At 47.9% G+C, this 230,686-nt stretch carries 166 protein-coding genes and 1 riboswitch (1 of these 167 cut by a window edge); of the genes, 67 read left to right on the forward strand and 99 right to left on the reverse strand.

Going from position 1 to position 230,686, the window contains the following annotated elements:
* From DXN05_RS00005 to uvrA, 6 genes are all read right to left on the reverse strand, one after another.
* A partial coding sequence (locus tag DXN05_RS00005) for an IS1182 family transposase (RefSeq protein WP_158559081.1) occupies nucleotides 1-1,071 on the reverse strand: 1,071 nt, incomplete at its 3' end.
* 264 nt (nucleotides 1,072-1,335) lie between these two features.
* Complete coding sequence (locus DXN05_RS00010) at nucleotides 1,336-2,391, reverse strand: efflux RND transporter periplasmic adaptor subunit (protein WP_158559082.1); 1,056 nt, start codon at nucleotides 2,389-2,391, stop codon at nucleotides 1,336-1,338.
* Nucleotides 2,392-2,410: 19 nt separating this feature from the next.
* Nucleotides 2,411-5,617: an efflux RND transporter permease subunit gene (locus tag DXN05_RS00015; protein ID WP_116845169.1), complete on the reverse strand. Its 3,207-nt coding sequence runs from the start codon at nucleotides 5,615-5,617 to the stop codon at nucleotides 2,411-2,413.
* A 3-nt stretch (nucleotides 5,618-5,620) separates the two neighbouring features.
* Nucleotides 5,621-7,009 carry a TolC family protein gene (locus DXN05_RS00020; protein WP_158559083.1) on the reverse strand — a complete coding sequence of 463 codons (1,389 nt, stop codon included), beginning with the start codon at nucleotides 7,007-7,009 and terminating at the stop codon, nucleotides 5,621-5,623.
* A gap of 199 nt (nucleotides 7,010-7,208) precedes the next feature.
* On the reverse strand, nucleotides 7,209-7,613 hold the full coding sequence (locus tag DXN05_RS00025) for a hypothetical protein (protein WP_116845171.1): 405 nt from the start codon (nucleotides 7,611-7,613) through the stop codon (nucleotides 7,209-7,211).
* Between the two features lie 154 nt (nucleotides 7,614-7,767).
* On the reverse strand, nucleotides 7,768-10,671 hold the full coding sequence (gene uvrA / locus DXN05_RS00030; protein WP_116845172.1) for an excinuclease ABC subunit UvrA: 2,904 nt from the start codon (nucleotides 10,669-10,671) through the stop codon (nucleotides 7,768-7,770).
* Nucleotides 10,672-10,896: 225 nt separating this feature from the next.
* Here uvrA and DXN05_RS00035 point away from each other — a divergent pair, with 225 nt between their 5' ends.
* The 3 genes from DXN05_RS00035 (at nucleotide 10,897) to DXN05_RS00045 (ending at nucleotide 12,308) form a co-directional block, all read left to right on the forward strand.
* Nucleotides 10,897-11,565: an OmpA family protein gene (locus DXN05_RS00035; protein WP_116846330.1), complete on the forward strand. Its 669-nt coding sequence runs from the start codon at nucleotides 10,897-10,899 to the stop codon at nucleotides 11,563-11,565.
* A gap of 111 nt (nucleotides 11,566-11,676) precedes the next feature.
* On the forward strand, nucleotides 11,677-11,949 hold the full coding sequence (locus DXN05_RS00040) for a hypothetical protein (RefSeq protein WP_147313797.1): 273 nt from the start codon (nucleotides 11,677-11,679) through the stop codon (nucleotides 11,947-11,949).
* Between the two features lie 38 nt (nucleotides 11,950-11,987).
* Nucleotides 11,988-12,308, forward strand: a complete 321-nt coding sequence (locus tag DXN05_RS00045) for a hypothetical protein (protein ID WP_116845174.1) — start codon at nucleotides 11,988-11,990, stop codon at nucleotides 12,306-12,308.
* 111 nt (nucleotides 12,309-12,419) lie between these two features.
* Here DXN05_RS00045 and DXN05_RS00050 read toward each other — a convergent pair whose 3' ends face one another.
* The 12 genes from DXN05_RS00050 to DXN05_RS00105 form a co-directional block, all read right to left on the reverse strand.
* On the reverse strand, nucleotides 12,420-13,589 hold the full coding sequence (locus tag DXN05_RS00050) for a trans-sulfuration enzyme family protein (RefSeq protein ID WP_116845175.1): 1,170 nt from the start codon (nucleotides 13,587-13,589) through the stop codon (nucleotides 12,420-12,422).
* Between the two features lie 50 nt (nucleotides 13,590-13,639).
* Nucleotides 13,640-14,077, reverse strand: coding sequence for an OsmC family protein (locus tag DXN05_RS00055; protein ID WP_116845176.1), 438 nt, complete (start codon nucleotides 14,075-14,077; stop codon nucleotides 13,640-13,642).
* Between the two features lie 204 nt (nucleotides 14,078-14,281).
* Nucleotides 14,282-17,149 carry a TonB-dependent receptor gene (locus DXN05_RS00060; protein WP_116845177.1) on the reverse strand — a complete coding sequence of 956 codons (2,868 nt, stop codon included), beginning with the start codon at nucleotides 17,147-17,149 and terminating at the stop codon, nucleotides 14,282-14,284.
* 124 nt (nucleotides 17,150-17,273) lie between these two features.
* Nucleotides 17,274-18,830: a TSUP family transporter gene (locus DXN05_RS00065; RefSeq protein WP_116845178.1), complete on the reverse strand. Its 1,557-nt coding sequence runs from the start codon at nucleotides 18,828-18,830 to the stop codon at nucleotides 17,274-17,276.
* A 14-nt stretch (nucleotides 18,831-18,844) separates the two neighbouring features.
* Complete coding sequence (locus DXN05_RS00070) at nucleotides 18,845-20,527, reverse strand: NADPH-dependent assimilatory sulfite reductase hemoprotein subunit (protein WP_116845179.1); 1,683 nt, start codon at nucleotides 20,525-20,527, stop codon at nucleotides 18,845-18,847.
* A 30-nt stretch (nucleotides 20,528-20,557) separates the two neighbouring features.
* A complete protein-coding gene (locus DXN05_RS00075) occupies nucleotides 20,558-22,255 on the reverse strand; it encodes a diflavin oxidoreductase (protein ID WP_116845180.1) in 1,698 nt (565 codons plus the stop codon).
* Complete coding sequence (gene cobA, locus DXN05_RS00080) at nucleotides 22,239-23,093, reverse strand: uroporphyrinogen-III C-methyltransferase (RefSeq protein ID WP_116845181.1); 855 nt, start codon at nucleotides 23,091-23,093, stop codon at nucleotides 22,239-22,241. Before cobA ends, DXN05_RS00075 begins: the two co-directional genes overlap by 17 nt.
* An 80-nt stretch (nucleotides 23,094-23,173) precedes the next feature.
* On the reverse strand, nucleotides 23,174-24,088 hold the full coding sequence (gene cysK / locus DXN05_RS00085) for a cysteine synthase A (RefSeq protein ID WP_116845182.1): 915 nt from the start codon (nucleotides 24,086-24,088) through the stop codon (nucleotides 23,174-23,176).
* Between the two features lie 124 nt (nucleotides 24,089-24,212).
* Nucleotides 24,213-25,049, reverse strand: a complete 837-nt coding sequence (gene epsC / locus DXN05_RS00090; RefSeq protein ID WP_116845183.1) for a serine O-acetyltransferase EpsC — start codon at nucleotides 25,047-25,049, stop codon at nucleotides 24,213-24,215.
* A gap of 45 nt (nucleotides 25,050-25,094) precedes the next feature.
* Nucleotides 25,095-26,336, reverse strand: coding sequence for a sulfate adenylyltransferase subunit 1 (locus DXN05_RS00095; protein ID WP_116846331.1), 1,242 nt, complete (start codon nucleotides 26,334-26,336; stop codon nucleotides 25,095-25,097).
* A gap of 69 nt (nucleotides 26,337-26,405) precedes the next feature.
* On the reverse strand, nucleotides 26,406-27,314 hold the full coding sequence (gene cysD / locus DXN05_RS00100; RefSeq protein WP_116845184.1) for a sulfate adenylyltransferase subunit CysD: 909 nt from the start codon (nucleotides 27,312-27,314) through the stop codon (nucleotides 26,406-26,408).
* Nucleotides 27,315-27,359: 45 nt separating this feature from the next.
* Nucleotides 27,360-28,088, reverse strand: coding sequence for a phosphoadenylyl-sulfate reductase (locus DXN05_RS00105; protein WP_116845185.1), 729 nt, complete (start codon nucleotides 28,086-28,088; stop codon nucleotides 27,360-27,362).
* Nucleotides 28,089-28,536: 448 nt separating this feature from the next.
* Nucleotides 28,537-28,664, forward strand: a riboswitch (SAM riboswitch).
* 196 nt (nucleotides 28,665-28,860) lie between these two features.
* Between DXN05_RS00105 and DXN05_RS00115 the strand changes: the two genes are divergently transcribed.
* The 6 genes from DXN05_RS00115 (at nucleotide 28,861) to DXN05_RS00140 (ending at nucleotide 35,982) form a co-directional block, all read left to right on the forward strand.
* On the forward strand, nucleotides 28,861-30,042 hold the full coding sequence (locus DXN05_RS00115; protein ID WP_116845187.1) for a trans-sulfuration enzyme family protein: 1,182 nt from the start codon (nucleotides 28,861-28,863) through the stop codon (nucleotides 30,040-30,042).
* A 232-nt stretch (nucleotides 30,043-30,274) separates the two neighbouring features.
* Complete coding sequence (locus DXN05_RS00120) at nucleotides 30,275-31,597, forward strand: O-acetylhomoserine aminocarboxypropyltransferase/cysteine synthase family protein (RefSeq protein WP_116845188.1); 1,323 nt, start codon at nucleotides 30,275-30,277, stop codon at nucleotides 31,595-31,597.
* 78 nt (nucleotides 31,598-31,675) lie between these two features.
* The gene (locus DXN05_RS00125; protein WP_116845189.1) at nucleotides 31,676-32,755 is read left to right on the forward strand and encodes a homoserine O-acetyltransferase family protein; all 1,080 of its coding nucleotides are present in this window, start codon (nucleotides 31,676-31,678) and stop codon (nucleotides 32,753-32,755) included.
* Nucleotides 32,756-32,766: 11 nt separating this feature from the next.
* Complete coding sequence (locus tag DXN05_RS00130; RefSeq protein ID WP_116845190.1) at nucleotides 32,767-34,026, forward strand: homoserine dehydrogenase; 1,260 nt, start codon at nucleotides 32,767-32,769, stop codon at nucleotides 34,024-34,026.
* Nucleotides 34,027-34,187: 161 nt separating this feature from the next.
* Nucleotides 34,188-35,129, forward strand: coding sequence for a glycosyltransferase family 2 protein (locus DXN05_RS00135; RefSeq protein ID WP_116845191.1), 942 nt, complete (start codon nucleotides 34,188-34,190; stop codon nucleotides 35,127-35,129).
* A complete protein-coding gene (locus DXN05_RS00140; RefSeq protein WP_116845192.1) occupies nucleotides 35,110-35,982 on the forward strand; it encodes a lysylphosphatidylglycerol synthase transmembrane domain-containing protein in 873 nt (290 codons plus the stop codon). Before DXN05_RS00135 ends, DXN05_RS00140 begins: the two co-directional genes overlap by 20 nt.
* A gap of 52 nt (nucleotides 35,983-36,034) precedes the next feature.
* On the opposite strand, the gene DXN05_RS00145 is transcribed toward DXN05_RS00140, so the two are convergent.
* The gene (locus DXN05_RS00145) at nucleotides 36,035-36,256 is read right to left on the reverse strand and encodes a DUF2795 domain-containing protein (protein ID WP_090660403.1); all 222 of its coding nucleotides are present in this window, start codon (nucleotides 36,254-36,256) and stop codon (nucleotides 36,035-36,037) included.
* A gap of 333 nt (nucleotides 36,257-36,589) precedes the next feature.
* Between DXN05_RS00145 and DXN05_RS00150 the strand changes: the two genes are divergently transcribed.
* Nucleotides 36,590-37,243, forward strand: a complete 654-nt coding sequence (locus DXN05_RS00150; protein WP_116845193.1) for an ABC transporter ATP-binding protein — start codon at nucleotides 36,590-36,592, stop codon at nucleotides 37,241-37,243.
* A 503-nt stretch (nucleotides 37,244-37,746) separates the two neighbouring features.
* On the opposite strand, the gene DXN05_RS00155 is transcribed toward DXN05_RS00150, so the two are convergent.
* Genes DXN05_RS00155 through gatC form a run of 3 tightly spaced genes read right to left on the reverse strand, consistent with a single transcriptional unit; the run spans nucleotide 37,747 to nucleotide 39,349 of the window.
* Nucleotides 37,747-38,307, reverse strand: a complete 561-nt coding sequence (locus DXN05_RS00155; RefSeq protein WP_116845194.1) for a cob(I)yrinic acid a,c-diamide adenosyltransferase — start codon at nucleotides 38,305-38,307, stop codon at nucleotides 37,747-37,749.
* A gap of 45 nt (nucleotides 38,308-38,352) precedes the next feature.
* Nucleotides 38,353-39,057, reverse strand: a complete 705-nt coding sequence (locus DXN05_RS00160) for an ABC transporter ATP-binding protein (RefSeq protein WP_116845195.1) — start codon at nucleotides 39,055-39,057, stop codon at nucleotides 38,353-38,355.
* A 1-nt stretch (nucleotide 39,058) separates the two neighbouring features.
* Nucleotides 39,059-39,349: an Asp-tRNA(Asn)/Glu-tRNA(Gln) amidotransferase subunit GatC gene (gene gatC / locus DXN05_RS00165; RefSeq protein ID WP_116846332.1), complete on the reverse strand. Its 291-nt coding sequence runs from the start codon at nucleotides 39,347-39,349 to the stop codon at nucleotides 39,059-39,061.
* Between the two features lie 248 nt (nucleotides 39,350-39,597).
* Here gatC and DXN05_RS00170 point away from each other — a divergent pair, with 248 nt between their 5' ends.
* The 3 genes from DXN05_RS00170 to DXN05_RS00180 are packed head-to-tail and all read left to right on the forward strand — an operon-like array spanning nucleotide 39,598 to nucleotide 43,732.
* Complete coding sequence (locus DXN05_RS00170; RefSeq protein ID WP_116845196.1) at nucleotides 39,598-40,983, forward strand: sigma-54-dependent transcriptional regulator; 1,386 nt, start codon at nucleotides 39,598-39,600, stop codon at nucleotides 40,981-40,983.
* Nucleotides 40,984-41,003: 20 nt separating this feature from the next.
* On the forward strand, nucleotides 41,004-43,352 hold the full coding sequence (locus DXN05_RS00175) for a PAS domain S-box protein (RefSeq protein WP_116845197.1): 2,349 nt from the start codon (nucleotides 41,004-41,006) through the stop codon (nucleotides 43,350-43,352).
* Nucleotides 43,352-43,732, forward strand: a complete 381-nt coding sequence (locus DXN05_RS00180; protein WP_116845198.1) for an Hpt domain-containing protein — start codon at nucleotides 43,352-43,354, stop codon at nucleotides 43,730-43,732. The genes DXN05_RS00175 and DXN05_RS00180 overlap by 1 nt, the downstream gene beginning before the upstream one ends.
* A 476-nt stretch (nucleotides 43,733-44,208) precedes the next feature.
* On the opposite strand, the gene DXN05_RS00185 is transcribed toward DXN05_RS00180, so the two are convergent.
* The 4 genes from DXN05_RS00185 to DXN05_RS00205 all read right to left on the reverse strand — a co-directional run bounded on the left by DXN05_RS00185 (nucleotide 44,209) and on the right by DXN05_RS00205 (nucleotide 49,464).
* Nucleotides 44,209-46,203 (reverse strand): protein-disulfide reductase DsbD family protein, encoded by a 1,995-nt coding sequence (locus DXN05_RS00185; RefSeq protein WP_116845199.1) that lies wholly within the window; start codon nucleotides 46,201-46,203, stop codon nucleotides 44,209-44,211.
* 21 nt (nucleotides 46,204-46,224) lie between these two features.
* Nucleotides 46,225-46,677 carry a protein-disulfide reductase DsbD domain-containing protein gene (locus tag DXN05_RS00190; protein WP_116845200.1) on the reverse strand — a complete coding sequence of 151 codons (453 nt, stop codon included), beginning with the start codon at nucleotides 46,675-46,677 and terminating at the stop codon, nucleotides 46,225-46,227.
* A gap of 241 nt (nucleotides 46,678-46,918) precedes the next feature.
* Complete coding sequence (locus tag DXN05_RS00200; protein ID WP_116845202.1) at nucleotides 46,919-47,899, reverse strand: hypothetical protein; 981 nt, start codon at nucleotides 47,897-47,899, stop codon at nucleotides 46,919-46,921.
* 41 nt (nucleotides 47,900-47,940) lie between these two features.
* Nucleotides 47,941-49,464, reverse strand: a complete 1,524-nt coding sequence (locus DXN05_RS00205) for a hypothetical protein (protein WP_116845203.1) — start codon at nucleotides 49,462-49,464, stop codon at nucleotides 47,941-47,943.
* 193 nt (nucleotides 49,465-49,657) lie between these two features.
* On the opposite strand from DXN05_RS00205, the gene DXN05_RS00210 reads away from it, so the two are divergent.
* Together DXN05_RS00210 and DXN05_RS00215 are read left to right on the forward strand one after the other, a co-directional pair.
* Nucleotides 49,658-51,685, forward strand: a complete 2,028-nt coding sequence (locus tag DXN05_RS00210; protein WP_116845204.1) for a KUP/HAK/KT family potassium transporter — start codon at nucleotides 49,658-49,660, stop codon at nucleotides 51,683-51,685.
* A 60-nt stretch (nucleotides 51,686-51,745) separates the two neighbouring features.
* A complete protein-coding gene (locus DXN05_RS00215) occupies nucleotides 51,746-52,030 on the forward strand; it encodes a rhodanese-like domain-containing protein (RefSeq protein ID WP_116845205.1) in 285 nt (94 codons plus the stop codon).
* A gap of 15 nt (nucleotides 52,031-52,045) precedes the next feature.
* On the opposite strand, the gene DXN05_RS00220 is transcribed toward DXN05_RS00215, so the two are convergent.
* Nucleotides 52,046-52,987, reverse strand: a complete 942-nt coding sequence (locus tag DXN05_RS00220) for a hydrogen peroxide-inducible genes activator (protein ID WP_116845206.1) — start codon at nucleotides 52,985-52,987, stop codon at nucleotides 52,046-52,048.
* Between the two features lie 121 nt (nucleotides 52,988-53,108).
* On the opposite strand from DXN05_RS00220, the gene DXN05_RS00225 reads away from it, so the two are divergent.
* The 5 genes from DXN05_RS00225 (at nucleotide 53,109) to DXN05_RS00245 (ending at nucleotide 58,880) form a co-directional block, all read left to right on the forward strand.
* Nucleotides 53,109-54,620 (forward strand): catalase, encoded by a 1,512-nt coding sequence (locus tag DXN05_RS00225; protein ID WP_116845207.1) that lies wholly within the window; start codon nucleotides 53,109-53,111, stop codon nucleotides 54,618-54,620.
* 144 nt (nucleotides 54,621-54,764) lie between these two features.
* A complete protein-coding gene (locus tag DXN05_RS00230) occupies nucleotides 54,765-56,087 on the forward strand; it encodes a gluconate:H+ symporter (protein ID WP_116845208.1) in 1,323 nt (440 codons plus the stop codon).
* A gap of 111 nt (nucleotides 56,088-56,198) precedes the next feature.
* On the forward strand, nucleotides 56,199-56,663 hold the full coding sequence (locus tag DXN05_RS00235) for a RidA family protein (protein WP_170148858.1): 465 nt from the start codon (nucleotides 56,199-56,201) through the stop codon (nucleotides 56,661-56,663).
* 3 nt (nucleotides 56,664-56,666) lie between these two features.
* Nucleotides 56,667-57,764 carry a D-TA family PLP-dependent enzyme gene (locus DXN05_RS00240; RefSeq protein ID WP_116845210.1) on the forward strand — a complete coding sequence of 366 codons (1,098 nt, stop codon included), beginning with the start codon at nucleotides 56,667-56,669 and terminating at the stop codon, nucleotides 57,762-57,764.
* A 45-nt stretch (nucleotides 57,765-57,809) separates the two neighbouring features.
* Nucleotides 57,810-58,880, forward strand: coding sequence for a dipeptidase (locus DXN05_RS00245; RefSeq protein ID WP_116845211.1), 1,071 nt, complete (start codon nucleotides 57,810-57,812; stop codon nucleotides 58,878-58,880).
* Nucleotides 58,881-59,261: 381 nt separating this feature from the next.
* On the opposite strand, the gene DXN05_RS00250 is transcribed toward DXN05_RS00245, so the two are convergent.
* The 3 genes from DXN05_RS00250 to DXN05_RS00260 all read right to left on the reverse strand — a co-directional run bounded on the left by DXN05_RS00250 (nucleotide 59,262) and on the right by DXN05_RS00260 (nucleotide 62,034).
* Entirely contained in the window at nucleotides 59,262-59,762 is a 501-nt protein-coding gene (locus DXN05_RS00250; RefSeq protein WP_211329947.1) for a transposase, read from the reverse strand.
* Nucleotides 59,763-60,082: 320 nt separating this feature from the next.
* Complete coding sequence (locus tag DXN05_RS00255) at nucleotides 60,083-60,991, reverse strand: S66 peptidase family protein (RefSeq protein WP_116845213.1); 909 nt, start codon at nucleotides 60,989-60,991, stop codon at nucleotides 60,083-60,085.
* Nucleotides 60,988-62,034: a S66 peptidase family protein gene (locus DXN05_RS00260; protein ID WP_245975081.1), complete on the reverse strand. Its 1,047-nt coding sequence runs from the start codon at nucleotides 62,032-62,034 to the stop codon at nucleotides 60,988-60,990. Before DXN05_RS00260 ends, DXN05_RS00255 begins: the two co-directional genes overlap by 4 nt.
* A gap of 140 nt (nucleotides 62,035-62,174) precedes the next feature.
* On the opposite strand from DXN05_RS00260, the gene metG reads away from it, so the two are divergent.
* From metG to DXN05_RS00280, 4 genes are all read left to right on the forward strand, one after another.
* Complete coding sequence (gene metG / locus DXN05_RS00265) at nucleotides 62,175-64,331, forward strand: methionine--tRNA ligase (RefSeq protein WP_116845214.1); 2,157 nt, start codon at nucleotides 62,175-62,177, stop codon at nucleotides 64,329-64,331.
* Between the two features lie 200 nt (nucleotides 64,332-64,531).
* Entirely contained in the window at nucleotides 64,532-66,028 is a 1,497-nt protein-coding gene (locus DXN05_RS00270) for a gluconokinase (RefSeq protein ID WP_158559084.1), read from the forward strand.
* A 159-nt stretch (nucleotides 66,029-66,187) separates the two neighbouring features.
* The gene (locus tag DXN05_RS00275) at nucleotides 66,188-66,541 is read left to right on the forward strand and encodes a four helix bundle protein (protein ID WP_116845216.1); all 354 of its coding nucleotides are present in this window, start codon (nucleotides 66,188-66,190) and stop codon (nucleotides 66,539-66,541) included.
* Between the two features lie 102 nt (nucleotides 66,542-66,643).
* Complete coding sequence (locus tag DXN05_RS00280) at nucleotides 66,644-69,022, forward strand: 3-hydroxyacyl-CoA dehydrogenase/enoyl-CoA hydratase family protein (protein WP_116845217.1); 2,379 nt, start codon at nucleotides 66,644-66,646, stop codon at nucleotides 69,020-69,022.
* Between the two features lie 75 nt (nucleotides 69,023-69,097).
* Here the strand turns inward: DXN05_RS00280 and DXN05_RS00285 are convergent, their stop codons facing one another.
* Entirely contained in the window at nucleotides 69,098-69,313 is a 216-nt protein-coding gene (locus DXN05_RS00285) for a KTSC domain-containing protein (protein ID WP_116845218.1), read from the reverse strand.
* A 176-nt stretch (nucleotides 69,314-69,489) separates the two neighbouring features.
* Here DXN05_RS00285 and DXN05_RS00290 point away from each other — a divergent pair, with 176 nt between their 5' ends.
* A complete protein-coding gene (locus DXN05_RS00290; protein ID WP_116845219.1) occupies nucleotides 69,490-71,787 on the forward strand; it encodes a GH92 family glycosyl hydrolase in 2,298 nt (765 codons plus the stop codon).
* 156 nt (nucleotides 71,788-71,943) lie between these two features.
* Here the strand turns inward: DXN05_RS00290 and DXN05_RS00295 are convergent, their stop codons facing one another.
* The 7 genes from DXN05_RS00295 to pdxR form a co-directional block, all read right to left on the reverse strand.
* On the reverse strand, nucleotides 71,944-72,654 hold the full coding sequence (locus tag DXN05_RS00295; RefSeq protein WP_116846334.1) for a basic secretory protein-like protein: 711 nt from the start codon (nucleotides 72,652-72,654) through the stop codon (nucleotides 71,944-71,946).
* A 61-nt stretch (nucleotides 72,655-72,715) separates the two neighbouring features.
* A complete protein-coding gene (locus DXN05_RS00300) occupies nucleotides 72,716-75,004 on the reverse strand; it encodes a GH92 family glycosyl hydrolase (RefSeq protein ID WP_116845220.1) in 2,289 nt (762 codons plus the stop codon).
* Between the two features lie 64 nt (nucleotides 75,005-75,068).
* Entirely contained in the window at nucleotides 75,069-76,085 is a 1,017-nt protein-coding gene (locus DXN05_RS00305) for a LacI family DNA-binding transcriptional regulator (RefSeq protein WP_116845221.1), read from the reverse strand.
* Nucleotides 76,086-76,376: 291 nt separating this feature from the next.
* The gene (locus DXN05_RS00310) at nucleotides 76,377-77,897 is read right to left on the reverse strand and encodes a RagB/SusD family nutrient uptake outer membrane protein (RefSeq protein WP_116845222.1); all 1,521 of its coding nucleotides are present in this window, start codon (nucleotides 77,895-77,897) and stop codon (nucleotides 76,377-76,379) included.
* A 59-nt stretch (nucleotides 77,898-77,956) separates the two neighbouring features.
* Nucleotides 77,957-81,064 (reverse strand): SusC/RagA family TonB-linked outer membrane protein, encoded by a 3,108-nt coding sequence (locus tag DXN05_RS00315; protein ID WP_170148859.1) that lies wholly within the window; start codon nucleotides 81,062-81,064, stop codon nucleotides 77,957-77,959.
* A gap of 579 nt (nucleotides 81,065-81,643) precedes the next feature.
* The gene (locus DXN05_RS00320) at nucleotides 81,644-82,678 is read right to left on the reverse strand and encodes a LacI family DNA-binding transcriptional regulator (RefSeq protein WP_116845223.1); all 1,035 of its coding nucleotides are present in this window, start codon (nucleotides 82,676-82,678) and stop codon (nucleotides 81,644-81,646) included.
* A gap of 63 nt (nucleotides 82,679-82,741) precedes the next feature.
* Nucleotides 82,742-84,208: a MocR-like pyridoxine biosynthesis transcription factor PdxR gene (gene pdxR / locus DXN05_RS00325; RefSeq protein ID WP_116845224.1), complete on the reverse strand. Its 1,467-nt coding sequence runs from the start codon at nucleotides 84,206-84,208 to the stop codon at nucleotides 82,742-82,744.
* Between the two features lie 110 nt (nucleotides 84,209-84,318).
* Here pdxR and DXN05_RS00330 point away from each other — a divergent pair, with 110 nt between their 5' ends.
* Nucleotides 84,319-84,762 (forward strand): carboxymuconolactone decarboxylase family protein, encoded by a 444-nt coding sequence (locus DXN05_RS00330; RefSeq protein ID WP_116845225.1) that lies wholly within the window; start codon nucleotides 84,319-84,321, stop codon nucleotides 84,760-84,762.
* A gap of 63 nt (nucleotides 84,763-84,825) precedes the next feature.
* On the opposite strand, the gene DXN05_RS00335 is transcribed toward DXN05_RS00330, so the two are convergent.
* Nucleotides 84,826-85,230: a winged helix-turn-helix transcriptional regulator gene (locus tag DXN05_RS00335; protein WP_116845226.1), complete on the reverse strand. Its 405-nt coding sequence runs from the start codon at nucleotides 85,228-85,230 to the stop codon at nucleotides 84,826-84,828.
* 121 nt (nucleotides 85,231-85,351) lie between these two features.
* On the opposite strand from DXN05_RS00335, the gene DXN05_RS00340 reads away from it, so the two are divergent.
* Entirely contained in the window at nucleotides 85,352-86,353 is a 1,002-nt protein-coding gene (locus tag DXN05_RS00340; RefSeq protein ID WP_116845227.1) for a zinc-dependent alcohol dehydrogenase family protein, read from the forward strand.
* A gap of 83 nt (nucleotides 86,354-86,436) precedes the next feature.
* A complete protein-coding gene (locus DXN05_RS00345) occupies nucleotides 86,437-86,727 on the forward strand; it encodes a YciI family protein (protein ID WP_158559085.1) in 291 nt (96 codons plus the stop codon).
* Here DXN05_RS00345 and DXN05_RS00350 read toward each other — a convergent pair.
* The 10 genes from DXN05_RS00350 to rhaT all read right to left on the reverse strand — a co-directional run bounded on the left by DXN05_RS00350 (nucleotide 86,724) and on the right by rhaT (nucleotide 98,970).
* Nucleotides 86,724-88,886 carry a hypothetical protein gene (locus DXN05_RS00350; RefSeq protein ID WP_116845229.1) on the reverse strand — a complete coding sequence of 721 codons (2,163 nt, stop codon included), beginning with the start codon at nucleotides 88,884-88,886 and terminating at the stop codon, nucleotides 86,724-86,726. The genes DXN05_RS00345 and DXN05_RS00350 overlap by 4 nt on opposite strands.
* 151 nt (nucleotides 88,887-89,037) lie before the next feature.
* Nucleotides 89,038-89,730 (reverse strand): hypothetical protein, encoded by a 693-nt coding sequence (locus DXN05_RS00355; RefSeq protein ID WP_116845230.1) that lies wholly within the window; start codon nucleotides 89,728-89,730, stop codon nucleotides 89,038-89,040.
* Nucleotides 89,731-89,923: 193 nt separating this feature from the next.
* Nucleotides 89,924-90,502, reverse strand: a complete 579-nt coding sequence (locus DXN05_RS00360; protein WP_116846336.1) for a LutC/YkgG family protein — start codon at nucleotides 90,500-90,502, stop codon at nucleotides 89,924-89,926.
* A gap of 8 nt (nucleotides 90,503-90,510) precedes the next feature.
* Nucleotides 90,511-91,890 (reverse strand): lactate utilization protein B, encoded by a 1,380-nt coding sequence (locus DXN05_RS00365; protein WP_116845231.1) that lies wholly within the window; start codon nucleotides 91,888-91,890, stop codon nucleotides 90,511-90,513.
* 104 nt (nucleotides 91,891-91,994) lie between these two features.
* Complete coding sequence (locus DXN05_RS00370) at nucleotides 91,995-92,747, reverse strand: (Fe-S)-binding protein (RefSeq protein ID WP_116845232.1); 753 nt, start codon at nucleotides 92,745-92,747, stop codon at nucleotides 91,995-91,997.
* On the reverse strand, nucleotides 92,744-94,132 hold the full coding sequence (locus DXN05_RS00375) for an FGGY-family carbohydrate kinase (protein WP_116845233.1): 1,389 nt from the start codon (nucleotides 94,130-94,132) through the stop codon (nucleotides 92,744-92,746). The genes DXN05_RS00370 and DXN05_RS00375 overlap by 4 nt, the downstream gene beginning before the upstream one ends.
* 11 nt (nucleotides 94,133-94,143) lie before the next feature.
* Nucleotides 94,144-95,418, reverse strand: a complete 1,275-nt coding sequence (locus DXN05_RS00380) for a TIM barrel protein (protein ID WP_116845234.1) — start codon at nucleotides 95,416-95,418, stop codon at nucleotides 94,144-94,146.
* 16 nt (nucleotides 95,419-95,434) lie between these two features.
* On the reverse strand, nucleotides 95,435-95,746 hold the full coding sequence (gene rhaM / locus DXN05_RS00385) for an L-rhamnose mutarotase (protein WP_116845235.1): 312 nt from the start codon (nucleotides 95,744-95,746) through the stop codon (nucleotides 95,435-95,437).
* An 11-nt stretch (nucleotides 95,747-95,757) separates the two neighbouring features.
* Nucleotides 95,758-97,881, reverse strand: a complete 2,124-nt coding sequence (locus DXN05_RS00390) for a bifunctional aldolase/short-chain dehydrogenase (protein WP_116845236.1) — start codon at nucleotides 97,879-97,881, stop codon at nucleotides 95,758-95,760.
* A gap of 33 nt (nucleotides 97,882-97,914) precedes the next feature.
* Nucleotides 97,915-98,970 (reverse strand): L-rhamnose/proton symporter RhaT, encoded by a 1,056-nt coding sequence (rhaT, locus tag DXN05_RS00395; protein ID WP_116845237.1) that lies wholly within the window; start codon nucleotides 98,968-98,970, stop codon nucleotides 97,915-97,917.
* A gap of 241 nt (nucleotides 98,971-99,211) precedes the next feature.
* On the opposite strand from rhaT, the gene DXN05_RS00400 reads away from it, so the two are divergent.
* A complete protein-coding gene (locus DXN05_RS00400) occupies nucleotides 99,212-100,243 on the forward strand; it encodes a GntR family transcriptional regulator (RefSeq protein ID WP_116845238.1) in 1,032 nt (343 codons plus the stop codon).
* A gap of 52 nt (nucleotides 100,244-100,295) precedes the next feature.
* Here DXN05_RS00400 and DXN05_RS00405 read toward each other — a convergent pair whose 3' ends face one another.
* A complete protein-coding gene (locus DXN05_RS00405; RefSeq protein WP_147313798.1) occupies nucleotides 100,296-102,692 on the reverse strand; it encodes a mechanosensitive ion channel family protein in 2,397 nt (798 codons plus the stop codon).
* Between the two features lie 180 nt (nucleotides 102,693-102,872).
* Between DXN05_RS00405 and DXN05_RS00410 the strand changes: the two genes are divergently transcribed.
* Nucleotides 102,873-103,640 carry a tyrosine-protein phosphatase gene (locus DXN05_RS00410; RefSeq protein WP_116845240.1) on the forward strand — a complete coding sequence of 256 codons (768 nt, stop codon included), beginning with the start codon at nucleotides 102,873-102,875 and terminating at the stop codon, nucleotides 103,638-103,640.
* Between the two features lie 133 nt (nucleotides 103,641-103,773).
* Here the strand turns inward: DXN05_RS00410 and DXN05_RS00415 are convergent, their stop codons facing one another.
* From DXN05_RS00415 to DXN05_RS00450, 8 genes are all read right to left on the reverse strand, one after another.
* Entirely contained in the window at nucleotides 103,774-104,505 is a 732-nt protein-coding gene (locus DXN05_RS00415) for a sugar transferase (RefSeq protein ID WP_116845241.1), read from the reverse strand.
* Nucleotides 104,506-104,763: 258 nt separating this feature from the next.
* Nucleotides 104,764-105,972, reverse strand: a complete 1,209-nt coding sequence (locus tag DXN05_RS00420; protein WP_116845242.1) for a glycosyltransferase — start codon at nucleotides 105,970-105,972, stop codon at nucleotides 104,764-104,766.
* Between the two features lie 463 nt (nucleotides 105,973-106,435).
* A complete protein-coding gene (locus tag DXN05_RS00425; protein ID WP_116845243.1) occupies nucleotides 106,436-107,713 on the reverse strand; it encodes an O-antigen ligase family protein in 1,278 nt (425 codons plus the stop codon).
* 18 nt (nucleotides 107,714-107,731) lie between these two features.
* On the reverse strand, nucleotides 107,732-108,949 hold the full coding sequence (locus DXN05_RS00430) for a right-handed parallel beta-helix repeat-containing protein (RefSeq protein WP_116845244.1): 1,218 nt from the start codon (nucleotides 108,947-108,949) through the stop codon (nucleotides 107,732-107,734).
* Between the two features lie 62 nt (nucleotides 108,950-109,011).
* Nucleotides 109,012-111,390: a GumC family protein gene (locus DXN05_RS00435; protein WP_116845245.1), complete on the reverse strand. Its 2,379-nt coding sequence runs from the start codon at nucleotides 111,388-111,390 to the stop codon at nucleotides 109,012-109,014.
* Nucleotides 111,391-111,406: 16 nt separating this feature from the next.
* Nucleotides 111,407-112,210, reverse strand: coding sequence for a polysaccharide biosynthesis/export family protein (locus DXN05_RS00440; protein ID WP_116845246.1), 804 nt, complete (start codon nucleotides 112,208-112,210; stop codon nucleotides 111,407-111,409).
* Nucleotides 112,211-112,691: 481 nt separating this feature from the next.
* Nucleotides 112,692-115,418, reverse strand: coding sequence for a TonB-dependent receptor (locus DXN05_RS00445; protein WP_158559086.1), 2,727 nt, complete (start codon nucleotides 115,416-115,418; stop codon nucleotides 112,692-112,694).
* A 372-nt stretch (nucleotides 115,419-115,790) separates the two neighbouring features.
* Nucleotides 115,791-117,773, reverse strand: coding sequence for a KUP/HAK/KT family potassium transporter (locus DXN05_RS00450; RefSeq protein WP_116845248.1), 1,983 nt, complete (start codon nucleotides 117,771-117,773; stop codon nucleotides 115,791-115,793).
* A gap of 403 nt (nucleotides 117,774-118,176) precedes the next feature.
* Between DXN05_RS00450 and DXN05_RS00455 the strand changes: the two genes are divergently transcribed.
* On the forward strand, nucleotides 118,177-120,459 hold the full coding sequence (locus DXN05_RS00455; protein WP_116845249.1) for a hypothetical protein: 2,283 nt from the start codon (nucleotides 118,177-118,179) through the stop codon (nucleotides 120,457-120,459).
* A 175-nt stretch (nucleotides 120,460-120,634) separates the two neighbouring features.
* On the opposite strand, the gene DXN05_RS00460 is transcribed toward DXN05_RS00455, so the two are convergent.
* Nucleotides 120,635-125,374 carry a DUF3320 domain-containing protein gene (locus DXN05_RS00460; protein ID WP_116845250.1) on the reverse strand — a complete coding sequence of 1,580 codons (4,740 nt, stop codon included), beginning with the start codon at nucleotides 125,372-125,374 and terminating at the stop codon, nucleotides 120,635-120,637.
* Between the two features lie 667 nt (nucleotides 125,375-126,041).
* Here DXN05_RS00460 and DXN05_RS00465 point away from each other — a divergent pair.
* The 3 genes from DXN05_RS00465 (at nucleotide 126,042) to DXN05_RS00475 (ending at nucleotide 129,404) form a co-directional block, all read left to right on the forward strand.
* The gene (locus DXN05_RS00465) at nucleotides 126,042-127,595 is read left to right on the forward strand and encodes a hypothetical protein (RefSeq protein WP_116845251.1); all 1,554 of its coding nucleotides are present in this window, start codon (nucleotides 126,042-126,044) and stop codon (nucleotides 127,593-127,595) included.
* Nucleotides 127,596-127,953: 358 nt separating this feature from the next.
* Entirely contained in the window at nucleotides 127,954-128,388 is a 435-nt protein-coding gene (locus DXN05_RS00470; protein ID WP_116845252.1) for a hypothetical protein, read from the forward strand.
* A 251-nt stretch (nucleotides 128,389-128,639) separates the two neighbouring features.
* Nucleotides 128,640-129,404 carry an ROK family protein gene (locus DXN05_RS00475; protein ID WP_116845253.1) on the forward strand — a complete coding sequence of 255 codons (765 nt, stop codon included), beginning with the start codon at nucleotides 128,640-128,642 and terminating at the stop codon, nucleotides 129,402-129,404.
* Nucleotides 129,405-129,602: 198 nt separating this feature from the next.
* On the opposite strand, the gene DXN05_RS00480 is transcribed toward DXN05_RS00475, so the two are convergent.
* Nucleotides 129,603-131,009 carry an MBL fold metallo-hydrolase RNA specificity domain-containing protein gene (locus DXN05_RS00480; RefSeq protein ID WP_116845254.1) on the reverse strand — a complete coding sequence of 469 codons (1,407 nt, stop codon included), beginning with the start codon at nucleotides 131,007-131,009 and terminating at the stop codon, nucleotides 129,603-129,605.
* Nucleotides 131,010-131,065: 56 nt separating this feature from the next.
* Here DXN05_RS00480 and pbpC point away from each other — a divergent pair, with 56 nt between their 5' ends.
* Nucleotides 131,066-133,489 carry a penicillin-binding protein 1C gene (pbpC, locus tag DXN05_RS00485; protein WP_116845255.1) on the forward strand — a complete coding sequence of 808 codons (2,424 nt, stop codon included), beginning with the start codon at nucleotides 131,066-131,068 and terminating at the stop codon, nucleotides 133,487-133,489.
* An 80-nt stretch (nucleotides 133,490-133,569) separates the two neighbouring features.
* On the opposite strand, the gene DXN05_RS00490 is transcribed toward pbpC, so the two are convergent.
* Together DXN05_RS00490 and DXN05_RS00495 are read right to left on the reverse strand one after the other, a co-directional pair.
* Entirely contained in the window at nucleotides 133,570-134,310 is a 741-nt protein-coding gene (locus DXN05_RS00490) for an MlaE family ABC transporter permease (RefSeq protein WP_211329948.1), read from the reverse strand.
* A gap of 12 nt (nucleotides 134,311-134,322) precedes the next feature.
* Nucleotides 134,323-136,671: an NADP-dependent malic enzyme gene (locus tag DXN05_RS00495; RefSeq protein ID WP_116845256.1), complete on the reverse strand. Its 2,349-nt coding sequence runs from the start codon at nucleotides 136,669-136,671 to the stop codon at nucleotides 134,323-134,325.
* 249 nt (nucleotides 136,672-136,920) lie between these two features.
* Between DXN05_RS00495 and DXN05_RS00500 the strand changes: the two genes are divergently transcribed.
* From DXN05_RS00500 to DXN05_RS00515, 4 genes are read left to right on the forward strand one after another with little or no spacing between them, the layout of a single operon-like run.
* The gene (locus tag DXN05_RS00500; RefSeq protein ID WP_116845257.1) at nucleotides 136,921-137,772 is read left to right on the forward strand and encodes an ABC transporter ATP-binding protein; all 852 of its coding nucleotides are present in this window, start codon (nucleotides 136,921-136,923) and stop codon (nucleotides 137,770-137,772) included.
* A gap of 42 nt (nucleotides 137,773-137,814) precedes the next feature.
* On the forward strand, nucleotides 137,815-138,624 hold the full coding sequence (locus DXN05_RS00505; RefSeq protein ID WP_116845258.1) for a hypothetical protein: 810 nt from the start codon (nucleotides 137,815-137,817) through the stop codon (nucleotides 138,622-138,624).
* A 26-nt stretch (nucleotides 138,625-138,650) separates the two neighbouring features.
* Nucleotides 138,651-139,031, forward strand: a complete 381-nt coding sequence (locus tag DXN05_RS00510) for a GntR family transcriptional regulator (protein WP_116845259.1) — start codon at nucleotides 138,651-138,653, stop codon at nucleotides 139,029-139,031.
* 5 nt (nucleotides 139,032-139,036) lie between these two features.
* Nucleotides 139,037-139,738 (forward strand): hypothetical protein, encoded by a 702-nt coding sequence (locus DXN05_RS00515; protein WP_116845260.1) that lies wholly within the window; start codon nucleotides 139,037-139,039, stop codon nucleotides 139,736-139,738.
* Between the two features lie 81 nt (nucleotides 139,739-139,819).
* Here DXN05_RS00515 and DXN05_RS00520 read toward each other — a convergent pair whose 3' ends face one another.
* Genes DXN05_RS00520 through deoC form a run of 3 tightly spaced genes read right to left on the reverse strand, consistent with a single transcriptional unit; the run spans nucleotide 139,820 to nucleotide 142,150 of the window.
* A complete protein-coding gene (locus DXN05_RS00520) occupies nucleotides 139,820-141,001 on the reverse strand; it encodes a M20 metallopeptidase family protein (RefSeq protein ID WP_116845261.1) in 1,182 nt (393 codons plus the stop codon).
* A gap of 19 nt (nucleotides 141,002-141,020) precedes the next feature.
* Entirely contained in the window at nucleotides 141,021-141,449 is a 429-nt protein-coding gene (locus DXN05_RS00525; protein WP_158559087.1) for an SPOR domain-containing protein, read from the reverse strand.
* 29 nt (nucleotides 141,450-141,478) lie between these two features.
* Complete coding sequence (gene deoC, locus DXN05_RS00530; RefSeq protein ID WP_116845263.1) at nucleotides 141,479-142,150, reverse strand: deoxyribose-phosphate aldolase; 672 nt, start codon at nucleotides 142,148-142,150, stop codon at nucleotides 141,479-141,481.
* Nucleotides 142,151-142,258: 108 nt separating this feature from the next.
* On the opposite strand from deoC, the gene DXN05_RS00535 reads away from it, so the two are divergent.
* Complete coding sequence (locus tag DXN05_RS00535) at nucleotides 142,259-143,668, forward strand: S41 family peptidase (protein WP_116845264.1); 1,410 nt, start codon at nucleotides 142,259-142,261, stop codon at nucleotides 143,666-143,668.
* A 111-nt stretch (nucleotides 143,669-143,779) separates the two neighbouring features.
* Here the strand turns inward: DXN05_RS00535 and secA are convergent, their stop codons facing one another.
* On the reverse strand, nucleotides 143,780-147,154 hold the full coding sequence (gene secA, locus DXN05_RS00540) for a preprotein translocase subunit SecA (protein WP_116845265.1): 3,375 nt from the start codon (nucleotides 147,152-147,154) through the stop codon (nucleotides 143,780-143,782).
* A gap of 429 nt (nucleotides 147,155-147,583) precedes the next feature.
* Here secA and atpG point away from each other — a divergent pair, with 429 nt between their 5' ends.
* The 7 genes from atpG (at nucleotide 147,584) to DXN05_RS00575 (ending at nucleotide 156,498) form a co-directional block, all read left to right on the forward strand.
* Nucleotides 147,584-148,465: an ATP synthase F1 subunit gamma gene (gene atpG, locus DXN05_RS00545; RefSeq protein ID WP_116845266.1), complete on the forward strand. Its 882-nt coding sequence runs from the start codon at nucleotides 147,584-147,586 to the stop codon at nucleotides 148,463-148,465.
* 194 nt (nucleotides 148,466-148,659) lie between these two features.
* Nucleotides 148,660-149,658, forward strand: coding sequence for an SMC-Scp complex subunit ScpB (gene scpB, locus DXN05_RS00550; protein ID WP_116845267.1), 999 nt, complete (start codon nucleotides 148,660-148,662; stop codon nucleotides 149,656-149,658).
* Nucleotides 149,659-149,692: 34 nt separating this feature from the next.
* Nucleotides 149,693-150,907, forward strand: a complete 1,215-nt coding sequence (gene lysA / locus DXN05_RS00555) for a diaminopimelate decarboxylase (RefSeq protein WP_116845268.1) — start codon at nucleotides 149,693-149,695, stop codon at nucleotides 150,905-150,907.
* A 137-nt stretch (nucleotides 150,908-151,044) separates the two neighbouring features.
* The gene (locus tag DXN05_RS00560) at nucleotides 151,045-152,205 is read left to right on the forward strand and encodes an Lnb N-terminal periplasmic domain-containing protein (RefSeq protein WP_116845269.1); all 1,161 of its coding nucleotides are present in this window, start codon (nucleotides 151,045-151,047) and stop codon (nucleotides 152,203-152,205) included.
* 2 nt (nucleotides 152,206-152,207) lie between these two features.
* A complete protein-coding gene (locus DXN05_RS00565; RefSeq protein ID WP_158559088.1) occupies nucleotides 152,208-153,014 on the forward strand; it encodes an alpha/beta fold hydrolase in 807 nt (268 codons plus the stop codon).
* Entirely contained in the window at nucleotides 153,011-155,656 is a 2,646-nt protein-coding gene (locus DXN05_RS00570; protein ID WP_147313799.1) for a PKD domain-containing protein, read from the forward strand. The genes DXN05_RS00565 and DXN05_RS00570 overlap by 4 nt, the downstream gene beginning before the upstream one ends.
* A 77-nt stretch (nucleotides 155,657-155,733) precedes the next feature.
* Entirely contained in the window at nucleotides 155,734-156,498 is a 765-nt protein-coding gene (locus tag DXN05_RS00575; RefSeq protein WP_116845271.1) for an SDR family NAD(P)-dependent oxidoreductase, read from the forward strand.
* Nucleotides 156,499-156,553: 55 nt separating this feature from the next.
* Here DXN05_RS00575 and DXN05_RS00580 read toward each other — a convergent pair whose 3' ends face one another.
* From DXN05_RS00580 to DXN05_RS00600, 5 genes are all read right to left on the reverse strand, one after another.
* Entirely contained in the window at nucleotides 156,554-158,521 is a 1,968-nt protein-coding gene (locus DXN05_RS00580) for a M1 family metallopeptidase (protein ID WP_116845272.1), read from the reverse strand.
* A 210-nt stretch (nucleotides 158,522-158,731) separates the two neighbouring features.
* The gene (locus DXN05_RS00585; protein ID WP_116845273.1) at nucleotides 158,732-160,036 is read right to left on the reverse strand and encodes a right-handed parallel beta-helix repeat-containing protein; all 1,305 of its coding nucleotides are present in this window, start codon (nucleotides 160,034-160,036) and stop codon (nucleotides 158,732-158,734) included.
* 114 nt (nucleotides 160,037-160,150) lie between these two features.
* Complete coding sequence (locus DXN05_RS00590) at nucleotides 160,151-160,600, reverse strand: PepSY-like domain-containing protein (protein WP_158559089.1); 450 nt, start codon at nucleotides 160,598-160,600, stop codon at nucleotides 160,151-160,153.
* Between the two features lie 41 nt (nucleotides 160,601-160,641).
* Nucleotides 160,642-163,584, reverse strand: coding sequence for a beta-galactosidase (locus DXN05_RS00595; RefSeq protein ID WP_116845275.1), 2,943 nt, complete (start codon nucleotides 163,582-163,584; stop codon nucleotides 160,642-160,644).
* Nucleotides 163,577-164,950 carry an APC family permease gene (locus tag DXN05_RS00600; RefSeq protein WP_116845276.1) on the reverse strand — a complete coding sequence of 458 codons (1,374 nt, stop codon included), beginning with the start codon at nucleotides 164,948-164,950 and terminating at the stop codon, nucleotides 163,577-163,579. The genes DXN05_RS00595 and DXN05_RS00600 overlap by 8 nt, the downstream gene beginning before the upstream one ends.
* A 123-nt stretch (nucleotides 164,951-165,073) precedes the next feature.
* Here DXN05_RS00600 and DXN05_RS00605 point away from each other — a divergent pair, with 123 nt between their 5' ends.
* Nucleotides 165,074-165,454 carry a DUF3574 domain-containing protein gene (locus DXN05_RS00605; protein WP_116845277.1) on the forward strand — a complete coding sequence of 127 codons (381 nt, stop codon included), beginning with the start codon at nucleotides 165,074-165,076 and terminating at the stop codon, nucleotides 165,452-165,454.
* Between the two features lie 3 nt (nucleotides 165,455-165,457).
* Here DXN05_RS00605 and DXN05_RS00610 read toward each other — a convergent pair whose 3' ends face one another.
* On the reverse strand, nucleotides 165,458-167,878 hold the full coding sequence (locus tag DXN05_RS00610) for an outer membrane beta-barrel family protein (RefSeq protein WP_158559090.1): 2,421 nt from the start codon (nucleotides 167,876-167,878) through the stop codon (nucleotides 165,458-165,460).
* 216 nt (nucleotides 167,879-168,094) lie between these two features.
* Here DXN05_RS00610 and DXN05_RS00615 point away from each other — a divergent pair, with 216 nt between their 5' ends.
* Together DXN05_RS00615 and DXN05_RS00620 are read left to right on the forward strand one after the other, a co-directional pair.
* Complete coding sequence (locus tag DXN05_RS00615) at nucleotides 168,095-169,297, forward strand: MFS transporter (protein WP_116845279.1); 1,203 nt, start codon at nucleotides 168,095-168,097, stop codon at nucleotides 169,295-169,297.
* A 51-nt stretch (nucleotides 169,298-169,348) separates the two neighbouring features.
* Nucleotides 169,349-170,125 (forward strand): dienelactone hydrolase family protein, encoded by a 777-nt coding sequence (locus tag DXN05_RS00620; RefSeq protein ID WP_211329949.1) that lies wholly within the window; start codon nucleotides 169,349-169,351, stop codon nucleotides 170,123-170,125.
* A 231-nt stretch (nucleotides 170,126-170,356) separates the two neighbouring features.
* On the opposite strand, the gene DXN05_RS00625 is transcribed toward DXN05_RS00620, so the two are convergent.
* The 4 genes from DXN05_RS00625 to DXN05_RS00640 all read right to left on the reverse strand — a co-directional run bounded on the left by DXN05_RS00625 (nucleotide 170,357) and on the right by DXN05_RS00640 (nucleotide 180,269).
* On the reverse strand, nucleotides 170,357-173,653 hold the full coding sequence (locus tag DXN05_RS00625) for a S41 family peptidase (RefSeq protein WP_116845281.1): 3,297 nt from the start codon (nucleotides 173,651-173,653) through the stop codon (nucleotides 170,357-170,359).
* Nucleotides 173,654-173,777: 124 nt separating this feature from the next.
* Nucleotides 173,778-174,536, reverse strand: coding sequence for a class I SAM-dependent methyltransferase (locus DXN05_RS00630; protein WP_116845282.1), 759 nt, complete (start codon nucleotides 174,534-174,536; stop codon nucleotides 173,778-173,780).
* A 102-nt stretch (nucleotides 174,537-174,638) separates the two neighbouring features.
* On the reverse strand, nucleotides 174,639-175,505 hold the full coding sequence (locus DXN05_RS00635; protein ID WP_158559091.1) for a PorP/SprF family type IX secretion system membrane protein: 867 nt from the start codon (nucleotides 175,503-175,505) through the stop codon (nucleotides 174,639-174,641).
* A 21-nt stretch (nucleotides 175,506-175,526) separates the two neighbouring features.
* A complete protein-coding gene (locus tag DXN05_RS00640) occupies nucleotides 175,527-180,269 on the reverse strand; it encodes a gliding motility-associated C-terminal domain-containing protein (protein ID WP_116845284.1) in 4,743 nt (1,580 codons plus the stop codon).
* 180 nt (nucleotides 180,270-180,449) lie between these two features.
* Here DXN05_RS00640 and DXN05_RS00645 point away from each other — a divergent pair, with 180 nt between their 5' ends.
* Genes DXN05_RS00645 through DXN05_RS00655 form a run of 3 tightly spaced genes read left to right on the forward strand, consistent with a single transcriptional unit; the run spans nucleotide 180,450 to nucleotide 183,020 of the window.
* Entirely contained in the window at nucleotides 180,450-181,250 is an 801-nt protein-coding gene (locus DXN05_RS00645; RefSeq protein WP_116845285.1) for an MlaE family ABC transporter permease, read from the forward strand.
* Complete coding sequence (locus DXN05_RS00650; protein ID WP_116845286.1) at nucleotides 181,250-182,044, forward strand: ABC transporter ATP-binding protein; 795 nt, start codon at nucleotides 181,250-181,252, stop codon at nucleotides 182,042-182,044. Before DXN05_RS00645 ends, DXN05_RS00650 begins: the two co-directional genes overlap by 1 nt.
* Nucleotides 182,025-183,020, forward strand: coding sequence for an MlaD family protein (locus DXN05_RS00655; protein ID WP_116845287.1), 996 nt, complete (start codon nucleotides 182,025-182,027; stop codon nucleotides 183,018-183,020). Before DXN05_RS00650 ends, DXN05_RS00655 begins: the two co-directional genes overlap by 20 nt.
* A gap of 33 nt (nucleotides 183,021-183,053) precedes the next feature.
* On the opposite strand, the gene DXN05_RS00660 is transcribed toward DXN05_RS00655, so the two are convergent.
* Together DXN05_RS00660 and DXN05_RS00665 are read right to left on the reverse strand one after the other, a co-directional pair.
* Complete coding sequence (locus DXN05_RS00660) at nucleotides 183,054-183,680, reverse strand: HAD family hydrolase (protein WP_116845288.1); 627 nt, start codon at nucleotides 183,678-183,680, stop codon at nucleotides 183,054-183,056.
* A gap of 44 nt (nucleotides 183,681-183,724) precedes the next feature.
* Nucleotides 183,725-184,633 (reverse strand): BPSS1187 family protein, encoded by a 909-nt coding sequence (locus DXN05_RS00665; RefSeq protein ID WP_116845289.1) that lies wholly within the window; start codon nucleotides 184,631-184,633, stop codon nucleotides 183,725-183,727.
* A gap of 84 nt (nucleotides 184,634-184,717) precedes the next feature.
* Between DXN05_RS00665 and DXN05_RS00670 the strand changes: the two genes are divergently transcribed.
* On the forward strand, nucleotides 184,718-185,626 hold the full coding sequence (locus DXN05_RS00670) for a YihY/virulence factor BrkB family protein (RefSeq protein WP_116845290.1): 909 nt from the start codon (nucleotides 184,718-184,720) through the stop codon (nucleotides 185,624-185,626).
* 166 nt (nucleotides 185,627-185,792) lie between these two features.
* Nucleotides 185,793-186,104: a YbaB/EbfC family nucleoid-associated protein gene (locus DXN05_RS00675; RefSeq protein ID WP_116845291.1), complete on the forward strand. Its 312-nt coding sequence runs from the start codon at nucleotides 185,793-185,795 to the stop codon at nucleotides 186,102-186,104.
* Nucleotides 186,105-186,174: 70 nt separating this feature from the next.
* Here the strand turns inward: DXN05_RS00675 and DXN05_RS00680 are convergent, their stop codons facing one another.
* Nucleotides 186,175-186,945: an ABC transporter permease gene (locus DXN05_RS00680; RefSeq protein WP_116845292.1), complete on the reverse strand. Its 771-nt coding sequence runs from the start codon at nucleotides 186,943-186,945 to the stop codon at nucleotides 186,175-186,177.
* A 12-nt stretch (nucleotides 186,946-186,957) separates the two neighbouring features.
* Nucleotides 186,958-187,737 carry an ABC transporter ATP-binding protein gene (locus DXN05_RS00685; RefSeq protein WP_116845293.1) on the reverse strand — a complete coding sequence of 260 codons (780 nt, stop codon included), beginning with the start codon at nucleotides 187,735-187,737 and terminating at the stop codon, nucleotides 186,958-186,960.
* Nucleotides 187,738-187,922: 185 nt separating this feature from the next.
* Here DXN05_RS00685 and DXN05_RS00690 point away from each other — a divergent pair, with 185 nt between their 5' ends.
* Nucleotides 187,923-189,359 carry a CehA/McbA family metallohydrolase gene (locus DXN05_RS00690; protein WP_116845294.1) on the forward strand — a complete coding sequence of 479 codons (1,437 nt, stop codon included), beginning with the start codon at nucleotides 187,923-187,925 and terminating at the stop codon, nucleotides 189,357-189,359.
* A 127-nt stretch (nucleotides 189,360-189,486) separates the two neighbouring features.
* Here DXN05_RS00690 and DXN05_RS00695 read toward each other — a convergent pair whose 3' ends face one another.
* The 3 genes from DXN05_RS00695 to DXN05_RS00705 form a co-directional block, all read right to left on the reverse strand.
* On the reverse strand, nucleotides 189,487-190,035 hold the full coding sequence (locus DXN05_RS00695) for a lysozyme inhibitor LprI family protein (protein ID WP_158559092.1): 549 nt from the start codon (nucleotides 190,033-190,035) through the stop codon (nucleotides 189,487-189,489).
* Nucleotides 190,036-190,236: 201 nt separating this feature from the next.
* On the reverse strand, nucleotides 190,237-191,826 hold the full coding sequence (locus DXN05_RS00700) for a sensor histidine kinase (protein ID WP_116845296.1): 1,590 nt from the start codon (nucleotides 191,824-191,826) through the stop codon (nucleotides 190,237-190,239).
* Between the two features lie 195 nt (nucleotides 191,827-192,021).
* Nucleotides 192,022-192,666, reverse strand: a complete 645-nt coding sequence (locus DXN05_RS00705) for a 3-keto-disaccharide hydrolase (RefSeq protein ID WP_116845297.1) — start codon at nucleotides 192,664-192,666, stop codon at nucleotides 192,022-192,024.
* Nucleotides 192,667-193,034: 368 nt separating this feature from the next.
* Here DXN05_RS00705 and acnA point away from each other — a divergent pair, with 368 nt between their 5' ends.
* Nucleotides 193,035-195,761 (forward strand): aconitate hydratase AcnA, encoded by a 2,727-nt coding sequence (acnA, locus tag DXN05_RS00710; RefSeq protein WP_116845298.1) that lies wholly within the window; start codon nucleotides 193,035-193,037, stop codon nucleotides 195,759-195,761.
* A 224-nt stretch (nucleotides 195,762-195,985) separates the two neighbouring features.
* On the opposite strand, the gene DXN05_RS00715 is transcribed toward acnA, so the two are convergent.
* The gene (locus DXN05_RS00715) at nucleotides 195,986-196,879 is read right to left on the reverse strand and encodes a LysR family transcriptional regulator (protein ID WP_116845299.1); all 894 of its coding nucleotides are present in this window, start codon (nucleotides 196,877-196,879) and stop codon (nucleotides 195,986-195,988) included.
* Nucleotides 196,880-197,193: 314 nt separating this feature from the next.
* On the opposite strand from DXN05_RS00715, the gene DXN05_RS00720 reads away from it, so the two are divergent.
* The 3 genes from DXN05_RS00720 (at nucleotide 197,194) to DXN05_RS00730 (ending at nucleotide 201,737) form a co-directional block, all read left to right on the forward strand.
* Nucleotides 197,194-198,357 (forward strand): glycoside hydrolase family 172 protein, encoded by a 1,164-nt coding sequence (locus tag DXN05_RS00720; RefSeq protein ID WP_116845300.1) that lies wholly within the window; start codon nucleotides 197,194-197,196, stop codon nucleotides 198,355-198,357.
* Between the two features lie 327 nt (nucleotides 198,358-198,684).
* Nucleotides 198,685-200,139, forward strand: a complete 1,455-nt coding sequence (locus DXN05_RS00725) for a M48 family metalloprotease (RefSeq protein ID WP_116845301.1) — start codon at nucleotides 198,685-198,687, stop codon at nucleotides 200,137-200,139.
* Between the two features lie 26 nt (nucleotides 200,140-200,165).
* The gene (locus DXN05_RS00730) at nucleotides 200,166-201,737 is read left to right on the forward strand and encodes a DUF6770 family protein (RefSeq protein ID WP_116845302.1); all 1,572 of its coding nucleotides are present in this window, start codon (nucleotides 200,166-200,168) and stop codon (nucleotides 201,735-201,737) included.
* Nucleotides 201,738-201,813: 76 nt separating this feature from the next.
* On the opposite strand, the gene DXN05_RS00735 is transcribed toward DXN05_RS00730, so the two are convergent.
* From DXN05_RS00735 to DXN05_RS00745, 3 genes are read right to left on the reverse strand one after another with little or no spacing between them, the layout of a single operon-like run.
* Complete coding sequence (locus DXN05_RS00735) at nucleotides 201,814-202,923, reverse strand: glycoside hydrolase family 76 protein (protein ID WP_116845303.1); 1,110 nt, start codon at nucleotides 202,921-202,923, stop codon at nucleotides 201,814-201,816.
* A gap of 14 nt (nucleotides 202,924-202,937) precedes the next feature.
* Nucleotides 202,938-204,056: a Gfo/Idh/MocA family protein gene (locus tag DXN05_RS00740; RefSeq protein WP_116845304.1), complete on the reverse strand. Its 1,119-nt coding sequence runs from the start codon at nucleotides 204,054-204,056 to the stop codon at nucleotides 202,938-202,940.
* Nucleotides 204,057-204,114: 58 nt separating this feature from the next.
* Nucleotides 204,115-204,729 carry a 3-keto-disaccharide hydrolase gene (locus DXN05_RS00745; protein WP_116845305.1) on the reverse strand — a complete coding sequence of 205 codons (615 nt, stop codon included), beginning with the start codon at nucleotides 204,727-204,729 and terminating at the stop codon, nucleotides 204,115-204,117.
* A gap of 200 nt (nucleotides 204,730-204,929) precedes the next feature.
* Between DXN05_RS00745 and DXN05_RS00750 the strand changes: the two genes are divergently transcribed.
* The gene (locus DXN05_RS00750; RefSeq protein ID WP_116845306.1) at nucleotides 204,930-205,232 is read left to right on the forward strand and encodes a hypothetical protein; all 303 of its coding nucleotides are present in this window, start codon (nucleotides 204,930-204,932) and stop codon (nucleotides 205,230-205,232) included.
* Between the two features lie 183 nt (nucleotides 205,233-205,415).
* Here DXN05_RS00750 and porV read toward each other — a convergent pair whose 3' ends face one another.
* The 7 genes from porV to DXN05_RS00785 all read right to left on the reverse strand — a co-directional run bounded on the left by porV (nucleotide 205,416) and on the right by DXN05_RS00785 (nucleotide 219,272).
* The gene (gene porV, locus DXN05_RS00755) at nucleotides 205,416-206,522 is read right to left on the reverse strand and encodes a type IX secretion system outer membrane channel protein PorV (RefSeq protein WP_116845307.1); all 1,107 of its coding nucleotides are present in this window, start codon (nucleotides 206,520-206,522) and stop codon (nucleotides 205,416-205,418) included.
* A gap of 63 nt (nucleotides 206,523-206,585) precedes the next feature.
* Nucleotides 206,586-211,055 (reverse strand): MBG domain-containing protein, encoded by a 4,470-nt coding sequence (locus DXN05_RS00760; RefSeq protein WP_147313801.1) that lies wholly within the window; start codon nucleotides 211,053-211,055, stop codon nucleotides 206,586-206,588.
* Nucleotides 211,056-211,084: 29 nt separating this feature from the next.
* Nucleotides 211,085-211,783 carry a hypothetical protein gene (locus DXN05_RS00765; RefSeq protein WP_116845309.1) on the reverse strand — a complete coding sequence of 233 codons (699 nt, stop codon included), beginning with the start codon at nucleotides 211,781-211,783 and terminating at the stop codon, nucleotides 211,085-211,087.
* 399 nt (nucleotides 211,784-212,182) lie between these two features.
* Nucleotides 212,183-213,481: a hypothetical protein gene (locus tag DXN05_RS00770; protein ID WP_116845310.1), complete on the reverse strand. Its 1,299-nt coding sequence runs from the start codon at nucleotides 213,479-213,481 to the stop codon at nucleotides 212,183-212,185.
* Between the two features lie 56 nt (nucleotides 213,482-213,537).
* Nucleotides 213,538-216,633 carry a TonB-dependent receptor gene (locus DXN05_RS00775; protein ID WP_158559093.1) on the reverse strand — a complete coding sequence of 1,032 codons (3,096 nt, stop codon included), beginning with the start codon at nucleotides 216,631-216,633 and terminating at the stop codon, nucleotides 213,538-213,540.
* A 136-nt stretch (nucleotides 216,634-216,769) separates the two neighbouring features.
* Complete coding sequence (locus DXN05_RS00780) at nucleotides 216,770-217,813, reverse strand: FecR family protein (RefSeq protein ID WP_116845312.1); 1,044 nt, start codon at nucleotides 217,811-217,813, stop codon at nucleotides 216,770-216,772.
* An 82-nt stretch (nucleotides 217,814-217,895) separates the two neighbouring features.
* Nucleotides 217,896-219,272 (reverse strand): S41 family peptidase, encoded by a 1,377-nt coding sequence (locus tag DXN05_RS00785; protein WP_158559094.1) that lies wholly within the window; start codon nucleotides 219,270-219,272, stop codon nucleotides 217,896-217,898.
* Nucleotides 219,273-219,428: 156 nt separating this feature from the next.
* On the opposite strand from DXN05_RS00785, the gene DXN05_RS00790 reads away from it, so the two are divergent.
* The gene (locus DXN05_RS00790) at nucleotides 219,429-219,983 is read left to right on the forward strand and encodes an RNA polymerase sigma factor (RefSeq protein WP_116845314.1); all 555 of its coding nucleotides are present in this window, start codon (nucleotides 219,429-219,431) and stop codon (nucleotides 219,981-219,983) included.
* 282 nt (nucleotides 219,984-220,265) lie between these two features.
* Here DXN05_RS00790 and DXN05_RS00795 read toward each other — a convergent pair whose 3' ends face one another.
* Complete coding sequence (locus DXN05_RS00795; protein WP_116845315.1) at nucleotides 220,266-221,192, reverse strand: AraC family transcriptional regulator; 927 nt, start codon at nucleotides 221,190-221,192, stop codon at nucleotides 220,266-220,268.
* 158 nt (nucleotides 221,193-221,350) lie between these two features.
* Here DXN05_RS00795 and DXN05_RS00800 point away from each other — a divergent pair, with 158 nt between their 5' ends.
* Both DXN05_RS00800 and DXN05_RS00805 read left to right on the forward strand, forming a co-directional pair.
* Nucleotides 221,351-222,883: an aldehyde dehydrogenase family protein gene (locus DXN05_RS00800; protein WP_116845316.1), complete on the forward strand. Its 1,533-nt coding sequence runs from the start codon at nucleotides 221,351-221,353 to the stop codon at nucleotides 222,881-222,883.
* Nucleotides 222,884-222,943: 60 nt separating this feature from the next.
* Entirely contained in the window at nucleotides 222,944-223,315 is a 372-nt protein-coding gene (locus DXN05_RS00805) for a DUF779 domain-containing protein (RefSeq protein ID WP_116845317.1), read from the forward strand.
* A gap of 13 nt (nucleotides 223,316-223,328) precedes the next feature.
* Here the strand turns inward: DXN05_RS00805 and DXN05_RS00810 are convergent, their stop codons facing one another.
* Complete coding sequence (locus DXN05_RS00810) at nucleotides 223,329-224,882, reverse strand: MFS transporter (RefSeq protein ID WP_116846339.1); 1,554 nt, start codon at nucleotides 224,880-224,882, stop codon at nucleotides 223,329-223,331.
* Nucleotides 224,883-225,044: 162 nt separating this feature from the next.
* Between DXN05_RS00810 and DXN05_RS00815 the strand changes: the two genes are divergently transcribed.
* Together DXN05_RS00815 and DXN05_RS00820 are read left to right on the forward strand one after the other, a co-directional pair.
* On the forward strand, nucleotides 225,045-225,734 hold the full coding sequence (locus DXN05_RS00815; RefSeq protein ID WP_116845318.1) for a flavin reductase family protein: 690 nt from the start codon (nucleotides 225,045-225,047) through the stop codon (nucleotides 225,732-225,734).
* Nucleotides 225,735-225,900: 166 nt separating this feature from the next.
* The gene (locus DXN05_RS00820) at nucleotides 225,901-226,179 is read left to right on the forward strand and encodes a hypothetical protein (protein WP_116845319.1); all 279 of its coding nucleotides are present in this window, start codon (nucleotides 225,901-225,903) and stop codon (nucleotides 226,177-226,179) included.
* Nucleotides 226,180-226,181: 2 nt separating this feature from the next.
* On the opposite strand, the gene DXN05_RS00825 is transcribed toward DXN05_RS00820, so the two are convergent.
* Nucleotides 226,182-226,949 (reverse strand): acyl-CoA desaturase, encoded by a 768-nt coding sequence (locus DXN05_RS00825; protein ID WP_116845320.1) that lies wholly within the window; start codon nucleotides 226,947-226,949, stop codon nucleotides 226,182-226,184.
* 270 nt (nucleotides 226,950-227,219) lie between these two features.
* Here DXN05_RS00825 and DXN05_RS00830 point away from each other — a divergent pair, with 270 nt between their 5' ends.
* Complete coding sequence (locus DXN05_RS00830) at nucleotides 227,220-228,695, forward strand: glycoside hydrolase family 130 protein (protein ID WP_116845321.1); 1,476 nt, start codon at nucleotides 227,220-227,222, stop codon at nucleotides 228,693-228,695.
* On the opposite strand, the gene DXN05_RS00835 is transcribed toward DXN05_RS00830, so the two are convergent.
* Nucleotides 228,673-229,692: a glycosyltransferase family 4 protein gene (locus DXN05_RS00835; RefSeq protein ID WP_116845322.1), complete on the reverse strand. Its 1,020-nt coding sequence runs from the start codon at nucleotides 229,690-229,692 to the stop codon at nucleotides 228,673-228,675. The two genes, DXN05_RS00830 and DXN05_RS00835, sit on opposite strands and share 23 nt — an antisense overlap.
* Nucleotides 229,693-229,697: 5 nt before the next feature.
* Nucleotides 229,698-230,686, reverse strand: the 3' portion of a protein-coding gene (locus DXN05_RS00840; RefSeq protein WP_245975082.1) for a glycosyltransferase. The gene runs 142 nt beyond the window's last position; the window shows 989 of its 1,131 coding nt (coding positions 143-1,131); its start codon lies beyond the right edge, outside the window — the gene reads right to left on this strand; it ends in the stop codon at nucleotides 229,698-229,700.

Below are 230,686 nucleotides of genomic sequence, written 5' to 3' on the forward strand. Positions count from 1 at the left end.
GTCTACACTATAAGGCTTTTCCTTTTGCAGGTTTTTACGCTGTTCGCGGTCAAAGTGATTATATTTTACATACGCAGTGATTCGTTTGTCTTCCAGCCATTGATAATTCTGTTCACTACCATAACCTGCGTCTGTTGTTACGCTGGATGGTTTCTGACGGAACTGCCTTGTGTGTTGTGCTAAATGAACGATGAGGGTATTGGTGTCTGTGGTATGCTGATGGATACTGTAAGAGGCGATATATTGGTTATTCGTACTGATTTGTACATTGTAAGCCGGTTTTAGTTGTCCATTCTGCATATGATCTTCCTTCATACGCATAAACGTCGCATCAGGATCTGTCTTGCTAAAGCTGCTTCTTTGGTTTCCCAGTACTTTCTCCTGTTGCTCATACTTGTCAAGTGCAGCTGGCCAATGTTTCTTTGCATAGCCTAACTTCTGTTGTATTTTCCCATCAACTTTCTTGTTTTTCAATGCATTATTTATCTTCTCGATGGTTTGGGTTACTTTCTCACTGTCGATTTTGTCAAAACTGCTGGGGTCTGTATCATCCAGCTCACTGGCAGCCACGTTTTGAGCGTGTTGCCACAGCTCGTTTAACTGCTGTTTGATCTTCTCTTTGTTTGTTTGGATCCTATTACCCCAAACAAAACTGTACCGGTTGGCATTGGCTTCTATCTTGGTGCCATCGGTATATAAATCTTTGATGCTTAACAGCCCCTCTTCACACAGCAGCAGCACTACTTGCGTAAAAATTGGCTGCAATGTTTTTTGTAAGCGCTTGCCTCTGAACCGGTTAATGGTATTATGATCGGGTGTGCTCATGCCACTGAGCCACATGTATTGTATATGCTGACTTACAGCTTCTTCTATCTTACGGCTACTGTAAACATTGTTAATATAGGCGTATACCAGCACCTTCAATAACATCCGCGGATGATAGCTGCTGGTACCACCTGGTTTGTATTGATGAATCAGCTCGGTAATGTCAATCTTATCCAGCACTGCATTGACTACCCGAACAGGATGATTCTTGTCTATAAGATCATTTAAATCAGGCGGTAACAACATTGCCTGGTTTTGCAAGTTGCGCTTAAATACCACTGATAATGTATTGCCTCTGGCCATACTTTAAGTTACCAATAACAGACCACTGCTGCAACGAAAAAATATCCAGATCAGGTGTATAACTATAAAAACAAAATGAGGCTGCCTCTTTCTTGAAGTGCCCCCTAAAAGCGTCTAACTTTAAGGGGGCACTTCATCTTTTGAGACAGCCTCTTCTTGTTATTAGTATTCGCAGCCGAAGCAGCTATTAAATACGCACTCCCTCTTTTATATCGTCTTTGCATTTACAATTACCTGTTCACCAGGTTTTAAATCACCCAGCACTTCCACTGCGGCGGCAGTTTCGTTACCGGTGGCAACATCCACTTTCACAGTTTGCCCCGCGCGTACCACAATCACATATTTGCGCTCAGTAGAAGTTACTACCGCCGACTTGGGTACAGACATCGCGTTGGGATTTCCTTTTGCATCCAGCACAATATCGGCATACATGCCCGGCGTTAATTTTCCGGCGGTATTCTGCACATCCAGCTCTACCCGTTCGGTACGGTATTGCAGGTTTACATTTTGTGCAATGCGGCTTACCTGTGCCGTCATTTTTTTGCCCGGGAATGCGCTCAGGTAAAATACTACATCCTGCCCCTTGTTTAAATTGGCAGCAATACCTTCGGGTATATCTACCTGCAAACGCAGATGGTTAATTTGCTTCAGCTCCAGCATGGGCTTGTCTTTTGCAGCAGCACTTACCAATGCGCCGGTATGCACGTTTCTCTCCGTAATTACACCATCAAAGGGAGCCTGCACCTGCAAGTAACCCAGCATGGTTTGTTGTAACTGCCAGTTGGCACTTTCTGCATTGCTTAAAGAGCTGTCTGCTTCCATCTTCGAATGCGCTGTTGACAAATCCATAGGCGATACAGCACCGGGTGTTTCCGCGGCCTGCAGCAGGCGCTGGTAATTTTCTTTATCCAATGTGAAATCCGATTTGGAGCGCGCATATTTTTCCTTTGCCTGCATGGTTTGCTGCAACAGTTCCGGAGCTTCGAGCGTCATCAGCAGCTGGCCACGGTGTACCGGCTCACCAATATCTACCAGTACTTTTTTTACATACCCATTTACTTTCGGAAATATGCTCACCTCTTCATAAGCTGCCAGCTGCGCAGGCAGTTTAACGGTTTGCATTAAGCCGGCTTTTGTTATGGCAGCCAGCTTGTAAACACTGCCGGCTGCTGCTGCCGCAGGCGTATGCTTTTCAGATGCCTTGTTCTGGCTGCAGCCATAAAGCGCAATACCTGCAGCGAGTAAAACAATTGTTGTTTTCATATCAGTAATTTGTTGAAGTTTAGTTTTCCGGTAAAAGAGATACATCTTTAAAAGAAGCTTTCTGCTGCACCCAGCCATATACCAGGGGTACAATGTACAGGGCTGCGAAAGTAGACGCAATCAAGCCGCCAATTACAGCACGGCCCAGCGGTGCAGACTGATCTCCTGCTTCGCCCAAACCGCTTGCCATAGGTACCATACCGGCAATCATGGCAAGGCTCGTCATTAGAATCGGACGCAAACGTACGCTCGCTGCTACCGACGCAGCTTTAAACGGATCTTTGTATTCGAAGCGCAGCTTTTCTGCATTGGTTACAATCAAAATTGCGTTGGCTACCGATACACCCACACTCATAATAATACCCATGTACGATTGCAGGTTAAGGGTAGCCCCTGTGGCCAGTAACAGCAATAAGGCACCAAGCAATACAGCGGGCACTGTAGTTAAAATGGTAAGCGCCAAACCAAATGACTGGTAGTTCGCAGTGAGCAGCAGCAACATAACCACCAATGCAGCAAGCAAACCACTTTGCAGCGAACCGAGCGTTTCTGTTAGCAGGGAAGACATGCCTTTCACTTCAGCCACTAAACCCGCAGGCGGTGTGCCCATTTCGTGTATTACCTGTTGCACAGCTGCCGTAGCCGCACCGAGGTCTTTTTTATAGATATTGGCATTCACTGTTACAAACCTGCGGGGGCCTGCCCGGTCATATTCGCCGGGCAGGGAATCAACCACAATGTGGGCAATATCTGACAGTACCGGGCGCATTTTTCCTGCCACCACCGGAATGGCCTGCAATTGTTCCAGCGAATTCATCATATACTCAGGCACCTGCACCTGGGTGTTGTAGGTGTATTGCTTGCTATCATCGAGCCACAGGTTTTTCAGTGTGTAGCGGCTGGATGCCGTGGCATCAGATACCGTTCGCGCAACATTATCAATGCTCAACCCCAGCTGCGACAAACGCTGTCTGTCCATCTGTATCTTCAGTGTAGGAAATTTCAATGGCTGGGCAATCTGCACATCACGCAGGTAAGCAATGCCCCGCAGCCTGTTTACAAGCGTGTTGGCATATTGCTCCATATCACCCATGTTCTTTGATGCAACACGTATTTCAATAGGCGTTGCAGCACCTTGCGACATCAGTTTTTCCGTTAATTCAATTGGCTCAAACGACAATTTAATTGCAGGAAAACGCTGTTGTATTTTATTACGCAAGGCATCCTTCAGCACATCAATATCTGTTTTGTACCCCTCCCCGAGCTGTACCTGTATTACCGCCTCGTGCGAGCCGCTGTTAAACACATACAGGTTGCTATGCCCATAGTTGGGAGAAACGGTTCCTACAAAAGCAGAAGTGATGGCAACATTCCCCTGCACAGCGCTATCTACCATACCGAGAATATCTTTCACTGCACGTTCGGTTATTTCGAGCCTGGTACCATCCGGTTCGCGTACACGCAATTGCAGCTGGCCTGCGTTGGAATGCGGCAGCATGTCTTTCCCTATCCACACAAAACACCCACCTGCCGCGGCAAGTGATAGCACCAGGTACAACACAACAATGGGTTTACGCCGTGGCATCCACTTGTTCAGCAGGTTTAGCAAGCGCACTTTCAAACGCTGGAAAAAATCATTTTCTTCCGGGTGGGCGATATCCTGTCCCGTATGCTCGTTAATTTCCTGCACTTCATTATCATCCAGCGCCAGTCCGGCATGTGCGTGCACAGGAGCTTTGTGGTGATACTGGTACATGCTTTCTTTCAGTAACCAGTTAGAAATAATAGGCACCAGCGTTTGTGCTGCGATAAATGAAACAATCATTGCAAAAGCAATAGACAATGAAAGGGGCAGAAACATAGCCTTAGGCACCCCACTCATTACAAACGAAGGCGCAAACACAGCGAGTATACACAGCAAAATCAGCAGCAAAGGAAAGGAGATCTCGGCACAGGCTTCCAGTATCGCCTGCCGTTTAGACTTACCCATTTCCAGGTGCTGGTGTATATTTTCGATCGTTACTGTTGCCTGGTCTACCAGTACCCCAATCGCCAGCGCCATACCGCTCAGCGTCATAATATTGATGGTTTGCCCGGCAAGCTTTAAAAAGAACACGGCACCCAGTACCGCTACGGGTATGGTAATAATAACCACCAGGCTACTGCGCCAGTCGCGCAGAAACAACAGCACCATTAACCCGGTAAGCACTGCTCCAAGGATGCCCTCCGTCATCAGGCTTTTCGCTGCGTTCATTACAAATACACTCTGATCAAATTCATAGCTCAGCTGTACATCGGCAGGCAGCAGGCTTTGCATTTCAGCCATTTCCGCCCGCAGGTTCTGTACTACTTCCCATGTAGAAGCATCGGCGGTTTTTACAATAGGAAAGTACACCGAACGCTTGCCATTCACCAGCGCATAATCCACCACTATGTCTGCTGCATCTTCCACACGCGCTATGTCGTGCGCGTATACAGTAGTTACCCCGTTACTCACTATCGGTATATCGCCAAAATCTTTTAGTTTCTCTTCCTGCGAGTTTACCGAAGAAATATACATCGTGCTGTCGATACGCACATTGCCTGAAGGTGTCATAGCATTATTACGCCCCAGGGCTTCCACCACTTGCTCGGGCGACAGGTTATATTCACGCAGTTTCTGGGGATCAACTTTTAAAATCACAGAACGTGCGTTACTGCCAAACGGTGGCGGAGCCGATAATCCCGGCACTTTACCAAACAGCGGCCTTATCAGCGTTCCGGCCATATCAAATATTTCATTCAATGAATGGGTTTTACTGCTGAATACAAGCTCGCCAACCGGCAAGCTCGATGCATCAAAGCGCACCACTTCAGGCGGTAATGCCCCCGGTGGAAAAAACGACATACACCGGTTTACCTGTATCGCCACTTCAGCCGCAGCTGCAGCCATATCCGTGTTTTCGTAAAAATTCAGTTTAATAAGTGTGAGCCCCTGTGTGTTTTTGCTTTCAATATTCTTTACCCCATTGATGTACAGAAAATGATCCTGCATACGGGTAGAGAAAAAACCCTCCATTTGTTTGGCACTCATACCGCCATACTGCTGTATTACATATATGGTGGGTGAGTTCAGCTGGGGAAATATATCGATAGGGATTGAACGGAGCGCTGTTATGGAAAACAGCAGCAAGCCCGCAAACAACACCATTACCGTTACCGGTCTTTTTAATGCTGCCTTAACCATTCGCTAGTTTTTTAGAGATTGAATAAATAAATCAAGATTCCCTGTTGCGGCTGCTTTGCCCAGGTTGGCCACATACCATGCATTCAGCGCTTCAGCATATTGCAGTTGCGCTGTATATAACACAAACGTGGCATTGGTTAAATCCACCAGGTTAATCATACCTGCTTTATACTGCGCCGTTTTCTGCTTCCATGCGTCGGAAGCAGCCTGCAACTGCACAGGTAACTCAAGCAGGTTGTGCGATGCAGTAGCAATTGCTGTATCGGCCTGTACAGCAGTATTGTTCAATGCCAGCTGCTGCTGCTGTTGCGCATAACCTGCAGCTGCAATCTGGTAACGGCTTACGGCCAGTTTGTCTTTCCTGTGCGTACCATTGAATAAATCATAGGTAATGCCTATACCCGCCGCATAGTTAAAACGCTGATATCCCAACCCATCTGCTAGCGACTGGTAATGATCATTGAACTGTATGCTCGACCCCCTGCCCCAGCCGCCGGCGGCAAGCATTATTTTAGGGAGATAACTTTTCTTTACAAGCTCCTCTGTACTGCGATACAACACTGTTTGCTGCGTGTAATATTTCAGTAAGGGGTTGTTAAGCGAATCGGTGCCTGTTACGGCCGCAGCAATATTCAGCTGTTGCGTTACAGTATCAATATTGATAATGGCAGCAGGTATGCCGCTCAGGTACGACAACTGCTGGCGCAATTGCGCCAGGTCGCCGCTGCGCTGGTTATATCCCACCCTCGACTTCGATAATTCTGCTTTCGCCAATGAAGAATCCACGCCCGCTTTTACGCCGCTGCCGGCCAATGCCTTAATAATGGCGTAAACAGACTGGTACCGTTCCATATTCTGTTCATCAACCGCAAGCTGGTACCGCGTTTTAAGAATATCGAAATACAGCTTGCTGATCTGCCATTTCAGCAAATACAGCTCACGGTCATAATCGGCCTGCTGTACTTGCGTATAGGCAATGGCATTGTTTATTTTAGCGCCGCGCAAACCAAAATTTACCAGCTCATATTCGCCGTAAAGCGATACGATATTGCCCGTTTGCGCCTGGTAATTGTTCTCTCCCCTGATGCCCGCAGAAGTGGCATGTATCACGCCACTGAAAGGCAGGTAAGTGCCAGCCACATCATTGGCCGAACCAACAGACACTTCATCGCCTGCGGTTAATTTGGGTAAAAACTGGTGCCGCACATCCGTTTCATTGGCGCGGGCACTGTTGATCATGGCCTGTTTTTGTAAAAGAACAGGTAAATGATGACTGGCAGAATCAATGAGCACTGCCAGGGAAAAAGTTTGTTGCTGTGCAAATAACAGGTTAACACAACCCGGCAGCACTACAGCCGCCGCAGTGGTTAACCATTTCAGTAAACCATTCATGCAGTTATAATAAATAATAGATGGAGAATGCCGTTTCATTCAATCACGACACAAGAAACCCACAACCGTTGGCTGTGCAGTAGTAAATACAAAACATGCCGAAGCTGCGTTACGCACCGGCTTACGGTGCACAACACAATAATAGCAGGCAATCAATGGCGATGAAATGTATACAATGCTTACATCCTGTGCGTTGGTATTATGCCAGGATAACAGGCGGACCACGCAGGTTGGCCGTACTGTGATAAATACTACGCCAGTAAACGGCAATGGTGGGGAAAAAAGTTTTAACAACGCTGTATCCGGCAGACCAGTTAATTCTAACCGGTACTGCAACACCCAGCATATCTTCGGGCTGGTAACGTTTATCGAGAATAAGAAATGACTGCTTGCGGGTTCCACTGTCGGGAAATACCATGGTATGAATCGGAAGCACCTGGCCATACTGATTCTTTACCACCATCGGGAAGGGCCTCGCCTGGGCCGCAAATGCAAATTTGAAGCAAAGTTGCACACTGAAGAATAGCACATACACCACCAGTAACAATACTTTGAAACCGGTTTTGTGTTGTTGTGTAGATCGTGCGTTGTTGTACCTGCTCAAGGGTTTACATTATCGCTCCCAAGATACAAAATTTACTATGTTAAGTAATGATGAAGTTTATATAAAAAGAAATAACATATCAGTTATACCAACAAAAAAGACCGTTCCTTTTTTATTGAACGGCCTTTCCATTATCCGGGCGTAAGCCGGCAGCCTACAATCCCATTTCTATCTTCAGAAACTTCGCTGTGTGGCTTTCTTTATTTTTAATCATTTGTTCGGGTGTGCCTTCAAATAAAATGCGGCCTCCACCATCACCTCCTTCAGGACCAAGGTCAATGATATGGTCTGCCACTTTTATCACGTCCAGGTTGTGCTCAATCACCAGCACCGTATTGCCGCGTTCTACCAGCTTGTTTAATACATCCAGCAAATGCTGTATGTCCTGGAAATGCAAACCTGTGGTAGGCTCATCCAGTATGTAGAAGGTTTTACCGGTATCTTTTTTTGCCAGCTCGGTGGCGAGTTTCACGCGTTGCGCCTCACCTCCGCTAAGCGTTACCGCACTCTGGCCCAGCGTAATGTAACCCAGGCCAACATCCTGCAATACTTTTATTTTACGGTACAGGTAATGCACCGGTTCAAAAAATTCGCAGGCTTCATCCACCGTCATATCCAGCACATCGCTGATGCTTTTGCCCTTGTAGCGTATTTCGAGTGTTTCGCGGTTGTAGCGCTTGCCATTGCATTTTTCGCAATGCACGTACACATCCGGCAAAAAGTTCATTTCAATTACCCGCATGCCGCCACCTTCACACATATCGCAACGGCCGCCTTTTACATTGAATGAAAAACGGCCTGCATTGTACCCGCGTATTTTGGCTTCTGGCACTGAAGCAAACAGGGTACGTATTTCCGTGAAGAAACCACAATAGGTTGCCGGGTTGCTGCGCGGTGTGCGGCCAATGGGCGACTGATCTATTTCAATTACCTTATCTACATGCTCCAGTCCTTTCACGGTTTTATACGGCATGGGCGTAACCCTGCTATTGTACGCATGTTTCGACAAAATAGGATACAGCGTTTCATTGATCAGCGTGCTTTTGCCGCTGCCGCTTACGCCGGTAATCAGCACCAGTTTACCCAGCGGCAGTTTCACCGATACATCTTTCAGGTTATTGCCGCTGGCGCCTTTCAGCTCCAGGAATTTGCCATTGCCTGGCCTGCGTTCTGCGGGTATGGCGATTGATTTTTTACCGCTGAGGTATTGTGCCGTACCAATGCCTGTTTTCACCACTTCGGCCGGTGTGCCGGAAGAAATGATCTGTCCGCCATGTTTACCGGCCCTCGGGCCAATATCCACCAGGTGGTCGGCAGCCATCATAATATCCTTGTCATGTTCCACCACCAGTACACTGTTACCAATATCGCGCAGGTTGGTAAGCGCATGAATCAGGCGATGGTTATCGCGCTGGTGCAAACCAATAGATGGCTCATCCAGTATATAAGTGATACCCTGCAACTGCGAGCCGATTTGCGTAGCCAGCCTGATGCGCTGCGATTCACCGCCACTCAGTGTTCGTGTGGGGCGGTTCAGTGTGAGATAAGTTAAACCCACATCCAGCAAAAACTGCAGGCGTTCGCGTATTTCTTTCAGAATGTCTTTTGCAATCACATTCTGTTTGTTGCTGAGCCTTTTTTCAATACCGCCAAACCAAACCATCAGCTTGTCGAGGTTTTCATTGCTTAGTTCTGCGATATTTTTCTCATCTACCTTAAACCAGGTACTTTCTTTTTTCAAACGGGTACCATTGCAGGTAGGGCAGGTTTTCAGCTCCATAAACTGCTCAACCCATTCGCGTATGCTTTCGCTGCTGTTGCCGCCGGCAAACCAGCGCTTCAGCATGGGTACCACGCCTTCAAATTCGCCTTCGTACGGACCCGCTGCTGCTACTTCATCATAATCAATGATCTCTTCTGTTTCGCCCTGTTCATTGCCGTACAACAACAGGTTAAGGCTCGCAGGCGGCAAATCCTTGATGGGCTTGTCAAGCTTGATCTTGTATTTTTTGGCCAGCTGCTCCACATTGCGGTACATGTATGCTTCCCTTTCTTCACCCAGCGGCGCAATACCACCATCTTTAATGCTCAGGTTATGATCGGGCAGTATGGCCTCCATGCTTACGGTATACACAGCGCCCAGGCCTTTACAGGTAGGGCATGCGCCGTACGGTGAGTTAAACGAGAAACTGTTGGGTGATGGCTCCTCGTAACTGATGCCGGTCTCTTCACACATCAGTTGTTTGGAATACTGTGTAAGCAACCCGCCGTCTTCACTGCCGTTCTTCGCGGTTTTGCCATCCTGCACCAGCAAAAACATCAGGTCTTTACCCGATTTCAAGGTTTGCTGCACACTCTGGCTCAGGCGAACTTTCATATCGTCTGTTACCTGCAGGCGGTCAATCACCACTTCAATATCATGGGTTTTATAGCGGTCAACCTGCATGCGGGGCGTAATATCTTTCACTTCACCGTCCACACGCACTTTTACGAAGCCCTTTTTACGGATATCTTCAAACAGCTCACGGTAATGCCCTTTACGGCCGCGCACGAGCGGGGCGAGCAGGGTAATTTTCTTATTCTTGTATTTTTTGAAGATGTTGTCTACAATTTCTTCCTCACTGAACTTCACCATTTTTTTACCGGTGTTATAACTGTATGCCTCGCCGATACGCGCATACAGCAAACGAAGAAAGTCGTACAATTCGGTAATGGTACCCACGGTAGAGCGCGGGTTTTTATTCGTGGTTTTCTGTTCAATGGAAATAACCGGGCTAAGGCCAAGCACCTTGTCTACATCAGGCCGTTCCATATCGCCGATAAACTGGCGGGCATAGGCGCTGAAACTTTCCATGTAACGGCGTTGTCCTTCGTTGTAAATGGTGTCGAATGCAAGCGATGATTTACCGCTGCCACTAACCCCGGTGAACACCACCAGCTTATTTTTGGGAATGCTGATATCAATGTTCTTCAAATTATGTTCCCTGGCGCCAAACACTTCAATTGCTTCTGTTGTTAGTTGTTCCTGTTGAGGAGACTTCTTTTTTTCCCTTGCCATACTTGTGTAATCTCGTTCGAAGGTAAACAATGTGGCGTAGAAAATGGTTGGGAAATTGCTAAATAAATTAGGCAGCAAACAGCGGTTGACCGCGGATAGTAAGAAGGCTAAATGATATAAAAAAAGTTTTTTATTTAGATAGGAATCAGACATTTACATCATAGTACACCAAGCCTGGCACAGAAATTGGCCTGCTTGGATTTTTACAACATAAAACTGATAAACATGAAATCCCTGCAAATCACGCTTGCGGCTTTGATCAGCGCGGCAGTTATTTTATCGTCTTGCAAAACCTGGAATAATACGCAAAAAGGAACAGCCATTGGCGCAGGCGGCGGTGCAGCTGCAGGTGCAGTGGTGGGCAAAATAGCCGGCAATACTGCCCTCGGCGCTATAATTGGTGCAGCTGTTGGCGGCACAGCCGGTGCAGTGATCGGCCATAAAATGGATAAACAGGCTGCTGAAATTAAAGACCAGATCCCTGACGCGAAAGTAGAACGCGTTGGTGAGGGTATTGAAGTGGAATTCAACAATAAAATCATGTTCGGCTTCGATAAATCTGATCTCGGCCCTACTGCACAAAGCAACCTGAACGAACTGGTAACCATCCTCACCAAATACCCAGACACGAATATTGAAGTGCAGGGCCACACAGACAGCACCGGTACCGATGCCTACAACATGGGCCTTTCTGAAAGAAGAGCAGGCGTTGTGGCAGATTACCTCAAAAGCAAAGGTGTTGCCGCTTCACGTGTAACCACAAAAGGCTTTGGTAAAACAGCCCCCAAATACCCCAACTCTACCGAAGAGGGCCGTGCACAGAACAGGCGCGTTGAGTTCCTGATCACTGCCAACGACAAAATGAAGTCAGACGCCAAACAACAGTCTAACTAAAATACTCCCTTCACAGGGTAATAAACGGATTACACATTTCGTTTTGATGCTGCAATCAAACCGGGTGTTGTAATCCGTTTGTATTTTGCATACTGCCTAACCAGCCACATTATGAGAAAAATACTCCCGCTTTTACTGACCTTTTTCTTCTCAGCCCTATTGCACAGCCAGGCCCAGGTAAGTTTCGGCTTAAGGGGCGGTGTTAATTTTTACAATATCAATGGTGATGATGTTAACGGCGCAGGTCTCGATTATAAACTAAAAACCGGCTTTGAGCTGGGCATTACTGCTGCTGCTTCGCTGGGCGGCGAGTTTTTACGCAGCCTGGTCTTGTATTCATCAGTAAAGGCGGCCGTGGACACAATACCACCAACCTCCCGGTAACCTACAACCTCAACTATCTTGAATTACCTGTACCAGTTGTGTTCAAACATCAAACAGGCAACGGCCACCTGCTGGTTGGCGCAGGGCCGTACATTGCAGCCGGTATAGGCGGAAAGGTACGCGGACCGGGCGATGCCCGTTTCAATGTAAAATTCAGCAACACGGCCGGTACCGAGGCTGCTTTTTACTATCGCCCCATTGATGCCGGCATCAACATTCTGTTCGGCTATGAATGGACCAACAAATGGAGCATCCGGCTCAATGCCGATCTCGGTGTTGCCAACAATAACCCCAATAACGGATTAGGCAGTTACCACAACGCCGGCTTCAGCATAGGCCTCGGTTACAGCCTGAACTGAAAAAATCTGCGAGCTGCAGCCTTCGAGCTACGAGCCTTATCTTATAAAATAAAAAGAGCGCAGTTGCACTCTTTTTATTTATTCATTATTGACTATTCACTCAATTCCCCGCTAACACTTATCCAACGCCTGCAGAATATCGTTGGCGATATCATCAATGTATTCAAGCCCCACAGAAATGCGGATCAGTCCTGGTGTAATACCTACGGCCTGCTGCTCTGCCGCACTTAACTTTGAGTGTGTGGTAGAAGCCGGGTGCGAGGCAATACTGCGGCTGTCGCCGAGGTTGGAAGTGAGCGACAATAATTCCAGTGCATCGAGGAATTTGCTGCCTGCTTCCAGGCCGCCCTTCAGTTCAAAAGTCAGCAGCGGACCGCCGCGTTCCATTTGCTTTTTGGCAACCGCATAAGCAGGATGCGAAGGCAGGAAAGGATATTTTACACTGTTCAGCTTGGGATGTCCTTCCAGTTTTTTAGCGAGTGCCTCTGCATTATCACAATGGCGTTGCATGCGTACATCAAGCGTTTCAAGGCTTTTGGTTAACACCCATGCATTGAACGGAGACATAGACGGACCGGTATTGCGGCAGAACAGGTACAGTTCGCGGATCAGTTCTTTTTTACCAACCACTACGCCACCCAGTACACGCCCCTGGCCATCCATCCATTTGGTGGCAGAGTGCAGCACCAGGTCGGCACCAAACTCAATCGGGCGCTGCAATATCGGAGTGGCAAAACAGTTGTCTACATTCAGCAGGATATTATGCTTTTTAGCCAGCTTGCCAATCGCTTCCAGGTCAACCACGTCGAGCCCGGGATTGGTGGGCGTTTCAAGGTAAATCATTTTGGTATTGGGCTTAATAAGCGCCTCCCAGCTGCTGATATCATTCACATCAGCATAAGAATACTCGATGCCCCATTTAGGCATGTACTTCGTAAGCAGGGTATGTGTTGAACCAAATACCGAAGCGCAGCTAAGGATATGATCGCCTGATTTCAGGAACGTCATGAACGAACCAAATACGGCAGCCATACCGGTGGAGAAAGCAAAGCCGTCTTCAGCACCTTCCAGCATACAAACCTTGTCGATAAATTCCTGTACAGTGGGGTTACTGAAACGCGTATAAATATTGCTGTCGTTTTCTTCTGAGAAAGCGCCGCGCATTTCTTCTGCATTGTCAAAAACAAAGCTCGATGTTACAAACATCGGCGTGCTGTGTTCCATTTCATCTGAACGTTTTGTCTGAATGCGTACGGCCTTTGTATTGCGGTGTAAAGACATGTTAGAGAGCGGTTATATAGTTTGAAGGTTATTGCGTTGTGTGTACTTGTTTATGCAATCACGGTTTCTCCGTTGAGCACTACGGTCCAGGTAATTTCAGCACCTGCACGGCGCAGTGTTTCTGCAACTGAACAATATTTATCAATAGACAACTGAACAGCGCGGTGCGCCTTGATAGGATCAACAGGGCCGGTCATTTCAAAAATAATATGCAGCGTTTGCCACAGGGAAGGTTCTTTACCCGGCTCACGCTCACCATCAATCTTGATAGAGAGATTTTCGAGATCCTGTTTTTGTTTTTTGAGAATGCTTACCACATCAACAGCACTGCAGCCACCTAAACCGGCCAGCAAAATCTGCATAGGTCTGAAACCCGTGCCTTCACCACCCTGGTCTACAGGTATATCAATCTTTAACTGATGCTGGTTGGCATCTGTTGCGGTTAAGCCATAATCTCCTGAGGTACGAACTAATTCCATTAATGGCATATGCATTGAATTTAGGCGCAAAGATACGGCATCTCATCACGGCAATACCAAAATTTGCGAATTACGGAAATGCGTAGCATACAGTTGTTTAAAAAGAAAAGGCAGCACCTGAACAAGCGCTGCCACCCTTCCGGGCACAAACAAACGATAAGAAAAAAAGATAGGCAGCCCAGGCTAACAGCCGTGAGCTTTATAAGGAATATTTTATTTGAATAAACCGTCAAAAGTCCAGGTTACGTAGTACAGCGCTCCCATAGTGGGGCCGCCAACATACTGGAAATAGCGGTGGTTAAACACATCGGTACCACCCAGCTTAAAGCTGCTTTGCCATTTGGGTACATGGTAGGTAACCTGTGCATCAATGGTGCCGTAAGCGGGCACAGTACCGTTGCCAAACAGGTTTTGCCAGTAAAAGCTTTGCTGCCAGTGCCATACCACATTAAAGCCCAGGTTGCGGGTCACTGCCCTGTTGCCAAAGCTCAGGTTGGTAAACCATTCCGGTGTGTTAAAGCCGGGAATCAATGCATCGTCTTTGGTTTTATCCTGCGACAGCTTATTGAAGTTGGCATTGCCACTTACGGTATAGCCTTTGTAAAAATTATAGGTAACACCCAGTGCTACGCCATAGTTGCTTACAGATGATTTGCTGTTCGTCCACACGCGGTAACGGTTCTGGAATTTTTTATCAGTCATTTCATGCAGCACATTGGCATCGGGGTTTTGCACATCACCGGTTAAAGGCACAGTAGCATCTACCTGGCCAATAAAGTTTTTATACTGGCTGTAGTAACCATCAATATCTATAAACACTTTGTTATCGGCCAGCACTGTTTTATAACCGGCTTCAAACGCATGAATCTGTTCGGGTTTAATGGCTTCGAGATTAGCCACTTTCAGGATGCCCGCATTTTTTGCCTCAGCCTCGGCCTGTGTAGGTTTGGGCGTAGTGGTGTTGATGTATGTTTTTACAGCAGTGGCGTATTTATCGGCTGTTGTAGTGAGGTAAGAATTCTGGAAATAGCCCAGTCCTGTTTCAATAAACGGCAAACCGCCTACGCGGCGTACCTGCCCGTTGTTTACAAAGCTGAATGCTTCAAACAAGGCGGGGAAACGATAACCCGTTTGGAAAGATGCACGGAAGTTGTGTTTCTCTTTCAGTGTGTATACTGCAGAAACACGGGGGTTGAATTTGCCACTGAAATAATCGTTCTTATCATAACGCAGCGAACCGGTTAGCTTCAGTTTTTCATTCAGCAATGTTTTGGCCACTTGTACAAAACCACCTGTTTTTGCGTATTTCAGGTCATTGCCGCCGGGCTGGTTTCTTTTGTCAATAGGCCGTGAAAAATCAACAAAGTTATTTCCGTCCGGCTGCACCTTGTACAACCGGTAGTCGGCACCAAGCAGCACATCGGCAAAGTGAATGTATTTGCGCAGGTTCCAGGTACCTTCTGCATGGTAAAAATGGCTGCGTTGCAGCAATGCCGCACCGCCTGTATGGTTGCTGGTATCTTTTGAGGTGGGGTAAATGTCCCAGTCATTGCGCTTCTTAATCTTTGCTACCTGGTCGTTAAAGGCAGCAGTACCGGGTGTGTAACGCCCTGCGTCGGCCGCTGCGCGGCCTGCCTGGTGTGCAGCCAGCAACTGGTTATCTGTAGGATGTGTGGGATCTGCATCTGCTGCCAATGCGGCATTCAGCGCGCGGGTATAATCCGCACTCCAGATACTGTCTGATTTAAATGATTTCTCCAGGTTATCGGCCAGCGGGTTCATATTATAGGAATGGCCTGTGTTTTCGATAGAAGTGTATGCTTTGAAACTGAAATCCGCGTGGGTTAATTCTATTTTGTGGTTTTGCACGGTTACACCCTGCAGGCCAATCCTGTTACCGCGCTGAAAGAATCCATCCATTTTACCATAACGGTAGGCATAGGATATTTCCAGCCCCGGTGTAATGCGGTAATGCAGTGCCACATCCACTTTGGTGTTGCCAACAGAGTTATCGCCCACCAGGTCTCTTTCCCAGTACCCGGTACGGTGAACGGTATATTGGTTTTTGTTGCGGTCGGTGATGTTGATGTTCGAGTTATCGCCGTATTTGTTCCACGCGTCGTTAGCTATATTATTGGCGCCGTTGAGTATGGGAAATGCGGGGTTAAGGTTGGGCGTAAAATCTGTGTGGTTATCTGCATACCAGTCTGTACCCTTGAAGTAAGTGAAGTTTACTTTAAACGCAAACTTGTCGTTAAAGGCTTTTGCAAAACGCAGCGATGTTTCGGTTAAGGGTTTTGCAGAACTGCCCTTGCCATCGAAATGATTGAGGCCGCCTTTCTGGTAAACACTCAAGCCCTGGTATTTGAACGGACTTTTGGTAATGAGGTTCGACATCCCGTTTAACGCATTCATGCCGTACAGTGCAGAAGAGGCACCTGGCGTAACTTCTATGCTTTGAATATCCAGCTCAGAAGGCCCGATGGCATTACCCAGTGGTACGCCCAGGGTGGCAGCCTGGTTGTCTACCCCATCTATCAGCTGCATAAAACGGAAATTGTTCGGCACGTTAAAACCACGTGTATTGAAAATTTTAAAGGTTAACCCTGCAGTGGTCATCTGCACATTTTTAAGGTTACCGATGGCATCATAAAAAGAGGCAGCAGGTGTTTCTTTCAATGCCCTGATATCAAGCTTTTCAATGGTTACGGGCGATTGCAGCAGTTTCTCCTGCTGGCGGCTCGCGGTTACTACCACTTCATTGGCAATATAGGTTTGCGTGGTAAGCTGTATGGCCAGCTTGGTGTTGGCGCTTTTTACTTCAAACTCCTGTGGCAAAAAACCAACCGAAGTAATGACAATACGGAAAGGAAACTTCTGCCCGATAATTAAAGAGAAGTGACCAACCGAATCACTCACGGTTCCTTTTTTGGTACCCTGTATTTGTATGGCGGCGCCGGGCACAGGCTGGCCTTCGGGTGTAGTAACTTTACCGCTCACCACTACCGACCCATTCAGCTGGGCCAGCAGTGCTGCGGGCGAAAGCAGCAGCATTAAAAGTAGCAATCTTGTAATTCGCATAGCATTTGTTTGTTTTGTAATAGCCGGGTTACGGCAGCAGTTTTGGTTGCGCAATATAGTCCATTATTTTAGTAGACTACTATTTTATTAAAAAATCCGGTGTTTTATGCCGGATGATAGTCCGTTAAAAGAAAGCCTTAAACAAAATACGCAGGCTGCAAATGATCACCAGCGTGCCCACGCAGATAAACATGGTCTTTAGCGGCAGTTTGCCTACCAGCTTAGCCGCAATCGGTGCAGCAATTAGTCCGCCGAGAATAAGCCCTGCTATTACCTGTACCGGTGTTTCGTGCATAATCACGATAAACGTAGTGGTACTGGCAATAGACGTAAAGAATTTGGTTAAGGTAGACGTACCGATGGTATACTGCGGATTCCTGCCCCTCGAAATAAGCGTACTGGTTACCAGCGGGCCCCAGCCGCCGCCGAAGGCATCCAGGAAACCACCGAGCATGGCTACCGGACCAACGCGTGTGATCTTTTTCTGTTTTTTTCTTTTTGCAAAAGCTTTCGCGATAATACGGAAGCCAAGGTAAAAAGTATATACCGATACCAGCGGACGCAGCCAGTGCGCATATTTATCGCCAATGGTAGAAATTACCACCGCACCGCATATAGCGCCAATGGCACCGGGAATAGCCAGTGCCTTCAGCAGTTTTTTATTCACGTTACCATAGCGGTAATGACTGATGCCTGTAGCCCCCACCGAAAACATTTCAGCCATATGTACGCTGCTGCTGATGGAAGCCAGCCGCACCCCGGCTGACATTAACAAGGTAGTGGACAATACGCCGTAACCCATACCCATGGCCCCGTCTACCAGCTGCGCCAGGAAACCTGCGCCCAGCATCCACAAAAAATTATCGCCGCCATACCTGGCCACATATACTTTGGCATTGAGAATCCATGCTGCGGGTATGTAGGAGAAAATGACCGCACCTACAATCATACAAATTACAGCAAACACGCAAACACGTACAATGCGTATCCAGAGCGGCGGTTTGTGCGGTGGTTGTTTGAGCGCAGCAGCAGGCGCTTCTGTTACAGCTGCCGGTGTTTCTACCAGTACTTTGGTAATATCATTCAGCTGCTGTACTTTATGCTGAAAGTCGCCATTCAGTCGCTGGCGAATGGTATGCAGGTTATTGATTACATCATTGAGCTGTGCCGGCAGTGCATCGTTCAACACTTCACGCAGGCGCTTGGCAGCGGTGGGTGATTTGCCGTTGGTAGAAATGGCAATTTTAAGATCCCCTTTCTGCACAATAGAGCCCAGGTAAAAATCACACAGCTCTGGTGTATCAGCCACATTAGCCAGCAACCGCTTGTCTTTAGCCAGCCTGCGTATTACGGCACTTGTTTCGCTGTTGTCAATAGCGATTACCACCACATCTTTTCCCTCCAGGTCGGCCGGTTCAAAATCGCGTTCAATGATATGTACGGCAGGGTAATCTGCTGCAAACACCCGCAGTTCGTTCAGTACACGGCCGGCTACGATAGTGATGCGTGTTTGCGGGGCGTTGTGCAGCAGGGCATGCAGTTTTTCAAGCCCTACATTGCCTGCTCCCACCAGCAGCACATGCAGCTGTTCGAGCTTCAGGAAAACAGGAAACAACGGGTTGTTCTGCCCGTTGTTTTCTGCCTGCGTTTCTGTTGGTATAACCTGTTGGTTGGTTATCATATTTGCCAGTGAATTTATATTGCTACTATTTTTTCCCGGAGTACAAAATCGCCAAAGCTTTCGTTCTTTTTCCTTTTTGCACTGTACAATCCCAGCAGGCCGTCCAGCTCCTGCAAGATAGCTGCCTCATCGAGGTTTTCCCGGTATTTCGTATTCAGCCTTGTGCCGTAACGGTCGCCTCCCAAATGCAGGTTGTAGCGGCCATAGGCTGTGCCGATAAAACCAATCTCTGCTACATATGGCCTGCCGCAGCCATTGGGGCAACCGGTCATGCGCACGCTGATGGCTTCTTTGTCCAGCTTATGCCTTGCCAGCAGTACTTCTATTTTATCAATCAGCAGGGGCAGGTAACGCTGTGCTTCGGCCAGTGCCAGCGGGCAGGTGTTAAAGGCCACGCAGGCGATAGAATTTTTGCGCACTTCGCTTGCCTGCCCCGTATGCGCGAGTACATGGTGTTTTTCAAGAATGGCTGCAACGGCCGCTTTGTTTGCCGGTTCAATATCTGCGAGTATCAGTTTCTGGTTGGCCGTAAAACGGAAATTGGCCAGTTTCACCTGCGCCACTTCGAGCATGGCCGATTTCAGTGTAACTGCTTCGGTATCGAGTACCCGGCCATTTTCGGTAAACACGGTATAATACCATTTGCCTTCATGGTTCTGCTGCCAGCCATACAGGTCGTGCCTTTCCGTAAAGCTGTAAGCGCGCGCAGGTTCCAGTGCAAAGCCACAGCGCTTTTCCAGTTCTGCTTTAAATTGCTCCACGCCCATTTTATCGATGGTGTATTTAAGCCTGGATAATTTTCGGTCACTGCGGTTGCCATAATCGCGCTGTATGGTGATGATTTCATATGCTGCTTTAAACAGCTTTTCATCCGTATCCACAAAACCCAGCACAGTACCCAGCCTGGGATAAGTATTCGGGTTGCCATGCGTGGTACCCAAACCACCGCCTGCCACAATATTGAAGCCTTTCAGCTGTTCGTTTTCGATAATGGCAATCAACCCGAGATCGTTGATGAATACATCTACATCGTTGTTTGGCGGAATGGCAATGGCCATTTTGAATTTACGGGGCAGGTAACGATCCTGGTACAGGTTGTCTTCTTCCTTCGTTTTATCGGTAAGCGGTTCTTCGTTCAGCCATATTTCGTAATACGCACGCGTTTTGGGCAATCCCAGCTGGCTAAGTTTATCAGCGTAAGCAAATATCTGCTCATGAATGGCAGATTGCTTCGGATGCGCCGCACAAATCACGTTACGGTTCACGTCACCGCAGGCGGCAATGGAATCCAGGCCAACGGTATTAAAATCCTGCAGCGTTGGTTTAATATGCGATTTCACAATACCATGTAGCTGTATGGTTTGCCTGGTGGTTATTTTGATGATGCCTGTTGCATGGTCGCCTGCAATATGGTGCAGCGCTTCCCACTGTTCGGGGGTTAAAAAACCGCCCGGCAAACGCAGTCGCACCATGTAAGAATACAGCCATTCCAGTTTCTTCGCGCTGCGTTCCTCGCGGCGGTCACGGTCATCCTGCTGGTACATGCCGTGAAACTTAATGAGCGACTGGTCATCCTCGTACAAAGCGCCGGTTAAGTCGTTGCGCAGGCTTTCTTTCAGGGTGCCGCGCAGTCCGTCACTGGCCAGTTTGATGCGTTCAACCGGTGATAAATTATTGGTATTGTTGTTTTGTGACATGTTGTTTGTTTTACTGCTGTACAGTAAGCATTAATATACATCTTTCAGGTACCTGCCCTCTTCCTGCAACTGTTCCAGGTATGCTTTGGCTTCAGCGGTTGTTTTCGCTCCCTTTTCGCTGATCAGTTCCAGCAGGGCAGCTTCCACATCTTCGCTCATCGGTGCTTTGGCGCCGCATACATATACCGCAGCGCCATTCTGCAGCCAATCCCATACTTCAGCAGCTTGCTGTTGCAGGCGGTGCTGTACATAAATCTTGTCTTCCTGGTCGCGTGAAAAAGCCAGGCTTACATTGTGCAATGCACCGGTTTGCACGTAGTTCTGAATTTCTGTCTGGTACAGGAAATCTGAACTGAAATGCTGTTCGCCAAAAAACAGCCAGTTACGGCCGCTGGCACCCAGCGCATCGCGTTCTGCAATAAAAGAACGGAACGGTGCAATACCTGTACCCGGACCAATCATAATCACGTCTCTGCTTTCTTCAGGCAGGCGGAACAGGCTGTTGGGATGAATATAAAAATCAAACGTATCGCCAGGTTTCAGCTGTGACAGGAAATCTGAACACAGGCCGTATTTTTTCTCCCCATTTATATCAAATCCGCAACGTGACACGGTTAAATGAATTTCATTCCCATGTGCAGCAGGTGAAGATGCAATGGAATACAAACGCGGAGCGATGGGCTCCAGTATGCTGAACACTTCTTCAAACTGCGCCGCATCTTTTACGGGGTATATCTTCAGCAGGTCAACCAGGTCTATCCGTGTTACGGGAATATCCTGCTGTACAATGATGGCATATTGGGCAACCACCCTTTCAGGCAAGTGCTGCAGGTTTATCTTCTTTACCAGCAGTTCGTATGCAGTGGCAGTTGTATCCCTGAAAGCAATTTCTGTATCCCCTTTTAAGCCGGTGAGGGAAAGAATAGCTTCCACCAATGCGGGTTTGTTGTGTGGTATCAACCCCAGTGAGTCACCGGGCAGATAGGCCACATCTTCCTCCGCACCAATTTCAATATGATGCGTTTGCTTGTTTGAATCGCGGTCGTTCAGGTTGATATTCGTAATAATGGTGCCGGTATAATTCTTTTTGTGCGCTGCTTTCTTCACGGGTACAGGAGCTGCCGACGCAGTGCCTGACAAGGATTGTATTACCTGTTCAAACCATTGTGCTGCTTCCGTTTCATAGTCTGTATCACATTTCACCAGCGATAACACACGGTTACCGCCAAGCTTTTGCAGCTGGGCATCTACATCTTCCGCCGCTTTGCAGAACAAGGGGTATGAAGTATCACCCAGGCCCAGTACTGCAAACTTCAGGTTGTGCAATTGCAGGGGCTGCTGGTGAATATGATCATAAAACTTTTGTGCAGTGGCAGGCGGTTCGCCATCGCCCTGGGTGCTGATCACAGCAAACAGGTACTCTTCTTTTGCAAGATCGCTGAGGCGGTATTGATCCAGCCCGGCGAGTTTTACGGTAACTCCTTTTTTCTTGGCTGCAGCAGCAAACTGTGTGGCCAGTTTTTTTGAATTACCGGTTTCAGTGCCATAGGTAATGGTGATTTTTTTTACCAGCACTGCTGCTGCTTCTGCAACGGCAGGCACTGCCGGCACGGCCTCACCATTGCTTTGCATTAAACCTGCAAGAAAGCCATTCATCCAGATCAGCTCATCGCGCGAAGCTTTGCTCACCAGCTCCCTGAACACTTGTAAATTAGGCTCTGCTAACATGGGCTGTACGTTTTTGCGGGTGAAGAATGGCTGCGTGCATGGGGGCTACAGCTTTAAAATATTCCTCCTGGCTGTTGCTGTTGCCTAACCAGGCAAACTGGCGGTGCAGGTCAACCACCTTGCCTATTACTACGAGTGAAGGCGACACAAATTGTTTGCCTTTCAGCAGGGTGTTAAACTCGTGAATATGGCAGGTATACACATTCTGCAAGGCAGTGGTAGCCTGTTCTATTACAGCCAGCTGCATGGACGCATCGATACCATGCCTGGTTAAATTGGTTACAATGCCTTCAATGGTATCGGCAGACATATAAAACACCAAAGTATCAGTGGTGTGTGCCAGTTCTTTCCAGTAGGCATCTGCGATCACTTCATTTTTATAAAAAGTAAGAAAACGCACGGCGGTGGAATATTCACGTGCCGTAAGCGGCATGCCTGCATAAGCAGCAGCACCGAGCGCAGCTGTTACACCGGGTATAATTTCGTAGGGAATGCCCAGCTCTTTCAGCGTGATCAGTTCATCGAGTATATTGGAGAAAATTGATACATCACCACCTTTTAAACGCACCACCAGCTTGCCTTCCAGCGCGTATTTCGCCAACAGTGCATTGATCGATTCCTGCGGGGTGGAATTGCCTTTGCGGCATTGTTTGCCCACATAAATAACCTGTGCGGCTTCGTTTACATACCATTTCAGTATGTCATCGCTTACCAGCCGGTCGGTTAATACCACATCGGCCTGGCGAAGGTAACGGATAGCTTTGGCCGTAATCAGCTCCGGGTCGCCGGGGCCGGCTGCTGCCAGTATCACTTTTCCTGTTGTATGTTGCAGAGACATTAGTTCATTAATTTAGTAGAATAATAAAACGCACCGTGTCTTCCGGTACTGTCTTTTATCTGCTGCATGCAGCGGTTAGTTTAAAACAATCCGTCTATTGATAAATACCTTTCGCCAGTATCGTAATTGAATGTAAGCACGGTTGCGCCGGCGGGAATTTCCGGCAGTTTCTTTGCCACTGCGGCCAGTGCAGCGCCGGTAGATATACCTGTAAATACGCCTTCTTCTTTTGCAAAACGCTGTGCATATTCAAACGCTTCGTCTTTCCCCACCTGTATCACGCCATCGAGCAGCTGCGTATTCATAATGGAGGGTATAAAACCGGCGCCCAGGCCCTGCAGCGGGTGCGGTGAAGGACTGCCGCCGCTCAGTACAGGCGACAATTCAGGTTCTACTGCAAACACTTTCAGGTCAGGAAAATGCTGTTTCAATACTTCAGCAACACCGGTAATATGCCCGCCGGTACCTACACCTGTAATCAGGTAATCGATGCCACCGGGAAAATCGTTCAGTATTTCACGCGCAGTTGTTTTGCGGTGTACTTCAGTATTGGCTGCATTGTCAAACTGCTGCGGCATCCATGCATGCGGCGTGGCGTTTACCAGCTCAGTTGCCTTTTCAATGGCGCCTTTCATGCCTTTTTCGCGCGGTGTTAATACAAACTCAGCGCCATAGGCAGCCATCAGTTTCCTGCGCTCAATGCTCATTGATTCCGGCATTACCAGTATTAACCGGTACCCCTTAACAGCTGCTACCAGCGCCAAACCAATGCCGGTGTTGCCCGATGTTGGTTCAATAATAACGCTCTCTTTATTCAACAATCCCTTCTGCTCCGCATCTTCAATCATCGCAAGGGCAATACGGTCTTTAATACTGTTGCCCGGGTTGCTGCGCTCCAGTTTTATCCAAACGTTGGCACTGCTTCCGTTGTACAGTTTATTGATCCGCAAATGGGGCGTGTTGCCAATGGTTTCTAAAATGCTGTTTGCTTTCATGGTTGATTCTTTTTGCCTTGATTTTCTGATTCAACAAAGTTGCTGCATATTGAACAACGGCTTACATCACTATTGGTGATAGCCCATTACTTCAGGTTATGACACCCTTGTTTCTGATAACCTGTTAAATCACAAAATTCAAAGGCTCGGGAAAAGGATTGTTGTCTTTTACGCGTATTTCGCTTTTATGATAAACGACAGATGCCGCCGGCACGCTGTAGGTTAAAAATACATTGCCGCCGATAATGCTATCGTGCCCCACCACTGTTGTGCCGCCTAAAATGCTGGCGCCGGAGTAAATAATCACATTGTCTTCAATGGTAGGATGGCGCTTGGTATCGGCCCCCTTGCTTTTGGCTACATTAAGTGCGCCCAGTGTTACCCCCTGGTAAATTTTTACATGATCGCCGATAACCGTTGTTTCACCAATTACAATGCCGGTGCCGTGGTCAATGGCGAAGGCCTTACCAATAGTAGCACCGGGGTGAATATCGATACCCGTATTGCTATGTGCATACTCAGTTAAAATGCGTGGCAGTACCGGCACATCCAGCTCCCACAGCGCATGTGCAAAGCGGTATACGGCAGTGGCAAAAAAACCGGGATAGGCAATCAGCACTTCCTCCACGCTGCGCGCTGCGGGATCAAACTCCAGAATGGCGTTGGCATCTTCCAGCAACACTTCGTAAATGGAAGGTATTTCTTCAAAAAAGGCCTCTGCAGCGGTTTGCAGGGTTTGGGTATTGGCAATTACATCCTGCAGCAGGGTTTGCAAATGGCCCTGCAGGTTGGCGTAGGCGTTCTCCACATCCAGCAGGTTACGCATTTTGCCCTTGGTGGCGCCAAAGAGAAAATGAAATAACCGGTCGGTAAATTCCGCAGCCAGCGTTTTACTGGGATAACCGGTAAATCCATGCTGGTTGCGTTGAAAAAGAGCCGACAGAAATTGCTGTTGTGTCATCGCTTTGCTTTTATCGTTGAATCGTTGGATGTTTCGTTTCGTGGTTTATTGAATCATGCAGGCGCCCACGGTAACATGACTTGTTTCGTCAATTAAAATAGCGCCGCCGCTGGTACGCAGTTTTTTGTATGCGTCAAATGCAACAGGCCTGGCTACTTTAATTGTTGCCTTTACAATATCGTTCAGGACTGCCTGTTCAGGACTGGCATGCTGTTCCAGCGTGTTTACATCTACCTTGTATTGCAGTTCTTTTACCACGCTTTTTACCACCGTGCTGTTTAACTGCAGCAGGTATTTTTTACCGGCAGCCAATGGTTTTGTATCCATCCAGCACAGCAGCACTTCCAGCTCCTGCGCTACGTTTGGCTGGTCATTGCTTTTTACAATTACATCGCCACGGCTAATGTCTACATCATCGGCCAGGTGCAGTATAACGCTTTGCGGCGCAAATGCTTCTTCCACTTCCTTGCCATTTAATTCAATGGCCGTAATGGTGCTGGTTACACCGGAAGGCAGCACGGTAACAGCATCGCCTTTTTTGTAGATACCGCTGTGCAGCTTGCCTGCATAACCACGATAGTCGTGCAGTTCTTCTGTTTGCGGGCGAATAACGTATTGCACCGGGAAACGGGCATGCTCCAGGTCAATATCCTGCTGTACCTGTACTTTTTCAAGAATAGACAGCAGCGCCTCCCCTTCGTACCAGGGTGTGGTTGCCGCTTTTTCTACAATATTATCGCCCTTCAGCGCACTGATGGGAATATAGGTTACCTCTTTTAAACCCAGTGATTTTGCCATGTTGGCGTAATCAATCACAATGTTGTTGTATACATCCTGCGAGTATTCTACCAGGTCCATTTTATTGATGGCTACCACTACATGCGGCAAACCCAGCAGTGATGCAATAATGCTGTGGCGCCTGGTTTGTTCTACCACACCGCTGCGTGCATCAACCAGGATAATGATCAGGTCTGAGTTGGATGCACCGGTAACCATGTTACGGGTGTACTGTATATGACCGGGTGCATCGGCTATAATAAACTTGCGGCTGGGTGTGGAGAAATATTTGTACGCCACATCAATGGTGATACCCTGTTCGCGCTCAGCACGCAGGCCATCGGTTAACAAGGCCAGGTCTATTTCACCGTCTTCCTTGTTCTTACTCTGTTTTTCAATTGCTTCCAGCTGGTCAATCAGTATGCTTTTGCTGTCGTACAGCAAACGGCCTATTAACGTGCTTTTGCCGTCGTCTACACTGCCGGCTGTGATAAAACGCAGTAAATCCATAAATGTGGTTATTAAGAAACCGGCACTTCGCAGCACCGGCGATGAATAAAATGTTGTTGCAATACCTGTTTAGAAATAGCCGTTCTTTTTCCTGTCTTCCATGGCTGCTTCAGATACCTTATCGTCGATGCGTGTTTCACCGCGTTCACTGGTTTTGGTAGCGGTTATTTCGCGGATGATATCATCGATATTGGTGGCGACTGATTCAACAGCAGCAGTACAGGTCATATCACCTACCGTGCGGTAACGAACGGTTTTGGTAACAACGCTGTCTGTGGGTTCCAGCTGTATAAATTCAGAAGTAGCCACCAGTTGTCCTTCGTATTCCAGCACTTCCCTTTCGTGTGAAAAGTAAATGGATGGCAGCGCAATTTTTTCGCGGCGTATGTAATTCCAGATATCCAGCTCTGTCCAGTTGCTGATAGGGAACACACGTACGTTTTCGCCCTTGCTTATTTTACCATTGTAGATATTCCACAACTCAGGACGCTGGCGTTTGGGATCCCACTGGCCAAATTCATCACGTACGGAGAAGATGCGTTCTTTGGCGCGTGCTTTTTCTTCATCCCTGCGTGCGCCGCCTATGCAGGCATCAAATTCAAACTCTTCGATGGTATCGAGCAGGGTAAAGGTTTGCAGTGCATTGCGGCTTGCGAATTTGCCTTTGGGTTCTGTTAAACCCTTGGCTTTAATGGTATCTGCTACTTTGCGCACAATGAGTTTTTCACCAATCTGTTCGGCCAGCATATCCCTGAAAGCAAGGGCTTCGGGAAAGTTGTGACCTGTATCAATATGTACCAGCGGAAAAGGGAATTTACCGGGGCGGAATGCTTTTAATGCCAGGTGCACCAGGGTAATGGAATCTTTACCACCACTAAACAGCAATGCAGGACGTTCAAACTGCCCTGCCACTTCGCGCATGATGTGTATTGATTCTGATTCTAACTGGTCCAGGTAATCCAAACGGTATTGTGACATACGATCTATTTAAAGTCGGAAAAGTTGTTGTTGAAAATAACGGGTTTAATTGGCATGTACATGCAGTCCGCATTCTTTTTTATCTGCATCTTCCCACCACCAGCGGCCGGCCCTGAAATCTTCGCCGGGTTTAATGGCCCGTGTGCAGGGCGCACAGCCAATGCTTACAAAACCGCGGTCGTGCAAAGGATTATAGGGAATATTGTTGTTGTGTACAAATGCAGTTAATTCATCCGTATCCCAATTGAGCAACGGGTGGTATTTAACTAAGTTGTTGCTGCCATCCCATTCTACCTGCGTCATGTCGTGGCGGTTGGGTGAATGCGCAGCGCGGATACCGGTGATCCATACTTTTTTATTGCGCAACGCGCGTTGCAGTGGTTCTACCTTGCGTATGTGGCAGCACTGTTTGCGGTTGTCAACTGATTCGTAAAAATTGTTGGGACCTTTTTCTCCTACAAATGCCTGCAGCGAAGTAGCATCGGGATAATAAGGTGTAATAGGCTGCCGGTATTTCTGCAGTGTACTGCTCCAGGTACTGTAAGTTTCAGGAAACATGCGGCCGGTATCGAGTGTAAACACTTCGATGGGTAACTGGTTGCTAAAGATGAAGTGAGTGATCACCTGGTCTTCCCAGCTGAAACTGGTGGAAAATACAACCTGGCCGGGATAGGCTGCTGCAATGGCATGCAGCGCCGAAGGTATGTCGGTAGCTGCTTCGATGAGCTGTTGCAGATCGGAAATTTCTTTGTTTGCTGTACTCGTAAATGACATAGTAAAGTGCATTGATGGTAAGAGAATAAAAAGAACATTGCAGTAGGCTTACTGGCAACAACAACACTTGTTATGGAGGAAACGTACCATCAATGATTTTTTATTACCCTATCAACTTTGTAGACAAAAATAACAGACAAACATCATTTTTCCTGCTTTTTTTTAACCACACGGCCATTTTATTTTCCGGGAACACTTGGAAACCAGGGTGGGCAAAGGTTACAGCCCTGTAAAAAAATACCTTACAAGCGGTAGTTTGTTTAAGCAATTCATCCCGGGTATATACAAACTGCTATTGGCAAAATTTTCACATTTCGTAAAACCCAATACAGCAAAGCGTTTCAGGGCGGTTACAATAACCGCAAACGGTTGCTTTGAAAAAAAACCAGGCAATTTTTTTTGCAGGTAAACCAAATGCCACTGTATATTTGCACCAGTTCTTTTAGATCACTTATCAAGAAAGGCAGAGGGAAACGGCCCGATGAAGCCTTGGCAACCCTCCATCACGTACACGTAACAGCGTACCGGACGGAGAAGGTGCCAACTCCTACCCCACCAGTTGGGGAGAGATAAGTCAGCGTTAAGTTTAATATCCGCGAAGCCCTCGCATACCATATTCAAGCTCACCTGACTTCCCGGTGGGCTTTTTTTGTGCCTCCACCTTCTTTACCTGATAAGTTTTCTGCGAGCACTACACTGTCTAAACAACACATTTAACAACCGCTCCGGCAGCCCGTTGAGGTAACTGTACGAAGCAACAAACTGTCTAAACATGAGCAACGCAACACAACTCATCCACAGCATTCCGGTAGATCCGCAAACAGGCGCTATTGCAGTGCCTATTTACCAAACTTCCACCTTTGTGCAGGATGCACCAGGCGTTAACAAGGGGTATGATTATGCACGTACCAACAACCCCACCAGGGCCACACTGGAACAGATTGTGGCACAACTGGAGAAAGGCCATACCGGCATTGCATTCGGCAGCGGCCTTGCAGCCATTGATGCGGTATTGAAACTGCTGAAAAGCGGTGACGAAATTGTTGCAGTAGATGATATTTACGGCGGCGCCTTTCGCCTGTTTACCCAGGTGTACGAAAAATTCGGCATCAAGGTGCATTACACAGACACCACCAGGGCCGAAAACGTGTTCAACGCCATTACGCCCAACACAAAGCTCATATGGCTTGAAACACCCACCAACCCAACGCTCAAAATCTCCGACATTGCCGCTATTGCACAAATAGCCAAAGCCAACCGGTGTTTATTGTGCGTGGATAATACTTTTGCTTCACCCGCCCTACAACAGCCTCTTTCGCTGGGAGCTGACCTTGTAGTGCACTCTGCCACCAAGTACCTCGGCGGTCACAGCGATCTTATTGCAGGCATCGTGGTTGCCCGTGAAAAAGAGCTGGGCGATAAAATCAAATTTATCCAGAATGCCAGCGGTGCTATACTGGCCCCGTTTGACAGCTGGCTGGTAATACGCGGTATTGAAACGTTACACCTGCGGGTAAAACAACACAGTGCCAATGCCCTGGAAGTAGCCCGCTTCCTGGAACAGCACCCGCTGGTTGACAAAGTGTTTTACCCTGGTTTGGCCTCGCACCCCAACCACGAAATTGCTAAAAAACAAGCCAAAGCGTTTGGCGGCGTGGTATCTTTCACATTAAAGAATGATACCGAAGAAGCTGCCATACAATTTGTAACACATACCAGGTTATTTAAACTGGCCGAAAGCCTCGGCGGCGTAAAAAGCCTGCTGTGCCACCCGGCCAACATGACGCATAAATCTATCCCGGCAGAAAAAAGAAGGGCCAGCGGTGTAGCTGACAGTTTAATCCGTTTATCGGTAGGACTGGAAGAAGCCGAAGACCTGATTGCCGACCTGGAGCAGGCGTTTACAGCAAACCTTATTTCTTCACCCGTAAATGCAGCAGCATTGCAGAACTGAGCGATTTAACAAGAATACAGCAAAAAACAGGGAAGGATTTAAATTATCCTATTAAATTTGTAGGATACCATTCAAAATGAACAACAAACACACATACAGCTTGCTGGTGAATAGCTTCAAAGGCTATTGTTGTTCGTGTTGTATGCGCTAACAGCGCCCCCTCCTATAAGCATATAAGCCCCGCATTTTCCGGTATTCTTCTACATTGTTCATAAAACAAAACCTCAGTACCATGAGCTATCATTTTGAAACACTGCAGCTGCATGCAGGTCAGGAAATTGATCCTACTACCAAGGCACGTGCTGTACCCATCTATCAAACTACTTCGTATGCGTTCAACAATTCCGCGCATGCAGCCAATTTGTTCGGGCTTAAAGAATTCGGCAACATTTACACCCGCATCATGAATCCCACCACCGATGTGTTTGAAAAACGCATCGCTGCGCTGGAAGGCGGTGTGGCAGCACTTGCCACCGCATCGGGCCAGGCCGCACAGTTTCTTGCACTCAGCTCCCTGCTGCAGTCTGGCGACAACTTTGTAAGCACTTCCTTTTTGTATGGCGGCACCTACAATCAATTCAAAGTAGCCTTTAAACGCCTCGGTATTGAAGCGCGTTTTGCCAATGGCGACGATGTTGAAAGTTTTGTTCCGCTCATCGATAAAAATACCAAAGCCATTTACCTTGAAACCATCGGTAACCCAAGGCTGAATATTCCTGATTTTGAAAAATTTGCCGCACTGGCCAAAGAATATGATCTGCCGCTGGTGGTTGACAATACGTTCGGCGCAGCAGGTTACCTGTTTCGCCCGCTGGAATGGGGTGCCAACATCGTGGTTGAATCTGCCACCAAATGGATTGGCGGCCACGGCAGCTCAATCGGAGGCGTTATTGTAGACGGCGGCAATTACAACTGGGCCAACGGCAAGTTCCCGCAATTCACCGAACCCTCAGAAGGCTATCATGGCCTCAAATTCTGGGATGTGTTTGGTGAAGGCAACCCGCTGGGTTTACCCAATATCGCATTCGCCATCCGCACCCGCGTGGAAGGCCTGCGCGACTTTGGACCTTCCCTGAGCCCCTTCAACTCCTTCCTGCTGCTGCAGGGCCTGGAAACACTGTCACTGCGTGTTGACCGGCATTCGCAGAATGCACTGGCCCTGGCGCAATGGCTCGAGGCACACCCTGCAGTGGAATATGTATGGTACCCGGGCCTCGAAAGCAGTCCGTACCATACCCTCGCCAAAAAATACCTGCCCAATGGTTTTGGCGGTGTGCTGCAGTTTGGCATTAAAGGCAGCAAGGAAAAAGCAGCCCAGTTTATTGACCAGCTGAAACTGGCCAGTCACCTCGCCAATGTAGGTGATGCCAAAACACTGGTTATTCACCCGGCATCTACCACGCACGAACAGCTCTCTGCCGATGAGCAGCTGGCCAGCGGTGTATTGCCTAATTTAATTCGTATCAGCGCGGGAATTGAACATATAGCAGATATCAAAGCCGACTTTGAACAGGCCTTCGAACACGTAGGCAGTGGCAAAGCGGTATTGCAATAAAATACAGCCGGGTGCTGCGGGCCTGTACAACCTGCAGCACCCGGCTTTTCACAACGAGTACCGGATAAATTAAACCAATTGAGCCAGATATTTACATACAGACAGGCTTTTACGCTGGAATCGGGCAAAACCATCAACGGCTTTCAGCTGGCGTATACCACAGCAGGTTTGTTAAATGAACGCAAAGACAACGTAGTATGGATTTTTCACGCATTAACCGCCAACAGTGACCCAACAGACTGGTGGCATGGCCTTGTAGGCAGCAATACCTTCTTTGACCCGAAGGATTATTTTATTGTATGTGTAAACATGCCCGGCAGTTGCTACGGCAGCATTTCTGCGCTTGATACCAATCCTGCAACAGGCACGCCTTGGTATCAAGATTTTCCCCTGTTTACCACGCGCGATATGGTGCGTGCGTATGCGCATTTGAAAAAATCACTCGGCATTGAACAGATTGCCATTGGCATCGGCGGCTCTATGGGCGGCCAGCAGTTGCTGGAATGGGCCGTAGAAGAGCCATTGCTGTTCCGTAATATTATTCCCATTGCAACCAATGCACAACACTCACCCTGGGGTATTGCCTTCAATACCTCGCAGCGTATGTGTATTGAAAACGACCCCACCTGGCAGCTTAAACTGCCTGAAGCAGGTATCGAAGGCATGAAAGTAGCCCGCACAGTGGCCCTGCTCTCGTACCGCAACTATTATACCTACCATCATTCGCAGGCAGGCATAACCGAAACATCGGCCGACAAACCGGTAGATGAACAGGTATTCCGCGCCAGCACCTACCAGCAATACCAGGGCGAAAAACTCGCCAAGCGTTTTAATGCCTTCAGTTATTATTACCTGAGCCAGGCCATGGATAAACATCATTTGGGCCGTGGGCGCGGTTCTGTTGAAGCAGCCTTGCAGCGCATCAAGGCACGCACACTGGTTATCGGTATCAGTTCCGATATATTGTTCCCGCCCGAAGAGCAGCAGTTTCTTGCACAGCATATACCGGGCGCACAAATTTCCATCATCGATTCGCACTACGGTCATGATGGCTTTTTGCTTGAATACGACATCATCACACGGCTCATCAAAAACTTTTTGTCGCAGCCGGTTAAAAATAGCATCACACAACAAACAACCATTATCAACAATCTCTAATCGCATATATTATGGACGTTCATAAACAGTTAACCATCGGCCTGTTCGGATTTGGCGTAGTAGGAGAAGGCTTGTACAAGGTGTTACAGCAAACCCCCTCCCTTAAAGCAAGCATTAAAAGAGTATGTATTAAACACCCCGGCAAAAAAAGAAATGCGCCGGATGAGCTGTTTACCACCGATAAAAACGACCTGCTGTTCGATAAAGACATCAATGTTATTGTAGAAGTGATCGACGATTCTGTGGCAGCATTCGAGATTGTATCTACCGCTTTCCAGCAAGGCAAGGCCGTGGTAAGCGCCAGCAAGAAAATGATTGCTGAGCACCTGCCCGAGATCCTGAAATTTCAGCAGGATACCGGCCTGCCCTTTCTTTGCGAAGCAGCTGCCTGTGCTTCTATCCCCGTTATCCGCAACCTGGAAGAATATTATGATAACGACCTGTTACACGGCATCAAGGCCATTGTAAACGGATCAACCAATTTCATTCTCACCAAGATGTTCGAAGACAAGCTGCAATTCGGTGAAGCGCTTTTACTGGCGCAGCAACTGGGTTTTGCAGAAAGCAACCCCAAACTGGACGTGGAAGGTTACGATGCAGTAAACAAATGGGCTATACTGCTGAACCATGCCTATGGTATTGTAGAACACCCGGATAATATCCTGTTCACCGGTATCCAGAACATACAGCTGAGCGATGCAGCGGTGGCAAGGGAAAAGAACTACGACATTAAACTCGTAGCGCAGGCCCAGAAACTGCGCAACGGCAAGGTGGCAGCGTATGTACTGCCGCAATTCATTAAACACGACGATCACCTTACGTTTGTAAAGAATGAATACAACGGCGTGGTGATCGAGAGCGGTTTTGCCGACAAACAATTTTTCTATGGTAAAGGCGCAGGCAGCTTCCCCACTGCTTCTGCAGTACTCAGCGATATCTCGGCCCTGCGTTACAATTACCGTTACGAATACAAAAAACGCTATTACCACACACCCGGTGAACTCACCAGCGATTTCTATGTGAAAGTATACATCAGCTTTAACCAGCTGGCAGATGTAAACAAAGACGATTTTGAATGGATTGAAGAATGGCACGGCGGCCAGGACAGGAATTACCTGGTAGGTGTGCTGCATTTTGAAAAGCTCACGCAGCACGACTGGTGGAAGGCACAGGGCATTTCCCTGATTTTAACGCCCGACCCGGTGATTGAAAGCATCGAGTTGCGCAACATCAAAAAAAGAAGCCTGGAGCTTGCCGGCATTAACGGTTAACAACAGGTGTATTTTTTCATACAAAAGCCAGTAAGGATTCCGCCCCTTGCTGGCTTTTTTGTTTGGTGTAACCCACCATGCCCGCGGATAATGACCTCCGAAGCTTGCAGCGCGCAGCTTCCCCCAGTTCCTTACCTTTGCATCCGAAAATAACCCCAGGTATGAGAGAAATTTCGGTTGTTATTACGGTGATGAATGAAGAAGACAATATTCATCCCCTAATCGCAGAAATCAGGAAGGCCCTTAGCGAATTGGACTATGAAGTAATTTTTGTAGACGACGGCTCTACCGACGCTACACGCACACGCATCAAAGAAATCATCGACGATCGCATTACCCTGGTTGAACTTCGTAAAAACTACGGGCAAAGTACTGCTATGACTGCGGGTATTGACCATACCACCGGCAAATACATTGCCCTGCTCGATGGCGATCTGCAAAACGATCCGTCTGATATTCCCATGATGCTCGACCTGCTGAAACGGGAAGACTGGGATGTAGTGGCCGGCAACCGCAAAAACAGGCAGGATGGCATGTTCCTGCGCAAAGTACCCAGCAAAATTGCCAATGCCCTTATCCGCCGTATGACCAAGGTGTACATACAGGATTATGGTTGTACGCTTAAAGTATTCAAACGCGAAATAGCCGAAGAGCTGGGCCTGTATGGTGAACTGCATCGCTTTATTCCTGTACTGGCTTCTATGCAGGGCGCACGCATTACACAGGTAGACGTAAAACACCATGCCCGCAGGTTTGGCACCTCCAAATACGGACTGGGCCGCACTTTCAGGGTAATGAGCGACCTGGTGACCATGGTATTCTTCCGCAAGTACAGCCAGAAACCGATGCACCTGTTTGGCACCATGGGCTTTGTTTGTTTGTTCCTGGGCATATTAATCAATCTATACTTGCTGGCACTGAAAATAGCCGGTCACGATATATGGGGCAAACCCCTGCTGATACTGGGCCTGATATTGCTGCTGGGCGGTATACAGCTGATCACCATTGGCATACTGGCCGAGGTAAGCATGCGTACCTACTACGAATCATCTCACAAAAAAACCTACCAGGTAAGAAAAATATATGGCCGCACCAAGGTTTAACAATGTGCTGAAGCTGCTGCTGAAAATAGCGATCACGGCAGTGTGTATCTGGTATGTAAGCCGCAAAATAAACTGGTCGGTATCCCTGCAAACGGTGGCCCGCAGCAATGCAGGCTGGCTGTTGCTGGCCGTACTGTTGTTTGTTGCTTCCAAACTGGTATCTGCCATACGTTTGAATACTTATTTCCACAATATACAGTTGCGGCTTCCCCAAAAGCTGAATATGCAATTGTACTGGCTGGGCATGTATTACAATCTTTTTTTGCCGGGCGGTATTGGTGGCGATGCATACAAAGTGATATTGCTGAGCAAACACTACCAGCAACCTGCCAAACAATTAACCGCAGCCGTACTGCTCGACAGGATCAGCGGCGTGGTTGGTTTAGGTATTCTCGCGGCCATTTATTACTATGCCATTTACCAGGGGCAATACTACAGCACCTGGCTGCCCATACTGGTGGTACCGGGCGTTGCAGCGTATTACCTGTTTGTAAAATGGCTGTTTCCGTCGTTTATCAAAGGCTTTTGGCCTACGTTGTGGATGGGCATAGCTGTACAGGCACTGCAGGTATTGTGTGCATATGCCATTATGCAGGCTTTACATTTAGATGCACATTACACCGCGTATATTTTTATATTCCTGTTATCGTCTATTGTAGCGATACTGCCTTTTACGATTGGCGGACTGGGAGCGCGGGAACTGGTGTTTGTGTGGGGAAGCAAGCAGTTTTTACTGAACCAGAGTGAATCGGTATGTATCAGCATCCTGTTTTACCTGATCACCGTAGTGGTTTCGCTGGTGGGTTTAACATGGGTATACCGCAACCCATTAAAGCAAACAGCGGAAAAATAGCTATTCCATATCCTGTACGGGTATGGAATAGCTATCCGCCTTGCGGTATTAATTAATACTCGTCTTCGTTGAATAGAAAATCTTCCTGGCTCGGGTAATCGGGCCAGATATCTTCAATGCTTTCATACACTTCGCCTTCATCTTCCAGCTCCTGAAGGTTTTCAACCACTTCAATGGGCGCGCCGGAGCGAATTGCATAGTCAATTAATTCGTCTTTTGTCGCTGGCCAGGGGGCATCCTCCAAGTAGCTGGCTAATTCTAATGTCCAGAACATAAGCCTTTAAATTTTATCCGGTAATAATGTTTTTTAAGGAAATACATTTCCGTTCAAAATCCTTATCAAAAGATTTGCCGCAATACAACAGCTGACATTTCTTCCTTTGGATTTTTCGCAAATGTAATTGTTACAGCGGAATAACCAAATCGGGGTTTCCACCACCGGTAAATAAATATAAAAAATTAACGCCGCCTGCATCTAAATAGCGGTAATGCAGGTAAGTTTGCGGCTACCCCGCCTGCACAAACGGCAGCCGGGTTTAAAAACAGCGCCAATACTACCAGCCGTTAGTACGCTACGCCTGCAGTACCGGCACCTTAAATATCAGCTATGCTTGTTGCGCGGGACATTACCAAACAATACGGACAATTACAGGTATTAAAAGGCGTTAGCCTCGAGGTAAAAAAGGGTGAAATAGCCGCTATTGTTGGCTCATCCGGTGCAGGCAAAAGCACGTTGCTGCACATTCTGGGCACCCTTGATGCGCCCGGCCGCGGCGAAATATGGCTGAACAATGAAGCGGTTCACCAGCTGCAGGGCAAAAAACTGGCCGCCTACCGCAATACGCACATGGGTTTTGTATTCCAGTTTCACCACCTGCTGCCGGAATTTACTGCCCTCGAAAATGTGTGCATACCCGGCTGGATAGCAGGCCGTAAAAGAAAAGACGTTCAAACAGAAGCCACCCGCCTGCTTACCCTCCTCGGTCTCTCCCACCGCCTCGATAATAAACCACAGGCCCTCAGCGGCGGCGAACAGCAACGCGTGGCCGTGGCCCGCGCCCTCATTAACCAGCCCGATATTGTTTTTGCCGATGAACCTACCGGCAACCTCGACAGTACCAATGCGCGCGAATTACACGACCTTTTTGTACGCCTGCGCAATGAGTTTAACCAAACCTTCCTTATTGTAACACACAACGAAGAACTCGCCGGTATGAGCGACCGCGTGCTGCACATGCGCGACGGGCAGATTGTGCCGTAAATCGTGAGCCTGGAAAACACCGAGAATCGAGAATCGAGACATCGACACGTCGAGACTATCTTAGCGAGTGCCAATTTCGAGAATCGAGACATCGACACGTCGAGACTATCTTGGCGAGTGCCAATTTCGAGAATCGAGACATCGACACGTCGAGACTATCTTGGCGAGTGCCAATTTCGAGAATCGAGACATCGACACATCGAGATTATCTTGGCGAGTGCTATTCTTTTTCGCCGGAGGCGATTTACACTAAACAGGCTTGCAGCTCGTAGCTAGAAGCTTGAAGCTGTTTTCCGGTCGAGACTATCTTGGCGAGTGCTATTCTTTTCGCCGGAGGCGATTTACGCTGAACAAGCTTGCAGCTCGTAGCTTGAAGCTTGCAGCTGTTTTACCGGGCTTTATAACGTGTACCAGCTTGCGCCAAAGGTGAGTTGTTGCAGGCAGCCATTGAACCATTCAACCATCAAACCATTCTTCCATTTTCAAATTTTCAAACTTTCAAATTACCTCGGTTTCCAGGGGATTTCCTGCACCTGCAGCTGGTGGCCGGCGTAGCGGGCGAGTACAAAGAGATAATCGCTGAGGCGGTTGAGGTATTTGAGTACGATGGGTTCTATAAAAAGCTGTTCTTCCTGCATGGCTACGCAAATGCGCTCGGCCCTGCGGCATACACAGCGGGCAATATGCGCGGTTGATACGGCAGCATGGCCGCCGGGCAGGATAAAGAATTTCATTTCAGGCAATACCGTATTCATGCTGTCTATTTCACTTTCCAGCAGTTCAATATCGCTTTCTTTTAAATCGGGAATTTTCATGCGCTGCTCCTTCTCAGGATCACAGGCCAGCGAAGCACCGATGGTAAACAGCCTGTCCTGTATTTCGCGCAGCATGCTGATGCTGTGGGTATCATCGTTCAGCTGGTCGCCCAGTAAGCCTATGAAAGAGTTCAACTCATCAACCGTACCATAGCTGTCTATGCGTATATGGCTTTTAGATACCCTGGTTCCGCCAATTAAACCGGTTTTACCCTTGTCGCCTGTTTTCGTGTATATCTTGAAGGCCATGAAAGAATAATTTGAAAATGTGGCAATTTGAAACCACTCACACCATTACACCACCGCTTCCTTATGCGCATTCAGCTTATCGGTTTCAATTACCCCGTCACGCAGGCGTACTACGCGTTTGGCGTATTCGGCGATGTCTTCTTCGTGGGTAACGAGTACCACCGTATTGCCGGCGGCCTGAATTTGCCCGAATATTTCCATTACTTCCACAGAAGTTTTTGAATCGAGGTTACCGGTAGGTTCATCTGCCAGCAGCAGCGAGGGGTTGTTAACCAGTGCGCGGGCAATGGCTACGCGCTGTATCTGGCCACCACTCATTTCGTTTGATTTGTGGTGACTGCGGTCTGCCAGCCCCACTTTGCGAAGTGCTTCCATGGCCCTTTCCATGCGTTCTTTTTTGGGAATACCGGCATAAATCAGGGGCAGGGCTACGTTTTCGGCGGCGGTAAGGCGCGGCAGCAGGTTAAATTGCTGGAACACGAAACCAATTTCGCCATTGCGTACATCAGCCAGCGAATCGTCGGGCATTTTACTTACATCCTGTCCGTTGAGTATGTATTTGCCGCCGGTGGGTGTGTCCAGGCAGCCGAGAATATTCATGAGTGTACTTTTACCACTGCCCGAGGGGCCCATCAGCGCCACATACTCATTTTTAAAAATATCAAGCGTAATACCTTTCAGCACCGGTATGGCCTGGCTACCCATAAAATAGCTCTTGGTGATATTTTCGAGACGGATGATTGACTGCATATTATTTTTTGATCACTTTCGGAACTTTGAAAAATGCTTCATCCTGCACAGGGGCATTGGCCAGGGCCGCTTCCCGGGATACAGAACCTTCCACCACATCTTCACGCCACACATTTACACTGTTGCTCATATGTAAAATAGGATCCACACCTGTAGTATCCAGTTCATTCAATTTCTCTACAAAGGCAACCATACGCTGTAAATCATGTTGTATAGATGCTTTTTCCGCCTCACTGAACCGCAGCCTGGCCAGGTGGGCCAGCTGGTTAAAAACACCATCATTTATTTCCATGCTAACAAAAATAACTGAAACATTCATTCATGCTGCCGAAAAAATGGTTGAATGGCAAACCGTCTTTTATCCTAATTTAAGGCGATAAAAGTTTTTTTGCCAAACAATCATCGATATTTACACTTTGATACGTCTATATATATAACGGACTGTAACCCCGTTTGTATCAAATGCATCTCCGGATATGGCGCCAATGCCATGCAGCCCTGAACCCGCTACCCGGTAATGCCAAAAGCCAATGGTGAAGCATGCAGCAGGAAATATTTACCATATTTATTGTAGAGGATGATTTGTTCTACGGCTCAATGCTGGAGCACATGGTGGCACTGAACCCAGACTACCAGGTAAAGAAATTTACCTCGGCCGCCAGCTTTAAACAGGCCCTCCACGAAAAGCCGCACGTGGTTACGCTGGATTATTCCCTGCCCGATACCACCGGCGACGAGCTGCTGGCCATGATCAGGGAAATTAGTCCGGATACCAAAACCATCATGATCTCTGGCCAGGAAGACATACAGGTGGCCATTGACGCGCTTAAAAAAGGTGCCCACGACTATATCGTAAAAAACGACGAGGCTAAAGACCGCCTCTGGATAGCCCTTCAAAACCTGCACGAGAATTTCGGACTGCAGCAACAACTCAATTCCCTGAAAGATGAAGTGGCCAGGAAATACAATTTCAAGAACATTATCGGAACCAGTCCGGCCATAAAAAAGGTGTTCGACCTGGTAGATAAAGCTTCCCGCACCAATATCACCGCCAGTATTACCGGCGAAACCGGAACAGGTAAAGAGCTGGTAGCCAAGGCCATTCATTTTAACTCCATCCGTAAAGCCAAACCCTTTGTGGCGGTAAACATAGCCGCCATACCGGGCGATCTTATTGAATCGGAGCTGTTCGGCCATGAAAAGGGCGCTTTTACCGGGGCCGTAGTACGCCGTACCGGCAAATTTGAAGAAGCCAACAAAGGCACCCTTTTTCTCGATGAAATTGGCGAACTGAACATTAACCTGCAGGCCAAGCTGCTGCGTGTGCTGCAGGAAAAGGAATTTTCCAGGCTGGGCAGCAACGACCTGTTAACAACTGATGTACGCATTATTGTGGCCACCCACCGCAACCTGGCACATGAAGTAAAAAGAGGGCGTTTCAGGGAAGACCTGTATTACCGCCTGCTGGGTCTGCCCATTCATTTGCCGCCGCTGCGCGAACGCGGGCACGATATACTGCTGATAGCAAAATACTTCCTCGAACAGTTTTGCCGCGAAAACGATATGCCCGTTAAAAAGCTGTCGGTAGAGGCAAAAATGAAACTGATGACCTTCCCTTTTCCCGGTAATATCAGGCAGCTGAAATCGATGATGGAACTGGCCTGTGTACTGAGCGACGGCGACGAGATAGCGCCTGTTCACCTCGACACCGGTGCTGCTCCTGCAACAGAAATGGCTGCCGGGGCCGGCGATCACCTAACCTTGAAACAATACACCACACGGATTATCCAGCAATACCTTGACAATAACGACGCCGATGTATTAAAAGTGGCTGCGCTGCTTGATGTGGGAAAATCGACCATTTACCGGATGATCAGCAAAAATGAAGTGGTATTGCACAAGAACAAAATTGTGCACCACGGTTAATCACACAAAACCAAGTGAGGATGCAGGTGGACAAAAACTTATCGGATATATGGTTGCATGCACTGGTTTCCAGTTTGCCTGATGCAACAATGATCACCGACCAGCATCGCAACATTTTGATCTTGAATCAGCTGTTTTGCGATTTGTTCGGTATTAAACAGGCCCCTGAAGAACTGGCCGGCTACAACTCGTCTGACCTGCTGGCCGAACACGGCGGCATACTCTCCGACCTTGCCAATGTAGCCAGCCGTTTACTGAACCTTTACGAAACACGGCAACAGGCAGACGGCGATATACTGCGGCTGCGCGACGGCCGCATTATTGTGCGCTCACACCGCCCCATACACATCAAAGATCATTTTATCGGCCATTTATGGAGCTACCAGGATGAAACCGAGAAAATACGCATTACAGATCAGCTTAAAGAACAAAAAGCTTTTTACGAAGACATACTCAACAATATACCGGCAGATATTGCCATCTTCTCGCCCACGCATCATTACCTGTATATGAACCCCATCGCCATCAGCGATGCCGACCTGCGCAAATGGCTGATCGGGAAAACAGATGCAGACTACTGCATTATGCGCGGAAAGGATATGGCGATTGCAGAGAAAAGAAGGGCCATCTTCAAAAAAATAACGGCCGATAAATGTGAGCATTCCTGGGAAGAAAGGCTTATCAACAAAAAAGGAGAAGAAAGCTATCACCTGCGCCGCATGAGCCCTGTGTACGATGAAGCGGGCGCGCTGAAACTCATTATCGGTTATGGCATGGACATTACCGGGCGCAAAAAAATTGAGGAACAGATACTGCTGAGCGAACGCCGTTACCGCGATTTGTTTAATTACAGCCAGGCCATGATTTGCACGCACGATATGGAAGGCCGCCTGCTGGAAGTAAACCCCGCCTTTTGTGAAACACTGGAATTAACCGAAACCCAGCTAACCGGCTCGCTATTGCAATCATTGATACCAGACAGCGACAAATCAATGTTTGAAGATATTTACCTGCCTTCCATCATCAACAATAAAAAGGCAAAGGGCCTGTTCCGTATGCTTACGGCATCGGGCCGGCGCCTGTACCTGCTGTACCAGAACTACTATGTAAACCACCCTGATCAGCCGCCGTATGTAGTGGCTTTTGCACAGGATGTAACAGACCGCATTAAGGCAGAAAAAGAACTGAAAGCAGCCAAGAAAACGACAGATGAGAACGCCAGGGCAAAAGAGAAATTCCTGGCCAATATGAGCCATGAAATACGTACGCCCATGAGCGGCATACTGGGCATTACCGCGCTGCTGCAAAAAACACTGCTTAACAACGAGCAGCAGGGATACGTTAACCTGCTCAACGATTCTGCCCAAAACCTGCTGAACATTATCAACGATATTCTCGATCTCGGTAAAATAACCGCAGGGGAAATAGTGCTGGAGAAGATTGAGTTTGATATTATCACCAAAATATCTTCCACGCTTAAACTGTTCCAGGTAAATGCAGCCGATAAAAAACTCGCGCTGTATTTCGATAACCAGATCGGGAACCGCTACACGGTAACCGGCGACCCAACCCGTTTTACGCAGATTTTAAACAACCTGCTCAGCAATGCCATCAAGTTTACCCACTCTGGCAGCATTGAACTGTATGCAGGCATAGAAGAAGAAACCGACGACGAAGCCGTGCTACACTTTTACGTAAAAGATTCAGGCATCGGCATCGATGAAAACAAACTGATACAGATATTTCAGCCCTTTACACAGGCCTATGCCGAAACTACCCGCAAATACGGCGGCACCGGGCTTGGACTGGCCATTACACAGAATTTAATTGAGCTGCAGCAGGGGCAGATATGGGTAGAAAGCAAACCCCGCAAAGGCAGCACCTTCCATTTTACGATTACCTATGCGAAACCCGGAAATACTATGGCGCAATCACTCAACACGTCTGTTAGCAGACCTTCCCGGGTAAGCAACCAGCTGGGGCAGTTAAAAGTGCTGCTGGCCGAAGACAACGACATTAACCAGCTGCTGGCCAAAAGCATTTTGCAATACTGGGGCTTTGAAACAAAAGTTGCCACCAATGGCAATGAAGCTGTGCAACTGGTACGTAAAGAACAATTCGACATCATCCTGATGGACATACAGATGCCGGAAAAAAGCGGCATTGAAGCTGCCATGGAAATACGCGCCATGGCCGATAAACAAAAGCAGCAGATACCCATCATTGCCTTAACAGCCAATGCGCTGAAAGGTGAAGAAATGAAATACTTTGCAGCCGGCATGAACGATTATCTTACCAAACCATTTAATGAACACGAGCTGTATACAGTAATAACCCGCGTTTACCAGTCAAAACGAAACCCCTTGTGATGAATATGACACATTACGCTTCACAGCCGGAGAACAACAACAGGTTATACGACCTAACGTTGGTAAAGGAAATTGCCCGCGGCAATATGGACTTTATCAAAAGCCTGTGCCAGGTATTTATCACAAGCGCACCCATTAACCTTGCAGAGATGAAAACAACGGCTGCTGCCGGCGATTGGGACCGGGTGGCCAGGCTGGCGCACAAACTTAAATCCACCATCGATACCATGCACATTGAAGAGGCGCGCAGGCTGGTACGTGAAATAGAAAACAGCGCCCGCGACCAGCAACAAACCAATACCATCGATGGCAATATCAGCCGTATTGAAACCCTGGTAGCCATTGCCACCAGCCAACTGAAAGAAGATTTTCATTTGTAGAAAAAAACAGCCGTTAGCTGATAGCCATTAAGAAAAACAGCTGCAAGCTTCTAGCTACGAGCTGCAAGCCTGTTTAGTGTAAATCGCCTGCGGCGACAAGCATAATACTCGCTAAAGATAGTCTCAACAAGAAAAACAGCTGCAAGCTTCTAGCTACGAGCTGCAAGCCTGTTTGGTGTAAATCGCCTGCGGCGACAAGCATAATACTCGCTAAGATAGTCTCAACAAGAAAAACAGCTGCAAGCTTCTAGCTACGAGCTGCAAGCCTGTTTAGTGTAAATCGCCTGCGGCGACAAGCATAATACTCGCTAAGATAGTCTCAACAAGAAAAACAGCTGCAAGCTTCTAGTTACGAGCTGCAAGCCTGTTTAGTGTAAATCGCCTGCGGCGACAAGCATAATACTCGCTAAAGATAGTCTCGACGTGTCGATGTCTCGATTCTCGATGGTTTTCCAACTCACGATTCACGCTCTCGCTTACTTCCGTTTTGCAAACTCGGCTTTCACGGTTTCGAGATGGTTGATGAACTTCTGTATATCGGCATCGTAGCCGTATTTGATATCGCTGAGCGTTTGTTCGTTTAAGTCAAGAAACATATACAGCGGCTGGGCGTTCAGGTTAAACTTACTCACTTCATAATCGAGGTTTTTCTCGCCGAGGTTTTCAATTTTCCTGCCGTCTTTGCTGGTGTATTTCTCTTCTTCGGGCAATTCTGTTCTGTCATCCACATACAGGCTGATGATCACAAAATCTTTCTTCATGCGTTCCAGTACACCGGGATCTTTCCAAACGCTCTGTTCCATTTTACGGCAATTGGGGCACGAGTGGCCGGTAAAGTCGAGCATTACCGGTTTGTGCAAGGCTTTGGCAGCTGCCATGCCTTCTGCAAAATCAAAATATGCCTGCAGGCCAAAAGGCATATGCAACACATCGGTATACCGTTTAGGCGGTGCGGCAACAGTGCCCGAAGCATTGTCTTTTACAGCAGCAGGTGCAGCACCTATTTTGTATTGCAATTCATCCAGGTTAAAATCCTGCGTAGCGCTTGGCGGTAAAATACCACTCATGGCTTTCAGCGGTGCGCCCCACATGCCGGGTACCAGGTAAGTGGCAAATGAAAACGCTGCAATGGCCAGGAACAGGCGCGGTATGCTGATGTAAGGCAGGTCACTGTCGTGCGAGAATTTCAGTTTACCCAGTAAGTACAAACCGGTTAAAATGGCAAGCACTATCCACAACGCCAGGAACACTTCCCGGTCGAGCAGGTGCCAGCCGTAAATCAGGTCAACGTTGGATAGGAATTTCAAACCCAGCGCCAGCTCTACAAAGCCGAATACCACTTTCACACTGTTTAACCAGCCGCCGCTTCTGGGCAATGACTGCAGCATGGATGGGAACAAGGCAAACAAAGAGAATGGCAGTGCAAGGCCAACACTAAAACCAAACATCCCTACAATAGGCGCCAGTGAAATACCCTGCTTGCTGGTTTGTCCCAGTAAGGTGCCTACAATTGGGCCTGTACAGGAGAACGACACAATTACCAGCGTTAAAGCCATAAAAAATATACCTACTAAGCCGCCTTTACCTGCACGTTCATCTGCCTTATTGGCCCAGCTGCTGGGCAGGTTCAGCTCAAATGCTCCGAAAAATGAAATGGCGAACACCACGAATATCACAAAGAACAAGAGGTTGGAAACAGCGCTGGTGGCAATGGTATATAATACCGTATCCCCAAAAATGAGCGTAAGCAGCAACGTAGGGATGGTATAGATAAGCATAATGGAAAGCGAATACCAGATAGCGTTACGTACACCTTGTTTCCTGCTACCGCTTTTTTTCAGGAAAAAGCTCACGGTAACCGGTATCAGCGGGAACACACAAGGGGTAAGCACGGCCACTAAACCGGTAACCAGGCAAAAAAGAAATACAGATAACAGTGATTTATCCTGGATATCGTTACCCGCCTTTGCAGCAGTGGTACCGCCGGCCTGCGGTGCAGTTGCTGCTGCGGCTTTTACTTTAACAGAAAACATTTCGCTGCCACTCGGGAAATCATCCCCGTTTTTGGCCAGCCAGTCAAAGTTGCCCTTTACTACAGCACTGTCGGCCGCGGAAATATGCAGCGGGTATACAAACGTTGCGCTGTCTGTAAAAAAGCGGATATCGCCGGCAGCTGCATCTTTTGCCTGCTGCAGTTTACCCTGCTGTGTGGCAGTATCGGCAGCATGCACATATTTCGCTGTTTTTACAGAATCGAAGTGAATGGCAGATACAAACGGATCGTCTGCATTCTGCTTGTTTACCGGGAACAGGGCAATGCCCTTGCTGATGCCGGTTTTTACAACCAGGTTAACCAGTGTATCGTTTACACGGTTAACGGCAAAAGAAAACTGCACAGGCCTGGTATCCTGTGCAGCTGCTATAATGATACTACTGAATATGATAACGAATACCGCTAAAAATCGCTTCATCGGGTATATTTATGGGGGTAATTACTGCAGCTTGATATCGAATGATTTGGTGGTAGGCGGCAAACACTGGCTGTCATCACACGCCATGTATTCCACATTTCCGGCGATGTTGGTTTTTACATTGCCTTTCAGTTTCACTGTTTGCACAAAAACCACAGATTCGTAGTAATATTTTACGTCCACGCCAAAGTTCTGGTCATGGTCTACCTTTAAAGTACCCACTTCTTTTGCTTTGCCATCCATTGTTACCAGCGGGTTGCTTTTGAACGTTAATTTGGTAGGAATGGGGCCGCCGTCGGGTGTGGTTTGCGAATAAATGTGCCAGGGTTTGGCCATTACTGCAGTGACTGTTACTTCATACACTTTATCTGCCTTCTTTTTAGCCGCAAATGTCCATTTAACCGGATCTTTTACCTGTGCCATTGCACCCAGCGTTACCAGCAGGGCTGCAAATAATAACCATGATTTTTTCATAATGTCATTTGTATGATAGTAAGAAAACTGAAAGACGAAAAAGTACAGCTGCACTTTGTTAATTCAGTCCTAAAACAGCAAATATTGCCGGTAAGTGGGGCATATTGCCGGCTGCGTGAAAATAAGGGTTACCTGAACCCGGCACAAGCAGTTGCGTGTGAATTATTTGTATGCAGCCAACGGCACAGCATGCCCTGCCATACCAGGGCGTAAAGTTATACCGGATGGTCTAAAAAAAATGCTATTTTTTAATGAACGCCCAGTTATTGTAAATGTACACAGCCACGAGCGCCCAAAAAAACAGGGCCGGCAATAATGCCTTGCGCGGGTACAGGAACACGTTCGATGCAAAAGCACTGAGCGGCACAATGGCCAGCAAACCTGCCTCCCAGCCGCTGGCATAGGTTAAAAAGCCTACCGGCACCAGTACCAGTACCGCCAGTAACAATACCGCCCAGTTTTTACGCACCTGTATTATCATGCGGTTGCTGTTGATATTCCAGATATACATACCGCTTAACCACAAAAGCAATAGCAAACCCGCGGTGATGGACATAGCCAGCACATTGGTGGGCTTTTTTACATGCAGTTTCCATTGCGGCAGGTAATCCATTACATCGGCAAACTTGTCTTCCAGGTACAGGGCAGACAGCAGGAAGTAAAAAGGCGTTAATACGCCCAGCAGCAGTATAAACCATTCGTTGAGGCGGAAGGGGCGTAATATGGCCAGCGCCATAAAACACAGCAGCACCACGCTGAATGTGGGATGGTAAAAAATAACCGTGCTGCCGGCAATAAGCCCGATATTGAAAATAATGGTTTTGGCATTGTTTGAATTGTACAGCTGCGTCATTTTATGCAGCAGCCATATAATAAGCGAATTGCAGATAAGCGCCGGGGTAATATGGTTCCATTCTGGTAAAAGCGCTGTAAGCAGCACATAGGCCATGGCCGTGGTAAATGCCTGACGCTGAAACATACGCAACTCGTTAAGTACATAGTTTAAACGCAGGGCCTGCACCAGTACCAGTATGTGGTACAATACCATCAGCACCACTTCGGGGAGGGTTTTGAGGTATACGAGCACATCGCTCACCAGGCCATCGCGCAGGTGTACCACCACTTCGGGCGGGTCAATAAAAAAGTGAACATGCAGCGCAATGCTGAGCATTACAAGCCAGAAAATACTGGCCGAATATTTTTCCCGGAATAATGATACCATACAAGTAGTCTGGAACACATAACCCTGAAAGCCGTTATGCGTTAGAATTCAATTTTTGCAAAGGAAACGTAATTTCGGTAATTAACCGGCAAAACCAGCTGGCGGCTTCCCACCTGTTTGGCAAAACGCGGCATAAAGTCGTACCCCTTGTCCAGGTTCTTAAAAGTGGGCGTACGCTTTACCACGCCTTCTGAGTTAATCGTTTGATCAGTGAGCAGCCAATCTCTTTTCTCCAGCAGGTTGAAAATGAAATGTACTTCCGAACCGGTGGTCATGGTGCCGTATCCCAGGAAGTTGTCGGTATTGTCATCGTACTGCGATTTGCGCACCACGTTGGCCCATTCCATTTTACCGGTGGTATCAAACGAAAGAATGGCAATGTTGTCAGAAAAATAACGGGTTACCTGGTAGCCAAAGTTATTGTAACGCCACCAGGGGTAGTAACCGCCGTATGGACTTGAGTAATAATAATAAGAGCTGTACGGACTGTAATATGGTGAGCCGAAGCCGTTCATATAATCCCAGCGGTTGTAGGGGCCAGAGCGTGCAGAAGTATACACCGATTCAGACGCAATTACATAACCGCCGTCTTTACGCATGATAATATTGCTCAGGAAAAAGTCGTTGAACGCGGTTTTCATGCCGTTCTCGCTTTTGGCCTCGTTACGCAGCTGATCGCTGAGGGTATTGGCATTATTGTAAATGAGCTGACCGGTATTCTTATTCCACAGTGAGCAAAACAGTCCGTCTACATTGCCGCGTTTGCTTTTGCTGAAGAAAGAGGTAACCAGGTAATGTTTGTTGCTGTTGTCAACTTTCAACCGCAGATCGTCCATGTACAGCTTCATCAGGTCAATCTCCACATTGGTTACAGAATCTTCCATGGCCCTTTTGGTGTACAGTCCCAGGCGGTTGATATTATCGTTTTGTGAAGAACCGGTAGCCCGCAGGAAAGCGAAATCGCCATCATTGTCGAGCACAAATTCTGTCAGGAAGCTGTTTTTTTCTTCCATGGGTATTACCACGCGTGCACGGTGTACAGGTGTAAGTTCCTTATCAAACAGGCTCATGGTAACCGCATGGTAGCGTTCGTTCTTGGTGTTGATTTTTACCACACCTATGCGTTGCTTATCGTCACTGTTCAGCACCGTGTATATTTTTTTGCTGGCGCTGTAATTAATATTCGATGTATCCAGCTCAATAGGCTCCCCTACTTTTTTGCCATCTGCATTAATTTTTAACGCCATGCAGTACACTACATTTCTGCGCTGGTACTGGTAAAAGAGGTAGAAATAATCCCGGTAGGCCAGGAAATCGGTTTGCAACAGGCGCTCGGGCAAGTTCAGCTTCTGCTTGTCAACCATTTTCATATCGTTGTCGTAGAGGGCGATAAAATGGTTGTCGCGGTATCCTTTATAGATAAGAATGTTGTCATTCATTTTCCCGATGATCTCAAAGTTGAGATTGCGGGCATCATCCCGGTCTGGCTCGGCATAGGTAATCTTCTGCGAATGGGCAAGGGTTACCAGGAATAAACCGAAAAGAATAAAAAATGATTTTTTCATAGTGCTCATCGGCATAATTATTACTAACAAATGTAAGAATACAATATTGCTAACCATCAAATAACGCCAAAATGCCCCAGTTATTTACACAGTACGCCCTTAATTTTCACTGAATTCACCGCCGGAATTGCGCCCGGTTTTAATTTCGCCTACATTTGTTAAACTTTTTTAGCATTTAATACAATATCTACAAGTGGCCAAGCACATCAATAAGGTATCAGCAGCCGGATTAATTATAGCGTTAGGCATTATTTATGGCGATATAGGCACATCACCTTTGTATGTATTGAATGCCATCATCAACGGACGTGTTATCAGTGAAGACCTGATTCTCGGCTCTTTGTCGTGTATCATCTGGACCCTCACCCTGCAAACAACCGTGAAGTACGTAATACTTACCCTGAAGGCCGACAACAAGGGTGAAGGTGGCATTTTCAGTTTATACGCCCTGGTGCGGCGGCAAAAGAAATGGTTTGTATTCCCGGCCATTATCGGCGGCGCCTCCCTGCTCGCAGATGGTATGATTACCCCGCCCATCTCCGTAACCTCTGCCATCGAGGGTTTAAAAATCATCCCGCAGTTTCATTCTATCCCGCAATCGACCATTGTAGCCATTGTGGTGGGTATCCTTATCATGCTGTTCTTTTTACAGCAGTTTGGTACAGGTATTATTGGTAAGCTGTTCGGTCCGCTCATGTTTCTCTGGTTTATTATGCTGGCGGTGCTGGGCATGCTGCATATCAGTGACGATATCGGCATTTTCAAAGCACTGTCGCCCCATTATGCCATAAAACTGCTCACCGTTTATCCCAAAGGCTTCTGGATACTGGGCGCCGTGTTCCTGTGTACCACGGGTGCCGAAGCCCTTTACTCTGACCTGGGGCATGTAGGCAGAAGCAATATCCGCATTACCTGGGTGTTTGTGAAGGTGTGCCTTATCCTCAACTACCTGGGGCAAGGCGCCTGGCTGCTCACCAGGAAAGGCAATGTGTACGCCAACAGCGATCTGCTGGCAAAACCCGAATTTATGCTGCACCATCCCGGTGCAACGGAGCTGAAGAGTGTATTCTACTCCATTATGCCCGAGAGTTTTATCTACATCGGCATTGTTATCGCCACCAGTGCAGCCATTATTGCCAGCCAGGCCCTGATCAGCGGTTCGTTTACCCTGGTGAGTGAGGCCCTGCGTTTGAACCTCTGGCCTAAAATGAAGATCAACTACCCTACCGAGGAAAAAGGCCAGCTGTTTATCCCGGGCATCAACACCCTGCTGTTTATCGGCTGTTTGGGTATTACGCTGTATTTCCAGTCTTCTTCCAACATGGAAGCAGCCTATGGTATGGCCATTACGTTGTGTATGATCAGTACTTCTATCCTGTTTGCCAACTACCTGGTAGGCCGCAGGGTGCAGTCGTTCTGGATTTACCTGTACCTGGCCGTTTACCTTGCGATAGAAATCTCGTTCCTCATTGCCAACCTCGAGAAATTCCCGCACGGCGGTTTTGTAACGCTGATAGTAGGCGGTGCCCTGTTTGCGGTAATGTATGTATGGTTCCGCAGCCGCAAGATCAAAAACCGTTACGTGGAGTTTGTTCGGCTGGAACATTACCTGCCCATGATACAGGAGCTGAGTAACGATAAATCGGTACCCAAATACGCCACCCACCTGGTGTACATGACCAGTGCCAATAACCCTAAGGAAATTGAGCACAAGATCATTTACTCTATTCTTAACAAGAAACCGAAACGCGCAGATATTTACTGGTTTGTACACGTAGATGTACTGGACGACCCGTATACCTGCGAGTACGTGGTGGATCATATTATACCGAACGATATTATCCGTGTGGAATTCAGGCTGGGTTTCAGGGTTGAGCAGAAAATCAACCTCATGTTCCGTAAAGTGGTGGAAGACCTGGTAAACAACAAGGAAGTAAACATTACCAGCCGCTACGAAAGCCTGGAAAGAAACAATGTGGTAGGCGATTTCCAATTTATTGTGATGGAAAAATACCTCTCGAACGACAATGAGCTGCCGTTCCTGGAGCAGGTGATCATGCGTTTGTATTTCTGGCTGAAGGAAATAAGCCTAAGCGAGGAACGCGGCTTTGGACTTGACCCGAGTTTTGTAACGGTAGAAAAGTTCCCGCTGATTATTTCTCCCACACCCAGCATACCTTTGAAACGTGTGTTTACCGACAACTCAGATTTTGATTACTAACGATTAACATAAAAAAGCCGGGCATCACACGATAACCGGCTTTTTTCTTTCAGCAACAAGATGAAACAGATTAACGCGCAGGAGCTCAAAAACATGCTGGCGCAGCAGCAGCCCGTAATGCTGATAGATGTTCGCGAGCCCTTTGAACACGAAACATTCAATATCGGCGGCAAGCTGATACCCCTTGGCGATGTACTGCAGCAGTCGGCCGAAATACCGTTTGACCAACCGGTGATTGTGTATTGCCAGAAAGGCGTACGCAGCCAGCTGGCCATACAGCGCCTGGAAGAAAAGTTCGGCTATACCAACCTTATTAACCTGAGCGGCGGCGTAAGTGAATGGTAACACTGCCCGGGTGAATCAGGAAGCAACCGGTACAACGAGGTTCTTTTTGTTTTTCTTGATTTTATCGGGCACGGCGCTGAGCAATACCTGCTTAAACGCCTCTACCAGCTTGCGTTTCACAAAATCGCGGTGCACTACCAGGCTCACCTCCCTTACAGGCGCAGGCTGTTTAAAATGGCGCAGGTTGCGAAGTTGTGCGGCCGACATATCCAGTGTGGCCAGCTCGGGCAAAATGGTGATGCCGTCATTCAGGTCTACCATGCGGCGCAGGGTTTCCAGGCTGCCGGCTTCATATTCAAAATGGCTGCCTTCCTTGGTGCTTTTGCGCAGCTCGCACAAGTTAATGATCTGCGAGCGGAAACAATGTCCTTCTTCCAGCAACCAGAGTTTGCCGGGATCAATATCTTTCGTTAATACATAGGTTTTATTGTATGCATCGTTGTGTTTTGACACGTACACCAGCATCTCTTCATAAAACAACACATCTTCCCGTATGCCCGCTTCATGCAGCGGTGTAACCAGCACACCGGCATCTATTTTACCTTCACGCAGCCTGGTGATGATGTTGGCGGTGGTGAGCTCATTGATCACCAGTTTCACCTGCGGAAACTTCTTTGTAAACAAGGGTACAAACAAGGGAATCAGGTACGGCGCAAGTGTAGGAATAATGCCGATGCGTATTTCCCCATTTACAATGCCTTTACGGGATTCTACCATTTCTATCAATCCGTCACGCTCGGCCAGTATGCGGCGGGCCTGCTCAATTACCTCGCTGCCTGCTTCAGTGGGCAGTACGGGTTGCTTGCTCCTGTCGAATAGTTTTACCCCCAGTTCTTCTTCCAGCTTCTGTATCTGCATGCTCAGCGTGGGCTGTGTTACATAACAGTGATTGGCTGCTTCTGCAAAATGCCGGTGTATGTCTACTGCTACAATATATTCCAGTTGTGTAAAGGTCATAAACGATCTATCAATTTTATCTATGAGAATATAAAATTAATCGATTTGTACGATGCAGAAAAAAGTAAAACATTTGTACAGTAATAACGTCACAGTTTCCTCACTGATAAAAAACGTCCCCATGAGCGAAAATCAAAACCAACCACTCACCACCGCATCAGGCATTCCTTACTATTACCATGAAGACAGCCAGAGCGTTGGTGCGCGCGGCCCGTTACTGCTGCAGGATTTTATCCTGCACGAAAAGATGGCCCATTTTAACCGGGAGCGTATTCCCGAACGGGTAGTACACGCCAAAGGCTCGGGCGCATTTGGCACGTTCACGGTAACACATGATATTACCCGGTACACACGCGCAAAGATTTTTAACCAGGTGGGTAAGCAAACAAGGGTATTCACCCGCTTCTCTACAGTAGGCGGTGAAAAAGGCAGTGCAGATACTGAACGCGATCCGCGCGGCTTTGCCGTTAAGTTTTATACGGAAGAAGGCAACTGGGACCTGGTAGGCAACAACACCCCTATCTTCTTTATCAAAGACCCCAAGAAGTTCAGCGACTTTATACATACGCAGAAAAGAGATCCGTACACCAACTGCAAAAGCACAACCATGATGTTTGATTTCTGGAGCCTGAACCCGGAAAGCCTGCACCAGATCATGTTCCTGTTCAGCGACCGCGGTACACCATACGGTTACCGTCATATGCATGGTTTCGGAAGCCACACGTTCAGCTTTATCAATGATAAGAACGAAAGGCATTGGGTGAAATTCCATTTCAAATCATTACAGGGCATCCGCAATTTTACACTGGAAGAATCGGTGAAGATGAAAGGGGAAGACCCTGATTTTGCACAGCGTGACCTGCTGCAGTCTATCGACAATAAGGCGTTTCCGCAATGGGCACTGAAGATCCAGCTTATGACTGAAGAACAGGCAAAGTCTTATCGTTACAACCCGTTCGACCTTACCAAAACCTGGAGCCAGAAAGAGTTCCCGTTGATAGATGTGGGCGTGATGGAACTGAATGAAAACCCGCGCAACTATTTTGCAGATGTGGAACAGGCTGCGTTTGCGCCTGCGCATGTGGTAGATGGCGTAAGTTATTCGCCGGACAAAATGTTGCAGGGGCGTATCTTGTCGTACCCGGATGCACACCGTTACCGTCTCGGTGCCAACTACGAACAGCTACCTGTAAACCGCTGTCCGTATGCCATTAACAATTACGAACGCGATGGCGCCATGCGTATTGACGGCAATGGTGGCAGCAGTCCCAATTATTTCCCCAACAGCTTCGACAATATCAAACCCGATCCTGCTTATCAGCAGGCACCATGGGAACTCGACAGCAATGTGGCCGCACACTTCGACCGCAATGGTGAGGGAGAAAACGATCACTACAGTCAGCCCGGTATTTTTTACCGTGAAGTATTGTCAGCAGAAGACAAACAGCACCTGGTACACAACTTTGTATCAGCCATGAAGGGCATTGACGGGCCCAGGAAAGAGGATATCATTAACCGCCAGCTCTGCCATTTCTTCCGTGCTGATATTGGCCTGGGAATGGCCATTGCACAAGGCTTAGGTGTAAACCTGGAGCAGGCCATGCCGCAAAAACATACACCACAATCTGCATAACAGCATCCCCAATGTTTATTCTCAGAGCAGCCATCCGCGGATGGCTGCTCTGTTGATGACCACAAACAGCCATAGCCAAAAAAGCTAACCGCTATTCGCTATAACCTATAAGCTATTCCCTATCTTTAAGCAAAGGCTTTTGCTATGTCGTTTATAATTGTTTTGTCAGGCATCGTTCTGCTCGTATTACTGATTACTTTGTTGCGCTTAAATGCATTTCTTGCGTTTCTGATTGTTTCTATCTTAATGGGCCTGGTAAAACACATGACTGTTACGGCAGTGGTGGGTTCTATACAAAAAGGTATTGGTGATATACTCGGTTCGCTGGTTATACTCATTGGCCTGGGAGCCATGCTGGGCAAACTTATTGCCGACAGTGGCGCGGCTGTGCGCATATCTACCGCACTCACCAACCTGTTTGGCAAAAAATACCTGCAATGGGCTATGGTGCTTACCGCATTTATTGTAGGCATTCCCCTGTTTTATGGCGTAGGTTTCGTGTTGCTGGTGCCATTGGTTATTACCGTTACCAGCCGATACAATATCCCGGCGGTATATATCGGATTGCCTACGCTGGCAGCACTTTCTGTAACACATGGTTACTTACCGCCGCACCCCTCACCTGTTGCATTGATTCAACAGTTTCATGCGCAAATAGGCATGACCTTGTTATACGGGCTGTGTATTGCTATACCGGCTATAATACTGGCCGGGCCTGTGTTTTCAATTACACTGAAAAAATACACCGCCAAACCGCTCGCCACCTTTGCCGCAAAGGAAATACCTGAATCTGAGCTGCCCGGTACCTTCACCAGTTTTATGGCTGCTTTTTTACCGGTAGTATTGATTGCCCTGCATGCCGTTTTACAAATTACCACACCCGCTACCAGCAAATTCTATCCTATACTGCACTCTATTGACGATGGTGCTATGGCAGTAATCGCCATGCTCATCAGCGTACTCACTGCGGCCTATACCCTTGGCGTAAAACGCGGTAAAAAAATGGAAGCTGTAATGGGTACACTCAGCGAATCAGTGAAAGATGTGGTGCTGATATTACTGATCATTGGTGGTGCCGGTGCATTAAAACAGGTGCTAACAGACAGTGGCCTTAACAACGCCATTGTAGACCAGTTACAAAACATGCACGTACACCCGCTTTTGCTAGCCTGGAGCATCAGTGCTATAATCCGCGTGTGTATTGGCTCTGCCACCATTGCCGGTGTTACAACCGCCGGTATTGTTGCCCCGTTAATTGCTACCACGGGCGTTAACCCCAACCTCATGGTGCTGGCCACTGGCGCTGGCAGCCTTATGTTTTCGCATGTAAACGATCCGGGCTTCTGGATGTTCAAGGAGTACTTTAACCTAACCTTTAAAGACACGCTGAAAACATGGAGTATCATGGAAACCATTGTTTCCGTGGTTGGACTAGTGGGCGTGTTTGTGATTAACAGCTTCCTGTAGCAGGCCGCGCTGTTTGTCGAAATACCGGGCCGTATTATATGGCTGCCGCCAATAAGTTTCACGGGCAAACGGGAGATGACTTATTTTTGGCACTCATTCAATATACCAGCCATGACACCTGATGAACGTTTCGCCCAAACGGGCCTTGTTTTACCACCGGCACCTACTCCACTCGGCGTTTATAAACCTTACCTGATTGATGGATTGCATTGTTATGTATCGGGGCATGGGCCAGTACAAAGCGATAAATCCCTCATTATTGGCCGCATTGGCAAAGACATGAGTATGGAAGAAGGCAAGCTGGCTGCAAGGCAGGTTGGTCTTACCATCTTGTCTACACTCAAAACCAATCTCGGCAGCCTCAACAAAATAAAAAGAGTGATTAAAGTGCTGGGCATGGTAAACTGCACACCGGAGTTTGAAAAACATCCTTATATAATCAACGGCTGCAGCGAACTGTTTGCCGAAATATGGGGAACCGACAACGGCATTGGTGTAAGAAGTGCAGTAGGCTTCGGCTCACTGCCCGATAATATTCCCGTTGAAATTGAAGCTTTGTTTGAATTACATCCCTAGCACATGCAGCAACAGTGGTTTCATATCAGCAATATTGACACAATAGATTCGCCTGCCCTGGCTTTTTATCCTGCGCGCATCAGCGAAAACATACGTACGGCCATTACCATGGCAGGTGATGTTCAACGCCTGCGTCCGCATGTAAAAACCAACAAAACAGCCGAAGTATGCAGTATGATGCTGCAGCAGGGCATCACCCGTTTTAAATGCGCCACCATTCGTGAAGCAGCCATGCTGGCGCAGGTACAGGCACCCGATGTATTGCTCGCGTACCAGCCGGTTGGCCCCAAAATACAGCGGCTGCTGCAACTGGTGAAGGAATATCCCCATACCACCTTCTCCTGCGTTACCGACAACGAAGCGCAGGCACGTGCTATTGCGGCTGTGTTTGAGCAGGCAGGCAGCAGCATCGGTATTTACATCGATCTCAATGTGGGTATGAACCGTACCGGCATTGTGCCCGGTGAAGCTGCTTTACAGTTGTACACGCTCTGCCGCACATTGCCCGGCCTGCATATAAAAGGCTTGCATGCATACGATGGCCAGATTCATGATGCAACGGAAGAAGCCCGTAAAACGCAGGCAGACACAGGGTTTGCGCCTGTGGCAAACATGATGGAAGCTATTCAGCAGCAAACAGGCAAACGCCCGGCAGTCATCGCAGGCGGCTCTCCCAGCTTTGAAGCACATATTGCGCGCGAGCAGGTAGAGCTCAGTCCGGGTACTTTTGTATTCTGGGACAAAGGCTATGCACAGATGATGCCTGACCAGCGTTTTCATTATGCAGCGCTGGTGCTCACCAGGGTGATCTCCATCGTTAACAAGGAACTGCTCACGCTTGACCTGGGGCACAAAGCCATTGCGCCTGAAATGCCGCAGCCGAGGGTGTATTTCCTGAATCATCCAGGCGCTACCATTGTGGCGCAAAGTGAAGAGCACCTGGTAGTACAGGTACCTGATACCAGCGTGCACAGCATTGGCGATGTATGGTATGGCGTGCCGCACCATGTATGCCCCACCGTTTCTATGTACGATGAAGCACAGGTGATAGAAAACCATACCGCCGTGCAAACCTGGAAAATAACGGCCAGAGGCAGGTAACTGCGCTTCAGCCATCAAATCATTCACCATCCAACAACAATCCCGATGTTCACCATAGACGCCCATCTTGATCTCAGCATGAATGCCCTTGAATGGAACCGCGACCTGCGCCAGCCGGCGCACGCTATCCGTGCAAGGGAAAAAGGCATGACCGATAAGCCAGACCGTGCCAACGGCACCGTAGCACTGCCCGAGCTGCGCAAGGGCAATACCGGCCTGGTAGTGGCCACCCAGATAGCCCGTTTTGTTGCACCAGACAACCCGCTCCCCGGCTGGTTTTCACCTGAACAGGCATGGGCGCAGACGCAGGGACAGCTGGCCTGGTACAAGGCCATGGAGCAGGCAGGTGAAATGAAAATGATCACCGGCTTAAAAGAACTGCAGGAGCATATTGCCCGCTGGAAAAACAGTACCGATACCAGCAAGCTGCCGGTAGGCTACATACTTAGCCTGGAGGGTGCAGATTCCATTGTAAACCTTGACTACCTGCATACTGCCTACAACAATGGCCTGCGTGCATTGGGACCTGCGCACTATGGCCCCGGCCGTTATGCCAATGGTACGGATGCCACGGGTCATTTAAACGATATGGGCAAGGCGCTGATTAAGGAAATGCAGCAACTCAACATGATTCTTGATGCCACGCATCTTTGTGACGATGCGTTCTGGGATGCGATGGATATATTCAGCGGTAATGTATGGGCCAGTCACAACAACTGCCGCGCCCTGGTAAACCATAACCGCCAGTTCAGCGACGAGCAGCTGAAGGAACTGATTAAGCGCAAAGCAGTGATTGGCGCCGCATTCGACGCCTGGATGCTGGTTCCCAACTGGGTGCGCCAGCAATCGACGCCCAAAGAAATGCAATGCAACCTCGACAAGGTAATTGATCACATCGATCACATTTGCCAGCTGGCAGGCAATACCCTGCACGTAGGCATCGGCTCTGACCTTGACGGCGCTTTTGGCACAGAACAATGCCCTTACGATATTGACACCATTGCAGATTTCGCCAGCATCCCTGCACAGTTAGCCAGGCGCGGCTACACACCGCAGGATATTGAAAACATCATGCACGGTAACTGGCTCCGCTTTTTGGAAAGGGCGTGGGGGTAAGCCAACGATAATAGCGATGCCGTTGCCGGTGTCCTCACCGGCAATAATAATATCGTATTGTGGCGATGCCAACGAAGGGGCTGCGGATAACGCGGCCCCTTCGTATTTAGTGCCGTTGCCGGTGTCCTCACCGGCAATAATAGTATCGTGTGGCGGCTGTGGGGACACAGCCTCAGGCGATGCCAGCGAAGGGGCTGCGAATAACGCGGCCCTTTCGCATTTAGTGCCGTTGCCGGTGTCCTCACCGGCAATAATAGTATCGTGTGGCGGCTGTGGGGACACAGCCTCAAGCGATGCCAGCGAAGGGCCGCGGATAACGCGGCCCCTTCGCATTGATGCCGTTGCCGGTGTCCTCACCGGCAATCTCATCACAACGTACAACTAATCCCTGTAATCATGCAGAAACTCGTAATTCTTAACTCCCTGCTCATAATACATCGCCGATGAATATGGATAAAGGGCCGGTTCGTTTGCCAGTTGCCAATGTTCCTGTAACGGATTTTCATGTATATAGTTGAGCTTCTGTGCGATTGTTGCAGTATTGTATAACAGAAACTGATCGCTTCCCCGCTGCCAGAAATTATACTTGCGGTCTGGTAAGTTCACCTTAAAGTAAGGCAATTCCCAAGGTACATTTTGTTGAAGATATTCCTGGAAACGATGCGCGGTATATTTCATAAAACTACTGACCGCGCTTTCTTTGTTTGTTGTCTTAAGCATCGTCCAAATAACATGCAAGTGATTAGGCATTATCACAAAGCCATACACTCTGATGCGCTTTTTCTCTGAAAGAAAGGTGAAGGTATCGAGAATGATATGCTGTAGCTGGTGTTTGCCAATCAGGTGCCGCCATTCATGTATGGTGGCTGTATAGAAGTACATTTCATTAGTTAGCATGTTTCAATTTACGCAAATTGTTCACATGCAGTATTTATTGTCGTTGCGGCTGTCCTCACCGGCAATAAAAGTGTTGTGCTCACCCCAATGTGGTGGCTGTGGGGACACAGCCACAGGCGATGCCAGCAGAGGGCCGCGTTATTCGCGCCCCTCTCCATTAATGCCGTTGCCGGTGTCCTCACCGGCAATAATAATATCGTGTGGTGGCTGTGGGGACACAGCCATGGGCGATGCCAGCAGAGGGCCGCGTTATTCGCGACCCTCTGCATTGATGCCGTTGCCGGTGTCCTCACCGGCAATAGAACTCACTCCTCCACCAGCCGCACGCCGCCATCTGCCACCTGCAAACGGTAATGCCCGCCGGATTTCAGCGCATAGTTATCGCCGCCATGGCTCACCGGGAAGTGATAACATACAGGGTAATCGTATTCTGCAAGATGCGAGTGGATAATGTTTTCAATGGTATCACCAAAAGGAATCACCGTGTCCTTCATCTCTGTAAACCCGCCCACAACCAGTCCTGCCAGGTTGCGCAAAGCCCCGCTGCGTTTTAATTGCAGCAGCATGCGGTCAACATTGTAGAGGTATTCGCCGATATCTTCCATAAATAAAATCTTGCCGCTTGTATCCAATGCAGAAGTCGTACCGGTAGCATGCACCAGCAATGACAGATTGCCCCCCACCAGCTCGCCTGCAGCAATACCTGTTTTATTCAGCGGGTACGCCTCACAGGCATAGTTTGCCCTGCCCCCTTCCAGCGCATGCCGCAGCGATTGCACATACGGCCCCTGCCAGGCATCATCATTAAACGCACCGGCCATCGGTGCATGCAGGGTGGCAATGCCCAGCTGCGTGTGAATATGCGTATGCAGCAATGTAATATCACTAAACCCGATCACCCATTTGGGTTTTGCGCGAAAGCGGGTGAAATCAATACGGTCAATAATACGGCTAACGCCATAGCCTCCGCGGCCGCACAATACCGCCTGCACACTATCATCATCGAGCATCTGCTGCAGATCGGCCAGGCGTTCTTCATCGGTACCGGAAAAATAATGGTGCTGGTTGCCCAGGGTTTTGCCAACGCGTACCCGGTAACCCCATTGCTGCAGTACATCGATACAGGTTTGGGCCCGCTCAGCAGGCATGAAGCCTGCCGGACAAACAATGCCTATCGTATCTCCCTTTTTAAGATAAGGTGGTATGGTAATCATCTTAATTCGGTTAAGGTAGCGCCTGCTTCATGTACAATGAGCTGGTGACGCACACCACATTTTAAAGCCATGTTGTTTTTCTGGTGCCCTACAGGGAAATCGAAACAAACAGGGTAACTGTATTGCTTTACTTTCTCCATTACAATATCGTACAAGGTACGGCCAAACTCATCGCCGGGCTCATCGGGTTTAAGGCTGAAGCCCCCGACGATTAATCCCTTCAAATGTTGCAGCTTGCGGGATCTTTTCAGGTTCCAAAGCATGCGGTCTATACTGTAGAGATATTCGTGCGTGTCTTCAATAAACAGGATTTTACCGGCAGTAGGCAGGTCAGATGCGCTGCCTGCGAGTGTTTCAATGGTATTCAGATTTCCGCCCACCAGTATGCCGCTTGCTTTTCCTGTGCGGTTATTGGGGTTCATCACTGCACTGTACTGCATTTTTTCGCCGCTCAGCGCCTGGTAAATAGATTGTATGGTTTGCTGCTGCACTGCATCTGCGAGGGCGGCATTTTCCGGGAAACTGTTGGTCATTTTACTGTGCAGCGAAGCAATGTGGTAGTTGTGTGCGAGATGGCAATGCAGCACAGTGATATCGCTGAAACCGATGATCCACTTGGGATGCCTGCGGAAACGGGTGAAATCTACCTGGTCAATAATGCGTACAAAACCATAACCGCCCCTTGCACACAGTACGGCTTTGATGTGCGGGCTATCGATCATCTGCTGAAAATCGGCAAGGCGTTCTGCATCTGATCCGCCGAAACTGCCGTCGCGTAATCCCACGGTTTTGCCGGTTTCAACCGTAAATCCCCAGGCGGTGAGTTGCTGTACTGCGGGCTGGATATCTTTTTCGGGAATATAACCCGAGGGACAGGTAATACCGATCACATCTCCTTTTTTGAGATACGGCGGGATAGTCCATGCGGGTGCCGTTTTGCCCGGCGCAGCCATCAGCCGGGATATGGGCAATGCGGCAGAAGCCAGTGCCAGTGCCGATTTGCCTAAAAAATGCTTCCTGTTCATGGGCTGAAGATACTGCATATGCCATTTGAATAAACACGCCGGTTACAACTTCGTACGCGCTTGTTTTGGGTTAGCGCGCCGTTTAAGGTATTTTTGTATTCTGTGGCGCGCTGCCCGGCCACTTTAAAAGTTCAGCAGCATAAAAAGAAGCACAGCAAATGAATCAACCGAAACGATATTTAATTACAGCAGCCTTACCTTATGCCAACGGGTTAAAACACATTGGCCACCTTGCCGGCGCTTACCTGCCTGCGGATATTTATGTACGTTACCTGCGTGCACAAAAAAGGGATGTTGCATTTGTATGCGGCAGTGATGAGCATGGAACAGCTATTCCTATCCAGGCCATGAAAGAAAATACCACGGCACAGGCCATCATTGATAAATACCATCCCATTATTCAGCAGAACTTTGCTGACCTGGGTATTTCGTTCGATATTTACCACCGCACCAGCTCACCCATTCACCACGAAACAGCACGCGAGTTTTTTACTTCGCTGCATGAAAGAGGCGAACTGGAAACAAAGGAAACAGAACAGTATTACGACGAAACGGCGCAGACCTTCCTGGCCGACCGTTATATAAAAGGCACCTGCCCCAACTGTGGTAACGACAGCGCTTACGGCGACCAGTGCGAACGCTGCGGAACGGCACTGAGCCCGGATGAACTCATCAACCCGGTGAGTACCTTAAGCGGCTTGCCCCCTGTTAAAAAACTTACCACGCACTGGTACCTGCCGTTAAACCGCCACGAAGAATTTCTGCGCAAGTGGATACTCGCCGATCACAAAGACGACTGGCGCGCAAGCGTGGTAGGCCAATGCAAAAGCTGGATTGACGGTGGCCTGCAGCCACGCGCCGTAACGCGCGATCTTGACTGGGGCATACAGGTACCGCTGCCGGAAGCACAAGGCAAAGTATTGTACGTATGGTTCGATGCGCCGATCGGTTACATCAGCGCTACCAAGCAATGGGCTATTGACAACGGCAAAGACTGGCAGCCTTACTGGAACGATAAAGAAACCAAGCTGGTGCATTTTATTGGTAAAGACAACATCGTATTCCACTGCATCATTTTCCCGGTAATGCTGCAGCTGCACAACAACATACTGCCCGATAATGTGCCTGCCAACGAGTTTATGAACCTCGAAGGCGACAAAATGAGCACCAGCCGCAACTGGAAACTGGAAATGCAGGATTACATTGATGACTTCATCAAGCCGGAAAACGGCGGCTCGCAAATGGCCGATGTGCTGCGTTATTATCTCACCGCCATTGCGCCGGAAACAAAAGACAGCGAGTTTACCTGGAAAGGTTTCCAGGATGCCAACAACAGCGAGCTGGTAGCCATATTCGGCAACTTCGTGAACCGCGCCTTTGTACTCATGCACAAACTGTGCAACGGCAAAGTGCCCGTGTTTCACAATGAGCTGATGGATGATACCGATAAAAAGATCATTGCCCAAATCAGTGCCACCAAGGAAAAAGTGGAAACACTGCTGGAGCAGTATAAGTTCAGGGAAGCACAGTTTGCGGTGATTGACCTGGCACGTGAAGGCAACCGCTACCTGCAGGAAAGAGAGCCCTGGAAAAAGGCATCACTGATTGAAAAGATCAACAAGGGCGAAGCAGAAGGCAATGTAGCGCAGCTGCAGCAGCTGATTGACAACAGCATGCACATTTCCCTGCAGTTAACTGCCAACCTGGCGATATTCATTAATCCATTCCTGCCCTTCACTGCGCAGAAAATGCTGCACATGATGAAGGTGGTAGATAAAATACTGGACTGGAGCAATGCCGGCAGTATGAAACTGCTGAGCGTTGGTTATTCACTGCGCGCACCGGAGCTGTTGTTCCGTAAAATTGAAGATGCAGAAATTACGCACCAGGTAGAGAAACTGAAAGCTGGTCTGGCAGCAGCAACCGCTGCACAACAGGTTGCAGATACTAAAGCACAGGCCAGTGCAGCTGTTGAAATACCTGCTGTTAAGCCGGAGATTGTATATGAAGACTTTGAAAAACTCGACCTGCGCATAGGCACCATACTGGCAGCAGAAAAAGTGCCCAAGGCCGATAAACTGCTGAAACTGGAAGTAGACCTGGGTTTTGAAAAGCGCACCATTGTATCGGGCATTGCCCAGCATTTTGCGCCCGAAGCTATTGTAGGCAAACAGGTAGTGGTGGTAGCCAACCTGGCGCCGCGCAAGCTGCGGGGCATTGAAAGCCACGGCATGATACTGATGGCCGAGCACGATGGCAGACTGTTTTTCGTGAACCCCGAAGAAGCCATTGGCGCAGGCAACACGGTGAAATAGCTCCTGCTACAGGGAATAGAATGAATAGGGAAACGATTGCAGCAATGCAGTGGTTTCCCTGTTTTGTTTCCCTTAATTCGCTAACCACGAACTAAAGGCCAGGTCATCTTTAGTGCCAACCTGCAATTCGCAGACAATCCCGCGCAGCATTATTCTGTACTCATTAAATGCCTACATTAGCATGCACAGAACAGCAAACCATGGCGCACATTATTGCAATAGACATCGGAACCACCAATTGTAAAGCCGTTACCGTAAATACCAAAGGGGAAATTTACCATACCTGTAAAATGGGTTATCCCATTATCCAGGAAACGCGCGGACAAAGTGAGCAGGACCCTGACCTTATTTTTCAAAGTGTGCTTACCATGTTGCACGAAGCCCTCGGCGCCAGTGATGGCCGGGAAGTGCTGGCCATTAGTTTCAGCGCAGCCATGCACAGCGTTATAGCGGTAGATGCCACAGGCAAACCCCTCACCCGCTCTATTACCTGGGCCGACACCCGCAGTGAACGCCGGGCCAATGAACTGCTGCAACGCCCCGATGCGGCAGATATATTCAGTCATACCGGCACGCCCATACACCCCATGTCCCCGCTGAGCAAACTCATCTGGCTGCGCGAAGAACAGCCTGATGTGTTTGCCCAAACGCACAAGTTTATCTCCATCAAAGAATACGTGTTTTACAAACTGTTTGGCAGGTATGTAGTAGATTACTCCATTGCCTCGGCCACCGGCCTGTTTGATGCCGAAACCAGTCAATGGTATGCCCCTGCCCTTGCAGCAGCGGGTATCCGTGCAGACCAGCTCTCTACCCCAATGAACTGCACACACAGCGAAACCGGCCTGCTGCCCGGAATAGCGCGCATACTGCCTGCCGCACAAAACCTTCCTTTTGTGCTGGGTGCCAGTGATGGCACACTCGCCAACCTTGGCTGCGGTGCAGTTGCCCCCGGCGAAGCAGCACTCACCATTGGCACCAGCGGCGCCGTTCGCGTTATCAGCGCCAACGCACCTGCTGATGCACATGCACGCCTGTTCCGCTATATTCTGACAGACAAATTATTCGTCACCGGCGGCCCTACCAACAACGGCGGTATCGCACTGCAATGGATAGCGCAGAAAGTATTGCAGCTGCCCCTGCAAAGCGATGAAGATTTTGAAAGACTGTGGCAGGTTGCCGCCACTGTACCGCCCGGTGCAGACAAACTCCTGTTCTTACCCTACCTGCTGGGCGAGCGTGCCCCTGTGTGGGATGCAGGCGCCAAAGGCGTGTTCCTGGGCCTCACCACCCGCCACCAGCCGCCGCATTTGCTGCGTGCCGTAATGGAGGGAATCCTGTTCGCCCTGCAGCAGGTACTTCAAACCGTGGAAGCCAATACCGGTACTGTCAACCGCATTTATGCAAGCGGTGGTTTTACCCATTCTGCCTTCTGGTTGCAATTGCTGGCAGACATCACCGGCAAAACCATCATCCGCACCGATGGCGCCGATGCCTCGGCCATTGGTGCAGCCATGCTGGCCATGTACGCCCGCGGCATTATTCAAAACCCGCTGGATGTAAAACACCTGGTACAACACCTGTCTACCATTGAGCCCAACCCCGCCACCCACGCCACCTACCAGGCCTATTTCAACATATACGAAGGGTTATACCCCGCACTTAAACAATCATTCACCCAACTCAATAACCTGTAACCCACACCAACAGGTACCACCCTGCCAAAAAAGAAATATTAAATCTTTTCCGCAGGAATGAAAATTCATTAACTTGAACTAAATTAGTTGCATAGCTAACCAATTTAAGCTGCGAGCTACGAGCTTCTAGCTGCAAGCTTTTTAAAAACTCAGTTGACTATGAGGGATTTTAAGAAATTGCTTGTGTGGCAGAAAGGGATTGATTTGTTTATCTATACAGACAAACTCGTTAGAAAATTGCCAGTTGCTGAACGTTACGAAACATGTTCTCAACTCAGGCGTGCTGCATTATCCATTCCTTCCAATATCGCGGAAGGAAGTGCATATCACAGCCAGGCGCAATACAGGATATACCTGGAGAGATCGCTCGGATCCGCTTTTGAAACTGAAACTGTATTGATTGCTATTGACAAATCATATCCTGACAGCTACGCTCATGAAATTGCGTACTGCACGTCTTTGGTGCTGGAGATTCAAAAGATGTTGATGGCATTTCTTGTGAAATTGAAATAAAGCGGTTGAAAATAATTGTCATTCTCTGATATAATACCTATTCAGTCTACAGGCTCAGGCTCGCAGCTCGAGGCTTGCAGCTTGTAGCTAAAAAATGTTCATATGAAAAGAGTTATCAAAAAGGTTGCAGTACTTGGAAGCGGCGTAATGGGGTCGAGGATTGCCTGTCATTTTGCAGGCGTGGGGCTGCAGGTATTGCTGCTCGACATTGTTCCGAAAGATTTGCCTGCTGATGCCAAACCGGCGCAGCGCAACAAAATTGTCAATGATGCCTTACAGGCTGCTGTAAAAAGCAACCCGTCTCCCCTGTACACCAAAGACGCACTCAAACGCATCAGTACCGGCAATTTTGACGATAACATGAAAGATATCGCCACCTACGACTGGGTAATTGAAGTGGTGGTAGAGCGGCTGGATATCAAGCAACAGGTATACGAAAAAGTAGAGCAGTTCCGCAAGCCGGGCACGCTCATTACTTCCAATACTTCGGGTATTCCCATCAACCTGCTGTCTAAAGGGCGCAGTGATGATTTCAGGAAGCATTTCTGCGGCACACACTTTTTTAACCCGCCGCGCTACCTGCGTTTGCTCGAGATTATTCCTACCAGAGAAACAGATCCGGAGATCATTGATTTCCTGATGCACTACGGCGACCTGCACCTCGGCAAAACCACGGTGCTGGCGAAAGACACACCGGCATTCATCGCCAACCGCATTGGTGTGTTTGGCATTATGAGCATTTTCAACAACATGGAAAAGCTGGGTCTTACTATCGATGAAGTGGATGCATTGACAGGCCCGCTTATTGGCCGGCCAAAATCAGCCACCTTCCGTACGGCAGATGTGGTGGGCATTGATACCCTGGTGAATGTGGCCAAAGGCGTGGCGCAGAACTGCCCGGATGATGAAGCCAGGGCAGTATTTGCCATTCCCGCATGGCTCGAAACCATGGTGAACAACAAATGGCTGGGGGATAAAACCGGGCAAGGGTTCTTCCAGAAAAGAAAGAGTGCAGGCGGTGAAAAGGAAATTGACGTGCTTGATTTAAAAACACTCGAATACGGCCCCAGGCAGAAACCCAAATTCGCTTCGGTAGAAGCCGCCAAACCTGTAGAAGACCTGAAACAACGCCTCAAAATGCTGGCGGCAGGACAAGACAAGGCTGCTGAGTTTCTGCGTCATTTTCACTATGCATTGTTCTCTTATATCTCGCACCGCATCCCTGAAATAAGCGATGAACTGTATCGTATTGACGATGCCATGATGGCCGGTTTTGGCTGGGAAATAGGCGCATTTGAAAGCTGGGATACATTGGGTGTAGCCCGGTCAACCGAAGCACTGAAAGCAGCTGGTTATACCGTGGCGCCATGGGTAGAGGAAATGTTGCAGAAAGGCAATACCAGCTTTTATAAAATAGAACACGGCAAACGTTTATACTACGATGTGGCCTCGCAAACTTATAAACCCGTGCCGGGTGGTGATGCCTTTATTATACTCAATCACCACAAGGAAAAAACAGTATGGAAAAACAGCAATGCATCGCTGGTAGATATCGGGGATGATGTGGTGGCCCTGCAATGGAACACCAAAATGAACAGCATTGGCAGCGAAGTACTCGAGGCATTGAACAAAAGCATTGGCATTGCGGAAGAAAAATTCAAAGGACTGGTAATAGCCAATGATGGCCCCAATTTCAGCGCAGGCGCCAATGTGGGTATGATATTTATGTTTGCGGTTGAACAGGAATATGATGAGCTGGATATGGCCATCCGCCTGTTCCAGAACAGCATGATGCGTGTGAGATATTCCGCTGTACCTATTGTAGTAGCACCACATGGCTTAACACTGGGCGGCGGTTGCGAAATGAACCTGCATGCTGATAAAGTGTATGCTGCAGCAGAAACCTATATCGGCCTGGTGGAGCTGGGTGTGGGCTTAATCCCCGGCGGCGGCGGCACCAAGGAGTTTGTGTTGCGCGCAGGTGATGAAATGCACGAAGACGAACCGGAAACCATTACCCTAAAAAACCGCTTCTTCAATATTGCCACTGCCAAAGTTGCCACCTCGGGCTTTGAAGCGTACGAACTGGGCATACTGCGCAAAGGCCACGATGAAGTGGTGCTGAACCAGGGTCGTAGAATTGCAGAAGCAAAAAATGCGGTGATAGAAATGTACAACCAGGGCTACACCATGCCTGTGCAACGCAAAGATGTAAAAGTGCTGGGCCGCTCTGCACTCGGTGCCTTGTATGCAGGCATACATGCCATGTGGCGCGGTAATTATGCTACCGATCACGATGCACTGGTAGCACGCAAGCTGGCATACGTCATGTGCGGCGGTGATTTAAGTGAACAAAGCCTCGTATCTGAACAATATTTACTTGACCTGGAACGTGAAGCCTTCCTGAGTTTGTGCGGCGAGCGCAAAACGCTCGAACGCATACAGGGCGTGCTTAAAACAGGCAAGCCGGTAAGAAATTAATTGTTTTCCGGTTTACATGAGAAAATCACGGCGCGGGCAAATTGCCTGCGCCTTTTTATGGCAGCCGTGCAATAACTAACGCACCTGTTTAAAGGCATATTGCTCTTTAATATACTGGTTGTAGTATTTCCCTTTCGAGTGCGCGCGCAACAATGCGCTGTAAATATGTCCGGGCACATCCAGGTACTGGTATACATGACCGCTCTCTACAAATGCAATTTCCAGCACCTGGCTGCCAGGCTCATATCCGGCAGATTGAATAACAGATGAAACGACAGGTCTTCTGCGCATAAAACGGGAATTATAATTTCAGCAGGTTCGCCGCTTTTATCTGCATGTCAAAAAGGATACCATTGGCCAAACACTGTATTTACCGGCATTTCAGGGCGCAGTAAACAAGAAAAATGATTATTTTTACCCATTAGCTAAAACGATTTACCCTAAGTTATAATCTCGTTCTAAAACCAATGTTGAAAAAAACTGTATCCACATCCCTCGCAGCGCTTAGCCTGTTGCTGGGATATCAAGCTCAGGCCCAGCTGGTTAAATACGTAAAACCCATCATCGGCACCGAGCGCATGGGTCACACTTACCCCGGCGCTACCGTGCCTTTCGGCATGGTGCAGCTGAGCCCAGACACTGACACTATTCCTTATGAAATGAATGGCAAGTACAACCCCGACGTATACAAATACTGCGCAGGTTACCAGTACGAAGACAAAACCATTGTCGGTTTCAGCCACACGCATTTCAGCGGTACCGGCCACTCAGATCTTGGCGACTTCCTGGTTATGCCTACCACCGGTGAACTGAAACTGAATCCCGGTACAGCCGATGCGCCTCGCAGCGGTTACCGCTCCGCCTTCTCGCACACTACTGAAGTGGCAGAAGCGGCTTACTACAAGGTAAAACTGGAAGACTACAATATCACGGCCGAGCTGACAGCGACCAACCGTGTGGGCTTTCACCAGTACACCTTCCCTGCCAGCGATCAGTCGCACATTATCCTTGACCTGATGCACAATATCTATGGTTATGAGGATAAAAACGTGTGGACCGTATTGCGCATAGAAAACGATACACTGGTTACCGGTTACCGCCAAACCAATGGCTGGGCCAGAACCCGTACTGAATATTTTGCCATCAGCTTCTCCAAACCTTTCTTCCAGTACGGCAATAAAAATTTTTCTAAAAAGCAGGTATACCGCGGCTTCTGGGGCAAGTTTAACCAGAGCAGCAATTTCCCTGAAATAGCAGGCAAGCAGCTGCGTGCATATTTTGATTTCAAAACCACAGAAGGTGAAAAAATCAAACTCAAATTCGCCCTGTCACCTGTAAGCATTGCCGGTGCATTGCAAAACCTGCGCACCGAAGCACCGGGCTGGGATTTTGAAAAAGTAAAAGCCGATGGCCAGGCATTGTGGGAAAAAGAACTGTCTAAAATCACCATCCAAAGCAACAGTGATGAAGAGAAACAAAATTTCTACACTGCCATGTACCACGCATTCATTAACCCTACGGTGTATATGGATGTAGACGGTTCATACCGCGGACTGGATCAGCAGGTGCACCAGGCCAAAGACTTTACCAACTACACCACGTTCTCCCTGTGGGATACCCACCGTGCATTGCACCCGTTGTTTAACCTGGTACAGCCTGCGCGTAATGCAGACATGGTAAAATCCATGCTGGCACATTTTGATCAAAGCGCAGAGCATATGCTGCCCATCTGGTCGCACTATGGCAATGAGAACTGGTGTATGACGGGTTACCACAGTGTATCTGTTGTGGCAGATGCCTATGTAAAAGGCATTCTTACCAACGATGCCAACCGTGCACTGGATGCCTGCGTAACTACAGCACACAACCGTGGCTTTGACGGCCTTAACTATTACATGGATAAAGGTTATATCCCTGCTGATAAAAACGGTTCTGCTGTTTCTACCACGCAGGAATATTCCTATGATGACTGGTGTATAGCCCAGCTGGCGAAAAAGCTGAACAGGATGGATGTGTACAATGAATTCATCAAACGTTCAGAATACTATAAAAACGTGTATGATGCCAGTTCAGGTTTCATGCGACCCAAACTGAGCGATGGCACATTCAGGGCAGCATTTGATCCGTTAAGCACCATCAACGAAGGCTTTATTGAAGGCAATGCCTGGAACTACACCTTGTATGTACCGCACGATCCTGCACAGCTTATTACACTCATGGGCGGCAAAAAACGTTTTGTACAATACCTCGATTCACTGTTTACCATGGAGCTGCCTGATAAATACTTTGCCGAAACAGAAGACATTACCCGCGACGGTATTATCGGTAACTATGTTCACGGCAACGAACCTTCACACCATGTGGCCTACCTGTACAACTGGGCTGGTGAGCCCTGGAAAACACAGGAACGTGTGCGCATGATCCTGAAAAAAATGTACGCGCCAAAATCTGACGGCCTGGGTGGTAACGATGATTGCGGGCAGATGAGCGCATGGTATATCTTCAGCACGCTTGGTTTTTACCCGGTTGCACCCGGCAGTGATCAGTATTCGCTGGGCAGCCCTGCAATAAATGGCGCCGTATTGAACCTTGAGAACGGAAAAACGTTTACTATCGAAGCGCAGAATCAAAGCGACAAAGCAGTATATGTAAAACAGGTATTGCTGAATGGCCAGCCTTTAAACAGGTTGTACATTACGCACAGCGAAATCATGAATGGCGGCAAGCTGGTATTTGTGATGAGCACCAAACCTGTAAAAAAATAAACAGTCTTTTCTTTATAATCAGCATATAACAACCAACCGGGGTAGTCTTGCCCCGGTTTTTTATTGCCTGCCCTGCAACATGGCCTACTACAAAAAAAGGCAGCCTGCTTTCGCAAACTGCCCCTCATCATTATCAGTATTCTATTATCCCCGATTTTACAAAGCCGGCTGTTTGGCATAGGCATCCCACAATTCATCGAGGGTGCTGCCGGTAAGCTTTTTCCATATTTCCGGCGTATAGGTTTTGGTGCGCATGCTTTTATCGAGCGTTTGCACAATACCTGCTTTTTTGTTTTTCTCTAACCATACCAGGAAACGTGCAGTAATACGGTAAGCATTGTCGTAGTGTTGCGTAGGGGCAAATGCAGGTAAAGCCCATTTGGCGGCTGCATTGTTTACCCCATAATCGTAACGTACATAATCGGCAATACCTTCGGTTAACCATCCCGGGCCTGCATCATCTGGATAAGCCTGCACAATGTGCATCACTTCATGTGTTACCACATCAATGTCTTCCGGATGTTTCAGCAGCCAGATGGGGTTATAACGTGCAACACCATCACCGGTGGCTGCAACACCATCATAAGATGGATCAATTACAAACGTAACCGTCTTTAAAGTAGCCTTGTTATAGCGTGCTGCTTCCTTGGGATAAACCGTAAAAAAGGCATCCACCATTTTTTGTTTGGTCACCATGCTGAATGCAGAATCTTCGTTAATGAAAATAAGCGTATAGCCGTTTTTTACAATAGAATCTTTGGTATGGAATTTTTGCTCCAGTGGTTGTTTTGCTGCCGATGCAGGTAAACAATGAATAGCTGAAATAGCTGCTGCTGCCAGCAGGCTGCCGATTTTTTTGTTGCGCATGCTCATAAAATATAGGACATAAAAAAAGGCGGCTGTTTGTGAACAACCGCCTTTGTTGCTGTTATTTTTTATCTGTAGAGAACGAGTAAGGGAAAGCCGTTGCGGTAGTGCCGCGTGTTTTGTTGGGGGTTGACTTCATGTCAGCAGACAGGCTGCCGCCTTTCAGTACATCCCAATGGCTGATCCAGTTTTTGCCATAGCTGGCACCGTTCAGTTTAAAGTCGTTTACATAACGGTTGGCATCGCTGTTAGCGTCTGCAGTAATGGTGAACTGCTTGCCATTTTCCAGGTTCAGGATCGCCTTTTTAAACAAAGGAGCGCCTAACACATACTGGTCGCTGGCAGGGGTAACAGGATAAAAGCCCAGGGAAGAGAACACATACCAGGCCGAGGTTTGGCCATTGTCTTCATCACCGCAATAACCATCGGGTGTGGGGCGGTAAAACCTGTTGATGATTTCACGTACATGGTACTGTGTTTTCCAGGGTTCACCTGCATAGTTGTACAGGTATGCCATATGCTGGATAGGCTGGTTGCCGTGTGCATACTGGCCCATGTTGGCAATCTGCATTTCCCTGATCTCGTGAATGGTAGTGCCATAGTAGCTGTCGTCGAAAACAGGCGGCATTACAAACACAGAATCCAGCATCTGCACAAAATCTTTTTTGCCACCCATCAGGTCAATCAAACCATTGATGTCGTGGAATACGCTCCAGGTATAGTGCCAGCTGTTGCCTTCAGTAAAAGCATCACCCCATTTAAACGGATTGAACGGGGCCTGGAACTTGCCGTCTTTGTTTTTACCACGCATCAGTTTATGCTCAGGATCGAACAGGTTTTTATAATTCTGGCTGCGTTTGGCATAGATATCAATTTCTGAAGCAGGTTTACCCAGCGCTTTGCCCAGCGCATAAATAGCATAGTCATCGTATGCGTATTCCAGTGTGCGGGCTGCATTTTCGTTGATGTTTACATCGTACGGTACATAACCCAGTTCGTTGTAGTATTGAACACCTTTACGGGCAACTGCATCCATCGGGCCTTCTGTGTTGGCATCTTTTTTCAGCGCTTCAAACAGGGTATTGATATCATAACCGCGGATGCCTTTCAGGTAAGCTTCTGCAACAATAGAGGCAGAGTTGTTTCCGATCATTACACTGCGGAAGCCAGGTGCAGACCATTCGGGCAGGTAACCGCCTTCCTTGAAATCGTTTACCAGGCCTTCCTGCATTTCTTTGGCAATAGAAGGATACATCAGGTTGAGGAAAGGATACAAGGCGCGGAAAGTATCCCAGAAGCCCGTGCCGCCAAACATATAACCGGGTACTACTTCACCGGTGTAAGGACTGTAGTGAACAATTTTACCGGAAGCATCTACTTCATACATTTTCAGCGGGAAGAACAGCATGCGGTACAAGCAGGAATAGAAAGTGCGGATCTGGTCGATAGAACCACCCTGCACCTGTACGCGACCCAGTACTTTGTTCCAGGCTGCTTTTGCATTTTGTGCAACGGTTTCAAAGCTTTTGCTGCCTACTTCCTGCAAGTTGGTCAGCGCCTGTTCAGGGCTGATATAGGAAGAAGCTACGCGGGCATTGATTTGCTGGCCACGTGAAGTTTTAAAAGATACCACGGCACCTACATGGTTGTCGGTCAGCTCCAGTGTGGAAGCAGACAATTCTTTACCATTGTAGGTATAGGTAGCGGTGAAAGGCTGATCGAACACCAGCACAAAATAGCTTTTGAAGTTTTTGGTAACACCGCCGCTGTTGCGGGTTGTGTAACCAATGATCTTGCGTTCTGCAGGAATAATTTTGATATAAGAACCCCTGTCCAGCGCATCAACAATTACGTTAGCGCTGTCGGTAGCAGGGAAGGTGAAACGGAAACTGGCTGCACGTTCGGTTGGTGCAATTTCAGTGGTAACATCATGATCAGCGAGGTAAACGCTGTAGTAATAAGGTTTTGACACCTCGGCTTTGTGTGAAAACCAGCTGGCGCGGTCGTGTTCGGTAAACACGGGTTTGCCGGTGGTAGGCATAATGGCAAATGCGCCATAATCGTTCATCCAGGGTGAAGGCTGGTGGGTTTGTTTAAAACCGTTGATTTTATCAGCAGCATACTGGTATGCCCAGCCATTACCCATTTTACCTGTCTGGGGGCTCCACAGGTTCATACCCCAGGGTAAGGCAACCGCAGGATAAGTATTACCATTAGACAATTCAACTTTCGAATCGGTACCCATCAAAGGGTTTACCCATTCCACAGGATCATTTACCTGTGTAACCAACTGAGCAAAACTGCCGGCACCTGACAGTACCGCAGCGCATAACAAGGCTATTTTTTTCATTAGTGAGAATTAATAGGGTTCCAATATAGAAAACTAAAACGTTTTTGCAAAACAGAAAACAAAACTATTCCGAATTCCGCAAAATAAGACTGGTTTGCAGCTGCACCTGTCGTTTGGCCGGCCTGGTTTTGGCCTTGCCCAGCTCGCTCATCAGCAGATGTATGGCCGTTTCTGCAATTTCTTCGATCGGCTGCTGGATAATGGCAATGCCTTCGGGGTATAACCTGAAAATATCATGATCATCAAAACAGAGCATGGCAATATCTTTTGGTATATGCAAACCTGCGCGTACAATACTCTCCAGGCCAAGTATACCGAGATAGTTGGTAGCAAAGAAAACGGCATCGAGTGATTTGTTCTTTAAAATAAAATCATTGATGGCACTCATGGCTTCCTGGCGCTGGTAAGGATACGGCACCTGCAGCAGGTATTCCTTTTTAAAGGGTATCTGTTTTTCTTTCAGTGTTTGTTTGTAGGCGTCGGTACGCTGGTGAATCTGCACCAGGTCGAGATCTACATTCACAAACCCGATTTTACGGTAACCTTTTTTCAGGAGAAATTCCATGCCTTCGGTTACGCCCTGTGCATTGTCGACCATTACATACGGCACATCAATCCCGGGGAAAAAACGGTCGATCAATACCACCGGTTTTTTGTGCTGTACCAGTTGCATAATGTCTTCTTCCATGCCAACGGAAGGCGTGATCAGGAAGCCATCTACCTGGTGTTGCGACAACATTCGCAGCAGCTCGCCGCCTTTGCCTGCATTGTTTTCGGTACTGCAATACACAATCTTGTAGCCGAATTTTTCAGCTTCCGCTTCAATGGTGCGGGCAAGTGTAGCAAAAAAGTGGTTGGAAATATCTTCTACCAGCAAACCCAGTATGCGGGTTTCGCCGGTACGCAGGCTAATGGCCACCTGGTTGGGTGTATATCCCTGCTGGCGCGCCACCTGCTCTACCCTTTCGGCAACTGCGGCTGTAATGCGCATTTGCTGGGCTTTACCGTTAAGAACAAAGGAAACCGTTGAAGGCGAAACGCCCGCCAGTTGGGCAATATCTTTCAGGGAAACTTTTTTCATAAAGCAAACTCAAACTAATCACCGAATATAGGGGATTGTACTTGATTATAAAAGGCAAACCCTGTACAGGCGCACCTTTTATTAATTATTCAACGGTATGCCCCGGTATAATGGGGCGTAAACAGGCGCAAAACCAGTAATCCGCCGGGGTATAGTCACCATTGCAGGCACAAACTTATTGTACCCGGCAAATGCATGGCAATATTGCCTGTTGTGTAAGGGGCTGCCATACAGGAATATCACGCAAAAGGGCAGCCCATGGGCTGCCCTTTTATCTAACACCGCAATTCATTACCATCCTTCATTCTGGTGGCCTTGCAGGTTTTTGTTGTTGTCTATTTCACGACGGGGGATACCAAACAGCTCATACTTTTTGGTAAGTACCGGGCCGTAAGTAAAGGTGAACCCTTCGAAGTTTTCAAAAGTGCCTTTGTCTGTGTTGTACACTTTCAAAGTACGCACCATATCAAACCATATTTTGTTCTCAAAAGACAGCTCATGGTATTTTTCACGCCATACTGCTTCTTTGAAATCCTGCTGGCTTAAGCCTGCGAGATCAGCCAAACCTGCACGGCGGCGTACCTGGTTAACAGCATCGTAAGCTGCCTGTGTAGGGCCACCGTTTGCTTCGTTTGCGGCCTCAGCATAAATCAACAGCAATTCTGCATAGCGCATAATTGTCCAGTTGATATCACTTTGCGGCGTAGAGCTGGTTGCAGCAACGGCATCATAATACTTGTACAGGTATGGTGCGCCAAACTCAACAGTTTGTGAAGGGTCTTTATACAAAGGAGCTTTGGTGTAGTAGAACTGGCGCTCCTGTGTACGTTTGTCGCCTGCTTCATATGATTTGAAGTAAGCGCTTGTTGGACGTAACAGACCGTATTCATCGCTAAAATTGCTGGTGCCTTTTCCGCGGGGAATCATGTAAGCACACAATGTGCTGTTGATATTTGCGGCAACAGAATAATTGCTCTGCAAAATAAATTCCCCTTTGTTTTTATCAGCCTGGTTGTGCAGCTGGTCGTAGCTGGCAAACAGCGTGTACCAATTACCGTTTATTACCTCGGCAGCTTTGTCGGCAGCTTTTTTATAATACTCAGCACCCTTGTTCAAAGGGTTGCCGGCCATAGTGAGGTAAACACTTGACAACAGTGATTTAACAGCGCCCAGTGAGGTTCTGCCGGTGTTATCAGTGTTGGGCAGACCTGAAGCTTCAGCAGCGGTAAGATCAGATACGATCAGGCTGTAGATACTGTCAACAGAACTGCGGCCCAATGTAAGGTTGGGATCATTGGGGCCTGTAATAGGCTCAACCTGGTAAGGAACAGCACCAAAAATGCGTACCAGGTAGAAATAATTCAATGCACGGAAAAAGTATGCCTGACCTACCAGCTGTTTTCTTGCTACAGAATCCATGGGAACACCAGGGATACGCTTGATAGACAGGTTGGCATTGGCAATTGCTTTGTAGCATCCGCGCCACCACGAATAGAAATAGTTATTGTCGTTATCTGATGTAAGCGTGCGCAGTGTTCCGTTGTAGATACTCTGTGCAGCCTCAGGCGATTCGCTTAAACCGGTGGGGTATTCAAGTAAAAGAAAAGGACTTTCGCCGTATGTACCAGCACCATCAGTGATAAAACGCATATCGGCATACAGCTCATTTACTGCAGCTGTAGCCTGCTCTGCACTGGTGAAAAATTGGTCTTGTGTGAAATTGGAAGGATTTTTTTCCTCCAGGAATTTGTTACATCCGGTACCGGCTGCAACAACCGAAGCAAGCATGATTATTTGTGAGAACCGTTTCATAATTTAATTTTTAAATTTCCGTAAACACATTCCTTTCTTTTAAACGCATGTATCTGTTATTAGAAACCCACGTTTACACCAAACAGGAAAGTTCTTGGCTTGGGGTAATCAAAGAATGAGATACCCTGTGCAAAAGGCGCTCCCGGATAAGTAGTAACCTCGGGATCGTAGCCTGTAAACTTAGTGCTCAGGAAAAAGTTCTGAACAGAAGCATATACACGCAGCCTGCTGAATTTCAGTTTGTCTGTGATGCGTTTAGAAAAGTTATAACCCAGCAGCAGGTTTTTACCACGGATAAACGAACCATCTTCAATCATGCGGCTGTTAATGGTAGTTGCGTAGTAGCTCTGTGCAGGCCTGTTCTGTGCAATCATGGTATTCTGGTGATCAGGTGTCCAGCCATCCAATACGGTGGTATAGCTATTTGCCTGTCCTGTACGGTCTTCACCAGAGTGACGGGTGAGGTTCAGTACATCGTTACCGTAAGAGTACTGGATTTCTACAGCCAGGTCGAAGTTTTTGTAAGAGAATGTATTCAGGAATGTACCATAACCATCAGGTGCACCTTTACCCAGTATCACACGGTCTTTGTCATCAATGTTGCCGTCGTTGTTAACGTCACGGTATTTGATATCACCTGGCAGAGCATGGTAAGCAGCAGCAGTGGCAGCTTCTTTAGTACCCCAGGTACCTTCGCGGATTAAACCGTAAAAAGAACCCACGGGCTGGCCAATACGCAGTACATTGGTTTTGGTAATAAACTGCGGATCAGGGAAAATATCATCATTGGATGCGCCCAGCGCGGTTACTTTGTTTTTGTTCAACGCGATGTTGAAAGTGGTATTCCAGGTGAAATCTTTGGTGCTGATGTTGGTTGTGTTCAGCGTAAGCTCAATACCCTTGTTGGTCATGTCACCAATGTTTTTATACACGGTTTCATATCCGCTTGCGGCAGGCACTGGCACATTCAGCAACATGTCTGATGTTTTCTTGTAATAGAAGTCAACATCGAGGTTGATCCTGTTTTTCAATAAACCAAGTTCAAACCCTGCGTCTGCCTGGCTGGTTTTTTCCCATTTCAAATCAGGATTAGCCAGGGTTCCGATACCTACTGTAGAAACACGGTTGCCGCCAATTATCGCAGTACCTGTAGACAGGCTGGCGAGTGATTGGTAAGCGCCAATCTCTGAGTTACCGATTAAACCATAGCTGGTACGGAACTTCAGGTTGGAGATAACCGGGTTGCCTTTCAGGAAATCTTCGTCAGACGCTTTCCATGCAAAAGCACCTGAAGGGAAGAATCCGTATTTGCTGTCTTTACCGAATTTTGAAGAACCGTCTGCACGGCCTGTAACGGTGAACAGGTATTTGTTATCGATGCTATAGTTAACACGACCAAAATAGGAGTTCATTTCCCAGTTGTATGCACTTGAAGACGGATTTTGCGGACGTGCACCTGCACCCAGGTTGTTCCACTGATAGAAATCGTCTGTGAATCCCTGTGACCCTGCGCGGGTGTCGAAATTGGTGAATTTCTGCCAGCTTAAACCCAACAAAGCGTTCAGGTTCTGGTTGTGTGCAATTTTTTTATCGTAAGTCAGGTAGTTTTCAAACTGCCAGTAATTGTTGCGCAGATTGTCAACATAAGCATTACCCTGCTGATCGTAGCTTAAGCCACGCAGATTACGGCCAGAGTAAAAATCTTCCTGTACGTTGTCGACATCAAAACCGATACTTGAACGCAACTGCAAACCAGGCAGCAGGTTCAGGTTGGCGTAGATGTTACCGAGGGTAGACTGTGTTTTGAAGATATCTCTCCTGTTCTGCGTAATAGCAACAGGGTTTATACCGCCTTCCATGTTAGGATAGTAGTAGTTTGAACCATCTGTGCCATCTGCAAATTTCAGCGGAACCAGCGGCAGCGTTTCAATCATCATACGGGTAACACTCAGGCTACCGTCGCCATCACCAATTACACGGTTTTCTTCTACATGATTAAAAGTAACTGTACCACCTACTTTCAACCAGTCTTTTACCTGGCTGTCAAACACAAAACGTGCAGAATAGCGTTTCAGCTGGCTGGTGAGGATGATACCGTTTTCATTGGCGTAGTTCAGGAACAAACCATAAGTTGTTTTTTCATTACCGCCAGTGAATGAAAGGTTCTGGTTGTGAGAAAATGCATTGCGTGTAGCTTCTTTCTGCCAATCTGTATTGTACAGCGGGTTACCGCTGGCATCAAAGAAACGCGGATCGTTCCTGTTTTTCAGGAAATTGATATGGTCTGTGTATTTACCCTGTGCATAACCAACAGAATCATATTTCTTCAGGTTATCAGCATTGTATGAGTTTTCCTCAACCTGCAAAAACTGCTGTGAGTTAAGTACGCTCAGTTCTTTAGGCAGGTGACCGATGCTGTAATATGAATCGTAGTTCACCTGTGAAATACCCTTTTTACCACGTTTGGTGGTAACCATGATTACACCATTGGCACCACGTGCACCGTAGATCGCAGTTGCAGAAGCGTCTTTCAGTACGTCGATGGTTTCAATGTCGTTCGGGTTTAAATAATTGATGTTACCTACACCAATCACACCGTCAACAACGTACAACGGACCATTGCTGGCGCTGATAGAAGTATAGCCGCGGATATGCACCGCAGTCTGACCACCTGGACGGCCAGAATTGGTGGCAATGTTAACACCGGCAGAACGGCCGGCCAGCATTTGTTCAACGTTGGTTGCAGGGCGCTGTTGCAGTTCAGCAGCTTTTACTGAAGCCACTGCACCGGTAACATCACTTTTTTTGCGGGTACCATAACCTACCACTACTACATCTTCCAGTACACTTTTGCTCTGCGCATGTAAAGAAAGACTGATAGCAGACTGTTCACCTACCGGTACTTCCTGTGTATCGTAGCCGGTATAGCTAATCACCAACACTGCATCTGCACCAGGCACACTGATATGAAACTCACCTTCATCGTTGGTGGTTGTTCCTTTTGCAGAATTTTTAAGTTGAATAGAAGCGCCTGCGAGTGGTTTGTTAGCGGCGTCTGTGATTTTACCCGAAATAACCCGGGTCTGCGCCTGCGCTATCCCGTGCAGGGATACAAGTAGCAGCAGCATCCATTGGAGGAAGTGCCTCATTTTCTTTTTGCGTTCCATAGACAAGTTTTGATTTGTGGTTCTTATTTAAAAACTCATGTGCAAAGCTTTATCGGCAGGCAATACAGCAGTACTGCCAGTCAGTTTTTAACAACGATTTGTTTGCTTTTTTACAAACGAGTAAAATAACGATTTAGCAAAAGGGAATGTTTTTGGCGCGAAAAATAAAATTTTCAGCCATTATGTTTCTGATTAAAGGCAAGCTGCACATCGTTTATGCAGAGTATTGCAGTCAATCAGCAACCAGTACTTACCATTATAACATACTATAGTAACCGGTGCCTTTTGCGTTTTTTTAGGGACGAACTCTAAAAACAGGGTGCAAATAAGAGCATTATTTCGATTTAGCCAAATGTGTTCGTATCATTTGGACGATTTCTTTTCAGCCAAATATTATACCACATATACTGAGGCATATTTCATTTATTTTTTTTCACAATTGTTGGATCGGATTGTTTTTTTACGGTTATTTCACGCGTGCGCGCTTTAATATATTACTGTGCATGAAATAATAAAACAGCTGAAACACTGGCACAGCAACAGTTTCAGCGAACAATTAAAAGTCGTGGAGAGAGCTGTTTATTTCTGCAGTGTAGAACCGCGTACAATTAATGCAGGAGGTAGCTCAACCAAATCTTTACCTGTTACTTCATGCATTACCTGTTGTTTGCCCAGTTTACTCATGAGCAAATCAATAGATGCCTGTGCAATTTCTTCGATTGGTTGTTGTATGATGGTAATACCACCGGGGTATAAGCGAAAGATATCATGATCGTCAAAACAAATCATGGCAAGGTTTTGCGGGATACTCAGTTTGAGTTTGGTAATACTTTCCAGTCCTGTTACACCCAAATAGTTGGTGGCGAAAAATACAGCGTCAATGCCCTTGTTGTTTGCCAGGAAATCGCAGATGGCCTGCACTGATTTTTCTTTGCTGTAATCGTACGGCAGTTTCAGTATCCACTGCTCGTTGGGTTTCAGTTTGTGCTTTTTAAGTGAATCGGTATAGGCACGGGTACGGTCGTGCACCTGTATCAGGTCAAGATCAACCGTAACCCAGGCAATATTGCGGTAACCCTGTTTTATTAAGTGTTCCATGCCTTCGGTCACACCTGCATAACTGTTTACCAGCACATGCGGTATTTGCAGCCCTGGAAAATAACTGTCGATTAATATAACGGGTTTGCGTTGCGCAATAAGCTGCTGGATATCTTTTTCCATCCCTGCTGCAGGCGTAATCAGGTAACCATCCAGCTGGCGCTGTGAAAGCATGCGTATCATTTCATTGCCCCTGTTGCCATTGTTTTCAGTGCTGCAGTACACTACTTTATAGCCATGCGCTTCGGCCTTGTCTTCAATAATCCTGGCCAGTGAGGCGAAGAAATTACCGGCAATGCTTTCGACAATTAACCCGAGAATTTTAGTTTGCCCTGTGCGCAGGCTTACAGCAATCTGGTTGGGATAATAACCTGCTTTTTTTGCAGCAGCAGTAATTTTATCTGCCACTACCTGGCTGATACGCATTTCCTTTGCCTTGCCATTTAATACAAATGACACGGTAGAAGGCGAGGCGCCAACCATCGCAGCAATATCTTTCAGTGAAACACGTTTCATAGCAGGTTTATTGAAAAGAAGCAGTAGACGTACAAACAGGTAAAATAAGTTAAAAACAATTAACTACAAACAAGATTGCAAAATTTGCACCGTTTCTTTCAGCTCTGCCGTATTTAATGAAGCAAATCCCATACGCAATCCATTCGTTGGCTCCTTTCCGTAACTGTAAGGCAGGTCACTGTTAATGAGCAGTCCTTTTTTTGCAGCTTTTGCCCCCAGCACCTTTAACGGATACTTCTTTTTAAACCGTACCCACACCGCCATGCCGCCATTTGGTTTTGTAAATTCCACTGCATCTCCCAAATGCGATTCCAGCTCCCTGCACAGTACATCACGGCGCTCGCTGTACAGCTTGTTTGTTTTTTTGATATGCCGGTCAACTGTGCCGTTTTGCAGCAGCATGGCCATGACTTCTTCGGTCAGGTTATCGCCGCGAATATCAATCAGCTTGCGAAGCCGCGTTGCCTGTTCAATAAAACCGGCAGGAGCTATCATAAATCCGCAGCGTATGGAAAGTGCCAGTGATTTGGAGAACGAACCAATATAAATTACGTTACCGCCATGGTCTGCACTGGCCAGCGGCAATATAGGCGCAGAAGCGTAATGAAAATCATAATCATAGTCGTCTTCAATTACTGCCAGCCTGTATTTGCGTATCAGCTGCAGCAGCTCCATACGCCTTTCTGCGCTCAGTGTTACCGTGGTGGGATGATGGTGGTGCGGGATAATGTAGAGCATTTTTATTTTCCGCGTTTTGCACAATGCCGCCACTGCTGCCACATCAATACCACCCGCATCAACAGGTACACGTATCAATTTTGCACCAAGCTGTTCAAAACACAACTCTGCCAAAAAATAACCGGGACTGCCTACTATTACGGCATCGCCCGGTTTAATCAACATAGCTGCCGCAAGGTAAATACTCATCTGCGCACCGCGTGTCATCAGCACATGGTCTGTTGTAATGCTTAACCCGCGCGTATCAGCGAGATGTGGCACCATTGCCCTGCGCAAATGCATGTTGCCCTGCGAACTGCCGTATGACAGTGCAGCAGCATAACCGGGTTGTGCAAGAAACTGCCGCATGGCCTGCGCCCATTCATTCACCGGCGCCAGTCTGGTATCGGGAAATCCATCATTCACTACCAGTTTAAATTTCTCCTTGCCGGGTGTGGCATATCCTATCTCAGGCATGTCATCAAAACAAAAACCGGTATCGGCGCCATAACTGTTTACCGGCACCTTGCTTTTAAATGTGCGCGGTTTTATGCTCGGCAGGTTCGATGCTACCATTACTCCCTTGCGCGGCAGGTTTACCACCCAGTCCATACTGCTTAGCTCTTCATAGGCAGCCACAATGGTTTTACGGTGCAACTGCAGGGTACCGGCCATTACACGGCTGGCAGGTAAAAAACTACCAGGCTTTATCACTCCCCGCTGTATCAATCCCGCCAGCTGGTGCGCCAGTTGCTGGTACACGGGAATCCTGTTCTCTTTTTCAATGGAGATCAATGTTTGATAAGGCAACATGGCTGGACTACTTATTGTTGTATAATTGGACTACCAAGATAGTCCAATTGCGTAATAACTTTGCACTACAGAACAACGGAAATTATTATTCAGCTATAAACTAAGGCATTATGGAACCACGTTTTTCAATGTACAAAGTACAACCGGAAGCTTACAAGGCACTGCTCGCGATGGAAGAGTATTTAAAAACAACTTCCCTCACGGAAACACAGAAAGAACTCATTAAAATACGTGCTTCACAAATCAATGGCTGCGCATTTTGTATTGACATGCACACAAAAGATGCACGCAAACACGGCGAAACCGAGCAGCGCATTTACCTGCTCAATGCATGGCGCGAAGCACCACACTATACCGAAGAAGAACGTATTATGCTGGCGATGACTGAAGAAATTACGCTGATTCACCGGCACGGCCTGTCTGCAGAAACCTACCGGAAAGCCATCGCTGCATTTGGCGAAGTGGTAACCGCACAAATAATCATGGCCATCATTAACATCAATGCATGGAACAGGATTGGCGTTGCGCTGCACATGCAGCCGCCCATGCACTAGCCGGCAATTCAATTTTATTAAACAGGCCATCGTAGCAATACCATGGCCTGTTTTGTTTGTTGCCTACACTGTTTCTTCGTGCGCTTCTTCCAGTATATGCGGCAGCAGGCCCAGTTTACTCAAGCTGGGCTTGCCTTGTTTTTCCATTTGCTTTTCTCCCCAATCGCGCAGCAGGCGGATAAAAGGGATCAGTTCTGCACCGGCTTCAGACAAAGCATATTCCACGCGCGGCGGTACTTCTGCAAATACATGACGGGTAATCAGTCCGTCAGCCTCCAGTTCTCGCAGCGCCTGCGTAAGCATTTTAGGCGTTACGCCAACAATACTGCGACGTAAGGCACCATAACGCGTAATGCCCAGGTCCAGGTGAAAAATAATACGCCCTTTGTATTTGCCGCCTATGCGCTGAAAGGCAAAATCTACAGAACACTGCGGTTCCTGGTCGGGTATTGCGGACTTTTTTTGCATGGAACTAAACTTTTTTTAATTGATTGTCAATAATAGTTTCTTTTGGGTAGCTAGCTTACAAAAAAGTGCATACTTGTTTTAAAGATAGTAATGATTCAGCTTTGTTATCAAATAAAATGATATGAAAGCAATTCAATTGACAGGATTTTCGATAGCACAGCTTCAGCCCGCTGAACTGCCCATACCCCAGCCTGCACGTGGTGAAGTATTGATACAGGTAAAAGCTGTTTCCCTGAATTATATAGACGGCGCATTGGCCACCGGCAAATACCCTGTAAAACCTGCCTTCCCGCATATTCCCGTGGCAGATGGGGCCGGCGTAATTGCAGCTGTAGGCGAAGACGTTACCGGCTGGCAGCCGGGCGACCGTGTAGTATCACATTTTATACAGCAATGGCTGGGTGGCATTAACACACCGGCTACCAATGCCGCGCGCACAGGAATATCTGTTCCCGGCATGCTGGCAGAATATGTTGTATTGCCCGCCTATGCACTGTTGGCCATTCCTGCCTTTCTCAGTTTTGAAGAAGCAGCCTCCCTGCCTATTGCAGGTGTTACAGCCTGGAACAGCCTTATTGAAACAGGAGGTGTAACGGCAGGCCAAACCGTGCTTACCCAGGGCACCGGCGGCGTATCGCTGTTTGCATTGCAGGTAGCGAAAATGGTGGGCGCCAGGGTAATTGCCACTACCGGTTCTCCTGAAAAAGAAGCGCAACTGAAAGCAGCAGGTGCATGGGAAGTATTGAACTACAAAACCAATCCGCAATGGGTGCAGCAGGTGCTGGAGTTAACCGGAGGCAAAGGTGCAGACGCAACCATCGATGTTGCCGGTACTGTAAATGAATCGGCTGCAGCGGTAAAACTCGGCGGGTATGTGGGACTTACGGGTTTTTTAGCGGACACCAGCATACAATTAAACCTGTTACCGGTTATTTCACGCGCCATACGCTTACAGGGATTATCTGTTGGCAGCAAGGCCAGCTTCAGCAATTTTTTACAGGCACTGGAACGCACCAACACACGCCCTTTTACCAGCCGTATTTTCCCGCTTGCTGAAACACAGGAAGCTTATCATTATTTCCAGAGCGGCAAACATTTCGGGAAGGTGATTATACAACCCTGATCGCGGAATTTAACACCACAACTGTTGCACAGGCGGCGACTATGGGACAATTCGGTTGTAACTTACAGGTAAAATCAGCAATCATGTTTCTACTGGAATTGACCTATAAAGTTTCGCAGGCAGAAGTAGATGAACGGATGCCGGCACACGCAGCTTATCTCAATGCATCCCACGACCGTGGCGAAGTTATTTTTGCAGGTTATAAAAGTCCGCGCACAGGCGGTTTGATTGTAGCCAACTTTAATGATAAGACTGCGGTAGAATGTTTTGTACACAAAGACCCTTTTTACCTGGGCCATGTGGCTGACTACAGGATTGTGGAATTCAGCCCGCAGCTGGGTAAGGAGCTTTTTGGCGCTGCAGTGCAGGCTTAAGGCATCCGCTGCAACCCCTCCCAGCGCACATGCCATGCGCCGTTTTTGGGAAAACCGGGGTTGGAAACAGTGCACCCGTCGTAACCGGCGCACATCATGGCGATGGCTGCAAGCAGCGCACCGTTGCCGGGCAGGTATACGCTTGCACTGCCGGTTTGATAATTATGCCCGTTCGGCAGCCAGCGGTTGCTGTCAAAATCCATAAACAGGGCTTCCAATGCGCGATCAGGCATGTCAAGCCTGGTCGCAGCCATTGCCGCAAACGGGAAATCCCAGCCTGTTGTTTGCTCCCAGTACCAGTTATACCATACCCAGTTAAACGTGTGCCGCATGGGGGCAGCATTTACCCGCCCGGTTTCGGGCAGCCACCCCCATATACCCAACAGACCAGGATGCCCGGAACGGTACTGCACATTGGTATAAGTATCCGGGGCGCTTTCGGCAGCCAGGTAAACGCCATCAGGGGCCTGCAAAGGGGCCAGGTGCTGCATCACTTCATCCCAGTGCGCATTGGGCTTTAAACCACACCGTACACGCCATTGCTGTGCAACAGCCAGTGCCTGGTACCAGCAGGACAGTTCAAAGGCCGGGTTCACGCTTTTTCCTGAATCCGTTATTTGCCCGCCGGCCGGCAGCCCGCTGTTTAACTGGTACTGGCCGCTGGCAGCATCAAGCACCACATACGAAGCCATAAAATCAGCTGTTGCAAACACCATGGATTTATACCGCCGCAACAACACAGTATCGGGCCTGCTGCGGTAACACAACTCAGCCAGTAATACCGGCTGCGCCTGCTGCCATAAACTGAAAGCGCCTGCCGTGCCCGGACTTTCCAGGCCTGATGTATCACTGCTCCACGGCCATCGCGCGCCCTGGTAGCCTTGCCGCCTCGCAATAGCACAGGCTTTATCAAACACGGCTGCATACCATTGTACAGACTGTTCCAGCAAAGCCCCCCTGCCCCATAAAGCAAACTGCGCCTGCAGCCACCAGTGATCATCCAGTGTGGGTTTGCCGTAATTGCTGTTACCTGTTAAACCTGTTTGCTGTGCAGGATAATGCCCTGCGCACTGTACTTTCAGCAGGTATTGCGATAACACCACCCGGCGTTCCAGTTCAAGCGCCCTTGCATCTGTACTGCCGGTGAAATCAACCGCTGCGCCCTTTGTCCAGTATTGTTTCCAGGCTGCTGCACTGTTTTGTTCCGTGGCAGCAAAACCGGGCAGGCTATCCGGCAGCAGTTGCCTTGTAAAAGCACAGCTAAAGGCAAACGTATCGGTGGGTGCAGGTGAAAGCTGGTAATAATGCGATCTTGCTTTTAACACTGCTGCCGGCGATTCCCAGGATGCGTGTATAAAATAATAACTGGAATCAAGCACATGCATCAGCTGCATGCTATGCGCCTGCTGCATTTTGATAAATGAAATATGACTGCCCTGTGCCTGCCAGTTATTGCCTGCATCTGTTGCCTTACCGGTTGGATAAGGCAGGCGTATGCGTATTTTCAATCTTCCTTCCTGCAGCAGGGGGGAGACTACGCGAACAGCAATGGCATCCCTTTCCTGGTGCGCCACCGTAAGCACGGTTACCGGCTGCTCTTCTACAGTAAACAGGCTGGTGATTTCACCGGTCCATAAATTCAATTGCTGCTGTACAGGATGTATGTCTTCAATAGTGGCTGCAGTTCCGTTTTTTTTAATGATATCAAACCCGATATTGCCCAACTGCAGGCGATGCGCATTCTGCCTGAAAAATTCAGCAGCATCATGGTTGCGGTCTGGCCCGTTCCACTGTACGGCATACCCTGCGGGTTTTCCGTTGAAGCTGTAATTCTTATAAGTTTCTTCCCTGCGGTAATGATTGGCGTTGATGAAACTGTGCCAGCCCCATTCGCTCTGCGTAGCCAGGGGAATGCCGCCTGCATAGGCACCGGGGAAAGATTGCAGGCCCGTACCATCTACCGTAAAGGCAAAGCGGCCATTACCCACGGTTAATGCACTCAGCGAATCGAAAGTAGTATTTACAACAGTGTGACGCATCACAAGCGCATAGCGGTCTATTTTTTGTGCACCGGCAGCAGAACAAAACAGCAGGCTGCCCAGCAAGGCAGCAGCACTGCCTTTTAAACATGCGGGAATGCGGTGTTTACTACAAAACATATGGTTAACAAATAGGGCTGCCGGCTACAGTCAGGCGCATATAGCTGCCTGGCTTTGAAGCATGCATGAACAATATTGCCGGTTAATATACGGCAAAAAATCAGAAGGCAGTAACAGCAGTGCAGGCGCCCTTATTGCACTGAAGTTTCCGTTATTTTTTAAAGAAGAGTTTCAGTTTCTCGTTGATGTAATACACCACATCCTCATCTGTCAGGTGTGCACGCAGCCATTTATACTCAGGCCGGTATTTCTGCATAAATGTATCGAGTGTATCGCCGTGTAACCCGGTGTACTGTGATACCAGTTCGGGATTAAAGCGGTAGTTGATATAGTTCTCTTTTTCAAACGAATCAAAATCACCGATCGCTGTTTTTTTGGCGCGTTCTTTTTTCTTGAAAAAGCGGTCCAGGTTCAGGCCAACGCCTGCACCCGAATTACCATTGGCAAGTGCCTTGGTGCGCGGCCCGCCAATATCGGCGTAAAAGTTTTCGCGCCTGCGGATACTGTCTTTCTGGTATTGCGTATATTTTGCGGTAGTAGTTGTAACCGTTACGCCTTCAAGCGTATTCAGCTGGGCCATGAATACATGAAGCGTATCGGGCAATATCCTGTTGCAGTGAACGGTATCGAACCGGTAGCCATTGGCATCGAAAAAAAGCAGGTCGCCGAAATTCACCAGTATGGTAAAAGATCCGTCTGTACCTACGCTTACGCTTTTGCGGGTATTTTCATTGGTAACCACGGCCGTTTTAACCGGCTCGTGATTCATGCTGTCTTTTACAAAGCCATGTACAATACGCTTCTGCGCCAGCACCGGCAAAACTGCCAGCAGCAACAGCGACAAGAGCAGGTGTTTTTTGCTAACCTTACCGTGATTCTTACATAGGGTTCCCAGGAGCATTAGTATGGATTCTTTAGTTAGTTAACCGGATATGATTGTCCGGCAATATACCAACACTCGTGGATGTATTTTGTTAATTTATCGGTGATTATGGCAGAAAAATGTGCGTATGTTACATTTTTCCGATGTGCCTGTGTTATACCAGGAAAAGGGTCATTGTACGCGGACCGTGGGCACCCAGCACAAGCGATTGTTCAATGTCTGCCGTTTTTGACGGACCTGCAATAAAAACCCCGTAACCGTAACGCTGGTTATGCAACTGCAGGTAGGCATCGTGCATGGTGGCTACCAGGGTACTTTCTTCCAGCACCATTGCCAGGTGCTCGGCAATAAAGGCAGCAGCACGCTGCACAATATCCTGTTCGGTTACCCATACCGCACCGTTCTCGCAAACGCCCAGCTGTGCTTTAAACACAGCCAGCTGTACATTTTCAAGGCTATGCGCAGGCGCATTGCTCCAGCCTGTTTCCGCAATACCTGCCAGTTGAGGCAGTGAACTGATGATGCGTGTGCCTTCGGGAAATGCTTCGCGGATATGCGCGATTATTTCTTCAAAACTGCGCACCCGCACTACCCTGCCACCGATGGACTGCAGTGTGTTTACAAAACGTTCTGTATCGGGCTGCTGCGCAGTAAAACCAGTGATACCGGGCAATGGCTGCGCTCCGGGTTTGTTGCTGCGTATGGCGGATAATATCTTGTTTCTGCTGCTCATGTGCACTTCTATCCCTGTTTTTTGTTTTGTGCATACCATTCCCTGAACGATTGTTTCGGCGCCTCAGGCATGTTGCGTTGTTTGTACCATGGGTTTAAACGGTTGTTCACCAGCCAGGGCATATTGCGCAGCACCCAGCGGCCTGCTTTACCCGCCAATGTGTATACCTTGGGCTGCGACAATGTGGTTGCCATTACTTTCATGGCTGCTGTTTTAGCTGCAGGGGAATGACCGTTTTGAGTAATAACCTGCCGCCATTGGTACAGCTGGTTGTGAATGTCAATTTTTACCGGGCAAACATTGGAGCAGGAGCCGCATAAGGTTGAAGCAAAAGGTAAGTCGGCATATTGCTTCATGTCAAGATTAGGTGCAAGAATTGAACCGATAGGCCCTGCAATAGCTGTATGATAACTATGGCCGCCGCTGCGGCGATACACGGGACAGGTGTTCATACAAGCCGCGCAGCGGATGCACTTCAGCGAATTACGGAATTGCTCACGACCCAGCTGTACGGTGCGGCCGTTATCTACAATTACCAGGTGCATTTGCTGGCCTGGCCGGGGTTTGGCGAAATGACTGGAGTAGGTGGTCACCGGCTGCCCTGTTGCGCTGCGGGTAAGCAAACGCAGAAACACACCCAGGTGCTCACGGCGCGGTATAATTTTCTCGATGCCCATGCTGGCAATGTGTACATCTGCAAGATGCGCGCCCATATCGGCGTTGCCTTCATTGGTACATACAACAAACTCGCCTGTTTCTGCAACTGCGAAGTTTACACCGGTGAGCGCTACTTTGCGCGACATAAACACTTCACGCACATGCAGCCTGGCTGCATGTGTCAGCAACTGCGGGTCTGCATTGCCTTCCGGCGTACCCAGGTATTTGTGAAACAGCTCGCCTATTTCTTCTTTTTTGATATGAATGCAGGGCAATACAATATGGCTCGGTGGTTCTTTCAGCAACTGCACAATTCTTTCGCCCAGGTCAGAATCAATTACTTCCACACCATGTTCGGCAAGGTATTCGTTTAAGTGGCATTCTTCGGTAAGCATGGATTTGCTTTTCACCATGCGTGTTACGCCCTGTTGCTGCAGCAGGCTATGCACAATGCGGTTGTGTTCTGCCGCATCTGCCGCCCAGTGCACGGTAACGCCGTTCTGCTGTGCATTGCGTTCAAATTCTTCAAGATAGTCTGCCAGGTTGCCCAGCACATGGTGTTTTATCTGCGAAGCTGCTTCACGCAGGGCTTCCCATTCAGGCACCTGCCAAACAATTTTGTCCCGCTTCTGCCGTATCCACCACAGCGTTTCATCGTGCCAGTTAACCCTGGATTCGTTCCCGTTGAACTTGCGGGCTAAATCTGCATGTTGTTGATTTGATTGTTCCATGAAAAAATGCCATTACGTACAAGCGGCAGGCGCTAAAATTCAGTGAAAAGCAAAAAGACAAATTCAAGTGTATTGGCAGTATGCTCAGTTATTGTTGCCAGCCTTTAAACAGTGGCCGGCTGCAATACAGCTGCGTTCAGTATTTCAGCAATATGTATTACCTGTACTTTACTGCCCCGGCGTTTCAGTATACCTTCCATATGCATCAGGCAACTCATGTCCACACCGGTGATATACTGTACATCGTGCTGCAGGTGATCGGCCACACGGTCTTTTCCCATTTTAACAGACACGGCTTCTTCCGTTACACAAAAGGTGCCGCCAAAACCGCAGCACTCGTCTTTACGGTTGAGCGATACCAGCTCAATACCTTTCACCTGCTGCAATAACTGCAGGGGTTTCGAAAAGGGTGGAGCAACCAGCTCGCTCATCTGCGCCAGGTGCAACCCTCTTTGCCCGTGGCAACTCTGGTGCATGCCTACCCGGTAAGGGAAGTATGCATCAATGGTAGTTACCTGCAATACATCGGTTAAAAACTCGGTGAGTTCATACAGCTTGCGGCGTATGCCCAATGCTGCCTGTTCGTTGGATGCATGCAGGTGATCTTTTACATGCAGGGTGCAGCTGCCTGAAGGGCATACGACGTAATCATAGTCTGCAAACAGCGTTGTAAAATGTTCGTTGCACGAATGCGTTAAATGTTCATAGCCTGAGTTGGCCATTGGCTGCCCGCAGCAGGTTTGTGCTGCAGGAAACGATACGGAGCAACCGTACTTCTCGAGCAGTTCCAGTGTGGCAATGGCAGCACGCGGATAAAACTGGTCTACATAACAGGGAATGAAGAGGCCTATTGTCATATATGCATTTTCTGCGTTACCGTATAATGCTGCATGGTAACCAGGTCGGCCGGCAAAGGCTGTGTATTCCAATGCGGGTGAATGGCCAGTGCCGCACCGGCAGCAGTGGCCTGTGCCACGGCAGCAGCATACACTTCCATGTGCGGAAAAGCAATCGCCAGCAAATGCATATACACCGGGTTTTTACTGAAACCTCCGTCCACAAATATCCTGCGTACGGGCGTGTCCTGGATTACCAGCCGGGTACTTTGCTGCTGCAAACTGATAATATCAGCCATTAAACAATGATAAGCCTGCTCATACGATTGAAACGAATTCAGATCGCGCCACGCAAATACCGATTGCTTTAATGCTTTATCGTTTGCTGCAGGTAGGGTAACCGGGGGCAGTGTTTGCAAAGATGCAATAATATCGGGATTGAAACGGATGCTGTTGTAAAAATTGACCGGCACGCCAAAATGTACCGCCAGCTTTTTGGTTTGCTGCTCATGCTCATCACCCGAAAACAAACGTGATGCTTTCACCGGCCTGCCGTGGTATTCCATGTAACACAAGCAATCCTGGTTCAGTTCATCGGCAGTTAATGGTTGTTTGTTAAACGGGTTGAGGCTGATACACCAGGTGCCGGTTGAAATAAGCACAAAGGGATCTGTGAACGATAACAGGTAAGGAATTAATGCAGCAGAGCTATCGTGCATGCCAATGCCTACTGCTACCGGGTGACCGTTGATAACGCATGCAATCGTTTCTTCATCACCCAACAAGGGCGGCAGTTTTTTATCCAGTTGTTCCTGTAGTACCCAGTTGTGATAGGTATTCCGGTTAAAATCCCACAGCTGTGTATGGCAACCGATACTGGTAATATCACTGTAATATTTATTCGTAAGCAGTGAGCTGATGTATTGCGGCAAATGCAGCGACCAGGTGATGCGCTCATACAACTGCGGTTGCCGGTATTTGATGCGGTACAACTGCATGCCTGCATTTAAACTGCCCAGCGCAGGCGATGCAGTACAGCTTGTAATTGCCTGTTCTCCGCCATAGGTAGTATAAAATTGTTGTTGAAGGGCAGCAGGGTAAGGTTTCAGGTAATTATACAAAGGTGTCATCACCCGCCCCCGCGCATCGAGGTGCACCATGCTGGCGCCATAGGTAGAAAAATTGATGGCCCGTATATCATATGCTCTCATTGACAACAGGCGTGTTATTGCATCAACGACCCATTGCGCCAATAATCCAATATCTTCACAGGGCTGCCCGTCTTCATCGGTTGTTTCAGACAATTGTGCAGTGAATTCTTCAACAATGGCATATTGCTCATTAAAGAGAAATGCTTTTTTATTGGTTTTCCCAATATCCAGTATGGCAACAACAGGGATAGGCATGGATGATGATTTTATAAGCCGGTAGCAACAGCGCCGGCACCGCGTTCTTTCACCAGGCGGTCGCGCACTTTTAAAGAACGGAACAAATGCAGGGGCTGCAATGCACCACCTGCCCGCAACCTGGCTTCTGCCACCAGTGGCCGCACATCGGTTCTGTAAGCCTGCTGCAATATTTCCTGCGCCATGGTTACATCATTCTGTTCCTGTGCTTCCTGCAGCGCTTTGGTGTTAACCAGCAATGCCTGGGCATAGGCTATTTTGATTGCTTCCACTGCCTGCAGCAAATCTTCCAGCGGATCTTTTACATTGTGCGAGGCATCAATCATCCAGCCGAGGTCACTGACATGATTCATACCGCGTGCATCCATGCCTTCTACCAGCTCATTGAAAATGAGAAACAGCTGGTAAGGATTAATGCTGCCGGTAGTTAAATCATCATCGCCGTATTTTGAATCGTTAAAATGGAAACCACCGAGCTTGCCTTCATTCAGCAGCAGGGCTACAATCTGTTCAATATTGGCATTGGGCAGGTGATGTCCCAGATCAACCAATGTATACGCTTTGCTGCCAAGTTTGGTAGCAAGCGTGTACGACTGGCCCCAGTCGCCTACCGTGGTAGAATAAAAATTGGGTTCAAATGCCTTGTATTCAATAAACACTTTCCAGTCACCCGGTAATGCTGCGTAAATCTCCTGCAAACTTTCAAGCGTACGCTGGTAGGCTTTCCTGAAATTGAGCTGACCGGGAAAGCTGCTGCCATCTGCCAGCCATACACTCAGCACATTTGAGCCAAGTTCCTGCCCGTAGCGTATCACTTCTATATTGTGTTCAATGGCCTGTTTGCGTACTGCTTTATCAGTATGCTGCAGTGAACCGAATTTATAACTATGGGCCTGCTCCGGCTGATCCTGGAAGGTATTGGAATTCATCGCATCAAAATGCAGCCCGAACTGTGCAGCCAGCGCTTTTAAAGAGGCAGCACTGGTAGGTATATCCCATGGAATATGTAACGAAACCGCATCACTTGAACGGTTGAGTGTATGCAGTAAACCCACATCTTCTATTTTCTCTTCCAGGCTGCGCGGTTCTCCGCCCCCTGAAAATCGACCGAAGCGTGTACCGCCTGTGCCCAATGCCCAGCTGGGAATGGCTATCTGGAAATCAACCAGTTTTTGCAGCAAACTGTCTACCTGGGGCACCTGCCCGGCCAGTTGTTCAAAACGGCGCTGGTGTGCAGTTGCGGCACTATTATTATGTTCCTGTATGGCATATTTTTCAATCAGCATGGCAAATCGTTATGGATTATGGCAAATAAAAAACCGGTTTTAAAGGGATGCTTACCGGTGAAGCATCGGCATTCGTTTCCATGATATCGCTCATATAGTGCCACCAGCGCTGCATTACCGGGTGTACAGGCAAATCATGCAGCAGCAGCGGATCATTTACCTGCAACACAGCGAACAAAACCAGCGTTTGTTCATCCAGGAATATCGCGTATTCGCTGATGCCTGTTTGTTTCAGTAAGTTAACCAAATCCGGCCAAATGGCATCATGGCGTTTCTGGTATTCCGCTGCCATACCCGGCAACAGTTTCATGGTAAATGACTGCCACATATATTGGTTGTTTAACGCAGAAATGCATTGGCTACACCGCCGTCTACATTCAGTATGTTACCGGTCGATTTATCCAGCAGCCCGCCCACAAAAGCAAAACAGGCATTTGCAATATCTTCCGGCAGAATTACTTCGTTCAGTAAAGTGCGGCGTGCATAAAAAGCCGGCAGCTCTTCTACCTTTACACCATAGGCTTTGGCACGGCCTTCTGCCCATGCGCCTTCCCATATTTTACTGTCAGCAATTACAGCATCCGGGTTTACCACGTTTACACGGATATGATCTTTACCCAGCTCTGCAGCATTCAACCTGCTCAGGTGCAGTTGTGCTGCTTTGGCAGAGCCATAACCCGCATTGTTGGGACCGGATACCAGTGCATTTTTACTTACAATATTGAGTATATCACCGCCCAGCTGCTGCGCACGCAATACTTCCACTGCGGCCTGCGTTACCAGGAACTGGCCTTTCACCAGTACATCATATAGCAAGTCCCAGTCTTTCGCAGTATGCTCTTCAATAGGTTTTGAAATAGATAGCCCTGCACAGTTCACCACAATATCAATACCGCCAAATGCAACAGCTGCTGTTTTAAATGCCCGGGTAATGGCTTCTGCACTGGTAACATCGAGCGCTACTGAAGCATAGGCATCTTTGCCAAACTGCTTGTCAAATTCGGCAACGGCACCCTGTAAACGGCTTTCATCATTATCATTCAGCACCACGCAGGCGCCTTCCTGTACCAGCTTGCGGGCAATGGCCTTGCCTATACCACCTGCGCTGCCGGTTACCAATACAATTTTCCCGCTCAGCGCTTTGGGTTTGGGCATGCGTTGCAGCTTGGCTTCTTCCAGCAGCCAGTATTCTATGTTAAAAGCTTCCTGTCTTGGCAATGAAGTGTACGAAGAAATGGCTTCTGAACCGCGCATTACGTTAATGGCGTTAATATAAAATTCAGCAGCCACGCGCGCCGTTTGTTTGTTGCGTGCAAACGTAAACATGCCTACACCGGGGTACAGGATCACAACAGGGTTGGGATCGCGCATGGCAGGACTATCAGCATGTTTGCAATTATTGTAATAAGCGGCGTACATGTCGCGGTAATCACTGAAAGCCCCATTGAGCTGTGCTTTAACGGCAGCTGTATCAGTGAGGTCGGCGCCAGGTGCCAGCTGCAATACCAGCGGACTTATTTTTGTTCTCAAAAAATGATCGGGACAGCTGGTACCCATTGGGGCAAGCCGGTCAAGATCGTTTGAATTAATAAACGTTAACACACGTGCATCATCGGTAAAATGGCCCACCATGTGTTGCTGGGCCGAGCACAGGCCGCGCAGCACAGGCGCCAGTGCAGCAGCCTGCGCCAGTCTTTGTTCAGGTGGCAGCGCCTGTATCTTTTCTCCTCCAAACACCTTTCCTTTCTGCTGTACTTTGTCTGCTACATATTGCGCGCAGCGCTCAATTACTTCCAGGGTGTTGATATAACTTTCATAAGCTGTATCGCCCCAGGTAAACAAACCATGCGAGCCCAGCATAATACCCCTGATACCCGGGTTTTCATCGAGGCATTGTTTCAGCTTTAACCCCAAATCAAAGCCGGGGCGCTGCCATTCAACCCAGCCGATGGTGCCGCCAAACAGTTCTTTTGTAATGGCCTTACCGTCTTTGGCTGCCGCAATGGCTATCGCTGCATCAGGGTGCAGGTGATCGATGTGTTTAAAAGGTAAAAATCCATGTAAGGGTGTATCAATGGAAGGTGCCTGAGAAGCCAGGTCAAATATGCAATGGTTAAACAACTGCACCATTTCATCTTCATGCTCAATACCACGGTACACATTGGTTAAACTGCGCAGGCGGTTTACGTACAATGCAGCAAGACCGCTCCGTTTCAGTGTGCCCAGGTCGCCGCCTGAACCTTTCACCCACATTACTGCTGTTGCCTCACCGGTAAGCGGATCTTTTTCTGTTACCTTACAGGAAGTATTGCCACCGCCGTAATTGGTTAAACGCAGATCTGCACCCAGCAGGTTGCTCCGGTAAATAAGCAAAGCCACCTCATCACCTGCCATTGAAGCCGCCTTTTCATCATCCCATAAATAACTTACGTGCTTAAACTGCGTTGTTGTACCTACTGTCATATTCAAAAATTTATAGTCAGTTGTTGCGATTGTTTATTTCAGCGAATTGCCGTAACCCACCACCAGCACAGATGCCAGTATGCAAACAAGTCCGGCAATAAAGTTCACGAGTGTTTTACGGCTTACGCCCTTCCATTCTTTCAGTGCAAGTCCCCAAAGGTTAGATACTAGGATAATACAGGCCATATGCAGTATCCACGAGCTGGCGCCGTTGCCCAGTTTGCTTTCGCCCATGCCGTAGAAAAAGAACTGCAGAAACCAGGTAGTGCCTGCCGCTGCTGCAAGAAGATAGTTTTTAGCAAGCGGTGAACGCGTATCGGTATAGTTGCGGTAGGTTTTATTTTTACGGTTCAGGAAAAAGCACCAGATAAAATTGGTGGTTAATCCGCCCCAAAGCAAAACCACGTAAATAACATTGTTCTGGTACAGCGGGTTAATGCCCTGCTGCACGGCTGCATAAGCCATGGGCTTGCCTGCTTCTATGCCGTAGTTAAAACAGGCACTCAGCACACCGGATACCACAGCTACCATCAAACCCTTTGTAAGGTTAAATTCTGAAACACTTTGTTTTTTATCCGCATCAGGCAGCTCCCGTTCTTTCAGCACACCGGCATAACCGCATATGGAAATACCTGCCAGGCAAAGCACCACACCTGCCAGTACCACCTGGCCCCAGTGCGTGTGCAGCATATCGCTGAAACTCACCTTTCCCTGCTGCGGTGAAAAGTTGTAATAAACAGCAGGCAGCAATGCGCCAAAGGCCGAACAAAAACCAAGTACAATGGAGTTACCCAGCGACATGCCCAGGTACCGCACCCCCAGTCCGTAGGTTAACCCGCCAATGCCCCACAATACACCCCAGGTATACACCCAGCTGAGTGTTGCACCTTCTGTTTCGCCGATAATCTGGCTAAACCCCGGTATGGTTAACCAGGCAGCCAGTGGCGGAACAATCAGCCAGGAAAAAAGACCACCGATAATCCAGTAACTTTCCCAGGCCCAGCTTTTGATTTTCTTAAAGGGCATATAAAAACTGCCCGATGCAAACCCTCCGGTAAAATGGTAAATAACCCCGGCAATAACTCCCATAAGGTTTCTGTTTTTTCGTATGTAAGCAATCGTTATGGCTCAGCTGCAGTGTTCTGCAATTCTTAAAAAAATGCGGTAATACTCCAGTCAGCCACATTGTGTAAGCAATGCCTGTTAAAGATAGAATTCCTTATTACAGAGCCGTCATGCACCGTCATGCCTCTGTGGCCGGCTTATCTATTGGCCATTGCCATTTCAGGTATTTCATTTAGGTTTGATATGCACCACAACGATTGCATGCATGAAAAAACCACCTGTTTTCCAATACCTGTTTATCGATTATCTTTCTGCCACACCCAAGTACCTGCAGCTGGCCAATTGCGTGGTAAAAGCCATTGATGCAGGTGCCCTGAAAGAAAATGATGTACTACCCTCCATCAACGAACTGAGCTTTGAATTTGAGATATCCCGCGATACTGCCGAAAAAGGGTACAAACACCTCAAAAAAATAGGCATACTCGGGTCTGTACCAGGCAAGGGGTATTATATCAAAACAACCGCCTTAAACCAGCCGCGCAAAATATTCCTGCTGTTTAACAAACTCAGCGCCCACAAAAAAATTGTATACGATTCGTTTGTTGCCGCATTGGGCGATACCGCAACAGTGGATTTTTATGTGTACAACAATGATTTTACCCTGTTCAAAAAACTGGTAACACAAAGCCGGCAGGATTATACGCATTACGTCATTATCCCGCATTTTATAGAAGGCGGCGAAAATGCCTGCGATATTATCAATACACTGCCACCCGAAAAGCTGGTGCTGATGGATAAACTGGTAAAAGGGGTGAACGGCTCTTATGCAGCCGTGTACGAGCGCTTTGGAGAAGATATTTATCATGCACTGGAACAGGCCCGCGAAGCATTGAGTAAATACCATACTATCAAGATCATCTTTCCTGAGCATACGTATTACTCCCGTGAAATACCGGATGGTGTATACCGCTTTTGCCAGCAATATGCCTTTAACTATAAACTGGTACACGATATTGCCGGCGAAACAATACAGTCCGGCGAAGCCTACATCAATGTAATGGAAAACGACCTGGTAACCCTGATTGAAAAAATACTGGCAGGCAAATTAAAAGTAGGTAAAGAGGTAGGTGTTATCTCTTACAATGAAACACCACTGAAGAAAATTATCCTGGATGGCATCACCACCGTATCAACCGATTTTACCATGATGGGTGAAAAGGCCGCGGCATTAATTCTTGAACAATCGCACGAGCATGTGGCCATACCCTTCCGGCTAACCATGCGCTCTTCCCTGTAAAAAAAATCCTCCTCACCAGGGGCAAGGAGGATTCGTTATCTGCGGCAATAAATTACATCACTTTAATACCATTGCCTTTCAAACGCTGGTAAATAGACAGCAGCAATTCGCTGCGCACTTCATGCTCCTTGTATACGCTGCTTACCCAGAAACGTGCGGTTACCTGCACCTGCGCATCGTTAATAGCACTCACCAGTACATCTGCCGGCATTTTCTGAATCAGGCTTTCATGCTCCTGCAACGCATCCATAATGGCCGTACGCGCAAGGTCGAGTTGCTCTACAGGCTGTATGGTGAATGTAAGTGCAGTGCGAACATGGTTATTGCTGAGCGTCCAGTTTACAACCCTGCCCGAAAGCAGGTCACCATTGGGCATAATCACTTCTGCACCTTCACTGGTAATAATACGGCTTGAGCGGATGCCGATATCGCGCACCTTGCCCTTCTTATCTCCTACTTCAATAAAATCGCCCAGCTGCAGGGGTTTCTCAAAAATGAGGATGATGCCCGATACCAGGTTGTTTACAATATTCTGCAAGCCCAAACCAATACCTACACCCAATGCACCGAGTACTACGGTTATTTTATCAACCGGCAAACCGCTCGCCGCGATAGCCAGTAAAAAACCGATGAGTAAAACAGTCAAACGCAGTATAGCCAGTTTGGATCCTTTCTTCTCCATTTCACCGCTGAAATCGCCAGAGGTTTCACCAAAGAAATAACCCACGTATTTCTGCAAAATGTTCGACACATAAATAATGGCAAAGAACAATACAATATTGCCAATGCTGAAAGTGGTGCTGCCAATGGTGTGCGAGCGCGTAAGCGTGCGGCTGATGATGCTGTACAGCGCATTGTACAGGTTCAGGTTGGTGGTGAAAATGATAATCCAGCATACAATTACAATAACAGACAACAATCTGTTTAAACCTTTCTGTACTTTATCATAATCAAAAACAGCTTTCACACCACCTTTTATACGGCTGGCAATCATTTGCAGGTAAAATGCCTCGGTAAGCAGTTGCATAAATATGGTTAAGCCCACCATTTGGGTTAAACCGAATATTGCAGCACTGCCCATTACTTTGGCCACACTTAACCTGCCGATGATGTTGCAGAAAGCAGCCAGTATATTAAACACGATGTACACAATAGTTATTGGCCGTACAAAACCTTTCAGGGCCTTTTGTTTGCGCAGGTACTGTAACAGTTTCCAGCCAAAACCCACAGAAGCCAGGTGAATCAGCAACAGTGATATACGCAGTAATTTGCCCGGCGTTACAATTACATTGGTAAATGCCAGGGCAATGTACAACCCCACCATTACCAGCCAGTATTTAAAGAACACCGGCTCACCATTGCGCTTAAAGAAGATGGTGAGTGTAATGAGCAGGAAAAACTGCATGGTTTCCACGTACACCGATGGCGGGTTTAAATCAAAGAAGGGTGCGGCATTAAACAATATTACCACACTGGCCAGTATCGGCAGCGGTGTTAAATAAGTGAAAGTAAAATCAGCCTTACTAATGTCCACACCGGCCTTTTTCACTTTACGGTAATTGCTGAATACCCATGCAAAAAACAGGGCTCCGGTAAGCAGTATCCACAGCCAGTTATCATTGTGTTTCTTAAAATAATACTGCAATACACGCCGCTGGCTGTTATACGATTTACGGGCCATTGCTACCACACCGGCCGAGGTAGTATCTTCATGTATATTCCAGATACAGGCATACTCCTGCCCCAGTGCCGCAACGCCTGTTTTACGCAGCTGCTGGCGTATCTGCTGCTGCAGCTCCATAGCAAGAAAATAACTGTTGGATACCGATGCCTGCAGTTCGTTTATTTTGGTGAGATTGGTAGAAGTACCCTGTGTGGCCAGCTTCCATTTTTTCCTGATATCGGTGAGCTCGTTCTGGTACAACCTGCGAAAAAGTGTGTCTTTATACAACTGGTTCAGCATGGTATCGCGCATAAAGGTTTCCATTTTGCTGTGCATGCTGAGCAAATTGTCGTTGTAGTCAAACAGCTGGCTGCGCCAGTCATTTATCTGCTGCTGCATATCGCCCAGCAGCACTTTAAACATTTGCAGGTTGCGGGTATTCAGCACCCGGTTATACAACGTAAGGTTTTCTTTAATCACCTGCAGGTTGGCCTGTATATCGGGCAGCCCCTGTTCAATGTCATGGGTATCGAACCCGCGGTCTGTAACATTGTTAATACGATTTAGCGTGGCATGTACTTCTTCCATGCGCCGCAGCAGGCTGTCATCTCCTACCAATGTATCGGGCCTGGCACCTTTTTCACTGAAACTATCTCCCTGCACGCGCCTGGTTTGGGCGCTGGTTAACTGGGAACAACTAAACAGCAGCAGCGTTATAATGGTCAATAAACGTACTGCGCGGCTCAATTGTATGAGCCGGAATGATGGAATAAAAGGGTTATGCATATTGGGGTGTAAAACTGGTGTATCAATTCTGTTGGGAAACAAACGCTAAAATACCCTTTTAAATTGTACATTATACCTCACCTGCAGTTGTTCCGGCATCATTTTTTATGCTTTTTTAAAGGTTTGAATTAAGCCATTACAGCTATTTTTACATCATCTAATCCCAACTGCCCTACTACTATGTTTAAGCTTTTTTCATCTGCATCCCGCACCAGCCGCAACGAGGTTTTACCCAAAGACTTCTCGTTTTTAAAAACAGATATCCATTCGCACTTGATTCCCGGTATTGATGATGGTTCACCGGATGTGGCAGAAAGCATTGTATTGATTAAACATATGCAACGGTTGGGCTTTAGCCGCATTGTTACCACGCCGCATATTAAATGGGAGCGTTACCCCAATACACGCGAAACCATAACCGCCGGTCTGCAACAGCTGCAGGCAGGTATGGCTGCCGAGCAGATTAATTTTGAAGTGCGGGCAGCAGCCGAATATTACCTTGATGATCATTTCTTTTCCCTGCTCGATAAACAGGAACCCCTGTTAACCATCGATGAAAACAAGGTACTGGTCGAGTTTTCTTTTTATGCAGAACCCTTTCAGCCGCACGATACCTTTTTCAGAATACAGACAGCCGGTTACCAGCCCGTGCTGGCACATCCCGAGCGCTATGGTTATTTCCATGAGCGGAAAGAGATGTACAAAACACTGAAGAATGCAGGTGCCATGCTGCAACTGAACCTACTGGCATTAACCGGTTATTATGGTAAAAAGGCACAACAGGTAAGTGAGTGGATGCTGAAAGAAGGCCTGTACGATTTCTGTGGCACAGATATGCACCATACCAAACACGCCGAAGGCCTCAAAGACCTGATCAGCAGCCGCCAGCTGCAGCTGTTGCAGCAATACCCATCTTTCCGCAACGCCGGCTTAGGCGGCACGCAGTAAAACAGATAAACCACAAACACACAACACAAAGGCCGCAAAGCGATTAAGCTTTGCGGCCTTGCCCTTAAATGAATAAGCCCCAATCGTAATTGAGGCTATTCATCGGGGGTATTCAGATAATCAATTTGCTTGCCTAGTGACCGCCGTTGTTTCTTTCCACCATATTCCAGAAAGTTCTGAATACGATATGCAGGTCGAGATACGGCGTCCATTTTTCAATGTACAGTACATCGAAACGGATCCTTGTTTTGGTTCTTATTTTATTTTCGTTGTGGTCTGCAACATCACCGCGGTAGCCGTTCACCTGCGATAAACCGGTAATGCCGGGGCGAACAAGATGCCTGCGTTCAATATCGAAGCCATCCACCATTTCCTGGTATTTGCTGTGAAAGCTGATAGCATGCGGGCGCGGGCCTACAACACTCATATCGCCTTTCAGTACATTGAAAAACTGCGGAAACTCATCAAGATTGGTTTTACGCAGGAAGCTTCCTACCCTGGTAATGCGGCTGTCGTTTTTAGTAGTAGGTGTATATTGATTGTGGCCGGTACTTTTGGTAGCCACACGTTTCATAGAACGGAACTTAAAACATTTGAAATGCCTGCCATTCAACCCCACCCTATCTTGGAAAAAGAATACGGGGAATCCCGATTCAATGATAATTGCCAGCATGATAATGGGGAATAGCCAGCTAAATACAAATAGAATCAGGCACAGCGAGAACGCCACATCGAAGATGCGTTTTCTCAGACTGTAATTGACCATGTTCGCATTGTTTACAATGCGCAGGTCGCGTTCACCTGTAACAGGGGAATCGATGTTTAACACCAGAACGGGCGGCGTTCCAATAGCATTCTTCAGCATAAGAAATTGGTTTGCACGGTTAGGTACTGTAATTCCAGGGACATTAGATTAGCAATTTTTATTCAATGGGCATTTCATTCGCACAGCATTCAACAGGCAAAGCAATCATAAAGCATTAAGTATGGCAGGGGAAGAAAAATGTTCAGGAAGGTATAGGATTCTGAAGGTTTTTACTAAACAGCTACAATTGTACCAAGTTGACCAAAAGCACTGCATTTTTTATTTCATTACCACCTCACCTAAACATTGGAATGTATACTAAACCGGCTGAGCCTTGGCTCCCGAATTTTTGTTTGCGTTAATAATCACAGGTTGCGAAAATGTTTTACCGGTGAAGAACAACTGGTATTTGTTCTCTACAAAATTTTTGATGGCTTCCACAAACCCGCCCTCATCAAATTTCAGCGCGTGTTTCCTGATAAACACCGGATCAAACGTCAACGTTTCAAACTGGTTCACTGCTTCAACCAGGCACTCGCGCGTTTGCTCTTTAAAGAACAAGGCCGTTGCTTTCGAAGCATCATTGGTATAAGGCACCATTGAATCCAGCACACCACCCACACCATAAGCAATCACCGGTCTGCCCGATGCATTGGCCTCCAGCGGTGCAATGCCGTAATCTTCGTGCTGGGGGTTTATCAGCGCTTTACAGCCGGCGTATAAATCAGCCAGCTCATTGGCAGGTAAACCGCTTTTAAACATGATATTGGGGTTACCCGCTGCCAGTTGCCTGCAAAGCGGCTCCTGTGAACCTTTCCCCACTATCACCAGCTTCTTGCCGGGCATCTGGTTAAATGCCTCAATTACCAAATCTATTTTTTTGTACGGTTCAAACCTAGACACTATCAGGTAATAGTCGTGATTTTTCTCGTTTTCGTTGGAAACATGAAAATAACTGCAACGAACCGGCGGGTTAATTACGGTAACCGGCTGCTTGGGCGCGTAAGCTTTTTCAATACGGGGCTTTACTTCACTTGAATTGGTCAAAAACCAGTGTGTTTTCTGCGCAGCCTTGCGGTCTATCTGTTGTAAACGTTTAATAACCCAGTTATAGGCCATTTTCTTCAACAGCTTTGCACCAGACACCACGCTGTAGGTATCGCCTGCCCAGGCCAGCCTGAAAGGCGTATGGCAATAGGTAATCACCAGTGCATGCCTGGCCACCTTTACATATTTCGCACAATGCGTAGTACTCATCAGTATTACATCATATGCTTCCAGGTTCAGCGCCTGCATGCTCCATATTCCGATCGGGAAGAAAAAGCGGCGCAGGTTTACGTCGTCTTTCACATACCGGCCAAACCAGCTGGTACGCACGTCGCATGACTTGAATTCAGGAAAAGTACGATCTGCATTGTAGCTCAGCGTATATATAGGTGCATCGGGAAAAGCCTGGTGAAAACTAAGTGTAACCTGTTCTCCCCCGCCTTTCCGTACCAGCTCATCCTGCACAATAGCGATTTTCATAGACTGTATTGCATTTTAAAATGGGTAATAGTTCAGTGCACACGACATGCGTGCACATACTTTTTTAAAGGGGGGATGCATTGCGGTCTTTCGGTTGAGGATAGTTGTTCGCCCGGCTGCATTGTTCATGCACCGGTATACGGTTCACGCGGGTTAAAACAACTGGTAATTTTTTATTCATTAACCACCGTTCCGGGTTGGTACAGCAGTTAGTAAGGCATGCAATCAGTTCAGGCAATTAGGGGGTTCAGGGAATCAATCAGGTAAGATTAAGGTATACAAGATCGGGAAAGGATTAATTCTGTTGCTTAGTCAAATATAAATATTCCGAAAGAATTTTTCAAAAATTTTCACATTTGACCAGCATTATTATTTATTTTTTAATGCATCGTATCAATAATACCTGTTATGTATTTTTTTGCAGATGTGTGCAAATTCAATGCCATGATAAGGATGCCGCCTTTTAATTAAATAAAAACTTTTCCGGCAGCTCTGGCGCGTAAGCGGGAGCAGGCTTGTTTTGCGCCTGCCTGTGATAATTTACCCTGGCACTTACTATCACCATCAGCAATACCAGCGGCAATGCGTTGGATGGCGTGGTAAAACGGTGCTCCGTTAAACTCATACAGGCAATGTTCAGCAGGTATAGCAATAAGCTGTATTTGGGCATGAAATACGTTTCGTCATCCAGTTTGTTGATAAACCCGTACATACTGCACACAAAGCCAATAAACAATACAATACCCACAATTCCCTCTTCACCTGCAATGTGGAAGTAAGAGTTATGCGCATGGCCATCGTTGTATACTTTGCGCTTCTGGCCGTTATAGTTCACAAAATCTATCTTCGATTTAAACTGGAACGGTTTGTCGTTCACCGCACCCAAACCACCGCCTACAATGGGTGAATGCAGAAACAGGTCAATCCCCGATGGCCAGTTGTAATAAAGGCGCAGCATTACGTTCGCCGTTTTGCCATCTACACCGGCGCCGCCCAGCAGGTAGGCTTCCTTGCGGTTTTCGTAGTTCAGTTTGCGGTATACATCAAAGTGCTGCAAGGATGAACGGGCTTCCAGCATCAGCACGATAAAGATGCTGATAAACGCAAACCAGCCCCTGGTTTTACCACTGAGAAAGAAAAAGCAGCAAAGACTGAATACAATACCCAGCAGCGACCCCCTCGAAAAGGTGGCCAGCAGGTATATGAGGTTGATGAAAATGAGCGAAGCACTGATAATTGTACGCTCTTTGCGCCAGTTAATAAAGGCAAGTGTAAATACGAAGCTGAAAAAACCACCTGCCGCATTACGGGCTATAAACAGGCCGCCGAATGATTGTGCTGCCGATAAATGCCCGTGAAACATAGCTACCGTTACTATAAAGGCCAACCCGTTTACCAGTGTGGTAATGAGCAGGAAATAGCGGATTACCTTATCTACATCGATATTGTAGCTCAGCAGCGGTATGAGGAATAACGGAATGTACGATACAATAAAGTTCCCGTCGTACCTGAAAAAACCGTACTCCAGCAAAGCGCCGGGATCGTAGGTCATTACCGATATAAAAGAGAAAATGAAAAACGCCCCCAGCCAGAGCAGGTACCTGGGTATCATGGGCGTTTTAAATAACAGCACCGGCAGCAGTACAAAGCTTAAACCACTGGCAGCTGCACTGATGGGTACAAAGTTGGTCACGCAGCAAATGAAGCTGATGACAACTACTATTAAAATGGCTCTGGTCATTGGTTTTTACTAAATAAATCAGTTCATCTGTACATTCTTGTACATACGAACCCTTTTTACGTTACTGAGGTTGGGCGGCAAACAACCGATAAATTTATTGCCGCTGATCTCAGTTGAATCAATCCCGTTTTCAAATACAAAACGGATGCCCTTGGTTATAGCGTTGTTCCTGATTTTGGTGCCCACAATTTTGTAACGGCCACCGGTGAATATGGAAAAATCGCCATTGGCGTTGTCGTTAAACTTGCTGTTCGATACCACGTTGTTGGATGATTCGAAATGCACGGCCGTATAATAGCTCTGCGATGCAGACCCGCAATGATCAAACTTGCACTTGTCAGCTACTGATGGGTGATAGCTTCTGAACCACAGGCCCCTGCTTCTGCAATTGGTAAAAGTGGTATTGGTGATATTGGCCTCACTGCTTTCAGATACGCCGATACCTTCAAACAGGTCTTTAACAGTACAGCTGTCTATTTTTACATCTACCAGTTTGTTTTTGCCGTTACCCTCCAGCCAGATGCCGCAGTTGCCGCCGCCGGTGCCATCGGCCGTGCAGCGGATAAAACTGGTGCCCGGCGCATCATCTGCACCAAACAGGTCGCCGTTGGCATTAAAGTGCTCCGAAACACAGTTGCGGATTATGGTATTGGTGCTGCCATCGCCTGCAATGATCTGTGCTTTTGAATCGCCTGTCCAGTTACGCTGGCCCGAGGCTATGCAGTTGCTGACCTCACAATTATTGCTTACGCCTTTATCGCTGTTAAAACGGCCTATCCAGATGCTGTAGTTAAACCCGTTGATGGTTTTAACCGATTCTACCCTGCCGTTCTGCACATTCGCAAACACCAGGCAGCCTTCGTTGATGCCTTTGGCAAAATCGAGCGTTAAGCCTGTAACGGTTACATCACTGGTATTGTGTGAGGCTACTAATGCACCACGCAGTGGCGTAGCCAGGGATATGATGGTTTTATCAATGCCTGCACCAGCCAGCTGCACGCCGCTGGGTACATACAAGGTTGAATCTATCGTATAGGTTCCGGCATCCAGCTGCACACGGCTGCCTTTCTGTTGCTGGGCCTGGCGCAATGCTTCTGCAATGGCGGGCCTTGCATTACCGCTGACCGGTTTTACTTTTATCACGTTCTGTGCGTATAACACAGCCGACAGCAGTACCAGGGCACCCGTAACGCCCATGCTTTTACACCTGAATGCGGTTAACCATCTGTTGCGCATAACTGTAATTTTTATGCTGCAATCTACACCAGCTTAAGGCAGCTTGCAGCATATTTAACAACTTAACTTCTGGTGAACATCCGTTTCCAAACGGGTTTCTTTTCGCTTGCGCCATAACCGTAGCCATAGCCATAACCATAGCCGTAACCGGCGCTTGCTTTCTTCACATCGTTTACCACAATGTGAATTTTGCGCAGCACGTTTTCGTTACGCAACTGCTCCGGTAAGGCCAGCTGGCTTTTCAGTGTGTAGCCATCGCGCACTACATACAGGGTGGCATCTGCAAAGCGGGATATAATCTGTGCATCGGTTACCAGGCCAATCGGTGCGGTATCTACCAATATGCAATCGAAATTGCTTTTCAGGTACTCAAATAACTCATCTACCCTTTCGCCCAGCAGCAACTCTGCAGGGTTGGGCGGTACCGGACCGGAATTAACCAGGTATACGTTTTTATGAATGGAAGTTTGCTTAATGATGGTTGCAGGCATCAGTTCATCCTGTACCATGTAATTGGTAAAGCCGTTTACATTGTTAATGCCCAGCAATGACGACAGTTTGGGTTTACGCAGGTCAAATTCAACCAACACTACTTTTTTACCGGCAATGGCCATGGCATGCGCCAGGTTTACCGAAATAAAAGATTTACCCTCACCACTCATGCTCGAGGTAAACATCAGCACTTTTTCCTTGTTGCGGCCCAGTACATATTGCAGGTTGGTACGCAATGCCCTAAACTGCTCTGCCACAACCGAACTCGCATTGTCACGCAGCACCAGCTCAGCCCCACGGCCGCTGGAATGGTATACTTCGCCGATAATATTGATATCGGTATGCGAAATAATGTCTTTCTTACCTTTTACTTTGTTGTTCAGCAGCTCTTTCAGGTTTACCCACAGGAAGGAGATAAATACCGATGCACCAATCACAATGGCTACTACCAGCAGCTTTCTCGGACTGAAGGGGTCGCGTTCAGATTTGGGATAATCAATAATAGATGCATCTGCAATATTGGATGTTTTAGAGATCGCTGTTTCCTCCCTTTTCTTCAGCAAAAACACGTACAGCTCCTGGCGTATGCTCTGCTCACGCACAAAGTCGAGGTAATGACGCTCTTTTTCAGGCGCGGTACGCAGTTGCTGCTGGTACACATCGCCTTGTTTGGTTGACTGGTTTTCGGCGATCTTCAAACCGTTTTTAATGTTCACCAGGCCAGAAAGAATGTCCTGGCGCAGGTTTTCGATCTGCAGGTCCAGGTTGGCAATCATCGGGCTGCTTTCGGCCAGTGACATCGATTGCCTGTCGCGCTCAACCAGTATGGTATTGTAACGGTCAACCAGCTGGCTCAGCGTCCTGTTTTCCATGATCAGCGAAGAAGGCACCACGCGTTTGTTGTTCTGTTTATCGCGCAGGTAGTTCTCGAGGTTTTCTATAATGTAAAGCTGTGTTCTTTGCTCGGCAATTGATTTTACATAATCGTTGGTATTCTGCACCAGTACCTTGGCCTGCTCATCTACATCAGAAAGCATATTGTTCTGCTTGTACTGCACCAGTTCCGATTCAATGCCATACAGCTCTTTACTCACCAGCTTCAAACGCTCGTCTATAAAAACAAGGGTCGAATCGGCAATCCTGTTCTTGTTATCGGCATTTGCCTGCAAATAGGCATTAATAAGCTCGTGCAGCACGCTCTCCCCTTTTTGCGGGATAGAACTTTGGTAGGTAAGGTTAACAGTAGTGGTGTTTTTGTCAGATACCATAATGGTAAGGTCATTCATCAGCCCTTCTACGGTACGGTCAAAATCGCTGATGGCTACCTGGTATTTACCAACAGGATTAAATGGCGCTGAGAAGTTGCGCAGTACAGCAATTTCACCCACACCAGGCAGCTTTACCGGGTCGCCATATTGAAAAACAGCAGTAGGCTTGGTTTTGCTGCCTTTGTCATCGTAAGAGAGCCGGTAATGACTGCGGTCTACAGAATCTATATCGAATACCAGCCCGTTTATTTTAGCACCTATCTTCAGCGGCTTTACAATAAAAGGCACTTCTTCTACCCACAGTTCGGTGGGTTTTACCATGCCTTTGGACTGGTATTTAATGTTGAGGTTAAGATTGTTTACCACCCTTTCGGCCAGCAGGCGCGATTTCAGCACTTCCACTTCATTGTCAACATTGCTTTTATCATTGAAGAGATTACCCACATCCATTATATCGCTGGCACCGCTTTTATCACCGGTTTTAATAAGCACCTCTGCATTGATTTTGTACATGCGGGTAGCATAGTGCATGTATACATAGGCCAGTACCATCAATAAAATGAAGGTAATCAGCAGGTATTTCCAGTTTTTGATATAGTTGGCAAAAATGGCCCGTATGTCTATCAGGTCTTCGCTGATGGTTTTAGGCATCTTCCCGTTTTTGTGTGCTGTTAGTTCCATATAATATTTTAATGCCTTATTTTTTAATTACCAAAAGAAGCAGTGTAGCGAAGGAAAGCAGCAGCGACAGGTACCTTGCGGTGTTTTCCACGTCTACATTGGCTGCAAATGCCTTGGTTGGTTCTACATACACGATATCATTTTTCTTCAGGTAATAAAAGTCAGAACGAAACACATCAGAAGAATTGAGATTAACCCTGCCGTATAATTTTTTGCCATTGCTGTCGAGATCGCGTATAACCAGGATGTTTTCACGGCGGCCATACACGCTTAAATCGCCTGCATAACCGAGGGCATCGAGAATCGTTACTTTTTCATTCGGCATTACATACATGGCCGGACGTGTAACCTGTCCGAGCACAGATATCTTGAAATTGGAGATACGTACGTTAACGGTAGGATTCTTAAATATGGATTCAAAACGATGCGTAAGCGTATCGCTTGCCGCCACGGTAGTTAAGCCACTCAGTTTTACCCGTCCTATCTGCGGTAATGAAATACGGCCATCCTTGTCAACCAGGTACCCGGCTGTAGCAGGGAAAGCCCCGATACCGGTTGAGCTGGCGCCCAGCGATGGCGTTTGCACTGCCGCTGCATTAATGGTATTGGTCAGCTGCGGGTCAAGCGTATAAATCTTAACGTCTACAATATCATCCGGCTGAATCACTACCTGTTCAAAGCCCTTTACATAAATGGTGTCCTTCAGCTTGTCTCTTAAATCCTGGAAATACGATAATTTTTTTGAACTGTAACAAGATGCGAATAAGCAACTTACAATGATGAAACCTACTGCTGTCGCAGCCTTCCTGTATCCATGCATGCGTTATGTCTATTTATTTTAAAAGGAATAAGGATTACCATTTACCAATACCCCGCGGGAATATTGTCCAGGCTTCGAAATCGTTATTATCAGGCAAGCAACAACATTAGCAACTGTCTTTCGAGGGGGAGTAGGTAAAGGATATGGAGATATAACAACCAAATATGTTATCAATTCAAAACAAGCGCATTCTTCAGTGGAAAATTAGCTTTATATGGCTAGTTCCCCAAATTTTTCACAGGAAAAACAACTACACTCACGACTTATTTTCAGGTGTTTACCAAGCAACGGCCTATATCGCACGCATTCCTTTTGTATGGTCGTATCGGTTTAAACAAGAAATGTGCCATAGCTACCCCGGTTATCAGTCATTTTATTAATACGTGTGCCTGCGTGTATAAACATCGGTAACAGCTGTTGGTCACATCATGAAAAAAGCGCGAAGATAACTCTCCGCGCTTTTTACCAATATAGCAGTTTATTATAATGTTACCGGCCCCTGCCCTTCTTCATTGCCTTTGTTTTCGGCAGGCGGCGTAAACTTGTTGAGGCGTATGTTCAGGCTCAGCAGCAAAAAGCGCGATAATACATTGGCCCTGGTATCCTGTATATAGTTATCGCCTGTACTGCGCCAGATGTTCACGTTCTGCTTCAGCAAATCGTAGCCTTTCAGCTTCAGCCATATATCCCTTTTTTTGCTGAAATATTGTACCACATCTGCATTCAGCATGTTGATGGAGGTGTTGTAACCCGCACTTTGCCCCGTTGTTTGCCTGAAATCATAATCGATGGTTACTTCTGTGGTAGGCGTTGGATTGAGACGTATATTGGGGTTTACACTCCAGAAATACGATACATTGTTTAAACCCGGCTGTAATGAATACTGCCCTTCCTGGCGACTGAAAGCGAAGTTGGCATTCAGGTCTATCCATTCCGGTGTATCATAAATAAACCCGGTATTGAGTTTTGCGTAAGTAGATTGGTTAATATTTTCCGCACTATTCAGCAAACTTGTTGTTTTGTTGCCGTTGGCATATAAACTTACGTTCCATTTCAGTTTATCGGTGCCCAGCTTCAAAGGGCGGAAATAGGAGAACCATGCATTCCAGTTATAGGCACCATCCATGTTTACCGGTTTGGATATTTGCACACCGGTGTTGTTGTCAAAATCGTTGCTGTTTACAATATTGTCAACAACCTGCGAAAACTGGGCATTGGAGTTAAAGCCCGTTTCCTTTTTTGCATTGTAATAATTGAAATAATATTTCACTGTGTGTATCTCTGAATATTTCAGATCAGGGTTACCGGTTTTTATAAACAAGGGGTTGGTGTTATCTACCACAGGCTGTAACTGGCCTGATTGCGGTGCACGCAGACTGAAATTATAATAAATGTTGAACTTGGTTGATTTGGTGCTGTACCAGTAGTTCACGGCAGGTGCAAAGCCATCAAATTTTTGCTGGTACTTGTTGCTGCTATCGAGCGATTTGCTCATGGTTAATGCATCCTGCCAGCGCACGCCCACACCAAAACCATTTTTGGTATTGCCATAGTTGTAGGTAACGCCGGCCGTGTGGTTGTAGTTGCGGTTATCGAAATGGTTGCTGAGGGTATCGTTGGGTATATCATATACCAGGCTGGTGTCGTTAAAATCCAGCGTGCGTTTCAGCACATTGCTGGCGCCATAGTTCAGGTTATAGCTAAAGTTAAGCGAACTGTTTTTACCCAGCGGTTCAGTGTAACTCACGCTGGTACCCAGATTGGTGCCACGGTTCGTTATTTTGCCGTACTGGTTCAGCAATTGCTGGTAGTTGCTGTCGTTAACCGGGAAATAGTAGTTGTTCGAAACATTAAAGGTTTTGCTGTTGGTATTGTTGATATTGTTGTTGAAAGAGAAAAAGATATTCCTGCGCGATTCCCTGAAACGCCTGTTAATGCTGAACTGCCCGTTAAAGTTGGGTGTGTTGGATTTGTTGCTGTTGGTACGGTCGCCATTGTTCAGCTGCACCTTGGTAGGCAGCGCTGAATTAAATACCGAACTGAAATTATAATCAGAAGTGCCATAAGCCGCATTCTGGTTAAACCGGATAAAAGTGAGTGTATCGGGCTTCCATTCAAAATACAAACCGGCATAGGTGTTCTGGTTAATGGTGGTGCTGTTATTGTCTTCGAGATAGTTGGTGGTAGAATCGGTAAAGATGTTTTGCCTGTTGATGCTCTGCATACGTTTGCTGCGGTTGTAATCGTAACCGGCATAGGTATTAAAGGTAAAGTTCTGCCCTATTTTATTGGCATAGTTCAGCTTCAGCTGGCGTATATCGGTAATACCGTTCCAGGTGTTGTAATAGCTCTGGTCATCGGTGCCGGTGCCATTGTCTACACGGCCGGTGTTATTGGCTGCTGCTACAATAGATACCTTCTTATCGTTGTTAAAGAAGTTGGTATTAGAGCGGCCTTCATACCGTTTGTCGGTGCCATAGCCAATATAGTCGGTGCCAAACAAACCGCGTTTGCGGTTTTTCTTTAAAGTGATGTTGATGATCTTTTCACGCTGCCCGTCTTCCACGTGCGTAGCCAGGGCCTGGTCGCTTTTTTTATCGATGATCTGTATTTTCTCAATGATATCTGCCGGGAAGTTTTGCGTAACTGCTTTTAAATCACCGCCGAAAAATGGCTTGCCATCTACATAAATCTGCGTAATGGCTTCACCCTGTGCTTTAATGCCGCCGTCTTTATCTACTTCCACGCCGGGTAGCTTTTTAAATACATCTTCTACGGTGCCGTTCTTTTTCACTTTTACGGCCGATGCACTGAATTCCGTGGTATCGGTTTTCACCACCACTTTGGGGCGCCTGGCCACAATGGTTACTGCGCCGAGCGATTCATAGCCCGGCTGCAGGAAAATAGAATCGCCCGTTTTAGGCGCGTTGTTTTTTACAACCAGGTTACGGGTGTACTCCTGGTAACTCATTACCTGTATGGTTAGGCGGTAACTGCCCGGGGCAAGGTTCGAAAACTGGAAATGGCCGGTGCTGTCTGTCAGCAGCATGCCGCGCACGACCGAATCTTTGGTCAGTAACTGTACTGTAGCCCCGGTGACCGGTTCCCTGGTGCCCGCAGCATATACACCACCTTTCACCTGACCACGCTGTGCCCAAACAGCGCCCGTCAGCATTACCAACAGTACAACAGATAAAACCCTAAACATATCAATTAATTTACAATGTAACATTAAACAAGAATCCTGCAACAATATTAAACCGATTTAGCTTTAGTGGGTTGAAATTTGTTTCAGGAAGGACGGGGAGCCCGGAAAATACGAAAGGAATAATTGTAACTGCGACACTTTTCGGTAAAACCTGTCAGAACATCGATGGTTATCCTATTAGCCGGTGCAAGGATTAAAACAACCGGATGGCCTTAAGGCCACCCTAACAAGACGTTGGAGAGGCTTTTTCGACTTTTTTCTAATAGCACCACCGGTTTTGCTGTCATTCCAGCATCGCCGGAGGATCGTCCGACGATCGTTTGGGAAAAAATTCGCCCCGGCTAAGCCGGGGCGGGACTGAGGTGAATTTTATTAAGACCCTATTCTTTTCAGCGGCAAATGCTCCTTTTGGGCAATAATCAGCGGTACATATTCCAGTACCGTATCCGAAGCATCCAGGCCAAAGGCCTTCTGGTCGGTTTGAGAAATGCGTTTCAGGAAGAAATAGGCATCCAGTATAAAATCTTCTTTTACGGTGAGTTCATTTTCAATAGAAAGAAAACGTTCAATGATCACGTAGGTAATATCGGTATGAAAATCCTTCCGGTCAAGGCATTCGTAGCAATCGTGCGTAGCCAGCTGTTTGGCTTCACTCATTTCCTGCATTACACGTTTCAATAGTGAATGCACACGCGGTTGTATACGAAAACCAATCCTGAAATCAACGCGGATAATCTTGTCTTCCACCAGCTCGTGCACATCGTATTCCATGGTGTACGGGGCGTCTGTACGGTCAATATGCACAAACCAGTATACATCTGCACGTTTGGGCTTTTTATAGAGAATGGATTCAACAATACGCTTTTCTATCTGGCTTTTGCTGTTGGCCTTGGTAAGGTATACGAGGTGGGTGCCGTATTTGCTGATGCTCATGTCTGTACCCAGGTGCTCCATCAAGGGAATAAACGGCTTAATGTTCGTGAATTGCAGGTAACGGTTGGTGATTTTGCGTGCGCGGTACCAGATAAACATGATGAAGGTTAAACCCAGCTCAAAGAACAGGAACATCCAGCGTTGTTTTATCTTGGCCACATTGGCAATAAAAAACGCGCTCTCCACCGTAATGAAAATAAGCATGGTAGCCGCAATAAGTAACAGCGGCCATTTGCGTACATAACGCATGTACATGTACATCAGGCAGGTGGTCATCAGCATGGCTACTACAATGGAAAATCCATAGGCTGCTTCCATATGTCCCGATTCGCGGAAATACAACATCATGCCCACGCAACCCAGGCACAAAATCCAGTTGATGCTGGGGATATAGCTTTGTCCTTTTACCGTGGTAGGAAACTTGATACGCACCCTTGGCCAGAAATTCATACTGATGGCTTCGCTGATTAACGTAAACGACCCGCTGATTAATGCCTGGCTGGCAATGATGGTGGCCAGTGTGGCAATTACAATACCGGGCACCAGGAACCACTCCGGCATCAGTTCATAAAAGGGATTCAGTCCGTTAAGCTTGGATTGGTTGTGCGAGAGTATCCATGCACCCTGACCCAGGTAGTTTACCACCAGCGCCAGTTTTACAAATATCCAGCTGCCCTGTATGTTTTTGCGGCCGCAATGTCCCAGATCTGAATACAGGGCTTCCGCACCTGTGCTGCACAGGAAAACGGCGCCGAGCAGCCAGAATCCCTTCGGATAATTCACCAGCAAATTATAAGCGTACCAGGGGTTCAATGCGCGGATGATAGCCGGGTTGTGCAGTACAGGCACCACACCCAGCACCAGTATCATGGAAAACCATACAAACATGATAGGACCAAAAGCTGCCCCCACCACCTTGGTACCAAAACGCTGGAAAAAGAACAGCAGCGAAATAATCGCGATCACTATACCAACGGTAAGATTGTTACCGGGTACAATAATTTTTTCGAGGCCTTTTACACCATTCAAACCCTCAATAGCCGATGCCACGGAAATGGGCGGGGTAATAATACCATCTGCCAGCAGGGTGGCTGCACCCAGAATAGCGGGGATGTATACCCATTTTGCATAGCGGCGGATAAGGGCGTACAGCGAAAACACGCCGCCCTCCCCCTTATTGTCTGCCCGCAGGGTAAGAATCACGTATTTAAAAGTGGTTTGCAGGGTAAGCGTCCAGAACACACAGGAAATACCACCATATACCAGTATATCGGATATATCTCTTTTACCGAGGATGGATTTGAAAACATAGAGTGGAGAGGTTCCGATGTCTCCGTAAATAATGCCGAGGGTAATCAATAAACCAGCAATACTCAGTTTGCTGAGATCAGGGTGGGCGTGGGAACCGGATTTTGTGCTCATACAGATGTATATCTTTCTTGAAAAAGAAGATAGCAAGCAAAAGGGAGGCGCAATATTTTTATAGCCTCCCCGTTTTCATAAGGCTGCGAAATTACGCCGCCGCACTATACCGGCGCATTTTTTCGTGGATAATTTAACAGGAAATATCCCCGGTTTACCGTCGTAACTTTGAACAAACGTTTGTACCCGGGGTAGATTTCCCGCGTGTGCAGCACCGGGTTAAAAGGCAGCTTTAGCCAGGCAGGCAAGCAGCGCGATTTAACAGTAAAATGCGTTAATTCAACCGGGTAAAAACGTTAAAAGCCGATAATACCGGCGTAACTTGTTAAGGCTTTTGTAATGTTGCACAGGCGATGTAACAATTTCATTAGCTATACATCTAAAGTTTAAATATCGTTTTCATATGAATACTGTACGATTAGTTATCCTGTGCGTTTTCGCAGCCTTTGGGTTTACTGCGGCAAATGCGCAGTACGAATGGCCAAAGGTGATCAATGCCAGTGACGGATCGGTGATAAAAGTGTACGAGCCCCAGCCCGAATCTTTTGCCGGCAATGTGTTGAAATCACGTTCCGCGATCTCCTTCCAGGCAGCCGGACAAACTGAACCCGTGTTTGGTACTTTCTGGTCTGTATCTACTGTTGAAACAGACCGTGACAACCGCCGTGTAAGCGTGCAGTCTGTTCATGTACCCAACGTAAAATTCCCCAGCGATGTAGATGCCAATGCCATCAGCTTTGTAAAAACCACGCTTGAAGCACAGTTGCCTGCTGTAGAAAGCGATTTGCCGCTGGATGCCATTCTTACCTCACTGGATGAAACCAAGGAAGAAAAGAAACTCTCCAGCAACTTCAACAACAAACCGCCTAAAATTTACTACGCCAGCAATCCTTCTTTGCTGATTACCATCGATGGTACGCCCAAGCTGAAACACAACAGCGACTGGGATGTGGATGCAGTAGTAAACACGCCGTTTACCATTGTTAAAAACAACGACAACAACTATTACCTGTACGGTGGTAAAAAATGGTACCGCGCCAAAGACGCGCTGGGCCCTTACAACTACACCAGCGATGTACCCGGTAATCTTAAAAAAATTGAAACATCGGTTAATGCAGCCAACAATGCAGATCCTGGTTACAGCGATTCTGCAGCCAATGCCAGGGCCAATGTGGTATCTGATATCATTGTTACCACACAGCCTGCCGAGCTCATTCAGACAAAAGGCGATCCGCATTTCACCAGCATTGACGGTACCAGCCTTCAGTATGCTGACAATTCTGAAAACGATATCTTCTACAACCAGAACGATCAGCAGTATTATGTATTGATTTCAGGCAGATGGTTTACCTCTTCTAAAATAGATGGATCCTGGTCATATATCTCATCCGGCAGCCTGCCTTCAGATTTTGCGAAGATCCCTGAAGGTTCGCCGAAAGACAATGTGCTGGCCAGCATAGCCGGTACACAGGCAGCCCGCGAAGCGGTAATGGATGCACAGATTCCGCAAACGGCAAAGGTTGACCGCCGTACTGCCACTACCAATGTTACGTACGATGGTGCCCCGCGTTTTGAAGCAATACCCGGTACACACCTGCAGTATGCCACCAACACACAGAGCTCTGTATTGAATTACAATGGCAGGTATTACGCCGTTGATAAAGGCGTATGGTTTGTATCCGACAGCCCTACAGGCCCATGGACAGTAAGTACCGACCGCCCTGACGATGTGGAATCTATTCCGCCGAGCAGCCCGGCCTACAACCTGAAATATGTATATGTATATGATTCTTCACCTGATTATGTATACATGGGTTACACACCCGGTTACCTCAACAACTACGTGTACGAAGCTACCGTAGTGTATGGTACCGGTTATGCCTACACACCATGGTGGGGTAATTACTACTACCCCCGCCCGTATACCTGGGGTTTTGGTGTATCCTACAACCCCTGGTGGGGATGGGGACTTGGTTTCGGCTTCAGCACAGGCTGGTTTAATGTAGGCTTCGGCTCAGGTATCTGGGGCGGCTGGGGCGGTGGCTGGTGGGGGCCTGCCATTTACCGTCCTCCGTATCACTACTGGGGTGGCTACTATGGTCATGGTTACTATGGCCACGGTTATTACGGACGTGGCGGTTACGGCTATGGCGGATTTAACCGCACCGTTGTATACAACAGAACAACCGTAAACAATATTTACAACTATCGCAGGGATGTGGTAAGCAACAACCGTAACATAGGTCCGCGCCGCACATTCGGCAGCACACCACGTAACGTGAATACACCCGGCACCGGCAGCAACCCGGGCATCGGCGGCCGTTCAATGAATAACAACAACCGTGTATTCAGCGACAGGCAGGGCAATGTTTACCAGCAGGGCGGCAGAACTACCAACACACAGGGCAATGCCGGCCAGTGGCAGCAACGCAACAACAGCAACAGAAGCTGGCAGCCGGTTGACAATAACCGCAGCGAGGTAATACAAAACCTGAACCGCCAGCAGCAGCAGCAAAGCCGCGGCGAGCAACGCACACAAAACTTCCAGCAATTCAGGAACAATGCCGGTTTCAGCAGGCCCTCCTCTTCAGGCGCACCCAGCTTTAGCCGTCCTTCATCAAGCGGTGGTGGTGGTTTCAGCCGCCCTTCATCTGGCGGTGGCGGCAGCAGGCCTTCCAGGAGATAATTAAACAAACAATACATAAAAAAGAGACTGCCCTGTAAAGAGCAGTCTCTTTTTTATTCACAGCAACAAGCTGCAAGCTTGTTTTCTCTAAACCGCCCAGGCAATAAGTATAGGCGATATTTAATACTCGCTTAAAATCACTCTCCAAGGGAGCCCTTTGGACACGACTGACAACTCACGATTCATGTTCTCTCACGGCCTTCAGCCATCCGGCAGCATCCTGTACAATAACTCCCCCGGCAATACATTGTTCTACCGCATCCTGTATGCCTTTGCGCACATCGTCGGTAATGCGCACAAAACCCAGGCGCCTCGCAACGACCAATGCAGCGGCTTCAGGCTGTATGGCAATGGCATCGGCAACAGATTCCTGTATGGCAAGCGACATTTCCTCGGGTGCGATATAGGCAAGCCTGCGCGATACGGCGGGCAACGCACTTCTGTCGCGCACAACCGGCACAGCCATTTCAATATGCCATAAAAAGCCATCGCGTGTTACAATACGTTTCGATTGTGCCGATAGCTGTACAGCCTGCTGAAAATGTTCTTTCATACGTGTTCCCATACGCGCCAGGCCTGCTGCTTCTACCAGTCTGCGCGCAGCTTCCTCCATATGCACAGGGCTTTCTACGCGCACCACTTCTTCCAGCCAGCCGGCCAGTACAGGCAGGGGATGCTGGTGAAATTCCTGCTGTGCAATTTCAGCCGGAACAGTGGCCAGCTGATAAGGCGCAGCACCTTCTTCCTGTTCATCTGCCGCTTCCCTGTTAATGGTGGCAGGTGGTGTATCTTCTTTTATTATGACTGTTTCTGTCTGCTCCTGCGCCTGGCTGCGGGCCTGCTCCAGTGCCTGCACCAGCAGGTCTTTTTCTTTCTGCGGGTTGCGGAACCAGTCTGTGCTCCATACCCGGTACAAATGCCAGCCCATGCCCTGCAATACCTGGTAACGCAGTCGTTCGCGGTCGCGCGCACTCTGCGTGCTGTGGTAACTGAAGCCATCACATTCAATACCCAGCAGGTAACGGCCCGGCACTTCCGGGTCGGCAATGGCAAGGTCTATACGGCAGCCGGTTGCACCTACCTGTTCGTGTACGGTGTATCCCATCTCACGCAGTGTGGCAGCCAGGTATTTTTCAAAAGGCATCTCTTTCTGAAACGGCGACTGCTCACTTTCCTGCAAACGGCCATGTTGTGCATAGTGCAGGAAGCTCTTCAACGCGCGCACGCCATAAGCCTTGCTGCGTGTGGCATCTATATCATCGGCCGTAATATTGGTAAACACTTCACAACGCAGTTTGGCGCGTGTGATTAATACATTGAGCCTGCGCTCGCCACCATCATTATTCAGCGGACCAAACAACATGCTCAGCGAGCCATCTGCCGTGCGGCCATAACCAATGCTGATAAAAATAACATCGCGTTCATCGCCCTGCACATTCTCCAGGTTCTTTACAAAGAAGGGTTCATCTGCATGCTGCTGTAAATATTTCTCCAGCTCAGGCATTTTGCGGCGGCGTGTTTCCAATGCGTGCTGTATGGCCTGCATTTGCGCCGTACTGAAAGCAACCACACCCAAGGTAAGTGTGGGAGAATTGCGTGCATGCGCTACCACGGCATCAGCCACGGCCTCTGCTTCCAGCGGGTTGCTGCGGGTATTGCCCCTGTCGTACACCGTATGCGCCAGGTGATGAAACAGCAAACCCAGCTGATCTTTACTGCCCGCGCCAGGGAATATCACCAGCTTGTTTTCATAAAACTCCCGGTTGCTTAAGCTGATCAATGACTGGTGGCGGCTGCGGTAATGCCAGCGCAGCATGCGTTGCGAAGCCCCCTGCGCATCGCACAAACCAAGAATGCTGGGCATATCGGCAGTTACATTGTCTTCATCATCTGTTTCACGGGTAAGTGTATCAAAGAAACTGGTGGGCGGCAACTGTTTGTTATCCCCTACCACTACCAGCTGTTTGCCGCGCAGTATGGCACCCAGTGCATCTACCGGTCGTACCTGGCTTGCTTCATCAAAAATCACGAGATCGAAAGTGAGACTACCCGGCGGCAAAAAATTGGCGATAGACAGCGGGCTCATCATAAACACCGGCTTAATGGCCTGTATGGCCATACCTGCTTCCTGCACCAGCTTGCGCAAAGGTTTATGTCTTGCTTTTTTATTAAACTCCGTACGCAGCACATTCACCTGCCCACCTGCTTCTGCGCCCGGCATGTGCTCCCAGTGTTTCAGCGCTACCTGCAGGCGGTTGTACTGCAGGTTCAGTTGATCCAGCCTGCAGAACTGCTGCACCATGGTTTCGTGGCTGGCCCTTTCAAAACGGCGCAGGCTTGGGTGTGCGGTAATGGCTGTTTCCAGTATAAACTCATACCATGTTTTTTGCAGGGCAGGTTTCAGCTGCTCTTTTGCACCAGCCCATTGCACACAACATTGCAGCAGTGATTGCAACTGTTCGGCAGCCGCTGTTTCGGCCAGTGTGTTCCATTGTATTACCTGGTGAAGTTCCGGCAAACGCTGCTGCCATTGCTGCAACAGGTTTTGCTGTTCTTCAAAACTGCGGTGCATTAAAAACACCATGTCAGGAAACCGCATTTCTTCTGCCAGCTGCAATTGTTCTATCAGCTTATCCAGCACAACACCATGCTGGTGCAGGGCTTTCAGCAGTATCAGCTGCTGTTGCTGCGCCCATGCCGCATCGTGGTGTTTAGCCAGGAAACGCAGCAAACCTGCCGGGTATTTACCCTGCTGCACCTGCTGGTGCAGGCCGGTGATATAGGTGGTGATGGTTTGCAAAACATCCCACTGCACATTCTTTTGCCAGCGGTTGCCATACAATTGCGCAGCCAGTGCTGCATGCTCCTGCACCAATGCTTTCAGGCGTTTGGCTTCCAGTATATCGTTTACGTATTGCAGTTTGGTATTCGTATCTGCCGGTAATGCTGTGGTGCACAAAGCTGCCAGCGTTCGGTTGGCCTGCCGCCAGGAACTGTTTAAAAACTTATACCATTTATCGCCATAGGCCAGCAGGTGTTGCCGCAGGGGCAATACGTCCTGGTCCCATGCTTCGGGTATCAGCACTCCGGCATATTGTTGTTGCAGCTGGTACAAACGGGTACCGCTGGCGAGTAATTCGTTAATATCGGTTTCGCGCAGCAGCCAGTCTGCATGCAGCACATCAATACCCTGTAAATCGGGCTGTTCGCTTAGCAACTGCAGCATATCGGCCAGGTCAATTCCCTGTTTGCGGTTCACAGGCAAATCCAGCTCCATCAACGCAGCAGTATCCTGTGCCTGCAGGCGCAGGCCGTCAACCGCCACCAGCGCACCTGCCAGCGTAACTGCTACTGCTTCCTGTGCGGCGGGCAGCAATACTTTCAGCTGCGAGCCCCAGAACAACAGTTGCTGCGGTATGGCATTCATCTGCTGCAGCCTGGCCTGCACCTGCTCGGCAAAAGCAACGGCGCGGTTAAAACGCGCGGCATCCCATTGCTGCAATCCGTCAACAGCCAGCACAGGCAGGTTTTCAAAAGGCAGTGCTTTCAGCTGTACCAGGTAACCGATGGCCTGCTGGGGTGTAACAGCGGTTTGCAATACTGCCGTGTTCATGGCTATGCAGTAATCATTGAGTTCTGCGCGGCATTGCTCCAGGTAACCCAGCTCATCCTGCAGTTGTGAAGCAGCGGGTTTACCAAGGTCCATGGTGCGGCGCAGCTCGTTGTGCAGTTCTTTTTTATTGGCCTTGTTGCTGTGCAGTTCAAGACAGGCATCACCCAGGTGAATGGCATCGAGCCTGCGTTTCACCACATCCAGCGCTGCCTGCTTTTCTGCTACAAACAATACCTTTTTGCCCTGCCCTATGGCATTGGCGATAATGTTGGTAATGGTTTGCGATTTGCCTGTACCGGGTGGCCCCTGAATTACCAGGCTGCGGCCTTCCTGTACGGCCAGCATAGACAATACCTGGCTGCTGTCTGCATCCAACACCTGGTACAGCTGCTGTGCAGCAGGGAGGTGATCAATAAAACTGTCTTCTGCAACACCCGGTGCAGTATCGCTGAAACCTGCACCAAACAGGCTTTGCAGGATATTGTGTGCTTCCGGTTTGGCAGTCTCCGGCCATTCATCTGCATCGAGATCGTGATAAATGAGAAACTTGCCGAACGAGAAAAAGCTCAGCACAATTTCTTCTGCAGCCAGCTCCCATCCTTTCATGCCTTCAATGCTTTGCGCAACGGCAGCAAAATAGGCAGGCACATCAATGGCGTCTTCCTCGGGCAAAGCGGGTAAACTGATGTTGAAATCAGCTTTCAGCCGCGCCTGCAGACTTAAATTGGTTTCTACATCACCGCCTGAATAACGCAGGCGAAAACGCTCCCTTGCACTGCTGCGTTCGAGTGTTACGGGAACCAGTATCAGCGGTGCTTTGCGCTTTTCGCCGGCGGGTGATTCTTCGTACCAGTGCAGCATACCCAGGGCCAGGTACAGGATATTTACCCCTTGTTCTTCCAGGCTGGTGCGTGCTGCATAATAGGTATTGAGCAGCCGTGTTTGTAATGATTGTTCGTTTTCGGCTGTTTGTAAATTGAGATCGGTATAGGTTGTTTCGGCAACAGGCGGCTCTATGGTGGCAGCGGCAGTCATCATTTCAGCGACCTGCTGCGGTGACGCCTGCGCTGCAACAGTTTCAGTTACTGTTTCGGCAACTGTTTCCTTTGCAGCAGCGCGTGGCAGAAAGCGCATGGCCTTTCCTTGTTGCACCAGTATATCGTACAGGGCAACGGATTGTTCCCCGGTAACCTGTACACCGCGGGCTTGTTGTAAACGGTAGTTCAGCAATGGATTGCGCAAACCCAGATCGAGCAGCTCCCTGCGTGCCGATTCCAGTTTACTGCGCGTTTGTTCCTGCATGTGCGTGGCTTTTTTATTGCGATTGTGCTAATATAACGATGGGTGCACAAGATAATTGTCAGTTCAATGGTTTCGCAGTTCAATTGTTTCATAGTTCAATTGTTCAATGGTTTCATTGTTCAATGGTTTTACACAGGTATCACTTAACTACCGAAACTTCAAACATTAAACATTAAACCTTTAACAGTCATTTGCAATTCCTTGCGTACGTCATATTTCAGAAGCATTTCTATGGAATTTTGAGAAAATTTTAACGATTATACCAGCACTAAAAAATTGATTTACAGGAGCATAAATATCGAGGAAAGAAACATCAAACGGGGGATTTGTAAAAAGGGATTTTTGAAATAGATTCCGCATTATCTTCGCATACACCCAAAAAAAAGGGTCCACTGTAGAAACAGCCGACCTCTAACGATTGCTTGCCATATGAAAAATCTTCGAATTCTTTTTGTGGATGGTAGTCGTCTAGTTTTCCGCTTCCATCATCAAACCTCTAACAATTGCCGCCCTTCGATTGCTTGCTGTATGAGATTTTTTATTAACACTGTAAAATTACAAGCGATTTCCTCACCCTGCAAAACAACTTATTCGTGTTTTTATCATGGCAAAGCCGATAAAAAATTCACAAACCCTTGCTGCTATTGAGTTTTAGGAGATTTCTATTATGACGCCCAACAGTTTTACCGACGCATTGTTTCAACTCGTAAAGTCTTTAGAAAAGTCAGAGAAGAGACATTTCAAATTATACATTAAACGAAGCTCCGCGAACGAGGACCTGAAAATCATACAGTTATATGACGCGCTGGAAAAATTGCCCGAATACGATGAAAAGCCCCTGCTGAAAAAACTTTCACCGATTACCAAACCCCAGCTAGCCAATTTAAAAACGCATTTATACAAACAACTGTTAGCCAGCCTGCGCCTGCTGAAAAGCGCCGATAATATCGACCTTCAACTGAGCGAGCAGCTCGACTACGCGCGCATACTCTACAATAAAGGTCTGAAAATACAAAGCCTGAAAATACTGGAACGTGCCAAGGAACTGGCCAAAACCAACCATAAATACAATTTCCTGGCCCAGGTAATCTCCCTGGAAAAGAAAATTGAAACCCTGCACATAACCCGCAGCTCACAGGAAAAAACGGAATTGCTGGCAGCGGAATCGCGCGAGATCACCGGTCATATCGACCGGGTATCGCGGCTATCCAGCCTGGCATTACAGCTGTACCGCTGGTATATTCAAAACGGGCATGCCCGCAACGAAGCTGACGAAACAGATGTGAAGGCCTATTTCCGTAAAAACCTGCCGGCCGATGCGCACGAGGTAACCGATTTCTACGAACGCATGTACCTGTACCAGAGCTATTGCTGGTATGCTTTTATACGAACCGATTTTTTGATGTACTACCGCTACAGCAAAAAATGGATAGACCTCTTCGATGCACAGCCATTAATGATTGAAGTAGAACCCGGCCACTATGTAAAAGGCATGCACAACCTGCTGAATGCCCATTTTGACCTGCGCAACTACAAAGATTTTGACACCACCCTACGCCGTTTTGAAGCCTATGCCGCTTCACCGGTAGGTAACCTGCACGATAACTTCAGGATACACACGTTTATTTACATCTACACTGCCAAAATAAACCAGCACCTGATGATGGGCACCTTCCGCGAAGGACTGGCCCTGATACCCTATGTAGAAGAGAAACTGCAGGAGTACGCACTGTATGTAGATATGCACCGCATCCTGGTGTTTAACTACAAAATGGCCACCCTCAATTTCGGCAGCGGTGATTACGCCAAATCTATTGACTACCTGCAAAAGATCATCAACAGCAACGCAGACCTGCGGTACGATTTACAGTGTTATGCCCGTTTGCTGCACCTGATGGCACACTACGAGCTGGGCAATTACGATATCATGGAATCACTGATAAAATCGGTGTACCGTTTTATGGCGAAAATGAAAAACCTGACGGTGGTGGAAGAAGAGATGTTTAAATTCCTGCGTCATTCATTTGTGGTATCACCACGCCAGCTGAAACCCGAACTGGAAAAATTTCTCGAGAAGATCAAACACCTGGAAAAAAGCCGTTTCGAAACAAGGGCCTTTGCCTACCTGGATGTGATATCGTGGGTAGAAAGCAAGGTATATGAAAAGCCCCTGAGCACCATCATCGGCGACAAGTACCGGCAAAGCAAACACAAAATATAAACAAGCCTTTCCGATTGCCTGCACATACCATCCCCGTAGCCACAAGCACGGGGATTTTTTATCTCTCGCGGAAAACGCAGGATTGCGCGAAAAAAGCCAACCGCGGCATGAAGTGCAAAACGATCAATCATTCCATGCAACAAAACGGAACTATTAAACATTAAACCTTCAAACTTTAAACTCCTTTTGTCCGCTTGTGAACAGGAAACTGTTCGCCTGCGGACAATTTGTTTTTCTTAACAGTTTACAGTTCGATTCATTATCAATGAGTTACGGCTGGCACAACCACATGGCACCGGTTTGGCATTATACCTAACATCAAACGCAAACAATAAAAAAACTTATAAAAACTACGTTTATGAAAAAGATTATCCTCGCCGCCATCATCGCTATCAGCCTTATTGCAACTGCATTTGCTGGTACTACTAACGACAAAGTAAGCACTACATTTAAAAAAGCATGGCCTGCTGCCAGCATCACCAGCTGGAAAGTAAACGGCATGATCACTACCATCAGCTTTACTGTTGATAACCTGAACATGCAGGCTTTCTACGATGAAGACGGCAACTTCATGGGCACCAGCCGCCCGGTACAGCTGACTGAATTGCCTGCTGCTGCACAAACCACCATCAAAGACAAATACCAGGGTTATACAGCCACTGAAGCCATTGAAATGAACTCCACCACCGCAGGCTTTAACTACTATGTATCACTGGAAAAAGACACGCAGAAACTGATTCTGCAGGTTGCACAGGATGGCAGTGTAAAGACATTTAAGAAGCTGAGGAAATAGCAGAAGAAAGCTGTAAGCAGATAGCTGTTAGCGCTTAGCCTTTTTCAGCTGTGGGCTGCAAGCTTTGAGCTACGAGCTTTTAGAACAAGACAAACTATATTTTATACCGGAGCGTCTTTGCATGGGTAATACCTGCGAAGGCGCTCTTTTTATTTTTGCCCAGGCAAGCTAACCGCTAAAAGCTATCGGCTAAAGACGCTTCTCAACCTTTTTACCTAATTTTAGGTTTATCATAAAACAACAGTAAGGTTATGGATACGATTAAACAAGATGAGGCAATTCTCACCATTGATATCGGTGGCTCACACATTAAGGCAACCATTTTAAATGCAGCCGGAGAACTGAAGCAGGACTATCGCAAAGTGGTTACACCCAGTCCGGCTACACCGGAAACCGTACTTGAAGCCATTCATGCACTGGTGAAAGATTTTCCTGCATATGATAAGATCTCTGTTGGTTTTCCCGGTTATGTGCGCAACGGTATTGTGTTCACTGCACCCAACCTCAGTAACCCCAACTGGAAAAATATCGATCTCGGTCAAAGAATAAGCAATTCATTACAGAAACCTGTGCGACTGGTAAACGATGCCGACCAGCTGGGTTTAGGCGTAGCCAGTGGTAAAGGCTTTGAGCTGGTGGTAACACTCGGCACCGGTTTTGGCACTGCCGTATTAATGGATGGCTACCTGCTGCCACATCTTGAACTGGCGCACCACCCCATCAGCAAAGGCAGGGATTACGATGAATATGTAGGCAATAAAGCGCTGGAAAAAGACGGTGACGAAAAATGGAACAAACGCATTGGTAAGATCATCGAAATATTGAAAACAGTATTCAACTACGACCGCCTGTACATTTGCGGCGGCAATGCAGATAAAATCAGCTTCAAACTCGACCAGAATATCAGCATCGCCACCAATAAAGATGGCATCAAGGGCGGCGCCCGCCTGTGGCTGCTGGAAGAACGTTATCATATAACTACCAACCTGCCTGTATTGGCCCCTGCACACAGCTAAGAAATACATTTTATACATACAAACGGCCCCGGATCAATGATCCGGGGCCGTTTACTTATTTACCAGCTTTTAAGCTTCAATCCTTAACTTTCTCCTTTTAGCCATGCAACAATAATATTTGTGTCAAGATCTACTTCCAGTCATCTTCATGGGCACCGGTTTAGTTAAAGCTTTGAAGTAATTCAACTGCTTCGGCGCTCAATTTTCAAGCCCAAACACTTCATGCAGCTCCGGTATCTCCACATCAGGAAAGCCTTTTTTCTGCAAACGGTCACGGAAGTCCTGCTGCACATCGTATTCTCCGTGTACAATAAACAGCTTCTTTACTGCCGAAGGTTGCTGGCAGGCCAGGAACTGGCAGAGATCGTTGTAGTCGCCATGTGCACTCATACTGCGTATAGAACCAACCTCAGCCCTTACCTCGTAGCGCTCGCCGAAAATGCCCACTTCCTTGGCACCATCGACCAGGCGGCCGCCCAGTGAACTGGGTTCACAATATCCAACGAGCAGTATGGTGTTGCGCTCACTGCTGATATTATTCATGATATGGTGTTTTACCCTGCCCGCATCGGCCATACCGCTGGCTGAAATAATGATAGAGGGTTCAGGCTTGTCGTTGAGTGCTTTACTTTCTTCTACTGTCTGGATAAAACGCACACCTTCAAAATCAAAGGGATCATCATCTATCTCCAGCAGCTTGCGGATGCGGCTGTTAAAGGTTTCAGGATGTTTTTTCACCACATCGGTAGCCTCAAGGCTCAGCGGGCTATCTACATACACCGGCACCCTTGGCAGGCGTTTTTCCAGGCTTAAGCCGTTCAGCACGTACAGCAGCTCCTGTGTGCGGCCCACACTGAACGAGGGAATAATCAGCTTGCCTTTTTTCTCCACGCAGGTATGTTCAATCCATTTCAGCAGCAGTTCGGGCGTGTTGAACACTCCGGCATGCAAACTATTGCCATAGGTACTTTCAATAATGATATAATCCGCCTGCGGAAACACTTCCGGCGAGCGCAGAATTAAATCACTGTAGCGGCCCACATCACCGCTGAAGCTGATTTGCGTGGTTTTACCTTTTTCGGTTACACGCAAATGCACGGCGGCGCTGCCAATAATATGGCCGGCATCTGTGTACATCACTTCCACGCCGGGTTGCAGCGTAAGCCACTGGCCATAGGCCAGCTTTTCAAATAAAGGCAAAGCAGCTTTCGCATCCTCTATTGAATACAATGGTTCAATGGGCGGCAAATGCTGTTTGGCCCTGCGTTTATTGCTGAAACGCGCATCATCGCGTTGTATTTCTGCAGAATCAAGCAGCAGTATTGCAGCCAGGTCTTTGGTAGCAGGCGTGCATACAATGCGGCCCTTAAACCCTTCTTTTACCAGTTTCGGAATAAGGCCCGAATGGTCGATATGTGCATGCGACAATAACAGGTAATCTACTTCCGCTGCATCAAAACCCAGGTCGGCATTGAAGGCATCGGTATCTTTTCCCAAACCCTGGAACATCCCGCAATCAAACAGGATAACGGTTCCGTCAGAAAGGGTTAACAGGTGTTTGGAGCCGGTAACAGTACGGGCTGCGCCGTGGAAAGCAAGTTTCATGGCTGAAAGATATTCTATATCCTGCAGATATGGAATATCTGTAGCTTTATCACCGGATGATTCAATTATATTCCCGCATCAAACACCACTGGCTGCGTTTATCCCGTAAACGCAAAATACTGGTGCTTGCCTGTATCGCCCTTTTTGTATGGTTCTGGTTCAGCCTGCCGGGCAAGTTGTTTGTAACACCCACCAGCTATGTGCTTACTGATAAAAACGGGGTGCTGCTGAACGCGGCCATTGCAGCAGACGGACAGTGGCGTTTTCCCTATGATGCCGATGTTCCTGATAAATTCAAACAATGTATTCTCGCGTTTGAAGACAAGCGTTTCAATTATCATTTTGGTGTAGACTTCCTTGCCATGGGCCGCGCCTTGTGGCAGGATGTGCGGTATCACCGCGTAGTAAGCGGCGGCAGTACCATTACCATGCAGGTGGTGCGATTAAGTCGCGGTATGGGCAGCCGTAATATCTGGAATAAACTGAAAGAAGCCCTGCTTGCTGTTCGCCTGGAATGTTCGTATAAAAAGAAATCCATCCTTGCCCTGTATGCCTCCAATGCACCGTTTGGCAGCAATGTGGTAGGACTGGATGCTGCAGCCTGGCGATACTATGGCAACAGCCCCAAAAGTTTAAGCTGGGGGCAAATGGCTGCGCTGGCTGTATTGCCGAATGCGCCTTCGTTTGTGCATCCCGGTAAAAACAGGGAATCACTGCTGGCCAAACGCAACCTGCTGCTGCAAAAACTGCTGCACAACCATACGATTGATTCCACTACCTGCGCGTTGGCCAAACTGGAACCATTACCCGGCGATCCACGCGCTTTGCCGCAAATGACCCCGCACCTGTTAGACCGTTTTAAGAAAGAGTACCCGCAATTGCTGCAACAGCAGGCGGCAGCAGGCACCAGTATACAAACCACCATCGACGCAGGTTTGCAGCAACAGCTCAACGATATTATTGCCATACATCACGGTCAGCTGAAAGGCAACCAGGTAAACAATGCCGCGGCGATGGTGGTAGATGTGGTTACCGGCAATATACTGGCCTACACAGGCAATGTGTACCAGCCACAGGATGCATCACTCGAAAGCCATGTAGATGTGCTGGCATCGCCCAGAAGTCCGGGCAGCACCTTAAAACCCTTGCTGTACGCAGCCATGCTTACAGAAGGCACCCTGCTGCCGCGCCAGCTGGTGCCTGATATTCCTACGCAGATAAACGGTTATGCCCCGCAAAACTTTGACCTGGGTTACGATGGTGCCGTACCTGCCAACCGTGCACTGGCGCGCAGCCTGAACATACCGGCCGTTAAGCTGTTGCAACAATTCAAGTACCAGCGTTTTTACGATGTGCTGACCTGGTGTGGCTTAACCACGTTAAAACAGCCGGCAGATTTTTATGGCATGAGCCTGATTCTCGGCGGCTGCGAGGTTACTCCCTATGAACTGGCCGGTGTATACAGCAGTGTGGCGCGCATGTACCTGCACGAAAAACAAAACCACGGTAAATGGAACAGTGCAGACTGGTTTATGCCCGGTTATGTGGCCGGTGCAGATAACCGCAAACTGCACCCGGTAGCAGGCAACAATGAATTTGCGCCGTTTGATTATCCTGCCCTGTGGCATACGTTCAATGCGATGAATGAAGTAATGCGCCCCGGTGAAGAAGGGTTGTGGGGCCTGTTTGGTTCTGCCCAGCGCATTGCGTGGAAAACAGGCACCAGCTTTGGCTTCAGGGATGGATGGGCTGTCGGTTTTACACCGCGTTATTGTGTAGTGGTGTGGACCGGCAATACCACCGGCGAAGGCCGGCCCGATTTAACAGGTATCAATACCGCAGCCCCCATCCTGTTCGATATTTTCAGGCAATTGCCATCTTCCCCCTGGTTTCAGCCGCCGTTGAGTGGGTTTGGTTACCTGCCTGTATGCCACCAATCAGGTTACAAGGCCGGCCCCGATTGCCCGGATGCAGATACACTGCTGGTTTCTGCCAGCGCCTTGCAGCATGCAGCGGTATGCCCCTACCACCGGCCGGTAAACCTGGATGCCAGCGGGCATTACCGCGTAACTGCCAGCTGCGTATCGCCCAATAACATGCAGCACAAGGCCTGGTTTATATTGCCGCCTTCCATTGAATATTATTACCGCCAAACACATACCGATTACCAGCCGCTGCCGCCTGTGCTGCCTGGCTGCGAAGCCGGGGAAGGCCGTGCTATTGATATTGTTTACCCCGAAGAAAATGCCCGCATTTATGTGCCGCTGGAGTTAAGCGGGGAAAAGGGCAATACCATATTTACCGCAACCACCCGCAACCACGATGGCAAATTGTTCTGGCACCTCGATGAACAGTACATCGGCACCACGGTACGCTTTCACCAGGTGGCTGTTAACCCTGCACCTGGCAAGCATGTGCTTACTGTTGTGGATGAAAACGGGGAAACCGTGACCAGGGCGTTTGAAGTACAGTCAAAATAAAGGCCCGCGCGGGGCCTTCAGCCATACAACCATTCAACCATCAGTAACAAAAAAGCCCCGGTTCAACCGGGGCTTTTTTGTTACTGGAGCAGCAACGCTGCCAATATATAATCTGCTAACAGAATCAGGATACAACTCACAATTACGGCTGTGGTACTGGCGCGGCCTATTTCGAGGGCGCCGCCTTTTACATAGTAACCAAAATAAGCAGACACACTGCTGATTAAAAACGAAAACGTGTAGGCCTTGATAAGGGCGAAGAACACGTTAAATGGTTTAAAATTCATACGCAGACCGATATCAAAACTTTCGTTTGACAGGATATCTGCCGTAGCGCCGGCAATACGGCCACCCAGCAGCGCCAGGAAAATGGACAATACAATCAGCGCAGGCATTACCACCAGGGAAGCCAATACCTTGGGGGCAATAAGATACCCCCTGCTGTTGATGCCCATAATTTCAAGTGCGTCTATCTGCTCGCTAACGCGCATGTTGCCCAGCTCACTCGCAATTTTACTGCCTACCACACCTGCCAGCACAACGCATACTACAGTTGGCGACAACTCCAGCATAATGGTGTCGCGCACAATCATAGAAATGGTGGTTTTGGGAATAATAGGGCTCACCAGCTGGTAAGCGGTTTGTACCGTGGTTACCGCACCTAGAAATACGGAAATGATCAATACAATGGGCATGGCGCCAAAGCCAATTTCCACGCATTGATGCATGAATTCTTTCCAGTACATCTTCGGGTTTTCAGGACGTTTAAACATTCCCTGAAGCATCAGTAAATAAGTACCTACATGAGTGAGAAAGTGCATGACCGATTCAGATTATTTTTGATTCTTCCGTTTTTTTAACCGTTGCCACCAGGGTGATTTAAGTATCGCTTCCGCACAATTTTCCTTGCACTTCAACTGGGCATCTACCACTGCAATATTAGCCATATTGATGATACTACGAACAGAACTTCCCAACTGCAGTACATGCACCGGTTTGTCCAGTCCCAGCAAAATGGGCCCGATAGCGTCTGCGCCGCCAACTTCCTTCAACAAATTGTATGCAACGTTTCCTGCTGCCAGGTTGGGGAAAATCAATGTATTCACATCCTCATCTACCAGCTCGCTGAAAGGATAGTTGTCTTTCAGTACTTTTTTGTCGAACGCAATCGATGCCTGCATCTCGCCATCTACCACCAGCGAAGGGTTGCGCTGTTTTACCAGTCGCGTAGCTTCCGCTACCAGCCTGGCTTCCGGCGAATTGTTGCTGCCAAAGTTGCTGTAACTGAGCATGGCAATGCGCGGGGTAATATTAAATGCACGTACGCCTTCTGCCACCAGCTGTGTAATATCGGCCAGTTCTTCGGCAGTAGGGTTAAAGTTCACCGTGGTATCGGCCAGGAACAACGGCCCTTTTTTGGTGAGCAGCAGGTACATACCGGCAATTTTTTTCACACCTTCACGTGTACCGATGATCTGCAGTGCCGGGCGTATGGCTTCTGCGTAGTTACGGGTAAGGCCCGAAATCATGGCATCTGCATCGCCTGTTTCCACCATCATACAACCAAAATGGTTGCGGTCGTTCATTATTTTCTTGCTCTCGTAATAGTTAAAGCCTTTGCGCTGGCGTTTGGCGAAGAACAGCTCACCATACTGGTTGCGCTTTTCTTCCATGGCCTCGCTGCGCGGATCGATGATAGGCAGGTCTGCAATATCGATCAGGTTTTCTTCTGCAATCTGGCGGATGGTGGCTTCATCACCCAGCAGAATGGGGTAACCAATGCCTTCGTCGTATACAATGCTCGCTGCTTTCAGAATTTTCTGGTTATCCGCTTCTGCAAATACAATACGGCGCGGGTCGCGGCGGGCTTTGGCGCCCAGTACGCGGATCAGCTGGTTATCCAGGCCCAGGCGTTTGTTAAGCACTACTTTGTAGGCTTCCCAGTCTGTAATTGCTTCCTGTGCCACACCGCTCTCCATCGCAGCTTTGGCTACGGCAGGCGCTACGGTAGCCAGCAGGCGGGGATCAACCGGCTTGGGAATAATATATTCGGGGCCAAAGCTGATGTTCTTCTGGTTATAAGCCAGGTTTACGATATCGGGTACAGGCGTTTTGGCCAGATCGGCCAGGGCTTTAACGGCAGCAAGTTTCATAGCTTCGTTAATTTGCCTTGAACGCACATCAAGCGCACCACGGAAAATATAAGGGAAACCAAGTACATTGTTTACCATGTTGGGGTAATCGCTGCGACCGGTAGCCATAATAATATCCTTACGCGCGGCTGTTGCCTCTTCGTAGGTGATTTCGGGCTCGGGATTGGCCATGGCAAATACCACGGGTTTGGGTGCCATGCTCTGTATCATGGCAGGTGTTACCACATTGCCCACACTTAAGCCTACCATTACGTCGGCATCTTTCATGGCCGTGGCTAAAGTCCAGTCACTGCTTTTTACGGCAAATTTCTGTTTAATAGCGTCCAGGTCGGTACGGCCCTGGTGCAGTACGCCATCTTTATCAAACATGATAAAGTTTTCATACTTCGCGCCCAGCGCCACGTAAATCTGTGCACAGGCCATGGCTGCAGCACCGGCACCATTGATAACCAGGCGCACTTCTTCAATTTTTTTCTGCTGAATTTCCAGTGCATTAAGCAGGGCAGCGCCGCTGATAATGGCGGTGCCATGCTGATCGTCGTGCATAATGGGAATATTCAGCTGCTCGCGCAATGCCTTCTCAATATAAAAACACTCCGGCGCTTTGATGTCTTCGAGGTTAATGCCACCGAACGTAGGTTCAAGCGCCTTTACAATCTGGACAAATTTTTCGGGATCTTTTTCGTTGATTTCGATGTCAAATACATCTATATCTGCATAAATCTTGAACAGTACGCCCTTGCCTTCCATCACGGGTTTGCTGGCTTCGGGACCAATATCGCCCAATCCCAGCACGGCGGTACCGTTGCTGATTACCGCCACCAGGTTGCCCTTGGCAGTATATTTATAGACGTCTTCTTTGTGGTTAAAAATTTCTTTACAAGGTTCTGCAACACCCGGACTATAGGCTAGAGATAAATCGCGTTGGGTTTTTGCTTCTTTGGTGGGTACAACTTCAATTTTACCTGGGCGGCCCTGGGCATGGTATTCCAGTGCCTGCTGCCTTCTAAGTTCTTTCTGCTTGTCCATAGAATTTTTTTACACCGGCAGGTTAAACGCAACTTATTGACCTTCAATTGCATTCATTTAGATCAGGAGATAGGGGTATTGGCTGCTGACCCTGCCGCAAAGCGGCATCCGGCCGGTAAATAAGGGCGCAAATTACAAACAATATGAACAGTTGTTGGTAAACGCGGCCGGTTTGATAAAATATTTGCAAATATGAAAACCTCGCACTACCTTAGTGTACTAATTAACTAGTACACTAAAACAACGGCTATGATAGATATCCAAAACCTTCACTTCAGCTACAAGCGAAAAAACGTGCTTAGCGACCTGAGTGTTCAGTTTCAGCCCGGCTATATTTACGGTTTGCTCGGTAAAAACGGCGCCGGGAAAAGCACCATGATGCACAATATTGCCGGTTTATTATTTCCTAAACAGGGGAAGGTAGACGTGCTGGGCTACGTTCCTTCCAAAAGGCAGCCTGCTTTTTTGCAGGAAATCTTTATGATCCCGGAAGAATTTCACCTGCCGGATATTACCATCGGGCGACTGGTACGCGATCACGCGGTGTTTTACCCGAAATTTAACCAGCAGCAGTTTGAACGCTACCTCAGCGAATTCCAGGTGCCGCTGGCCGATAAACTGCCACAGGCGAGCTACGGCCAGAAAAAGAAACTGCTGATCAGCTTTGCGCTGGCCTGCAACACCTCTATCTTATTAATGGACGAACCTACCAATGGCTTAGACATCATCAGCAAAAGCCAGTTCAGGAAAGTGCTGGCCAGCGTGGTAGATGAAAACAAATGCATCCTCATCAGCACCCACCAGGTAAAAGACCTGGAAAACCTGATTGACCGCATTACGGTAATTGACAACGGCAATATTTTATTTGACCAGAGCATACCCAACATTACCCGCCACCTCGACTGCCGCCTGGCGCAGGATAGCTTTGAAGCAAAAGAAGCGCTGTATGCAGAAGAAACATTCAGGGGCAATGTAATTGTGACCACCAATAACAACGGGCACGAGGGCAAACTCGATCTCGAATTACTCTACAAAGCCGTAATGAATAACCCGGCCCGCGTAAACGAAGCTTTTCACCGCCAGCCAGCCGTACAATACTAATACCCTGACATCAAAACCAAACTTATGAATCAAATAATATCCATGCCACGTTTACTACACCTGATACGTAAACAATGGGGCGACAACAAGCGCATGTATGTGATGGGCATGACCATTACCATCGCTATTATTGCCGGTATCTATTTCTTTAATGTGCTGGCTGCTTATAACCTGGCCCGCGTTTTCTTCGATTCGCCGTTGCGACCTGTACTATATTATGCCGGCCTGTTTATCGTAGGCTGTATTTTCGCCGGTTTGTATTTCAACGACCTGTCATTCAAACCACGTGCTATTACCCAGCTATTATTACCTGCATCCAATACCGAAAAAAGCATTGTTGCCATTTTGTTTGCCGTGGTACTATTCTTCAGCGTTTACACAGCCTTGTTTGAAGCGGTTGATTTTGCTGCTATCTCGGTTGCAAAAGCGCTGCCTGCCACGCTGCACAGAACGCCGCTTACCCGTGAACAGGTGCAGCAACTGCATATATTTAATATGTTCGACGGCAACCCGGTGAACAATGTAGAGCTGTCGATCTTTTTTGCACTGCAATCCTTGTTTTTGCTGGGCTCGGTGTATTTTGAAAAGTTCGGTTATATCAAAACCGCCTTATCGCTTATTGTAATCGTGTTACTGTTTATTTTATACGTGGTAAAACTTGCAGACAATTTTCTGCCAAGCGGCGGGTTTGATGGAGATATGCATTATTTCAAATCGTACGATGAACACAGCGGTGTGCACCTGATTCCGATACCCTGGTTACTCGGCTGGCTGATGCTGCGTGGCATTTATATACTGATAGCAGCAACCTGGGTTACCATCTGGTTCAGGCTTAAAGAAAAAGAAGTGTAGACTTAGACCATTAAACGCGAGATTGTATGCAATTCAACGAATCACAGGCCATTTATTTGCAGATAGCGGATTATGTGTGCGAAAAAATTCTGCTGAAGCAATGGAAGGCCGACGACAAAATTCCATCAGTACGTGAACTGGCCGTACAGCTGGAAGTAAACCCCAATACGGTTATGCGCACCTATGATTTTTTGCAGCAGCAACAGATCATCTATAACCAGCGCGGCATCGGTTTTTTTGTATCGGCCGATGCAATGCAGGTAGCCCTGCAATACCGCAAAAACCAGTTCCTCGAAAAAGATTTACCACAGGTATTTCACAACATGCGCCTGCTGAATATGGACATTACCGAACTGAGCGCACGTTTTGAAACATACAAAACCCAATTGGTTTCAACATCAAACTAACTACAATGAAAACAAGCAATAAAATATTACTCAGCCTGGCTACCATCATCGCTTTGCTCTTCGCAGGCGTGGTATTCGCCATTAACAATAACCTGCGCAAGGGCAACCTGGTAAGTAAGCAGGAATACACCAAATCGAACAGCAATATCACCGATATTACACCGTTTAATGTACTGCTGTTGAAAGGCAACCTGGATGCACCGGTATATATTGAACAGGACGACAAATACAGCATTGAAATTCCCAAACATGCAGCATCCAATGTAAAATATGTGATGCAACAGGATACACTGGTTGTAGAAGAAGATTATACCCAAAGTATTGACCGCCACTATTCCATTACGGTGCATATGGCCAAAACAGGTTTGGTGATTGGTAACAACGCCAGCATTAATTACGCCAGGTGGAGCAACCTGCCCGCACCGGTATTTATACTGCATAACAGCCATTTCGGCGTATACCGCTCTGAACATGAAGATGGCCATAACAAGCCCATGTATTCGCACACCAGTCTCGACAGCCTGCGCATTACCGGCACAGGTAACAGTGAAATAGGTTTTGACGATGACATACTGATACAACAGCTGAATGCCAGTATCGACGGCACTACCCAACTGATACTCGCTAAAAATGTACTGCACCTGCAGCTAACCGCAGGCGACAGCACCCATATAGAAGCCAACGGTTTTCACTGGAAACAACGCTGATACTAACTGCTTACTGCCTCCCTTTAAAAAACAAAAGCTGACAGCAACCGCTATCAGCTTTCTTTTTTCCACTATTACGGGTTAAAGATTCACTGTTGCACCCAGCCAAGCCATCATGCCCATGCCGGTTTCAATGGCACGCTCATCAATATTAAAGCGCGGGGTGTGTACGTTGTGTACAATATCCTTTGCTTCGTTACGCACACCCAGTCGGTAAAAACAACCGGGAATAACCTGGGTATAATACCCAAAATCTTCTGCGCCCATGCGCATTTCGGTTTCCAGCACATTTTCCTGGCCCATATAGGCCTCTGCCTGTGCCCAGGCATTGGCAGTGAGCTGCGGGTCATTGTCAACCGTAGGATAGCCCACATCAATGTGCAGCTCCACTTCTGCACCCATGGCTTCTACCAGTCCAACGGTTTGCCTGCGGATGAGTTCGTGTGCCTTAAAACGCCACGCTTCATCCATGGCGCGGAAAGTACCCATGAGTTTAACCTCGCTGGGAATAACATTGGTGGTATGGCCACCCTGGAACGAGCAGATGGACAATACAGAAGGCATCAGCGGGTTGTTGTTGCGGCTGATGATCTGCTGCAGGCTTACAATAAGCTGTGAGGCGATCAGGATGGTATCAGCCGTGAGATGCGGTGCTGCAGCATGGCCACCCTTGCTGCGGATGGTAATATACAACTCGTCGGCACTGGCCATTACACGGCCTTTGCGGAAGCTGAGCCTGCCCACTTCCAGGCCGGGATGCACATGCAGCCCGATGATACCTGCAGGCCTGGGATTTTCGAGCACTCCCTCCTTAATCATATAACTGGCGCCGCCGGGATTGCGCTCTTCACCCGGCTGAAAAATCAGCTTTACAGTACCCTCCCATTCCTGCTTCAGCTGCTGCAGAATGCGTGCAGCACCCAGCAGGCAGGTTGTGTGTACATCATGACCACAGGCATGCATTACGCCCGGGTTGGTTGATTTGTAGGGCACATCATTTTCTTCGAGTATGGGCAGTGCATCCATATCGGCACGCAAGGCCATTACCCTGCTGCCGGGGTTGCGGCCTTCAATTAAACCCACCACACCGGTGGTGGCCTTTATTTCAAAAGGGATACCCCATTCGGTTAATTTCTGTTGTATATAAGCCGAGGTTTCAAATTCCTGGTAACTCAGCTCAGGATGTGCGTGCAGGTGGTGCCTGATGGCAATCATGTCAGCGGCGTATTCCCTTGCACAGGACTGGATTTTTTCTTTTAGCATATCCACCAATTTTCTGGTCTTATTCTGTCGTTTCGTCTGTTTCTTCGGGGTTGTAGTCAATCACATCGTCTACTACATATACTCCCTGCGGATAATAACGCAAAACGCTTGTTCTGAATTTTTCCGCTGCCTCTCTTTCTGCAAAATCCCCGATGCGTATTTTAAAATACGGCGACTGGTACAGTGCATATGTTTTTTGCCCGGGAAACTGTTGCAGCAGGCTGGCTTTTACTTTAAAAGCTTCGTCGCGGCTGCGTGTGCTGAGCACCTGCAGCCTAAAGCCCTTAAATTGCCCGTTGGCATTTAAATGACTGGCCAGCCTGTTCACTGCGGCCTGTTTGGCATTAAAAATATCCAGCCTGGGGTCTTTGGTTACCACAATGCTGTCCTGCGCGTTGGTGTATACAACAGCGATGAGCAGTATTCCAAGCATCAGTAATTGTTTCATACACATATTGGTTGAAAGGTTTAAGGCTGTTAATAAAAACCCGCACCTGCGGCACTGCCGGTTACAATGGCCACGCTGGCACTGCAGCCCAGCCTGGTAGCACCTGCTTCAACCAGTTCGGCGGCAAATTCATAGGTTTTAATGCCACCCGAAGCTTTAATCTGTACATTGGCAGGCAGGTGCCGGCGCATTAACTGTACGGCATGTACTGAAGCGCCCTTTTCGGCATAACCGGTAGAGGTTTTCAAAAAATCAACCCCGCCAACACCATACAGTTCGCAGCATTTAATGATTTCCTCATCGGTTAAAATGCCTGATTCGATAATTATTTTAACCACTTTTTCTTTGCTCCTGATCACCGGCAGCAGGTGGTTTATTTCGTTGGCCAGGTAAGCCCAGTCGTTATTTTTGAGCGCAATGAGATTAATGACAATATCCAGCTCATCGGCACCATCTACCATTGCCAGCACGGTTTCGGCCAGTTTGGCTTCTACGGCCGAGTACCCGAAGGGAAAACCAATTACAGTGGCTACCTTTATACCACTGTTCTGCAGCAGCCCTGCAGCCATACGCACAAACGTGGGCGGCACGCAAACGGCAGCAAATTTATAGTGCCGGGCATCAGAACACACTTTTTCAATATCTGCTATTAGTGTGGTTGGTTTAAGGATGGTATGATCTATGTATTGATTTATTTGCATGGCAAACAGTTGAATGCGCTAATTTGGTATACATTTTTCTAAAAAAACAAAGTTACCAAAACAATCTGTCCGGCTTTTTACGTTTATTAAATATATAATCCTACTGGTATGAAAAGAATGCACCTGATGCTTGGAGCTGCGCTGCTGTTTGGAGGTTTGCTATTCAGCAGTTGCCAGAAATCGATTAGTAATGAAAACCCGCCCGCTCCTACCGACAGTACCGGCAACCAGGCCGGCCAATACCCGGTAGTTGATACTGCCCTCGCCTATACCCTTGATGTGTATTACTGGTACAAACAAATACCTTCCACCTTTACCGATGCAGGTATTACCGCCCCCGATTCGCTGATGCTTGCCATCAGGCCGTACAGCATGGTAAGCGGTTACCCCAACCCGGTTGACAGGTACAGCTTTGGCATTAAACAGGCTTCGTTTGACAATACCAGCTCTGGCGTGGCGCAGGATTTCGGGCTGTATGCCCGCTACCTGGGCGGCACCAACCAGCTGTACGTGATGTATGTGGAAAGAGAAGCGCCGGCAGGTGTACAGGGTATACAGCGCGGCTGGCAAATACTTAAGGTTAACGGTATTGGCACCACGGATACCAGCTCGAGCAATATCAATTTCCTGGTAGATGCCATTTACAACAGCAGCACCAGCAGTTTTACCTTCCAGAAACCGGATGGCAGTACGGTGGATATTACCCTCAGCGTAGGCACCTACAATGCCCATTCCGTACTGGCCGATACGGTACTGACCACTACCCAGGGCAATGTGGGTTATATGGCCTTTAATTCCTTCCTGGGCGATTCGCTGGATATTGACAACAACTTTAAACGCATTTTCAGCAATTTTGAAGCGAACGATGTGCAGAATGTGGTGATTGACCTGCGCTACAATGGCGGCGGTTACGTGTACAATGCAGAAAAGCTGTGTAATTACCTGGCTCCTGCCTCCGCTAACGGCCAAACCATGTTTACGGAAGAATTCAACGACAAACACAGTGACTGGAATGAAACTTCCAAGTTTAACAAAATAGGAAATCTTAACCTCAGCAGCATTTTCTTTATCGTCTCAGACGAAACGGCTTCGGCCAGCGAGTTGGTAATAAATAACCTCAAACCGTTTTTAAGCGAGAAACTGGTTGGTCCGGCCACGCATACGTATGGCAAACCAGTTGGCTTTTTCAACATCCCGGTGGGCGACTGGTATATTTTCCCTGTATCGTTCCGCAGCATCAACAATGCGGGTACCAGTGATTATTACGGCGGCTTTACCATTGACAAACCGGCCACAGACGGTGTAAACCGCAACTGGGGCGACCCTACGGAAAACTGCCTGGCCTATGCGCTGAAATACATTACTACCGGTGGTTTCAGGGAAAGCGGCACTGCGGCATTCCGTACCCCTTCTGCAAAGGTAAAAAGCACGTACAGGGCCGGTTTTAACGGTGCTATCGACAACAGGCATATCAGGCCGGCACTGAACCTGAAAAACCTGCGTAGTACTAAGAAATGATGGGTTGATGGTTGAGGAGCCGTTAACTAAACGACATTAACCGGCGATTCACGATTGATGCTTACGGGCAATAAAAAAGGTGGTTTTGCAACCACCTTTTTTATTTATGCTTTACAGATCTTTTCCGTGACACTGTTTGTATTTTTTACCACTTCCGCACGGGCAGGGATCATTGCGGCCTATTTTGGGGCCAACTTTAATGGGTTCCTGTTTTACATGCTCTTCAGAAGGATCGTAATAGGCCGCATCGGTACCGGCTGCGTGGTTGGCGCCGTTGTTCTGCACCTGCTCCTTGTTGGTTTGCATGTGACGCATTTCGTTGCGCTGCTGCTGTTCTATTTCACGCAGCACACGGGCCTGGTCTGCAGCCGGCGGAGCCGCCTGTTTGGCCTGTGGTGCTTCAATATGTGTGAGGAAACCAACGATGTCTTTGTTAATCGCACCATCCATTTGTTTAAACAGCATGTACGCTTCCTGCTTATAAATTACCAGCGGGTCTTTCTGTTCGTAATGGGCTGTTTGCACGCTTTGTTTCAGATCGTCCATTGAGCGCAGGTGTTCTTTCCATGCGTCATCAATTAAATCGAGTGTTACAGTGCGTTCCAGTGCCTGGGTTAATTCCACGCCTTCAGATGCCACGTTTTTATCGAGGTCAACTTCCACGTGAATACCGGAGTTTCCGCTGCGGAAAGGCACGGGTATTTTAATTTTCCTGCGGCCGTCCGGAGCGCCTTCGTTGCGCTGTATTTCCTGGAATACGGGCAGGGTTTGTTTAATGATATGTGCCTTGCTCTGCTGGTAACCGGCAAATGCTTCTTCGTACAGTTTATTGGTCAGTTCCTGCACATTGCCCTTGCTGAACTGTTCCTGCGTAATAGCAGTTACTGCACCAAAAATATGGTATACCTGTGCTTTAAATTCTTCGTAATCGTTGTTTTCGCGCAGGCTGCTTACCAGGCTGTCGGCCACATCGTAAAACGCGTTGTCGATATCCAGTGAAAGCCTGTCGCCGAACAGGGCGTGATTGCGTTTGGTATAAATTACCGTACGCTGCTTGTTCATCACGTCATCATATTCCAGCAAACGCTTACGAATGCCAAAGTTATTTTCTTCTACTTTCTTCTGCGCACGTTCAATGCTCTTGGTAATCATGCTGTGCTGAATTACCTCGCCTTCTTTATAACCGGCAAAGTCCATCACCTTGGCAATACGTTCGCTGCCGAACATACGCATCAGGTCATCTTCGAGCGATACATAGAACTGTGAAGAACCGGGATCACCCTGGCGACCGGCACGGCCACGCAACTGCCTGTCTACACGGCGTGATTCATGGCGTTCAGTACCCAGGATAGCTAAACCACCTGCTTCTTTTACACCGGGCCCCAGTTTAATATCGGTACCACGGCCGGCCATGTTGGTAGCAATGGTTACCGCGCCGGTTAAACCGGCACTGGCCACTACTTCGGCCTCACGGGCGTGTTGTTTGGCGTTTAATACATTGTGCGGAATGCTTTTCTGGCGCAGCATACGGCTAATGAGCTCACTCACTTCAACCGAAGTGGTACCCACCAGTACCGGGCGGCCTGCATTGCGCAGTTCTTCAATTTTATCAATTACAGCACCGTATTTCTCACGTTTGGTTTTGTACACCAGGTCCTGCTCGTCTTTACGCGTAATAGGAATATTGGTAGGTATGGTAACCACGTCGAGTTTATAGATATCCCACAACTCAGCTGCTTCTGTTTCGGCAGTACCGGTCATACCAGCCAGTTTGTGGTACATACGGAAGTAGTTCTGCAGCGTAACAGTTGCATAGGTTTGAGAAGCGGCTTCAATGTGTACGTTTTCTTTTGCTTCAATGGCCTGGTGCAAACCGTCGGAGTAGCGGCGGCCATCAAGAATACGGCCTGTTTGCTCATCCACGATTTTCACTTTGCCATCCATCACCACATACTCATCGTCCCTGTTAAAAAGCGTGTATGCTTTCAGCAACTGCTGCATGGTATGAATACGGTCGGTTTTCGCGTTGTATTCATTGCGCAGTGTTTCTTTCTGCTCAATTTTTTCTTCGGCAGTAAGTGCCTTGTTATTATCGATAGCAGCAAGTTCAACGCCGATATCGGGTATAATAAAAAAGTTGGGATCTTCACCGGCGCGGGTAATGGTATGAATGCCCTTGTCCGTAAGTTCTACTGAATTGCTTTTTTCATCAATATAGAAATACAGCTCTTCATCTACCTTGTGCATTTCGCGCTGCTGATCGGCGAGGTAATGGTTCTCGGCTTTCTGCATTTTAACGCGGATACCGGGTTCACTCAGGTATTTGATGGTAGCGCTGTTTTTGGGCAAACCGCGGTGTGCACGGTACAGGGCCAAACCACCATCTTTCGGATCGTCGTTGCCTGCAGCAATTTTTGTTTTTGCCTCGTTCAGGTATTGGTTTACTGCCTGGCGCTGCAGCTTAATCAGCTCTTCGATACGTGGTTTCAGGTCAAAGAACTGCTGGCTGTTATCGCTGTGGCCAACCGGACCAGAGATGATCAATGGCGTACGCGCGTCGTCAATCAACACGCTATCCACTTCATCCACCATGGCGTAGTGGTGTTTGCGCTGTACCATCTGGCTTGGGCGGTGCACCATGTTATCGCGCAGGTAATCGAAACCAAATTCGTTGTTGGTGCCGTAAGTAATATCAGCGAGATAGGCCTTGCGGCGCTGGGGAGAGTTGGGTTCGTGTTTGTCGATACAATCAACGGTTAAACCCAGCCATTCAAACACCGGTCCGTTCCATTCGGCGTCACGGCGTGCGAGGTAATCATTCACCGTAACAATGTGTACCCCTTCACCTGCGAGGGCGTTGAGGTAGGCAGGCAGGGTACTTACCAGTGTTTTACCTTCACCGGTAGCCATTTCGGAAATTTTACCCTGGTGCAGTACGGTACCGCCTATCAGCTGCACATCGTAGTGTACCATGTTCCAGGTTACGTCGATGCCTGCGGCAGTCCAGCGGTTTTTATAAAGCGCCTTGTCACCATCGATAGAGATGTAATGTTTTTTGCTAACACTTAATTCTTTATCGAGCTCGGTGGCGGTAGCGGCTACAATTTCATTGTCTTTAAAGCGGCGCGCAGTTTCCTTTACTACGGCAAACGCTTCGGGCAGCAGTTGCTGCAGTATTTCTTCAATTTTGGCGTCGCGGTCTTTCTTCAGCTTATCCACCTCGTTGTAGAGGGCGTCTTTAGCCTGCAGATCGGTCTCACTCATATCGGCAGCTTCCTGTTGTTTGGCTGCAATTTCTGCATCAATGGGCTGCAGGTGCTGGCTGATACGCTGTTTGAACTCCGTGGTTTTACCACGCAGCTCATCGTTCGTGAGCGACTGGTACTTTTGAAAGTATTCGTTGATTTGGCCTACAAGTGGTTCAATCTGTTTTACGTCCTTTTCAGATTTGTTGCCACCCAGTAGTTTGCTTAAAAAACCTAACATAAATAATGTTTTCTATTACCTGCAGGGTTTGTGCAACACCGGCAGGCATTTTTAATTGGTTATGTATTATTACAAACAGGATGTTTACGTCAAAAACAATGCAACCTGTTTCCCTTAGCCATAATGGCAGCATTTTAGTTGAGCGAACGTCAAAGGTAAAGAATTTGCAGGGTGAAGACGTTAACTTTCGGTAATTGTTGCAGTATAGGTGAAATGATACAGACACATTAACATTTTCACTATTTATTTTATCAAAGGATATATTGCTGCAGTGTTTGAGCCTGTAATACAGGCATTTTGGCGGCTGCAGGCAGCTGAAAGTATTTTTCATTGTTAAAACTGGAAATACGGCGTCTTTCTGCTACTTTTGCAGCCAATTTTACGTTTTACCCGTTTGGGAAGCGAATAAAACATAAACGACAACAAACAATGGCTGGTCAGTTAAAAGAGGTTCGTAACCGTATCAAATCCATTCAGAGCACACAGCAGATTACCAAAGCGATGAAGATGGTAAGTGCTGCCAAATTGCGCCGTGCGCAGGATGCTATCGTGCAGATGAGGCCTTATGCCCAGAAACTGCAGGAAATGCTGAGCAATATTGTGAGCAATGTGGAAGGCGATTTGAACATTAAACTTGCCGAAACACGCCCTGTTGAAAAAGTGCTGTTTATTGTTATTACCAGCGACCGCGGTTTGGCCGGCGCCTATAACTCCAACGTAATTAAAACCGTAAAAGCGGCTATTGCCAGCGAATACAATACCCAGTTTGCCAAAGGCAATGTGACCATCTGGAACATTGGTAAAAAAGGCTGGGAAAGCATGACCAAAAGCGGCTACAAAACCGAAGACACTTATAAAGATATTTTTCTTGACCTGAAGTTCGAAAAAGTTCAGGCTGCTGCACAGGCTGCCATGAAAGGCTTTGAGAACAACCAGTTCGACGCGGTATATATTGTATACAGCGAATTTAAAAACGCCGCTACACAGCAATTCAAAGCAGAGCAGTTTTTACCCATCCCCAAAGTAGCCAAAGTTGAAGGCGCTAAAAAAGCGGACTTTATTTTTGAGCCCGAAAAGGAAACGCTCATTGCCGAGCTGATGCCCAAAATTCTGAACACACAACTCTATAAAGCCGTTCTGGATGCCAACGCCAGCGAACATGGTGCACGTATGACTGCCATGGATAAAGCCAGCGAAAACGCCAACGAACTGCTGAAAGCGCTGAAAATTTCTTACAACCGCGCCCGCCAGGCGGCCATTACCACCGAGCTTACCGAAATCGTAAGCGGTGCGGCTGCTTTGCAGGGGTAGGTTCAATTTGAAAATTTGAAAGTGTGGTAATTTGAAAATGGAGAGAAAGAATTAATGTAGTAATTTGAAAGGCTGATTGGGAGATGAAACACCGTTAAGCGGCAGGGACGTATCAGTTGCTCAAATGCTCAAATTTTCGGATTGCCCGGTTTTCATTTTCAAACTTTCAAATTCACAAATTTTCAAATTACCGTATGGAATTATCCGAAATCATCCCGCACATTGAAGTGCTGATTTTTGCGAGTGAAAAGCCGTTAACCAATCTTGATATTGTTGAGCTCATCAACAATACGTTTGGATTTATGGAAGAACGCATTACGCTTGATCAGGTAGAATCGTGTATGGAGGGTATCAGGGAAAAATACCAGTCAGAGTTTTACCCGTTTGAAGTGCGTGAAAGTGGCGGCGGATGGCAGTTTTTAACCAAACGCGATTACCACAAAACCATTGCCCAGCTTAACGGCGACAAATTTTTGAAACGGTTGTCCAACGCTGCGCTTGAAACACTGGCCATTATTGCCTACAAAGCGCCGATCACCAAGGGCGAAATAGAATCTATACGCGGCGTGAACAGTGATTACAGCATCCAGAAACTGCTGGAAAAAGAACTGATTATTATCACCGGCCGCAGCGAAAACCTGCCCGGCAAACCGCTGGTATACGCTACTTCCAAATCGTTTATGGATTATTTTGGTCTCAATTCTGTGGCCGACCTGCCCAAGATTAAAGAGGTACTCGCCGATATTATGATTGAACCAACCCAGGTATCCGGCGTTACCGAAACAGGAAAACCGGAAGAAGAAAAAGCACCGCTCGCTGTTGACAGCAACGGCGACCTGATAGCGCATGATGCTGCCATTGCTGAAGCAGCTGCTGAAACAAACAGCGAAGAAACTGCAGCAGCACAGGACGAACCCGATGCTGCGCAGGATGTGCAAGATGCCGCGCTTGATGCAGCTGCTGCCACAGCAGCATACAACCTGATTACTGAAGAACAGGAATCGGGTGACCAGGACGAGATAGATGCGGCCCTCGATGCAGCTGCTGCTACCGAAGCATACGACCAGCTTGCTGAAGAAGCTGAAGAAACAGCTTTCACCAGCGAGGAGGAAGATATACCTTCGAAGCAGGACGAGGATGAAACGCCTTTTGCCGATGATGAAGCAGCCGACGAAAAGCCTGCTGAAGAATAGCATATTTAATTGACCATTTCTCTTTCCCCCTTATATGTCACAACAGTTAAGCAACGATCAGTTAACTGCCATCGCACAGCAGTATGGCACGCCCGTTTATGTATACCATGCCGAAAAAATAAAAGAGCAATACAGCAAGCTCATTCATGCCTTTGAAGGCCAGGATGTGGTGTTTTATTATGCCAGCAAGGCGCTCACCAATATCAACGTATTAAAATATATCAGCAGTATTGGCTGTAATGTTGACTGCAGTTCGGTAAACGAGGTAAAGCTGGCGCTGCATGCCGGTTTTCCTGCCAAAAGAATCGTGTACACTTCTAACGGTATTGCCTTCAGCGAAATCGAGGAAGTGCAGTCGCTAGGTGTGCACATCAACATCGACAGTCTTTCCAACCTGGAGAAATTCGGTAAAAAATTCGGTCACAGTTACCCGGTGGGTATCCGTTTGCGCCCGAACATTATGGCAGGCGGCAACCTGAAAATTTCTACCGGTCATGATAAAAGCAAGTTTGGTATACCGGTTGACCAGATTGATAAAGTGCTGACCCTGGTAGAAAAACATGACCTCTACATTCACAACCTGCACATACATACCGGCAGCGAGATAAAAGACGTGGAAGTGTTTGTAAAAGGCATACAGGTGCTGTTTGATATTATCCCGCGTTTTAAAGAACTGGATTCCATTGACCTGGGCGGTGGTTTTAAAGTACCGTACAAAGAAGGCGATCCTGAAACCGATATTACCCTGCTGGCACAAAAGGTAAAAGAAGCGTTTGCCGCACACCCCAACCCCAACGGCAGGCCATTGCAGGTTTGGTTTGAACCGGGTAAATTCCTGGTAAGCGGTGCAGGTTATTTTATTACCGAAGTAAACGTGCTGAAAGAAACGGCCACTACCACATTCGCCAGCGTAAACAGCGGGTTTAACCACCTGATACGCCCCATGTTTTACGACGCCTATCATCATATTCAAAACATCAGCAACCCCGCAGGTGAACTGAAAAGCTACAGCATTGTAGGCAATATCTGCGAAACCGACACCTTTGCCTGGAACCGCCAGTTAAACGAAGTACGCGAAGGCGATTTGCTGGTATTTTACAACGCAGGCGCTTATGGTTTTGAAATGAGCAGCAATTTCAATTCACGCTACAAACCGGCAGAGGTACTGGTGAAAGACGGCGCCTATCATTTGGTTAGAAAGGCAGATGTTTTTGAAGACCTGTTGCGCAACCAGATTATGGTTTTGTAAATAATAACATTGCTATCGCATACACAGCCTGTTACTGCTACCTGGTAACAGGCTGTTTTGTTTTAACAAGGTGTAACGGGGCCCGCGCTTTTGCCTTTGTGTTGAACACATTACCTTTGGCCAAACTTTTTTCTTCCATGAAAAAATCAGTGGTGTTTCTTTCCCTGCTCTTTACCCTTGCAACTTCAACCCTTTTTGCACAGAACGACAGCTGCCATTTGCGCATCAGTGTATTAACCTGCGCACCCGGCGAAGAACTGTATTCCACTTTCGGGCATTGCGCCATACGGGTAACAGACAGCAGCACCAGGCAGGATCTTACCTTTAACTACGGCACCTTTAATTTCGACGACCCTGATTTTTACACCAACTTTTTACTGGGCAAACAGCTGTTCTCCCTTTCGGTGAGTGACTTCAGTTATTTTATGCCCGAATACGTGGAAGAACACCGTACCGTAACAGAACAGGTATTGAACCTGAGCTGCGCAGAAAAACAACGCATTTTTGATGCACTGAAAGAAAACTACCTGCCGCAGAACAGGTATTACAAATACGATTTCTTTTTCGACAATTGCACCACACGTATCGAAGGCCTGTTAAAGAATAATGTGGCAGGATACCATATTCCCAACCCCATTGTTCCGCCGGGCACTACATTTCGTAAACTCATTCACAACTACCTTGACAAAGGCGGTGAACCCTGGAGCAAACTGGGTATCGATATTTTACTCGGCAGTAAAATTGACAAACTCACTACCACAGAAGACGCGCAGTTTTTGCCCGATTACCTGCGCAAAGGCATTGACAGCGCCGTTACACCTGCACAGCCGCACGGCATTGTACTGCGTACCACCAATATTTATGAAGGACAGGCGCCCGGCATGCCGCAGGGCAAATATGTACCGCTGATTATATTCAGCGTATTTGCACTGGTGGTGCTGGTACTATCACCCATGACCAGCAGGCCGGCCCGTATGGTAGTGCGCATTGCAGATACCCTGCTGCTGTACCTGACCGGTCTTGCCGGCATTATGTTGCTGTTTATGTGGTTTGGCACCGACCACCTCATATGCCGCAATAATTTTAACCTGTTATGGGCGCTGCCTACCAATTTCATCGCAGCCTTTTTTATCTGGAAAAAACCGTCATGGGTACGCAAGTATTTCCTGGCAGCAGCGTTGATACAGATTGTTACCCTGGTAGGCTGGTGGGCATGGCCGCAGCAACTGAACATTGCGCTGGTGCCAATTGTAATAGTGCTGGCATTCAGGTATATTCAACTGGCAAAAAACAAGTAAGCATGCAGCAGGTACTACAATACAACGGTAAGTTGTTGTACTATCACACTTATGGAAACGGCCCTGTACTGGTATTGTTACATGGCTTTGCGGAAGATGGCAGCGTGTGGGAGTACCAGGTGGCAACCCTGCAGCAGCACTACCGTTTAATTGTACCCGACCTGCCCGGAACAGGCAGCAGCGAGGTTCTGCACCCCGCATTGGAAACAAGTATTGATGATTATGCAGCTGCCGTATGGGCCCTGCTGCAGCACGAGCAGGTGCAGCAATGTGTAATGCTGGGGCACAGCATGGGCGGGTATATTACCCTGGCAATTGCCGAACAGCACGGGCATGCATTACAGGGTTTCGGTTTTGTACACAGTACAGCCTTGCCCGATTCGGAGGAAAAAAAAGCCAACCGGCAGCGCGGCATTGAAATGATTGAAGCGTATGGCGCTGCAGCCTTTGTAAAAACAACAACACCCAACCTTTTTTCTGCCGCTTATAAACAGCAGCACGCCGCAAAAACAGAAGCCCTTATCCGGAAGGGGGCTACATTCGGTAACCTGGCCCTGCAACAGTATTACTATGCCATGATGCAACGGCCCGACAGAACCGCAGTTTTGTCAGGCAGCAAAGTACCGGTTTTATTTATCATAGGAACGGAAGACGTGGCCGTACCCTTAAAAGACGTACTTCCCCAAACATACCTGCCTGCGGTTGCGTATATTCACATACTCGGCAATGTTGGCCATATGGGTATGTGGGAGGCGCCGGAAAAGGTAAACCGGTACATAACCGCATTTATGGAAGACTGCATCAGATGAAAACATTTTTCTTGTTCGTTTTTTTACTCGCACTAAGCGCACCCGCGCTGGCAGGTCATATTGCCGGCGGGGAAATGTATTACCGTTACGTGGGTCCCGGCACTTCAGCGCAAACGAACAGGTACGAAATTACGCTGCGCATGTTCAGGCAGTGTAACCCGCCCATGGTAGGCGGCCAGCAGCTGGCACAGCTTCCGCAGAGCGCGAATATTACCGTTTTCGACCTCGCCACTTCTACGCCCGTTGCTTCGCAGCAGGTATTGCAGGATAACTTTACCACGCTGAGTTTATTATCCCCCCTGCCCTGTATTCAAAGCTATTCGCCCGTTTGTTACCAGGTAGCCACCTATGTATGGCAAACAGACCTGCCCATTAATGCATCGGGTTATACAGCTGCCTTTCAAACCTGCTGCCGCTCAAACAGCCTGGTAAATATTGTGCGGCAACAGCTGGGCAACAACTCTACAGGTGAAGGTGCTACCTATGCCTGTGATATTCCGGGTACGCTCACACTGGGCACTGAGGTTAATTCAAGCGCAGTATTCGGTTTAAAAGATACGGTGCTGGTTTGCCAGTATAAAAATATCCATATTGATTTCAGTGCCACCGACCCTGACGTTAGTGATTCCCTGTCGTACGCACTTTGCGGCGCCTATAACCGCGGTGATGCGCAGGGTGCGGATTCCAGTCATATCGCATCCAGGCCGCCTTACCAGAACGTATCGTACACACCCGGTTTCAGCGGCAGCACACCTATGGGGCCCAATATCACCATCGATCCTGTTACCGGCATTATACAGGGCCGCGCACCTGCCAATGGCGGTTACGTGGTAAATGTGTGTGTTACCGAGTGGCGCAACCATAAAGCCATCAGCGTGCACCGGAAAGATTTTATGATGAGTGTGCAGGCCTGTGATTTTGCAGCAGCAGATTTACCCGCCTCGTATATCGACTGTACAGACCAGACCCTGAATTTTGCCAATGAATCTACCTCATCGCAGGTGCATTCATACCTCTGGGATTTTGGGGTAACCACCATGACCAGCGATACATCCAATTTGCCCACTCCCAGTTTTACCTACCCGGATACCGGCACATTCACTGTGAAACTGGTGATTAACCGCAGCGAGCAATGTTCCGATTCTGCCCTGGTTCCCGTAAAAGTATACCCGGGTTTTAAACCCGCTTTTACTGTTGTGGGCAGCTGTGTAACCAACCCCTACCGGTTTACCGATGGCACCACTTCGCGCTATGGCGTGGTAAACAACTGGCGCTGGGATTTTGGTGATGCAGATGTTACCAATGATACTTCGCTTTTGCGGAACCCTTCTTACAAATACAACTCCGTTGGCGACCGGTCGGTACAGCTGATCGTGGGCGACAGCAAGGGCTGCCTGGATACGCTTAGCCAAACCGTGAAGGTAGAAGCGAAACTGCAGATTGATTTGCCGTTCAGGGATACACTCATCTGCAGCATCGATACCCTGCAGCTGCACGCTAGCAGCAATGGTACTTTTTTGTGGTCGCCCACGGCTACCATGATTGATTACAATACACCAGACCCCAAAGTATTTCCGAAAGACACCACCGTGTATTATGTAAACGCCACTTATAACGGCTGTACCAATACCGATTCCGTAAGGGTAAACGTGCTGGATTCCATCACGGTGAAAATGGCTTCCGATACTACCATCTGCCGCACAGACAGTGTGCAGTTTCACCCGGTTAGTTATGGCCTGCAATATTTATGGGACCCTGCCGGCAATATGAACGATGCTACATTAAAAAGTCCTGCGGCATTACCACTTACCAACACGCTGTACCATGTAATAGCGCACCTGGGCAAATGTGTGGCCGAAGGATCTATTAATGTAAAAGTGGTGCCCTATCCCATATCGAAAGCGGTACCTGATGCCACCATCTGTTACGGCAGTACGGTAGCCCTGCACGGCGATATTGTGGGCAGCAGTTTTAAATGGGTGCCGGCCAATTCCCTGCAAGACGCGAATACCTTAACCCCCATTGCAGGCCCTACACATACTACCCCGTACATTTTATATGCCTACGACACACTGGGCTGCCCCAAACCCGGTTTGGATACCGCCATTGTTACGGTAATTCCGCAGGTGCACCCGTTTGCAGGGCGCGATACTGCCGTGGTAAAAGACCAGCCGCTGCAATTCCAGGCAACCGGCGGTGTATACTACACCTGGACGCCTTCTACCGGCCTCTCCAACCCTTCTATTGCCAACCCCATTGGCCTATACGATGGCAGTTACGATTCTATCCGTTACCAGGTACGTGTGGCTACCGCAGAAGGCTGTTATGCAGATACGAGTGTGCTGGTAAAAATATTCAGGCCATACCCTGAAATATACGTACCCTCTGCATTCAGTCCCAACCACGATGGTAAAAACGATGTGCTGCGCCCGATACCGGTGGGCGTGCAAAGACTGGTTTATTTCCGTGTGTTTGACCGCTGGGGTAATCTTATTTTCAGTACCAGTGAAATTAATAAGGGCTGGGATGGACAGGTGAAGGGACAACCCGCGCTCTCAGGCACTTATGTATACACAGTGGAAGGCATAGACTACAAAAACGCCGTGATTGTGCGCAAAGGCACTTTTGTACTCATCAGGTAAGGGCCGATATTTCATTTATCTTCGCGGCATTATCATTACACGCACCGGGTTGCGGAGCATTCAACATTCTACAGATTATGCCGGATAACATTATACTCATTACAGGCGCCACTTCAGGCTTTGGCAAAGCCATTGCAGAAAAGTTCGCAGCAGCAGGCTGGAACTGCATTATCACAGGCCGCAGAAACGACAGGCTGCAGGAGCTGGCCGCACACTTAACCACCACCTATTCAATTAAAGTATTGCCCCTGTGTTTCGATGTGCAGCAGCGCGATGCAGTGTTACAGCACCTCGGCAACCTGCCGCAGCAATGGCAGCAGGTAGATGTGCTGGTAAACAATGCAGGTCTCGCACTCGGCCGCGATACATTCGATACCGCATCGCTCGATGACTGGGATACCATGATTGACACCAATGTAAAAGGACTGCTATACGTATCAAAAGCCATTGTACCGCTGATGATCCAACGCAAAAAGGGCCATATCATCAACATTGGTTCAACTGCAGCCAAGGAAGTATACCCTGCAGGCAATGTGTATTGCGCCACCAAATCTGCTGTGGATGCCATCAGCAAAGCACAGCGTATTGATTTGCTGCCATACAGCATTAAAGTAACCGCTATTCACCCTGGCGCAGCGGATACTGATTTTTCGGTGGTACGTTTTAAAGGAGATGAAAACAAGGCAGGCAATGTATATGAAGGTTACGAGCCATTGCATGCAGCAGATATTGCAGATACAGCCTTTTTCTGCGCCAGCCTGCCGGCGCATGTTTGCATCAACGACCTGGTAATGACCTGCACCGCGCAGGCCAACTCACTCTTCTTTCATAAGAACGGGTAAGCCTTCCAACAATGCAACCATAAAAAAAGGGCCGTCTCGCGACGGCCCTTTTTCTTTATTCAGCATACCAGCTATTGTTGCTCTTGTTATAGTCAGGTAATGTTTTATCAGGATCGATGGTGGCTTTAATCACCTTATCGGTTGAATTTACATGGAATTTCCAGCTGCTGCCGTGCTGCCATACTTCTACCGGCAGTTTAACACGGGATACTTTGCCGTTTGCTTCTTTTATTTCAATTACAGCAGGCATAGGCAATTGCTCCAGGTTGGCAATGGTAACGATGGAACCTTTGCTGAGGTCTTTTGCATCAACAGGTGCTACATCTGTTACAGCCTGGTCAATTTTCCATTTGTTGATGTACCAGCCGCGCCAGAACCAATCCAGCGTTTCGCCTGAATAGTTCTCAATGCAATGGAAGAAATCCCATGGGGTAGGATGTTTGAATGCCCACTGGTGCACATAATAGCTGAAAGCGCTGTCGAAGCGGCCTTCACCCAAAATGTTTTCACGCAGCAGCGTTAAACCGGTGCCGGGTTTAAAGTAAGCTACAATACCCAGGTTGCCTGGTGAGGTAACATCAGGCACTGTTAAAATGCTTTCTGCATTGTCGCCGGAAAAGGCGCGTGCATAAGGCTGGCGGTTGGTTGCATTTTTTGCCTGGTATTCACCGTTGTTGAAATGCTTGTCGGCCATGGTATTGATGAATGTATTGAAACCTTCATCCATCCAGGGGAATTTACGTTCGTTGGAACCCACGATCATCGGGAACCAGTTGTGGCCAAATTCGTGTGAAGTAACACCCCACAGGCCCCCCTGTTTTGCAGTATAACCGCAGAACACGATACCGGGATATTCCATACCGCCCACAATACCGGCTACGTTGGTAGCAACAGGATAGCTGAAGGGGTACAGGTACTGGGAGTAATATTCGATAGCGCCTTTTACATATTCAGTAGAACGGCTCCATGCGCTGTCGCCTGCACTTTCTACAGGGTATACTGACTGTGCCAGTGATTTTTTACCACCAGGCAGGTTAATGCGTGCTGCATCCCATACAAACGCTTTTGATGAAGCCCAGGCCACATCGCGTGTATTGATACATTTAAAGCGCCAGGTAAGTTTGTCTTTTGCAGGGCGTGTAGCTGCATTGTTCACGTCTTCCACACCACGCAGGGTAACTGTTTTCTCGCTTTCTTTTGCTTCGTTGTATTTTTTCAGCTGCTCGGCAGTAAACACCTCTTTCGCATTCAGCAATTCGCCTGAACCCACTACAATGTGGTTGGCAGGGGCTGTGATAGCGTATTCAATATCGCCGTATTCCAGGTAAAACTCGCCCTGGCCCAGGTAAGGCAGGGTGTTCCAGCCGTTTACGTTATCGTATACGCACATACGGGGGTACCATTGCGCCACTTCATTAATCCAGCCATTTTTGGTTTTAAGACGGCCGGTGCGGTCTGTACCATATTCAGGAATGGTAAAACCGTATTTAATTTTAAACTGGATAATGCCACCCTGCGATTTAATGCCTTTCGCCAGTTTAATCTGCATGCGGGTATCATTGATCAGGAAGTCGGCTTTCTGTTCCTTGCCATCTTCGATCACTGTAACCGATTCGATATTGTAACCGCCGTTAAATGCATTGCGGTTAGCCCAGCGGCCGCCGCCAATGGCTGTTGCAGCCACACCGCGTGATGCCTGGTTGTAAATATTCTGATCCAGCTGCAGCCATACAAACTGCAAAGCCTGCGGACTGTTATTGGTATAAGTGATGACTACATTACCGTCGATGGTGTGCAGTGAATCATCCAGCGTTGCGTCAATCTTGTAATCAGCGCGGTTTTGCCAGTATTTTGGACCGGGCGTACCGTCTGCTGCCCTAACCTCATCGCCATACGAAGGGTAGAACATGGGGGCAAAAGCTTCGTGCTGGTCAAACTTCGAATCTGTTGCAGTCTGCGCCTGTGTTTGCGCAGCAACAGTGAGTAAACCGGCACCAACTAAAAAACTCTGTAGTTTTCTCATGGTAATAATTATATAAAAAATAATAAGGAGGGCTAAGATAACGCGGAATCGTGATTTTACGGGCGCTATTTCAACCACATTTTACGATGGCTAACGCACACAGCCCTGCACAGCGTGAATAATACACACAGCATCCGGGTGCGGTTTTACTGATAAACCAGGATAATAAAAGGGATTAAAAAGACGGGAGCAATGGCAGTTATGCACTTTTTATGCAATACGCGCCCTGCGGCGGCGCAACACAACAAAACCGGCAGCCAGCAGCGCCAGCAATACGGCAGCAGCGGCCAGGTAGCGCTTGCGAACAGGGGGTATCATTGAAGCTTCACTGCTCATCAGCTTGCCCCTGGTTGGATGCTCTTTCCAGTAAATGCCGGGCGCCATTTTTTTGCTGCCCGTATTATTGTAAATGATATTGTCTTTTGAGTAACTGTTCACGGTTTTGTAAAAATGAATATTGGCATCGGTACTAAGGCCCAGTTTGTTGTCGTGTATCAGCAAACGGGAACTGTCTACCGGGCTGGTAGTACGGGTATCGACCATTATCGATGCCATGCCTGGTGTAACATGCCCGGCCAGGTAACCGCTGCTGTCAATGGTATTGTTATCTACCACAATATAGCCAGAGCCCAGCACCAGTATGCCCAATGCGAATGTGTTTTTGATGTAGTTGTTGTACACATGTGCGTGTGTGTATCCGCCAAGACTGATACCGTTGCCCTGTACATCGCTCAGCTCCCAGCCTGCATTGGTTACGCGGTTGCCATAAATTTCGTTGTTGCCGAAAGCCGCGCACGACAACTGTATGCCCGAACGTTCGGTACTGTCTACAATATTGTTGTACACGCGTATATTACCCAAACGCAAGGGCCTGGGATGAATGATGGCACTATTGCAGCTCACATTACGCAAGCCATTGGGATCGGTTGAGCCGAGGTACATACCCTCCTGCCGCATATTCACAATGCGGTTGTCGTGGATGGAGATATTGTCGATAACCCAGTTGGGGGCCTGCAAACTATCGGCACAGCTGCCCTCCTGTTTTACCCAAAAGCCATAGGTCTTTTTGCAGATATCAAGGTAGCAGACTTCTATATCAGCTGAGCGCTTGTTGATATCAACGCCCGGGCCTTCGCCTTTGGGATGTTCTATGCGAAAGCCGTATTTGTCTTTGCTGCCTGTACCGGTAAGCTTAACATGCGTGCAATTGTAAAATGCAAAACCAGCCTGCAGTTTCACCTGCCCGCCCCCATTGATAATAACGATTGGTTTTTCTTTGGTACCATGCAGGTGTTCTGCCGCAATGTAAGTGTAGGGATTGTTAGCAGCCGGTATAACCAGCGTATCACCGGGCCGGCAGCCAAGAAATTGTTGTGTCACGTATTTGCCATTGTCGCCGCCCTTGATAATGGTAATACGTTTGCCCTGTGCAGTCGCAGTAAACTGCGTAGCCATTGCGAGAAAAATAAGCAGTGCGCTGCTATACCATGTATTGGTGTAAATGCATGTTTTCAAAAGAGCCGGTATTTTAAATGGTGCTCCAATTTAGCAGATTCACGCGGCTTTTGCAAGTTTAGGCGCCGGTGGCTGTAAATAAAAAGAGCGCCGCGGGGCGCTCTTTTTTAACATTTATAGTGATTGTACATCGCGTTTCAATGCACCGTGTTCATCAAAAAACAGGTATTTCTTTTGTACCAGTGAATGTTTTTCAACATACACGCGGTATTGCAGGGCCTGGTCTTTTTTTATGATAGACGCTGTTTCCTTGGGTGTCCATTCATTGTACTTGCTTTTTTTGAAACCATCTTTCACTGCTTCAGGTAAACTTTCGTAGGTTAATTCCTGGTCGGTTTCTTTCCATTCGCCCTTATTGGTAAACCATGCATAACTGCTGGTGCTGCCATCTTTAAATTTAGCTTGCCAGTCTGTCAGTTTATCCTTCCAGGAAACACCGGAGGCGTTGGGGAATTTCTGTTTGAAAGCGTCGGTCACTTCTGCCGGTACTTTTCTAATCTGTGCCTGTGCTGCAAAGGCTGTAAAGCTGAAAGCCATCAGCAGCCATATTGCGATTCTTTTCATAAATGCGGAGTTTAATAACCACAAGAATGCAAACTTCATTCCTAAAACACGAGTGACTGAATATCACGGCTTGATGCCATTTCTGCTTCTACCCGCATACCCACCGGCAGTTGCCCGTCTTCATCAAATACCACCACTGTATTGGCCCCTTTGTGCAACCAGCATTCGGGAATGTAGAGACTGTTCACCGGTATTTTTTCAGGGTAGCGCCCCAGGTTGCGGCCGTTTACCCAAACTGAACCATGTCCCAGTCCGTTAATGGTAATGCGCCATACCGGGTGAATAGCCGTGTTGATACTATCTATAAAAAAGCTGTTGCGGTACAACATGGGTTTATCAAACGGTGTATTGGCCTGCAGATTGGTAAAGCGGTCAGTTGACTGCACATCACCAGGGCCTCCCTGCATGCGCCAGCCTGTTAAAGCAATGTCTTCTTTTGCTGTGCCCGTTAACTCAACCTGTTTGTGTATACCACCACTGCCGCCGGTATTCTGTACCAGCAGGGTTAAAGTGGCAGCACCGCTAACATCCTTCAGCGGCACATCAAAAGCGGTGTTATAGCCGGTATGCTGCGCCACTGCTTTACCATTAATGAAAACCGTCACATTATCATCCACGCCTTTAAAATGCAGCAGCATATCGCTGCCATTTACAGCAGGAATGGTGGCCTGAAACCAGGCATAGCCGGCTTTGCCATCAAACGCATCTGCACCTATTGTGTAAATTGCAGCTGTATCAAAAGCAGGTATGGATTGTGTGTTGGGTGTACCTGCGGCGGGTATTATTTTCCAGTTGCTGATGCGTACCGGTGCACCTTTATGCAATAGCACGGCGCCACTCAACCCCTTGGGATCGGTATCTGCCACAGGCCCCAGGTGGTTAAACAACTTATCCCTGCCATCGTGCGCAGTAAATACAGCCAGTGTATGTTTACCTGCCGTAAGCTGCATGCTCAGCGCATCCTCGTGCAGGTTGCCGGCGGCAACACGCTGCCCGTCTGCAAACACCGTAGCCCTGTCACCACCGTCCTTTGCCTGCAGCGTATACACACCTTCATTGGTGATGTTTACCGTGGTGCGGTACCAGGCATCGGCACTAATATCGCCATCTGCGCCCATTTGCAGCGCATCATTGCTTTGCTTCCAGGTATGATCATCAAATGCAGCGGCAGCAGGTGTGCTGGCGTCTTTTACCTGCCATTGGCTCATGGGCAGTTGCGTGGCGTGTTCGCCTTTGGCAGGTTGCAGTGTAAAAGTAAACGGGCGGTTGTCAGAACCGTAAATCCATACAGGTGTTGGCTGGCGGCTGGTCCAGAACTGTTCTGCATCTACCTGTATTTTGCCGGCATCGGTAGTGGTTACTTCGCCTGCATACGGTGCGCCGATGATAATATATTGCTTGCCCTGCGTACCCGCAAACCAGGTACGCGCAGCCAGTGAATCGCTTAAGGCAATTACACGAACCAGTTGCTTGCCTGTTTCAAAACTGTAGTTGACGGGATGGTCGCGGTTAAAGGCAATTTGTAAAAACAGGTTATTGCTTACCTGGTTAAAGCCATCAATACCGGTAACAGGATCTACCTTGCCCAGTGTGGTAAACTGCAACTCTGCATCAGTGCCTGGTTTGCCGTATATCACAAGCGTAGTGGCAGGCCCCTGCTGTGTTAAGCCCAGTATGCGGCCTACAGCCCAATCGAGCTTTACGGTGTTGGTTAAGGTAATATTGTGCACCAGGGGCACAATTTCACCGGGCGCCACTATCAAAGGGCCGTGTTGCGGTATCCATTGCCGGTTAATCATTACCTGTGTGGGCACTGCTGTATCCTGCCGGTTATCGAGAAACACCAGGTCTGAACTACCCGAGTGGCGGGCACTTACGTGCAGTGCCCTGGCCTTAGTGAAGCTTTTATAAGCATCTGACGCGTCTTCACTGTTACCCAGTATAAACTGGAAGCTGCGCGCGAAATACGCAGCGCGTTTAAACCCGGTATAAACAGGACGCAGGTCGCCGGTTTGCCCCACTGCCGCACCATAATCGTACGATGCTGCATCTTCATTGTTGTTGGTATAACCGAAATTGGTGCCACCATGGGCCATGTAATAATTATAACCATTGCCGCCATGCGCGATAATTTTCCAGGTGCGGCGTGCATAGGTATCTGCATCTTTTTGTGAAGAGCCATAGTAGTTGTACCATACACTCCAGAACTCTGTGCTGAACCAGGGACTGTTGCGTTTGCCTGCGTCGAGCTGTGTGTTATCACCGGCAGGGTCACTGCCATGGTGCAGCCCGCTGAAGAAGTACGGCACTTCCAAACCGAGGGATACGGCCTTGCTTTGCAGGTGTGCAAAGTAGGCATCCGGTTTATCGGTGCCCCAGCCTTTAGGGTGTTCATTTTCCAGCTGCACGAGTATTACGGCGCCGCCGCGGTGTACCTGGTTGGCGTTTACAATGGGCATCAGCTGTTCAAAGAAACGGTCTACCGCTGCTTCAAATACAGCATTGGGCTCACGCACGCGCAACCCCTCTTTAAAACGCAGCCAGATGGGGTAACCGCCAAAATCCCATTCTGCACAGTAGTATGGACCAACCCGCACAATGGCATACATATCCAGCTGTTTTACCAGTCGCAGAAACGCATTCAGGTCATGGTCGCCGGTAAAATCAAACCGGCCTTCCTGCGGCTCATGGTAGTTCCAGAAAGTGTATATCTCAATGCAGTTAAAGCCCGCGCGTTTCAGGCGCAGCAGCCTGTCGCGCCACAGTTCGTGCGGTATGCGTGCATACTCTAACCCGGCTGATACCAGGAATACTCTTTGCCCTTTAATGATAAAACCATGTTTATCGAAGTTCACAAACTCTTTGGCAGCAGCAGCCGGGGGAAAGATATCATCGTTGGTTTTCTGTGCATTTAACCTGTTACAAATGCCTGCGGCCAGCATGGGCAGCAATAGCCAGGCAAAACGGGAAACAAGTTTACTCATTTGGATATTGTTGTTTGGTAAGGACAGGGTCAGTTGCCGCCTGCATCCATTTTCTGCGAAGCGACAGTATGCGCCAGGCAATTTCTGCGGTGAGCAGGGTGCCAATGGCAAAGCCAAGCGGTTTCCATACAGCCGAGGCAGTGATCAATGCACTGCTCAGTGCAATGGCATATACGGTAAAAGGTATCAGCACCATGATGCACAAACCCGGTATACCCAGGGGTATGCGGAAGGGCCGGTGTTCACCGGGCGCTTTGATGCGCAGCACAATCAGGCTCACAAATTCCAGCATTAATGCGGCGCCATATACGGTAACATCTATTACCATTAAATCGGCAAAAGTCCACAGCACCATACCGCTTACTACAACCGCACAGGTAATGATGGACACATGCGGTGTATTAAAACGCTGGTGCAGCGCACTTATTTTTACGGGCAGTAATTTATCATCGGCCATGGCCTTGGGCACACGCGACATAGACAATAGCACAGCCGAGAACAAACCCAGCGTACTGGCCATACCTCCTACTGCAAATAAGGCGCCCATGGGAAAACCACCCAAACGCATGCCCAGTGCAGGAAAGCCGTTTTCGCTGAATGCGGCTACATCCATACCGGATTGCTGTGCAACCAATGTAATAGCGATGTACAGGAAAAACACCAGAAAAAAAGCAATGCTTACAGCAATCAGGTAAGAGCGCACGGGCCGGTCTACTTCTTCGGCATAGGTAGTGGCATTGTCCCAACCCAGGAAATTCCACATTACCGTATACAGGCCCATGCCGATGGAAGAAAAGCCCAGTCCTTTCAAGGAAGGCACAGGTACCAGCGCCTGCGTATGGGTATGCATGGCTGTTACCACGAACAACACCAGGAAGGGCAGCAGCACAATGGCGCTGAGCCATACCGATGTTTTACCTACCGATACAATACCCCGGATATTTAGTGCGGCACAGCTCCAGATAATGAGCAGGCAAACAGGTATTTTCCAGGCGGCCAGTGCGGGTATAAAAAAGGAAGCGTATTCAACAAACAGTACAGGATAAATAGCGAGATCAACAAAAGTGTACAGCCATGTCCACCAGCCTTCATAAAACGCGAACCGCATACCCAGGGCGCGTTTTACCCATTGGTAGTATCCGCCGTTCACCGGCATCATGCCGTTGAGTTCAAGAACGGTTAACACGGTGGGCACATCCCAGAGCAGGGGCGTAACCAGCAGTAACAGGAAGGCGCCCTGTTTACCTACATAGGAAAGCAAGGGCTCTAACCCGTACGGACCACCGGATACGGTTAAAAATATCACTGCTGCCAGCTGAAGCGGGCGTAACACTTTACGGGAAGAGGAGGTAGTCGATCGGCTCACTTGCTACAAATAATCTGTTCGCCGAAAGATAGTGAAATATGCCGAACCGCATGCTGGCTAAAACCACCACAAAATGAACAGCCTGTTTCAGGATGACTGCTTATCTTGGTAAAAACGACTGCCATGAAAAATTACCGTTATGCCTTGCTGCCGCTGCTCCTGCTCTGCGCCTGTACTGCCAGCCATAAGTCCACTGAAACCAACCTGTACTTCGGTATGGACATTGCGCATACCGGCACCGTGAGCGATAGTGCCTGGCAGGCTTTTGAAACCAAATACATACTGCCTGTATTCCCTGCGGGTTTTACCAGGCTGGATGCCAATGGCGTTTGGCGCGGGGATGATCACATACAGGTAACGGAGCATAGCCGCATTATTATCGCCCTTAATAAAATGAGCCCGCAGCTGTCGGTTTCAATCGACAGCATACGGGCTGCTTATAAAAGATTGTTTAAACAGGATGCGGTAATGCGGGTAGATAAGCCTGCACAGGTGAGCTTTTAAACACTATAACCTGTTTTGCTCTGCCTGTGAAGCTGTGCTGCGGTTGCGTTTGTCTTTCACGTTGCTGTTACCGAATTTGTATACAAAGCTCACATTTACTTTGCGGCCCTCCCATTTATTGCTCCAGGTGGTGTTTAATTCATCGCTCAGTATGTGCATGCGTACGGCGGTTTGACCCAGTAATGCAGATCCGTTTATTTTCAGGGTGGCTTTATCATTGAACAACTGGCGCTGCAAACCCAGGTCTACCTGGTAATAACTCTTGTAATATACCAGGCCATAACGGTTAGGTGCTTCGTAGCTCAAATCAAGCTGAACCTTAAACTTGCCGGGCAGCTTAAAGCTGTTGCTGCTGCTGGCCGTACCGCTGAAACTGCTGTTGTTATAGCTGAAAGAGGGAATGGTTGAACGGTTGCGGCTGTAAGAACCACCCAGGTTATTGTCCATGCTCCACCATTTGGTAATATCCAGTGAAGCAGTAATGTTGAGGCCGGCGTAATCAGATGAACCTGCATTGCCCGATGTATTGGTGGTAACACCGGTTGCTTTATCCTGCAATATTACCATCACCTCATCGCTTTTAGAGTGGCGGTAGCTGAGACTGGTAAACAGGAAGTTTTTATAGCCATGTTTTATTTCAAACGAATGGGAGTAAGATGGTCGCAAAAACGGGTTGCCTTCCATGCGGGTGTAGGGGTCTACATACATTACAAAGGGGTTCAGGCTCTGGTAACCGGGGCGGCTGATGCGGCGGCTGTAGCTAATGTTCAGCTGGTTGTTGCTGTTCAGCGTTTGGGTAATAAACAAAGTAGGAAACAGGTTCAGGTAATGCCTTTTGTCAACACGGCTGGTAGTAACCAGGTTGCCGGTGCTGCCGGTTTCTTCTGCACGCAATCCCACCTGTATATTGGTATTGCCGAATGCGCGGGTAGCGGTGGCATAGGCCGCTGCAATGGTTTCGTCGTAAATAAAGTGGTTGCTGCGGCTGGTGTCTTTTATCCAGTTCTTCACCTGCATTGAATCTACGAACAAGTCGTTATCGGTTTTTACACGGCTTATTTTAGCGCCTGCTTCCAGCTTCAGCTTGTTTTTAAATATTTTGGTGTAATCTGCTTTTCCGCTCCAGATGTTCACCACACCGCCCTGGTTGTTGCGGAACAGGTAAGGATCGCGGTAAGGCAGGCTGCTGTTATCATAAAAATCATTGTTGTTCCAATCCATATCGCTGGCAGTGTAGCGGGCATAGTCCAGGTCTATATTCAGCTCGCTGCCTGCTGTGTCCAGTTCGGTTTTCAGGTTCAGGTTGTACGTGCTGTTGTGCGTATAAGATGTATCGTTACGCACTGCGTAAATACTGCTCGCCAGTTTGCCGGATGCACCGTATACATCGGTTACATCATCGGTGCGGGCAAACATGCGCGAGTTGTCGCGTTTAACCAGTACGCCCAGGGTGGTTTTGCTGCTCACATTGTAATCTGCACCCAGTTTGTACGAGGTCCATTTGCTGTACGGGTGCCAGTAGTTGTTGCGGTACTGGCTGGTAATATTGCCGTTGTTTTCAATAACGTTGTTGTAATTAAGCAGGTTGTACGATTCTGAGTAACCCAGGTAGGCGCTGCCAAACACATTCAGGTTTTTGCTGCGGTGATTCAGGTCAATAGAGCCTCTTTCTTTGGGATATTTACCATAACCGCCGCCCAGCATGGCAATGCCATTGGTGCCGAAGGCCTTGTTCTTTTTCAGTTTAATATTCAAAATACCACCGGAGCCGGCTGCATCGTATTTACTGCCGGGGTTGGTGATAATCTCTATTTTGGCCACTGCATCGGCAGGCATGCTTTTTAAATAGTTCACCAGCTGCTCGCCCGACATATAGGTGGGTTTGCCATCAATATAAATAGCGCAGGCTGCACCTTTCAGTTTCAGGTTATCGTCTTTATCAGTAGTAACGGCAGGCGCTTTTTTCAGCACTTCAAATACCGTATTACCGGTAGCGAGCGCGCTGTTTTCAATATCCATCACCATTTTATCAGGCTCCATGGTAAACAACCTTTTGCGGGCGGTAACAGTAACATTACCCAGGTTATTGCCTGCTGCTGACAATTGCAGGGTGGCCATGGTAAGCGTATTGCCGGTAGCAGAATCAATGGTAAACAAGGCAGTTTTGGCAGCTGCATAACCGGCTGCATCGGCCTGTATATAAAAACTACCGGTGTCTTTGCAGCTAATGGTATACAGCCCGGTTGAATCGCTGATGCTGCCCTTAACCGTTTTACCGGCAGCCGTGTGCAGGGAAATATTGCAGAAAGACATCGGTCGGCCATCTGCACCCTGTACCTGGCCTTTCAGGATAACTGGCGTGGCAGCAACGGTGAACGATTGAAAAAAGCAGTAACAAAGCAGTAATATGGCGAAAGGTTTCATGTGTTTTGGTTTATGATACAAAACTGTGGAAACAGCAACGGCTTTTGGGGGCCGATCTACCAACCTGCCCGGTTTACCGACCAACCGTTGGCAGATGAAAACAGGGCGTTGGTAGGGTAAAATGGTTTGAATTTTATAAGGCATTCCCTGAAAATTGAAGCGCTGGCAAGACAGACGGGTGTAATTTTGCCGGGAACCTGATAAAACGGATAGTGAATGGAAGCACAATACACGGCAACTGCCACCGCCCCGGCAGCGAAGGGCATTTCAAGGGGGTTAACCATACTGCTGGCTATTGCAACCGGTATCTCGGTAGCCAATATCTATTACAATCAGCCTATTCTGAAAGAAATCGCCGACGCGGTTGGCGTATCGGAAGGGCACATTGGCAATGTTTCGATGTTTACACAGGTGGGCTATGGCCTGGGCCTGTTTTTCCTGATACCTTTGGGCGATAAGGTAAACCGCAAACGGCTCATCTTCGTGCTGCTGTTCCTGCTTACCCTTACGCTTATCGGCATTTCTTTTGCCACCTCGCTGGCAGAAGTAAGTATTTACAGCGTGCTGATCGGGTTATTATCGGTATCGGCACAGATTATTATTCCCATGGCCGCCAGTATGGATAAGGTAAACCGCGGCAAAACCGTGGGCATCATTATCAGCGGGCTGCTGATCGGTATTTTATCTGCCCGTATTTTCAGCGGCTTAATTGCCGAATGGATGGGCTGGCGCTATGTGTTCCGCCTCTCGGCTATACTGGTGGTAACCATGATGGTATTGCTGCAACTGCTGCTGCCTGCGGTGAAGAACGATTTTACCGGCAACTACCTGAGCCTGCTGAAAAGCACGGTACAGCAATTCAAACAATACTCCCTGCTGCGGGAAGCGTGTTTTTCAGGTGCACTGCTCTTTGGTATTTTCTGTTCGTTCTGGACCACCTTTACCTTTCACCTGTCTGCCCCGCCTTTTAACTATCATTCAGACACCATCGGCTCTTTCGGTTTTGTAGCCATTGCAGGTGCGCTGGCAGCTTCTTTTTTTGGCAAGCAAAGCGACAAGGGTAACCACAATGCCCGGCGCAATATTTTTATCGCCATTGGTTTTATTGCAGCCAGTGTACTGGCAGGCAAGTTGTTTCCTGATTCTGTTATTGCCATGATTGCCTTTGTACTGCTGCTCGATGTAGGTATACAGGCTGCACACGTAAGCAATATGGCCCGTATTTATACCCTCAGCGAAACATCGCTGAGCCGGGTGAATACTGTTTACATGACCTGTTATTTCATTGGCGGTTCGCTGGGCACTTTCGTAGGCACTACCTGCTGGCGCATCGGCGGCTGGAGCCTGGTAACCTGGTCTATGTTGCTGTGGTGTACCCTGGCTGTACTGGTTATGGCTAAAAAGCGTGCCCACCACTAGGCAACCCACCGCGCGTATTTCAAGTATATTTATACCACAAACCTTTTTACCATGAAACCGTTTATTGCGTTAGTTGCATTTCTTATGATAACAGCCACGCTCAGCTTTCCCTCTTTTTCGCAGGGTAAAAGCGTACAATACCAAAGCGGCACCACGCAGCTGGAAGGCTATTTTGCCAAGGCAGCAGGCGCCAAGGCCCCCGGTGTGTTAATACTGCATGCCTGGATGGGCCTTACCGATCACGAAAAAACCACGGCCAACCGCCTGGCCAAAGCCGGTTACCATGCACTGGCCGCTGATGTGTATGGCATAGGTGTACACCCTTCCTCCCCTGCTGAAGCAGGCAAGCTGGCAGGTATGTACAAAAGCAATTTCCAGGAATACCAGAACCGCATTAAAGCCGGTATTGATGAGCTGGTTAAACTTGGTGCGGATCCCAATAAGATTGTAGTGATCGGCTACTGCTTTGGCGGTACCGGCGCTATTGAAGCTGCCAGGGGTGCTTTACCCGTAAAAGGTATTATCTCTTTTCATGGCGGCCTGGGTAAAGACAGCGTTCGCGCCAATGAACCCATTGTGCCCAAGGTGCTGGTATTGCACGGTGCAGACGACAAGTACGAATCACCCAAAGAAATCGCCACTTTCCAGCAGGAAATGCGCGACGGCCATGCCGACTGGCAGATGGTATATTTCAGCGGTGCCGTGCACGCTTTCACCGACCCTGCTGCCGGCAACGATAACTCAAAAGGCTCGGCCTACAATGCGACTGCAGACAGGCGCTCCTGGGAATATATGATGACTTTTCTGAAAGAAGTGTTTGGCAGGTGAGCGGCGTTAATCGTCAGTCAATGTCGTTTAGTTAAGCGTATTTGATATTTTTAACCGCAAAGAACGCAAAGGCAAAACCCACAAAGTTCACAAAGGAACCGTTAACTAAACGACATGATTGACTATTCACGGGTAATTTAAGATACCTGTTTACAATAAAAAGAGCGCAGTGCGCTCTTTTTATTTGTATGCTAACGTTAAACTTTCAAACATTAAACCTCAAACCATCGATCACCTTTTTTGGTACGTTGGCTGTGCAGGTTGGGTAAAGCCTTTTGTTTTCAGTTCATCCTTTATTTCAGTAATGGCGCGTTCCAGCTGCGGGTCAACACCCCTGGCCATGGCGCCGAGGTCTTCGGGAACCGTGATATCCGGGTCTACCCCATGGCCTTCTTTAAACCAGGTGCCATCAGGGTTGTACATGCGGAAATCGGGTGCGGTGATATTGCCGCCGTCGATCAGGTCGGGCAAACCGCTGATGCCAATCAGCCCGCCCCAGGTACGCATGCCGATCAATGGCCCCAGTTGTCTTTTGCGGAAATAGTCAGGGAAGGCATCGCCGCCTGAGCCGCTCCACCCGTTAATAAGCATTACTTTGGGACCGAAGTGCGCATACGGCGGCCAGGGTGAAGGGCTGCCATGGCGCGTTGCCCAGAAAGCCAGCGGTGTGCGGTTCAGCATCTCGATAAAGCGGTCGGGAATCTGGCCGCCATTATTGAAGCGTTCATCAATAATCAGTGCTTTTTTGTTCCACTGCGCATTGAACTGGCGCATCAGTTCATTCTGGCCATCGGTGCCGGTGCTGGGTACAAAAATATAACCGGCATCGCCATTGGTGGCCTCTTCCACGCGTTTGCGGTTGGCTTCTATCCAGGCCAGGTTGCGCAGGCGGTATTCATCATTCAGGGTTTGCACTACTGCGGTTTTGGCGCCGTTGAATGATGGGGTGGAATTATACGTGAGTTCTACCGTTTTTTTACCCAGGCGCTGAAACGCAGCGTAGGGCTCGGTGGCAGTGGTAATGGGTGTTCCGTTTACTGCCAGTATATAACTGCCTTCGGGAATATCTATGCCTGGCGCTGCCAGCGGTGAACGGGCTTCTGCATCCCACGGCGCACCATGCATAATTTTGCCTACTTTATAATACTCGCCGGCAGCTTCCCAGTTAATACCCAGGTACCCAACACTGGCGCCCGCAGGGCGTTCGCCATCGCCGCCGCCATAGTAAGTGTGCGAGGCATTGAGCTCCCCAATCATTTCACCGATAATGAAATTTACTTCTTCGCGCGTCATCGCGTCTTTCAGCATATTGCCGTATTTCACGCGCACGGCATTCCAGTCAACCCCATGCATATTGGGATCATAGAAATAATCGCGTTCCAGCCGCCATGCATCGGTAAATACCTGTTTCCATTCTTCGGCAGGGTTAATGGTGAGCTGCATATCGCCGGTGGGAATGCGTTTGTCGAGCTTCTGGTTTTCGGCCAATGATACCACACTCATTACAGGACCGGCTTTCACCAACAGCTTTTCACCATTGCCGCTGAGCCAGAACTGGTCGGCTTTGGCCACTACTGTTTTCTCTGTGCGATCGTTTATATCATAGTATTTAACCGCGCCATCTTCATCGGCTGAACCGGTATTGGGCTGGCGCAGGTACACCAGCTTTCCTTTGGCTGCATACATAGCGCCGAAGTTGCCGGGTGCAGGTGGCAACAGGTCAAGCCGTGCTTCTATACCATCGAAATCGATGTCTACCGGTTTGGGCGCTTTCTTGTCTTTCTCCTTGTCTTTATCGTCTGCCTTGGCAGTTGTGTTTTTCTTGTCGCCTGCTTTGGCATCGGCAGGTTTTGTCTCTGCCGCCTCGTCCTTGTCTTCGTCTTTTATGGCTGTAGCATCGTTTTTAGGTGCAATAGCAGATGGTGTGCTTTTCTTTAAACTGATCGCCGCCAGCTGGGTTGAATTGGTGTAAATAAATGTGTTATCAAGGTCGCTGTAAACAGGCTTGAACGACTGCGAGGTGGCTAAGAACAAATACTTGCCTTCTGTATCGAACACCGGACTGTAACAGTTGTAAAATTCACCGGTTACCTGGTGCAGTTTCTTATTCGTGTAGTCGTAAATAAAGATCGCATTGTGCGCATTGTCCAGGTCCCTGCTGTAGGTGATCCAGCGGCTATCGGGCGACCAGCTGGCGGTAAACCCGTCGAGCGGCCCTTGCGAATAATGCAGCGCTTTATCCAGTTGTGTGGCAGAACCGGCAGCGATATCGTACACATTAATGTGCATGGTTTCATCAATAAACACCAGCTTCTTACTGTCGGGCGACCAGCTGAGTGAATACCTGAAACCCTTGCCATAACTGGTTAATTTACGTGGCGGTGCATTTTTCTCCGTGCTTTGCAGGTACAATTCATATTCGCCGGAAGCATCACTCCAGTAAGCAATGTTCTTGCCATCGGGCGACCAGGCAGGATAGCGCTCTGCAGCGCCGGAAGTATTGGTGAGATTTTTCACGTACCCATTTTCTGCAGGCAGCGAAAACACTTCACCCCTGGCTTCGAGCAGTACGCGTTTGCCATCGTTGCTGATCGCTGCATGCTGGATAAAACCTTCAGCAGGAATGACCTTATTGCGCAATGACGCACGGTCGGTAATGACATTGATCTTTACCTCCGTCGTTTTCTGCGAAGCCAGATCGAGCAGGAATAATTTGCCGCCGTTTTCAAACACGATATCTGAAGGCCCCAGTGAAGGGAAGTGTACATCATAATCGGTAAAATGGGTTACCTGTTCAAAGGTTTTGCTTTGGGTATGGTAGCGCCACAGGTTTAAGCGCAGTTCAGGGCCTTTATCGGAAAGAAAATAAATATCATCACCATGCCACATGGGGTATTCCTCCCCTGCTTCTTCATTACCGGTAATGTTTTCAGAAGTGTTGGTGGCAAAATTAAACACGTAAATATCTGCTTTCCATCCGCCGCGGTAACGCTTCCAGTTGCGGCCGGCTTGTGTGCGGAAGGTGAGTGCCATTTGTTTGCCATCCGGCGAGTAAGAACCAAATTCTGCATACGCCAGCGGCAGTTTGCTTACCACGCCGCCATTAGCGGGTATGGTATAAAACTGGTTGAAACGCTCTTTACCACTTTCGCGGATAGAGGCAAACAACACCTGCTTGCCATCGGGCGTCCAGTCTACCACATTGTCTGCATAACCATGCGAAGTTAAGCGCAGGGGCACGCCGCCACCTGTTGGCAATACGTATACATCGCGGTTACCGTCATAATTGCCGGAAAATGCGATGGTATGGCCGTCGGGAGAGAATTTGGGATAAGTTTCCACGCCGGGTGGCGAGCTGAGGCGTACGGCGTCGCCGCCTGTTTTGGGCACTACCCAGATATCGTTGGCATACGAAAAAACAATCTGCGACTGCGATACGTCTGGATAGCGGAACAGTCCCGCGTTTACCTGGGCCTGCAGCTGCACAAAGGCAAACAGCCCGGTAACGCCAAGAAATAGTCGTTTCATAAACAGTATTTAGCGATATGTATAAATTGAAGTCAAACGAATATAAACGTCACACCCATTGGCTGCAGCTGCAATGGTACAAACGGCGCCAGGCAGGTGTGTAAGGGTAACTGCACGGCAGCATTTATCCCAGCGGACCTGCGTTGTAATGCAGCTTTGTTTCATAGGCAATTTCCACCATCCCATTCTGCTGAAAGCGGTTATAGAGGTCAGTGGTGGCCTGTATCATTTCGGTATACCCGGGCTGGTTTTCGAGCGGCATGTAAGAAGAAGACAGCAGCTGGCCTTTCAGTCCGTCAAGGTCAAGATACTGTGCATGCCGGAAACTTTTAATAGCCAGCGGTGCCGGTGCAAAAAAGTCGGCAAGCTCAGGCTCATGTGCCTTGCGTATTTTCTCATAGTCGGTACCGTAGGTTTTCTTAATGGCCTCGAAAGCCTGCCCGAAAGGCGAATCAAGCAGCCGCAGGTTCCATATCAGGGCAACATGCCCACCGGGCTGTAAAATGCGGGCAAACTCTTTACGTGCGGCAGCTGGCTGCAACCAGTGAAACGCCTGCGCTACGGTAATCAGCGCCATCGAAGCACCGGGCAGGGTGGTTTGTTCGCCTGTTGCATTAATACTGTGAAAAAGCGGCTCGTTGGCGAGGGCGGTTTCTGCTGCCAGGCGCATAGGCTCATTGGGTTCTACACCAAACACCTCCCATTGCTGCTGCAGCAACAATGCGGTAAGTATACCTGTGCCTGAGCCCACATCAGCAACCATTGCGCCGGGTGGCAGTGCAAATTCCTGTTGCATAAACTGCAGTAGTGAAGCGGGATAAGTAGGGCGAAACTTTACATAATTGCCCACGCGGTTCGAGAAACGTTTTTCAGGCTGTAGCATAGTCAAAAGTACGCGATTAGCCGCAGCATGGCAACAGGATGGTGAGGACACAAAAAAAGCTGCCCGGCCGAACCAGGGCAGCTTTAAACACAATAACTACGGTTACTGAATATTTATTTTGATACCAACTTCATATTGAGCCATATGCACATAACGGCTGGTATTGCTGTAAAAAAAGTTAAGCTCGCCCAACTCTTCCAGCATCACGCCTGCCCCGCCCATAATTGTGCCGGGGTTTTGCCAGTACAGGCTGGTATGAAACAGGTGGTTGTATTCAAACTGCACCGCACCTGTAACAACACCCGATACATGCTGAAATGCTTTATAGGCAACCAGGGGTTTCAGTGTCATGATCTTTTCGTCATCCAGCGGAATGGTATAGGCACATTGCAGCTGTGCCAGGCCCTGGCCATCCATATCGGCTTGCTTACTCTGCACTTCCGAGCGCAGGTTATAGGCAGTTGCACCTAATTCAAGCTGACCGTTTTCATACGTAACACCCAGGTCTCCGTCAAAATAGCCGCCACGGCCGTTAAAGTTCTTTATGTTGGGATCAACCTGACCATTGTTCACGGCCGCACTATTATCCAGTTGCTGTTTGTAGTAAGTAAGGTTGGCGCCTATGCGTATACTTTGCGTTTCATCCAGCTTTACCTGATAAGCGTAAGTGCCTGTTACAGTATAACGCTGCAGCACACCGGCCTTGTCAGACAGCACCTGTAAGCCTGCTGCTGAGTAATTGCCGAAATGTGCATCTGCAGCAACACCATAAACACGCGGAGCTCCGTCGAAACCGGTAAGGCCACTGTTTAAAAAGGCATATACATGCGTTTTTCCGTTACTGCCTGCCAATGCCGGGTTCCAGAGAAACCCATTTCGGTAAAATTGGGAAACCGGCGATACCGTATGACGCTGAGCATATACCCCCGCACTCGTCTGCAGTAAAAACATCGTAACTGCAACTGCCATATATTTCATTTTCTATTCAGATTAATTGTGAATAATAACTACACTTCCTTTGATCTTCACTTCCCCTTTCACCGTAAGCACGAAATAATAAACATCCGCCGGCAAGGATTTGCCATTTACGCGACCATCCCAGTTGTTGGAGTAACCAGTTTGCTGAAATACAAGTCTGCCGGAACGATCAACAACCTGCAGTTTATTATCAGGGTATGCAGCCAGTCCTGCTATCACCAGGTTATCATTAATACCATCGCCATCGGGCGTCATCAGTTTGTTGTACTTACCCAGTAACGGTGTTACGTTAACCGTAAAACTGGCAGTATTCACACAACCATGCGCATCAGTAAGCGAGATGTTGTAGGTAGTAGTTGCTGCAGGAGCGGCTTTGGGAGAAGCACTGCTAGCATCACTCAAACCTGTTGCGGGCGTCCATTCCACTTTACCGGTTCCGTTTACATACAGTTGCGTTTGTTCATTCTCGTTGATCGCGCTGTTACCCGTGATCTGTATGGCAGGTTTAGCGAATACAATCATCTGCAGGCTGTCGGCAAATGCATCACCCGCAGCATTGGTTACCAAACAGGCAATCCGGTCGCCGTTAGCGGCTGATGCTGCACTGTAGCTGTTGCCGCTTGCCACTTGCTGGCCATTTTTGAGCCATACGTACTTAACCGCCGCACCGCCGGTTACAGCTGCCGTAAACTGTACAGGTTTATCTGTACAAATTGCCGTGCCCGGCTGCGCCTGGATTTTAACTGCAAGTGGTGTTGCAGGTTGCTGCACGCTATCAGTAACATTCACCTGGGTATTCACCTGCGACATACAGCCGGTGGCCGTATTTGTTATCTGGTAGATTACTACTGCATTGCCTTTGCTAATGCCTTTTACCACGCCGTTTTCATTTACAGCCGCAATGGTATTGTCACTGCTGCTCCATATACCACCTGCATACTGATCGTACAGGGGGATGGATGCACCAACTGCAACACTTCCCGCGCCTGTAACAGGTGCAATGGCGGGCAGCTCGTTTACTATTGCGTCTATTTTTTGCGGGTCAGATGAACAGCCTGTTGAAACATTGGTACCAATGATATAATAGCTACCCGCAGCAACACTGGCCGGGGCAGGAACAGGATAAGTACCGGCCATATCTGTATAGTATGCAAATACCAGGTTGTTATCGCTACCCTGCACTACAGCAGGGGTCGTAAGATTTATGGTAGCAGGGTAACAAACGGCTGCAGCCTGGGCTATCACTTTGGGTTTCGGGTTTACATTTACCCGTACTGATGCAGAACCTGAATAGCAACCTGTTGCAGAATTGGTTGCTACCACATAATATGTTCCGCTTCCCAGTGTTTGCGGATTCGCTACAGGCGCATTTAAAACCAGATCGTAATAATAACTGAACGACAGTCCGGCATCACTACCTGCTGTAACAGCCGGGGCTGTAATATCAACCAAACCCGGTGCACATACCGCAGCAGGATCGTTGATGACCAGTTTGGGCTGGGCATTTATCAAAACAATCACCGGTTTCAATGGCGTACTGCAGCCAGTGGCGGGGCTAACCGCTTTGATGTAATAAGTACCCGACAGTACACGTGAAGGATCAGCAACAGGCATTGTACCATCAGCATTAAGGTAATAGCTGAATGCAAGTGCTGCATCGCTTCCTGCAGTAATAGCCGCCGCTGTAAGATTCACCCGGTTAGGCGCACATACTGCTGCCGGGTTATTTATAACCAATGTAGGCTGGGCATTTATGGTTGCCGTTACACTCACCATATTGGATGAACAACCTTTTGGGTTGGTTCCCTGTATATAGTAAGTGCCTGCGGCAACTGCTGAAGGATTCGGTACTATAGTAACCCCGTCAGCCAGGAAATAGCGATAGCTTAAATCAGGACTATTACCGGCTGTTACAGTGGCGGTTAAATCTATGCGATAAGGCGCACATGCCACTGCAGGTTGTGTTACTGCTACAACCGGCTTCGCATTAATGATCGCTGTAACCGCAAGCATGTTTGAGGTACAACCATACTGGTTAGCCGACTGGATGAAGTAAGTGCCGGCAGCAACTTTTGTGGGGTCCGGTATCACTGTGGCTTTATCCGCCATGTAGTAATGGTAGACCAAAACTCCGGTGCTGCCGGCCGTTATCGCTGGTGCTGTGAGGTCTATGCCGGCAGGTGCACATACAGCTGCTGGATTAGTCACTTTCAAATCCGGCTGCGGATTTATGGCAACTGTAACAGGTAGTATTTTTTGTGCTCCTGATAAAGGATCTGTTGCAACAATATAATATACACCTGCTGTTACATGCACCGGATCAGGCACAGCGGCCGACGCAGCCGCGTTGGTAAAATAACTAAAGGTTAAACCCGGCGAGCTGCCCTGCGTTATGGCAGATGCTGTTAAATCAACTGTTGAAGGTGCGCATACAGCAGGCGGGTTATTTACCTTAAGTACCAGTGAATTTGCTGTCACCTGCACTATTGCAGGACTGCTTTTACAACCATCTATATTTGCAGCTACTATATAATAAGTACCTGCAACGACCTCTGTAGGATCAGGCACTGCATGGGTAAGTGCTGCATCTGTGTAATAGGCAAAAGTTGCATTATCAGAGGTGCCTGCTGTTACAGCCGGCGCAGTTAAATCTGCCGTGCCGGCACCTGTAGCAATTAAGGGGCTATTTACCACCAAGGTCGGGGTGTAAAGCCACCATATTTCCATTGACTTTTGAACTGCGCAACCCGTGATAGGGTTTACACCAGTAATATAATACAAACCTGAATCTACTGCCTGTGCCTGAGAAAGAGACAATGTCATTCCTGTAATAAAATTATAGTAACTGTATATAAGTCCGCCTTCACTTCCGGCTGTGATGGCAGGAGCAGTTAGATCTGTGGTTATACCGGCGCACATACCTGCAGGCCGGTTTATCACTACTACCGGTACTTTATTAACATTTGCATTGACCATCTTCGGATCGGATGTACAACCAGCCTGGTTAACAGCTACTATATAATAAGCGCCCGCACCAACACTTCTCGGATTTGACACTAAGTGTATGAGTGCTGCATCCAGGTAATAATTAAATGTAAGGGCATTATCGCTGCCCGCTGTAACTTTTGTATCAGTGAGATCAATCGTTGCCGGTGCACATACATCAGCTGGGTTGTTAACCATCAGTGTTGGCTTGCTGTTAATGGTTACCGTAACCGGTGTTGCTGCTGATTTTTGTCCCTTGGCATCTGTAGCAACAATGTAATAAACACCGCTATTTACAACCGCCGGATTACTTACCCTAGCAGTAGTATCGCTGGTTGTATAATAAGTAAACTGAAGACCGGGACTGCTTCCTGCTGTTACAGCTGGCAGGGTTAAATCACCCGTCGCCGGTGCACAAACGGCGATATTGTTGGTTTTAAGTACTATCGTTTCAGGAGGCGCCTCGGTTATAGTTACCGTCATCACACTACTCCAGCAACCGGTTGCCTTGCTGCTTGCTGTAAGATAGTAAATGCCCACAGGCGCATGTTTCGGATCAGGCACATGATCGCCAATCTGTGGCGCTTCATATAAAAACGAGAAGTAATTCAGATTAAGACTATCTGCACTGGTTCCTACAACTGCTGCGGAAGTCAGATCGGCCGTGCCACCTGCTATTACCGGTGCCGGATCGTTTACGGTAAATACTGGTTGAGGAATTATGGAGGCCACTATTGGCGTCATCACAGACTTACAGCCATTTTCATCCGTTCCCTGTATATAATAGGTGCCGGAGTTTTTCACGCTCCGGGGGTTTGCCTCTACGGTAACCTTATCAGAGTGATAATATTGATTGAACAATCGCTGATCATTTGTGCCTACACTATACACATTATAGGAAAGATCAACCGTATTAGGCGCACAAACAGGTGGCGGGTTGGCGATAAAAAGCAGTTTAGGAATGGGGTTAACGGTGGCTTCAACTGGTTTTACAGTTGAACAGCCTGTTGCAACATCAGTTGCTTTGATGTAATAACTACCTGAATCTACTGCCTTTGCTGCGGCAGCCGAAAGCGGAAACTGCGCATCAACATCAGTCTCTGTGAAATACTGCAGCACCAGGTTTCCACTGCTTCCGTTGGTCACGGCAGGCGCCGTAAGATCTATTTTTGCCGGTGCACACACGGCCTGGTTATTCACGTTTAAATCCGGCTTACTGTTAATGGTAGCAACCACCGCAACGGGTGCAGAAGCACAACCCGTAGCCGGGTTGATTCCCTTAATATAATAAGTAGCAGCGGGTACAGCAGTTGCACTACCCAAAGGCATAGTAGCAGCCGCATCAGCGTAATAGGTATAAGCAAGCCCGGGATCACTGCCAGCTGTAACAGCAGGGGCGGTAAGATCAACCCGGTCAGGGGCGCATACAACTGCTGGATTAATAAGCACCTTGGGCTGGCTGTTTACGGTTACTTGTACAGGCAATAGCGCAGATGTAGCGCCCGTGGTTCTATTGGTGGCCTTGATATAATATTTTCCGGCATTCACCACGCTTGGGTTAGCCACGGGATTTACTCCAACCGCGTCAGTAAAATATTGAAAAACAAGTCCAGGATCACTGCCCGCAGTAATACTTGGATCTGTAAGATTGATCCTGTTGGGAGCACAAACAGGCGGCGGGTCGGTCACTACCAGGTTAGGAGCACCGGTTTGTGCCGATGCATTCAGGGCCACGCATAGCAGCGCGAGCCAATGTAAAAATCCTTTCATAGAATATTTCTAAGGTTAGGGTTAAAAATTCTTTCCGGAGCTAAAACTAGGATGCTGTTATCAACTTATTGCATAAACACATATAATTATTTTTCCCTCCGTGTTTTTGTTCACTCCTGCACCCCGCGCTTTCCCCGGAACAGTATTTGAATAACAAACAACTGTGGAAAAACCTGTGTAATGAGTAAAGAATTGAAAACATCCGGCAAATACCTGCTGTCTGCCAGGGCAGATAAGTTCTTCCTGAGCCTGTACCAGGTGTACCGGTTTCTGCTGCTTTTTTTCAAAGAGGCCCTGCTGCCGCCGTACGAATGGAAGGAGGTGATACGGCAATGCTACAATGTGGGGTACAAATCCCTGCCCCTTATTTCATTAACCGGTTTTATCACCGGCATTGTGTTTACCAAGCAATCACGCCCCTCACTGGCCGAATTTGGCGCCACTTCCTGGCTGCCTTCACTCATTGCCATTGCCATTATCCGCGCGCTGGCACCACTGGTTACGGCGCTTATAGCGGCAGGTAAAGTAGGCTCTAATATGGGTGCAGAGCTGGGTTCTATGCGGGTAACCGAACAGATAGATGCCATGGAAGTATCTGCCACCAATCCCTTTAAATTCCTGGTGGTGACCCGTATACAGGCTACCACGCTCATGATACCCATACTCATGATGTATACTGCTTTTGTGGGCTTAATAGGCTCGTACCTGAATATACATGCCAATGAACTCACCAGTTTCAAGGCATTTTTCCAGAGCGCATTTGTGACCATTACGTTCCGCGACTTCTTTATTTCCTCCCTAAAGGCACTGGTGTATGGCTTTACCATCGGCGCCACCGGTTGCTTCCAGGGTTATTATGCCACGCAGGGTACACAGGGCGTGGGCCGCGCCGCAAACTGGGCAGTAGTGGTATCCATGTTCCTGATTTTTGTGGAAGAAATTACCATTGTCCAGATTTTTAACTCCATCCGCACCGGCTAATGATAAAACAACCTGTACATATTGATGAAAGCGATGTGGTGATACGCCTGCGCAGCCTGGAGAAATCATTCGGCAACCTGCACGTGCTCCGTGGTATCGATCTCGACGTGCACAAAGGCGAGAATGTGGTAGTGCTGGGCCGCTCGGGCACCGGCAAATCGGTGCTCATCAAAATAATCTCCGGTTTGCTGAAAGCCGATGCGGGCGAGGTATGGGTGCTGGGTGAAGACATGAATGCCATCAATCCCAAAAGCCTGCGGGCATTGCGCCTGAAAATTGGCTTCTCGTTCCAGAACAGTGCCCTGTACGATAGTATGACCATTAAGGAAAACCTGGAATTCCCGCTGGTGCGCAATAAAAAGCACTTAACGAGAAAGGAAATAAACCTGGCTGTAGAAAAAGTACTCGATGATGTTGGCCTGCTGCAAACCCTGCGGCAAATGCCTGCGGAACTTTCGGGCGGGCAGCGTAAACGCGTAGGTATTGCACGCACACTGATACTGCAACCGGAGATTATGTTATACGATGAACCCACCGCAGGCCTCGACCCTATTACCAGTACAGACATCAACAACCTGATTAATGAAGTACAGCAACAATACGGCACCAGCTCTATTATTATTACACACGATTTAACCTGCGCCAAAACCACCGGCGATCGTATTGCGATGATGGTGGAAGGCAGGTTTATTCAACAGGGAAGCTTTGAAACGATCTTCGAATCAAACGACCCTACGGTAACCAGTTTTTATCAATACAACTTTATCAATGGCGATGAAACCAATCAAAAATAACCGGCCGGTAGTGGTGGGCATCTTTATATTCCTGGGCCTGGCCATTTTTCTGGCAGGTGTGTTTACGCTGGGCGGACAAAAGAAATCGTTTGCCAAATCCATTACGGTGAAAGCTGTGTTCAATGATGTATCCGGACTGCAATCGGGCAGCAATATCTGGTATGCAGGTGTTAAAATAGGCACCGTGCAGAAAGTGACCATTACAGGCGATGCGCGTGTAGAAGTAACCATGCACATACTCAAAACACAAACCGGCTTTGTTCGCAAAGATGCACGCGCCAAAATAGGCTCTGAAGGATTGATTGGCAACAAGCTCATTATAATTGCAGGTGGTACGGAACAGGCCGGGCCGGTAAATGAAGGTGACCAGCTGCAAACAGATATGGCTTTGAGTACAGACGATATCATGTCTACCCTGCAGCAAAACAACAAAAACCTGCTGGCCATTACCGGCACTTTCAAAAACATCAGCAAACAGATAGAAGACGGCAAGGGCACACTGGGCCAGCTATTGCGCGATTCAACAATGATCATGAGCATACGCAGTTCGCTTGCCAATTTTAAACAGGCATCCAGCACGGCAAACATGGCGGTCGCACATTTAAATGAATACACAACGCAGTTCCACAACAAAGGTACTTTGCTGAACGAGCTGGTGACCGATACCACCACTTATGCCATTCTGCAAAATACCGCCACACAGCTGCGGGCCGCAGCCAGCAATGCAGATGATTTTACCAACAACCTCTATTATCTCAGTGAAACCATGAAACATTCCAACAATTCACTGGGTGTGCTGCTGCGCGATACCGCTGCTGCCAACAACCTGCGCAGCACTATTTACAACCTGCGCACCAGCAGCGAAAAGCTGGATGAGGACCTGGAGGCAGCACAGCACAACTTTTTACTGCGTGGTTATTTCCGTAAAAAAGAGAAAGCGGAAGAGAAAGAGCGAAAAAAACAGGGGCAACAATAACATTCCCCTGCATATACAAAAATGCCGGTACCGTTAAATATGATCAATACGTATCCATTCCATACCGGCTGCAATGGCGGCTTTTACGCCGGGTTCACCATCTTCAAACACCATGCACTTGCCGGGTGGCACCTGCAGTTGCTCGGCTGCAGATAAAAACGGATCGGGCCAGGGTTTGCCATGCGGTGTTTCACCTGCACATACCAGCACTTCAACCAGTTGCCGGATGCCCAGTACCTGCAATGTTTTTTCAATAGCAGGCCGTGTACCTCCCGAAACAACACCAATCTTTACCTTGCCTGCGTGTGCGATCAAATGCTCCACTACAAAATCAACCGGTTTTATCTTTTCGATGTATTCTTCAAAGAATAATTTCGATTTCAGATCCTCAAACTCCTGCGGATCGAATTTGGTTTTATACCGTTCACTAATGGCAGCTGCTACCTTTGAAATAGGCCAGCCCGCCAGTTCATCAATAATAGCATCATCCAGCTCAATGCCGTAACTGGCGGCTACTGCTACATAAGTGGCCTTGTGTGCATCCATATTGTCGGCCAGCGTACCATCGCAGTCATATAAAAAAGCTCTGTAATCGCCCTGCGTTAAACTGCAGAGCTTTTCGTATTTCACAGCGGCGATGTTGAGTTGATCGGGGGTCATAAACAAAAATTGTTGCGGCAAATTTACTGATCCTGCCGCCTTCTTTAATTGGTGAGCACATAATTCCACACCTGTACAAAACGCGGGTCTAAGGTAGAGCCATGATGGTCTTTGGTATCCAGGTCATTGATCAATATATGCGGATGCCCTTTTACTGCTTCGCCGGGTAAAACAAACAGGCTGTCTGGTGCATTGGTTTGCATAATCACTTTTGCATTGGCCAGCTGGTATTGCATGTTAAAAGGATCCTGCCTGTTCAGGAAAGCGTAATAACTGCTAACCGGTGTTACGCCCTGCTGCTGTTGCCAGCCGGCGGGTTGTGAAAAATGCACGAGGTAATCCTGCGGACCGGATAACATCAGTACTTTATATACCGGGAACAGTTTGCCCAGGTAAGCCGCATGCCCTGCACCCTGCGAGTGGCCAACAGTAATAATATTCTCCCACTTAGGATGCCCGTTTTCCAGGAATGTACGCCAGTTGCCTTTTGCATCGTTTGCTGCAAGGTATTGCAGCAGTTTTGTTACGCGGTTAACAATGCTGTTGGCCGAATCTACTTCAACCAGGCTGCTTACCGGTGTGCCCAGTATAATTTCCCGCCTGAAAAGATCAAAGCAGTCATTATCCGTACTATTGCTGCAAACCGTTGTGATCACCGTATTTTTGTAGTCGATGCTGATAACATGATAACCCATGGCTGCCACACTGCTGTCGAACACACGGCAACCTGCAGCAGTGCCGTTGGTACCGGGAATCATCAGCACCAGTTTGTTTTGCTGCGGTACATCCGCACTGTACATGGCCAGGTGTGCACCGTGAACGGTTTGTATACCGGGCGCTGTAGCGGCCGGGTCAACCGTTACTGCAACAGGCTGAGCCACCGTACTGCCGCAGAAAAACAATAAAAACAGGAGTGAATAACCGAATAAATTGCCGCGCTGAAGGAGTTTCATCTGTTTTTGTTTACAATTTAACTTTATTTCGCTTTATGTGTCTTAGAACCATATCGCCTTTTTATCGAATAATACCGGCCTGTTATGAAGCTGATTTCCTTTAAAGATAGCCGGAGGCTGTTAAATGATGCACTGCAACTGTTATTGAAAAACGATCCCCTGCGACTGGCAGGCGCCACTTCTTTTTTCAGCACTTTTGCGCTGCCCCCGATATTACTGATCCTTATTCAACTCATGGGGCTCATGTTCAACCGCCGTGAAATGGGCCGCAACCTGGTACAGCGTCTTTCATCGGTTGTTGGCCAGGACAGTGTGCAACCCATCATCAATGCCATCCGCGGTTTCAGGGGACTGGCACAAAGCTGGCCTGTAGCCATTTTCGGGTCGTTGTTTATGCTGTTTGTAGCTACTACCCTGTTCAAAATTATCAAAAGCTCGTTTAACCAGTTGTGGATGATACGCATGGCTGCCGGTAAGGAAAACATACGCTCCGTATTGTTCAGCCGCCTGCGCTCCCTGCTGGTTATTGTTGTTGCAGGTGTATTGTTTTTGGCCAGCCTGCTCATAGAAAGCATGCAAACCCTGCTGGGCAACTATCTCTCAGAAAGCTGGCCCGGCATTGCTTCTGTTTTCAACGTAGCATTCACACAATTATTGTCTTTACTGGTGGTTACTGCCTGGTTTACCGTATTGTTCCGTTACCTGCCCGATGGACGGCCCACCTGGCGCATTGCGCTTACCGGTGCTTTTATCACCAGCATTTTGTTCAACACCGGCAAAGTGGTATTACACGTGGCACTCCCCGGCAGCAACCTGGGCGTGTTGTACGGCACCTCTACCTCGGTGGTGTTGCTGCTGCTGTTTGTGTTTTATTCTTCCATCATCCTCTATTTCGGTGCAGCCTTCACCAAGGTATACAGCGATTACATGAAAAAACCCATACAACCCCTGACCAATGCATTGTATTACACCATGTCGGATGTAGCAGGATAATAAAAGGCATCAAGAATCGACAATCGACAGTCGGGATAATCTAAGCGAGTATTCATATTACTGAGACAATGGTTGGTTGCAGGGACACAACCAACAGCAGGCAGCTAACCGCTATCCGCTAAAACCTGCCAGCTATTTTCTATCTTTGCACCATAAACAATCAAGTATGTTCGGAGACTTAATGGGAAAACTGCAGGAAGCGCAAAGCAAAATGCAGGATGTGAAAAACAGCCTGTCAGGCATACAGGTGCAGGGCGAAGCAGGAAACGGTGCTGTAAAAGTAACAGCCACTGCAGGCAAACAAATTCAGCATATTGAAATAGCCGATGCATTGTTAAGCCCTGAAAACAAACAGGAACTGGAAGACCTGCTGATTACCGCGCTCAACCGCGCTATCGACAAAGCAGAAACTGTTGCTGAAAATGAAATGAAAAATGCTGCCGGCGGTATGCTGGGCGGCCTTGGCCTCGGCTTATAAACAGTTTACATAAAAGAGGCCGTCCCGGTTTAGCAGGGACGGCCTCTCCTGTTATATACATACAGGTGTTTTATTTAGTGCTCCATTTAAACTTGCGTATGCCAATGGCCGACAGCAACACAGCATAACCAAATGTAAGCAGCAGGGCATTGGTGCAATCCATGTTCCAGGTTCCGGGTTCCATGGATGCCAGCAGAATGCGTTTAACACAACCATAGGGCGACCATTTAACGATGTTGTTCACCAGTTTTACAGTACCCGACGCCTGCTCGTCCAGCGCGCTGAAATCGCTGAACATGCCTACCATTATAAATAAAAAGTATACCAGCCTGGTAGTAGAGTTTACTGTTTCCGGGTTCTTGATAAGCCCCACAATTACCTGCCCCAATCCAAGATACACAGCGCCGCCTGCTATGGCAGCCAAGAAGGCCAGTGCATAACCGGCCGGCGTAATACTTACATGATCAACATAAAAACCGGCGATAAACACAAGTATAGTCAGCAGCAATATCATGGCCAGCTGCACAGAGAGCCTGCTCACCATGATGGTCCATGAAGGCACGGGCGATACGCGCAGGCGCTGAAACACGCCTTTCTCCCGGTCACGCGCAATGCTGTTGGAGTAACCCATCAGGCCAATAGCCATCAAACCGATAGTAATACAGGTAGAAAAAGCAAAGGCTGCGCCTATTTTGTTGATGATGCCCTGCCAGGAAACAAGAATCACAACCGGCACCAGCAATATCAGCATAAACGATTTGCGGTTACGCCATTGCGTGGTAAAATCTGCCCGCATCAGTGCAGACAGCGCTTCAGACGTTTTAGGTATATTGGTTTGCATGTTTGTGTTGTTTTAGGCGCGTACAGCACGGCCGGTGAGTGCAATAAATACATCTTCCAGGGTAACCTTGCCCCTGCGCGATACGCTGATCACTTCAGGATCGTTGCGGTATTGTTCAATCAATGCCTGTGGTGTATCGATGATAATTACGCGGCCATGGTCAATAATACCAATGCGGTCGCACACAGCTTCTGCTTCTTCCATTGAATGGGTGGTGAGCAATACGCCATGTCCTTTTTCACGCAATGCTTCAATGCGCTCCCATAACTGGCGGCGCGATTGCGGATCGAGGCCGGTTGTAGGCTCATCGAGCAATACCAGGGGTGGCTGATGAATGGTGGCTATATACAGCGATACACGCTGCTGCTGACCGCCTGAAAGCTCACCGTATTTTTTGTTGCCGGAATCAACCAGGTTGATTGCTGCCAGCACATCCTGCAGTGACTGTTTGGTTACCGGCACACCATGTACACCTGCGTACAAACGGATGATCTCTGTTACCGAAAGCTCGGCCTGGAAACTGGTCGACTGCAGTTGCACCCCCACATTGGCGCGCGCTTTCAGCGGTTCGTTTTTAATGTTGTAACCGGCAACCGTAATGGTGCCCGACTGAAAATTGAGCAAACCTTCTACTGCGCTCAGCGTACTGGTTTTTCCTGCGCCGTTCGGCCCCAGCAGTCCGAATATTTCACCGGGCCTTACATCAAAAGCCACGTCGCGCACTGCATGAAAGCTGCCGTAAAAAACATTCAGGCCTTCTACCTGCAGCATATGTGTGTTACCCTCGTGCATTAGTTAAAAGTATTAAAGTTGAAAGGAAGTCGTTAAAAATACTGGATTTTAGTGACCGGCGAACGTTTCGCCGCTGTTTTTGAACCTGTTCCATTATATTACAGCCTGTAACGACATTAAAAATACTTTGCTGCATTCATAGCGCTTGCCATAACCCTAACATCAAACAGGTATAATCTGATAACATGAAAAAATCACTATGCAGCTTTGCAGGCATGCTGTTGTTTACTATCACAGCCAAAAGCCAGCAACTCCCTTCCAAACCAGTGTGGGACACGGTTATCACCGGTCATTTCAGCAAAGCCGATTACAAACAGATTACCTACCTCCCGGTTAACGTGCCGGCAGGCATCACCAGCTTTAACATGCAGGCCAGCATATCAGATTCAGTGAACAATGTACTGGACATTGGCCTGTTCGATGAAAAAGGTATTGACCTTGGTACCCCCAACGGCTTCCGTGGATGGGCAGGTGGCAAAAGCAGCAAGTCTGTTACCATCAGCACCGCCGATGCAACACCCAGCTACATACCGGGTACAGTTAACAGGGGGTTGTGGCATATTATGATTGTACCTACCACCATTAAACAGGATGGATTTGATTATACCATAAAAGTAGCACTGGGCAGCTATCCCGTTATTGCACCCGACTTTAAAGCCACACCTGCACGGGAAAGCATCAACAACCAGCCGGGCTGGTACCGCGGCGATCTGCACATGCACGATGTAAACTCTGATGGCGTATACAATCCTGCATTGCTGGTGGAGTATGCGGCTAAAGCCGGCTTGCGCTTCATGATATCGACCAATCATAATACCAATGCAGCTGCATTGAAATGGGGCAAATACGAACATAAAAATTTACTGATCATGAACGGTGAAGAAATTACACCGCATGAAGAAAACCACTGGAACGCGATTGGCGTAACACCTTACACCTGGATAGACTGGCGCTACAATGCAGCATCCGGACTGGTTGCACGCTTTCAGCAACAGGTACGTGATAGCGGCGGCCTTTGTATCATCAATCATCCTTTTTACGACAGTGATCCGGCAGTAGACACGCGTTTCCCTGCCACCGGGTTCGATGGCATTGAAGTATGGAACGGCCCCTGGGAAATAAACGATGAGTATGCTGTAGACTGGTGGGATAAAATGCTGCGGCGCAAACAAAAAATAACCGCCATCGGTGCCAGTGATACACACAACCCGGTAAGCCGCAATACCGCAGGCCACCCGCAAACCGTGGTACATGCAACAGGATTAAACCGCAAAGCTATTATCGGCGGCCTTAAAAAAGGCAGTTGTTATATTGCGGCAGACAGCAGTTATATTGCCGATTTTCAGCTGGGTTGTGAGAAACAGAAAGCAGGCATAGGTGAAACACTGCACACCGGGAAGAAGAAAAAAATCACCATACACTACAGCTTTAAACACCTTGATGGCGCTACCCTGTATTTCTACAGCAACAAGGGCCTGTTGTATGCCATTCCTAAAATCACCTCGTCCAAACCACAGCAATATATTGTTACCAATGCGCAGGAACATACTTACATACGCGCCGAAGTACGCGATCCCAACAACAAAATGCTTTTGCTAACCAACCCTGTATGGATTGATTAAGCAAAAAGTACTAAACAAAAAAGGCTATTCCGGTTACCCGGATAGCCTTTTTATTTTGCAAAAACCAGATGTCTTCAACAATAAAACCACCGCACCATACAGGCTTTCGTGTGCAGGTGCGGTGTTATTATTCAGCCTGGATGGCCCGTTGATAGTGATTAAAAATGGCAATGGTTCTGCCTTCTACAATACTGGTATATTCAGATGCATTAATCAGGCGTTGTATGGTGCCGCCGCCGGAATATTCATCTTTGGCTACGGTTGACAGCAACTGCAGCTCACTGTCGCGGTATTGCAGCCAGTTGCGCTGCGCCTGCTGCAGTATTTTCCGGTCGTCGCCTTTCAGCACATCATTGAGCTTGTGGTAATACTTATTCAGCAGGCTATCGTATAAACCTGCGCGTTCTGCCTCTACCTGGCGCATGCTGGCATCACTTTCATCAAGTTCTAGACAGGCAGCTGCCCAGCGTTCAATACGGAAGGTGTCTAACTTAAACTCAACGGAAGAAGGGTTTTCGTTGGCTTTGATAAGCTGCTGTTTAAATCCGGCAGTGAGTTTCTCTATTTTCTGGGAGATTGCTTTTTGTTGCTGGGGTGTTAAACCATCTACGGCTTGGGCATGGAGTGAAGCGCACAGGCACAGGAGTACCGCAATGAGTGTTACACATTTTTTCATAAAATATTGGTTTAGGATTGCGCAATCAAAAATGCACATCGCAATATAACTACTTCAATGCAGCAACACTATATTTTTCGGTGAATTTAACCGCTCTCTCCCCCACTTTTTGCGGTTCACCTTTTTGTGTTCCTCCATGGTAAAAAACCGCTTCAATCATTCACTATTGACTATTCACTATTCACCGGCTCTTGTCACCCACTATAAATTCACTGTAAAAAAGAACGTACTTCCCTTACCCGGTTCTGACGTGGCCCATATTTTACCTGCATGCAATGCAGCAATTTTCATACAATGCGCCAGCCCAATGCCATTGCCTTCGTACTCATCGCGCATGTGCAGGCGCTGGAACATGATAAAGATCCGTTCAATATCTTCCTGTTCTATACCAATACCATTGTCTTTCACCATAAACTGCCAGCCGCTGCCGGTTTGGTCGGCCTCGATAATCACATACGCATTATTGCCTGGTTGCTGAAACTTGATGGCATTGGTAACCAGGTTCTGGAACATAATACGCAGCTCAACCGGGTGAGCGCGCAGTGTGGGCAGGCTGCCGCTTTGTATAAACGCTTTTTTGTCTTTGATCAATGTTTTCAAATCATCCAGCACACTCATCAGCAGCTGGTAACTGTCTACCATTTGCGATTCCTGGTGTTTGCCGATGCGGCCGTGATCGAGCAGTGCCTTAATCAAATCCTGCATGCGCAGTGTGGCGGCCTGCATATAACGCAGGTAGGTATCTGCCCGGCTGTCAATTTTATCTTTGGCATGTTCGCGCAGCAGGTTGGTAAACCCGTTCAGGGTACGCAATGGCTCCTGCAAATCGTGCGATGCCACATAGGCAAACTGCTCCAGCTCCTTGTTTTTCATTTCCAGTTCCAATGCATAGGTGTTGAGCTCCCGCTGCGCACCTTCCAGTTCGTTGATCTTGGTTTCGAGCTGGCTGCTCATTTCATTGAATGATTGCGCTACCGTACCTATTTCATCACCGGAAATAACACGTGCCCTCCTGTACAGGTTGCCGCGTGCAAAATCCTTTGCCGCTTCAATAATTTCCGTCAGGCCTTTTTGAATATCGCGGTTCACCAGTATGGCCAGTGCCAGCCCTGATACTTCTACGGTAAGGGCAATAAAAAACAGGATGCGCATCACCAGGTTTTCGAGCCAGCGTGCACCCTCGGCCAATGAAAACGAAAAATCATTCTCCTGTATAGTAATCTGCTGGTTAATGGGGGTTATTTTCTCGAGTATCGCATTGATCTCGTTTTGCGGTTTACCTGCACGAACAGCTGCATGCAGTGAATCGCTGATATCTACCAGCAGGTGCAGGTATTTTTCTGCATTGCCCCATGCCGTAATGGCGCGGGCCAGGTGGCGCTCCTTGTTAAAGCGCAGGAAAAGATGCGCCATGCCATCTACATCGTCCGGGTCGTTTTTTCCCTGTATCAACCCCTCCCGTACCACGGCAAGGTCAGGATGCGGTTTCTCCATTTCAATACGCGCCTTGCCGTCGCCCATGGGAACAGACAGGTACGACTGAAACTGGCGGTAGTCGTTTTCATCATGTCCTATGCCGTATTTCAGCAATTGATACACGGCGTCTTTCTGGCCTTTTGACCAGAGCCCTTCGCCTTCTACATAAGCCCTTACCGATGACAGTGTGTGAATAGAAAAAAAGAGGGTAAAAAGTTCAATGCCTATCAGCAAGGCCATAATACCAACTGTGAAATAAAGTTTACGTGCAATGGATACGTCCCTGAACTTTTTGATCAAAGATTTTCGAGCCATGTCAGCAGTTTTAGTAATGGTCACTCCTACACTTCCCGAAATATAACACAAGTGGTATAAATATACTGGTATTTTTCACGAACTGTATAGGTTAGCAGTACCGTATTTTAACGGATAATGAAGCATTCCGGGCGCAGGTTTTACGAAATGCTTGCAGTGATGGTGTTGTAAAGATTATTGTTTAAGCATTGATTATTAATCAGCCAGCGGTTTTACATAAATATCCTTGAAATAAACAATGCTTTTGGGGTCATGGCCCTGCAGCGCAAAGGTGCCATTGGATATTATACGTCCCTTCATATCATCGGGCCGGCTTACATTCTCAGGCTCAGTGTAATCTACCACGGTTTTATCGTTGATTTTAATTACTACGTGTTTATCACGCACCAGTATGCTTTCGGTAAACCAAACGCTGTCTTTTACGTATACTTCCTTTACATCCTGCACGGCATATAAACTGCCGGTGCGGCGCCAGTCGGTATGCGAGTTGTTCACCTGCACTTCGTAACCTTTGGCAGGCCAGCCGTTTTCCTGGTAAGCGGTATGAAAATAGATGCCTGAGTTGGAGCCGGGCATGGTCATCACCCTTGCTTTAAATTCAAAGTTTTTGAAGTTGTGGTTTTCTACCGGGCCATCATAAAACAGGTGCGCGGTATTGCCATGTGCAACAATGGCTCCGTTTTGTACAGAAAAGGTAGCGGCATTATCACCAACTTTCCAGTTATTGAGCGATTTACCGTCGAACAGGGGAATCCAGTCGTGCGAAGGCAGTTGTTTAAAACCGGTACAGGCAAACAGCAATACGGCGGCAGTGATGCCGGTGAGACGGAAGTTTTTCATGTTGGAGCTTTGCGATGAAGATACACTTTTTTTACCAACGGCACAGGCCAGGGAAGCAGTACGAATGTGCTGATGCAAAGCGCTGTGTCACAACTGCGTTAACCGTATTCCCGGTACCGTTTTATTACCGCAAGCCGTGTTGATTTACCTGGTTTGCCACTGTTAAAAACGGCAATCTTATGCAGTAACCGGGGAAAACGTTGTCTATTTACACCCGGGCACTGTACTGACATAAACATTTCACCGGTTTCCCTGTTATTTTGTATTCACCGGCGGTAGCCGTGAACAAATCCTGCCGCCTTCCGGCACTACGCTGCCTGCGCACTCGCCAACAAAACAACCATTTTACTAGAATCAAATAAAAGGACATGCAGCAACGCATCGCTTCACTTAAAAAACTGGAACAGGAAGGAAAAAATATTGCTGTTCTGCCATTCTCCATCAGGATACTGCTGGAAAACGTATTACGCAATCACGACAATTTTGCCGTTACCGATGAACATGTGAACACACTGGCCAACTGGGAACCCGCAGGCACGGATAAAGACATCCCTTTTAAACCGGCCAGGGTGCTGATGCAGGATTTTACAGGCGTACCTGCCGTGGTGGATATTGCCTCTATCCGCGCGGAAGTGATCAGGCGCGGGAAAGACGGCAGCAAAATAAACCCGCTGATACCGGTAGACCTGGTGGTGGACCACTCGGTACAGGTAGACTTCTTTGGCACCGACTACTCTTACACCAAAAACGTGGCGTATGAGTACGAACGCAACAAGGAACGTTACCAGCTGCTGAAATGGGGCCAGCAGGCATTTGATAATTTTACTGTGGTGCCGCCCGGCATGGGCATTTGCCACCAGGTAAACCTGGAGTACCTGGCCAAAGGCGTGGTTGAACGCGACGGCTGGGCTTTTCCCGATTCGCTCGTTGGCACCGATTCCCACACACCCATGGTAAACGGCATTGGTGTGCTGGCCTGGGGCGTGGGCGGCATTGAAGCAGAAGCCGCACTGCTTGGTCAGCCCGTATATTTTACCTGCCCTGAAGTAATCGGTTTAAAACTCACCGGCAAACTGCAGGAAGGCATCACTGCCACAGACATGGTGCTTACCATTACCGAACTGCTGCGCAAATTTGGCGTGGTAGGCAAGTTTGTGGAAGTATTTGGCGACGGGCTCGATCACCTCACCGTGCCAGACCGCGCCACCATCTCGAACATGTCACCCGAATTCGGTTGTACCGTTACCTATTTCCCGGTTGATGCGCAAACATTGCAATACATGCGCCGCAGCAACCGCCCCGAAGCGCTGGTAAAACTGGTGGAAGAATACTATAAGGAAAACCTGTTGTGGCGCACCGGTAATGAAAACATTACCTACTCGCATGTGCTGGAACTGGATCTGTCGCAGATACAACCCGCCCTTGCAGGCCCTAAACGCCCGCAGGACCGCATTCTGGTTAAAAATGTACATCGCCAGTTTGAAGACCTGCTCGACAAGGAATTTAAACGCGTGTACACGCCTGAAAGCAAACGCCGTGATCATGCCTGGCTGTCAGAAGGCGGTTCAGGCACCACTTTCACTTACGAAGTGCAGAAACACAACGATGCGGTGGAAGTGGAGGTAGACAGCCTGCAATCTGTACGCATCAAACTCAAAAACCAGGAATATGTACTCAGTGATGGCAGCATTGTAATCGCCGCCATTACCAGCTGTACCAATACCTCTAACCCCAGTGTAATGCTGGGTGCAGGACTGCTCGCACGCAAAGCCATCAGCCGCGGCCTGGATGTAAAACCATGGGTTAAAACCAGCCTGGCACCGGGTTCAAGGGTAGTAACCGAATACCTGCAGCGCTCCGGTTTGCTGAACGACCTGGAGGCACTGCGTTTTCACATTGTTGGATACGGTTGTACTTCGTGCATCGGCAACAGCGGGCCATTGCCGCCGCATATTGCAGAAGCAGTAGACAAGGGCAAACTCATTGTGGCCTCTGTACTCTCGGGCAACCGCAATTTTGAAGCACGCGTGCACCCGCAGGTAAAAATGAACTTCCTTGCATCACCGCCCCTGGTGGTGGCTTATGCCATTGCAGGCCGCATAGATATTGACCTGTTCAGCGACCCGCTGGGTTACGACCCCAATGGTGAACCGGTTTACCTGCGCGATGTATGGCCTACCCAGGAAGAAGTAAACGATGCGGTATTCAATTCCGTTAAACAGGAAGATTTTGAACAAACGTATAAAGTGATCTTTGATGGTGATGAGCAATGGCAGGGCCTGCATGCCCCGGAAGGAAAAGATTACCGCTGGAGCAGCGATTCTTCTTACATTAAAGAAGCCTCATTCTTTAAAAACCTGCCCGATAAACCTGCACCACTCGAAGACATTCTGCAGGCACGCGTTCTGCTGAAGCTCGGCGATTCCATCACCACCGACCATATTTCACCCGCAGGCTCGTTTAAACCCGATACACCTGCCGGCAAATACCTGCTCGACCGCGGTATCGACCCTAAAATGTTTAACTCCTACGGCTCACGCAGGGGCAATGAGGATGTGATGATACGCGGCACTTTTGCCAATGTGCGTATTAAAAACCAGCTGTCACCCAAAGAGGGTGGGTTTACCACGATGATACCTACCGGCACTGTGTTACCTATTTATGATGCAGCCATACAGTATGCACAGGCTAAAACACCGCTCGTTATTCTTGCAGGTAAAGAATACGGCAGTGGCTCATCGCGCGACTGGGCTGCGAAAGGTACCAACCTGCTGGGCGTAAAAGCGGTTATTGCAGAAAGCTACGAACGCATTCACCGCAGTAACCTGGTGGGCATGGGTGTGCTTCCGCTGGAATACATCAATGGAGAAAATGCCGCGTCACTGGGCTTAACCGGTCATGAAGCATTTACCATCACGGGTATTAAGGAAGGGCTTGCCACCGGCAAAATACTCAAAGTAGTAGCCCAGCCCGAAACAGGTGACGCCATTACTTTCGACGTTAAAACCCGCATCGATGCAGCCATCGAAATCAAGTACTACGAAAACGGCGGCATCCTGCAATACGTGCTGCGCGATTTCCTGGCGAAAGCGTAGAGCGCCGATGGTTGAATGGTTATATTGTTGGATGGTTATTACAGCCCTAGCGCAATCCAGCCATTCAACCATTGCTTTTGAACTACCTGGTCTTGTTTAGTCAAACGCTTCGTTTATGCCTTTGCGGCCTTGCCCCCTTGCGATCTTTGCGTGAAATAAAGACATTGTTTACCTGATGGTCAGATTATTAAATGCTCATTGCAACCATAAAACAATTAAACCATTCAACCATTGTAATGAGATGCGAATTTCATAAACAGCTCCGGCAGGGCTTCTGACTGCCCCTGCATGCGGGCGAAGTAAAAATTGCGTTCTATTTGTAGTCCCTTTACAGGCACAATGCGACATTCCTTGTTTTGTAATTCCTTCAGCACTGCGTGCACAGATAAAAACGCCATACACGGTGCACTCAGCAGGTAAGCTTTAATAATCTCGGTACTGTTCAGCTGCATTTCCGTTTGCAGTTGCGACACCTTAATACCAATCTGTTTCAGTGCATGTTCCAGCACCTCCTGTGTGCCCGAGCCTGGCTCGCGCAGCAGCAGGGGAACCTGTTTCAGTTCTTCAGGCTTCAGGTAATCTTTTTTGGCCCAGGGATGCTGTATGTTACTGACCAGTACAATTTCATCTTTCAGAAACTCGGTGTAGCGGATATTCTGATTACGCGAGCGACCTTCCACCACAGCGAGATCAATGGATTTTTGTTCCAGCGCCTGCTCCATGTGCTGGGTATTGCCACTGGTAAGATTCACTTTTATGGCAGGATATTTACGGTGAAACGCAGCAAGAATGGGCGGCAATATGTAAGGCGCAATGGTCATACTTGCGCCGAGCTGCAATTTGCCATTGTGTTGTTTTACCAGGTCGCCCATATCAAACTCGATGTTGCGGTACACGGCAAACAACTGCTCGGTATGCTGCAGCAGCACTTCTCCGGCAGAAGTAAGCCGGATGCGCGTGCCATTACGGTCGAACAACTTCACTTTGAAATGGCTTTCCAGTTCATGAATATGTTTGGTTACCGCAGGCTGCGTAATAAACAGCTCCTCGGCCGCCTTGGTAAAATTCAGCCGCAGCGCCACCGTACGAAAAACCTGTAATCTGAAATCAAATAACATCTCCTAAAGTAACAAAAAAGCAGTGAACCCGGAATAGCTTATAGTTGCAAGCTTGTTTGGCATTAAGCCAGCGGCAGTATTTCCTACTCAATCATCTTTACTGCTGCCCCTGCATACCGTTGGCTAAGCCCCTCAGCGTGTGCCGTTGGCTGTGTCCCCACAGCCAACCAACCTTCGCTTCATTCATCGGGCCGCTTAATCCGACTGTCGATGTCCCGATTCTCGAAAATTGGTACTCGCTAAGTTCACTCACAATTGACGGCTGCCGATTTCTTCCTACATTTATCCTGCTTCCCTCATGTAAACAAAAACCTATGCAACCAAAACTGCTTGCCACCCTTTGCTGCACACTGCTGCTCTCCACCACCTTTGCACAACAGCACTTCAATGGAATCGACGTAAACATGGGCAACCTGTACCGATTGTCCAACGCACAAAGCCGCTCCATCAGCCCCGAGAATTTCAACGGTGAAAAAGGTAAAGGCGGTATGGCCACTACCGGCACAGGCGCCAATGCCGCCCGCGACCTGGGACAGGGCTGGAAAATCAGTCCGAGTGTGGTAATTAAGTCCAGGCAAACCTATACCATCGCTGATATCAGCGGCCCCGGCTCAGTGCAGCATATCTGGATGACGCCTACAGGTAACTGGCGCAATACCATTCTGCGTTTTTACTGGGACGATGAAACCACGCCTTCAGTAGAAGCACCCGTGGGTGATTTCTTCTGTATGGGTTGGTTAAAGTATGCACCATTGCAGTCACTGGCAGTAGCGGTAAATCCCGGCAGTGCATTTAATTGCTACTGGCCTATGCCCTTCCGTAAAAAATGCCGTATTACCATGGAGAACATGGACGACAAAGACATGGTATTGTATTACCAGGTAGATTATGTGCTTACCGAAGTACCGGATGATGCCGCTTATTTTCATGCACAGTTCAGGCGGCAGAACCCGCTGCCATATAAAGCCAATTACACACTGGTAGACAGCATCACCGGCCGCGGCCATTATGTAGGCACGTACCTGGCCTATGGCGTGCACAGCAATGGCTGGTGGGGAGAAGGCGAGATAAAGTTTTTCATGGATGGCGATCAGCAGTTCCCTACCATTGCAGGCACAGGAACAGAAGATTATTTCTGCGGATCGTATGATTTTGATACGCGCCAGAAAAACGCTGCAGGCATTGAAACAACAGCGTATACACCCTTCTGTAGTCCTTACAGCGGCATGCACCAGGTAATAAAAGGCGACGGGCATTACGACGTAATGCAACGCTTCGGACTATACCGCTGGCACATCACCGATCCCATCCGTTTCAGCAGCAATTTAAAAGTAACCATACAAGCCCTGGGCTGGCGTCATGATGGCCGTTATCTTCCTTTGCAGGATGATATTGCTTCTGTTGCCTACTGGTACCAGACCGAACCGCATCACTCCTTCCCTGCCCTACCTTCAAACGACGCAAGGGAAGTCAATTAGGATGGCTAAAGGGTTGAATGGTCGATCCTTGCCATCCAATTCGCTAAGATAGTCTCGACTGTCGATTCTCGATTGTCGATGTATTCAGACTGTTGATTCAATGTCGTTTAGTTAACGGTTTCTTTGTGAACTTTGCGGCTTTTCCCTTTGCGCTCTTTGCGGTTAAAAATATCAAATATGCTTAACTAAACGATATTGACTGCCGATTCACACAACCTCTCCGTTTTTTAACGGGCCACAATCAAATTAATGTAAAACCATTTATATTGCGGCCCGCTACGCTTCAAAAGCAGGCACAACCCTTAATTTTCAACCAAACCCTTCTATATGCACAGGCACAGAACCTGGCTGCTGTTTATTGTATGCTGTATAGGCAGCATGGCTAAAGCCCAGAACAATTCGCTGTATACCTACCAGCAACTATCCAAACAATTTTATGCTAAACAAACTGATTCCCTGAAGAAGGCAATGGAATGCCCGCCTGTGTTCAGCATCAGGGAAACACAGCGCAAATTCAGGGAAATCTGGGATGAACAAACGACCTTCTTCATCAATGCCGTCAACGAAAACAACTATGTACACGACAATGAGGTGTTTGCCTATGTGCAACAAATCGTTGACCAGCTGGTTGCCGGTAACAAAGAACGTTTTACTGCCAAACCCATGTTGTTTGTTGATCGCAGCCCATCGGTAAATGCCTATGCCATTGGTCATAACATAATTGCCGTAAACCTCGGCATTATTGCATTTGCAAAGTCGCGCGAAGAACTGGCCCTGGCAGTGGCGCACGAACTGTCGCACAACCTGCTGAACCATGCAGACAATGCAATTAAGCAGCGTGCCGAATGGATTACCTCCGACGAGTACAAGAAATCGATGAACGAGGTACTCGATTCAAAATACGAGCGCCTTACCCGTTTGCGGAAAGTACTGGAAAACTATTCATTCAGCAGGAGCAAACACCAGCGTTACCACGAAAGTGATGCAGATTCACTCGCCGTGCTGCTGCTGCAGAAAAGCAACATCGCTTTTAACGCCAACTTCTTCCTGCACCTCGACAGTGCCGACAGCAAGTACAAGCAAGCTTTACGTACACCCGTAAAAACGTATTTTGATGCCTACCAGCTCGGTTTTGAAGAAGCATGGACACAAAAACGCGGCCGCGGCCTCTCTGCCAGGAACTACAGTTTTAAAGACACGTCTTCGCTTGACGATTCGCTGAAAACACACCCGGATTGTGTAAAACGCTATCAACAAACGCTGGCACTTACACAAACCAACGCTGTACTAACACCCATACCAGCCGCCATTCATGCCAAGGCAAACAAAATGCTGCTGTGGACTATTTACGACAATGGCGCCTTAACCGCCTGCCTCTACCGCATACTACTGGAAAAAGACAACGGCACTGCCGATACCTGGTACGACTTTATGCTGAACAATGTATTTGCCGGCCTGTACTATGCCGATAGGGAACTGCACCGTTTTAATGCCATTGGCATAACCCCGAAAGAGTACATATCAAAAGACTATTATGCGTTACAAACAGCATTGGAACAAATGCCACGCGAAAGCCTTGAGCAATACTGCAAAACACTGAACAGCGCGGGCTTCTGGCAGCAGGCTGCTCCAGACGAGAAGGCGTTTAAAAACTTCCTGTCTACGCTGGCCCTCGATCCTGACGACAGTGGCAAACACAAAGCGGAAGCTGCGAAAACCTTTAAAGATAGCTACCAGGGAAGCATGTATTACGAGCTGGCCAGCGGTTTTGAGCAACACTAATCAACCAACAACCCAACTAATAAAAAATGAAGAAAATTGTATTGGCAGCAGCATTATTGTTAAGCCTACCATTATTTACACCTGCGCAGAAAAAAGTATTCAAAGAAGTAAGTGACGGCATGTCCTCTACCACCATGCCCATTATGCAGGGCAAATCACTGGTAGGTTATCTTGCTTTCACTAAACTTGAAAAGATAAATGCAGATTCATTCCATTATAAAATCAATATAATGGATGAAAACCTGAATGATATTGGCACCGTGCTTTTTAGTGAAAAGAAATTGTTCCTGCAAAGCGTAGCGATTGAACAGGATGTACTTTGCCTCGGTTATCTGCAGAGTAACCTCATCGAATCAGATTATTCCCGCAGGGAGTACCGCAAGAAAAAGGATACGGAAGACGAAAATGTACTTACACAATTTGTTGATTTAAGCGGGAAGATTATTGCAACTAACCGCATCAAGGTTGAAATAGAACATACGCCTCCAATGATAGACGCGCAACACCGCGGACCCGTTAAATTGAAACGCGAGATTGAGCTTCATAACATCTCACAAAAAGGCTTTGCGCTTTTCTACAGCGATGAACGCAACGCCAGCCTGGTAACCTATAACACCAGGGGCGAACAAACCTGGCACACCTCCTTTTTGCCTGAAATTTACAGCCATATGCTTGTTTGCGGTTACGCAGTGTACTTTCTTAAATGGAACACTGATAACCAAACGCCTTATGAAGGTGGCTATGAATTATTCGGCTACAACACGCTCAATAACACCAAGCTGCCCGGGATGAAGCTGAATGACGACCAGGGTAACGCATTAAAAGTATTGGCCTTTGATGTTGACCCCGGCACAGGCCGCCCATACATTGCAGGCAATATTATTAATAAGCGCTACTCCCAATTCTGGTTTACCGGCAAGGGCATTATCAAAGGCATGTACTCAGGTGTATTCACTATTTACATCGACGGGCCTTCAAAAAGTGACATTCACGAACAATACACCTACTGGAACGGCATGGAGCATCCGTTGATACCCGGCATATCGAGGAAAGGCTATTTTGAAGACGCAGAAACCTATGCCAGGATGAGCAGTGCTTTTCGCGATTACGATGGCAATACCTATTTTGCTGCATCTGGCATGGTAAAAAGCCCGCGGTGGGGTTGTATTGCTTCGTCTATCATTACTGCACCGCTTATCCTTCCGCCGCTGATCATTCTTAACACAGGAACAGAAAAAACAAAATTTACAGACGGTCTGCTGCTGAAACTTGATAAAGAAGGAAAATTATCAATTGTCACCACCTTTCCGGGCTATCATACAGGCTATCGACCCGCACGTATGTTTTATTCAGAATATTCTTATATCCGGAAATTTAATACCGTAGCTGATGCCGATACCAAAACAACTTACCTAATTGACTATGATAAAAAGAAGATTCTTATTTACAACGTGGCGCAAAACAAGGTAGTACGTACCATTCAGAGAAAAGACGGTGACATAACCACTACCGTTTACCCTGCAAAAGAGGGCCATATTATGGTGTCGGAATACAATGAAAAAGAAAAATCGACCACTGTTTCCATTGAATCGCTGTAACAAAACCGCCTGTATTAGCAAAAAGGTCTTCCCGCATGGGAAGACCTTTTCTTTTATCCTTGAATGATAACGGCAATTACTTAGCCAACTGCGGTTCCAGCCGCGCCATACGCAGCGCTATTTCCAGCAAACCGCCCTGATCCAGCAGCAGCTTTTCTTTTTTGGTTCCGGCCAGTTTGTGCTCGTCAGTTTGTTTGGCCCAGGCGTTTTGCAGGTACTGCTGAAACGATTGCAGGTAAAGCGGGTTATGGTCTGCTTTAAACAGCTCTTCGTAGCCCCGCAGCAATACTGCATTAAACCAGTAATTGGATGGATACAGCCCCTCTTTATAAAACTGGTGATAGGCTGCAGCCGCCATTTGCTGTGCCTGCTGCAGGTATTTTTTGTCGGCAGTTATTTCGTACAGCAGCACGGCACTTTGCAGCATGGTGCCGCTGTTGTAGGTGTAAAACTGTTTGGCAATGGTTTTGGCAGGCAGCCTGATATTGTCGTAAAACAAGCCTTCCGGGCTCATCAATGTAGCCACAGCCCAGTTGTACAGGGAAAGTCCTGTGTGCAGGTAAGCCGTATCCTTCGTGCTCCTGTACAGCTGCAGCGCGAGCACTGCACCCGGACCATTAGAACAGGTGTTCTTAGTGGTTTTGTCTCCTTCTTTCCAGTACAAGCCACCGCCCGAAACAGTATCATAGCCTGTCATCATAAAGCGGTAGATGACCTGCGCTGCAGACAGCCATTGCTTGTTGTGTGTACGCTGGTAAGCATCAATAAAAGAGATGCCTAGCCACTGGTTATCATCATAAAAACGGTCGTCGCCGCCTTCCTTAATTACATACGCCTCGTAACCCGGCACAGGCGGTTTGTTACCGTAATACTGTTTTACAGCCAGCATGATCTTTTGCATGGCAGCATCTTTCGGGTATAGCGCTTCCCACTCATTGGCAGCCTGCAGCAGTGCGCAAAGCGGCCATAGGTAACTGTGCGGTTTATCGCCCTGGTAATGCTGTTCCTTTTCAGTGAACAGCTGGTTGGCGCTGTCGTAATAATAGTGAAACACATTACTGTTCATCTGCCGGGCAATATCTTTTGCTGTAACAGATTGGGTTTTCGCAGCAGTGCTTAACAACAGTAAAATAAAAACACTCGCAGCCTTTTGGCGCAGATTAATAAAGTAAATACGCATGAGCATACAATAAATAAAGTTTATACCAGGTTTACAGGCACTTTTTTGCCTGTTTGTGTTGCAAGATAAATGGCATCGATGATTTTAAGGTCTTTCACAGCTTCTTCGCCGTTCACGGGTACAACCGGCTGTTTTCCTTCGAGAATAATACCGGCCATCTCTTCCATTTGCACGGTTTGGTGGGTAACCACCGGCTGGTTGATCTCGCCTTTGTGTGTGCGCCCCTGTATGGGACCGTAATTGGTTGCAGGAAACAGTTCTGCATAACCCCGCGTGCCGTTCAGGAAAAAACGGTCCAGGTTATTCATGCTGTATGTACTAAGGCAGGAGGCCACTGCACCACTGGGAAAGCCGAGCTGAAACTGGATGGTTTCATCTACCCCTTCTTTGAACTTCTGTGGGTCTGTTTTGGTTTCTTCTGCAGTAACCCACACAGGGTCTTCACCCGTCATATAGCGCGAACCATTGATGGAATAAATGCCGATATCCATTAAAGACCCACCACCAGCCAGCTGTTTGTTTAAACGCCATTGCGTGGGGTCGCCGATGGCAAAACCAGACAGTCCCTGGAAAAACAGGATTTGCCCAAACTCACCGGCCTTGCGCATGCGGATAATCTCCAGCGTGTGCGGTTCAAAATGCATGCGGTACCCCACCAGCAAATGCACATTCGCTTTTTTACAGGCAGCCACCATTTCTTCTCCTTCTTTGGCATTCAGCGCCATGGGCTTTTCGCAAATCACGTGTTTACCGGCCTGCGCTACACGTATTACCTGGTCGTGATGCAGGGCATTGGGCGTAATCACATACACAGCATCAATATCAGGATTGTCTTTTATCTTATCGAAGTTGTCGTAGTTGTAACAGTTTTTTTCAGGGATATTGTATTTGGCGCGCCATGCAGTTACTTTGGAAGGCGTGCCGCTGATAACACCTACCAGCTTTGCTTTTTTGCAGGCCTGCATGGCTTCAGCCACACGGGTGCCGTAACCGCCCAATCCCATAATAGCCACGCGCAGCAAAGGGCCGTCATAGGCTTGTTCAGCCGCACCGGCGCAGGATGGTGCAACTGCTGTTAATAGGGAAAAGGCCATGGTAGAACCAGCCAGCTTTTGTAAAAAATCACGACGTGTGTTCATATCAAACCATTTTATGTTAAGTGTTTAATGTGCGGATTATGTAAGTGCTTACACATTATTACAGCGGTGTAACCATAATGTTGCGCCAGCGCACTTTAATGCCGCCGCCTGCATGTATTTGTAAAGCCAGCTGGCCATCTGCAGCGCCAATTTTAGCATCGTTCAATTGAATCATTTCATGACCATTGAGCCAGGTGGTAACCGAATCGCCCTGCACACGCACTTTCATGGTGTTCCATTCGCCCATTTTCAGGTATTGCTCTTTTTCAGGTGCAGGTTGTATCAGCCAGCCACGGCCATACGATTCATAGATGCCGCCGGTATGCAAACCCGGAGGCGCTACCTCTGCCTGCCAGCCCGTAATTTTGGTGCCTTCTATCGAAGAATGAAAAAACACACCGCTGTTGCCATTGGCTTCCTGCTTAAACTCGAGTGTTAATTCAAAATTTTTGAACGACTGGTTGGTACCGAGGTACCCGTATTCCTTATCCGGCCCGCTTTCACACACCAGCTCACCCTGATCGGCATACCATTTTTCGGTGCCGTAAATCTTCCAGCCATCAAGATTTTTACCATTAAACAGTGATTGGGACTGAGCAAAACCGGCAGTGGCAGCCAGTACAAAACAACCGGCCAGTAGCAGCCGTTGAAGCAGTTGCGGGATCAATTTCATAGATGCATCTTTTACGTGTAGCCGTAAGTTAACCGCAAAAATGCAACTACAGGCTGCTAAAATTTATTCAGCAACGAAAAAACGGCGGCAAAAGCAGCTGCAAGTCCGGATGAATCAAACGTTAAAATTGCCGGTAAACCAGCTGTACCGGGGTAAACGGTTGTTTATTCCTGTATCTTTTCGCACCAATTTCAACGTACATGTCTGTTAAAAGCAAATCGCCGCATATACTCAATACCTCTACCAATCTGCTCGGGTTTTGTTTAATTGTACTCACATCTATTAAAGTAGCGCATTTTAACCATGCAACCATTATCGATGACAGCACCGGTATTGCCTCCATGCTGCTCATGGCCAGTTGCCTGTTGTCTTTTTTATCCATGCGCTCAAATAATGAGCAGCGCAGTGAGCGGATGGAGAAAATAGCAGATTATGTATTTCTGCTGGGACTGATTTGCGTGAGTGTAACCATCACTTTTGTATCCTTTAACCTGATCGCTTAAAAGAGATAGCATCCCGGATACTGTTGCGGTAGTATTTTAATAAAATATTAAGTTTAGAGGATAATCACTTTAAATAATCTCAGCTTATTTTTGAGGTGTACATAATAATGAAATAATTACAAAGGGGCTGTATCTACAGCCCCTTTTTTCTTACATCCAACACTATTTTTCAACAACGGTTCCCTATTTACCGTACAATTGAAACAGAACCCCAAAACGGATGGTATTGGCCAGCGGATTGCGGTTTACCTTATCTCCCGTGGGAATAAAATAAGAGAAATTGATGGTCGCAATATCGTAGCGTAAACCCAAACCGGTTGTTACGTACTGCCAGTTGCCTGCAGCATAGGTTTGCGTGCTGTACCCACCACGTACAAACAGGCGCTGATCATACGCATACTCCATACCCAGGCCCATTGACCAGGCATTGTTGTTAAACGAATTAAACACGCCATCTATCACGCCTTTGTTGTAATACGCATTCATGCTTTCCGTTGCATCGGGCACCTTTGGCACCAGCGATTTATTTACATCCAGTGCAATGGTGAAGCGGTTCTGATCATCCCATACATCTGTATAAGCAGTGCCGATACCGAGATTGGCGGGAAGGAAGTCTTTCCTGGTATTATCGTTCGTGTAACCGATTTTGGAACCGAGATTGCTGAGTGAGAAGCCAGCTGTCCAGCCTCCGCCATTTTCTTTCACCCCATTGTAAAACACAGAGAGATCCGCAGCCACTGCAGTGCCTGCTTTATAACTGCTGCCGTTTAAAGAACCGGTGGCCAGTTTTGAATGAATATAACGCAGTGCAACGCCTGCACTGAATACACGGCTTATTTTACGCGCATAACCCAGGTCAAACGCATACTCACGCGGATGGGCAGTTGACAGCAGATCGCCATTGTAGTTGATCACATTACAGTTGCCGAGGTTAAAATACCGTACCGATCCTGTGAGCGCCTGCTCTTCATCCAGCTGTTTGTAGCCAGCCAGTGTGGCCATGTACATATCATCGGCTATATCTTTCATCCACGGTGTATACGTGGCGGCGATGCCTGCTTTTGATGCAGCAAATACTGTTTTAGCGCCATTGTAAAAAACACTGTTTGCATCGGCGCTCAAACCAATACCCGCATCGCCCATACCCCCGCTGCGTGCATCGGGCGATATTTTAAGAAAGGGCACAGCCGTAGTGGTTGCGTTGATGGCTGATTTTTGTGCATGTGCAGAGGACAATACAAAACCAGCCAGTATAAAGAGTGTGCAACGATTCATTTTTATCCGTTTCATTACTGCAGTTTTCAGTTGTAAGGCAGCCCCGCCTAATGTGTGCGGCAGGGCTGCAGATACTATTTAGTGAACAATAAACACTTTTGATTTAAGCGTATTTCCGTTTGCCGTAATTACCCGCACCATATACATACCGGCTGCATAACGCTGCACCGGGATATTGTAGGTATTGGCGCCTGCTATGCCGGCTATCTCCAGGTCGTTCAGGCGTTTGCCGCTGATATCGAACAGCTGCAGGTGCAGTTTACCGGCCTGTTGCAGGTTTACGTTTACACGCAGGTTACCGGCGCTGTTACACCATGCAGAGAGATAATCTTCTTTTAAACCTGCAGGCGGTAATACGGTTAATACACCATTGCCATAACGGATCGCGTAATTTTCCGTTGCCGCAGGCCCGTTAACCACAATGGTATAGGTGCCTGCCTGTGATTCTTTCACCGCTGTTGTAGTTGCTGCAGGCAGCACAGGCAGTATACTTGAATCTTCGCCTGGCGCAAAACCCTGGTAACGGATTACCAGCGTAGGGTTGTTATCGCCCTGTTGCTTGTATATGCTGTCGGCAGTGATGGTTAATATTCCTTTTACAATTACCAGTGGCTTCACCACATCCTGGGCAGGGAGATAAACATTGTCGCCCGACTGGCTGGCTGTAATGCTGACTGTACCTAATTTTTTGATATGTACACGATTGTTGTCAATCACTGCAACACTGGTATCGCTGCTGGTAAACACCAAAGGCAGCCCTGAACTTGCACCCGCTATCAACGTATAGTCCGGGGTGCCGTAGGTAAGCACCGGCAAACCGGGGAAGTCAATGATATTGTCTTTCAGCGGCGGCAATACTGTAAGCGTACCGGGTACATACGTAAACGAATAACTGGGAGAAACAGCACCGCTTACAGTTATAGGATAGTAACCTGCAGGCGAATTGGTACCGGCAGCAGTACTTACCGTTGGCTGGGTGGTGAATGCCGTGTTATCGTCGTTGTTTACAAAGCCTTTATAGGTTAATGCAAACGCCGGGTTAAGCTGTCCCTGCTTTTTGGTGTAGTTGGGCACTGTTATGGTAAGCGGTTTGCGTAAAACCGTTAAACGCTGTGATACCATCGTTACCGGGTATGCCCCCGTTGCCGCAAAAACAGCAGTGATGCTGGCTGTACCTGCACCGGTAATGCGTACTTTCCCGTTTTCGATTATGGCGACAGCCGGGTTATCTGTTGTATATACAGGAGAACCGCCTGCATCAGATACAGCAGCAGGATCGAAAGGTGCATCACCATAAGTCATGGCAGAGAAAGGATTCCAGGTAATAATCTGTGCATTGTTTACCGTGAGTGTGCCATTTACAAATGCAATATTGTAGTTGTCAGACGCAGCTGTGGAAGGTATTATATCGTAGGTACCTGCAGGAGAATCTTTTTGGGCAGTAGTAGCAACAGCTACTGGCACTGCCAGTTTAGAGGCATCATCACCATTTACAAAACCGCTGTAGTTTACTGTAAACCGGGGGTTGTCTTCTCCCCTGTTACGTGTTTGGTTATTGGCAGCAATGGTGAGTGCTGCCTTACCGATGGTTAAGGTACCAGGCACATAACTGATATTGTAGTTGGCTGTAGCCGCAACACCGGTTACGTCAATGTTGTAGGCGCCGGCGCCGGTGGTTACAGGTACGGTATGGCTGGCCTGTACAAAAAAGCTAACCGAAGCAGGGCCATCGTTGAGCACCCAGCCGGTAATGCTGTACGTGGGCACAGGCAGCAAAGCCGGGCCATAGGTTTTGCTTTTGTTATCTGCCGTAACTATAAGCGCGGCCCTTGTTACCGTAAGTGTACCATTGGTATAGCTGAAGCTGTAGTTGGCTGCTGCAGCGCCAGACAGGCTGATGGCGTACACACCTGATGGAGAAGCAATATTGGCATTAACAGCCGCCACCGCCGGCGCAGTGAATACTGTTTCTGTTTCACCGTTTACCAGGCCGCTGTAATGCATGGTATAAGCAGCAGGGTTGGCTGTACCATACACACGGCTGGCATTGTCAACAGTAACATCTACCTGTTTTTTATTCACGGTAAGCACTTGCGAAGCCGTAGCTGCAGGGTTGCCGTTGCCGGGATCAAAGCTTGCAGTAATGGTAGCCGAGCCCGCGCCTTTTATGGCCACATTGCCATTGCCGTCAATCACGGCAACTGCAGGATTGTTGCTGCTGTATACAGGTGCTAAACCGCTTGCGGCGGTTGCGCCGGGGTTAAACGGCGCATCGCCATACACGCGGGGATTGATAGGGTTGAACGCAATATCTGATACACTTAAATTGCCGTTTTTATAAGAGATAGTATAGTTGGCCAGCGTGAGATTTTGCTGAATGGTAATTGCATAATTACCTGCAGGTGAATTTTTATCTGCACTGCAGTTAAGTTGTACCAGCCCGTTCAGCAAGACTTCATTGTCGTTGTACACCCATCCGTTTGCATGCCAGGTAAACGCAGGTAAATCAGCACCGGGCAGCTTGCTTTTATCATCAGCGATTACCTGCAGCGGTGCTTTGCTTACCGTAAGCGTGTAACTTACCGGTGTTGCAGCTTCGTAATTAGCTGTGGCATTGGCGCTGGCAGTAATAACAGCAGTACCCGCGCCTGTGATGGAAAGCTCCCACTGGTTCAGCGCATTTTTACTTACGCTGGCCACACTGGTATTACTGCTGCTAACCGTTACAAGGTCTGCCGCTGTAGCAGTTACATCTAATGCTTCAGAAGCGTTGCCATATGTTTTTGTTGTCCCGAAATTGGCAAAGGTAATGTTGTTGGCAGCCTTGTTAACTACAAGTGTTTTGGTAATAGTTGCTGCTTTATAGGTAGCGTCACCGGGTTCGGTAACAGTGATATCTGTTGTGCCTGCTGAAAAAATGTGTACGTTGCCCTGTGCATCTACCGAAGCTACAGCAGGGTTGCTGCTGTTGTAGGCAAAATTGGTTAAGCCCGCATCACTCGATGCACTTACCGGGAAATCAGCATCACCGGTTATTTTAGGCGATGTAAAGTTAACAGCCAGTGCCTGCACCAGTTTACCCGGCGTCACCACAATTGTTACGGTTACCGGCGTTGCAGGGTTGTACACGGATGTACCATTTTGCGCTGCAGTAACAGATACTGTTCCGTTACCTGTTAAATGCAGGTATTGTTTGCCATTGCTGGTTACAATTGTGGCTATTGCTGTATTGCTGCTGGTATAGGTTACAGGCACTCCGGTTGCGGTGCTGGTAGCATTCAGCAATATATCCGCATCGTCCTGGTTTACCGGTGATGCAAGGGAAAAAGACAATGTTTGCGGCGTGCCGTCAACTGCCAGCGTTTGTGTTTGTGCAGGTGCTGCATTAAATTTTGCATCTCCCGGCTGGCTGGCTGTAATAGTCGTGGTGCCGCGGCCGGTGATATGCACCACCAGGTTGCTGCCGGCATCGGTGGTAATCTCCGCTACATTGGCATCGCTGCTCGTAAAGCCTACCGGCAAACCGGAAGAAGCCTGCGCACTTAATGAGAAATCAGCATCACCGATTTTTTTACCGGTGGGCAACGGATCGAAACTGATCGTTTGATCCTGTTTCTTAACACCGCCGCCAGACCCGTCGATCACCAGTTCGGTAACATCAGCGCCGCTGGCATTGGCGGTATTGGCTATGCCACCATCAGTACCAGGCCAGCTGCCATCAGCAGAAGCCTTGCTGCTTACTTCTGTGCCGCCGGAAAAACTGTATTCTGCAATTTTAACAATACCGGTCGAAAGATTATTGGGTATGAATGTGCCCCATGTGCCATTTTTCCCGATCACATACTGCTGATAAAAGGCAGGGTAATCATTTACAATATTGCTTTCTGTTGCGGGAATGCCGGCATCTTCAATATAACTTCCTGCAATGGGCCTGTCACCTGCGCCGGGCGTTGCCTTATCCCATAACAATACAAAATTTTTCGGTGTTGCGCCCGTAACAGCTGTACTACGCACGCCGGTGCAATGTGCCACATCATCTCCTGCAAAGAGGGAGGTTACTGCACTGGTTGTGGTAAGACGGGTTTTAATCGTTGTACCGCCGTTCCCGTCGTTAAGCAGAACACGTATCCTGAACTGTGCGCCATCAGCAAACTGGCTGTTATAACGACCGCCGATATCCAGCACAAACCAGCCGGTATACTCGCCATTGACATCAGTAGTCAGTGTTGCATAACTTCCCGGGGTATTGAAATTGGGCGTGTTGCTAAAATATTGAAAACCTGGTGCGTTGACATTGATAGTAGAACCAATGCCGTTGTTGGTTGCTACTGCAGTGAGGGTAACGCCGCTGTTGAAATAAAAATAGGTGGTACCGGGCTGCAGACCAGACAGCTTTAGCCTGAAAACAAAAGGCGTATTTACCGCTACCAGGGAACTGTTTGAAGTTACCGCATACTGTGGCAGGTATATTTCGGTTAAGCTTTGTGCTGCCAGCATTACCGGCAGCATAAAAATCACAGCCAGTAGTAAGAAAAGATTTTTTTTCACAAACGTGTTTTAATAGTGAAACGGTTGAATTAATATAGATTCTGAAGAATGGTGTTCAGGTTAAGCAAAACGATATTCAGGCTATACCTGTCAATATCTGCATCATAAACAGGGATCCTGGTTAACTCAGCATTGCTTTTACCAGATCCGTCTACTACGAATAGTGACAGCGCAAATCCTTTCGTTGTGCTGAAAGTTTTCCAGGGGGAATATTCATACCTGTGCAGCAACACACTATCCGGTGATCCATAAATGGCATCGAATTTAACCCACACAGAATCCGGCAGCTGCGTGGTATTATATACAAAACGCATTTTCACTGTGCCCAAAACCGGCAGCGTATCATTTTTACCGGGTTTTACATAAAATGGTTCTGCACCTGCAACCGGTTGGTACACCGAAAAATAATTCACTGCATTGGTTTTGGCGGTGTATAACGTATCAACCACCACCTTGCCTGTTATACTGTTTTCCATGCGTATATGCATCTGCGGATCTGTAAAGAAGATGGTGGTATCTACCCTTCCATCCGGCCCATACAATTTGTCTGTAATCATTGCATCATTCAACCATACGCGATACGTAACAGGGTCAATTGTTGCGGCCCTGAAAGCAAACTTTGCATAGGATTGCGCTGTTACCGGTTCTCCTTTCGAGCAGGAGGCAAGCAGCACTATAACTGCAATAAGTAGCCATAATTCATGTGTTATCTTACGGCAATGTTCCATTGTTCTCATTTTTTAGCGATGCTGTTTGCCTTTCTATAGCAACCAGCCAGATATGTAGTGATGTTGTTTTCATTTTATGTGGCTTCGCAGGCAGCTTATTATGTTATGCCTGCTATAGAATAGCCATAGAAATACCTTCGCGAGCTTGTTTCAATCACACAAGGCCTCTTTCGCCGGTTTTAAAAGAAGCCCCGGCAGGCTTGGTCAGCATCAGCTTTTGATGCTGCTTAATTCAAGGCAGGCCAGGCAACCCGGCCCGCAGTGTATTGTTTTATACCAGCCCGAAAGTCTCCTTTGCAAGGGTTACTGGTTACAACCCTGTTTTTTAAAAGGAAGCATTCCTGCTGGAATGCTTCCCGGTTAAATATTACCTGTTGCTGATAAACATGGAAGAAAGAATTAGTTCCAGGTAGGCCATGTAGTCCAGCCTGAAGTCCAGGGTGTAACACCAGCCTGGAAGGCACCTTTGTAAGTAGTGCCTGTGCCCAGCGGAGAACCTGTATTAGGCCTGAAATCAGGTGCAGTCAGGTTAAACGGAGCAACCATTTTAATTGAAGCATTGGCAGAAGCATCAGTAAATGTTGTAGCACCAGTCCATACAAAGTTGTTGAACAATGTGCTGAAAGCATGAACGATGTTACCAGACTGGGAAGAAACGGTAGAACCGTTGTCACCAGTGCTGTTATCGATACCTGTAGGGAAGCCCATGAAAACAGAGTTGGTTACTGCATAAGAACCTCTTCTGCGGAAGATGCCACCATTCAGCAAGCCTTTGGCGTTAGCCTGGGTCAGGGTTTCCATACCAATGATAGTCATGTGGTCATAAGTAGGATGAGACTGAGGCGCATCCAGTGAACCTGTACCATCATTGTCATTTTCTGTACCGTTAGGGTTGGCAGAATAAGCAGTTTTGCTTGGGTTCAGCAAAGACACGCAAAAGCTCAGCTGACCACTGAAACCGAAATCGGTATCAAATGCATCATCATCCGGAGCATAAGCTACCAGGTGATCAGCATTTACAGTACCGCCGAAAAATTCAAAAGCATCATCAGCGCCATAGATCACTTCGATAAATGACAGTGTAGTGCTTGCACCTACACCACCCAGTGTAAGGCCGTTCAGTTCATTATCAGCAGCGATAGAAGCACCTGCATATTCAATGCGTGCATATTTGATGGTACCAGAGTAATCATCAGGATCACCCAGGCCACGTCCGCCACCACCGTATTTAACGTCTACAGCAGTAGAGCCAGGTACAATACCTTCAATGGTAGTATCAGGTTTGTTGATAGGAGCAGCACCCAACAGCACTACACCACCCCAGTCGCCAGAATGCGCTGTAGCTTCATGTGAAGTAAACACGATAGGGTTTGCAGATGTACCAACAGCGTTGATGCTTGCACCCCTGGTGATAACCAGTGCAGAAGCATCAGCAGCAACAGATTTCTTAACACCTTCAATACGTGAACCGGCATTTATTTTCAGCTCGGCACCGTTTGTTACAAACACTTTGCCATTCAGCAGATACAGGGTATCAGCAGTTAATGTTCTGTTGGCAGAGATAATGTTAGGCAATGTAACAGTTGCAACGAAAGGACCAGCATGAGAAGCGCGGTCATCAAACTGCTTGTCCATGTTTTTCTTGCAGGAAGTGGCAGCAATAGCAGTCACAGCTAATGCTAATACCATTTTTTTCATAGATAGATGTTTAAAATTGTACATAATAATGAAATGCTTATCAGAACAGGTAATAGTTATAATTTATAGGTTAGCGTAAAACTGTAATTGGCTCCGCGTTGCACTTTGTAATTCACAAAATCAAGATCTGCGTTGTAGCCTGCTCCTTTGGGATCGTGGTTGTCGCCCTGGAACCCGCCTGTAACGCCATTATAGGAACGCAGTGTATTACTGTATACCACAAATGGCTGCGCCAGTATATCGGCAGCGTTCACCCGCAGTTCCAGTTTTTGCTTAATTAACTGGAAGTTCAGCTGCAGGTCTACCACATCCCTGGGACTTTCATACTGTATTAATTCACTGTAAGTGCCCCCGTATACAATGCGGCGACCAAAGCGGTTGTAGCTGATATTAAACCCGAACAATTTCCCGGCATAGGTTAAACCGCCATTAATTACATAGGGGGTTAATCCCTGTACAGGGCGGTTGTCTTCAACCTTTACTTTTTTTATTGCTCCTGTACTGTCGGTACGGTTGTCATAGGTTTCTATCTTACCCTTCAGGTAGCTGAAATTTCCGGAGAAAAAGAAATTGCGCAGTATGGCTGAACCAGGGTTAATGAAGGAAAGCGATTTGCGCAAATCCAGTTCAATACCTTTTACTTTGGCCTTGTCAAGGTTTTTATAGGTTACGCTGCTATTGGGATTGCCCAGCAGAAAAAAACGTTCAACAGGATCTGTAAAATCTTTATAAAAGGCAGAGAAAGACAGCACCTCTCCTGCCCCCGGGTAGTATTCTATACGCGCATCGTAGTTTTGAATATGCGTAGTTCTTACAGCTGAATCGCCATATACATATAACTGTTCAGGGTAATCGTAATACATAAACGAAGAGCGCTCTACAAAATCCGGCCTTGCGAGTGTTTTGCTGTAAGCAGCGCGCAGGTTTACTTGTTTGGTTATCTGCCAGGTTATGTTTGCAGAAGGCAGCCAGCTTTTTTCCAGCGGAAACTGTCCTCCCTTTGTGTTTATGGTATCTGAACTTCCCGACTGGTATACCGTACGTACACTCATTTTATTTCCTTCGTAACGTACCCCGCCCGCTACACGCAACTGTTGCAGCAAACGGAAATCACCCATCAGGTATACAGACTGCAATGTTTGCTTACCGTTGTATCCATCACCCGTGCTGTTTACAAACACATAAGATGGCCGGTAATACAGGTGGTAATCCTTAAAGTTCTGTGGTGTTGCAATAGCATAATAGGGTTTGCCTGCCTGCTCATCCACCCAGTTATTGTATACACCACCGCCACCGTCTTTATAAGGATTGATAGCGCGCAGGCCGCTGGCTGTATAATCGGCCGTTCTCTCTGTATAACCATACCCCGTTTTTATCAGCTGCTTGTTATTGGCGATAGTAAAGGGCAGTTGCAAATTCACGCCCGCATTTTTTCTTTCCTCTACCAGTTGCGATGCAAACAACCCTCCCCATACCAGCGGTGTTTCTTTAAAATTATATACAGGTAACCCTGCATTGTAGCTGGTTCTGCCATACCTGCTGTCTGGCTGATCGCGTTTCAGGTGATTGTAATCCACATACCAGTCAGCCTTCAGCAAATCCCGGCCAATGGTATGCTCGCCTTCCAATCGTGTTTGCCATAAAGTATTCACCAGCAGGTTAGATGAGGTTCTTGCCTCAGCACTGCCGGTTCCCGCATTAAGAAAGCTTAAACCATTATCATTATCATACTGGTTACTTAAGCGCCTGTTGTATAAATTTTTCCAGGCAATGCGATGATGCGCCGTTTTCCAGGCACCATTCAGCAACGCGCCGATGGCAGTATTAAAGCGGTAGCGTTCGGTAGCATAATCAAAAATCTGTATGCTGCGTTTTTCACCCGCTTCCATTAATTGTTCGTTGCGGTACGTAAGCGCAGCAGTAAATCCAACCGAACGGCCATTACCAAGCGGTTGCAGCATACCGCCCGCCACCTGGTAATTCTGCACCGGTGTATAATGATAACGGTACGTGCGCCAATTGTCTGGAATGCGGCTGCCGATATGACGCATGTATGCTGTATCATTGGCAATTATCGCAGCTGCATACTTCCTGGGATCATAAACTGATCCAAACCATTTACGGTTATCACCTGCTGCTCCGAAATACTCCGACGGGCTTCTTTTGGTGCTCAAAAAATCGTTTCCCACGCTGGCAGTATTAAAACCCGAACCAATTGTGATATGCAGGAAATTTTTAGCGGGTACATCACGGGTATTGATCTGCACAAAACCACCGGTAAACTCACTGGGCATATCGGGTGTAGCGGTTTTATTGATCACAATGTTATCAATCAGTGCACTGGGTACAATATCAAAGCTAAAGTTGCGACGATTAGGCTCTGTACTGGGGAGCAGCGCACCGTTGATAAGCACGTTATTGTAGCGATCACTTACACCACGGATGGTGATAAACTTATCCTGCTGCACTACCACTCCACTCACTCTCTTCAGTACCTGTGCAGCATTATTATCCGGTGTGGCCTTTATCTGTTCTGCACTAATGCCATCAGAAATAGCCAGATTGTTTTTCTGGCGCGTATATAAAGCGGCCACCGTTTCCCGTTTCAGACTGGTAGTGATTAATACACCTGCCAGTGTTCCCGGTGCAGGCGTAAGCGCTGCATTGATGCTGGTTACCGAATCCTGCATCACATTTACATCGGTAATGCGCTTACCCTTGTAACCAACATAGGTAATATCTGCCGTGTAATTACCTGCCGGCAATACTATACTGAAACGGCCTTCCACATCGGTGGTAACACCCTGTTTGTTCATTACCACAGTTGCACCTATTACCGGAGATCCGTTTTTTTCATCCAGCACCTGGCCATCCACCCGCCCGTTTACACCAGCACGTGCAGCTACTTTTAATACACCTATATTTTTATTAGCCGCAGTAACGGAAAACTGCAAACCACAATTATCACGCAACCATTTGAGTACTTCACCCAGTGTTGTTTTCTGCATCACCAGCCCGTGTACCGGAACTCTTCTAAGCACTGTATTATCAAAAGTAAAAGTATAAGTCGTTTGTTGCTGTAACGATTGCAGTACTGATGCTGCACTTGCATCATCGAATTGAACACTCACTTTGTCTTTCAGAGATGACAAAGCAGTTTGTGCAAAGGAAATTGTTGAAAAAATAGACATCAAAAGCACGCAGATGCACACAGCTATCCGCAAAGCTTTTTTTCTGCTCAGCTTAAGTAACATAAATTTTATTCGTTGTACGGTTGTTTGGTATCTTTTACCGGGTAATGCGCACGGTGTCGCCTTGTATTTTAAAATGTAATCCGTGTATAAACAATATATTCTGCAATATTTCAGCTGCCGTTCCGCTTTTAAACACAGCGGTAACACGCCTGTCTGCTATATCCGCAGTGCTCACCTGTATATGTGTATGGTATTTTCTTTCTATCCTGTGCAATGCATCAGAGAGTGGTATATCATTTAAAACAAAATACCCTTTCCTGTAATCATCCTCATTATTGGTGAGCATGCGCCGCATGTTCATTGCGCCTGTTGCCTTCCTGTAAGAGAGCATCTGACCCGGGTTCAGCATTTGTCTTGCACTGGTATTACCGTTAGCATCAAGCGATTGAACAGCCACCTTTCCTTGCATTAACGCCACACGGATGGAGCGCTCCTCTTCATATGCTTCCATATTGAATGTTGTACCAAGCACCTGCGTTACCAGGTTACCATGTTTCACAGAGAAAGGTTGCTGCTGGTTCTGTGCCACTTCAAAAAACGCTTCACCTTCCAGGTATACTTCCCGTTGCTGTGTAGCATATTGTACAGGATGGTAGCTAACGGAGCTATAAGCCATCAGCCAGATATGCGTGCCATCAGGCATCACAGCCAGGCGCGTTTCGCTGCTGCTGTTAATGAGCCGTTTGGCCTTGTCTGCTGCTATTGCTGCCGCTGCATTGCTTTTGTTTTTGGCAGCAGGTGATTGTACAGCCATGCGGTAACCTGCTATCATCAGCGGAATAAGTACGGCTGCTGCACCTGCCAGGTACCAGCGTTTATACACCGCGCGCATGCTAACCAGTTTACCATCAGGTCTTGTTTCCGCAACAGCCTTCTTCAATGCCTTTGCCAGGTTGCGGGCCATCGCATGCGGCATTACCTCCGGTTCAATATGTACAGCCTCACTGCTGAACAGCGCATGTAACATGGCATAATCAGGGTGCGGGGCAGTGAGGTAATCCAGCACCGCCTGTTCTTCCTCCGCCGTACACTGGCGGCTGAAATATTTTTTTAAGAGAACTTCATCTATTCTGATCATGACATCTACTTCACGTTGCCGGTAAAAAAAAGTGAACCACTGAAAGCGGGCTTAATATTAAGTTAACATAGCATGGGGTACACTATCTCGGAATTGTGACCGCAGGCGCCAGCATGGCATCGGCGGCCGCACTGTTTTTATACGCCTGCACCGGCGCATACGTGTGGCGCAGGTTAGTTTCGGTTACTGCAACCCTGCCGTAAATGGTTTGCAGGGCCTGTTGTACCAGGGGATCTGCCACGCTGCCTTCTGGCTGAAGCGGGAATACCGACAATTCATTGATATATAGGAAGGGGGCAATGCCTTTATTATAATTGCCGGTGCCATTGGCGTTAAACAGTTTGTAAATGGTAGGCTGCAATACCCAGTTTATTTGCCTGGGTGTGCGCATGTCGCTGATCTGGAAACTGGCTTCATCTTTACCCAGCGTGGTATCGCCCAGTTGTATTACCTGTGCATAGGGCTTTACCGATTGCACCAGCAGCTCTGCCGCAGATACAGTGCTGCGGGTAGTGAGTATAAAAACACGTTTTAATGAAAGACTGCGTGCGGCCAGGTCGCTGAATGTTTTGCCCGAGGGATTAATGGCTGTGCGCAGTATGCCGTCAAAAGTATAGGTACGTTTGCCGCCATTGCCGTTCCCCTGGAAAACTGCAAAGGTGGAGGTTGCCTGTACATTCACCAGCATGGCTGCAAGCTTGGCCGCTGTGCTGGTACTGCCGCCGGGGTTGTAACGCAGGTCAACAATGCATTCGCTGGCGCCTGCCTGTTTTATTTTTTCCATTGCCGTTAGCAGGGACACATCATACTGTTCATCAAAAGCATTGTAAAAGAGGTAACCGGTTGTTACACCATTGTATTGAAACAACCGTGTTGCTACCACGGGGTTCTCTGCAATATAGGCTGCTGCAAGCTGCAGGGTGCCACGGTTTTGCACCTGGCTATTGCTGAATACAACTGTATCCATGGTAAAAGTATGGCCTGAATGCAATACCTCATCTATTGTTGCAACATTGGATATGGTTACTGCGGTATTGTTCACTGCAACAAAACAACTGCCCCTGCGCAAGCCTTTATTCCATGCCGTACTCATTGCGGCAACATGCAGCACCACACCCGTTAAGGCATTGGGGTTGGCAGGGTGCTGTACCCATGCGTATTGAAAGCCATATTGCGCAAAGGTTGGTTTTACTGCAGTGCTGGTAATGCCGTTGCTGACAGAAGAGAAACGGTCTTCTTTGGCGAGCAGGCTTTTAAAAAAGTCAGCAACAGGCAAACTGATATCAGGATGGGCAGGCATGGACTGGTTCCAGTAATAATAATAACGCATGCTATCGTACACCCAGGCATTTATTTTGCCAAGCGAATCTGTTGGTGCCGGAAACGGTGTGTCAACATCTTTTTTATGACAGGCAGTACATTGCCAGAGAAAGGCAATGGCAGTCAGCAAGTGTAGCAAGGTGCAGGGTGTATTTTTCATGACCACTAAAATGACCATTCCCGCTTATCCATAAAAAAGCGACTGATGAAGGAATTGTTATCTTTAAAAAACAAGCTGTACAGCTCCGGAGCTTTCTGGATATTTATGTCCCAACAAGTGCATAGCTGATCAACTATGAAAGCCCGCGAAAAAACATTTGAACGCATTTATCAGCAAACCAGTACATCGCTGTATGCCTACGTTAAAAAGTTCATTTCGGATACAAGCGAAATACAGGATATACTGCAACAGTGTTATATAAAGCTCTGGCTGCGGATGGATGATGTGGTTGACGGGGAAAATCTTTTACCCCTGCTGATCACTTACTCTAAAAACCTGATGATTGATTCACTGCGTAAAACAGCAGGTGAAAAGAAAAAACATCAGGCCTATCATGCAGCCAAAGATGAAATGGTAGATATGGAAAAGCAATTGCTGAATCGTGAAACCATACAGGAAATAAGTGAGGCCATTGCAAAAATGCCCCACAAACGCCGCGAGATTTTCCTGCTGCGGAAAGAACAGGGATTAAGCGCTGCAGAAATTGCAGCACAGCTCAACATTAGCAAACGCGCGGTGCACAAGCATTTGACAGAAGCCGTACGCTATCTCAAAACAAATGTAGTGGCTGTAGATATTATTGCTATCTTGTTTTTGTACAGCATGCCTGTACTGGATGTGCTGCCATAACGACCGTCAACGCTACTTGCTTATACAAAAAGAGGTATTCCATGGAATGCCTCTTTGTTTTACCGGAACAAACCCTTCATGCACAAAAACAACTGTAGCACCAATGGACTAATGGATCATCATCCATCGGTCCCTAGACGAGCGGTACACGAGCGGTAGAAGAATGGACCAGTAAACGAAAAAATTGAACATTGAAACAATTGAACTATTTGAACCGCCTTCCCTCCAATCAACTTTAAACTTCAAACGTTAAACCTTAAACCATCGCACCAATGAGCTTAACTAAACGGCATTGGTATACGATTGGTAAACCCCGGGGGTTATGCCTTCTGTTTTACGGAATACGCGGATAAAGTAATTCACATCAGTAAAACCGCAGAGCTGGCTTACCTGCGGTAATGAGTACCGCGGCTGCGCCAGCAATTGTTTGGCCAGCTTTACCCTTTCCCTGTTAATGTATTCCAGCGGTGTAATGCCAAACTGTTCCCTGAACCATTTGAAGAAAATATTGCGGCTTAAATACGCTTTACGGCTCAGTGTATCTACCAGTATTTTTTCGGTAAGGTGTTCATGAATGTAGTGCAGCACATAATGCAGGCGGCTTTGGTTACAGCTGGTATCAGTTTCTGCTTTTACCTGTTGCAGGTGCTGGTGCTGCAGCAGGCGTATCAGCAGTTCTTTCATATTCAGATCTGCATAAATGTTTTTAGAAGTATCGCCGCTGCTGCATACGCGGATCAGTTTATTAATCAGGTGAGTGACTTCATCATCGTTTTCAAAATGATACCGGTTAAACTGCAGCTCCCACTGGTGCTGCTCGTTCTGCTGGTTGTAATAGGCGTTCAGGTAATCTACCGTATTGCGCAGGTAACTGCCATCAATGGCCAGCGCAATACACTGCGTGGGATTTTCAGCAGAGGCTTCGGGAAAGTCGATCACCATGGCTTCGCGTGCAGGCACAATCACCGATTCGCCGGGCAGGTAATCAAAAGCAGGTTCTTCAAACAGGTGCATTATTTTTTTGCCCCGCACCATGCTTGTGATCACCACATCATCAAAAGCGAGGGGTACATGATAGGCCTGCTGATAACTTTCGAACACATTTAACTCACAGTTGTTCAAATTAAATACCCGCCTGTTCTCTACCAGCGTTTGTAACAGCCTGGGATGCGTGAGAGGAACCGGCTCCGGCAAATGCTTTATCGCCATAGCAACAACCTTTGGTTACCCTTAAGTTAACGCAAATTGCTGCTATGCCATTATTAAAAGTACAATTGTGCTATAGAAAAGTACAAAAATGTGCGGGTTTGCAAACCAGTTCATGAAACTTAGCAGTATTGTTTGTTAATCAATAAAATGCCTGTCATATGAGTACCTCAGCACAAGCTGCGCCCAAAGCCCCTGCGGCTGCGCGCCCGGCTTTCAAAGAAAAATATGATCATTATATCGATGGTCAGTTTACGCCACCTGCATCCGGTGAATATTTTGATAATATATCCCCGATTGATGGCAAGGTGTTTACACAAGCTGCGCGGGGTAACGCGCAGGATATCGAAAAAGCGATTGCCGCAGCCCGCAAGGCGTTTGCCACCTGGGGTAAAAGCGGAGCCGCTTACAGAAGCAACCTGCTGCTGAAAATTGCGCAGGTTGTGGAAGACAATATACCCTATCTCGCTACCGTAGAAACCATTGACAACGGTAAACCTATCCGGGAAACCATCAATGCCGATCTGCCGCTTGTAGTAGATCATTTCCGCTACTTTGCCGGCGTTATCCGCAGCGAAGAAGGTACGGTTAGCGAGCATGACGAAAATACCGTAAGCATTAACCTGCACGAACCCATTGGCGTGGTTGGCCAGATTATTCCCTGGAACTTCCCGCTGCTGATGGCTGCCTGGAAAATAGCACCGGCGCTGGCTGCAGGCTGCTGTGTTGTGGTAAAGCCGGCCGAGCAAACACCCACCGGCATTATGTGCCTGATGGAGCTGATTGGCGATATACTGCCGCCCGGTGTGCTGAACGTTGTAACCGGTTTCGGTTTTGAAGCCGGCAAACCCCTTGCTTCTTCACCCAATGTGCAGAAAGTGGCCTTTACCGGCGAAACCACTACAGGCAGGCTGATTATGCAATATGCTTCGGAAAACCTGATTCCCGTAACCATGGAACTGGGCGGAAAAAGTCCGAACATATTTATGAAAAGCGTGATGGATGAAGATGATGATTTTTTAGACAAGGCTGTAGAAGGCGCCGTACTGTTTGCTTTTAACCAGGGCGAAGTGTGTACCTGTCCCAGCCGCATTTTGGTGCACGAAGACATTTGCGACCGTTTTATGGAAAAAGTAATACAGCGCACCAATGCCATACGCATGGGCAACCCGCTGGATGAAACGGTGATGATGGGTGCGCAGGCCAGTGAAGACCAGTACAACAAAATTCTGAGCTATCTCGACATTGGCAAACAGGAAGGCGCACAGGTTTTAACCGGTGGCGAAGCTTATCATCAGAACAGCGGGCTGGAGCATGGCTACTATATTAAACCCACTATTTTCAAGGGCAACAATAAAATGCGCATTTTCCAGGAAGAGATATTCGGCCCTGTTGTATGCGTAACCACTTTTAAAACAAATGAAGAAGCAATTGCCATTGCCAACGATACATTGTATGGCCTGGGCGCAGGTGTGTGGACAAGGGATGCGCATGAGCTGTACCAGCTGCCAAAAGCCATTCAGGCGGGCCGTGTTTGGGTAAACTGTTACCATGCCTACCCTGCACACGCGCCGTTTGGTGGTTATAAAAAGTCCGGTTTTGGAAGGGAAACACACAAAATGATGCTCAACCATTACCGTCAAACCAAAAACATGTTGATCTCATACAGTAAACAAAAACTCGGTTTTTTCTGATTGTTGGTAAGGGGCGCCGTTCTCTAATGGCGCCTACATTTTTCCCCTTCAATTTATTGTATGACTGAAAGAGTAAAAGCCACACCGGCAGCCCTTGAACTGATATACAAGCTGCAGCAGCAACACGGCCCCCTGATGTTTCACCAGAGCGGCGGCTGTTGCGACGGATCGCAACCTATGTGTTTCCCGCTGGGTGAATTTAAAACCGGCGGCAGTGATGTATTGCTGGGAGAAATTGCCGGCACCCCGTTTTACATGGGCGCTGATCAATGGGCCTACTGGAAACACACCGAGCTAACCCTTGATGTAACCCCTGGCCGCGGCAGCAGCTTTTCGCTGGAAATACCACTGGGCGTACGTTTCATTATACGATCCCGCGTATTTACCGATGAAGAATTGGCTACCCTTGAAGCAGCAGGGAAAGATTTGTGACGATAGTATACCCTCAGGTTTTACCGGCTGCCTGTTTGCCGGTAATAACTGCATTTTTAATAAACAGTAAAGCCATCAGCGCACCCAGCCATGCCAGTGCTGCCGAAATACGCAGTATAGCAGCATAGGCCGCGATGAACGACTGGTGATAGTATTCCTTTACCGCAGCTTTATCCTGCACCGCATCCGGCACATGCGCATCGCCCAGGCTGCCTGCCTGCGCCATTATCTGTTGTTGTATGTTCCCGTTAATTGAAGTATGCTGCAATTGTTTTTGCAGCGCACCCGAGAAAAACAATACTGCCAGCGCCCCGAAAATGGCATTGGCAAATACGTTTGAAATACGTGTCATTGCATTGTTTACACCAGATGCAGTTCCCGAAAACTGGTCGCTTACCGCCCCCATTACAGCAGCAGTAAGCGGCGCCACTGTAAACGACATGCCCAGGCCAAACACTACAATGCCCGGGAAAAATGTATGCCAGTAAGCTGCATGTCCGCTGGTTTGCCGTACAAATGATAACAGCAGTAAGCCAACACCTGCTGTTGCAGGCCCTGCAACCAGTAACCACTTGGGGCCGTGTTTATCTGCTAGGCTTCCTGCAAAACGTGCAAGCACTACCATGAGTATGGTAAAAGGTAAAAACGTAAGCCCGGACTGCAATTGTGTATAACCCTGCACCTGTACCAGGTTCAGCGAAAGAAACAGCATGCCTGCACCCAACCCTGCATACAGGAAAAAAGTAAGCAGGTTAGCCCCGCTGAAGGTGGCATTTCTAAACAAGTGCAGGGGCATCATGGGATGCCGGCTCTTTTGTTCAATGCGGATAAAGGCAGGAATAAGCAGCACACCTGCGGTTATGGAAACATATACCTGCCAATGCCCCCAGCCCAATGCAGGTACACGTAAAAATCCGAATGTAAGCAATGCCAGTCCGGATGCAATGGCAATAGCACCGGCATAATCCAGCTGATGACTGCTGCCCTCATCCTTTATTTCCTTCACATACTTCCAGAGTATAAACAACGCCACCAGACCGATGGGAATATTGATAAAAAAGATATAACGCCACAAACCCGCATCTCCCAAAGCACCGCCCAGTATAGGCCCGCCAATGGTAACCACTGTGGTAATAGACGACCAGGTGCCGATGGCCTTGCCCCGCTCCTTTTCATTGATGGAAGAAGAAACAAGCGAAAGGCTGCCCGGTATCATAAAGGCGCCGCCAATACCCTGTATAATTCTGCAGATGATTAAGAAATTTACGCCGTGAGACAAGCCGCAGGCTGCAGACCCGATGATAAAAATGCAGATACCTGTCATAAATACTTTCTTCCTGCCCAGCTGATCGCCCATGGAGCCGCCAATCAGGATCAGCGCAGCCAACATCAGCAGGTAAGCATTCAATATCCAGAACAAATCGGCAGCGCTTGCCTGCAAACTTTGCTGCAGTGAAGGCAGCACCACGTTTAATGCAGTACCATCAATAAACGCCATGGCAGAAGCAAGAATAGCCGATACCATAATCCATCTGCCCGCAGCACTGTTGAGTGCTACTGTCTCCATATAGCTGAATTTAAAGATGATGAATGATGTTTTCCACATCGTGAAAACAATCCTTGCTGTTACAATTGTAGTGAAAGATGGTTCGCTGCCCGGCATTTTCGCAAGAACCGGGTTTTCGCTGCTGTTAACTGCAGGTAGCTTTACGGTATTAAATCATTCCACATGCATTATGTAAGTCATCCGGAAATCCTGTATTTCGGCACGCCCGTAGTGTTAATCAGCACCTGCAACAAAGATAATACGTACAATCTTGCACCCATTTCTTCCATTTTCTGGCTGGGGTGGCGATGCATTATCGGTATATCCGCTTTTTCGCAAACCACGCACAATATCAAACGTACCGGTGAATGTGTGTTAAACCTGCCCTCCGTAAACGAGGCTGCAGCTGTTAACCGGCTGGCCAAAACCACCGGCACACCCATTATACCAGCCGGTAAACTGCAAAAAGGTTATCGTTATGAAGCAGATAAATTTGGCCTTGCACAACTCACACCTGTTGCCTCACATACGGTTGCACCACCCAGGGCCATGCAATGCCCGGTGCAAATGGAAGCCTGTGTGGAGGCTATGCACGGGCTTGCAGCAGATGATGCACAGCTCGCCGGTAAAATACTCACTTTTGAACTGCGCATCCGGCGCGTACACCTTGCCGAAGAAATAATGATGAACGGGAATCCCAATCGTGTTGACCCGGGTAAATGGCGCCCGCTGATCATGAGCTTTCAGCAATTGTACGGTTTGGGCGAACAGGTGCATTACTCCACACTCAGCGAAATACCCGAAGCTTTATACCATAGTCCAGATATGGATAAGGACATGCACACCATACAAAAAGTGAACACAACGGCATAAGCTACCGTTTATACAAGGCTTACCCTAGAATAACCAACATAAAATAGCTGTTATAGCAAAACAAACCACTGCTGCAGCACTAAACATAACTACCTTTGCCTCCTCACCTTCCATCGCAAACAAACCAGGACTACTACCTGCATTCGTTTGCACAAATTATTATCCAATGCACACAAAAATCACCACAAGGGAAGAACTGGCCACACTACAGGCAGGAGGCATTATATTCAGGTATCCTTCAAACGGCGACCCTGCTGCAAGTTTCGATGAAAGCAACAAACAAAACATCGATACTTTCAAAATAGAATTTATTCACCCATTCAACAACATGGTAGGACTGGTAATGACAGGTGATTCTAAAGCGCTGCTGGCGCGGGCCGGCGACGTAGGGCATTTATTTATTACAACACCACAGCTGATTACAGAACAGGTATGGTGGGTATAAATTTACTGAACAGGTAAACGCTGCACTTGCATCCGTTTAACAAGACGCACTATCCGCAACCACGCCAGCACGCGTATAGCAAGGTAAACAGGATCTATTTCGTGCCAGCGCCTGCCAAAATTAATGGCAGCAGGATGTTTGTGGTGATTGTTGTGGAATGATTCACCCAGCATCAGCAGGTCTATAAAAAGTATGTTCATAAAAAGGTTGGTAGAAGTATTTTTGAGCCTGAAATTGGCGTATCCGTATTTGTGCGCAAACCAGTTGATGATGGCACCATGTACTGCTCCCATGGCAATAACAACAGGCAGCAGCAGGTATAGCCAGGCGGTATGGGCAAACCAGATAAAGAAACCGGTATACAACATGGCCCACAAAAACCTGGACAAGGCACTATTAGCCCATCGGTCGAACAGCGGCCAATCCGGAAGGTTCTTTTTAAAACGTTCTTCCACCACCACCCGTTGATGCACAATATCGCGGTAAATACGCCGTGTACGCCACATCATGGCAAAAACATTATTCGAAAAAGCAGGCGAATGCGGATCCTTCTCCGTATCGGTATAAGCATGATGCCAGCGATGCATAACGGCATATGCAGCCGGGCTCATATACGAAGAGCCTTGCGTAACGTATGCCAGTACAAAAAAGAAACGCTCCCACCCCTTGCGCATGGCAAAAGCGCCATGTGCGGCATAACGGTGCTGGAAAAACGTTTGTGAAAACAGGGATAAGTACCAGAGAACAATAAAGAAAATCAGGATAACCATAACGTTGTCTTTTAACAGCGATCAAAAGCGCAGCCGGCGATTCGTGGAAAAGACTACGGGATGGAACTACCGCAGCGTATCAAAGAAACCTTCGTTGCACGTGAACTATTTAAAGTTACCCTATCTGTTGTTAAGGGTTACACAACTGCATAATTATGTAAACCAGGGCCATAGTATTGTAAGTTTCCGGGCAGATCAATATAAAACCTGGTCAGCTGTTTAATTAGTCTACCTTTAACGCACAGCCTGTTTACCTGGCGCATCCTTCTTATGTCAATTCATGTTACCATCAAAGAAACCAAGCTTACACCCGATTTTAAAAAGGTGATACCCCGCTTTTTTAATACCGGCAACGAAAGAGCGAAAATCATCATTGCCCGTGTATTACAAATGCCTGGCGATGCTGCAAAAACACTTATACGGCAAATCATCAGCGAGTTTGCACCCAAATACAGGCATATCGAAAGCATCTTTATCAAACACTACGGCATGGTGCAGCACCTGTTATCTCCGGATGAATCATTGCAAATAACCGGCGACAGAAAAGCCCTTATCGGCGCTTATTTCACCATGGAATATGCTATTGAAGCAGCGGCGCTGTTTAACCCGAGTATTGTAACAGATCCCGATCAGTCAAACGCATTACCGGGCGAAAAAAAAGTCATTATCAGTTTTCGGGCAACCGGTGAAAGCCATATTTCTTCCATCGTATTCAGGCATGGTTCACTGTCGGCAGAATGCCACCTCACACTCGATCCGCCGGGAAAGTTTATGAATGAAGGGAGGATAACCAGCATAACACAACCTGACCGCGCAATAGTAGGCAATAAACTATCGCAGCTGCGCATACCGGAAGATATTCACGCACGGATACTGGAGAAGATAGGCGACCCGCTTTCATCGCATGAAATAGATACGTTGCTGAAAGATGCACTGCACGAAAACATGGAACTGGATAAACTGAAAATACGGTACGATATACTGAAAATGGTAAACGCCAGTTACGAGATACAGTTCCCTGCTGCATCAGTACTTTCAGAACGTGTCATTTTCCCCATTACCTATGCAGAAAAAAACGGGATTGAAGACGCAAGATTTGTACGCTTTACAAACGATGATGGCAGCATCATTTACTACGCTACTTATACAGCGTTCGACGGATCTTTTATTATTCCCAAGCTTATCGAAACAAAAGACTTCCTGTGTTTTAAATTCTCCTCCTTACATGGAAAGTTTTCGGTAAATAAAAACCTCGCGCTGTTTCCCAGGAAAATCAACGGGCAGTATGCCATGCTTTCCCGTATTGACGGAGTGAACAATTACCTCATGCTGTCAGACGACCTGTACGTATGGGAGAATGCCGAACTGTTACAACAACCTGAATATCCCTGGGAGTTTGTACAGATAGGCAATGGCGGATCGCCTGTTGAAACGGAAAAAGGATGGCTGATCATTACCCACGGTGTAGGGCCCATGCGCAAATACTGCCTGGGTGCTACGCTGCTCGATTTACAAAATCCGCTGGTACAGCTGGGCCGGCTGCGGCAACCGCTGTTAATGCCGAATGAAAATGAGCAGCATGGGTATGTACCCAACGTGGTGTACTCCTGCGGCTCTATTGTTCATGGCGAATATTTGTTTATGCCTTTTGCAGTATCTGATTATTCTTCCTCATTTGCCAGCATGCCGCTTTCCGCATTACTGGATGAACTGGAAGCCGTGCCTAAGTCTGCCGCCGCTCACTAAGTATTTGCTGATACAATTTCCGGTAGTGCGTAGCCATGCTATGCCTGCTAAACTGTGCCAATGCAGTCCTGTGACAGTTATACCGGTTAATGTGGCTGAGTTTGCCAATTGCAGCAATGGCTTCTTTGTTGTTTGTTACCAGAAAACCGGTTTTACCATGTTTAATCAGTTCTTTCATCGATCCCCTGTTAAAAGCGATCACCGGCGTGCCGCACATCAGCGCTTCGGCAACACTTAACCCAAACGGTTCGTCAAAACTGATAGGGTGCAGCAATGCCATAGCGTGGCCCAACAGGTAATTGCGTTCTTCAGGGCCAACATTGCCCCTGTACACAATATTATGTTGGTCGAGATGCGGTTTAATACGCATTTCAAAATAGTGCTCGTCCTGCACAAGACCGCATATCAGCAGCTTTAGTCCCGTTTGCCTTGCTATTTCAATGGCATCGTGTGCGCCCTTGTGTGGATGTATGCGCCCGAAATACAACAGGTAATTACCCGGTGTTTCTTCAAAACTAAACTGGCGTTCATCAATGCCATTGTATACAGTGTCCAGGTACTGCAGCGAAGAATGCCGGTCGCTGTTGCTGATGGAAACATAATAACCGGCAGCATTGTATTTTTGATATACAGGCAATATGTCAGGCGATGAAAAGCCATGTATGGTTGTTAATAACGGTGTTGAAATAAGTTTGGAATAGGATAATGGAAGAAAATCATAATGATTGTGGATGAGATCAAACGATGCTGCCGTTTCCATAAGATTGGAGATATGCAGGCATTCCCACACTTTCGCATCTTTGGGTTTTTCGGCGAGCGGCGCATCACAAACATAGTTAAGTGCAGCCGCAGTAACCGAATCACCTGTGGCAAACAAGGTCACTTCTTCTCCCTGCTCAACCAGTGTTTCACACAAAACAGAAGCTACCTGCTCCCAGGGGCCATAACGGCGTGGCGGAGTACGCCAGGTAATGGGTGCGAGTATCGCAATTTTCATAACATTTACTCCTGTATATCCTTTAAAGTTTGTACCATTACCAAATGTGAAATCCAGTAGGCAATGGTACTTTCAGCACCCTGGTTACTATTTGCACCATCTGCCTGCAGGCCATCGCAACAACCGCCTGTAGCAGCATCATATAACGGAACGCCCACGGCATTCAACCCCAGGAACCACTGGTAACATTGCTGCATACGGAAAACATACTTTTTATTGCGTGTAATGCGGAAAGCCTGCTGGTACAGCAACACCATCGCCATGGCATCAATGCCCTGCTGGTCAAACACGGAGCATTGTGCACCTTGCCTGTACCATTCTGCGTTGCCAACGGGGTTTAATACGGCATCTTTCAATACAACCGATTCCAGGAAATGCATAGATTCCAGCGCCACGTCGAGGTATTGTTTATTCATGGTTATCTCAAATGCGTTCAGCAATGCAAGCGGTAATATTGCATTGTCGTAAGTGAGTATATTGTCAAACCAGTTCCACCCGTCAAGTTGATTTGCCGTGTACCCGTGCAGCAATTTATTGGCCAGCTGTACTACGGCTTCTTCCTTTCTGTCGTCAGGATAAGTGGCCTTAATATACTGGCAGGTACCGATAATACTGTTGGCAATTCCCCTCAGCGAAACAAGTTCGTCTACGTGTTTAAAGGCTTTTGCAAATATCTCCCTGCCGGTTTTCACCAGCAGCCGGTTATGCCCTTCGTTAATCAGGTAACCAAGCGCCAGCATGGTTCGGCCATAAGCATCTTCTGAACCATATACCTCAGCGCAGCTTTTGGTGTAACTCATAAAGTTTTTGAAATAGCCATCATCGGTTTGCATGTAATGAATAAAGCTGAGGTAAACCGGCATCAAACCATGCGCCACCGGGTCTTTTTCATGCCTGCAGGCGAATACAGTTAACAGCAATGCACGGGCATTGTCATCTATGCAATAACCTTCTTTCCGGTTGGGCATATTGTGCAGCGCATGCTGTATAATAC

Source organism: Deminuibacter soli (assembly GCF_003412455.1).
GTDB lineage: Bacteria > Bacteroidota > Bacteroidia > Chitinophagales > Chitinophagaceae > Deminuibacter > Deminuibacter soli.

What these genes read in the sequence shown, in the direction of transcription:
- cobA (WP_116845181.1), bottom strand. Translation starts at nt 23,093, where the DNA reads ATGTCTCTGCAACATACAACAGGAAAAGTGATACTGGCAGCAGCCGGC.
- DXN05_RS00795 (WP_116845315.1), bottom strand. Translation starts at nt 221,192, where the DNA reads ATGGCGATAAAGCATTTGCCGGAGCCGGTTCCTCTCACGCATCCCAGG.
- metG (WP_116845214.1), top strand. Translation starts at nt 62,175, where the DNA reads ATGAATCAACCGAAACGATATTTAATTACAGCAGCCTTACCTTATGCC.
- DXN05_RS00595 (WP_116845275.1), bottom strand. Translation starts at nt 163,584, where the DNA reads ATGAGTAAACTTGTTTCCCGTTTTGCCTGGCTATTGCTGCCCATGCTG.
- DXN05_RS00500 (WP_116845257.1), top strand. Translation starts at nt 136,921, where the DNA reads ATGATAGATATCCAAAACCTTCACTTCAGCTACAAGCGAAAAAACGTG.
- DXN05_RS00150 (WP_116845193.1), top strand. Translation starts at nt 36,590, where the DNA reads ATGCTTGTTGCGCGGGACATTACCAAACAATACGGACAATTACAGGTA.
- DXN05_RS00620 (WP_211329949.1), top strand. Translation starts at nt 169,349, where the DNA reads ATGAAACCGTTTATTGCGTTAGTTGCATTTCTTATGATAACAGCCACG.
- DXN05_RS00200 (WP_116845202.1), bottom strand. Translation starts at nt 47,899, where the DNA reads ATGGTATCATTATTCCGGGAAAAATATTCGGCCAGTATTTTCTGGCTT.
- DXN05_RS00645 (WP_116845285.1), top strand. Translation starts at nt 180,450, where the DNA reads ATGAGTAAAGAATTGAAAACATCCGGCAAATACCTGCTGTCTGCCAGG.
- porV (WP_116845307.1), bottom strand. Translation starts at nt 206,522, where the DNA reads ATGAAACGGATAAAAATGAATCGTTGCACACTCTTTATACTGGCTGGT.
- DXN05_RS00665 (WP_116845289.1), bottom strand. Translation starts at nt 184,633, where the DNA reads ATGAAACTCCTTCAGCGCGGCAATTTATTCGGTTATTCACTCCTGTTT.
- DXN05_RS00655 (WP_116845287.1), top strand. Translation starts at nt 182,025, where the DNA reads ATGAAACCAATCAAAAATAACCGGCCGGTAGTGGTGGGCATCTTTATA.
- DXN05_RS00435 (WP_116845245.1), bottom strand. Translation starts at nt 111,390, where the DNA reads ATGGAACTAACAGCACACAAAAACGGGAAGATGCCTAAAACCATCAGC.
- DXN05_RS00370 (WP_116845232.1), bottom strand. Translation starts at nt 92,747, where the DNA reads ATGACAATAGGCCTCTTCATTCCCTGTTATGTAGACCAGTTTTATCCG.
- DXN05_RS00300 (WP_116845220.1), bottom strand. Translation starts at nt 75,004, where the DNA reads ATGAAAAAAATAGCCTTGTTATGCGCTGCGGTACTGTCAGGTGCCGGC.
- DXN05_RS00660 (WP_116845288.1), bottom strand. Translation starts at nt 183,680, where the DNA reads ATGACCCCCGATCAACTCAACATCGCCGCTGTGAAATACGAAAAGCTC.
- DXN05_RS00495 (WP_116845256.1), bottom strand. Translation starts at nt 136,671, where the DNA reads ATGGACAAGCAGAAAGAACTTAGAAGGCAGCAGGCACTGGAATACCAT.
- DXN05_RS00770 (WP_116845310.1), bottom strand. Translation starts at nt 213,481, where the DNA reads ATGAAAAAAATGGTATTAGCATTAGCTGTGACTGCTATTGCTGCCACT.
- DXN05_RS00445 (WP_158559086.1), bottom strand. Translation starts at nt 115,418, where the DNA reads ATGTTTAGGGTTTTATCTGTTGTACTGTTGGTAATGCTGACGGGCGCT.
- DXN05_RS00360 (WP_116846336.1), bottom strand. Translation starts at nt 90,502, where the DNA reads ATGAGCAGCAGAAACAAGATATTATCCGCCATACGCAGCAACAAACCC.
- DXN05_RS00735 (WP_116845303.1), bottom strand. Translation starts at nt 202,923, where the DNA reads ATGCTCATGCGTATTTACTTTATTAATCTGCGCCAAAAGGCTGCGAGT.
- atpG (WP_116845266.1), top strand. Translation starts at nt 147,584, where the DNA reads ATGGCTGGTCAGTTAAAAGAGGTTCGTAACCGTATCAAATCCATTCAG.
- DXN05_RS00630 (WP_116845282.1), bottom strand. Translation starts at nt 174,536, where the DNA reads ATGCTACAGCCTGAAAAACGTTTCTCGAACCGCGTGGGCAATTATGTA.
- DXN05_RS00805 (WP_116845317.1), top strand. Translation starts at nt 222,944, where the DNA reads ATGACTGAAAGAGTAAAAGCCACACCGGCAGCCCTTGAACTGATATAC.
- DXN05_RS00675 (WP_116845291.1), top strand. Translation starts at nt 185,793, where the DNA reads ATGTTCGGAGACTTAATGGGAAAACTGCAGGAAGCGCAAAGCAAAATG.
- DXN05_RS00390 (WP_116845236.1), bottom strand. Translation starts at nt 97,881, where the DNA reads ATGACAGTAGGTACAACAACGCAGTTTAAGCACGTAAGTTATTTATGG.
- DXN05_RS00700 (WP_116845296.1), bottom strand. Translation starts at nt 191,826, where the DNA reads ATGGCTCGAAAATCTTTGATCAAAAAGTTCAGGGACGTATCCATTGCA.
- DXN05_RS00065 (WP_116845178.1), bottom strand. Translation starts at nt 18,830, where the DNA reads ATGATAACCAACCAACAGGTTATACCAACAGAAACGCAGGCAGAAAAC.
- DXN05_RS00515 (WP_116845260.1), top strand. Translation starts at nt 139,037, where the DNA reads ATGAAAACAAGCAATAAAATATTACTCAGCCTGGCTACCATCATCGCT.
- DXN05_RS00115 (WP_116845187.1), top strand. Translation starts at nt 28,861, where the DNA reads ATGAGCAACGCAACACAACTCATCCACAGCATTCCGGTAGATCCGCAA.
- DXN05_RS00460 (WP_116845250.1), bottom strand. Translation starts at nt 125,374, where the DNA reads ATGCAGGAACAAACGCGCAGTAAACTGGAATCGGCACGCAGGGAGCTG.
- DXN05_RS00235 (WP_170148858.1), top strand. Translation starts at nt 56,199, where the DNA reads ATGACACCTGATGAACGTTTCGCCCAAACGGGCCTTGTTTTACCACCG.
- DXN05_RS00625 (WP_116845281.1), bottom strand. Translation starts at nt 173,653, where the DNA reads ATGAAACGACTATTTCTTGGCGTTACCGGGCTGTTTGCCTTTGTGCAG.
- cysK (WP_116845182.1), bottom strand. Translation starts at nt 24,088, where the DNA reads ATGAAAGCAAACAGCATTTTAGAAACCATTGGCAACACGCCCCATTTG.
- DXN05_RS00425 (WP_116845243.1), bottom strand. Translation starts at nt 107,713, where the DNA reads ATGACCAGAGCCATTTTAATAGTAGTTGTCATCAGCTTCATTTGCTGC.
- DXN05_RS00800 (WP_116845316.1), top strand. Translation starts at nt 221,351, where the DNA reads ATGAGTACCTCAGCACAAGCTGCGCCCAAAGCCCCTGCGGCTGCGCGC.
- DXN05_RS00175 (WP_116845197.1), top strand. Translation starts at nt 41,004, where the DNA reads ATGCAGGTGGACAAAAACTTATCGGATATATGGTTGCATGCACTGGTT.
- DXN05_RS00745 (WP_116845305.1), bottom strand. Translation starts at nt 204,729, where the DNA reads ATGAAATTGATCCCGCAACTGCTTCAACGGCTGCTACTGGCCGGTTGT.
- DXN05_RS00405 (WP_147313798.1), bottom strand. Translation starts at nt 102,692, where the DNA reads ATGCATAACCCTTTTATTCCATCATTCCGGCTCATACAATTGAGCCGC.
- DXN05_RS00035 (WP_116846330.1), top strand. Translation starts at nt 10,897, where the DNA reads ATGAAATCCCTGCAAATCACGCTTGCGGCTTTGATCAGCGCGGCAGTT.
- DXN05_RS00320 (WP_116845223.1), bottom strand. Translation starts at nt 82,678, where the DNA reads ATGAAACGTGTTTCACTGAAAGATATTGCTGCGATGGTTGGCGCCTCG.
- DXN05_RS00050 (WP_116845175.1), bottom strand. Translation starts at nt 13,589, where the DNA reads ATGTCTTTACACCGCAATACAAAGGCCGTACGCATTCAGACAAAACGT.
- DXN05_RS00720 (WP_116845300.1), top strand. Translation starts at nt 197,194, where the DNA reads ATGCAACCAAAACTGCTTGCCACCCTTTGCTGCACACTGCTGCTCTCC.
- gatC (WP_116846332.1), bottom strand. Translation starts at nt 39,349, where the DNA reads ATGGAAATAAATGATGGTGTTTTTAACCAGCTGGCCCACCTGGCCAGG.
- DXN05_RS00280 (WP_116845217.1), top strand. Translation starts at nt 66,644, where the DNA reads ATGAAAAGAGTTATCAAAAAGGTTGCAGTACTTGGAAGCGGCGTAATG.
- DXN05_RS00535 (WP_116845264.1), top strand. Translation starts at nt 142,259, where the DNA reads ATGAAAAGAATGCACCTGATGCTTGGAGCTGCGCTGCTGTTTGGAGGT.
- DXN05_RS00830 (WP_116845321.1), top strand. Translation starts at nt 227,220, where the DNA reads ATGTCAATTCATGTTACCATCAAAGAAACCAAGCTTACACCCGATTTT.
- DXN05_RS00455 (WP_116845249.1), top strand. Translation starts at nt 118,177, where the DNA reads ATGAATACTGTACGATTAGTTATCCTGTGCGTTTTCGCAGCCTTTGGG.
- DXN05_RS00400 (WP_116845238.1), top strand. Translation starts at nt 99,212, where the DNA reads ATGAAAAAACCACCTGTTTTCCAATACCTGTTTATCGATTATCTTTCT.
- DXN05_RS00375 (WP_116845233.1), bottom strand. Translation starts at nt 94,132, where the DNA reads ATGCCTATCCCTGTTGTTGCCATACTGGATATTGGGAAAACCAATAAA.
- DXN05_RS00810 (WP_116846339.1), bottom strand. Translation starts at nt 224,882, where the DNA reads ATGGAGACAGTAGCACTCAACAGTGCTGCGGGCAGATGGATTATGGTA.
- pdxR (WP_116845224.1), bottom strand. Translation starts at nt 84,208, where the DNA reads ATGTTGCCTTATCAAACATTGATCTCCATTGAAAAAGAGAACAGGATT.
- DXN05_RS00155 (WP_116845194.1), bottom strand. Translation starts at nt 38,307, where the DNA reads ATGGCCTTCAAGATATACACGAAAACAGGCGACAAGGGTAAAACCGGT.
- acnA (WP_116845298.1), top strand. Translation starts at nt 193,035, where the DNA reads ATGCAGCAACGCATCGCTTCACTTAAAAAACTGGAACAGGAAGGAAAA.
- DXN05_RS00565 (WP_158559088.1), top strand. Translation starts at nt 152,208, where the DNA reads ATGCAGCAGGTACTACAATACAACGGTAAGTTGTTGTACTATCACACT.
- uvrA (WP_116845172.1), bottom strand. Translation starts at nt 10,671, where the DNA reads ATGGCAAGGGAAAAAAAGAAGTCTCCTCAACAGGAACAACTAACAACA.
- rhaT (WP_116845237.1), bottom strand. Translation starts at nt 98,970, where the DNA reads ATGGGAGTTATTGCCGGGGTTATTTACCATTTTACCGGAGGGTTTGCA.
- DXN05_RS00185 (WP_116845199.1), bottom strand. Translation starts at nt 46,203, where the DNA reads ATGAAGCGATTTTTAGCGGTATTCGTTATCATATTCAGTAGTATCATT.
- DXN05_RS00220 (WP_116845206.1), bottom strand. Translation starts at nt 52,987, where the DNA reads ATGACCTTTACACAACTGGAATATATTGTAGCAGTAGACATACACCGG.
- scpB (WP_116845267.1), top strand. Translation starts at nt 148,660, where the DNA reads ATGGAATTATCCGAAATCATCCCGCACATTGAAGTGCTGATTTTTGCG.
- lysA (WP_116845268.1), top strand. Translation starts at nt 149,693, where the DNA reads ATGTCACAACAGTTAAGCAACGATCAGTTAACTGCCATCGCACAGCAG.
- DXN05_RS00765 (WP_116845309.1), bottom strand. Translation starts at nt 211,783, where the DNA reads ATGGAACATTGCCGTAAGATAACACATGAATTATGGCTACTTATTGCA.
- DXN05_RS00415 (WP_116845241.1), bottom strand. Translation starts at nt 104,505, where the DNA reads ATGCTGAAGAATGCTATTGGAACGCCGCCCGTTCTGGTGTTAAACATC.
- DXN05_RS00820 (WP_116845319.1), top strand. Translation starts at nt 225,901, where the DNA reads ATGCACACAAAAATCACCACAAGGGAAGAACTGGCCACACTACAGGCA.
- DXN05_RS00450 (WP_116845248.1), bottom strand. Translation starts at nt 117,773, where the DNA reads ATGAGCACAAAATCCGGTTCCCACGCCCACCCTGATCTCAGCAAACTG.
- DXN05_RS00690 (WP_116845294.1), top strand. Translation starts at nt 187,923, where the DNA reads ATGAAAAAATCACTATGCAGCTTTGCAGGCATGCTGTTGTTTACTATC.
- DXN05_RS00335 (WP_116845226.1), bottom strand. Translation starts at nt 85,230, where the DNA reads ATGCAAAAAAAGTCCGCAATACCCGACCAGGAACCGCAGTGTTCTGTA.
- DXN05_RS00605 (WP_116845277.1), top strand. Translation starts at nt 165,074, where the DNA reads ATGAAAAATTACCGTTATGCCTTGCTGCCGCTGCTCCTGCTCTGCGCC.
- DXN05_RS00730 (WP_116845302.1), top strand. Translation starts at nt 200,166, where the DNA reads ATGAAGAAAATTGTATTGGCAGCAGCATTATTGTTAAGCCTACCATTA.
- cysD (WP_116845184.1), bottom strand. Translation starts at nt 27,314, where the DNA reads ATGTCACAATACCGTTTGGATTACCTGGACCAGTTAGAATCAGAATCA.
- DXN05_RS00255 (WP_116845213.1), bottom strand. Translation starts at nt 60,991, where the DNA reads ATGATTACCATACCACCTTATCTTAAAAAGGGAGATACGATAGGCATT.
- DXN05_RS00670 (WP_116845290.1), top strand. Translation starts at nt 184,718, where the DNA reads ATGAAGCTGATTTCCTTTAAAGATAGCCGGAGGCTGTTAAATGATGCA.
- DXN05_RS00575 (WP_116845271.1), top strand. Translation starts at nt 155,734, where the DNA reads ATGCCGGATAACATTATACTCATTACAGGCGCCACTTCAGGCTTTGGC.
- DXN05_RS00480 (WP_116845254.1), bottom strand. Translation starts at nt 131,009, where the DNA reads ATGAAACTTGCTTTCCACGGCGCAGCCCGTACTGTTACCGGCTCCAAA.
- DXN05_RS00790 (WP_116845314.1), top strand. Translation starts at nt 219,429, where the DNA reads ATGAAAGCCCGCGAAAAAACATTTGAACGCATTTATCAGCAAACCAGT.
- DXN05_RS00095 (WP_116846331.1), bottom strand. Translation starts at nt 26,336, where the DNA reads ATGGATTTACTGCGTTTTATCACAGCCGGCAGTGTAGACGACGGCAAA.
- DXN05_RS00205 (WP_116845203.1), bottom strand. Translation starts at nt 49,464, where the DNA reads ATGAAAAAATCATTTTTTATTCTTTTCGGTTTATTCCTGGTAACCCTT.
- DXN05_RS00055 (WP_116845176.1), bottom strand. Translation starts at nt 14,077, where the DNA reads ATGCCATTAATGGAATTAGTTCGTACCTCAGGAGATTATGGCTTAACC.
- secA (WP_116845265.1), bottom strand. Translation starts at nt 147,154, where the DNA reads ATGTTAGGTTTTTTAAGCAAACTACTGGGTGGCAACAAATCTGAAAAG.
- DXN05_RS00145 (WP_090660403.1), bottom strand. Translation starts at nt 36,256, where the DNA reads ATGTTCTGGACATTAGAATTAGCCAGCTACTTGGAGGATGCCCCCTGG.
- DXN05_RS00245 (WP_116845211.1), top strand. Translation starts at nt 57,810, where the DNA reads ATGTTCACCATAGACGCCCATCTTGATCTCAGCATGAATGCCCTTGAA.
- DXN05_RS00270 (WP_158559084.1), top strand. Translation starts at nt 64,532, where the DNA reads ATGGCGCACATTATTGCAATAGACATCGGAACCACCAATTGTAAAGCC.
- DXN05_RS00835 (WP_116845322.1), bottom strand. Translation starts at nt 229,692, where the DNA reads ATGAAAATTGCGATACTCGCACCCATTACCTGGCGTACTCCGCCACGC.
- DXN05_RS00190 (WP_116845200.1), bottom strand. Translation starts at nt 46,677, where the DNA reads ATGAAAAAATCATGGTTATTATTTGCAGCCCTGCTGGTAACGCTGGGT.
- DXN05_RS00695 (WP_158559092.1), bottom strand. Translation starts at nt 190,035, where the DNA reads ATGAAAAAATGTGTAACACTCATTGCGGTACTCCTGTGCCTGTGCGCT.
- DXN05_RS00130 (WP_116845190.1), top strand. Translation starts at nt 32,767, where the DNA reads ATGGACGTTCATAAACAGTTAACCATCGGCCTGTTCGGATTTGGCGTA.
- DXN05_RS00315 (WP_170148859.1), bottom strand. Translation starts at nt 81,064, where the DNA reads ATGGAACGCAAAAAGAAAATGAGGCACTTCCTCCAATGGATGCTGCTG.
- DXN05_RS00420 (WP_116845242.1), bottom strand. Translation starts at nt 105,972, where the DNA reads ATGAAAATCGCTATTGTGCAGGATGAGCTGGTACGGAAAGGCGGGGGA.
- DXN05_RS00225 (WP_116845207.1), top strand. Translation starts at nt 53,109, where the DNA reads ATGAGCGAAAATCAAAACCAACCACTCACCACCGCATCAGGCATTCCT.
- epsC (WP_116845183.1), bottom strand. Translation starts at nt 25,049, where the DNA reads ATGACACAACAGCAATTTCTGTCGGCTCTTTTTCAACGCAACCAGCAT.
- DXN05_RS00250 (WP_211329947.1), bottom strand. Translation starts at nt 59,762, where the DNA reads ATGTACTTCTATACAGCCACCATACATGAATGGCGGCACCTGATTGGC.
- DXN05_RS00060 (WP_116845177.1), bottom strand. Translation starts at nt 17,149, where the DNA reads ATGCGAATTACAAGATTGCTACTTTTAATGCTGCTGCTTTCGCCCGCA.
- DXN05_RS00075 (WP_116845180.1), bottom strand. Translation starts at nt 22,255, where the DNA reads ATGTTAGCAGAGCCTAATTTACAAGTGTTCAGGGAGCTGGTGAGCAAA.
- DXN05_RS00520 (WP_116845261.1), bottom strand. Translation starts at nt 141,001, where the DNA reads ATGCTAAAAGAAAAAATCCAGTCCTGTGCAAGGGAATACGCCGCTGAC.
- DXN05_RS00310 (WP_116845222.1), bottom strand. Translation starts at nt 77,897, where the DNA reads ATGAAACGGTTCTCACAAATAATCATGCTTGCTTCGGTTGTTGCAGCC.
- DXN05_RS00410 (WP_116845240.1), top strand. Translation starts at nt 102,873, where the DNA reads ATGTTTAAGCTTTTTTCATCTGCATCCCGCACCAGCCGCAACGAGGTT.
- DXN05_RS00105 (WP_116845185.1), bottom strand. Translation starts at nt 28,088, where the DNA reads ATGTCATTTACGAGTACAGCAAACAAAGAAATTTCCGATCTGCAACAG.
- DXN05_RS00240 (WP_116845210.1), top strand. Translation starts at nt 56,667, where the DNA reads ATGCAGCAACAGTGGTTTCATATCAGCAATATTGACACAATAGATTCG.
- DXN05_RS00635 (WP_158559091.1), bottom strand. Translation starts at nt 175,505, where the DNA reads ATGGCAGTTGCAGTTACGATGTTTTTACTGCAGACGAGTGCGGGGGTA.
- DXN05_RS00020 (WP_158559083.1), bottom strand. Translation starts at nt 7,009, where the DNA reads ATGAATGGTTTACTGAAATGGTTAACCACTGCGGCGGCTGTAGTGCTG.
- DXN05_RS00135 (WP_116845191.1), top strand. Translation starts at nt 34,188, where the DNA reads ATGAGAGAAATTTCGGTTGTTATTACGGTGATGAATGAAGAAGACAAT.
- DXN05_RS00170 (WP_116845196.1), top strand. Translation starts at nt 39,598, where the DNA reads ATGCAGCAGGAAATATTTACCATATTTATTGTAGAGGATGATTTGTTC.
- DXN05_RS00230 (WP_116845208.1), top strand. Translation starts at nt 54,765, where the DNA reads ATGTCGTTTATAATTGTTTTGTCAGGCATCGTTCTGCTCGTATTACTG.
- DXN05_RS00580 (WP_116845272.1), bottom strand. Translation starts at nt 158,521, where the DNA reads ATGAGAAAACTACAGAGTTTTTTAGTTGGTGCCGGTTTACTCACTGTT.
- DXN05_RS00440 (WP_116845246.1), bottom strand. Translation starts at nt 112,210, where the DNA reads ATGCATGGATACAGGAAGGCTGCGACAGCAGTAGGTTTCATCATTGTA.
- DXN05_RS00490 (WP_211329948.1), bottom strand. Translation starts at nt 134,310, where the DNA reads ATGCACTTTCTCACTCATGTAGGTACTTATTTACTGATGCTTCAGGGA.
- DXN05_RS00750 (WP_116845306.1), top strand. Translation starts at nt 204,930, where the DNA reads ATGTCTGTTAAAAGCAAATCGCCGCATATACTCAATACCTCTACCAAT.
- DXN05_RS00275 (WP_116845216.1), top strand. Translation starts at nt 66,188, where the DNA reads ATGAGGGATTTTAAGAAATTGCTTGTGTGGCAGAAAGGGATTGATTTG.
- DXN05_RS00305 (WP_116845221.1), bottom strand. Translation starts at nt 76,085, where the DNA reads ATGAAAAAAGTTTCCCTGAAAGATATTGCCCAACTGGCGGGCGTTTCG.
- DXN05_RS00350 (WP_116845229.1), bottom strand. Translation starts at nt 88,886, where the DNA reads ATGTTTTGTAGTAAACACCGCATTCCCGCATGTTTAAAAGGCAGTGCT.
- DXN05_RS00610 (WP_158559090.1), bottom strand. Translation starts at nt 167,878, where the DNA reads ATGAAACCTTTCGCCATATTACTGCTTTGTTACTGCTTTTTTCAATCG.
- DXN05_RS00295 (WP_116846334.1), bottom strand. Translation starts at nt 72,654, where the DNA reads ATGCGCAACAAAAAAATCGGCAGCCTGCTGGCAGCAGCAGCTATTTCA.
- DXN05_RS00040 (WP_147313797.1), top strand. Translation starts at nt 11,677, where the DNA reads ATGAGAAAAATACTCCCGCTTTTACTGACCTTTTTCTTCTCAGCCCTA.
- DXN05_RS00160 (WP_116845195.1), bottom strand. Translation starts at nt 39,057, where the DNA reads ATGCAGTCAATCATCCGTCTCGAAAATATCACCAAGAGCTATTTTATG.
- DXN05_RS00740 (WP_116845304.1), bottom strand. Translation starts at nt 204,056, where the DNA reads ATGAACACACGTCGTGATTTTTTACAAAAGCTGGCTGGTTCTACCATG.
- DXN05_RS00430 (WP_116845244.1), bottom strand. Translation starts at nt 108,949, where the DNA reads ATGCGCAACAGATGGTTAACCGCATTCAGGTGTAAAAGCATGGGCGTT.
- DXN05_RS00010 (WP_158559082.1), bottom strand. Translation starts at nt 2,391, where the DNA reads ATGAAAACAACAATTGTTTTACTCGCTGCAGGTATTGCGCTTTATGGC.
- DXN05_RS00465 (WP_116845251.1), top strand. Translation starts at nt 126,042, where the DNA reads ATGACGCCCAACAGTTTTACCGACGCATTGTTTCAACTCGTAAAGTCT.
- DXN05_RS00380 (WP_116845234.1), bottom strand. Translation starts at nt 95,418, where the DNA reads ATGCTGATTGAAAAATATGCCATACAGGAACATAATAATAGTGCCGCA.
- deoC (WP_116845263.1), bottom strand. Translation starts at nt 142,150, where the DNA reads ATGCAAATAAATCAATACATAGATCATACCATCCTTAAACCAACCACA.
- DXN05_RS00470 (WP_116845252.1), top strand. Translation starts at nt 127,954, where the DNA reads ATGAAAAAGATTATCCTCGCCGCCATCATCGCTATCAGCCTTATTGCA.
- DXN05_RS00345 (WP_158559085.1), top strand. Translation starts at nt 86,437, where the DNA reads ATGTTTCTACTGGAATTGACCTATAAAGTTTCGCAGGCAGAAGTAGAT.
- DXN05_RS00330 (WP_116845225.1), top strand. Translation starts at nt 84,319, where the DNA reads ATGGAACCACGTTTTTCAATGTACAAAGTACAACCGGAAGCTTACAAG.
- DXN05_RS00640 (WP_116845284.1), bottom strand. Translation starts at nt 180,269, where the DNA reads ATGAAAGGATTTTTACATTGGCTCGCGCTGCTATGCGTGGCCCTGAAT.
- DXN05_RS00685 (WP_116845293.1), bottom strand. Translation starts at nt 187,737, where the DNA reads ATGCACGAGGGTAACACACATATGCTGCAGGTAGAAGGCCTGAATGTT.
- DXN05_RS00590 (WP_158559089.1), bottom strand. Translation starts at nt 160,600, where the DNA reads ATGAAAAGAATCGCAATATGGCTGCTGATGGCTTTCAGCTTTACAGCC.
- DXN05_RS00825 (WP_116845320.1), bottom strand. Translation starts at nt 226,949, where the DNA reads ATGGTTATCCTGATTTTCTTTATTGTTCTCTGGTACTTATCCCTGTTT.
- DXN05_RS00525 (WP_158559087.1), bottom strand. Translation starts at nt 141,449, where the DNA reads ATGAAACAATTACTGATGCTTGGAATACTGCTCATCGCTGTTGTATAC.
- DXN05_RS00365 (WP_116845231.1), bottom strand. Translation starts at nt 91,890, where the DNA reads ATGGAACAATCAAATCAACAACATGCAGATTTAGCCCGCAAGTTCAAC.
- DXN05_RS00650 (WP_116845286.1), top strand. Translation starts at nt 181,250, where the DNA reads ATGATAAAACAACCTGTACATATTGATGAAAGCGATGTGGTGATACGC.
- DXN05_RS00290 (WP_116845219.1), top strand. Translation starts at nt 69,490, where the DNA reads ATGTTGAAAAAAACTGTATCCACATCCCTCGCAGCGCTTAGCCTGTTG.
- DXN05_RS00780 (WP_116845312.1), bottom strand. Translation starts at nt 217,813, where the DNA reads ATGATCAGAATAGATGAAGTTCTCTTAAAAAAATATTTCAGCCGCCAG.
- DXN05_RS00815 (WP_116845318.1), top strand. Translation starts at nt 225,045, where the DNA reads ATGCATTATGTAAGTCATCCGGAAATCCTGTATTTCGGCACGCCCGTA.
- DXN05_RS00260 (WP_245975081.1), bottom strand. Translation starts at nt 62,034, where the DNA reads ATGCAGTATCTTCAGCCCATGAACAGGAAGCATTTTTTAGGCAAATCG.
- DXN05_RS00215 (WP_116845205.1), top strand. Translation starts at nt 51,746, where the DNA reads ATGAAACAGATTAACGCGCAGGAGCTCAAAAACATGCTGGCGCAGCAG.
- DXN05_RS00285 (WP_116845218.1), bottom strand. Translation starts at nt 69,313, where the DNA reads ATGCGCAGAAGACCTGTCGTTTCATCTGTTATTCAATCTGCCGGATAT.
- DXN05_RS00715 (WP_116845299.1), bottom strand. Translation starts at nt 196,879, where the DNA reads ATGTTATTTGATTTCAGATTACAGGTTTTTCGTACGGTGGCGCTGCGG.
- DXN05_RS00570 (WP_147313799.1), top strand. Translation starts at nt 153,011, where the DNA reads ATGAAAACATTTTTCTTGTTCGTTTTTTTACTCGCACTAAGCGCACCC.
- DXN05_RS00340 (WP_116845227.1), top strand. Translation starts at nt 85,352, where the DNA reads ATGAAAGCAATTCAATTGACAGGATTTTCGATAGCACAGCTTCAGCCC.
- DXN05_RS00140 (WP_116845192.1), top strand. Translation starts at nt 35,110, where the DNA reads ATGGCCGCACCAAGGTTTAACAATGTGCTGAAGCTGCTGCTGAAAATA.
- DXN05_RS00705 (WP_116845297.1), bottom strand. Translation starts at nt 192,666, where the DNA reads ATGAAAAACTTCCGTCTCACCGGCATCACTGCCGCCGTATTGCTGTTT.
- DXN05_RS00615 (WP_116845279.1), top strand. Translation starts at nt 168,095, where the DNA reads ATGGAAGCACAATACACGGCAACTGCCACCGCCCCGGCAGCGAAGGGC.
- DXN05_RS00560 (WP_116845269.1), top strand. Translation starts at nt 151,045, where the DNA reads ATGAAAAAATCAGTGGTGTTTCTTTCCCTGCTCTTTACCCTTGCAACT.
- DXN05_RS00505 (WP_116845258.1), top strand. Translation starts at nt 137,815, where the DNA reads ATGCCACGTTTACTACACCTGATACGTAAACAATGGGGCGACAACAAG.
- DXN05_RS00015 (WP_116845169.1), bottom strand. Translation starts at nt 5,617, where the DNA reads ATGGTTAAGGCAGCATTAAAAAGACCGGTAACGGTAATGGTGTTGTTT.
- DXN05_RS00725 (WP_116845301.1), top strand. Translation starts at nt 198,685, where the DNA reads ATGCACAGGCACAGAACCTGGCTGCTGTTTATTGTATGCTGTATAGGC.
- DXN05_RS00120 (WP_116845188.1), top strand. Translation starts at nt 30,275, where the DNA reads ATGAGCTATCATTTTGAAACACTGCAGCTGCATGCAGGTCAGGAAATT.
- DXN05_RS00680 (WP_116845292.1), bottom strand. Translation starts at nt 186,945, where the DNA reads ATGCAAACCAATATACCTAAAACGTCTGAAGCGCTGTCTGCACTGATG.
- DXN05_RS00070 (WP_116845179.1), bottom strand. Translation starts at nt 20,527, where the DNA reads ATGTCACAAAACAACAATACCAATAATTTATCACCGGTTGAACGCATC.
- pbpC (WP_116845255.1), top strand. Translation starts at nt 131,066, where the DNA reads ATGATTCAATTATATTCCCGCATCAAACACCACTGGCTGCGTTTATCC.
- DXN05_RS00510 (WP_116845259.1), top strand. Translation starts at nt 138,651, where the DNA reads ATGCAATTCAACGAATCACAGGCCATTTATTTGCAGATAGCGGATTAT.
- rhaM (WP_116845235.1), bottom strand. Translation starts at nt 95,746, where the DNA reads ATGTGGCAGTCATTTACCATGAAACTGTTGCCGGGTATGGCAGCGGAA.
- DXN05_RS00475 (WP_116845253.1), top strand. Translation starts at nt 128,640, where the DNA reads ATGGATACGATTAAACAAGATGAGGCAATTCTCACCATTGATATCGGT.
- DXN05_RS00180 (WP_116845198.1), top strand. Translation starts at nt 43,352, where the DNA reads ATGAATATGACACATTACGCTTCACAGCCGGAGAACAACAACAGGTTA.